Annotated in this window: 209 protein-coding genes, 1 tRNA gene, 1 other RNA gene, 3 pseudogenes and 1 riboswitch (2 of these 215 running past the window's edge); of the genes and pseudogenes, 97 read left to right on the top strand and 117 right to left on the bottom strand. The window is 61.7% G+C overall.

Going from position 1 to position 225,398, the window contains the following annotated elements:
- Both GKZ68_RS09570 and GKZ68_RS09565 read right to left on the bottom strand, forming a co-directional pair.
- A protein-coding gene (locus tag GKZ68_RS09570) for a sodium:solute symporter (protein WP_173113762.1) crosses the window boundary here: on the bottom strand, positions 1–1,466 show its 5' portion. It extends 37 nt beyond the left edge of the window; only the first 1,466 of its 1,503 coding nucleotides appear in the window; its start codon is at positions 1,464–1,466; the stop codon falls past the left edge of the window.
- A gap of 130 nt (positions 1,467–1,596) precedes the next feature.
- Complete coding sequence (locus tag GKZ68_RS09565) at positions 1,597–2,610, bottom strand: MBL fold metallo-hydrolase (protein WP_173113759.1); 1,014 nt, start codon at positions 2,608–2,610, stop codon at positions 1,597–1,599.
- A gap of 120 nt (positions 2,611–2,730) precedes the next feature.
- Here GKZ68_RS09565 and GKZ68_RS09560 point away from each other — a divergent pair, with 120 nt between their 5' ends.
- Positions 2,731–3,465, top strand: a complete 735-nt coding sequence (locus tag GKZ68_RS09560) for a Bax inhibitor-1/YccA family protein (protein WP_173113756.1) — start codon at positions 2,731–2,733, stop codon at positions 3,463–3,465.
- 82 nt (positions 3,466–3,547) lie between these two features.
- On the opposite strand, the gene GKZ68_RS09555 is transcribed toward GKZ68_RS09560, so the two are convergent.
- On the bottom strand, positions 3,548–5,818 hold the full coding sequence (locus tag GKZ68_RS09555; RefSeq protein ID WP_173113753.1) for a M61 family metallopeptidase: 2,271 nt from the start codon (positions 5,816–5,818) through the stop codon (positions 3,548–3,550).
- A gap of 130 nt (positions 5,819–5,948) precedes the next feature.
- Positions 5,949–6,623 (bottom strand): class I SAM-dependent methyltransferase, encoded by a 675-nt coding sequence (locus GKZ68_RS09550; protein ID WP_173113750.1) that lies wholly within the window; start codon positions 6,621–6,623, stop codon positions 5,949–5,951.
- 237 nt (positions 6,624–6,860) lie between these two features.
- On the opposite strand from GKZ68_RS09550, the gene GKZ68_RS09545 reads away from it, so the two are divergent.
- Positions 6,861–6,942, top strand: a tRNA-Leu gene (locus GKZ68_RS09545).
- 127 nt (positions 6,943–7,069) lie between these two features.
- Positions 7,070–7,804 (top strand): phosphatase PAP2 family protein, encoded by a 735-nt coding sequence (locus GKZ68_RS09540; RefSeq protein WP_173113748.1) that lies wholly within the window; start codon positions 7,070–7,072, stop codon positions 7,802–7,804.
- An 18-nt stretch (positions 7,805–7,822) separates the two neighbouring features.
- Here the strand turns inward: GKZ68_RS09540 and GKZ68_RS09535 are convergent, their stop codons facing one another.
- The 5 genes from GKZ68_RS09535 to GKZ68_RS09515 form a co-directional block, all read right to left on the bottom strand.
- On the bottom strand, positions 7,823–10,645 hold the full coding sequence (locus tag GKZ68_RS09535) for a heparinase II/III family protein (protein WP_254244270.1): 2,823 nt from the start codon (positions 10,643–10,645) through the stop codon (positions 7,823–7,825).
- 565 nt (positions 10,646–11,210) lie between these two features.
- A complete protein-coding gene (locus GKZ68_RS09530) occupies positions 11,211–13,601 on the bottom strand; it encodes a GAF domain-containing protein (protein ID WP_173113743.1) in 2,391 nt (796 codons plus the stop codon).
- A gap of 40 nt (positions 13,602–13,641) precedes the next feature.
- Positions 13,642–14,316, bottom strand: coding sequence for a hypothetical protein (locus tag GKZ68_RS09525; protein ID WP_173113740.1), 675 nt, complete (start codon positions 14,314–14,316; stop codon positions 13,642–13,644).
- Positions 14,317–14,410: 94 nt separating this feature from the next.
- Positions 14,411–15,067 carry a hypothetical protein gene (locus tag GKZ68_RS09520; RefSeq protein WP_173113737.1) on the bottom strand — a complete coding sequence of 219 codons (657 nt, stop codon included), beginning with the start codon at positions 15,065–15,067 and terminating at the stop codon, positions 14,411–14,413.
- A 204-nt stretch (positions 15,068–15,271) separates the two neighbouring features.
- Entirely contained in the window at positions 15,272–16,717 is a 1,446-nt protein-coding gene (locus GKZ68_RS09515) for a dicarboxylate/amino acid:cation symporter (protein WP_173113734.1), read from the bottom strand.
- A 159-nt stretch (positions 16,718–16,876) separates the two neighbouring features.
- On the opposite strand from GKZ68_RS09515, the gene GKZ68_RS09510 reads away from it, so the two are divergent.
- Positions 16,877–17,902, top strand: coding sequence for a dipeptide epimerase (locus tag GKZ68_RS09510; RefSeq protein ID WP_173113731.1), 1,026 nt, complete (start codon positions 16,877–16,879; stop codon positions 17,900–17,902).
- Positions 17,903–17,937: 35 nt separating this feature from the next.
- Here the strand turns inward: GKZ68_RS09510 and GKZ68_RS09505 are convergent, their stop codons facing one another.
- Positions 17,938–18,507 carry a DUF6799 domain-containing protein gene (locus GKZ68_RS09505; protein WP_173113728.1) on the bottom strand — a complete coding sequence of 190 codons (570 nt, stop codon included), beginning with the start codon at positions 18,505–18,507 and terminating at the stop codon, positions 17,938–17,940.
- A gap of 142 nt (positions 18,508–18,649) precedes the next feature.
- Here GKZ68_RS09505 and GKZ68_RS09500 point away from each other — a divergent pair, with 142 nt between their 5' ends.
- Positions 18,650–19,105 (top strand): MarR family winged helix-turn-helix transcriptional regulator, encoded by a 456-nt coding sequence (locus tag GKZ68_RS09500; RefSeq protein ID WP_173113725.1) that lies wholly within the window; start codon positions 18,650–18,652, stop codon positions 19,103–19,105.
- Positions 19,106–19,187: 82 nt separating this feature from the next.
- The gene (locus tag GKZ68_RS09495) at positions 19,188–19,835 is read left to right on the top strand and encodes a YceI family protein (protein ID WP_173113722.1); all 648 of its coding nucleotides are present in this window, start codon (positions 19,188–19,190) and stop codon (positions 19,833–19,835) included.
- A 94-nt stretch (positions 19,836–19,929) separates the two neighbouring features.
- Here GKZ68_RS09495 and GKZ68_RS09490 read toward each other — a convergent pair whose 3' ends face one another.
- Positions 19,930–20,661 (bottom strand): hypothetical protein, encoded by a 732-nt coding sequence (locus tag GKZ68_RS09490; protein ID WP_173113720.1) that lies wholly within the window; start codon positions 20,659–20,661, stop codon positions 19,930–19,932.
- Positions 20,662–20,759: 98 nt separating this feature from the next.
- Positions 20,760–22,154, bottom strand: coding sequence for a dihydrolipoyl dehydrogenase (lpdA, locus tag GKZ68_RS09485; RefSeq protein WP_173113716.1), 1,395 nt, complete (start codon positions 22,152–22,154; stop codon positions 20,760–20,762).
- Positions 22,155–22,357: 203 nt separating this feature from the next.
- Here lpdA and GKZ68_RS09480 point away from each other — a divergent pair, with 203 nt between their 5' ends.
- Positions 22,358–23,224, top strand: a complete 867-nt coding sequence (locus GKZ68_RS09480) for a tetratricopeptide repeat protein (RefSeq protein ID WP_173113713.1) — start codon at positions 22,358–22,360, stop codon at positions 23,222–23,224.
- A 77-nt stretch (positions 23,225–23,301) separates the two neighbouring features.
- On the opposite strand, the gene GKZ68_RS09475 is transcribed toward GKZ68_RS09480, so the two are convergent.
- Both GKZ68_RS09475 and GKZ68_RS09470 read right to left on the bottom strand, forming a co-directional pair.
- Positions 23,302–23,835: a YfiT family bacillithiol transferase gene (locus GKZ68_RS09475; RefSeq protein ID WP_173113711.1), complete on the bottom strand. Its 534-nt coding sequence runs from the start codon at positions 23,833–23,835 to the stop codon at positions 23,302–23,304.
- A gap of 99 nt (positions 23,836–23,934) precedes the next feature.
- On the bottom strand, positions 23,935–25,284 hold the full coding sequence (locus tag GKZ68_RS09470) for a YfcC family protein (protein WP_173113708.1): 1,350 nt from the start codon (positions 25,282–25,284) through the stop codon (positions 23,935–23,937).
- Between the two features lie 94 nt (positions 25,285–25,378).
- On the opposite strand from GKZ68_RS09470, the gene GKZ68_RS09465 reads away from it, so the two are divergent.
- The gene (locus GKZ68_RS09465; protein ID WP_173113705.1) at positions 25,379–25,627 is read left to right on the top strand and encodes a hypothetical protein; all 249 of its coding nucleotides are present in this window, start codon (positions 25,379–25,381) and stop codon (positions 25,625–25,627) included.
- Between the two features lie 55 nt (positions 25,628–25,682).
- Here GKZ68_RS09465 and GKZ68_RS09460 read toward each other — a convergent pair whose 3' ends face one another.
- Both GKZ68_RS09460 and GKZ68_RS09455 read right to left on the bottom strand, forming a co-directional pair.
- Positions 25,683–26,033 (bottom strand): hypothetical protein, encoded by a 351-nt coding sequence (locus GKZ68_RS09460; protein WP_173113702.1) that lies wholly within the window; start codon positions 26,031–26,033, stop codon positions 25,683–25,685.
- 149 nt (positions 26,034–26,182) lie between these two features.
- Positions 26,183–27,526 (bottom strand): PAS domain-containing protein, encoded by a 1,344-nt coding sequence (locus GKZ68_RS09455; RefSeq protein WP_173113699.1) that lies wholly within the window; start codon positions 27,524–27,526, stop codon positions 26,183–26,185.
- A gap of 204 nt (positions 27,527–27,730) precedes the next feature.
- Between GKZ68_RS09455 and GKZ68_RS09450 the strand changes: the two genes are divergently transcribed.
- A complete protein-coding gene (locus GKZ68_RS09450) occupies positions 27,731–29,968 on the top strand; it encodes a TonB-dependent receptor (RefSeq protein WP_173113696.1) in 2,238 nt (745 codons plus the stop codon).
- 233 nt (positions 29,969–30,201) lie between these two features.
- Here the strand turns inward: GKZ68_RS09450 and GKZ68_RS09445 are convergent, their stop codons facing one another.
- On the bottom strand, positions 30,202–31,341 hold the full coding sequence (locus GKZ68_RS09445; protein WP_173113693.1) for an acyltransferase: 1,140 nt from the start codon (positions 31,339–31,341) through the stop codon (positions 30,202–30,204).
- Between the two features lie 247 nt (positions 31,342–31,588).
- Here GKZ68_RS09445 and GKZ68_RS09440 point away from each other — a divergent pair, with 247 nt between their 5' ends.
- From GKZ68_RS09440 to GKZ68_RS09420, 5 genes are all read left to right on the top strand, one after another.
- Positions 31,589–32,290, top strand: a complete 702-nt coding sequence (locus GKZ68_RS09440) for a hypothetical protein (RefSeq protein WP_173113690.1) — start codon at positions 31,589–31,591, stop codon at positions 32,288–32,290.
- A gap of 80 nt (positions 32,291–32,370) precedes the next feature.
- Positions 32,371–33,495: a sensor histidine kinase gene (locus tag GKZ68_RS09435; protein ID WP_173113687.1), complete on the top strand. Its 1,125-nt coding sequence runs from the start codon at positions 32,371–32,373 to the stop codon at positions 33,493–33,495.
- A gap of 36 nt (positions 33,496–33,531) precedes the next feature.
- Positions 33,532–34,020: a hypothetical protein gene (locus tag GKZ68_RS09430; RefSeq protein ID WP_173113684.1), complete on the top strand. Its 489-nt coding sequence runs from the start codon at positions 33,532–33,534 to the stop codon at positions 34,018–34,020.
- 27 nt (positions 34,021–34,047) lie between these two features.
- On the top strand, positions 34,048–34,899 hold the full coding sequence (locus GKZ68_RS09425) for a LytTR family DNA-binding domain-containing protein (RefSeq protein WP_173113681.1): 852 nt from the start codon (positions 34,048–34,050) through the stop codon (positions 34,897–34,899).
- 135 nt (positions 34,900–35,034) lie between these two features.
- On the top strand, positions 35,035–35,469 hold the full coding sequence (locus GKZ68_RS09420; protein WP_173113678.1) for a hypothetical protein: 435 nt from the start codon (positions 35,035–35,037) through the stop codon (positions 35,467–35,469).
- Here the strand turns inward: GKZ68_RS09420 and GKZ68_RS09415 are convergent.
- The 4 genes from GKZ68_RS09415 to GKZ68_RS09400 are packed head-to-tail and all read right to left on the bottom strand — an operon-like array spanning position 35,466 to position 38,655.
- Complete coding sequence (locus GKZ68_RS09415; RefSeq protein ID WP_173113675.1) at positions 35,466–36,293, bottom strand: LytTR family DNA-binding domain-containing protein; 828 nt, start codon at positions 36,291–36,293, stop codon at positions 35,466–35,468. The genes GKZ68_RS09420 and GKZ68_RS09415 overlap by 4 nt on opposite strands.
- A 6-nt stretch (positions 36,294–36,299) precedes the next feature.
- Positions 36,300–37,307 (bottom strand): sensor histidine kinase, encoded by a 1,008-nt coding sequence (locus tag GKZ68_RS09410; protein ID WP_173113672.1) that lies wholly within the window; start codon positions 37,305–37,307, stop codon positions 36,300–36,302.
- A 36-nt stretch (positions 37,308–37,343) separates the two neighbouring features.
- Positions 37,344–38,198 (bottom strand): hypothetical protein, encoded by an 855-nt coding sequence (locus GKZ68_RS09405; RefSeq protein ID WP_173113669.1) that lies wholly within the window; start codon positions 38,196–38,198, stop codon positions 37,344–37,346.
- Positions 38,176–38,655: an ABA4-like family protein gene (locus GKZ68_RS09400; RefSeq protein WP_173113666.1), complete on the bottom strand. Its 480-nt coding sequence runs from the start codon at positions 38,653–38,655 to the stop codon at positions 38,176–38,178. Before GKZ68_RS09400 ends, GKZ68_RS09405 begins: the two co-directional genes overlap by 23 nt.
- Positions 38,656–38,840: 185 nt before the next feature.
- Between GKZ68_RS09400 and GKZ68_RS09395 the strand changes: the two genes are divergently transcribed.
- The 3 genes from GKZ68_RS09395 to GKZ68_RS09385 all read left to right on the top strand — a co-directional run bounded on the left by GKZ68_RS09395 (position 38,841) and on the right by GKZ68_RS09385 (position 42,759).
- Positions 38,841–40,289 carry a TlpA disulfide reductase family protein gene (locus GKZ68_RS09395; protein ID WP_173113663.1) on the top strand — a complete coding sequence of 483 codons (1,449 nt, stop codon included), beginning with the start codon at positions 38,841–38,843 and terminating at the stop codon, positions 40,287–40,289.
- Positions 40,290–40,359: 70 nt separating this feature from the next.
- The gene (locus GKZ68_RS09390; protein WP_173113660.1) at positions 40,360–41,886 is read left to right on the top strand and encodes a TlpA disulfide reductase family protein; all 1,527 of its coding nucleotides are present in this window, start codon (positions 40,360–40,362) and stop codon (positions 41,884–41,886) included.
- Positions 41,887–41,991: 105 nt separating this feature from the next.
- Positions 41,992–42,759 (top strand): hypothetical protein, encoded by a 768-nt coding sequence (locus tag GKZ68_RS09385; protein WP_173113657.1) that lies wholly within the window; start codon positions 41,992–41,994, stop codon positions 42,757–42,759.
- Positions 42,760–42,906: 147 nt separating this feature from the next.
- On the opposite strand, the gene GKZ68_RS09380 is transcribed toward GKZ68_RS09385, so the two are convergent.
- From GKZ68_RS09380 to GKZ68_RS09335, 10 genes are all read right to left on the bottom strand, one after another.
- Positions 42,907–44,022 (bottom strand): AMP-binding protein, encoded by a 1,116-nt coding sequence (locus GKZ68_RS09380; RefSeq protein WP_173113654.1) that lies wholly within the window; start codon positions 44,020–44,022, stop codon positions 42,907–42,909.
- Between the two features lie 61 nt (positions 44,023–44,083).
- Positions 44,084–44,674, bottom strand: coding sequence for a DUF1877 family protein (locus tag GKZ68_RS09375; RefSeq protein WP_173113651.1), 591 nt, complete (start codon positions 44,672–44,674; stop codon positions 44,084–44,086).
- A 57-nt stretch (positions 44,675–44,731) separates the two neighbouring features.
- On the bottom strand, positions 44,732–45,172 hold the full coding sequence (locus tag GKZ68_RS09370; RefSeq protein ID WP_173113648.1) for a DUF3459 domain-containing protein: 441 nt from the start codon (positions 45,170–45,172) through the stop codon (positions 44,732–44,734).
- A 99-nt stretch (positions 45,173–45,271) separates the two neighbouring features.
- Entirely contained in the window at positions 45,272–46,048 is a 777-nt protein-coding gene (locus GKZ68_RS09365) for an alpha-amylase family glycosyl hydrolase (RefSeq protein WP_173113645.1), read from the bottom strand.
- A gap of 436 nt (positions 46,049–46,484) precedes the next feature.
- A complete protein-coding gene (locus GKZ68_RS09360) occupies positions 46,485–46,949 on the bottom strand; it encodes a DUF305 domain-containing protein (protein WP_173113642.1) in 465 nt (154 codons plus the stop codon).
- A gap of 223 nt (positions 46,950–47,172) precedes the next feature.
- Positions 47,173–47,997, bottom strand: coding sequence for a 1,4-dihydroxy-2-naphthoyl-CoA synthase (menB, locus tag GKZ68_RS09355; RefSeq protein ID WP_173113639.1), 825 nt, complete (start codon positions 47,995–47,997; stop codon positions 47,173–47,175).
- 96 nt (positions 47,998–48,093) lie between these two features.
- Entirely contained in the window at positions 48,094–49,980 is a 1,887-nt protein-coding gene (gene menD, locus GKZ68_RS09350) for a 2-succinyl-5-enolpyruvyl-6-hydroxy-3-cyclohexene-1-carboxylic-acid synthase (RefSeq protein ID WP_173113636.1), read from the bottom strand.
- 8 nt (positions 49,981–49,988) lie between these two features.
- Positions 49,989–52,127, bottom strand: a complete 2,139-nt coding sequence (locus tag GKZ68_RS09345) for a M28 family peptidase (protein WP_173113634.1) — start codon at positions 52,125–52,127, stop codon at positions 49,989–49,991.
- A 143-nt stretch (positions 52,128–52,270) separates the two neighbouring features.
- Positions 52,271–53,497 (bottom strand): chorismate-binding protein, encoded by a 1,227-nt coding sequence (locus GKZ68_RS09340; RefSeq protein WP_173113631.1) that lies wholly within the window; start codon positions 53,495–53,497, stop codon positions 52,271–52,273.
- 6 nt (positions 53,498–53,503) lie between these two features.
- On the bottom strand, positions 53,504–53,938 hold the full coding sequence (locus GKZ68_RS09335) for a hotdog fold thioesterase (RefSeq protein WP_173113628.1): 435 nt from the start codon (positions 53,936–53,938) through the stop codon (positions 53,504–53,506).
- 138 nt (positions 53,939–54,076) lie between these two features.
- Between GKZ68_RS09335 and GKZ68_RS09330 the strand changes: the two genes are divergently transcribed.
- The 5 genes from GKZ68_RS09330 (at position 54,077) to GKZ68_RS09310 (ending at position 61,041) form a co-directional block, all read left to right on the top strand.
- Positions 54,077–54,730, top strand: a complete 654-nt coding sequence (locus GKZ68_RS09330; RefSeq protein ID WP_254244235.1) for a histidine phosphatase family protein — start codon at positions 54,077–54,079, stop codon at positions 54,728–54,730.
- A gap of 86 nt (positions 54,731–54,816) precedes the next feature.
- Positions 54,817–56,487, top strand: a complete 1,671-nt coding sequence (locus GKZ68_RS09325; protein ID WP_173113625.1) for a pyruvate dehydrogenase complex dihydrolipoamide acetyltransferase — start codon at positions 54,817–54,819, stop codon at positions 56,485–56,487.
- A 180-nt stretch (positions 56,488–56,667) separates the two neighbouring features.
- The gene (locus tag GKZ68_RS09320) at positions 56,668–59,232 is read left to right on the top strand and encodes a TonB-dependent receptor (RefSeq protein WP_254244234.1); all 2,565 of its coding nucleotides are present in this window, start codon (positions 56,668–56,670) and stop codon (positions 59,230–59,232) included.
- Between the two features lie 186 nt (positions 59,233–59,418).
- On the top strand, positions 59,419–59,961 hold the full coding sequence (hslV, locus tag GKZ68_RS09315; protein WP_173113619.1) for an ATP-dependent protease subunit HslV: 543 nt from the start codon (positions 59,419–59,421) through the stop codon (positions 59,959–59,961).
- 108 nt (positions 59,962–60,069) lie between these two features.
- Complete coding sequence (locus tag GKZ68_RS09310) at positions 60,070–61,041, top strand: deoxyhypusine synthase family protein (protein ID WP_173118332.1); 972 nt, start codon at positions 60,070–60,072, stop codon at positions 61,039–61,041.
- Positions 61,042–61,143: 102 nt separating this feature from the next.
- Here the strand turns inward: GKZ68_RS09310 and GKZ68_RS09305 are convergent, their stop codons facing one another.
- Positions 61,144–61,350, bottom strand: coding sequence for a hypothetical protein (locus tag GKZ68_RS09305; RefSeq protein ID WP_173113614.1), 207 nt, complete (start codon positions 61,348–61,350; stop codon positions 61,144–61,146).
- Positions 61,351–61,601: 251 nt separating this feature from the next.
- Here GKZ68_RS09305 and GKZ68_RS09300 point away from each other — a divergent pair, with 251 nt between their 5' ends.
- Positions 61,602–62,021, top strand: coding sequence for an AraC family transcriptional regulator (locus GKZ68_RS09300; protein ID WP_173113612.1), 420 nt, complete (start codon positions 61,602–61,604; stop codon positions 62,019–62,021).
- A gap of 78 nt (positions 62,022–62,099) precedes the next feature.
- Positions 62,100–62,861 (top strand): SDR family NAD(P)-dependent oxidoreductase, encoded by a 762-nt coding sequence (locus tag GKZ68_RS09295; protein WP_173113609.1) that lies wholly within the window; start codon positions 62,100–62,102, stop codon positions 62,859–62,861.
- A gap of 88 nt (positions 62,862–62,949) precedes the next feature.
- Here the strand turns inward: GKZ68_RS09295 and GKZ68_RS09290 are convergent, their stop codons facing one another.
- The 4 genes from GKZ68_RS09290 to GKZ68_RS09275 form a co-directional block, all read right to left on the bottom strand.
- Complete coding sequence (locus GKZ68_RS09290; RefSeq protein ID WP_173113606.1) at positions 62,950–63,468, bottom strand: hypothetical protein; 519 nt, start codon at positions 63,466–63,468, stop codon at positions 62,950–62,952.
- Between the two features lie 3 nt (positions 63,469–63,471).
- On the bottom strand, positions 63,472–63,930 hold the full coding sequence (locus tag GKZ68_RS09285) for a hypothetical protein (protein WP_173113603.1): 459 nt from the start codon (positions 63,928–63,930) through the stop codon (positions 63,472–63,474).
- Between the two features lie 70 nt (positions 63,931–64,000).
- Positions 64,001–64,243 (bottom strand): hypothetical protein, encoded by a 243-nt coding sequence (locus GKZ68_RS09280; protein WP_173113600.1) that lies wholly within the window; start codon positions 64,241–64,243, stop codon positions 64,001–64,003.
- A 10-nt stretch (positions 64,244–64,253) separates the two neighbouring features.
- On the bottom strand, positions 64,254–65,186 hold the full coding sequence (locus GKZ68_RS09275; protein WP_173113597.1) for a DUF58 domain-containing protein: 933 nt from the start codon (positions 65,184–65,186) through the stop codon (positions 64,254–64,256).
- 268 nt (positions 65,187–65,454) lie between these two features.
- Here GKZ68_RS09275 and GKZ68_RS09270 point away from each other — a divergent pair, with 268 nt between their 5' ends.
- The 7 genes from GKZ68_RS09270 (at position 65,455) to GKZ68_RS09240 (ending at position 74,704) form a co-directional block, all read left to right on the top strand.
- Positions 65,455–65,853 (top strand): DUF3276 family protein, encoded by a 399-nt coding sequence (locus GKZ68_RS09270; RefSeq protein ID WP_173113594.1) that lies wholly within the window; start codon positions 65,455–65,457, stop codon positions 65,851–65,853.
- A gap of 166 nt (positions 65,854–66,019) precedes the next feature.
- Entirely contained in the window at positions 66,020–67,120 is a 1,101-nt protein-coding gene (gene ychF / locus GKZ68_RS09265) for a redox-regulated ATPase YchF (protein ID WP_173113592.1), read from the top strand.
- A 283-nt stretch (positions 67,121–67,403) separates the two neighbouring features.
- Positions 67,404–69,335 carry an alpha/beta hydrolase-fold protein gene (locus GKZ68_RS09260; RefSeq protein ID WP_173113589.1) on the top strand — a complete coding sequence of 644 codons (1,932 nt, stop codon included), beginning with the start codon at positions 67,404–67,406 and terminating at the stop codon, positions 69,333–69,335.
- A gap of 71 nt (positions 69,336–69,406) precedes the next feature.
- Positions 69,407–69,949, top strand: coding sequence for a hypothetical protein (locus GKZ68_RS09255; RefSeq protein ID WP_173113586.1), 543 nt, complete (start codon positions 69,407–69,409; stop codon positions 69,947–69,949).
- 127 nt (positions 69,950–70,076) lie between these two features.
- Complete coding sequence (dnaN, locus tag GKZ68_RS09250; protein WP_173113583.1) at positions 70,077–71,201, top strand: DNA polymerase III subunit beta; 1,125 nt, start codon at positions 70,077–70,079, stop codon at positions 71,199–71,201.
- Positions 71,202–71,352: 151 nt separating this feature from the next.
- Positions 71,353–71,694: a gliding motility protein GldC gene (gldC, locus tag GKZ68_RS09245; protein WP_367949220.1), complete on the top strand. Its 342-nt coding sequence runs from the start codon at positions 71,353–71,355 to the stop codon at positions 71,692–71,694.
- Between the two features lie 193 nt (positions 71,695–71,887).
- The gene (locus tag GKZ68_RS09240; protein WP_173113580.1) at positions 71,888–74,704 is read left to right on the top strand and encodes a prolyl oligopeptidase family serine peptidase; all 2,817 of its coding nucleotides are present in this window, start codon (positions 71,888–71,890) and stop codon (positions 74,702–74,704) included.
- 133 nt (positions 74,705–74,837) lie between these two features.
- Here GKZ68_RS09240 and GKZ68_RS09235 read toward each other — a convergent pair whose 3' ends face one another.
- The 6 genes from GKZ68_RS09235 to GKZ68_RS09210 all read right to left on the bottom strand — a co-directional run bounded on the left by GKZ68_RS09235 (position 74,838) and on the right by GKZ68_RS09210 (position 80,213).
- Complete coding sequence (locus GKZ68_RS09235) at positions 74,838–75,398, bottom strand: hypothetical protein (RefSeq protein ID WP_173113577.1); 561 nt, start codon at positions 75,396–75,398, stop codon at positions 74,838–74,840.
- A gap of 137 nt (positions 75,399–75,535) precedes the next feature.
- Complete coding sequence (dcd, locus tag GKZ68_RS09230; RefSeq protein WP_173113574.1) at positions 75,536–76,075, bottom strand: dCTP deaminase; 540 nt, start codon at positions 76,073–76,075, stop codon at positions 75,536–75,538.
- Between the two features lie 87 nt (positions 76,076–76,162).
- Positions 76,163–77,074, bottom strand: a complete 912-nt coding sequence (locus tag GKZ68_RS09225; protein ID WP_173113571.1) for a hypothetical protein — start codon at positions 77,072–77,074, stop codon at positions 76,163–76,165.
- Between the two features lie 43 nt (positions 77,075–77,117).
- Positions 77,118–78,404, bottom strand: coding sequence for a glutamate-1-semialdehyde 2,1-aminomutase (hemL, locus tag GKZ68_RS09220; protein WP_173113568.1), 1,287 nt, complete (start codon positions 78,402–78,404; stop codon positions 77,118–77,120).
- Positions 78,405–78,480: 76 nt separating this feature from the next.
- Positions 78,481–79,782: an ABC transporter substrate-binding protein gene (locus tag GKZ68_RS09215; protein WP_173113565.1), complete on the bottom strand. Its 1,302-nt coding sequence runs from the start codon at positions 79,780–79,782 to the stop codon at positions 78,481–78,483.
- On the bottom strand, positions 79,764–80,213 hold the full coding sequence (locus tag GKZ68_RS09210; protein ID WP_173113562.1) for a tol-pal system YbgF family protein: 450 nt from the start codon (positions 80,211–80,213) through the stop codon (positions 79,764–79,766). Before GKZ68_RS09210 ends, GKZ68_RS09215 begins: the two co-directional genes overlap by 19 nt.
- 216 nt (positions 80,214–80,429) lie before the next feature.
- Here GKZ68_RS09210 and GKZ68_RS09205 point away from each other — a divergent pair, with 216 nt between their 5' ends.
- Positions 80,430–81,110 carry a DUF1361 domain-containing protein gene (locus GKZ68_RS09205; protein WP_173113559.1) on the top strand — a complete coding sequence of 227 codons (681 nt, stop codon included), beginning with the start codon at positions 80,430–80,432 and terminating at the stop codon, positions 81,108–81,110.
- 45 nt (positions 81,111–81,155) lie between these two features.
- Here GKZ68_RS09205 and GKZ68_RS09200 read toward each other — a convergent pair whose 3' ends face one another.
- Complete coding sequence (locus tag GKZ68_RS09200) at positions 81,156–82,691, bottom strand: glycosyltransferase family 39 protein (RefSeq protein WP_173113556.1); 1,536 nt, start codon at positions 82,689–82,691, stop codon at positions 81,156–81,158.
- Between the two features lie 202 nt (positions 82,692–82,893).
- On the opposite strand from GKZ68_RS09200, the gene dgt reads away from it, so the two are divergent.
- Positions 82,894–84,273 carry a dGTP triphosphohydrolase gene (dgt, locus tag GKZ68_RS09195; RefSeq protein ID WP_173113553.1) on the top strand — a complete coding sequence of 460 codons (1,380 nt, stop codon included), beginning with the start codon at positions 82,894–82,896 and terminating at the stop codon, positions 84,271–84,273.
- Between the two features lie 112 nt (positions 84,274–84,385).
- Here the strand turns inward: dgt and GKZ68_RS09190 are convergent, their stop codons facing one another.
- From GKZ68_RS09190 to guaA, 3 genes are read right to left on the bottom strand one after another with little or no spacing between them, the layout of a single operon-like run.
- The gene (locus tag GKZ68_RS09190) at positions 84,386–85,108 is read right to left on the bottom strand and encodes a type 1 glutamine amidotransferase (protein WP_173113550.1); all 723 of its coding nucleotides are present in this window, start codon (positions 85,106–85,108) and stop codon (positions 84,386–84,388) included.
- 9 nt (positions 85,109–85,117) lie between these two features.
- Positions 85,118–85,768, bottom strand: a complete 651-nt coding sequence (locus tag GKZ68_RS09185; protein ID WP_173113547.1) for a DUF4291 domain-containing protein — start codon at positions 85,766–85,768, stop codon at positions 85,118–85,120.
- 34 nt (positions 85,769–85,802) lie between these two features.
- Positions 85,803–87,350, bottom strand: a complete 1,548-nt coding sequence (gene guaA / locus GKZ68_RS09180; RefSeq protein WP_173113545.1) for a glutamine-hydrolyzing GMP synthase — start codon at positions 87,348–87,350, stop codon at positions 85,803–85,805.
- A gap of 274 nt (positions 87,351–87,624) precedes the next feature.
- On the opposite strand from guaA, the gene ffs reads away from it, so the two are divergent.
- The 5 genes from ffs (at position 87,625) to GKZ68_RS09155 (ending at position 90,303) form a co-directional block, all read left to right on the top strand.
- An RNA gene (gene ffs / locus GKZ68_RS09175) (signal recognition particle sRNA small type) lies at positions 87,625–87,721 on the top strand.
- A 185-nt stretch (positions 87,722–87,906) separates the two neighbouring features.
- Positions 87,907–88,563 carry a fructose-6-phosphate aldolase gene (gene fsa, locus GKZ68_RS09170; RefSeq protein WP_173113542.1) on the top strand — a complete coding sequence of 219 codons (657 nt, stop codon included), beginning with the start codon at positions 87,907–87,909 and terminating at the stop codon, positions 88,561–88,563.
- A gap of 100 nt (positions 88,564–88,663) precedes the next feature.
- On the top strand, positions 88,664–88,867 hold the full coding sequence (locus GKZ68_RS09165; protein WP_133657927.1) for a fructose-6-phosphate aldolase: 204 nt from the start codon (positions 88,664–88,666) through the stop codon (positions 88,865–88,867).
- Positions 88,868–88,874: 7 nt separating this feature from the next.
- Positions 88,875–89,552, top strand: coding sequence for a cell division ATP-binding protein FtsE (locus GKZ68_RS09160; protein WP_173113540.1), 678 nt, complete (start codon positions 88,875–88,877; stop codon positions 89,550–89,552).
- 13 nt (positions 89,553–89,565) lie between these two features.
- Positions 89,566–90,303, top strand: a complete 738-nt coding sequence (locus GKZ68_RS09155) for a glycosyltransferase family 2 protein (RefSeq protein ID WP_173113537.1) — start codon at positions 89,566–89,568, stop codon at positions 90,301–90,303.
- On the opposite strand, the gene GKZ68_RS09150 is transcribed toward GKZ68_RS09155, so the two are convergent.
- Entirely contained in the window at positions 90,300–90,455 is a 156-nt protein-coding gene (locus GKZ68_RS09150; RefSeq protein ID WP_173113535.1) for a hypothetical protein, read from the bottom strand. The genes GKZ68_RS09155 and GKZ68_RS09150 overlap by 4 nt on opposite strands.
- A gap of 64 nt (positions 90,456–90,519) precedes the next feature.
- On the opposite strand from GKZ68_RS09150, the gene GKZ68_RS09145 reads away from it, so the two are divergent.
- The 6 genes from GKZ68_RS09145 to GKZ68_RS09120 all read left to right on the top strand — a co-directional run bounded on the left by GKZ68_RS09145 (position 90,520) and on the right by GKZ68_RS09120 (position 95,568).
- Positions 90,520–91,653 carry a DegT/DnrJ/EryC1/StrS family aminotransferase gene (locus GKZ68_RS09145; RefSeq protein ID WP_367949219.1) on the top strand — a complete coding sequence of 378 codons (1,134 nt, stop codon included), beginning with the start codon at positions 90,520–90,522 and terminating at the stop codon, positions 91,651–91,653.
- A 27-nt stretch (positions 91,654–91,680) separates the two neighbouring features.
- The gene (locus GKZ68_RS09140; protein WP_367949218.1) at positions 91,681–92,013 is read left to right on the top strand and encodes a type II toxin-antitoxin system HigB family toxin; all 333 of its coding nucleotides are present in this window, start codon (positions 91,681–91,683) and stop codon (positions 92,011–92,013) included.
- Positions 92,010–92,366: a type II toxin-antitoxin system HigA family antitoxin gene (locus tag GKZ68_RS09135; RefSeq protein WP_173113531.1), complete on the top strand. Its 357-nt coding sequence runs from the start codon at positions 92,010–92,012 to the stop codon at positions 92,364–92,366. Before GKZ68_RS09140 ends, GKZ68_RS09135 begins: the two co-directional genes overlap by 4 nt.
- Positions 92,367–93,389, top strand: a complete 1,023-nt coding sequence (locus GKZ68_RS09130; RefSeq protein ID WP_173113529.1) for a Gfo/Idh/MocA family protein — start codon at positions 92,367–92,369, stop codon at positions 93,387–93,389. It begins immediately after the preceding gene.
- Positions 93,376–94,857, top strand: a complete 1,482-nt coding sequence (locus GKZ68_RS09125) for a hypothetical protein (protein ID WP_173113527.1) — start codon at positions 93,376–93,378, stop codon at positions 94,855–94,857. The genes GKZ68_RS09130 and GKZ68_RS09125 overlap by 14 nt, the downstream gene beginning before the upstream one ends.
- 63 nt (positions 94,858–94,920) lie before the next feature.
- Entirely contained in the window at positions 94,921–95,568 is a 648-nt protein-coding gene (locus GKZ68_RS09120) for a hypothetical protein (protein WP_173113524.1), read from the top strand.
- A gap of 8 nt (positions 95,569–95,576) precedes the next feature.
- Here the strand turns inward: GKZ68_RS09120 and GKZ68_RS09115 are convergent, their stop codons facing one another.
- Positions 95,577–96,425 (bottom strand): hypothetical protein, encoded by an 849-nt coding sequence (locus tag GKZ68_RS09115; protein ID WP_173113521.1) that lies wholly within the window; start codon positions 96,423–96,425, stop codon positions 95,577–95,579.
- Positions 96,426–96,878: 453 nt separating this feature from the next.
- Positions 96,879–96,989: riboswitch (SAM riboswitch) on the top strand.
- Between the two features lie 237 nt (positions 96,990–97,226).
- Here GKZ68_RS09115 and GKZ68_RS09110 point away from each other — a divergent pair.
- The 3 genes from GKZ68_RS09110 (at position 97,227) to GKZ68_RS09100 (ending at position 99,634) form a co-directional block, all read left to right on the top strand.
- Positions 97,227–98,681, top strand: coding sequence for an amino acid permease (locus GKZ68_RS09110; protein ID WP_173113518.1), 1,455 nt, complete (start codon positions 97,227–97,229; stop codon positions 98,679–98,681).
- 149 nt (positions 98,682–98,830) lie between these two features.
- A complete protein-coding gene (locus GKZ68_RS09105) occupies positions 98,831–99,190 on the top strand; it encodes a hypothetical protein (protein ID WP_173113515.1) in 360 nt (119 codons plus the stop codon).
- Between the two features lie 18 nt (positions 99,191–99,208).
- A complete protein-coding gene (locus tag GKZ68_RS09100) occupies positions 99,209–99,634 on the top strand; it encodes a PAS domain-containing protein (RefSeq protein WP_173113512.1) in 426 nt (141 codons plus the stop codon).
- A gap of 202 nt (positions 99,635–99,836) precedes the next feature.
- Here the strand turns inward: GKZ68_RS09100 and GKZ68_RS09095 are convergent, their stop codons facing one another.
- Genes GKZ68_RS09095 through pseG form a run of 6 tightly spaced genes read right to left on the bottom strand, consistent with a single transcriptional unit; the run spans position 99,837 to position 106,695 of the window.
- Complete coding sequence (locus tag GKZ68_RS09095) at positions 99,837–101,309, bottom strand: lipopolysaccharide biosynthesis protein (RefSeq protein ID WP_173113509.1); 1,473 nt, start codon at positions 101,307–101,309, stop codon at positions 99,837–99,839.
- 19 nt (positions 101,310–101,328) lie between these two features.
- Entirely contained in the window at positions 101,329–102,711 is a 1,383-nt protein-coding gene (locus tag GKZ68_RS09090; RefSeq protein ID WP_173113507.1) for a hypothetical protein, read from the bottom strand.
- Between the two features lie 13 nt (positions 102,712–102,724).
- A complete protein-coding gene (locus GKZ68_RS09085; RefSeq protein WP_254244233.1) occupies positions 102,725–104,020 on the bottom strand; it encodes a hypothetical protein in 1,296 nt (431 codons plus the stop codon).
- Positions 104,017–105,084, bottom strand: a complete 1,068-nt coding sequence (gene pseI / locus GKZ68_RS09080) for a pseudaminic acid synthase (protein ID WP_173113505.1) — start codon at positions 105,082–105,084, stop codon at positions 104,017–104,019. Before pseI ends, GKZ68_RS09085 begins: the two co-directional genes overlap by 4 nt.
- Before the next feature lie 15 nt (positions 105,085–105,099).
- Positions 105,100–105,642, bottom strand: coding sequence for a UDP-4-amino-4,6-dideoxy-N-acetyl-beta-L-altrosamine N-acetyltransferase (gene pseH, locus GKZ68_RS09075; RefSeq protein WP_173113503.1), 543 nt, complete (start codon positions 105,640–105,642; stop codon positions 105,100–105,102).
- A gap of 21 nt (positions 105,643–105,663) precedes the next feature.
- Complete coding sequence (gene pseG, locus GKZ68_RS09070) at positions 105,664–106,695, bottom strand: UDP-2,4-diacetamido-2,4,6-trideoxy-beta-L-altropyranose hydrolase (protein ID WP_173113501.1); 1,032 nt, start codon at positions 106,693–106,695, stop codon at positions 105,664–105,666.
- Positions 106,696–106,782: 87 nt separating this feature from the next.
- Between pseG and GKZ68_RS09065 the strand changes: the two genes are divergently transcribed.
- Positions 106,783–109,083 (top strand): gliding motility-associated C-terminal domain-containing protein, encoded by a 2,301-nt coding sequence (locus GKZ68_RS09065; protein ID WP_173113499.1) that lies wholly within the window; start codon positions 106,783–106,785, stop codon positions 109,081–109,083.
- On the opposite strand, the gene GKZ68_RS09060 is transcribed toward GKZ68_RS09065, so the two are convergent.
- Genes GKZ68_RS09060 through GKZ68_RS09035 form a run of 6 tightly spaced genes read right to left on the bottom strand, consistent with a single transcriptional unit; the run spans position 109,080 to position 115,166 of the window.
- Entirely contained in the window at positions 109,080–109,832 is a 753-nt protein-coding gene (locus tag GKZ68_RS09060; RefSeq protein ID WP_173113497.1) for a glycosyltransferase family protein, read from the bottom strand. The genes GKZ68_RS09065 and GKZ68_RS09060 overlap by 4 nt on opposite strands.
- A 14-nt stretch (positions 109,833–109,846) precedes the next feature.
- Complete coding sequence (locus tag GKZ68_RS09055; protein WP_173113494.1) at positions 109,847–110,653, bottom strand: SDR family oxidoreductase; 807 nt, start codon at positions 110,651–110,653, stop codon at positions 109,847–109,849.
- Positions 110,635–111,543: an aldo/keto reductase gene (locus GKZ68_RS09050; protein ID WP_173113491.1), complete on the bottom strand. Its 909-nt coding sequence runs from the start codon at positions 111,541–111,543 to the stop codon at positions 110,635–110,637. The genes GKZ68_RS09055 and GKZ68_RS09050 overlap by 19 nt, the downstream gene beginning before the upstream one ends.
- The gene (pseC, locus tag GKZ68_RS09045; RefSeq protein ID WP_173113488.1) at positions 111,540–112,721 is read right to left on the bottom strand and encodes a UDP-4-amino-4,6-dideoxy-N-acetyl-beta-L-altrosamine transaminase; all 1,182 of its coding nucleotides are present in this window, start codon (positions 112,719–112,721) and stop codon (positions 111,540–111,542) included. Before pseC ends, GKZ68_RS09050 begins: the two co-directional genes overlap by 4 nt.
- Before the next feature lie 30 nt (positions 112,722–112,751).
- Positions 112,752–113,774: a UDP-N-acetylglucosamine 4,6-dehydratase (inverting) gene (gene pseB, locus GKZ68_RS09040; RefSeq protein WP_173113485.1), complete on the bottom strand. Its 1,023-nt coding sequence runs from the start codon at positions 113,772–113,774 to the stop codon at positions 112,752–112,754.
- Between the two features lie 54 nt (positions 113,775–113,828).
- Positions 113,829–115,166 (bottom strand): glycosyltransferase family 4 protein, encoded by a 1,338-nt coding sequence (locus tag GKZ68_RS09035; RefSeq protein ID WP_254244232.1) that lies wholly within the window; start codon positions 115,164–115,166, stop codon positions 113,829–113,831.
- 219 nt (positions 115,167–115,385) lie between these two features.
- Here GKZ68_RS09035 and ffh point away from each other — a divergent pair, with 219 nt between their 5' ends.
- The gene (gene ffh, locus GKZ68_RS09030; protein ID WP_173113482.1) at positions 115,386–116,753 is read left to right on the top strand and encodes a signal recognition particle protein; all 1,368 of its coding nucleotides are present in this window, start codon (positions 115,386–115,388) and stop codon (positions 116,751–116,753) included.
- A gap of 58 nt (positions 116,754–116,811) precedes the next feature.
- Here the strand turns inward: ffh and GKZ68_RS09025 are convergent, their stop codons facing one another.
- The 10 genes from GKZ68_RS09025 to GKZ68_RS08980 all read right to left on the bottom strand — a co-directional run bounded on the left by GKZ68_RS09025 (position 116,812) and on the right by GKZ68_RS08980 (position 125,664).
- Positions 116,812–117,117, bottom strand: a complete 306-nt coding sequence (locus GKZ68_RS09025) for a hypothetical protein (protein ID WP_173113480.1) — start codon at positions 117,115–117,117, stop codon at positions 116,812–116,814.
- Positions 117,118–117,186: 69 nt separating this feature from the next.
- Positions 117,187–118,530 carry an acetyl-CoA carboxylase biotin carboxylase subunit gene (gene accC, locus GKZ68_RS09020; protein WP_173113477.1) on the bottom strand — a complete coding sequence of 448 codons (1,344 nt, stop codon included), beginning with the start codon at positions 118,528–118,530 and terminating at the stop codon, positions 117,187–117,189.
- A gap of 176 nt (positions 118,531–118,706) precedes the next feature.
- Positions 118,707–119,195, bottom strand: coding sequence for an acetyl-CoA carboxylase biotin carboxyl carrier protein (gene accB / locus GKZ68_RS09015; RefSeq protein WP_173118320.1), 489 nt, complete (start codon positions 119,193–119,195; stop codon positions 118,707–118,709).
- 138 nt (positions 119,196–119,333) lie between these two features.
- Complete coding sequence (gene efp, locus GKZ68_RS09010) at positions 119,334–119,897, bottom strand: elongation factor P (protein ID WP_173113474.1); 564 nt, start codon at positions 119,895–119,897, stop codon at positions 119,334–119,336.
- 92 nt (positions 119,898–119,989) lie between these two features.
- Positions 119,990–120,982: a beta-ketoacyl-ACP synthase III gene (locus GKZ68_RS09005; protein WP_173113472.1), complete on the bottom strand. Its 993-nt coding sequence runs from the start codon at positions 120,980–120,982 to the stop codon at positions 119,990–119,992.
- A gap of 57 nt (positions 120,983–121,039) precedes the next feature.
- Positions 121,040–121,981 (bottom strand): phosphate acyltransferase PlsX, encoded by a 942-nt coding sequence (gene plsX / locus GKZ68_RS09000; RefSeq protein WP_173113470.1) that lies wholly within the window; start codon positions 121,979–121,981, stop codon positions 121,040–121,042.
- A gap of 122 nt (positions 121,982–122,103) precedes the next feature.
- On the bottom strand, positions 122,104–122,337 hold the full coding sequence (rpmF, locus tag GKZ68_RS08995; RefSeq protein ID WP_144850195.1) for a 50S ribosomal protein L32: 234 nt from the start codon (positions 122,335–122,337) through the stop codon (positions 122,104–122,106).
- A gap of 59 nt (positions 122,338–122,396) precedes the next feature.
- The gene (locus tag GKZ68_RS08990) at positions 122,397–122,936 is read right to left on the bottom strand and encodes a DUF177 domain-containing protein (RefSeq protein ID WP_173113468.1); all 540 of its coding nucleotides are present in this window, start codon (positions 122,934–122,936) and stop codon (positions 122,397–122,399) included.
- A gap of 105 nt (positions 122,937–123,041) precedes the next feature.
- Positions 123,042–124,079 (bottom strand): 4-hydroxythreonine-4-phosphate dehydrogenase PdxA, encoded by a 1,038-nt coding sequence (pdxA, locus tag GKZ68_RS08985; RefSeq protein ID WP_173113466.1) that lies wholly within the window; start codon positions 124,077–124,079, stop codon positions 123,042–123,044.
- Positions 124,080–124,206: 127 nt separating this feature from the next.
- Positions 124,207–125,664: a M17 family metallopeptidase gene (locus GKZ68_RS08980; protein ID WP_173113464.1), complete on the bottom strand. Its 1,458-nt coding sequence runs from the start codon at positions 125,662–125,664 to the stop codon at positions 124,207–124,209.
- A 119-nt stretch (positions 125,665–125,783) separates the two neighbouring features.
- Here GKZ68_RS08980 and GKZ68_RS08975 point away from each other — a divergent pair, with 119 nt between their 5' ends.
- From GKZ68_RS08975 to GKZ68_RS08935, 9 genes are all read left to right on the top strand, one after another.
- Positions 125,784–127,445 (top strand): M1 family metallopeptidase, encoded by a 1,662-nt coding sequence (locus tag GKZ68_RS08975; protein ID WP_254244231.1) that lies wholly within the window; start codon positions 125,784–125,786, stop codon positions 127,443–127,445.
- A 38-nt stretch (positions 127,446–127,483) separates the two neighbouring features.
- Positions 127,484–128,038 carry a GNAT family N-acetyltransferase gene (locus tag GKZ68_RS08970; protein ID WP_173113462.1) on the top strand — a complete coding sequence of 185 codons (555 nt, stop codon included), beginning with the start codon at positions 127,484–127,486 and terminating at the stop codon, positions 128,036–128,038.
- Between the two features lie 170 nt (positions 128,039–128,208).
- A complete protein-coding gene (gene rsmA, locus GKZ68_RS08965; RefSeq protein WP_173118316.1) occupies positions 128,209–128,994 on the top strand; it encodes a 16S rRNA (adenine(1518)-N(6)/adenine(1519)-N(6))-dimethyltransferase RsmA in 786 nt (261 codons plus the stop codon).
- A gap of 421 nt (positions 128,995–129,415) precedes the next feature.
- Positions 129,416–130,021, top strand: a complete 606-nt coding sequence (locus tag GKZ68_RS08960; protein WP_173113460.1) for a hypothetical protein — start codon at positions 129,416–129,418, stop codon at positions 130,019–130,021.
- 11 nt (positions 130,022–130,032) lie between these two features.
- Positions 130,033–130,977 (top strand): NAD(P)-dependent oxidoreductase, encoded by a 945-nt coding sequence (locus tag GKZ68_RS08955; protein ID WP_173113459.1) that lies wholly within the window; start codon positions 130,033–130,035, stop codon positions 130,975–130,977.
- Positions 130,978–131,157: 180 nt separating this feature from the next.
- Positions 131,158–131,631 (top strand): transcription elongation factor GreA, encoded by a 474-nt coding sequence (gene greA / locus GKZ68_RS08950; RefSeq protein ID WP_173113457.1) that lies wholly within the window; start codon positions 131,158–131,160, stop codon positions 131,629–131,631.
- 151 nt (positions 131,632–131,782) lie between these two features.
- A complete protein-coding gene (locus GKZ68_RS22660) occupies positions 131,783–132,625 on the top strand; it encodes a nuclease A inhibitor family protein (RefSeq protein WP_173113455.1) in 843 nt (280 codons plus the stop codon).
- A gap of 48 nt (positions 132,626–132,673) precedes the next feature.
- Positions 132,674–134,317 (top strand): M28 family peptidase, encoded by a 1,644-nt coding sequence (locus tag GKZ68_RS08940; RefSeq protein WP_173113453.1) that lies wholly within the window; start codon positions 132,674–132,676, stop codon positions 134,315–134,317.
- An 89-nt stretch (positions 134,318–134,406) separates the two neighbouring features.
- Positions 134,407–135,240, top strand: coding sequence for an alpha/beta hydrolase (locus GKZ68_RS08935; RefSeq protein ID WP_173113451.1), 834 nt, complete (start codon positions 134,407–134,409; stop codon positions 135,238–135,240).
- A gap of 23 nt (positions 135,241–135,263) precedes the next feature.
- On the opposite strand, the gene GKZ68_RS08930 is transcribed toward GKZ68_RS08935, so the two are convergent.
- The 7 genes from GKZ68_RS08930 to GKZ68_RS08900 all read right to left on the bottom strand — a co-directional run bounded on the left by GKZ68_RS08930 (position 135,264) and on the right by GKZ68_RS08900 (position 141,538).
- Positions 135,264–135,674: a hypothetical protein gene (locus GKZ68_RS08930; RefSeq protein WP_173113449.1), complete on the bottom strand. Its 411-nt coding sequence runs from the start codon at positions 135,672–135,674 to the stop codon at positions 135,264–135,266.
- The gene (locus GKZ68_RS08925; RefSeq protein ID WP_173113447.1) at positions 135,658–136,425 is read right to left on the bottom strand and encodes a class I SAM-dependent methyltransferase; all 768 of its coding nucleotides are present in this window, start codon (positions 136,423–136,425) and stop codon (positions 135,658–135,660) included. The genes GKZ68_RS08930 and GKZ68_RS08925 overlap by 17 nt, the downstream gene beginning before the upstream one ends.
- Positions 136,413–137,159, bottom strand: a complete 747-nt coding sequence (locus GKZ68_RS08920) for a DUF2071 domain-containing protein (protein ID WP_173113444.1) — start codon at positions 137,157–137,159, stop codon at positions 136,413–136,415. Before GKZ68_RS08920 ends, GKZ68_RS08925 begins: the two co-directional genes overlap by 13 nt.
- Positions 137,159–137,542 carry a DoxX-like family protein gene (locus tag GKZ68_RS08915; RefSeq protein ID WP_173113441.1) on the bottom strand — a complete coding sequence of 128 codons (384 nt, stop codon included), beginning with the start codon at positions 137,540–137,542 and terminating at the stop codon, positions 137,159–137,161. The genes GKZ68_RS08920 and GKZ68_RS08915 overlap by 1 nt, the downstream gene beginning before the upstream one ends.
- A gap of 20 nt (positions 137,543–137,562) precedes the next feature.
- The gene (locus GKZ68_RS08910) at positions 137,563–139,038 is read right to left on the bottom strand and encodes a DNA/RNA non-specific endonuclease (protein ID WP_173113438.1); all 1,476 of its coding nucleotides are present in this window, start codon (positions 139,036–139,038) and stop codon (positions 137,563–137,565) included.
- 92 nt (positions 139,039–139,130) lie between these two features.
- The gene (locus GKZ68_RS08905; protein WP_173113435.1) at positions 139,131–140,150 is read right to left on the bottom strand and encodes an aldo/keto reductase; all 1,020 of its coding nucleotides are present in this window, start codon (positions 140,148–140,150) and stop codon (positions 139,131–139,133) included.
- Between the two features lie 77 nt (positions 140,151–140,227).
- Positions 140,228–141,538, bottom strand: coding sequence for a hypothetical protein (locus GKZ68_RS08900; RefSeq protein WP_173113432.1), 1,311 nt, complete (start codon positions 141,536–141,538; stop codon positions 140,228–140,230).
- Positions 141,539–141,725: 187 nt separating this feature from the next.
- Here GKZ68_RS08900 and GKZ68_RS08895 point away from each other — a divergent pair, with 187 nt between their 5' ends.
- The 3 genes from GKZ68_RS08895 to GKZ68_RS08885 all read left to right on the top strand — a co-directional run bounded on the left by GKZ68_RS08895 (position 141,726) and on the right by GKZ68_RS08885 (position 144,828).
- On the top strand, positions 141,726–143,492 hold the full coding sequence (locus tag GKZ68_RS08895; protein ID WP_173113429.1) for a DUF885 domain-containing protein: 1,767 nt from the start codon (positions 141,726–141,728) through the stop codon (positions 143,490–143,492).
- 71 nt (positions 143,493–143,563) lie between these two features.
- The gene (locus GKZ68_RS08890) at positions 143,564–143,920 is read left to right on the top strand and encodes a thioredoxin domain-containing protein (protein ID WP_173113426.1); all 357 of its coding nucleotides are present in this window, start codon (positions 143,564–143,566) and stop codon (positions 143,918–143,920) included.
- Between the two features lie 140 nt (positions 143,921–144,060).
- Positions 144,061–144,828, top strand: coding sequence for a YdcF family protein (locus tag GKZ68_RS08885; RefSeq protein WP_173113423.1), 768 nt, complete (start codon positions 144,061–144,063; stop codon positions 144,826–144,828).
- Positions 144,829–144,905: 77 nt separating this feature from the next.
- Here the strand turns inward: GKZ68_RS08885 and GKZ68_RS08880 are convergent, their stop codons facing one another.
- Positions 144,906–146,303 carry an NAD-dependent succinate-semialdehyde dehydrogenase gene (locus tag GKZ68_RS08880; protein ID WP_173113419.1) on the bottom strand — a complete coding sequence of 466 codons (1,398 nt, stop codon included), beginning with the start codon at positions 146,301–146,303 and terminating at the stop codon, positions 144,906–144,908.
- Between the two features lie 211 nt (positions 146,304–146,514).
- Here GKZ68_RS08880 and GKZ68_RS08875 point away from each other — a divergent pair, with 211 nt between their 5' ends.
- The 3 genes from GKZ68_RS08875 to GKZ68_RS08865 all read left to right on the top strand — a co-directional run bounded on the left by GKZ68_RS08875 (position 146,515) and on the right by GKZ68_RS08865 (position 148,658).
- A complete protein-coding gene (locus tag GKZ68_RS08875) occupies positions 146,515–147,075 on the top strand; it encodes an RNA polymerase sigma factor (RefSeq protein WP_254244230.1) in 561 nt (186 codons plus the stop codon).
- Between the two features lie 14 nt (positions 147,076–147,089).
- On the top strand, positions 147,090–147,983 hold the full coding sequence (locus GKZ68_RS08870; protein WP_173113416.1) for an anti-sigma factor: 894 nt from the start codon (positions 147,090–147,092) through the stop codon (positions 147,981–147,983).
- A gap of 135 nt (positions 147,984–148,118) precedes the next feature.
- Positions 148,119–148,658 (top strand): heme NO-binding domain-containing protein, encoded by a 540-nt coding sequence (locus GKZ68_RS08865; protein ID WP_173113413.1) that lies wholly within the window; start codon positions 148,119–148,121, stop codon positions 148,656–148,658.
- A 56-nt stretch (positions 148,659–148,714) separates the two neighbouring features.
- On the opposite strand, the gene xseB is transcribed toward GKZ68_RS08865, so the two are convergent.
- Together xseB and xseA are read right to left on the bottom strand one after the other, a co-directional pair.
- A complete protein-coding gene (xseB, locus tag GKZ68_RS08860; RefSeq protein WP_254244229.1) occupies positions 148,715–149,020 on the bottom strand; it encodes an exodeoxyribonuclease VII small subunit in 306 nt (101 codons plus the stop codon).
- Between the two features lie 78 nt (positions 149,021–149,098).
- Complete coding sequence (xseA, locus tag GKZ68_RS08855) at positions 149,099–150,469, bottom strand: exodeoxyribonuclease VII large subunit (RefSeq protein ID WP_173113410.1); 1,371 nt, start codon at positions 150,467–150,469, stop codon at positions 149,099–149,101.
- A gap of 146 nt (positions 150,470–150,615) precedes the next feature.
- Here xseA and GKZ68_RS08850 point away from each other — a divergent pair, with 146 nt between their 5' ends.
- Complete coding sequence (locus tag GKZ68_RS08850; RefSeq protein ID WP_173113407.1) at positions 150,616–152,673, top strand: M13 family metallopeptidase; 2,058 nt, start codon at positions 150,616–150,618, stop codon at positions 152,671–152,673.
- A gap of 256 nt (positions 152,674–152,929) precedes the next feature.
- Entirely contained in the window at positions 152,930–154,993 is a 2,064-nt protein-coding gene (locus tag GKZ68_RS08845) for a M13 family metallopeptidase (RefSeq protein WP_173113404.1), read from the top strand.
- 337 nt (positions 154,994–155,330) lie between these two features.
- Here GKZ68_RS08845 and GKZ68_RS08840 read toward each other — a convergent pair whose 3' ends face one another.
- The gene (locus GKZ68_RS08840; RefSeq protein WP_173113401.1) at positions 155,331–155,558 is read right to left on the bottom strand and encodes a hypothetical protein; all 228 of its coding nucleotides are present in this window, start codon (positions 155,556–155,558) and stop codon (positions 155,331–155,333) included.
- Between the two features lie 219 nt (positions 155,559–155,777).
- Here GKZ68_RS08840 and GKZ68_RS08835 point away from each other — a divergent pair, with 219 nt between their 5' ends.
- Both GKZ68_RS08835 and GKZ68_RS08830 read left to right on the top strand, forming a co-directional pair.
- Positions 155,778–156,965, top strand: coding sequence for a zinc dependent phospholipase C family protein (locus GKZ68_RS08835; protein ID WP_173113398.1), 1,188 nt, complete (start codon positions 155,778–155,780; stop codon positions 156,963–156,965).
- Between the two features lie 84 nt (positions 156,966–157,049).
- On the top strand, positions 157,050–157,799 hold the full coding sequence (locus tag GKZ68_RS08830; RefSeq protein ID WP_217275350.1) for a peptidylprolyl isomerase: 750 nt from the start codon (positions 157,050–157,052) through the stop codon (positions 157,797–157,799).
- Positions 157,800–157,883: 84 nt separating this feature from the next.
- Here the strand turns inward: GKZ68_RS08830 and GKZ68_RS08825 are convergent, their stop codons facing one another.
- On the bottom strand, positions 157,884–159,188 hold the full coding sequence (locus tag GKZ68_RS08825) for an amidohydrolase family protein (RefSeq protein ID WP_173113395.1): 1,305 nt from the start codon (positions 159,186–159,188) through the stop codon (positions 157,884–157,886).
- Between the two features lie 132 nt (positions 159,189–159,320).
- Here GKZ68_RS08825 and GKZ68_RS08820 point away from each other — a divergent pair, with 132 nt between their 5' ends.
- The 3 genes from GKZ68_RS08820 to GKZ68_RS08810 all read left to right on the top strand — a co-directional run bounded on the left by GKZ68_RS08820 (position 159,321) and on the right by GKZ68_RS08810 (position 161,149).
- Positions 159,321–159,575 (top strand): acyl-CoA-binding protein, encoded by a 255-nt coding sequence (locus GKZ68_RS08820; RefSeq protein WP_173113392.1) that lies wholly within the window; start codon positions 159,321–159,323, stop codon positions 159,573–159,575.
- Between the two features lie 107 nt (positions 159,576–159,682).
- Complete coding sequence (locus tag GKZ68_RS08815; RefSeq protein ID WP_173113390.1) at positions 159,683–160,735, top strand: hypothetical protein; 1,053 nt, start codon at positions 159,683–159,685, stop codon at positions 160,733–160,735.
- A 42-nt stretch (positions 160,736–160,777) separates the two neighbouring features.
- Positions 160,778–161,149: a hypothetical protein gene (locus tag GKZ68_RS08810; RefSeq protein ID WP_173113387.1), complete on the top strand. Its 372-nt coding sequence runs from the start codon at positions 160,778–160,780 to the stop codon at positions 161,147–161,149.
- A 61-nt stretch (positions 161,150–161,210) separates the two neighbouring features.
- Here GKZ68_RS08810 and GKZ68_RS08805 read toward each other — a convergent pair whose 3' ends face one another.
- Together GKZ68_RS08805 and GKZ68_RS08800 are read right to left on the bottom strand one after the other, a co-directional pair.
- Positions 161,211–161,441 carry a CDGSH iron-sulfur domain-containing protein gene (locus GKZ68_RS08805; protein WP_173113384.1) on the bottom strand — a complete coding sequence of 77 codons (231 nt, stop codon included), beginning with the start codon at positions 161,439–161,441 and terminating at the stop codon, positions 161,211–161,213.
- 103 nt (positions 161,442–161,544) lie between these two features.
- Positions 161,545–162,069, bottom strand: a complete 525-nt coding sequence (locus tag GKZ68_RS08800) for a GNAT family N-acetyltransferase (protein ID WP_173113381.1) — start codon at positions 162,067–162,069, stop codon at positions 161,545–161,547.
- A gap of 148 nt (positions 162,070–162,217) precedes the next feature.
- Between GKZ68_RS08800 and GKZ68_RS08795 the strand changes: the two genes are divergently transcribed.
- Both GKZ68_RS08795 and GKZ68_RS08790 read left to right on the top strand, forming a co-directional pair.
- A complete protein-coding gene (locus GKZ68_RS08795) occupies positions 162,218–162,694 on the top strand; it encodes a hypothetical protein (protein WP_173113378.1) in 477 nt (158 codons plus the stop codon).
- An 86-nt stretch (positions 162,695–162,780) separates the two neighbouring features.
- On the top strand, positions 162,781–163,404 hold the full coding sequence (locus GKZ68_RS08790; protein ID WP_173113375.1) for a deoxynucleoside kinase: 624 nt from the start codon (positions 162,781–162,783) through the stop codon (positions 163,402–163,404).
- 65 nt (positions 163,405–163,469) lie between these two features.
- Here GKZ68_RS08790 and GKZ68_RS08785 read toward each other — a convergent pair whose 3' ends face one another.
- The 4 genes from GKZ68_RS08785 to GKZ68_RS08770 form a co-directional block, all read right to left on the bottom strand.
- Entirely contained in the window at positions 163,470–164,141 is a 672-nt protein-coding gene (locus GKZ68_RS08785; protein WP_173113372.1) for a DUF2461 domain-containing protein, read from the bottom strand.
- A 75-nt stretch (positions 164,142–164,216) separates the two neighbouring features.
- On the bottom strand, positions 164,217–165,053 hold the full coding sequence (locus tag GKZ68_RS08780) for an MOSC domain-containing protein (RefSeq protein ID WP_173113370.1): 837 nt from the start codon (positions 165,051–165,053) through the stop codon (positions 164,217–164,219).
- A gap of 62 nt (positions 165,054–165,115) precedes the next feature.
- Positions 165,116–166,120 (bottom strand): YitT family protein, encoded by a 1,005-nt coding sequence (locus GKZ68_RS08775; RefSeq protein WP_173113367.1) that lies wholly within the window; start codon positions 166,118–166,120, stop codon positions 165,116–165,118.
- A 39-nt stretch (positions 166,121–166,159) separates the two neighbouring features.
- Entirely contained in the window at positions 166,160–167,947 is a 1,788-nt protein-coding gene (locus GKZ68_RS08770; protein ID WP_217275349.1) for a S8 family peptidase, read from the bottom strand.
- Positions 167,948–168,120: 173 nt separating this feature from the next.
- Here GKZ68_RS08770 and GKZ68_RS08760 point away from each other — a divergent pair, with 173 nt between their 5' ends.
- Complete coding sequence (locus GKZ68_RS08760) at positions 168,121–168,645, top strand: vitamin K epoxide reductase family protein (protein ID WP_173113364.1); 525 nt, start codon at positions 168,121–168,123, stop codon at positions 168,643–168,645.
- 546 nt (positions 168,646–169,191) lie between these two features.
- Here the strand turns inward: GKZ68_RS08760 and GKZ68_RS08755 are convergent.
- Together GKZ68_RS08755 and GKZ68_RS08750 are read right to left on the bottom strand one after the other, a co-directional pair.
- On the bottom strand, positions 169,192–170,358 hold the full coding sequence (locus tag GKZ68_RS08755) for a 3'-5' exonuclease (RefSeq protein WP_173113361.1): 1,167 nt from the start codon (positions 170,356–170,358) through the stop codon (positions 169,192–169,194).
- On the bottom strand, positions 170,355–172,703 hold the full coding sequence (locus GKZ68_RS08750; RefSeq protein WP_173113358.1) for an exodeoxyribonuclease V subunit beta: 2,349 nt from the start codon (positions 172,701–172,703) through the stop codon (positions 170,355–170,357). Before GKZ68_RS08750 ends, GKZ68_RS08755 begins: the two co-directional genes overlap by 4 nt.
- Positions 172,704–172,732: 29 nt before the next feature.
- Here GKZ68_RS08750 and GKZ68_RS08745 point away from each other — a divergent pair, with 29 nt between their 5' ends.
- Positions 172,733–173,161, top strand: a complete 429-nt coding sequence (locus GKZ68_RS08745) for a hypothetical protein (protein WP_173113355.1) — start codon at positions 172,733–172,735, stop codon at positions 173,159–173,161.
- On the opposite strand, the gene GKZ68_RS08740 is transcribed toward GKZ68_RS08745, so the two are convergent.
- Complete coding sequence (locus GKZ68_RS08740; RefSeq protein WP_173113352.1) at positions 173,138–173,569, bottom strand: thioesterase family protein; 432 nt, start codon at positions 173,567–173,569, stop codon at positions 173,138–173,140. The two genes, GKZ68_RS08745 and GKZ68_RS08740, sit on opposite strands and share 24 nt — an antisense overlap.
- Before the next feature lie 154 nt (positions 173,570–173,723).
- Here GKZ68_RS08740 and GKZ68_RS08735 point away from each other — a divergent pair, with 154 nt between their 5' ends.
- On the top strand, positions 173,724–173,921 hold the full coding sequence (locus GKZ68_RS08735; protein WP_173113349.1) for a cold-shock protein: 198 nt from the start codon (positions 173,724–173,726) through the stop codon (positions 173,919–173,921).
- Between the two features lie 461 nt (positions 173,922–174,382).
- Positions 174,383–176,368 (top strand): DEAD/DEAH box helicase, encoded by a 1,986-nt coding sequence (locus GKZ68_RS08730; protein ID WP_173113346.1) that lies wholly within the window; start codon positions 174,383–174,385, stop codon positions 176,366–176,368.
- Between the two features lie 220 nt (positions 176,369–176,588).
- Here GKZ68_RS08730 and GKZ68_RS08725 read toward each other — a convergent pair whose 3' ends face one another.
- The 3 genes from GKZ68_RS08725 to GKZ68_RS08715 all read right to left on the bottom strand — a co-directional run bounded on the left by GKZ68_RS08725 (position 176,589) and on the right by GKZ68_RS08715 (position 179,355).
- Positions 176,589–177,041, bottom strand: coding sequence for a PA2169 family four-helix-bundle protein (locus tag GKZ68_RS08725; RefSeq protein WP_173113343.1), 453 nt, complete (start codon positions 177,039–177,041; stop codon positions 176,589–176,591).
- Positions 177,042–177,144: 103 nt separating this feature from the next.
- The gene (locus GKZ68_RS08720; RefSeq protein WP_254244228.1) at positions 177,145–178,446 is read right to left on the bottom strand and encodes an NAD(P)/FAD-dependent oxidoreductase; all 1,302 of its coding nucleotides are present in this window, start codon (positions 178,444–178,446) and stop codon (positions 177,145–177,147) included.
- Positions 178,447–178,494: 48 nt separating this feature from the next.
- The gene (locus tag GKZ68_RS08715; protein ID WP_367949217.1) at positions 178,495–179,355 is read right to left on the bottom strand and encodes an NAD(P)-binding domain-containing protein; all 861 of its coding nucleotides are present in this window, start codon (positions 179,353–179,355) and stop codon (positions 178,495–178,497) included.
- A gap of 142 nt (positions 179,356–179,497) precedes the next feature.
- On the opposite strand from GKZ68_RS08715, the gene GKZ68_RS08710 reads away from it, so the two are divergent.
- Positions 179,498–180,370 carry an SDR family oxidoreductase gene (locus tag GKZ68_RS08710; RefSeq protein WP_254244227.1) on the top strand — a complete coding sequence of 291 codons (873 nt, stop codon included), beginning with the start codon at positions 179,498–179,500 and terminating at the stop codon, positions 180,368–180,370.
- An 8-nt stretch (positions 180,371–180,378) separates the two neighbouring features.
- On the opposite strand, the gene GKZ68_RS08705 is transcribed toward GKZ68_RS08710, so the two are convergent.
- The 8 genes from GKZ68_RS08705 to GKZ68_RS08670 all read right to left on the bottom strand — a co-directional run bounded on the left by GKZ68_RS08705 (position 180,379) and on the right by GKZ68_RS08670 (position 187,598).
- The gene (locus GKZ68_RS08705) at positions 180,379–181,230 is read right to left on the bottom strand and encodes a DUF1571 domain-containing protein (RefSeq protein ID WP_254244266.1); all 852 of its coding nucleotides are present in this window, start codon (positions 181,228–181,230) and stop codon (positions 180,379–180,381) included.
- Between the two features lie 35 nt (positions 181,231–181,265).
- Positions 181,266–181,565 (bottom strand): hypothetical protein, encoded by a 300-nt coding sequence (locus tag GKZ68_RS08700; RefSeq protein WP_173113331.1) that lies wholly within the window; start codon positions 181,563–181,565, stop codon positions 181,266–181,268.
- Positions 181,566–181,658: 93 nt separating this feature from the next.
- On the bottom strand, positions 181,659–182,150 hold the full coding sequence (locus tag GKZ68_RS08695; RefSeq protein WP_173113328.1) for a YkvA family protein: 492 nt from the start codon (positions 182,148–182,150) through the stop codon (positions 181,659–181,661).
- Between the two features lie 61 nt (positions 182,151–182,211).
- Entirely contained in the window at positions 182,212–183,426 is a 1,215-nt protein-coding gene (locus tag GKZ68_RS08690) for a hypothetical protein (RefSeq protein WP_173118304.1), read from the bottom strand.
- A gap of 79 nt (positions 183,427–183,505) precedes the next feature.
- Complete coding sequence (locus GKZ68_RS08685) at positions 183,506–184,330, bottom strand: type 1 glutamine amidotransferase (protein ID WP_173113325.1); 825 nt, start codon at positions 184,328–184,330, stop codon at positions 183,506–183,508.
- Positions 184,331–184,399: 69 nt separating this feature from the next.
- Entirely contained in the window at positions 184,400–185,506 is a 1,107-nt protein-coding gene (locus tag GKZ68_RS08680) for a carboxylate-amine ligase (RefSeq protein ID WP_173113323.1), read from the bottom strand.
- Positions 185,507–185,628: 122 nt separating this feature from the next.
- Positions 185,629–186,816 (bottom strand): RimK family alpha-L-glutamate ligase, encoded by a 1,188-nt coding sequence (locus GKZ68_RS08675; protein ID WP_254244226.1) that lies wholly within the window; start codon positions 186,814–186,816, stop codon positions 185,629–185,631.
- Positions 186,817–186,890: 74 nt separating this feature from the next.
- Positions 186,891–187,598, bottom strand: coding sequence for an esterase family protein (locus GKZ68_RS08670; protein WP_173113320.1), 708 nt, complete (start codon positions 187,596–187,598; stop codon positions 186,891–186,893).
- Positions 187,599–187,722: 124 nt separating this feature from the next.
- On the opposite strand from GKZ68_RS08670, the gene GKZ68_RS08665 reads away from it, so the two are divergent.
- Positions 187,723–188,643: an esterase family protein gene (locus tag GKZ68_RS08665; protein WP_173118302.1), complete on the top strand. Its 921-nt coding sequence runs from the start codon at positions 187,723–187,725 to the stop codon at positions 188,641–188,643.
- Positions 188,644–188,681: 38 nt separating this feature from the next.
- Complete coding sequence (locus GKZ68_RS08660) at positions 188,682–189,236, top strand: DinB family protein (protein ID WP_173113317.1); 555 nt, start codon at positions 188,682–188,684, stop codon at positions 189,234–189,236.
- A gap of 515 nt (positions 189,237–189,751) precedes the next feature.
- Here the strand turns inward: GKZ68_RS08660 and GKZ68_RS08655 are convergent.
- Both GKZ68_RS08655 and GKZ68_RS08650 read right to left on the bottom strand, forming a co-directional pair.
- Positions 189,752–190,381 carry an RNA-binding domain-containing protein gene (locus GKZ68_RS08655; RefSeq protein ID WP_173113314.1) on the bottom strand — a complete coding sequence of 210 codons (630 nt, stop codon included), beginning with the start codon at positions 190,379–190,381 and terminating at the stop codon, positions 189,752–189,754.
- Between the two features lie 159 nt (positions 190,382–190,540).
- Positions 190,541–190,963: a DUF3127 domain-containing protein gene (locus GKZ68_RS08650; protein WP_173113311.1), complete on the bottom strand. Its 423-nt coding sequence runs from the start codon at positions 190,961–190,963 to the stop codon at positions 190,541–190,543.
- Positions 190,964–191,234: 271 nt separating this feature from the next.
- On the opposite strand from GKZ68_RS08650, the gene GKZ68_RS08645 reads away from it, so the two are divergent.
- Positions 191,235–192,164, top strand: a complete 930-nt coding sequence (locus tag GKZ68_RS08645; protein WP_173113308.1) for an isoaspartyl peptidase/L-asparaginase family protein — start codon at positions 191,235–191,237, stop codon at positions 192,162–192,164.
- Positions 192,165–192,313: 149 nt separating this feature from the next.
- Here GKZ68_RS08645 and GKZ68_RS08640 read toward each other — a convergent pair whose 3' ends face one another.
- Both GKZ68_RS08640 and GKZ68_RS08635 read right to left on the bottom strand, forming a co-directional pair.
- Positions 192,314–193,069, bottom strand: a complete 756-nt coding sequence (locus GKZ68_RS08640) for a cyanophycinase (protein WP_254244225.1) — start codon at positions 193,067–193,069, stop codon at positions 192,314–192,316.
- Positions 193,070–193,318: 249 nt separating this feature from the next.
- Positions 193,319–195,154, bottom strand: a complete 1,836-nt coding sequence (locus GKZ68_RS08635; RefSeq protein WP_173113305.1) for a M1 family metallopeptidase — start codon at positions 195,152–195,154, stop codon at positions 193,319–193,321.
- Positions 195,155–195,489: 335 nt separating this feature from the next.
- On the opposite strand from GKZ68_RS08635, the gene GKZ68_RS08630 reads away from it, so the two are divergent.
- From GKZ68_RS08630 to GKZ68_RS08620, 3 genes and pseudogenes are all read left to right on the top strand, one after another.
- Entirely contained in the window at positions 195,490–197,250 is a 1,761-nt protein-coding gene (locus GKZ68_RS08630; protein ID WP_173113302.1) for a murein L,D-transpeptidase, read from the top strand.
- A 295-nt stretch (positions 197,251–197,545) separates the two neighbouring features.
- Positions 197,546–197,710 (top strand): annotated as a pseudogene (locus tag GKZ68_RS22655) (helix-turn-helix domain-containing protein); the annotation flags it as partial.
- A 1,517-nt stretch (positions 197,711–199,227) separates the two neighbouring features.
- Complete coding sequence (locus GKZ68_RS08620) at positions 199,228–199,404, top strand: hypothetical protein (RefSeq protein WP_173113297.1); 177 nt, start codon at positions 199,228–199,230, stop codon at positions 199,402–199,404.
- Positions 199,405–199,510: 106 nt separating this feature from the next.
- Here the strand turns inward: GKZ68_RS08620 and GKZ68_RS08615 are convergent, their stop codons facing one another.
- Together GKZ68_RS08615 and GKZ68_RS08610 are read right to left on the bottom strand one after the other, a co-directional pair.
- Positions 199,511–199,990, bottom strand: a complete 480-nt coding sequence (locus GKZ68_RS08615) for a hypothetical protein (RefSeq protein ID WP_173113293.1) — start codon at positions 199,988–199,990, stop codon at positions 199,511–199,513.
- A 198-nt stretch (positions 199,991–200,188) separates the two neighbouring features.
- Positions 200,189–201,634 (bottom strand): DEAD/DEAH box helicase, encoded by a 1,446-nt coding sequence (locus GKZ68_RS08610; RefSeq protein WP_173113290.1) that lies wholly within the window; start codon positions 201,632–201,634, stop codon positions 200,189–200,191.
- A gap of 208 nt (positions 201,635–201,842) precedes the next feature.
- On the opposite strand from GKZ68_RS08610, the gene GKZ68_RS08605 reads away from it, so the two are divergent.
- Positions 201,843–202,361 carry an NUDIX domain-containing protein gene (locus tag GKZ68_RS08605; RefSeq protein WP_173113287.1) on the top strand — a complete coding sequence of 173 codons (519 nt, stop codon included), beginning with the start codon at positions 201,843–201,845 and terminating at the stop codon, positions 202,359–202,361.
- 79 nt (positions 202,362–202,440) lie between these two features.
- Here the strand turns inward: GKZ68_RS08605 and GKZ68_RS08600 are convergent, their stop codons facing one another.
- Complete coding sequence (locus tag GKZ68_RS08600; RefSeq protein WP_173113284.1) at positions 202,441–203,013, bottom strand: hypothetical protein; 573 nt, start codon at positions 203,011–203,013, stop codon at positions 202,441–202,443.
- A 175-nt stretch (positions 203,014–203,188) separates the two neighbouring features.
- On the opposite strand from GKZ68_RS08600, the gene GKZ68_RS08595 reads away from it, so the two are divergent.
- The 5 genes from GKZ68_RS08595 (at position 203,189) to GKZ68_RS08580 (ending at position 207,025) form a co-directional block, all read left to right on the top strand.
- Entirely contained in the window at positions 203,189–203,434 is a 246-nt protein-coding gene (locus tag GKZ68_RS08595) for a hypothetical protein (RefSeq protein ID WP_173113281.1), read from the top strand.
- Positions 203,431–204,105, top strand: a complete 675-nt coding sequence (locus GKZ68_RS08590) for a UDP-2,3-diacylglucosamine diphosphatase (RefSeq protein ID WP_217275346.1) — start codon at positions 203,431–203,433, stop codon at positions 204,103–204,105. Before GKZ68_RS08595 ends, GKZ68_RS08590 begins: the two co-directional genes overlap by 4 nt.
- Before the next feature lie 5 nt (positions 204,106–204,110).
- Positions 204,111–204,317: a hypothetical protein gene (locus GKZ68_RS21680; RefSeq protein WP_217275345.1), complete on the top strand. Its 207-nt coding sequence runs from the start codon at positions 204,111–204,113 to the stop codon at positions 204,315–204,317.
- Positions 204,318–204,394: 77 nt separating this feature from the next.
- On the top strand, positions 204,395–205,417 hold the full coding sequence (locus GKZ68_RS08585; RefSeq protein ID WP_173113278.1) for a glycosyltransferase family protein: 1,023 nt from the start codon (positions 204,395–204,397) through the stop codon (positions 205,415–205,417).
- Between the two features lie 141 nt (positions 205,418–205,558).
- Complete coding sequence (locus GKZ68_RS08580) at positions 205,559–207,025, top strand: GH1 family beta-glucosidase (RefSeq protein WP_173113275.1); 1,467 nt, start codon at positions 205,559–205,561, stop codon at positions 207,023–207,025.
- Positions 207,026–207,042: 17 nt separating this feature from the next.
- Here GKZ68_RS08580 and GKZ68_RS08575 read toward each other — a convergent pair whose 3' ends face one another.
- Together GKZ68_RS08575 and GKZ68_RS08570 are read right to left on the bottom strand one after the other, a co-directional pair.
- Entirely contained in the window at positions 207,043–207,681 is a 639-nt protein-coding gene (locus GKZ68_RS08575) for a hypothetical protein (protein ID WP_173113272.1), read from the bottom strand.
- 189 nt (positions 207,682–207,870) lie between these two features.
- Positions 207,871–209,376: a PD40 domain-containing protein gene (locus GKZ68_RS08570; RefSeq protein WP_173113269.1), complete on the bottom strand. Its 1,506-nt coding sequence runs from the start codon at positions 209,374–209,376 to the stop codon at positions 207,871–207,873.
- Positions 209,377–209,551: 175 nt separating this feature from the next.
- Here GKZ68_RS08570 and GKZ68_RS21675 point away from each other — a divergent pair.
- The 4 genes and pseudogenes from GKZ68_RS21675 to GKZ68_RS08555 form a co-directional block, all read left to right on the top strand.
- Positions 209,552–210,259: pseudogene (locus GKZ68_RS21675) on the top strand (3' terminal RNA ribose 2'-O-methyltransferase Hen1); the annotation flags it as partial.
- A gap of 278 nt (positions 210,260–210,537) precedes the next feature.
- A complete protein-coding gene (locus tag GKZ68_RS21670) occupies positions 210,538–211,104 on the top strand; it encodes a methyltransferase (protein WP_217275344.1) in 567 nt (188 codons plus the stop codon).
- A 601-nt stretch (positions 211,105–211,705) separates the two neighbouring features.
- Positions 211,706–214,354, top strand: coding sequence for a polynucleotide kinase-phosphatase (locus GKZ68_RS08560; protein ID WP_173113266.1), 2,649 nt, complete (start codon positions 211,706–211,708; stop codon positions 214,352–214,354).
- An 81-nt stretch (positions 214,355–214,435) separates the two neighbouring features.
- Positions 214,436–215,227, top strand: coding sequence for an NIPSNAP family protein (locus tag GKZ68_RS08555; protein ID WP_173113263.1), 792 nt, complete (start codon positions 214,436–214,438; stop codon positions 215,225–215,227).
- 173 nt (positions 215,228–215,400) lie between these two features.
- Here the strand turns inward: GKZ68_RS08555 and GKZ68_RS08550 are convergent, their stop codons facing one another.
- The 5 genes and pseudogenes from GKZ68_RS08550 to katG form a co-directional block, all read right to left on the bottom strand.
- On the bottom strand, positions 215,401–215,811 hold the full coding sequence (locus GKZ68_RS08550) for a VOC family protein (protein ID WP_217275343.1): 411 nt from the start codon (positions 215,809–215,811) through the stop codon (positions 215,401–215,403).
- Positions 215,812–215,914: 103 nt separating this feature from the next.
- A complete protein-coding gene (locus GKZ68_RS08545) occupies positions 215,915–217,444 on the bottom strand; it encodes a M28 family metallopeptidase (RefSeq protein WP_173113260.1) in 1,530 nt (509 codons plus the stop codon).
- 277 nt (positions 217,445–217,721) lie between these two features.
- A complete protein-coding gene (locus GKZ68_RS08540; RefSeq protein ID WP_173113257.1) occupies positions 217,722–218,312 on the bottom strand; it encodes a TMEM175 family protein in 591 nt (196 codons plus the stop codon).
- A gap of 531 nt (positions 218,313–218,843) precedes the next feature.
- Positions 218,844–219,529, bottom strand: a pseudogene (locus GKZ68_RS08535) (IS5 family transposase).
- Positions 219,530–219,742: 213 nt separating this feature from the next.
- A complete protein-coding gene (katG, locus tag GKZ68_RS08530) occupies positions 219,743–221,956 on the bottom strand; it encodes a catalase/peroxidase HPI (RefSeq protein WP_173118298.1) in 2,214 nt (737 codons plus the stop codon).
- Positions 221,957–222,375: 419 nt separating this feature from the next.
- On the opposite strand from katG, the gene GKZ68_RS08525 reads away from it, so the two are divergent.
- From GKZ68_RS08525 to GKZ68_RS08515, 3 genes are all read left to right on the top strand, one after another.
- On the top strand, positions 222,376–223,140 hold the full coding sequence (locus tag GKZ68_RS08525) for a nucleotidyltransferase domain-containing protein (protein ID WP_173113254.1): 765 nt from the start codon (positions 222,376–222,378) through the stop codon (positions 223,138–223,140).
- Positions 223,141–223,273: 133 nt separating this feature from the next.
- A complete protein-coding gene (locus GKZ68_RS08520) occupies positions 223,274–224,125 on the top strand; it encodes an SDR family NAD(P)-dependent oxidoreductase (RefSeq protein ID WP_173113251.1) in 852 nt (283 codons plus the stop codon).
- 86 nt (positions 224,126–224,211) lie between these two features.
- Positions 224,212–225,144: an AraC family transcriptional regulator gene (locus tag GKZ68_RS08515; protein ID WP_173113248.1), complete on the top strand. Its 933-nt coding sequence runs from the start codon at positions 224,212–224,214 to the stop codon at positions 225,142–225,144.
- Positions 225,145–225,158: 14 nt separating this feature from the next.
- Here GKZ68_RS08515 and GKZ68_RS08510 read toward each other — a convergent pair whose 3' ends face one another.
- On the bottom strand, positions 225,159–225,398 hold the end of the coding sequence (locus tag GKZ68_RS08510; protein ID WP_173113245.1) for a TonB-dependent receptor. It continues 2,013 nt past the right edge of the window; the window shows 240 of its 2,253 coding nt (coding positions 2,014–2,253); the start codon falls outside the window, past its right edge; its stop codon occupies positions 225,159–225,161.

Below are 225,398 nucleotides of genomic sequence, written 5' to 3'. Positions count from 1 at the left end.
GGCCGCGAAATCAGCAGCAGCCCCAGGTAGATGAGCGCGCCATTAAGTAGCAGAATTTCGAAGCCGAATTTGTAGCCGTTCAGCCATTCCACCGAGTGCGTCACGATGAGCAGCGTGAGGGCCACGCCGGCCACGCAGGTGGGCAGCACCAGCCCATCGCGCAGCTGCCGCGTGGTGAAAATGCCAAACGCAAACAGCCCCAGCAGCGGCCCGTAGGTGAAGCCGGCCGCCTTGTACACGGCATCAATCAGGCTCTGCTCGTTGAGGGCGCGGAAGATGAGGATGATGATAATCAGCACCACCGACCAGCCTAGGTGCGTAGCTTGCCGCAGCCGCGTTTGCCGGGCCTCGGGGTACTGCTTAATATTCAGAAAATCAACGCAAAACGAAGTGGTAAGTGCCGTGAGCGCCGAGTCGGCCGAGGCATAGGTGACGGCGATAATGCCCAGAATGAAGATGATGCCCGCCGCCAGCGAAAACTGCGTGGTGGCCAGATACGGAAAAACCTTGTCGGTATCGAGCGTGCCCTTGGCAGTGAGCAGCTGCGGCATATGGGCCAGGTCGAGGCCCCTGGCGGCGGCGTATTTGTAGAGCAGCACCCCGAGCGTAAGAAACAGCACATTGACGCTCACGATGACCGGCGTAAACCAAAACAGGTTTTTCTGGGCCTCGCCGAGGCTGCGGCAGCTCAGGTTTTTTTGCATTAAGTCCTGGTCGAGGCCCGTCATTACGATGGTAATGAACATGCCGGAGGCGAATTGCTTCCAGAAGAATTTATCGTCGCGAAAATTGTCGAAATACACCTGCGACATCGGGCTGGTGCGCACCGTCGAGATGAGCTGCTTGAAGGAGTAGTTCAGCGCATCCGACATGAAGTAGATGCTCAGCGCCACGCAGCTCAGCATGGCTAGGGTCTGGAAGGTATCGGTCCAGAGAATGGTCTTGAGCCCGCCCTTAAAGGTGTAGAGATAGATAAATAAGATACTGACTACGACCGTAATAGAAAAAGGTACGCCCATAGCATCGAACACGGCCAGCTGCAGCACGCCCGCCACCAGGTAGAGCCGCAGGGCCGACCCTAGCGAGCGCGAAATCAGGAAAAACAGCGCGCCCGTTTTGTAGCTCCAGTAGCCAAACCGCTGCTCCAGATAGGAATAAATGCTGACCAACTGCAAGCGGTAGTAGAGCGGCAGCAGCACCGTACCAATAACCAGGTAGCCCGCCACGAAGCCCAGCGCTACGGCCAGGTAGCTCCAGCTTTTGCCCTGCACGTTGCCCGGCACCGAGATAAACGTGACGCCCGAAAGCGAGGTGCCAATCATGGCGAAGGCCACCATGTACCACGGCGCGTTGCGGTTAGCGATGAAGAAGCTCTCGCTCGTGGCCTTGCGCGAAGTGAGTACCGCAATGAGAATCAGTACGGCGAAGTAGCCTGCAATCAGACTTAAAATAAGGGTCGGCGACATAGGCGGCAAAGGTACGGCCCCGCCATGCCCATCTGGCGGCCCGCAGCAAGCAGCTTGCCGCGCCTGAAGGAGTCGTGCGAACTTGAAAAGCTGCTTTGCAGGCGGGCGTCAGATGAGCCCGACAAACGGACTATTCCCAGGCTGGCCAGCGCATGATTTCGCCCACGGCGGGCGCGTGCAGCGCGCCGCGCAGCAGCCCGCCGGCCGCTACTTCAGTGAGCAGGCGCAGCGGCTCGGAAGCGGGCTCGTCGCTCAGGTCGAAGGTGCCGTAGTGCATGGGCACCACGTGGCCGGCGCGCAGCACGTTGGCTGCCTTGGCGGCCTCGTGGGGGTTCACGTGGCTCAAGTGCATCATAAACGGCGGCTTGTAGGCGCCGATGGGCATGAGTACAATGTCCAAGGGGCCAAACGTTTGCTCAATCTGCTCGAAGTGGTCGCCGTAGCTCGTATCGCCCGCGAAGTAGATGAGGCGGTCGTCGGTTTTAATTAAAAAACTGCCCCACAATACTTTATTGAGGTCGGTGAGGCCACGCCGATGCCAGTGGCTAGCCGGCAGGTAGTAGATTTCAAAAGGCGCCTCGGGGCCTAGGTCGTACTGCTGCCACCAGCCGGCTTCCTGCACCGGCAGGTTGGGGGCCATGCCGCGCAGCAGGCTAGCCATGCCCAGCGACGAGAGTACCTTCAACTGCGGGTTCTGGCTAGCCAGCTGCTTGACGGACTTTTCATCCAGGTGGTCGCGGTGGCCGTGCGAGAGCAGCAGGTAGTCGAGGTTGCGCACGTCTTCGGGCCGGCAGGGCAGCGCGTGGCGGTGCCGCAGCCCCAGCGACGAAAACAGCACCGGGTCAAACAGCAGGCTCACGCCTCTGATGCGCAGCAGGAAACACGCGTGCCCCAGCCACACCAGCATGTCCTCGGTCGAGAAAAAAGCCTCGGCGCAGGGCACCACGGCGGGCGCCCAGGTGTCCTTTTTCTTCTCTTCCTTCTGCGGATTGGCCGTGAGCTGCCAGCGTAGCGCTGTGCCGAAGGAAGGCTCGAAGAGCGCTTCGCCATTGCAAAACTCATTGCCAATGAGCTTGTTGCCTACGTAGCCGGGGCGAATGGTACGGAGCGCCTCATTGCGGCGATACTGAACGGAAGCAGACATAAGGGCAGGCAAAACAAACGGTACAAATCGGCCGCAAAGTTGTTATAGTACCGGAAGCAGCGGCCAAAGTTCGTGAGTTGGCCGTCGCAATCCCATTCACCCGTTTTACCACCTTTTTTCATGAGCGACAATCAATTTTTGCCCGACCGCGACCGGTCCGTCGCCCACCAGCTTTCGGCCGAAGAGGCCGCCCGCATTCAGGCGCAGTTCTTTGCCCAGGTCTACGGCTGGATGGCCGCCGGCCTGGCCCTCACGGGCGGCGTCGCGCTGTTTGCCGCCGGCACGCCGGCTGTGCTGGAGTTTGTTTTCGGCACGCGCTTCGTATTCATCGGCCTTATTATTGCCGAGCTGGTGCTGGTCGGCTTTCTGTCGGCCCGCGTTTTTCAGTGGAGCCGGGGCCAGGCGCAGGCCGCCTTTATTGGCTACGCGCTGCTCAACGGCCTCACGCTGAGCGTACTATTCCTAGCCTACACGGCCGATTCGATTGCTTCGACTTTTTTCACCACGGCCATCATGTTTGGGGTGATGAGTGCCTTTGGCTACTTCACCAAATCCGACTTGTCGGGCTGGGGAAAGATGCTGAGCATGGCTATTATTGGCCTGTTCATCGCCTTGGTAGTGAATATGTTCCTGCACAACTCCACGCTCAACCTGGTGGCTTCCTTCATCGGCGTTATCCTCTTCACGGCCCTGGCCGCCTACGACACGCAGAAGCTCAAGCAGCTAGCCTTCCTGGGCGTGACGGAAGGCGAGGAGATGCACGACAAGGCCTCCATTCTGGGCGCGCTCATGCTGTATCTGGACTTCGTCAACCTGTTCCTGTTTTTACTGCGCTTCTTCGGCCGTCGCCGCTAGGCTCTGGTAGTCAGCACAACGCAAAAGCCCCGGCCGAAATCTTCGGCCGGGGCTTTTTGCTGTTTAATGGGCTAGCGGCCGCTTACTTGGCAGCGCTGGCTAGCCAGGCGGCGCGCTGCTCTTTCTGGGCGGCGGTGGCGGTCATTTTTTCCACGCTTTCCATGGGCTGAACCTGCACGTTGGTATCTTCGGTGAGCACTACCTGCACGCTGCGCTCAATGCCGGCGCGGTTGCGCACCTTCACCGGCACGAGGTCGGCGGGCGTGTGGCGGCGCATGATGCTTTCGAGGGTAGCCATGTTGTCAATTTTCTCGCCGTCGAGGGTCACAATCTGGTCGCCCCGGTCGATGCCGGCTTTGTAGAGGCCCGAGCCGATGGTGGTATTGCGGTTCAGGATGCAGCGGCCTTCCTCGTCAAACTCGACCTGGCGGGGCAGGGCGGCGGCCAGTGCCTTCACCGGCACCACGGCCAGGCCCATCGTGGCCAGGTTTTCGTTGAAGCGCGGCGCCTCATGCCCGTAGATGTAGCGGCGGAAGAACGAGCCCGCAAACGCCGTATCCTTGGCTACGGTGCCCAGCACGCGCTGCAAGTCTTTCACAGTAAAGGATTTGGCGGGGGCTAGCGCCGCCGTTTGGGGCTTGCCAAACTCCAGCCACATGGCCTGCATGTACTTGTCGAGCGAGGTGTGGTAGCGCTGGCGCAGCTGCAAGTCGAGGCACAGGGCTAGCCCCGCACCCTGGATGTAGTACGAGAGGTAGGTGTTGCTGCGGTTGGTGGGGTCGAGCGACACGGCCGCGTCGGTGAAAGCCGCCTGCCGGCTCATCTCGATGGGCGAGGCGTAGCGGGCGCCGGGCGAGTTGAGGCGCGCATTCACCCACGAGCTGACGCGCTCAAAAAACTGCTCATCATCGTAGAAGCCCGCCCGGCGCAGAATCAGCTCGCCGTAGTACTGCGTAAAGCCCTCCCCGAACCAGAGCGCGTCGCTCATATTAGTGCGCTGAAAATCAAACGGCTCCAGGCCCTGCGAGCGGATGCGCTCGGTGTTGTAGGAGTGGAAAAACTCGTGCGCCACGGTGCCCAGGTTGTGCAGGGCGCCTTCCTCGCGCAGCGGCTGCGGCGAGGTAAGCGAGGTCGAGTTGCGGTGCTCCATGCCGTCGCCGGTGGCCTGGGGCAGGTAGTCGGCCAGGAAGGTGTAGCGGCCGAAATCAAACTGCGGGTACTCGCCGCCGTACACGCCGGCCGCCTCACGCACCACTTTCTGGGTTTTCTTCACGAAGGCATCGACCTCGCCGGCCGTGCCGGGGTAATAGGTTGCCATCTCGAAGTTGCGCCCGCCATCCTGCCAGGTGTGCAGAAACTGCGACGACCCCAGCACCGTGGGGCTGTCCATAAAATACTGGAGGTTAGGGGCCGTAAAGGTCGTTTTATCCTCGCCGGCCGCCCGTAGCTGGGTGGCCACCTTCCAGTTGGCCGGCAAGTCAAATTTCACCTCGGCCGGCCGGGTTTCCATGCCCTGCGCGTAGCAGAACACGGCTGGCATATTCAGGTGCGCGTGCTGCTGGTCGATGCCGGCAAACGTGCCGTCCGAGCGGTCGCCGTACACGGTATAGTTAAACTGTACCGTGCCGTCGGCGCCCGGCGCTATTTCCCAAGAGTAGGGGTCGGGCCGGTTGATAGCCAATAGTTTGCCCGTGCCATCGGTAGCGATGGTGTAGTACACGTTCTTCACAAAATCGTGCAGCGCGTAGCGCCCCGGCGACGAACGCGCCATGCGTACTACCAGCTTCTGGCCGGGGGGCAGGCCCGCAAACGTAGCTGCCACGCGCACCTCGTGGTGCACGGCATTCGGAAATGAAACCGCGTAGCGCACGGCCGGGCCATCGGCCTTTACCGAGGCTACCTGCCGGGGGGCCGCGTTAGGCGTCGGCTTAGCGGCCGGCACTGCTGCTGGCTGGGCACTAGCCGCTGGCGGAGCTGCCTCAGCAGCAGTTTTAGGTAGCGGCGCGGCCACTGGTCGAGCCGCCGGAGCAGCGGCCGGCTTAGCCGACTTGGTGGCCGCTGCCACTGCTGGCTTGGCTGCTGAGGCGGCTACTGGCTTAGCTGCTGGGGCGGCTACCGGGCGCGCGGCAGGCTGGACTGCCGGGGCCAGGGGCTTAGCTACCGGGCCGGCGGCCAGCTTGGTAGGTATGGTAGGTTTGGGTTTGACAGGCAGGCTAGGGGTTGGTTTTCGAGCAGTAGTAGGTACCGTAATGCTGGCCAGCAGCATAGTGCCAGGAGCCTGGGCGAGCGCCAGGCCAGGCAGCCCAACCAGTGCCATGCCAGCCAAACCTTTCGTGCGCAGAAGTTTTTTCATAAAAACCAGTTGAATAATACTAAATTGTATTGATAGTGGGGCTAGCGTAGTTTTAGCCGATGCAAAGTAAATAGGAAATAAGCACTGCTGAGCGGTTTTTCAACCTATTTCATAGGTTTTTATTTTCAGGTTATTTTAGGACTATCCCGGTTATGGCGTTACCAAAAAAAAGTTGTACCCAATTAGGATTTAGACCCAGCGCGGCTAGCTCGGTGGGCCAGGGAGGCAGCTGCTGCACCCGCAGCCCCACCGTAAAGCCAAAAAACCAGTACATCGCCCGCAGTAGCCAATGCCGCCAGCCGCGCCGCGCCGGCCGAAAGTCGGTTACCAGCCACGGCGCGCCGGGGCAGCGGGCCGCCTGCAGCCGGGCTAGCGCACCCGGCAGGGCTACCTCGGTAAAGCAGTCGAGCACAAAAAAAGTAACGATTACCTCGAACTGCTCGCCGGGCCGCAGGCTGGCCTCGGTGCCCTGGCGCAGCTCCACGGTGGCGCCGGGCGGGGCCGGGTGCCGGCGCAGCCGGGCGCGGGTGCGGGCCAGCATAGCCGCCGATACTTCCAGGTACAGCACCTGGGCCTGGGGGCGCTGCCGCCAGATTTCGCCCAGCACCCAGCCGGCGCCGCCGCCCAGCACCAGCACGCGCGGTGCCGGGCCGGCCGGTAGCCCGGCGGCCAGGGTAGCCCGCTGCGCCCGTCGCAGCGCCCCGCCAAATACTAGCCCCGCCAGCGCATCATAAAACCAGGCAACGGGTCCGAAGTCAGCCCCGGCAGGGCTGGCAGGCGAGGCAGAAGGGGAGGAAACAGTCATTGAAAGCGAAAAAGAGTGGGGTAAAGGCAGTAGAGCGGGCGTATTGTACTCCAAAAGCGCCGTTTTAAATAAAAAAATGCGGGCGCAAGTAGCTGAAAAACAATTTTTCGAGGCGTTGGCTAGGAGTAGCCCCGCCAAAAATGCGGCAGTGCGCTTGCGTGAAGCCGCCGGTGCCCGCTATCTTTGCACCACCAACAGCAACCACCGACCGAGTGGCCCCGCTGCTGGGCGTCGTTTGCGCTTGTGGCGAAATTGGTAGACGCGCTGTCTTCAGGCGGCAGTTCCGCAAGGTGTGAGAGTTCGAGTCTCTCCGAGCGCACGATTTAAGTACGAAAAGCCAGCCCGAAAACGGCTGGCTTTTTTGTTGTTGCGGCGGACGGTGCGGGCGGGGGTAGCCAATGCTGCGAAAATTCCGTTCAACGTACTTTTCTGCTTTTCTGCCCGCCATGCCTGCTCCCGTCGCGCCGCCCGATTCTCCTGCTGCTTCGTCTTCGCGCGCGGCCGGGCTAGCGGGGTTGCTCACGGCGGAGGTGCTGGTAGGTGGGGCGCTGTTTTTGCTGGCGTTCGGGTTGTTTTTTTACCTCACGCGGGTAGTTTTTCGCGAGCACTCGCAGGTGTTCGACAACTGGGGCTTTGCCCAGATGGACGCCCTGCGGGCCGCCCACCCGTGGCTGACGCCGTGGGTTTTCCGGCTCACGTTCTTCGGCTCGGTCCTATTTTTTGTGCCGGCTAGCCTGCTGGTGCCGCTGGTGCTCTACCGGCGCGGCTACACCCGCTACGCTATCGAGCTGCTGCTGTCGATGGGCGGCTCGTTCATCCTCAACGAGTTGCTGAAGGTGTGGTTTCACCGCGACCGGCCCACCACGGCCTTCATCTACCAGTACGGCCTTAGCTTTCCGAGCGGCCACGCCATGATGAGTATGGCCTTTTACGGCTGCCTGGCCTGGCTGGCGGTGCAGCACGGCGGGCGCTGGGGCTGGGCCAGCTTGCTGGTGCTGTGGGCGCTGCTCATTGGCTGCTCGCGCATGTATCTGCACGTGCACTACCCCACCGATGTGGTGGCCGGCTTTGCGGGCGGTACGGCGTGGCTGGTGCTGCTGCGCACAGGCCTGCGCCTGTTCTGGACGGAGGAAAAAAAGATAAACCAGCGCGCGGCCGACGAGCCGCCGGCGCAGCCCTAGCCCGGCCGGGCTAGGGAGCTAGGGCACCAGCAATACTTTTTGGCTGCCCAGGGGCTGGCCGGCCCCATCCTGCGCTTGCAGGTAGTAGAGGCCCGGCCCGAGCGCGCGCACATCGAGCTCGGTTTGCTGCTGGAAGTGGGTTTGGCTTACTACGCGGCCGGTGGCATCGAGCAGGCGCAGGCTCACAACGGCCTGCGGGTCAGCAAACTGCACCCATAGCCTGCGCTGCGCCGGCTGGGGCCAGGCAAGCAGCGTGGCGGCGGTCGGCGCGGCAGCTACCGCTACCATTGGCGAGTAAGTTTGCGCCCCATCCGCATCTAGTTGCTGAAGGCGGTAATACGTGAGCGCACTGGGAGCCGCATTATCCTGAAACGCGTAGCTGGCCGGCTGCTGGGGCCGGCCCTGGCTGGGCACGAAGCCCAGGGTTTCGAACGCCGCGCCCGGCTGGCGCTGCCGCTGCACCGCAAAGCCCCGGCTAGCCTGCTCGGAGGCCGTTTGCCAGGCTAGCGCCACGGCGCCGCCCGCCCGGCGCCGGGCCGTAAAAGCCGTCAGCACCACGGGCAGAGGCGCCGGGGCGGCCAGCTGCACCGCAAAAGCCGTGGCCTGGCCAAAGCTGAGGTGCAGCTGCTGCCGGGCCGCGTCGTAGCGGCTGCTGGCCAGGCCCGGGCCGGCCACGCTGGCGGGCGCGCTCGCCAGGGCCAGCACGAGGCTGGTGGCGCCGCTCACCGAGCCTTCGAAGCGGGTGGGGCTGCTTTTCTGCCAGCTGAGCGTGGTGCGGCGCGTGGCCCGCACCAGCGCCGTGGTATCGAGGTAGAGCGCGGTGCCCTGCGCCATGAAAAGCTGGGCAAACTGGCCGGTGCTGTCGGCCGAGTAAAAGTTTAGCTGGCCGTCGGCGCGCACCACTTGCGGCAGCAGGCCGCTGGCATCGGCTTGCAGCAGCGTATCGGCCTGGGCAAAAGCCACATCGATATATGCGCCCCCGGTGCCGGCCAGCGCCGCCGTGGCCGCCCCGCTGGTGGTGCGAAAGCGGGGGCGGCGGGCGCCAGTGGCATACGGGTACAGCGCCGCAAGAAACTGCGTTTGGGCGCGGCCACGTTGCTGCACGAGCAGGGTGGTGTGGTTTTCGGCGGTGTTATAGGTGGTTTCGTGAACGTTGGTGGCGCTGGTGTAGGTCGGGGCGCCGCCCGTGGCCGTGACGTGGGCCAGCAGGCTAGCCCCGCTTTTCTGCCAGGTACCCTCGTGCTGGGCCAGGCTATCGGCGAAGGTGCCGGTGCTGGCCGGACCGCCTGCCAGGCCCGCGCCGTGCAGCTGCCAGGTGTAGGTGTGCGGCGCGGCGGCCCGCACATCGTCGGCCAGCAGAAAATACGCATTACGCACAAACAGCGCTTTTCGCCCCAGGCTAGCCCCCTGATAGGCGGTTTGCACCTCGCCGTAGGTGAGCTGCGGCGTTTGCAGCGCGTAGCCAAGGGTGCTTTGGGCCGGGCTGGCGGCGCCGGGTGTGCCGATGGCCGGCCCGGCGCCATCGACCAGCACGAGGTTGTGGTTGGTAGCCTGGCCCACCTCGGCCCGGCGGGCGTAGCTGAGGTAGCCGGGGTCGAGGGCCAGCAGCTGGCCGTGGGCGTATAGCAAAAAGCTGCCCGCATCGCCCTGGCTGTGGCCGCCGGCATTGGCCTGGGCTAGCCCGCCCCGGCCGTAGAGATGCAGGTAAGTAGCCGCCGAGTCGCTGCCCGACCGAAACACCAGGTTGCCGCTGCCCGGCAGCACCGTGAGGGCCGGGCCGCTGGCCGGCGCCGGGGGTAGGGCTGCCGCCAGGTAGGCGGCGCGCATGTCCACGGTAGCGTCGCGAAGCTGGGCCGTGAGCGAATTCATGGGGCTGCCCGTGAGGCCACTCAGGGCTAGCGGTCGCACGTACCGGGCCTGGCCGGTGAGGGCCAGCTCGGGCATGGCCATATCCACGTAAGAATCTTCCAGCGCCGGCAGGCGGCCATCGGGCAGCATAATGGCCGTGAGCCAGTCGTAGAGCCGCGCGTACTTGGGGTCGAAGTAGGGATTTTGAATCGAGCGCGTGCTGGTGCCGAACGTGTAAGTCTGGCGCGCATCGGGCAGAAAATTACCCAGCGCCCGAAAAAACGGCAGGCAGTTGAGCAGCGCGTATTTGCAGTAATACGGCCCCTCGGCGTAGCCCGCTACCTGGGTCGAGTCTGACTGCCGCTGGGCATCGCGCCACAGCACGTTGTCGATGTGGTAGAGGCCCGCGCCGGCCCAGGTGGCCGGCTGCTGGGTGTTGTCGGAACTGCTCGCCTCGCTCAGCACTACGGCCGCCATGCCCAGGGCCGCGGCGGTCATCAGGGTATGATTGTTCTTGATGGTGCCGAAGAAGGTAAAACCCATAAACGGCGTAGTTGCCTGCCGGTACAGGTTGCCGGCAAACACCTGCAAGCGCGCCTGGCTAGCGGCCAGCGAAGCTGGGGTTTCGCCGGCGCCGCGCAGCAGGTCGTAGGCTATCAGGTAGTCAATCAGCTCTTTCGAGCGCCACTGCCACTCGGTGTAGGGCGTGGTGCCCATCCGGGTCGCAAATACCTCCACGTCGGTATTGCTGCTCTCCAGCAGCGCCCGGGTAGTCGCCAAGAGGCTGGCCCGCTGGCCAGCGGCCAGCGGGGCTGGCGCCGTGCCCGTCGGCTGCTGGCCGAGTAGCACCACAAAAGCCGCATTCTTGGCAAAAGCGGCCCGCGCCCGCCGCCCATTCGCAGAGGTGTTGTCGCTGGTTGGGCGGCCCTGCACATCGGCATACAGCCCCGCGTAGAGCGCCTGGTTGCCAGGGATGCCCAGGCTTTCTCGCACCTGTGCCAAACTACTGGCTTTTAAAAGAATACGCGGGTAAGTCAGGTCGGCCCCGGTGGGTGCCCAGCTCCCCGATTGCGCACGCAGGCTACCTGCCGCCAACCAGCAGCAAAGCAACCACCAAACGGTAGGCCCTCTCATCCGACGGCCAGGGAAGTAGTAAAGGTGAGCGCGGCGCGGGAGCCGCTCGCAACGTGCTGCTGGCTAGCCTCTAAAGCCAGCAAAAAACGTAAGCAGTCGGGCATACTCTGTACATTGGGTTCAGCCGCCTAAAGCCGGCGGCCACTGGGGCCGCCGGTAGGCTTACCTATAAGGCTAGCTGATTAAACCGAGTAAATAAAACGACGAGAATAGGATAGGAATAAATTGTATTGCGAAGCTAGTAAGAGCTGAGAAGAATAAAAAATAAAACGGCTGATTACTTGAAAAATTACAAGTAATTAGCCGTTTTATGCTTGTTAAAAGCTGTTAGTGCGGATTGAATGCTATAAGATTAATTTGTTTTTGAAATTGTACTTTTAGATTAATAAATTTATAATGCGAGCCGGATAACATTCGCTGGTAATTACAGCTTCACCGTCACGCGCAGGGCTAGCAGGCCTTTCACGCCCTGCAGCTCTTCCAGCTCCAGCTCTTCTACCCCAGGCACCAGCAGGTTACGGTCTTGCAGGTAGTCAATATATTCGATATACTCGGTAGCCTCGCGGGGCTGGGCATACACCAGGGCCAGCTGGCCGGGTTGAGTCAGGCGCTCGCCGGTGCCAAGCACCGTGGCTTTGTCGATGCGCTTTTTAATTATCTCGTAGCGAATGTTATACGCGCCATCTACGTCGAATTGCCGCTCGTCCTGCCGGAAGCGGATGCTCAGGGGCTGCGAGTGAATGAGGATGAGCTGGGTCGTGTCGAGCGGCACCGGCAGCTCGGCCTTGATGGCGTGGGTGCGGCGCGTGATTTCGACCATCACCAGCAGCTGCCACAGGCGCAGATTCTTCAGAAACACCAGGTCGAAAGGCTTGTCCTGCACCAGGCTGCCGCCCACGTAGATATTGTGCTCCACGCCGTCGGTTTTCAGCCGCTGGAAGTAGTGCGGAAACATCTGCTGGGCCTTTTCCTCCTCCTCGTCGAGGTAGTCGCTGATGGTGTCGTTGAGGCGCGTCACGCTTTCCTCAAAGTCGCGGCGGCGGTGGTACAGAATGCCCAGGCGCGGGTCTATCTGCTGCCAGTAGGCCGCGATGGTCGGGCGCAGCTCCACGTTATTCTGCGCCAGGTACTCAAACAGCGGCTCTACCTCGGTGCGCAGCGAGTCGTAGATGCTCACCTCGTCGCCGCTGATAATACCCTGGCGCAGCCGGCGCAGGTTCTTGGTAACGTAGAACTTGAGCTCGTCCAGGATGGGAAGCTGCTGAAAGTCGGACGCCTTTTTGAGTACCCGGTTGGCTAGGGTCAGGTGCTCGATAAGGTCGCCCTGCACAGCCTCGTTGCGGGCTACGCTGCTGCCCCTGATGTCGCACGAGCCGTGCAACGGGTACACGTCCTCAAACACAATGGGCTCCATCTCGGCGGTGCGGTTGCCGTCTTCCTGCTTGGCCAGCAGGCGCCGGGCGGCGTCGTTGAAGCGCCACTCCATGGTGGGGTGGATGGCCGTAAACTTCTCCTTGATAATAGATTGAATGCGGGTTTCCAGGTCCTCGGCGTTGCGCTTTACGGCCACCGCAAACAGCGGCACGAACTGATTAACCAGCTCTAGGTCAAATTCATCCAGGCTATTGGCTTCGGGCGAGCCGATTTCGAGCAAGCCCACCGTGTCGGGGCCGTAGGGCAGCAGCGCCAGAATGGCCGAGTTGATGCCCATGCGCAAAATCTGCTGGCGCAGGCCTTCCGGGATGTCGGGCTCGGTGGCCACGTCTTCGAGCACCAGCGGGCGGCGCTCGCGCAGCAAGCGATTGTAGAGCTGCCGAAATTCGGCTTCGAGCTGCGAGCTTTGGAGCTGCTTGGTCAGAAAGCTGTGGTTGATTTTGCGGCCGAAGTCCACGAAGGCCTTCTTGCGCTCGTCGTAGGCCGCGATGCCCAGCTGCAGCGCCGGCCGGGCAAACAGCACCCGCAGCTTTTCCTGAATCTGCTCCAAGCGGTCGGAGGCCTGCAGCACGTCGCGCTCCAGCAGGTCGTACTTGAGCTCCGAAAGAATTTCCTGGGTCGTTACATCTACCAGTTGCAGCACCTGAAAGCCTTCAAACACAAAGTGTTCAGGCGGCAGCAGGGTGCGCCACAAGTCGAGGCGGTGGCGGTTGCGCACCAGCTCCTGCACCTGCTCGGGCGTAAGCACGGGCTTGTCGCCCACCACCAGCACGTGCACAAACGACGCGTCGAAGCTCAGCCCGTAGTGCCGATAGAGGCCGATGCGGTAGTCGGGCACCGTAAAGATAAATGCCCCCTGCTCAGGCACTTCGGCCCCGTATTCGCGCACCAGGATGAGCAGGTAGGCCATGCGCGTCAGCTGCATTTCCAGCGTGGCCAGGTCCACGTTGAGCGGCTGCTTAATGATGTGGTCGCGGCTGAGCAGTACCTCCGCAAAGCGCGACGTATAGTAAAAGCTCTGGCGCTGAAACGGCGCCACCGCCCCACTGATGGCCGTAGCCCGCGTAGCCGGCGGAAACACGGCCGTCATGAGCGTATCAACGGCTTCGGTGCAGCCTGCAAGCGTTTGAATATCATCGAGCGGGCCGCGGCCGCAGGGCATGTTCTGCACCTGCGCCATCACGGCGCGGGCCAGGTGCGCCACGCCGGGGTTGGCATCCTGCTCGCGGGTCTGCCAGTAGGCAATGAGCGGCTCCAGGCTTAGGCGCGTGGCAAACGGAAAGCCCGCCGGTCCCGCAGCTACCGGCGCTGGCTCGGTACCGGGCGGCGGGGCCAGGGCTTCGGCGGCGGCTGGCGAAAGAACAGGTGCAGAAGCAGGCATGGCAGAAGGTAAAAAGCGGTGAGCGAAACGCGGGCTGGCCCTACTTGACTACCGCATTGCTTTTGCTTAGTACGGTAGCAACGGAGCTGCCGTCTTGAGCAGTGATGGATTCTCCGTTCTTCTCAGTTACGTCGCGCGCTACTTTATTGGTACTCTTAGAATTAATCTGAAAGTACTTGAACGTGTTCTCGTAACAGGTCGTGCAGCCATCGGCATTGTAGCGGCCTTTGAGTTGAATGGAGTCCACGGCAAACTGATACGTATGGCCGGGCCGCACCGGCTTGTTCTGCACCGTTAGCAGGTAGCGGTAGGCCGTGAGCTTGCCCCCCGAAACACTCGGCGAAAAAGGAGAATTATTGCTGATAACCAAGGTGCTGTCACCAAGGCTGGCTTTTTTTAGCCGGGCCCGCAGGCCACTGGTGAGGCCAGCGCCCTGCTTGGCCCGGATGATGTTAATGGGGTCGGAATATGAGGCGGCGGTGGCCGCCACTGCGGGCGTCGCGCCGTTGGCCGGGATGGCAGCCCGGGCCGGCGTGTAGCGCTGCAAATACACCGTATCCAGCTCGGCCTTGGTGAAACCGTTGGGGCCGGTATCGAACTGAAAATACAGCGAGTCGGCGTACAGGTCGTCGCAGGTATTAGGGCTGTTGGCGCAGCAGCCGGCCACCAGGGCTAGCAAAGGCGCGCAGGCCGCGCCGCGAAGAAAAAGATTCATGGCTAGGGTAACGCAAAACCCGGCCCCGGCAGTGCCCCAACTGGCACCTTGCCGAAGCCGGGCTACACCAGGGCGGCCGGGCCGCCCTTCAAAATTACTGTTTGCTGCTGCTGCCGGGTAGCGTGGGATTGTTGACCGAGCCGCCCGTGAGCATGAGCGGGCGCAGGCGCGTCGCGGCCGTATCGAGCTGCGGCCGAATCTGGGCCAAGGCTTCTTTCAGGGCCAGCACGTCGGCCAGGCGCGGGGCCTCGGTTTGCGAGTAGCCGCTGTACATGGCTACTTTCACGTTGGAGGTGCCCTTGCCAGTGTAAGTGCCCAGCAGCTCACCGCTGGCGTTCATCATCTGCACCTCAGCTTGAATATCGGTTTTGTACCATTCGAGCGGGGCCCCGAAAATGCTGGGTATCAAGAAGGTGATAACCTGGGCAGCTTGCAGGCTGCGGCCGGTGCGCACGGTTTTTACTTTGGTTACTACCAGGCGGGCGTAGCCAAACGTGGCGGTGTCGGTGGGCTCTACCACGTTGCGCTGCATCTCGGCCTTGAACATGCGCAGCGGGTCTTCGGGCAGGGCGCCGTCGTTCATGGCCAGCGGGCCGGGGTCGGCGGTAATTTCCAGCGGAGGCAGGCGCTTGGAAATAGTGGCCGTGGGTACGGACGAAAAGGTGCCCTTCACCGACTTGCAGGCCCCAAGGCCAGCTAGCGCGAAAGTTGTCAGCCAAAGTGCGCGGCTAGCGGGAGAAAAAAATTTCATAAGCGAAGCAGACGTAGAATGGCAGTTGAACTATGCCAAGACGCTATTAGATATCGGAAAGGGAATCGATGGGAAAGGTAAATCGGAGAGCTAAGTTAAAGAGTCGGACCCAATTACTGCCACGTGCTGCTGACTTTCGCTAGGGAAAAAGCAAGGGGACATTTTTGTTTGGCTGGTCCGAAAAAATACTACTTTGGAGGTAGGCTAGTGGCCGGCTGGCCCGGCCGGCTCGGGGGCTAGCAACTCAGTCGGCGCCTCGTAGTTGTCGATAAACTCGCCCTCCCAGCGCGCTACCACGGCCGAGGCCAGGCAGTTGCCGAGCACGTTCACGGCCGTGCGGGCCATGTCCATGAGCGCGTCGATGCCCAGGATGATGAACACCGGCCAGGCCGGCAGATTAAACGACGGCAAGGTAGCGAGCAGGATAACGAGCGAGGCGCGGGGCACGCCCGCCACGCCTTTGCTGGTGAGCATGAGCGTGAACACGAGCAGCATCTGGTCGCCAAACGACAGGTGCACGCCCGCCGCCTGCGCCACAAACACCGCCGCCAGCGACAGGTAGAGTGTCGTGCCATCGAGGTTAAACGAGTAGCCCGTGGGCATCACGAAGGCCACGATGCGGCGCGGCACCCCGATGCTTTCCATCGCCTCCATGGCGCGGGGCAGGGCGGCCTCGCTGCTGGTGGTGGCAAACGCAATGCTCACCGGCTCGGCCACCGCCGCCACAAAGCGCCGCAGCGGAATGCGCATGAGCAGCGCCACCGGCAGCAGCACCAGCAGCACAAAGCCGATGAGCGCGCCGTACAGCGTGAGCAGCAGCTGAAACGCGTTGAGCAGCGGCCCGAAGCCCAGCTTGGCTACGGTGTAGGCCATTGCCCCGCCTACCCCTAGCGGCGCGAAGTACATGACCACGTTGGTGAACTTGAACATTACCTCCGACAGACTTTCGCAGAAGGCCAGCATCACGCGGCGGGGCTTTTCGGGCGTGAGCGCCAGGCCGATAGCGAAAATGATGGCGAACACCACCACTTGCAGCACCTGCCCCTCGGCTACCGACTTGGCAATGTTTTCGGGGAAGATGTGCAGGATGATGTCGGCCACCGTCTGGGGCGCGGCCACGGCCAGCGCGTCGGCCTTCTCGGCAATGGCGGTGTGCTTGATGCCTACGCCGGCCTTGGTAAAGTTGATGGCCGCTAGCCCGATAAACAGCGCAAAGGTAGTCACTACCTCAAAGTAAACCAACGCCTTAAGGCCCATGCGGCCTACCTGCTTGAGGTTGGCGTGGCCCGCAATGCCCACTACTAGCGTCGCAAATACCAGCGGGGCGATAATCGTTTTGACGAGGCGCAAAAAGGCGTCGCTCAGCACTTTCAGGTTCAGGGCCACGGCCGGGGCATCGTGGCCCAGCTCGATGCCGACCAGCATAGCCAGCACTATCCAGCCGGTGAGCGAGCGGCGCGGGGCCACGACCCAGGCCAATGCCCCTAGGGCGAGCCAGCGGGCGGCCGTGGCTAGGGTATCAGCTCCTTGACCCACTTGGCTACGCGCAGGCATCCCTACGGGTGGTGCCTGAGTAATCGCCCAATACGTGAGCGCGGCGGCTAATAAAATAAGCAAACCGGCCAGCGCGGCCGAGCGGGAAAACTTCATGCACTAAATGAAAGCAAACTGAAAACAGGCATCAAAGTACGGCACGCCGCGCCGAAACCCGGCCGCCAGGCTGGGCTGCTGGCGGCCCAGCCACCACAACTCCAGGTTTGTGCGCGCGCAAGTGCCACCTTTGCCGTCGCTAGCTACCCGCCGCTTCTTATGACCACCTGGACCCTGACTACCCACGAGCTGCCGCTGAACTACGTGTGGAAAATCTCCCGCAATGCCTCTACTACCAAAACCAACCTCGTGCTGCAAGCCACCCAGGCCGGCACCAGCGGCCAGGGCGAGGCGGCCCCCAACGTGCGCTACGGCGAGTCGCCGGCCCTGCTGCAAGCCCAGTTTGAGGACCTGCTGGCCCACGGCCTGGCGCAGGCCGACACCTTGCCCGACCTCACGGCGCTGCTAGCGGCCCGGCCCGTGGCCCACGCCCTGCGCTTCGCGCTCGAGTCGGCCCTCACGCACTGCCTGGCCGCCCGCGCCGGGCAGCCGGTGTGGCAGTGGCTAGGGGTGCCGGCGCCCGGCCGCCGGGTAGCCACGGCATTTACGCTGCCCATTATGGCGCCGGGCGAGGTGGCGGGCTTCATTGCCGAGCACCGCGCCGAGCGCTTTCGGCTGCTGAAAGTGAAGGTGGACCAGGCCGGCGGCCTCGACCTGCTGCGCGCCGTGGCCGCCGCCGTGCCCAATCGCGCGCTGCTCGTGGATGGCAACGAGGCTTGGCCCGATGCCGATAGCCTGCTGCGCTTTCTGGAGCAGGCCGCCGCCGTGCCTGGCCTGCGCATGCAATTGCTCGAGCAGCCGCTGCCCGCCGCCTGCGCCGACGACTACCGCTACCTCTACCCGCGCGTGGGCCTGCCGCTGCTGGCTGACGAGTCGGTAACTGATGAGGCTGATTTTGAAGAGATAGCCCGGCAGTTTCACGGCGTCAACGTGAAGCTGATGAAGGCCGGTGGCTACCAGCGCGGTATCGAGCTGCTGCGCCAGACGCGCGCCCACGGCTTGCTGCCCATGCTGGGCTGCATGGTCGAAACCTCGCTCGGCATCTGGTCGGCGCTGCAAGTGAGCGCCCTGGCCGATGTGCACGACCTTGATGGCATCCTGGTGGTGCGCGATGAGCCCTTCCACCTGGTGCGCGAAGAAAACGGCGAGCTGCTGGAAAACGAAAACGGCAGCCGCCTTAGGTAAGGCAGCTGCCGTTCGCTAAAGGCCATCGTTAGCCTCTATTTCATGGCTTTGATTTTCGCATCTAGGTCTTGCAGTTGCCGGTCCACGGCGTCGGTGCTGGGCGGGTTGGGATGAGTTTGCTGCAAGAGTGTCACCTTGCGGTTGAGCAGCTCTATCTTCTGCATCAGTAGTTGCTCGCGCTCGTTGGGCGCGTCGGCCGTGATGGTAGTAGGCGCGGTGCCTACCTGCACGTACTTGTCGTATTTGGCGTTGGCATCCACTGAGTTATCGCCGCGTGCGGCCGCCGCGCTCTGCGGTGTGCTGAATACGATGCCGCCCTCGGCGTTGATATAGTCGTTTTCGTGCAGGCTGGTAATCTTGCCGCCCGGAAACTCCACAATGCCACTCTTGACGTTGATTTTCGTGCCGTTGGGCAGCCGGATATTCTGGGCCAGGGGCGTTATTTGAGTGCCCAGGCGCTGCACCACCTCCCCATTGCGAAACACAAACTGCGCGTTGCGGTTAGGGCGAATGGGCGTGCCGCCCGATTGCGCCCGGCTGCTGAGCGTGGTTAGCGATAAAGCGGCCCCTAGCAGGGTGGCAGCGAGGTAAGAAGAAAAGCGCATGAGGTGTTGGAAGGAGAAGGAGTGAAGCTTGGTTAAAGGGTAGAGCCTTCTACGCAGCAAAAAAAAAATGGTAAAAAGACGGAACAATGTTGCTACATTTGATGTATGTACATTAAATTTGCAGCTGTAAATACAAAACCTTGTGCGCCTCGAAGACGAAATAAAGCAACCCTCTTTCCAAAGTGAAGGCCAAAAAGCTTACCTGAATATTCTGTTCACGTCGGGCTGGCTGTCGCTGCGCCAGGCGGCCGCCTTCCGGCCCTATGGCCTTACGCTGCCGCAATTTAATGTGCTGCGCATCTTGCGTGGCCAGCATCCCAAGCCGGCCACCGTGGCTTTGCTCATCGACCGCATGCTGGATAAGACCAGTAACGCCTCACGCATCGTGGACAAGCTGGAGGAAAAAAAGCTCGTGACGCGCACCGTGTGCCCGGCCAACCGCCGCGCCGTGGACATTCGCATTACCGAGGCGGGGCTAGCCCTGCTGCACGAGATTGACGAAAGTGGCCTGACTGCTTTTCGCCAGCACGGCCCCGAGGCGCTGAGCGATGAGGAGCTTCGGCAACTGAATAACCTGCTCGATAAGCTTCGGGCCTGAAAATTGACTAACGGCCTAGCGGCCTGCACGACGGCCGTTTTTTAGTAACTACTACCTACCCTTTTTTCTTTTACCCCAAGTCATGAAAAAGATTTTAATGCCCGCTATGCTCGGCGCTGCCCTGCTCGCTGCCCCCGCCACGTTTGCCCTGACGGCCCCCTCGGCGCCGGCCAGTGAGACCGCCAAGGTAGTACCTTACAAAGTACAGCCGCAGCTCAGCACCCTGGGCTGGGAAGGCAAAGCCGTGACGCACGGCCACGTGGGCACCATGCAGTTTACGGGCGGCGAGCTGCAAGTAAACGGCAGCCAGATAGTGGGCGGCACCGTAACCGTGGATATGAAGTCGATGAAAGCCACCGACATCACCGACCCGGCCAACCACACCAAGTTTGTGGGCCACATGAGCAGCGATGACTTCTTCGGCGTGGAGAAATACCCCACTTCGACGTTCAAAATCACCAGCGTGAAGCCGATTGCCGGCGCTGCCGCCAACGCCGACAACGCCACCATCACCGGCGACCTGACCATCAAGGGGGTGACGCAGCAAATCAGCTTTCCGGCCAAAGTAGGCGTGAAAAACGGCGTAGCCGCCGCCACCGGTAAAGTGACCATCGACCGCACCAAATTCGGTCTGAAGTACGGCTCGAAAACCTTCTTCGACAGCATCGGCGACAAAGCCATCTACGACACGTTCGACCTGACGTTCAACGTAGTAGCCAAGCAAGGCTAGTGCCTGGCTAGCCAGTCTTTAAATAAGAAAGGCCCCGCACGCTGCGGGGCCTTTTTTTGGTCAATGGGGCTAGCGCAAGGCTACGTACCGCTAGTTAGTTGTTGTTGCCACCCGGTATCGGCGAGCTGGCGGGCGGCAGAGCCGGGGCGGCGGCCGGGGCCGGGGCGCTGGGCATAGGAGTGCTCGCCACGGTGCGCAGCTCTAGGCGCAGCGGGGCTACGGCAGCTTCGCGCAGGCAGAGCAGGCCATACACTGTTTCGCCGGGGTGAATAGTGCGGTTGGTGAGGTCGTATTGCTCCAGCTCGCGGCGGAAGTTTTTATTGGCCAGCGAGGCTCCTAGCATGTTGCCACCCGCGATGAACGGGCCGATGTAGAAGGTAGTGCCGTCGGATGAAGTAACATATCCATTGGTTGTGGTCGTTTTCGTGAAAGTTGGGTTGAGCAACACATAAAGCAGGTAAATGGCCACGCCCTGCTTCATGTCGTGGGCGGCCAGGTCGGCGGCCACGGGTATTACCGGGCGGTCGCCGTAGTACAGCACGGCATCGCGCGAGAAATTAACGTCGCTGCCGGTGGTGTTTTTGACTTGCACGGCCACCACGTGGTAGCCCTTCTTCTGCTCTTTCTTGGCGTACTTCTTATTGTGGCCATGCAGTCGCAGCGCATCAAATTGATAGCCGAGCTGCAAGGGCGCATTGGCTGGCGATGACTGAAAGGTTGCCATCCGGTCAGGGCGGATGGGCGTGTACGACCCCGCGCAGCCGCTGCCTAGTAAGGTGCTAGCCATCAGGCCCAGGGCTAACGAACGAGTAACTACTTTTTGCATATGGAAAACGGATAAAGATGAAAAGTGGCTTTCAAATATAGATGTAAAAAAAGCCGGCCTACGCAGTAGGCCGGCTTTTCAGCGAAGATTACAACTTTTTATAAGTGAATTACCTCATCGTAGGCGGCGGCGGCGGCCTCCATGATGGCCTCGCTCATGGTGGGGTGGGGGTGCACCGACTTAATAATCTCGTGGCCGGTGGTTTCGAGCTTGCGGGCTACTACCACTTCGGCAATCATCTCGGTCACGTTGGCCCCAATCATATGGGCCCCTAGCCACTCGCCGTATTTCTTATCGAAAATCACCTTCACGAAGCCGTCTTTGGCGCCGGCGGCCGAGGCTTTGCCCGAGGCCGAGAAGGGAAATTTGCCGACCCGGATGTCGTAGCCCTTGGCTTTGGCTTCGGCCTCGGTGAGGCCCACGCTGGCAATTTCGGGCTGGGCGTAGGTGCAGCCGGGAATGTTCTGGTAGTTGAGCGGCTCGGGATTGTGGCCCGTGATTTTCTCGACGCAGATAATACCCTCGGCCGAGGCCACGTGGGCGAGCGCCGGGCCCGGAATGATGTCGCCGATGGCGTAGATGCCGGGCACGCTGGTCTGGTAGAAGTTATCGACCAGCACGCGGCCCTTCTCGGTCTTGATGCCGAGTTCTTCGAGACCGATATTTTCGAGGTTGGTTTGCACGCCCACTGCGCTCAGCACCACGTCGCAGGCAATCTGCTGCTCGCCCTTGGCCGTTTTGATAAAGACATTGCAGCCCGCTCCGCTGGTGTCCACTTTCGTTACCTCGGCGCTGGTGAGGATGTTGATGCCCAGCTTGCGGTAAGATTTCTCCATCTGGCGCGATACTTCCTCGTCCTCGACGGGCACGATGCGCGGCAGGTACTCCACGATGGTGACCTCGGTGCCGAGCGAGCGGTAGAAGTAGGCAAACTCGACGCCGATGGCGCCCGAGCCCACCACCACCATGCTTTTGGGCAGGCTGTCGGGGGTCATGGCCTTGCGGTAGCCGATTATTTTTTTGTCATCAATGGGCAGGTTGGGCAGCTGGCGGGCGCGGGCACCGGTAGCCAGGATAATGCTCTTGGCCTCCACGGTTTCGGTGGTGCCATCGGCCTTGGTCACTTCCACCTTGCCGGGGGCCAGCAGCTTGCCGGTTCCGTTTACGACCTCGATTTTATTCTTTTTAAACAGGAAGTTGATGCCCTTGCTCATGCCGTCGGCCACGCCCCGGCTGCGCTTGATGATGGCCCCGAAGTCGAAGCCCGGCTGGCCCACGCTGAGGCCGTAGTCCTGCGCGTGCAGGAGGTACTCGTACACCTGGGCGGTTTTGAGCAGGGCTTTAGTGGGGATGCAGCCCCAGTTGAGGCAGATGCCACCGAGGCTTTCGCGCTCCACCACGCCTACTTTCAGCCCCAGCTGCGCGGCGCGGATGGCGGCCACGTACCCACCGGGCCCTGAGCCAATTACTACCAGGTCAAATTGCAATGCCATGAGGTTAACTTAAACGGAGGAATGAAATAGAAAAGGCCACCAGCCGGGCCGGGGCCGGCAAAGATAACCCCGACGCCGGGCTGGCGGTTCGGCCGACTTTTTGGGGCGGCGCTTCCTTTTGGGCGTTACCCTAGCCGGGCTTTTCCGTAGAAGGGGCGAAGTGCCGGCGAGCTAGCCGGCCGGCCTGCTTACTTTTTTCGCTAATGAAGTCGTTTTCTACTACTTATGCTCCGGCCGCGCTTGTGCTGCTGGCCCTAGCCAGCGGCTGCGCCACCACCACCGAGACCGACCGGCCAGTGGCTGGCTCTTCGGCCGCAGCCGCTACGCGCAGCACCCCCACTGCCGCTACGACCACCGCGCCGGCTACCGACGTTACCTCCCTGCCCACGCCCGACCCGGCTGCCGCCGGTGCGGCCCCGGCCGTAGCGGCCGAAGCGCTCGATGCTCCTTCGCCTGAGGCGGCCACGGCCGTGGCCGACCCCACCGCGCTGTCGGCCGCCGCCGCCTCGGCCGAGCGCGCTGCTGAGCGCAAGATGAGCACCGCCGACTACCGCTACCAGCTGGCCCGCGCCAACCTCGTGCTCCAGACCAGACCCAAGGATGCCCGCGCCCACTTCGAGCGGGCCAGGGCGTATTCCAATCTCAAGAATTATAAAGAAGCCAAATCCGACTACGTGGCCGCCCTGCGCACCATGCGCGGCAACCCCGACGTGTACTACAACAAGGGCGTGAACGAGCTGATGCTGAGAGAGTATAAGGCAGCCGCCAATGATTTTAGCGGTGCCGTTAAGTTTCGGCCCGATGACAAGGAAGCCTTCTTTGGCCGGGGGGTGGCCAAGATGCAGATGTACCAGTATAAGCCGGCCGTGGCCGACTTTACCCGCGCCATCGCCCTCGACTCGCTCTACGCCGATGCCATCGAGTACCGGGGCATCAGCTACGCCAGCTTCGACCGCATGAAAGAGGCGCGCAAAGACCTGGAAAAAGCTGCCAAGCTGAACCCGGAAGCCGAAAAAAGCCTGCGCCGCTACGGCAAAGGCAGCAGCATGGTGCGGCCCACCAAAAAGTAGCCGCGCTTGTGTTTATTCCTGCCTGAAGCAGGCCGGCCGACTAATAGCCAGGCGGCCTGCTTCTGCGTTGGCGCAGCCTAGTGGGCTAGCAGCTCGAGGTGGGCCAGGTGATGCCGGCCGTGCCAGGCATAGAGCACCAGCGTTTGGTCGAGCGTAGAGGTCTTATGGTTACCGGGATGGTAGAAGGTACGCTGCCACTGGGCCTCGCTGAGGTGGTGCAATAGCGTGCCCCAGCGGCTATGCAGGCTCTCGAGCAAGGCTAGCGACACGGTAATGGGCGTGGCCGCCACATCGGGAAGCTCGGCCCAGGCAGCCTCGTCGTAGGGCCGGATAGTAGGATTATCCTCGGTGAGGGCGAGCCGAAAGCGCGTGTAGGCATTGAGGTGCGAATCGGCCACGTGGTGGATGACCTGGCGGCCGGTCCAGCCGCCGGGGCGGTAGGGCAGCTGCAGGCGCTCGCCGCCCACGCGGCGGGCGGCGGCCGTAAGCTGGGCGGGCAGCCCGCCCAGCTGCTGGAGGTAGGGCGCCCGCTCGGCGGGCGTGAGGGGCGCGGTAGGCAGCTGCGGCAGGCCCACGGGGTAGCGCAGCGGGTCGAGGTCGGGAGCAGGCATGGAGCAGGAAGCAGGGGCTAGCCTGCTGGATTTGGATTGCGAATGAGAAAAGCAATTTACAATGGCAAGCTAGCCAGGGGCGGCCACTCAGCCACTCAGCTAGGCCAACCGTAGCCAGATGCCCAGCAGCACGCCGGCCGCCCCCAGCGCCAGCAGCAGGCCATAAAGCGGCCCGGCAAAGCGCAGCCACTGGTCGTAGCGCACGCCGCAGGCGGCCAGCATAGCCATGAGCGCGCCGTTGGTGGGCGTGAGCAGCTCGGTGAGGCCAGCGCCGTACTGGTAGGCCAGCACCGTGACTTGCCGGGGCAGGCCAATGAGGTCGGAGAGAGGCACCAGCAGCGGCATGGTGAGCACCGCCTGGCCGCTCACACTGGGCACCGGCAGGTGCAGGGCACCCTGCACGCCCAGCATACCCAGGGCCGCCAGCGCCACGGGCAGGTGAGCCAGCGGCGCGGCTAGCCCCTGCACAATGGTATCGACGATGTGCCCCTGCGCCAGCACCACGAAAATGGCCCGCGCAAACCCAATGAGAATAGCCGAAAACGCAATGTCGCGGAAGCCCGCCACGAAGCCCTCGGCCGTGCCCGTGAGGCCTAGCCCGCCCAGCAGCCCCGCCCCGATGCCCAGCACCAGAAACAGCGCCGACATCTGGTCGAAATCCCAGCCCAGGCGCACCACGCCGTAGGCAAAAAAGCTGAAGGCCGCCAGCAGTAGCAGCAGCACCAGTCCGTGCCGGCCCGCCCCCGCCGCGTCGGCGGCCGCATCCGGCGCGGTTGCGTCGGGCACGGTGCGGTAGCGGGCCGCGTGGCGCAGGGTGCCGCCGGTCCAGATAAGCAGGGCCACGGCCAGAAACCCCAGCCGGTAGCCCGCCGCCGACAGCAGCGGCAGCTGCGCCAGTTGCTGGGCGATGCCCACCTGAAAGGGATTGATGGGGCTGAACGCCGCGCCCACGATAGCCGCCCCCAGGCTAGCCGCCACCGCCGTGAGCACCGGGTAGCCGAGCCGGCGCATCAGCACCAGCAGCACCGGCACGAGGGCAATTATTTCCTCGCCCATATTTTCGAGGGCGCCCATTGTGGCAAACAGCAGCGATACGAGCGGAATAATGGCCACCTCGCGCCCCTGCGCGTGGCGCAGCAGCCAATCGACACCGTAGCGCAGCGCGCCCGTCTGGTCAACCACGGTGAAAGCGCCGCCGGCCAGAAAAATCAGGAATACCACCGCGCCCGCGTCGGCTAGCCCTTTGGGCACCGATACGGCTACTTGCAGCGGGCTCACGGGCGTGCTCGGCCGGCGCTGGTACGAGCCGGGTACCACCACCTCGCGGCCGGTGGCGGCATTGGGGCGGCGGGCAAACTGCCCGGCCGGCAGCACGTAGCTGAGGGCGGCGGCCAGGATAATAAACAGCGTGAGCAGCACCAGCGGGTGCGGAAAGCGAAACGACTTCATGCCACAAAGTTGCGCCGCCCGACCCACGCGGGGCCAGCCAGCCGGGCTAGCCGCTAGCCGGGTAGCCCTTCGGGTGTATCTTCGGGATAGCCTTATGACGATTGCCGCTTTCAAAAACCTGCACCAGCGCCACCAGGCCGCGCACCTGGCCCGGCACGGCCAGCCCCTGGCCGTGCGCACCGAGGATAGCTTTGACCTGTGCCTGTTTGCCATCGAAACGTTCTACGCCGAAGTGTGGCGCAGCCGGGGCGACGAAGCCATCCTGTTCATCCACGTCTTCGACCGGCCCAGCGGCCTCAGCGATTACCTGCCGCTAATCTCGCTAGGCGAAATGGGCCGGTAGCACCAAAAAGCCCAGCTGTGGAAAGCCGGGCTTTTTCTGTAGGAGGTAAGAAAAACTATGCGCCGTGCTCTACGGAGGTCAGCAGCTGGTCGATTTGGCTGGCTAGCCGCTCGATTTGTTCGAGGCCGGCGCGGGCCTGCTCCATTTCGCCGCGCTGGTGCTGGCGCACCAGCGACTGGCCCGTATCGAGAGTTTGGCGCAGCAGGCGCTCGATGCCGGCTACTTCGGGCCGCTGGCCATACTGCGGCTTGAGTACCATATTGACCCACTGGCCCAGCGGGTTTTCTTGCAGCGTAAACAAACTGGGCTCGGCCTCGCGGACCCCGTAGAGTACCGAGCGCAAACGCGACTTAAACAATACCTGCTTCACGCGGGCTTGCTGAAAGTCGAGGGCGGTAAGCTCCATAGAGGGGAGAAAAAAGACAGGCGGCAGAAATGAGGAGTGAGCAGCAGCCTGGTGGCCAATTGCTTAGCTAGGGTGGTTTAGCGAAGAGAATAGACGAGTCTCGGGCGCTGTGCCTGCCGCCTAGCAAATTAACAGCCAAACTACCCGAATTACGGCTGCGGCGGGGGCGTGGTTGCGACAGTAGGAGCCGCGCCGTCTGCTGGGCGTTGCAAGTGCTCCAGGGCCTGGCGGGCCCGCACCAGCTCGGTTACCTCGTAGGCGTAGGAGGTGAGGCCGGCGGGCTGGCCGTTTTCCTCGAAGCGCTGGATGATGTAGGTGAAGTAGGCTGGCCGCATTTGGCCGTCTTCCTGGCGAAAATCGAGGGGCACTTCGTGAGCTTCGTAGGGCTGGCCGGTGCGATACACCTCGTTGAGGGTGTCGAGCAGGCCAAGCTGGGCTATTTCGGGCACGGCCTCGGCCACGGTGCGGCCCACCAGCTCGCGCCCGCCCATGGCGGCCTGGTAGCTGGCATTGGCAAACTCGTAGCGGAAGTCGGGCCCGCGCACGATGCCAATCTGGGCTGGCGCGTTGGTAAACAACGCGTAGAGCGACTGGCGCTGCTGCTGGGCCAGCTGGTAGTTCTGGTAGGCCTGCTCGGCCAGGTTGGCCTGCTGCTCGTTGGCTTCCAGAATTTCCTGCACCATCATCTTCTGGTCGTGGATGTCGGTGGCGCCGCCCACCCACAGGTTAATCTGGCCTTCGGCATCGCGGCGGGGGTGGGCGCGGCTCAGTATCCAGCGGTACTGGCCGTCGTGGCGGCGCAGGCGGTACTCGACCTGGTAGGGGGTGCCGGCCGCCACCGACTGCATCCACTGGGTGTACACGCGCTGGCGGTCGTCGGGGTGCAGGTTGTCGAGCCACTGCTCACCCAGCTCCTGGCTCATTTCGCGGCCCGTGAAGGCTAGCCAGCGCGGGTTAAAGTAGTCGCGCCGGCCGTCGGGCGTGGCCGTCCAGATGAGTACCGGCAGGTTTTCGAGGATGAAGCGGGTGCGCTCCTGCTCTTCGGCCAGCTTCTGCTGGGTTTCGGCGGCGGCGCGGGCGGCGCGCAGCTGCTCGGTCACGTTCTGGGTGCGCTGCAAAATGTATTGCAGCTGGCCCTGGGCATCGACGATGGGGTAGTGCGTGGCCTGCCAGTAAAACTCTTCCAGGCCGCCGCCCTGCTCGGCGGGGCGGGCCAGGTCGTAGCGAATGAGCGGCATGGTGTGCGGCTCGAGGTAGCGCCGCACGTGCTCGTGCGACTCCCGAATCTGGGCCGCGCCGCTTTCGTCGCTGGCCGGGTAGGCTTCAAAAAAAGGCTTGCCCACCGCCTCCTCGCGGCTCTTGAGCGACACCGCTACGTGGCTGTCGGTATTGTCCAGGATGGTAGCCTCCGGGTTGGGGGCGATGAGCAGAAAATTTTCGGGCAGCGAATGAAAAACCTTCTGGTAATCGACGGGGAGCGCAGGGGCGGGCATAAGGGTAGGAAAGCTGAGAGCGGGGCGAAAGGTAAGCATGCTGCTCATTTGAACGGCTAGCCACCGCCTGCGTTGCGGCGCCCCGCTCAACCGGCGCGGCCAACGGTTCGGCGCGCCCTTTTGCTGGCTCAGTAGCTTTTAGTTGAAAGCCGCCGGGCCGGGCCGGCACCTTTGGGTTAGTCATTCGCCTTCTCCGCCGGCCCCATGAAAACTGCTTTACTTGCCGCTCTGCTCACGTGTGCCCCGGCCCTGGCCTTGGCCCAAAGCCGCCCGCTGGCTAGCCCCGCCGCCCGCGCCCTCACCCGCCTCAGCGGCACGGTGCTCGACGCGGCCGCCCGCCCGCTGCCGGGCGCCAACGTATTTCTGAAAACGACCTTCGATGGTGCCACCACCGACTCGCTCGGGCGGTTCAGCTTCACTACTTCAGCCGCGGGCACGCTGCCGCTGGTAATTACGCTGGTGGGCTACGAATGGCAGGAAACGCCCCTGGCCCTGCCGGCCGGGGGCGGCCCGCTAGCCCTGCCCACCTGCCACTTGCGCGCAAGTCGTGCCGCCTTGGGCGACGTGGTGGTGCTGGCCGGCGCCTTCGAGGCCAGCGATGCCCGGCGCGCCGCCGTGCTCAAGCCGCTCGATATTCTGACCACGGCCGGCGCCAATGCCGACATCGCCTCGGCCCTTACTACCCTGCCCGGCACCACCCGGGTGGGCGAGGAGGGCAAGCTCTTCGTGCGCGGCGGGGCGGCTTCCGAAACCCGCACCTACCTCGACGGCCTGCCCGTGGCCAGCCCCTACGGCGGGGCCGTGAGCGGCGTGCCGGCCCGGGGGCGGTTTTCGCCCACGCTGTTTAAAGGCACGCTCTTCAGCACCGGCGGCTACTCGGCCGAGTACGGGCAGGCGCTGAGCGCGGTGGTGAGCCTCAATTCGATAGACCTCGACCCCGAAACCCAGACCGGTATCTCGCTGCTGAGCGTGGGCGGCGCCCTCAGCCGCACCCGGCGCTGGGAGCGCACTGCTGCCTCGGCCAACGTAGATTATACCAACCTGACGCCCTACTACGGCCTCACCGCGCCCGACCAGCGCTGGGAGCAGGCCCCGCAGCGGCTGGGCGGCGCCCTGCGGCTGGCCCACCGCACCGGCGAAACCGGGATGCTGAAAATCTACGCTACTTACGCCAGCCAGCAGGTAGCCACCCGCCAGCCCGACCCCGAGGCCGCCTTTGCCCTGGCCGGCCGCCTCACGGCCCTGCGCAACGACAACTACTACCTCAACGCCACCTACCGCGCGGCCCTGCGCCGCGGCTGGAGCCTGAATACCGGGCTAGCCCTGGGCCGCGAGCACAACGCCGTGCGCCCCGAGCCGCAGCTCATCGACGAAACCGAGCAGACCGCCACCGCCCGCCTCGTGCTCACCAACGACTCGGCCAGCACCTGGTATAATCTCAAGCTGGGCACCGAGGCTACCACGCAGCGCTACGACCTGCGCTACCACGCCACGCCCGATGCGCCGGTCTATACGCCCGGCTTCGCGGAGCAGCGCACCGCCGGGTTTGGCGAAAGCGACCTGAGCTTGGCGCCGCGTCTTTCTGGCCGGGTGGGCGTGCGGGGCGAATATTCGGCCCTGCTGAATAGGGCCAACCTGGCGCCGCGCCTGGCCCTGGCCTGGCAGCTGGGGGCCGGCAGCCAGCTGTCGGCGGCGGGCGGGTTATTTTATCAAACGCCTACCAACGACCTGCTGCGCGTGCAGCCCGCGCTGGGCTTTGAGCGGGCCGCGCACTACATTCTGAGCTATCAGCGCAGCACCGCTAGCCGCACGCTGCGCGCCGAGCTGTATTATAAAGACTACCAACAGCTCGCCCGCTTTGATGCTTACAACGTGCTCGATGCCAGCCGCTACGCCAGCACCGGCCAGGGCTACGCCCGCGGGCTCGACGTGTTCTTCCGCGACCGCTACCAGACGTTTAAGAAAATCGACTTCTGGGTGAGCTACGGCCTGCTCGACACCCGCCGCCAGGCCCGCGCCGACCTGGCCGGGGCTGTGCCCACCTTCGCCGCCACCCACAGCCTGAGCATGGTGGGCAAGTACTGGCTGGGCAGGCTGCACACCCAGCTCAGCGGCACGCTGGCCTACGGCAGCCCGCGCGCCTACTTCGACCCCAACCAGCCGGGCTACAACCAGGGCCGCACCCCCAGCTTCCAGAGCCTCGACCTGAGCCTGAGCTACCTCACGCACCTGGCCGGCCAGTTCACCATCGTGCACCTGAGCGCCACCAACGTGCTGGGCCGCGATAATATTTTTGGCTACCGCTACGCCACCGCGCCCGATGCCAGCGGCCAGTACGCCGCCGTGCCCGTGCGCCAGCTAGCCCCCCAGCTGGTGGTGGCCGCCCTGCTCATCTCGATTAATAAGAAGAGCCCCGGCGATACGTCGGTAGCGCCCGACTAGTAAGTAATGGGGTAAAAAAGGAGAGGAGATAATGAAGTAATAATTGTTTGTCATTGCTTCGCGGTGCTCGCAATGACAGCTGTTTTTAATTGCCTAAAAATAAATCATTCCACCGCGTGGCGAAAAAGCCCGCCGCCGGCATCAGCAGCTTGGTACTAGGGAAAGCCCTGTGCGGAAAAGGATGCCGGGAAGGCGCTGGGCTTTGCCCGGCGCCTTCTTTTTATGGCGGCTAGCTACGCAGCCAATACCTTGTGGCGCAGCCAGCGGCGCACGGGCTCGTCGTAGAATTTGAGGCAGGCGTAGGCTAGCCCCACGGCGGCGGCAAACGTGAAAACCATCCACGGCAGGCCCTGCGCCAGCGGCACCTTGTGCCGGCTTACCCAGGCCGTGTAAATGTAAATGAGCGGGTAGTGCGTGATGTAGAGCGGATACGAAATGTCGCCGAAGAATTTGCACAGCCGCGTAGCGCCGGCACTCGCCAGCTGCCCGCCCGCCCCGAGCCACACAAGGAGCGGGAAAACCGCGATGATGCTGAACGACTCATACAAGCCATTCAGCCACAAGCGGCTAGGGCCGCCCACGCGCGGCAGGGCCAGCACCGCCAGTAGCAGCAGGCTGCACCACAAAAAAGCGTTGGGCAGGCGCGTGAGGCTAGCCGTGCGCGAAAGCAGCAGCCCGGCAAAAAACGGAAACAGCATGCGCGTGAGGCCAAAGCGCAGCCCGGTGAGGTCGGGCGCCCAGCCGCCTACCACGTCGCCCGCCGGGCTCGTCACGGCCAGGTGCACCAGCGCCGCGCCGGCCAGCGCCACCAGCACCCCCAGCGCCGCATTAGGCAGCTTGCGCGCGCCCAAGGCGTAGAGCAGGTTGGCGATGTACTCGTAAAACAGCGACCAGCCGGGGCCATTGAGCGGGTGCATTTCCTGCCAGCCCCGGATATCCAGCGCAAGGGGCACCGGCAGCAGCGTAGAGCCGATAACCAGGAGCAGCAGCACTTTCCACCCCGGCACCTGGGCGATGCCCGGCCACAGCGGTGAGGCCTGGAAGTAGAAGCCCAGCGCCCCGACCAGCATCCCCATCACCACCATCGGCTGCAGGCGCACGAGCCGGGCTTTGAAAAAATCCGTCAGCGTGAGGCGGCCCCAGCGGTCGTCGTAGGCGTAGCCGATGACGAAGCCCGAGAGCAGAAAGAAGAAATCGACGGCCAGGTAGCCGTGGTTGATGACCTGGTCGAGGTAGCTGGTGGCGTGCGCTTCGCACAAGTGAAACGCCACCACCGTGAGCGCGGCCACGCCCCGCAGGCCGTCCAGAATGGCGTAGTGCGGCTTCGTGCTCAGGGCAGTGGGTTGTGCTGCTGGCAGTAGTTGAGCTTGCATGAGAGAATTCAAGGTAAAGAAGCGGCGGTGCTGCCTGGGGCGCTAGCCGCCGGCCCGCGCCTGGCGAAAGTACTGGCGCGCCGGCGCTTGGCTGGCGCACTTCCATCGGGCCAACGCTTCTTCCCGGTTTCGGGCGGTTTGGGGGGTGGCTTTGGGTGCTTCGGCAACGCGCATTTTAGGGGGCAGCAGGGGCTAGCCACCTTTGAAGCACCAACCCGCTCACCTCACCTTTTCCCCTTTCTGAGTCATGAAAAAGCTGCTGCTTACCCTCGTCCTCGCCGCCGCTAGCCTCGGCGCCACTGCCCAAACCACGGCGGCCCCGGCCGCCAAAGCCACTGCTGCCCCCGCCGGCTACACCGAGCAGCTTGGTGCCACCATCGCGCAGGTGATGACTACCGGTGATGCTGCCGAGCTGCAGGCCCTGGCCGCCAAGCTGGAGCGCGCCGCCGCCGTGGCCCCGGCCGACTGGCTGCCCCGCTACTACCAGGCCTACGCCTTAGTCGTCAGCGCCTTCACGGGTAAAGAAGGTGGCGCGGCCAAAGACAACGCCCTCGACCAGGCCGAGGCCGCCCTGGCCCAGGCCCAGCGCCTGCACGGCGACGAGTCGGAGCTGCTGGCCCTGCACGCCTACCTCTACCAGGCCCGGCTCAGCGTCGAGCCCGGGGTGCGGGCGCAGGAGTACTCGGCCAAGGCGCAGGAAGCCGCCGACCAGGCCCAGGCCATCAACCCCGCCAACCCGCGTCCTTACCTCATCGGGGCCAATAACCTGTACTACACGCCCGTCAACTTCGGCGGCGGGCCGGCAGCCGCCCAGCCGCTCTATGAGGCAGCCAGGGCCCGGTTTGCCGCCTTCCGGCCGGCTGGCCCGCTAGCCCCCAGCTGGGGCCAAAGCCAGGTGCAGGCCCGGCTCAAAGCCTACGCCGCCGCCGCCGGCCAGCCCACCCGCTAGGCCACGGGCGCCCGCGGCTTGGCCCGCCCGGTAGTAGGCCGGGCGGGGCTACTTTTAGTTCGTTTTCTTTCCCTAGTGCCATGCCCACGCTGCTGCCGCCCGCGCCTGCCCGCCCTCCCTACGCCGCTGAGGCCCCCGCTGGCACGCCCTGGGTAACCGCAGTGGCGCGCCCTAACGTGCGCGCCTTCGGCCGGGTGCTGAAGTGGCTAGTGCTGGTGTGCGCCGGCACCGCGCTGCTGTTTTCGCCGCCGCCCTGGCGCGACCCCCGGGGCTACGCCCTATCGCTGGGCATCTCGTTTTGCTACTCGGTCGGGCTCTGGTTTGCCAATGCCTACACCGCCGATGCCCTCAACCTGCGCACCGGCTGGAGCGAGCAGCCCATGCGGCGGCTGCTGCTCACGGTGGGGGTGTCGCTGCTGGCCTCGCTGCTGGTGCTGGTAGTGATGGGCGAATTCACGGTGCTGGTGCTCTACCACCGGCCGCTGGGCTACACGCTGCGGCACGGCTTCTGGGAGCGCTCGGCTTTTCCGCTGGCCACTACCGTCGTGGTGTCGCTCTTTATGCACTCGCGCTCTTTTCTGCTCTCCTGGCGCGAAGCCACCGTGCGGGCCGAGCGCCTCGAAAAAGAATCGGCCGTGGCCCGGCTCGACTCGCTGCGCCGGCAGGTCGACCCGCACTTTCTTTTCAACTCGCTCAATGCCCTCACCAGCCTGGTGGAGGAGGAGCCGCAGCGCGCCGTGCGCTTCATCCGGCAGCTCAGCAGCGTGTACCGCTACGTGCTCGACAGCCAGAGCCAAGAGCTGGTGCCGCTCGCCGACGAGCTGGCCTTTGCCGAGGCCTACGTTTTTCTGCAAAAGACCCGGCTCGACGAGGCCCTGCAAGTTGAGTTCGACCGGCCGCCCGCCGCCGCGCTGGCCAGCCTCTTCCTGCCGCCGCTAGCCTTGCAGCTCTTGCTCGAAAACGCCCTCAAGCACAATACCGCCTACCAGGCCAGCCCATTGCACCTGCGCGTGGCCGTGGATGTGGCTGCCGCTACTCTCACCGTGCGCAACACCCGGCGCCCCCGCCGCCTGCCCGCCGATGAGGCTTCGGGCCGGGGCCTGGCCAACCTGCGCGCCCGTTACGCCTTCCTCACGCCGCGCCCGGTGGCCGCCGGGCCGGTGGGCGAGGAGTTCGTGGTTACTTTGCCGCTGCTGGCTTTGTAGGGCGCGACACAAGGCTAGGCCCAGCTTTTTTGAAACATGCTAAAACGTGGCTATCCGGAACTACTGTTGGTGCTGTGCGGCGCGGTGGCCACCGGCATCGGGTGGCTGCTGGTGCGCAACGGCGCGACGCCCAACGACCGGGTGGCCGTGGCGCAGGCCTTGCGCCACGCCCAGCCCGCCGATATAGAAAGCATTACCGTGTATCCGCTGCAGCCGGGCCAGAGTCGCCCGTTTGAGGTGCGGGCGCCGGCGGCGTTGCGGCCGCTGCTGCCCGCCTTGCAGCAGCTGCGGCCGGTGGTGCTGGCCCCCAATTTTGAGCCGCTGCTCGAGGCTACGTTGCAAGTGCGCCTGCAGCCGGGGCTAGCCGCCGCGCAGCACCTGCACAGCCGCACCATCACGTTTCGGCTAGCTACCTCGGCCGAAGGCGAGGTGGCGCAGCTGGCCCAAACTAATTATTTCTACCACGCGGCGGCCCTGAGCAAGCGCATCTGGCAGCTGCGCGACAGCCTGGCGGCCCGCCGCTAGGGTCCGCTCCTTTTCCTTTTTCTTGCGATGCTCCGAGCCCTACTCGTTGAAGATGAACCCCTGGCGGCCCGCCGCCTGGCTAGCCTGCTCGGCAAGCAGGCCGTGCCCTTTGAAATACTCGGCCCCGCCGAGTCGGTGGCGCAGGCCGTGGCGCTGCTGCAAGCCGGCCCCGCGCCCGACGTGCTGTTTCTGGATATTCACCTGGCCGACGGCCTCAGCTTCGAGCTGTTTGAGCAGGTGCGCGTGACCTGCCCGGTCATCTTCACCACGGCCTACGACCAGTATGCCGTGCGGGCTTTCAAAGTCAACAGCGTCGATTACCTGCTCAAGCCCATTGATGAGGAGGAGCTACGCGCGGCCGTAGCTAAGCTGCAGCAACGGCTGGGTCCTGCTGATAAATCTAAGAATGAAGAAGATAGGAAATGGGATAGTATAAAAAGTTCGGTTTCCAGTACAAAAACAGCGGCGCCGGTGCTCGATGCGGCTACCCTGGCGGCCCTGGTGCAGCAGTTGCGGCAACCGCCGGCCAGCTACAAGAGCCAGTTTGTGGTGCGCGTGGGCGAGCATCTCAAGGTGGTGCCCGTGGAGCAGGTAGCGTATTTCTTCAGCCTCGAAAAAACTACCCTGCTCCAAAGCACCGACGGCCGCAAGTACGTGGTCGACTACACCCTGGAGCAGCTCGAAGGTCTGCTCGACCCGGGCCAGTTTTTTCGGCTCAACCGCGCTTACCTGGCCCGGCAGGCCGCTATTCACGATATTATTCACTACACCAACTCGCGGCTGCAAACCATTCTGAAGCCGGCGCCGCCCGAGAGCGAAGGCCCCGTGCTGGTAAGCCGCGACAAAGTCGGCGTCTTCAAAAGCTGGCTCGACCGCTGATAAATTACTTGGGGTGGCCGCACCCGCGCCCGGAGCCAACTCAAACAGCTTTTTAAGAAAAATTGAAATAGAAAATTATTGGGAATTTTTTGGATGCCGGCCCGTGTCTGTTGTCCAGTATTCTTTCCCTTGGCTATGCCAGCAACCCTTACGCTTACCGAGCCGGCTACCTTTTACCTGCACTACGACGCGGCGACGCAGCTGCTGCGGGGCCGCTGGCCAACCCCGGTGCTCGATGCTGACCTGCGCGGCCACTACGCCGAGCTGCTGGCCCAGGCTCAGGCGCACGCCGGTTGCCGCTACTGGCTGCTCGATATGCGCCAGCGCAATTGGCACATGCCCAGTTTTGGAGCTTGGTTTAGCGCCGAGTTTGCGGCGCCGGTGCGGGCGGCGCTGGGCCAGCCGGTATTTATTGCCTGCCTGCTCAGTGCCCGCCACCAGACTGCGGCCGAAAGTGCCCGCTCGCAGGCCATACAGCGCGCCTGCGCCCGGCACGACGTGTACCCTTATTTCTTTGCCAGCGAAGAGGCGGCCCTGGACTGGCTGCACTACCAGCAGGGGCTTTACTAGCCTTCGAGCCAGCTCTTTACGGCGCTGGCTTTTTCTTTGCTCACCACTATCTCATCGCTCGGGGCGGGGGCCAGCTCTACCAGCAGCTTGCCGCCGAAGTGCGGCACCAGTCGGCGCACGGCCGGCAGCTGGGCAATAAGCTGGCGGTTGAGCCGAAAAAACTGGCTAGGGTCGAGCAGGCCTTCGAGCTGCTCCAGGGTGTAGTCGACCACGAAGCGGCGGCCGTCGTGGGTGGCCAGCGTCACGGTTTCGTGGCGGCTCCAGCACCAGGCCACCTCGGTGGTGGGCAGCGGCAGCAGGCTCTCGCCCTGCCGCACCAGAAACCGCGTTTTGTAGGGCCGCCGCGGCTGGGGCAGCGCATCGAGCAGGCGCTCAAGCGGGAAGTTCACAGCCGAAAGCTGGGAGTCGAAGACTGATGCCAGCGCAGCGGGAGGCTTAGTTTCCACCTCGCTGCTGGTCGCTTTTAGCCCAAAAAACTTGGCCAGGGCCGCTTGCAGCTCCTGCAGCTTGAGCGGCTTGAGCAGGTAGTCGATGCCATTGGCCCGGAAGGCTTGCAGCGCGTACTGGTCGTAGGCGGTGGTGAAGATGACCGGGCTGCGCACCACCGTTTGGGCAAACACGTCGAGGCTGAGCCCGTCGGCCAACTGGATATCGCTGAGAATAAGGTCGGGCGCGGGCTGGGTGGCTAGCCAGGCCACGGCCCCCGCCACGGTGTCGAGCACGGCCAGTACCTCGGCCTCGGGCGCGGCCTGGGTTAGCAGGCGGCGCAGGCGCTCGGCGGCGGGGTATTCATCTTCGAGAATGAGAATGCGGAGCGGGGACATGGCAGGCTAGGCAGGCAGCAGCGGCAAGGTTACGGCAAAGATGCCGCCCGCCTGCTGCACCCGCACGGGCTGGCTAGCCCCGAGCAGGGCATAGCGCTGGCGCACGTTGGCTAGCCCCGTGCCGGTGCCGGGGGCTAGCCCGGCGGCGCGGGGCTGCCAGGTGTTTTCGACGCGCAGGCCGGCGGCATCGGCCACCAGGCGCAGGTGCAGTGGGCGGGCCCGCGAGGCCTCGTTGTGCTTGAGCGCATTCTCGACCAGCACCTGCACGCTGAGCGGGGCCACGCGCCGGGCCAGCGCGGCCTCGGCCACCTCATAGTGCACCTGCACGTTGTCGCGAAAGCGTACTTTTTGCAGCGCCACGTAGGTTTGCACAAAAGCCAGCTCCTCGGCCAGCGGCACGGTGGGGCGCTCGCGGCTCAGCAGCACGTAGCGGTACACGTCGGCTAGCCCCTCCACGTAGTGCTGGGCGGGCTCATTGCCGGGCTCGATGAGGGCGGCCAGGGTGTTGAGGGAGTTGAAGAGAAAATGCGGGTCGAGCTGCTGGGCCAGGGCATCGAGCTGGGCCTGGGTGCCGGCCTGCGCCAGCTGGTCGGCGCGGCGCAGGTTGGCTTCCCACTGCTCAAACAGGTGCCGGCTTTCGTAGAGCAGCAGCACAATAAACGTCGATACCAGGTTCAGGCTGATTTCGCGCAGCTCGGCGGCCGGGCGCAGGTGGTAGCCTTGCAGCGCGGCCAGCAGCACGGCCAGCGCCAGCGAGGCCGCCACGGTGTAGGCCACGCCGGCGGCGGCCAGGCACCACAGGCGCCGTGCCGTAGCGGCGGGCAGCGGCCAGCGGCGCAGCAACCGCCGCCACAGTGCGCGGTTGCCGAGCCAAAGCGTGACGGTAAACACCAAGGCCACGCCGTAGTCGACCAGCCAGTGCCACCCCAGCGGCTGGCTGTAGCCGCCGCGGGGCACCAGTTCAAGTGCGGCCAGCAAAGGGATACCAAAGAGCAGAAAGCGCCGGTCGTTCATGCAGGCGAAGGTCGGTACTAAGGGGCTAGCCGGCGGCTACAGCAGCGGCCGCCCGGCCAGCGCGCCCAGCAGCAGCCCCGCCACCGCCGCCGCATACAAGCCCGTGCCCACCCACGTAAGCACGGCCGCCCGGCGCGGCACCCGGCGGCTGAGCGCCCAGCCCAGCAGCGGCAGCGCCTGCAAGGCGTGCATACCCAGGAAGTGCGCAATGCGCAGGTCGCCGGCCACGGTGCTCCAGCCCAGGCCCGGCAGGCCGGGGCCGCCGTCGGGCGCGCCCACCGTATGCTGCTGATTGTGAATCATAAACCCGCCCAGCACCGAGCCGATAAGGAACACTAGCAGCCCGAGCCGCAGGCCCCACACGTAGCCGGCCGGGCCGTGCGGCCGGTAGCGCCAGGCCAGGTACCCGGCCCAGATGGTCATCACCGTATTAACGGCAATGAAAACGCCCATCAGCCCAAACAACACCCCATTGAGCGGGCTGCTGACGTTGTAGTGCGAGGTAGTGCCGCGCCCGGCCTGGATGAAAATAACGGCCTGCTCCACCACCATGCTCAGGGCCACGCCGGCGCTGAGGCGGCGCACCGCCCGCTGCGCCGGGGCGGGCAGGTCGGCCAGCAGCCAGCCCAGCGTCCAGGCATAGGCCACGATGGAAAGCGAAAACTTCAGCGGCTTTATCCACACCAGCACCCCGGTGACGTGGCGGTGGTCGAGGGGCAGCAAGGCTAGCGCCAGCCCGGCCAGGCCTACATTGAGCCAGCCCGTGTAGCTCAGGGCGGGGTTCACGCGGTGCAGCGTGCGCAGGGCGTCGGCCAGGCGCTGGGTTAGGCTGGGCGCGGTGGCCGGGCTAGGGGCGGCCGAGCCGAAATTAGCGAGTGAGAGCGTTTTCATGGGTTTGATTGGTAAGAGATTGAGAAAAAGCATCTTGTCCGAACAGGCGGCGCGCGCCGAAATACACCAGCAGCCCCACCGGCCCAAACAAAAATGTGAGCCCCAGCGCCGGCACCAGCGCCCAGTGCGGCACGCCGCGCCGCTGGGCATCGCGCACTTCCCAGGCCCCGGTAAAGAGGTCGAAGCACAGGTAATGTACCCAGCCCGCCAGCAGCGCCCAGGGGTCTTGAAACAGCGCCGCTACCTGCGCCAGCGACCCAAAGCCGCCTTCGCTGCCGTGCGGCCCCAGGTAGTGCGTGGCAATAAGCACCGCGTAGGCTAGGGCCAGCCCCAAAGGCCACACCCCGCTGACTACCAGTATTTTGGTAAAGCGCCAGCGCGGAGCCAGCACCAGCAGCGCCCAGCCCAGCAGCGCGAGCGGGTTGGCCACGGAAAACAGGAAATCGGGGGTGAGCATTGAACTAAAAGAGAAGTGCTAACTGCATCAAAACTACGTGCTTGCCGCGCCCACTGCCAGCCCAAACCGGGTGAGGCACCCTAGCCGGCCGGCCAAGCCGCCAAGGGCCGGGGTGAAGCAGCCACTTGCTAATGCGCAGGCTCTTATATTGCCGTACCTGTTTCCACCCCAAGCCGTTATCGCCTATGCTGCCCCTCCTGCCTGCCCTCGCGCTGAGCACCACGCTCCACCTGCTGGCGGCGCCGGCGCCCGCCCCGCCCGTCACCCGCTTCGGCGGGCACCTTGAGCACGCGCCGGCTGGCGACACGGTGCGCCTGTTTGTGGGCGAGCGGCGCGTGAAAGCCCCGCTCGGCCCTGGCGGCGACTTCCAGTTTGAGTTTAAGGACCTGCCAGGCACTACGCCGGTGCATTTTACCTACGCCGGCCAAAGCACGCGCCTCTACCTCATGCCCGGCGACCAGCTGCGGATGACGCTCGATTTCAAAGACTTCGATAAGAGCCTGGTGTATAGTGGGCAAGGCTCCGACGTGAACAACTACCTGGCGCAGTCGCAGAGGAAATTTGAGTACAGCCCGCCCGGCGACGACCTGCGGCCGCTGGACCGGCTGAAGCAAAATCCCCGCATGACGCCCGCCGAAATGCGCCGCAATGCCGACGCGTTTCGGCAGCGCCGGCGGGCCTTCCTGGCCGAATATGCCAAGGCGCACCCGCTGCCGGCCGCCTTCCGCCGCGATGCCGAGTTTGGCATCGACCTGGCCTGGGGCACGCAGCTGCTCGACTACCTGGGGTTCAGCCGGGCCCAGAATACGGCGGAGTCGGGGCCCAATCAGCCCGTGAACCCGGCGTATTTCAGCTTTGTGCCGCAGCTGCCGCTGCGCGAGCTGGGCCAGCACATGCGCGGCCTCGATGAAAACACGGCTGTGGCGCAGTTTCTCTACGCCTACCAAGACCGCCTGGTGCCCAGCGGCAAGCTCAGCACCGACCCCGCCGAAGGCCCGCGCCTCTACAAGCTGGCCACCCAGGAGCTGGGCGAGGGCAAAATTCTCAACATGGCCATGCAAATGCTAATGGGCTGGAAGATAGACGCCGACGTAGCTGGTGCCCAGGTATTCTACCGCACATTTAAGCAGCACAATGCCGACTCGACCCTGGCCCGCGACCTGCGCCTGAGCATGGCCAAAAAGCAAAACCTGAGTCCTGGCAAACTTGCCCCCGCCTTCACGCTGCGCGATACCACGGGCAAAGCCGTATCGCTCAGCGATTTTAAGGGCAAAGTGGTGTACCTCGACTTCTGGGGTACCTGGTGCGGCCCCTGCATGCAGGAAATGACTGAGTCGGCCCCCGCGCTGAAAAAGCAGTTTGAGGGCCGCGAAGTGGTGTTTCTCTACGTGTCGATGGGCGACCCCGAGGACCGCTGGAAGCAAACGCTGCTTGACAAGCAATTTACCAGCGCCAACAGCGTGCACCTGCGCGAGCCACGCGAATCGCGGCAGGTAGCTACTGATTACCAAGTAAATGTCTACCCGACTTACTGGCTTATCGGCCGCGATGGCCGCATCGTTGATACGCACGCCCCGCGTCCTTCCGACGGCCCCAAAACCGTGGCCGCCATCGAGGCCGCGCTCAAAAACTAGCCAGTACCAGGGGCCTAGCCCCGGCTATCTTTGTATAGCTAGGGCTATTGCCCGTTTCGTTATGGGTGCTATGCTACGTATTCGGACCTTTGGGCACGCCTTTATTTATCGACAGTTGCCGTTGCTGCTGCTAGCCGGGCTGCCGCTGGCTGGGTGGGCCCAGCGCCCGGCCCCGCTGCCATTTAAAGCCCCGGCATTTCGGGAGGCGGCGCCCGCGCCGGTGGCGGGCGGCACCACCGTGAGCGGCCACGTCGACCAGCCTACTACCCGCACCATCAGCCTTAGCTACGGCCCCGACTGGCGCGGCCACCTCACCCAAACGGTAGAAGCGAAGCTGAGCCCGGCCGGTGATTTTCGGCTGGTGCTGGCCGGCCTGGCCGCACCCACCGAGGCCCGGCTAGGGTATGATAACACCTACGCCACGCTCTACCTCACGCCCGGCGATGCCCTGCGCCTCACCTTCGAACCCAGCCGCTTCGAGCGCACCCTGGCCTTTGCCGGGCGCGGCGCCAATGCCAACAACTACTTGACCCAGAGTGCGCTGGCTACCAGCCAAGACGACGAAGCCGGCCGCACCCCTGATGCCCGCGCCGGCCGCCTCAGTGCCGCCGAGCTGCGCCGCGTGGCCGATGGCTACCGCCAGCAGCGGCTGGCCGCCCTCACGGCCTACGCGGCGGCCAAGCCGCTGCCCGCCGCCTTCGTGCATCAGCAGCGCCAGGCCATCGACGCTGAGTGGGCCAGCTCGCTGCTCAGCTACACCTCGCGGCAGTCGGCCGAGCGGCGGCAGGGTGGCTACGCCACGCTGCCGGTGGGCTACTACGATTTTCTGCGCGAAATGCAGCTCGAACGCCAGGATTCGGCTCTGGCCCAGAGTGCTTTTCAGAGCTTACTGATGACCTACGGCTTCACCCAACTCAATGATGAGGACGGCAACCTGCCCACCGGCCGCGATGCGGGCCGCCGCCTCTACCAGAAGGCAACCGATGTGCTCGGCGATGGCCGCGTGCGCGACGTGGCCGTGGGCCAGTACCTACTGGGCAGGGTCGAGAGCGCGCACACCGACATCCGCCCGCTGCTGCCCGATTTCCGGGCCCACAACCACGACTCGACCATTGCCCGCGCCGTGCGCCAGGCCGTGCGGGCCCACCTGGCCCTGGCCACTGGCCAGCCCGCGCCCGATTTTACCCTGGCCGACGCCAGCGGCAAAAAAGTGTCGCTCAGCAGCCTGCGGGGCAAGGTGGTGTACCTCGATTTTTGGGCTACCTGGTGCGCGCCCTGCCTGGCTGAGATGCCAGCCAGCCTCGAATTACGCAAGAAATTTGCCGGCCGCGACGTGGTTTTTCTCTACGTATCGCTCGATGGCCAGGCTGCCGACTGGCAAAACTACTTGGCTACCAAGCAGGTGGCTAGCCCCAACGCCGTGCAGCTGCACGACGGTGGCGCGTTTAATGGCGCGGCTCCCAAAGCCTTTAACGTGCAGGCCATTCCCAGCTATTGGCTCATTGGGCGCGATGGCCGCATCCGGGCCAACAATCCGCCCCGGCCTTCTACCAGCCCCGCCATCGACAACGCCCTGGAGCAGGCATTGAAACCTTAGGCCGGAGTGCCGGTTAAGTGCCTCTGGGTTTTCTACATACTAGCTTCATTATAACGGAACGGGTGCGCGGCGCGTACCCTGCTACAGGTATTACTATAGGTGTTTGTGTTTGCTAATCAAGTAGTTTGGCGGGTTGGGAAGGCTGGCGGCAGCGGGTTGTGGGCGTTACTGCTAGCGGTGAGCCTGGCCAGCGGCGCCCGCGCGGCGCCCATTGCCCCACCCGACTCGTCCAGGCCCTCGCCGGTGTTTGCTAAGCGCCGGCTGGTGCTCCAAATCGACTCGCGCTACTCCATTATCAACAGCCACTTCTCCATTATCAACGGCCTGAAGCTGGGCCTGGAGTGGCGCGGGCGGGTGCGTACCGGCGCGGCGTTTTACTTCCTCAGCAGCCGCATTCCCACCCGCCTCGCGCCGCCCGACAATGCCGCCGACGAGCCCGATGCGACCCTGCGCTTCTACAACGTGGCGCTCTACAGCGAATACGTGGTGCTCGAAAACCCGCGCTGGGAACTCGATGCCAACCTGCAAACCGGCATGGGCGCGGTGCGCGTCGAGTACAATGACGACAACGTGCCGGGCACGCGCTCGCGCACGCCGCGCGACTTTATTGCCCTCGTCGAGCCCTCGGTAGCGGCCGAGATGCGCCTGTTTGCCTGGGCCAGTCTGGGCGCGGGCGCGGGCTGGCGGCAGCCCCTGTTTGTTGACCCCGTGGTGCGCCGCGAAATCAGCGGCCCCATTTTTTACCTGCGGGCCAAAATTCTGATTGCGCCCCTGCTGCGCATCAGGCGTAACCACGAGCCGCTGTTTTCGCAGAAAGACCTGCGTATTCACGGGGTGGACAGCCGCCTGCGGCAGCGCTCATATGGTAATTAAGCTATTGATTACTTGCGAATTGAGTGCATAAAGCCCACCGTGCGGTTAGCGTTGAGCGGGCGGCTTCCTGCGGCCGCGTGCCCACGGCTGCCAGTTAGCGCAACCAGTAAAAACTGTCGTTAATACCTTCAGGCCCAAAGAGTAGCGTTAGCGGCGTGGTGCATCCGCCCCGCGCAGCGTGGCCGCCCGGTCGAGCTTGCCCGAGGCCGTGGCCTTGAAAGCGGGCACGTACACCACGGCCTTGGGCAGCTCGTACTTGCCGAGGCGGGCGGTGAGCAGGCCCAGCAGGCGCTTTTCGAGGGGGCTCGCCAGGGGCTCGCCCTCCACGTAGGCCGTCACGGCCTGGCCGAGACGCTCGTCGGGCCGGCCGGCCACAAAGGTGCGGCGCGTCTGCCCCAGCTCGGCCAGGGCCACGTCGAGCACCAGCTCCACCTTCTCGGCCTGCACCTTCACGCCGCCCGAGTTTATCACAAAATCGACCCGGCCCAGCCAGTCGAAAGTGTGCTTGTCGATGAGCTCGATGCGGTCGTTGGTGACGATGAGTTTATCATCGGTCACGTCGCCGCGCACCGTGAGGCAGCCGCGCTCGTCCTGGCCCAGGTGCAGGCCCGGCAGCACGTGGTAGTAGGGGCTGGCCGGCGGGCCGTTGAGGCGGCGCAAAGCCATGTGCGAGGCCGTTTCGGTCATGCCGTAGGTCAGGTAAACCGGTACTTTCAGCTTCTGAATCTCGCGCAGCAAGCTGGGTTCTACCGGCGCGCCGCCCACCAAGATGGCCCGCATTTTATTGAGCCGGCTAGCCCGCCCGGCGGCCAGCACGGCCCGCATTTGCAGGGGCACGAAAGCCGCAAAATCAAACTCCGCGTCGGCCGGCACGAAGTCGAACGGGTCGGCGTGGGGCTCTACCACGGTCAGGCGCATGTGGCGCTCCAGGCCGCGCACCAGCATCATCTTGCCGCCGATAAAATCGCAGTTCAGGCACACCAGCGCCCGGTCGCCGGGGCCCAGGTCGAAGTAGTCGCCGGTGCGCGCGGCTGAGGCGGCCAGCTGCCGCCGCTTCAGGGTGATAAGTTGCGGCTGCCCGGTGCTGCCCGAGGTGCGCAACCCAAACTCCTGGGCACCCGTGAGCCACTGGCGCAGCAGCTCCAGCACCTTGGCCTCGTAGCCATTGAGGCTGGTGTGCGGGTTGGGCGTCTGCTGAATACTGTCGTAGGTGAACTCGCGGCCGTTGAGCAGGAGCGAGGTAGGGAGGTTGGGGCTGGGCATGGGGCAAAATTAGGCCTGCCACGATAAGCAGCTGGCCGCCCAGCTACTCAGCGGCCATTTATTAATCAATTGCCTTGAATACCAATAGCCCTTCGCTAAAAGCTGCTAAAAAAAGATACTTAACAGTGTAAAACGTGTCTTTTAACGACTCTCGTCTTTCGAGGGAATTCAATTTGTAAACTCCTGCTTCCAGCATTTTATCATACTCATAATACTTCAGCAAATCAGCGAATTCAAGGTTAATCAGCAAGAGCGCTATAGCGCGCACTTGCGTTTCGTCATAGAGCCTAATAGGCATTCCCTGCGTGGCAACTATAGTAGAAAAGGCGTTGCCGCCTTCCCATAATATATCGGGTTGTATAGGCAGAGAATTTGCCTTTATGTATTCGTTGAATAGATAATCAACCGTGGAGAAACTCCTGTTGACATCATAGAAGTAATAATCTTCGGTAAAGTGAAAAAAGTGGCTAAGCGCCTCCACATCTTTTGTAAGCTCGGCAAGGCCGTTATCTTGGATGTCGGCGAAATCTTTTCCCCTTAGCAGGCCCGGAATAAACTCCATCCATTCCGCATAAGGCTTACTAAGCAAGGCTTTAGAAAAAAGTGCCTCAATTTGCTTAGGAACAAGGCAAAGTGTAAGGTCGAGCGCCATGAGGTACGGTGTACTTGCTATCTATTAGCTAAAGCTGTGCGTTAGCCTTTACATTATTTACCGCCCATACTCATACACCACGTAGCCCCACGGCTCCACTTTCCACGGCTTAGTAGTCAGTAGCTCGTTGGTGTACATAAACAGGTTGTACGGCCGGCCCTGCAAGGCTTTTTCCTTGACGCTGATAGTCTGCTCCTTATTCGACAGATTCAGAATAACCAGCACCTTCTTGCCGGCTTTTTCGCGCACGTAGGCGTACACCGCGCGGTCGTCGCCCACGCTCACCTTGCGAAAGGACGCATCGGCCGCCAGGGCCGGGTTGCGCTTGCGCAGGGCTAGCAGCGTCTGGTAAAATTTGGCCCGCTCGTACTTACCAAAGGTCATCGGGTCCTTGTCGAAGAATTTGAGCGGGCGCAGCACCGGCTCCTCCTGCCCGCTGTAGATGAGCGGCACGCCGTTGGCCATCGTTTGGGTAAATACGGCAAAGGGCGCGTGCACCCGGCCGGGAAAGGAGCCATAATCAGCTTTGTTCCAGCTGTTTTCGTCGTGGTTGCTGGTGAAGTACAGCTCAATCGTGCCCTTCGGATACCTGCCCTGCTAGCCCCGGTACACGCTGTCGAGCGCCGTGGCGGGGCGCTGGCCAGCGGCTACCTTCTCCATGGCGTGAAACATGTGCCACGGATATACCGCGTCGAAGCCGCTGCGGGGCAGGTAGGCGCTGTCGCCCTCGGCCAGCATAAACAGGCTTTTGCTCTGGCGCAGCGTCGGGATGGCGCGCCGCCAGAAGCTAGCCGGCACGTTCCAGGCCACGTCGCAGCGAAAGCCGTCGATGTCGCTGGTTTTCACCCAGTAGCGCATGGCCGCAATCATGCTGTCCTGCATTTCGGGGTTTTTATAGTCGAGCTGCTTGGTATCGTCCCAGTCGAAGGCCACGGCTGGCTGGCCTTCCTTATTCTTCACGAAGAAATTGGGGTGCTGCGTCAGCCAGCGGTTGTCGGCGCCGGTGTGGTTGGGCACCCAGTCGATAATCACTTTCATGCCCCTGGCGTGGGCGGCCCGCACCATTTGCTGCCAGTCGGCCATGGTGCCAAACTCAGGATTGAGCTTGGTGTAGTCGGCCACGGCGTAGTAGCTACCCAAGCTGCCCTTGCGGGCTACCTTGCTGATGGGGTTGAGGGGCATAAACCACAGCGTTTCCACGCCCATCTTTTGCAGCCGGTCGAGGTGCTTGGCAAAGGCAGTGAGCGTGCCCTCTGGTGTGTACTGGCGCACGTTTACCTCGTAGATATTGCCCTGCATTATCCAGGCCGGGTGAGCAACTGGGGCGGGGCTGGGGCCCGTAGAAGACGCGGGCTGCGCAAAAGCCTGGGACAAGCAGCAAAGGCTGAGCAAAGCCAAAAGCAAGGGTTTTTTCATGGCAGTAGGAAAGAAGCAGAAAGTACAAAGTAACTACCTGCCGGAGCCGCTATTTGCTGAAATAAGGTGAGTGAGTACTTGCTTTTTCACAAAAAATATTGTATACTTACCGCGCACAAAAGCTGTTTCTGCTATGGATGCCCACCCAACTTACAGCCCCGAATCGGTACCAGCTACCGGAAGCGCTCCCGATGCAACAGTAGCACGCTGCCCCATCCTGGCCGCCGTTAAAACCCGCGCCAAAGCGTTGAAAAAATTGCGTAAACACGAAAATAAGCGGCTCTTTTTTGGCTGGTGCGCTTGCCTGCACGCGCTAGGCTTCAGCTTCTGATTGACTAATAGCCACCTATGCAAAAGACCCGCTTAACTAGCGGGTCTTTTGCATAGGTGGCTATCATTTCTTCAGTCGTTTTATCAGTTGCTTCATTTCGCCGATTTCGCGTTTTTGAGCGCTAATAATGCTGTCGGCTAGCTTACGTACTTCAGGGTCTTGGATATTAGCGCGCTCGCTGGTGAGAATGGCAATGGAGTGGTGCGGAATCATGGCTTCCATCCACCGCGTATCATTCACGAAAGTTTGGGTGCGCATAATAAAAAATATCACCACGAACAGCAGTGTGACCGCGCCGGCAATAATCAGATTGAGTTCGCGCCGGGGATACATTGAAGACATAAATGCCATCATTATCAGGCCCATCGGTAAAATCATGAGGCACGTCATGTAGAAGCGCATCAGGCTGAAATACACATGGTCCCACTCGTAAGTGTTAAGGTACATCACCACATACATAGTGAGGAACGATACGCCAAGCATCAGAAAGAACTTGGGGTAGTGGTTGTGCGGCATATTCTGTTGCATGGGCGGAAATTAAGCTAGGTACAGATGCTATACTCAACGCCCAAGCTGGCAGAGGGTTACGGCTTTTTGGAAGCCAGTCGTAATTTTTAGCTCCTGCTTATGGGGGCAGTATTATTGGCTAACTATTTGGCTGGCAATATTATACTCGAGAAATAAAAAACGTACAGAATTCCTGCCTTGGCAGAAGTTCTGTACGTTTGGCTAGCAAAAGCTACACGGTTCCCTACGGAAATTTTGGAAACTTCGAGAAGTCAGGCTGCCGCTTTTCCAGGAAGGCATTTTTGCCTTCTTTAGCTTCCTCGCTCAGGTAATACAGCAGCGTGGCATTACCGGCGAGCTCCTGAATACCAGCCTGGCCATCGAGCTCGGCGTTGAACGACGATTTTAGCATGCGCAGGGCTAGGGGGCTCTTTTGCAGAATCTTGTGGCACCAGGCCACGGTAGTTTCTTCGAGCTGGGCTAGCGGTACTACTTTGTTAACGAGGCCCATATCGAGGGCTTCCTGGGCGTCGTACTGGTCGCAGAGAAACCAGATTTCGCGGGCTTTTTTCTGGCCCACGATGCGCGCCAGGTAGCTAGCCCCAAAACCACCGTCGAACGAGCCCACCTTGGGGCCGGTCTGGCCAAAGCGGGCGTTGTCGGCCGCCACGGTCAAGTCGCACACCACGTGCAGCACGTGGCCGCCGCCGATGGCCCAGCCGGCAACCATCGCAATTACGGGCTTCGGGATGCTGCGAATCATCTTCTGCAAATCGAGCACGTTGAGGCGGGGCACCGTGTCGGCCCCCACGTAGCCGCCGTGGCCGCGCACACTCTGGTCGCCGCCCGAGCAGAAGGCCTTGCCACCCTCGCCGGTAAGAATGATGACGCCGATGTCGGTGCGGTTGCGGCAAATGTCCATGGCCTCAATCATTTCCTGCACCGTAAGCGGCGTGAAGGCGTTGTGCACCTGCGGCCGGTTGATGCTGATTTTGGCAATACCCCCGTGCTGGGAGAAAAGAATTTCTTGGAACTCCTTAATCGGGGTCCACGCGATGGATTCAGTCATGAGCGCAAAGTTTCGCTAGGTTAAAAGAAGTTTCGCAAAGTTTCGCTAGGTTAAAATAGGATTGCGAAACCTCTTTTAACCTAGCGAAACTTTGCGCTAAAAAGCCGCTTTCACGGCCTTGCGGTATTCTTCAAAAAAGGCCGCGTTGGTTTTAGAATCGGTGAAGATTTCCAGCACCGCCGCGCCGCTTTCGGCTGCAAAGAAAACCGGCAGCGCGGCATTGAGTTCGTCGAACGACGACACCGGCAAATAGCGCAGGCTAAAATCTCGGCACAGGTTTTCGGCCGTGAGGGCCTGGTGGGTTTCAAAAAACTCGTCGAGCTCGGGCTGCTGGCGCGGCCCGTCGATGAGCCGGAAGATGCCGCCGCCGTGGTTGTTAAAAAGCACCACCCGGAGGTTGGGCGCGGGGTAGTTGTGCCAGAACGCGTTGCGGTCGTAGAAAAACGCCACGTCGCCGGTGAGCAGCACCACCGGCCGCGCGGGCTGGGCGAGCGCCGCGCCCACGGCCGTGCTGGTGCAGCCATCGATGCCGCTGGTGCCCCGGTTGGCAAACACGTCGATTTGCTGGTCTTCGGGCAAGCCCAGAATATTGGCGTAGCGCACGGCCATGCTGTTGGCCAGGTGCAGCGCCGTGTCGTCGGGCAGGCTAGCCAGCGCCCGGCGGAAGGCCGAAAACTCGTTGAACGGCTGGTCTTTAGACGCGAAAAATCGACTTAAAAAATTTGCTGCCGCCGTTTCGGCGTGCTGCCAGGTAAAGCCGGCCGCCGTAGGCTCGCTGGTAATCGAGCCAGCCGGGGGCAGCGAATCGGGAGCTATAAGGAGCGTCGAATCAAGCGTGGGCAGCGAGTCGGTTGCCTCAGTGGGGTCCGCATCAGCCGTGACTTTTTGAGCCTCGCGCAAGCTGAGAAAAGCGGCCGGATGCGAGCTGGCCGCCCGGTTATAATCCTTGGTTTCATACACCGCCAGCTGCTGAAAAAACACGGCCGGCTGCACCCGAATAATCCGCGTGAGGCTGCGGAAAGTATCGGCCGCCTCGCCGGCGGCCTGCAGATGCCAGTGCTGGGCGGGCGCAGCATCGCGCAAAAACAGCTTCAGGCTCTTGGAAATCAGCGACTGGCCGAAGGTGATGAGCAGGTCAGGTTGCAGGTCGGCTTTTTGCGCGGGCGCGAGGCCCGCCAGAAAAACGTCGTGGTGCCGCACGGCGGGCACCTCGCTCAGGTTGGCAATGCTGTCGGCCACCACCGCTACTTGCCGCGCCTGGGCAAACTCGTAGAGCGCGGCCGCCAGGCTAGGGCTGTCGGCCTGCTGGCCGGCCACCACCAGCACCCGGCCCGCATCGCGCAGCTGGCGGCGCAGGTCCAGGATTTCGGCCGGCGGCAGAATGGTATTCGAGTGGTCTTCACGAATGATTTTCACATCCGCTTCGTAGCCGACTTCCTCGCCCGCCTGCGGGTAAAAGGGCTCACGCAGCGGCACATTCACGTGCACCGGTCCGGCCGGGCCCGCCAGGGTCAGGTTGATGGCCTCATTGAGGAGGCGCTCACCGTGCCATTTGGCGTCGGTGTGCGAGGTGTCGGCGGGGAAATCAAACGTGCCTTTGGCGTGCGCGCCGTACAAGTTACGCTGCCGGATAGTTTGGCCATCAAGCTGGTCTATCCACTCGGGCGGGCGGTCAGCGGTAAGCACGAGCAGCGGAATCTGCTGAAAAAACGCCTCGGCCACGGCCGGCGCGTAGTTGAGGCCGGCCGTGCCGCTGGTGCATACCAGCACCACCGGCCGCCGCGTGGCCTGCGCAATGCCGAGCCCGATGAAGGCGGCGGCCCGCTCGTCGGGCACCACGCGCAGCTTGCCCCGGTAGGCCGGGTGCCGCGCAAAGGCCAGCGTGAGCGGCGCCGAGCGCGAGCCCGGCGACAGAATAACGTCGGTAATCCCGTGCCGGGCGCAGATTTCGGCGATGTTGAAAACGGCTTGGATGGAATTCATGCAGTCGATTAAAGTCTGGGAGGGCGAGCGGACTTGGTGGCCGGGGCCTCCGTTTGCAGGGCCCCGAGCAGGCGCACCAGGCTAGCTATATCGCGGTAGTCGAGCACTTCTACGGGCGAGTGCGAATAGCGGCCGGGCCACGACAGCGGCACCGATGGAATGCCGTAGTTCATAAATTCCAGGCCGTCGGTGCCGCCCACCGTCATGCCTTCCTGAATGGCAATGTGCTGGCGGTCGGCCAGGGTGTGCACGTGCTGCACCAGGTCGCGCCGCGCAAAGTTGATGCTCTCCACTACCCGAATGACGGCGCCCTGGCCGAGCGGGCAGTTGCCAAACGCGGGCGATTCCTGCGGCGCGTCCGACGATACAAACGTATCAATCGGGTACACTACGTCGGCGTCGCGCAGGCTCTGGGCCGCAAAGGCCGAGCCCAGCAGGCCGATTTCCTCGCCCGTCGACCACACGTAGGTGACGCGGCAGGGCAGCCTAGCGGGGTTGAGCTGCCGCAAGCTGAGCAGCAGCGCCGCGCAGCCCACGCGGTCGTCGAGGCCGCGGGCGGCGGCGCGGTTGGGGCCCAGTGGCCGCAGCGCCTTGGGCATGGTTACGGTGGTGCGGCCCGGCTCAATGCCGGCCACTCGTGCCTGCTGCGCCGACGCGAAGCCCGCAAACACCGTCAGCGACCCGGCGGCTAGCCGCTTGGCAGCGCTCAGGTACTGCGGGCGCGGCTCAAACACGGCCGGCAGCGCCGCCTGGCCCGGCCGGTGCAGCAGGGCCGGCTGCGCCTCCCACAGCCACGGAAACGCGCCGCCCTTCATGCTGAGCACCAACCGCCCATCGGGCCGGATGGAATCAACTACGAAGCCCACCTCGTCCATGTGGGCCACGAATACGAGGTGCTTTTTGCCCTGGCCAAAGCTGAGCGTGAGGTTGCCGGCCTGGTCGGTAGTCGGCTTGGCCCAGCTAGGCAGCTGCCGGGCGATAAACTCGCGTACGGGCGCTTCGGCGGTGCTCACGCCGTACTGGCCCACTAGGCCCGCCAGCAGCTGGGCTGCGGGCGTAGACGCAGGCGCGGGCAGATTTGGCAAGGTGGGTGGGCTAGGTACGGTGGCGGCAGTGGTAGCCGGCGCACCCGCCGCCGCCAGCCACGCCCGAATGAGCGGCTGCACGTCGGCCACGGCCACGGCCTCGACGGGCGTGTGGGCGTAGCGGGCGGGCAGGCCCAGCAGGTAGGTGTGGGCGTTGGCGAGCTGCGCATTGGGCAGCACGGGCTTGCGGGCCGGCCGGGTGGGCTGCGCCAGTGTTTGGCCGGGTAGGGACGTAAATTCCTGGTCAGCTAGAAACTGGCCCGTGCCGGGGGCCTCGGCTTCCAAATTGCGGTCGAAGCGGTACACCTCATTAAAAGGGCCATACTGATTGGCCACTGCCTCAAACCCCTTGCCGTTGAGCAGGTCGAGGGTCGTCCAGGCGATGACGGTGGTGCCGGCGGGCGGCGCGGCCAGCAGCGCCTGGGCGGCGGTGGCCAGGGCCACGGCGGCCGCCTTTTCGCGCATGGCCGGGGCGGCTACCCACTGCTGGGCCACCAGCGCCGGCTTCTTTTCCAGCGTCACGGGGTCGAGCAAGTGAATGCCCTGCTGGGCCACGGCTGCCGCCGAGCCGGCGCCCACATCCAGGTAAGCAGCTTGCCAGGAAAAGGGGGGGAGGGTGCGCTCGGGCGTCGCCCGCAGGTTGTCGTAGTGCGACGACGGCACGCCCGAAATGGCGTTGCGCGGCCCGCTAGCCGTACCGATACGGACATCATGCCCTTCCAAAAACTGGTGAAACAACGGGCCCGCCGCGCCACCACCCACCGGGGCCACCCGCAGGTAGCCATTGGCCTGAATCTGGCTCACCACGTAGCCCGGCTCGTCGAGCGGGGCCACCAGCAGGCGGCGCGGACTCCCGCTGCCCAGCACCAGCACGAGGTTGCCGAGCCGGTCGTGCCGCAGCGTGCCGGCCTTAAATAACCGCTCGATAAACTGGCTGGCTGCTGCCTCGCGCCCGGTCACGGCGCTGGTGCGCGCGTAGGCTTGCAGCAAGGCCGGTAGCGGCGCCTGGGCCGCGGCTGCCCAGCAGCTGCTTAAAAATAAAAGTAGCGGAAGCAGGCGCATCGGCGGAGGAGTTGGAAAAGGTTTAGCTTTTGGGGAGACTAAAACGCCAGATGAGCATGACGTCCTATTTTACAATGTTCTTTCAATACGCTTTGACTATACCACAGTAATATAGAGGCCCCATGCGGCCCCATTTCCTACGCCTACCCCAACACGGCGGCCACGGTTTGCAGCTTCAGCTCGGTTTCCTGCCACTCGCGGCTAGGGTCCGAATCCACGGTGAGGCCGGTGCCGGCGTAAAGGATGGCCTCGGTGGGCCGCAGTTGCAGGCAGCGCAGATTTACGTAGAGGCGCGACACGCCGGGGCTAGCCACGTTTACTGGCCCTAGAAAGCCGCTGTAGTAGGCGCGGTCGTAGCCTTCGTAGCGGTGCAGAAAGGCTAGGGCCGCTACCTTAGGCATGCCGCCCACGGCCGAGGTGGGGTGCAGCAGCCGCAGCATATCGGTGCCGAGCGAGGCGGGCGAGAGCACGTTTTTCAAATCGACCTCAAAGTCGGTGCGCAGGTGCAAGAGCTGGCCCGCCACGGCCGTGCGCGGCCCCGCCTCGTGGTACTCGCGCAGGCGCAATTGCTTGAAGCAGCTCACGATGTAGCGCGCCACCAGCGCCTGCTCCTCAATCTCCTTCTGCCGCCAGATGGCCTCCTGCGGCGAGCGGCCGGGCACCAGCGGCTGCGTGCCCGCCAGGGCCATGGTATGAAAAAAACCATCGGCCGTGACCTCGGCCAGCACCTCGGGCGATACGCCCAGCCAGGTGCCCACGCCCGGCACGCTCACCAGCGACACGAAGGCGCGCGGGTTGTGCTGGCTCAGCTCCTGGAAGGCGGCTAGCGGGTCGAAGCCCGGCGGCAGCGGCCGGTGCGCCACCCGCGAGGTCACCACTTTGACCACCTCTTTGGCCTCAATGGCGGCCACGCCGGTGCGTACCAGCTGGGCGTACTCGGCCTCGGTGGCGGCCGGCGGGCTGGGCTGCTGGCTGTAGTGCCAGGCCAGCGCGGGCGGCGTGGGCAGGGCTAGCCAGGCCGTGATGTTGGGCACCAGCGCGCGGGCGGCGGGCGCAATGCTAACCGCATCGGGCCGGGCCAGGTCATACTGCACATCGGCGGGCAAAAAAAGCGCCGGGTTGTGGTCCGAGTCGCGAAACGGGAAGAACGCGAAGCCGGCCGGCGCCTGGGCATCGAGCGCCGGTGGCAGCCCGGTATACGACGCTTCGAGCGCGCGCGCCACCAGCAGGCGCGGGTGGCTAGCCCCCGGCTCGCGCCAAATGGCCAGCGGCCGACCCGTGCGCAGGGCGCCCGCCGCCAGGTGGCGCAGCCGGGCCCACGCCTCGGGGCTAGCCACTGCGGGCCAGGAAAGGAGCCGGGGTTCTGCCATGCGTCGTTAAGCCTGTTTTTCCTTGGTGGCCGGCAGGTCAATCACGGCCATCGTGATGCGGCTGATGCACACCAGCGCGCCGGTTTCTTCGTGCGTGATGCGAATTTCCCACACCTGGGTGCTGCGGCCCACGTGCAGGGCCGTGGCCCGGCCGCGCACCCAGCCATCGCGCACGCCTTTAATGTGGTTGGCATTGATTTCGAGGCCCACGCAGGCCTGGCGCGTCACGTCGATGCGGGTGGCGGCGCCGATGCTGCCCAGCGTTTCGGCCAGGGCCACCGAGGCGCCGCCGTGCAGCAGGCCCATCGGCTGGTGCGTGCGGCCATCCACGGGCATGCGGCCTTCGAGGTAGTCGGCAGTAATGGCGGTCAGCTCAATGCCCAGCGCGTCGGCTAGGGTAGGGCGGTGGGCCACCCAGGTTTTTACGTCGTCGAGAGTCATTATCTAAGTTTAGTAAGCTACGCTCGTGCGTTCTTGCTTGGCTAGGCCGACCTTCGGTTCGCAGGCTCGCAGGGACAAACGACTTTTACCCTGCCGCCAAAAGCAAACAACGCAGTAGCCAACCCGTACTTTACGGCATTGTTCGGCAAAACTACTCCGCCCCCGCCCGTGCCAGTTCAGCAGCTTTACCTTCTTCGCCACGGCCAGACCGACTTCAACGTGCAGAATATTGTGCAGGGCAGCGGCATCGACTCCGACCTCAACGACCGCGGCCGCCAGCAGGCCGCGCAGTTCTGGGCGGCCTACCAGGCTATGCCCTTTGCCCGCGTTTATACGTCTAAGCTCAGGCGCACGCGGCAGTCGGTGCAGCAGTTCATCGAGACTGGCCTGCCGCACGAGGAGCACGCCGGCCTCAACGAAATAAGCTGGGGCACCCGCGAGGGCACCCGCATCACACCCGAGGAAGACGCCGAATATGCCCGCGTGCTAGCCGCCTGGCAGGCCGGCGACGACCATGCCCGCCTGCCCGGCGGCGAAAGCCCGGCCGAGGTAGCCGCCCGCCAGCGCCCGTTTATTGAGCTGCTCGAAAGCCGCCCCGCCGATGAAATCGTGCTGGTGTGCCTGCACGGCCGCGCCCTGCGCGTGCTGCTGTGCCAGCTGCTCGGCTACCCGCTGCGCTACATGGATGGCTTTGAGCACCAGAACCTCTGCCTCTACAAGCTGCACCGCACGGGCGGGTACTATACCATTCGCAATTTTTTGGACGTTAGCCACTTGACGGGCGCGCGCTAACTTCGGCTCCCTACTGGCCGCACGGCCAATTGTTTCCCCACGTTTTGGCGGCTAATTTTGACCTCCAATCCCAACCTGCAACTCCGATGGCCGAAATTATAAAAATGCCGAAAATGAGCGACACGATGACCGAAGGGACCATCGCGGCTTGGCTCAAGAAAGTAGGCGATAAAGTGAAGTCGGGCGACATCCTGGCCGAAGTCGAAACCGACAAGGCGACGATGGAGCTCGAAAACTACGAAGACGGCACCCTGCTCTACATCGGCCCCAAAGAGAAAGACTCCGTGCCGGTTGATGGCGTGCTGGCCATCGTGGGCAAGGAAGGCGAAGACATTTCGGGCCTGCTCAATGGCCAGGGTGGGGCTAGCGCCCCCCAGCCGGCCGCTGCCCCCGCCCCCGTAGCGGCCCCGGCGCCGGCGCCCCAGGCCGCCGCTCCGGCTGCCCCCGCTGCGCCCGCCAATGGCAAGAAGGCCACCGTGGTGCGCATGCCCAAGATGAGCGACACGATGACCGAAGGCACCATCGCGGCCTGGCTCAAGAAAGTAGGCGATAAAGTGAAATCTGGCGACGTGCTGGCCGAAGTCGAAACCGACAAGGCGACGATGGAGCTCGAAAACTACGAAGATGGCACCCTGCTCTACACCGGCCCCAAGGAGGGTGAGGCCGTAGCCGTCGATGGCGTGCTGGCCATTATTGGCGAGGAAGGTGCTGATATTCAGGCCCTGCTGGGTGGCCAGAGCGGCGGGGCCGCCCCGGTGCCCGCTGCCCCGGCCGCCGCCGTACCCGCCGTGGCCGCTGCCGCGCCGGCCGAAAGCACCGGCCGCCTGCTAGCCTCGCCGCTGGCCAAGAGCATTGCCAAAGACAAGGGCGTAGACCTGCGCCAGATTAAAGGCAGTGGTGAAAACGGCCGCATTGTGGCCCGCGACCTCGAAAACGCGCAGCCCCAGGCCGGCGCGCCGACAGCAAGTCCGGCCGCCGCGCCGGCCTCGGCTCCCAGCGAGTACATTCAGGCTGCCCTGCCCGAGCAGCCGGCCGCTGCCAAGCCGGCCGCCGCGCCCGCCCCGGCTGCGGCCGACGGCACCTACACCGATACGCCGGTGTCGCAGATGCGCAAGGTGATTGCCAAGCGCCTGTCCGAGAGCCTGTTCACAGCTCCGCATTTCTATCTCACGATGGAAATTCTCATGGACAAGGCGATGGAAACCCGCGTGCGCATGAACGAGCTGTCGCCGGTGAAGCTGTCGTTTAATGACATGGTTATCAAGGCGTCGGCCGTGGCCCTGCGCCAGCACCCGGTTATCAACTCGTCGTGGCTCGGCGATAAAATTCGCCAGAACAAGCAAATCAACATCGGCGTGGCCGTGGCTGTCGATGAGGGCTTGCTCGTGCCGGTTATCCGCAATGCGGATGGCAAGGGCCTGTCGCAGATTGCCACCGAGGTGAAGGAACTGGCCGGCAAGGCCAAAACCAAGAAGCTCCAGCCGGCCGAGTGGGAAGGCAGCACCTTCACCATCTCAAACCTGGGCATGTTCGGCATCGACGAATTCACGGCCATCATCAACCCACCCGATGCCTGCATCTTGGCCGTGGGGGGCATCAAGCAAACCGCCGTGGTGAAAAATGGCGAGCTGGCCATCGGCAACATCATGAAGGTGACGCTGAGCTGCGACCACCGCGTGGTAGATGGCGCCACCGGCGCGGCCTTCCTCCAGACCCTCAAGGGCTTGCTGGAAGACCCCATGCGGATGCTCATCTGAGGCTAGCGGCGGATTAATTCGCTGTTTTTTGTCAAAATGACCTTAAAAACCAGCCCCGTCGGGCTGGTTTTTCTGTTTAAAATAAGGCTGAGACCTTCAGCGCATAGGTGACAGGCGAAAAGCTCGTGTACATTTGGCTTTTACCTTATAACAGCCAGATGCATGAGAAATAAACTACTCTTGTTGCCCTTGCTCGTAGTGGCCAGCCAGGCCCACGCCCAAACCCGCACCCTGACCGGGCAGGTGCTGGATGCCGACGGCAAGCCCGTAATTGGAGCCACGGTGGTCGAAAAGGGCACCAACAACGGTACCGGCACCGACCCGGGCGGGCGCTTTGTGCTGCGGGCGCGCACGGCCCAGCCCCGGCTACTCATCAGCGGCCTGGGCTACACGGCGCAGGAAGTGGCCGCCGGCGATGGCCCCCTGACCGTGCGGCTGGCCGCCAGCACCACCGCCCTGGCCGACGTGCAGGTAGTGGGCTCGCGCAGCGTGAACCGGTCGGTGACGGACTCGCCCTCGCCGGTCGATATTATCGACGTGCGCGAGGTGACGGCCAAAACCGGCCAACTCGACGTGAACCAGCTGCTGCAATTCGTGGCCCCTTCCTTCAACTCGAACCGCCAGACCGGCGCCGACGGCGCCGACCACGTGGACCCGGCCAGCCTGCGCGGGCTAGGCCCCGACCAGACCCTGGTGCTCGTGAATGGCAAGCGCTGGCACCAATCATCGCTCGTGAATCTGTTTGGCTCGCGCGGGCGGGGCAACACCGGCACCGACCTGAACACGATTCCGGCCGCCAGCATCGAGCGCATCGAGATTTTGCGCGATGGCGCCTCGGCCCAGTACGGCTCGGATGCCATTGCGGGCGTTATCAATATCGTACTCAAGACTTCCGTTAAAGAATTGACGGCCAACGTAAACTATGGCGCTTATACGGCCAAGTATCGCTTCGATGACCAGAAGCTTGACGGCGGCAATCTCAACGTGAATGCCAACTACGGTGTGGGCGTGGGCAAGGGCGGCTTCGTGAACGTGACGGCCGATTTCAACCAGCGCCAGCACACCCAGCGGGCCAACGTGCCGGCCCCCGACGGTATTCAGCGCCGCCAGTACGGCGACCCGCAGATGTATAATACCTCGGCCTACCTCAACAGCAAGCTGCCCCTGAGCGAGAACATCTACGCCTACGTGTTTGGCGGCATCAACGTGCGCCGGGGCGACGCCTACGCCTACACCCGCTTCCCGACCATCAGCGACAGCCTCGGCAACCCCATTCCGAACCCGCGCAGCAACGCCACGCTGTATCCCAACGGCTTCGACCCCATCATCACGAGCGCCATTTTCGACGGCCAGGGCGCGGCGGGCGTGCGCGGCACCTTCGGCGGCTGGGACGTGGATTTGAGCAATACATTCGGCTCGAATCGTTTTCACTACGGCGTGCGCAACACCCTTAATGCCACCCTCGGCGCCACGTCGCCCACGAGCTTCGACGCGGGTGGCTTCCAGCTGCAGCAGGATGTGGTGGACCTCAATATCAGCCGCAATTTCAAGACCGTTGCGCAGGGGCTGAACCTGGCTTTCGGCAGTGAATACCGCCGCGAGTGGTACCAGATTTTTGCCGGCGAAGCTGCCTCCTACACCAACTACACGCCCAATGCGGGCGTACCCGGCGGGGCGCAGGGTTTTCCGGGCTTTCAGCCGCGCAACGAGCTGAAGGCGAGCCGCAACAACATCGGCTTGTATGCCGATGCCGAGCTCGACGTGACCAAGGCCTGGCTGGTGGAAGGCGCCGTGCGCTTCGAAAACTACTCCGACTTTGGCAGCAACGTGACCGGCAAGCTAGCCACCCGCTACAAGCTGGGCGACAACTTCTCGCTGCGCGGCACGCTGAGCACCGGCTTTCGGGCCCCCTCGCTAGCCCAGATTAACTTCAACACCGTGTTTACCAACGTGGTGGGCGGCAAGCCGATTGACATTTTGCTCGACCGCAACAACGGCCCCGTGACCACGGCCGTGGGCATTCCGCCGCTCACCCGCGAGCTGTCGCGCTCGGCCAGCGTCGGCTTCACGGGGCGCGTCGGCTCGCTGCTGAGCTTCACGGTGGATGGCTACTACATTCACATTCAAGACCGTATCGTGCTCACGGGCACCTTCGACCAGACCGACAGTGCCATCGGGGCCACGCTGGCTAGCCTCAACGTGGGCCAGGCGCAATTCTTCGCCAATGCGGCCTCTACCACCACCTGGGGCCTCGACGCCGTGGTGGCCAACACGCAAGGGGTGGGCAGCGGCCGCCTCACCACCACGCTGGCCGGCAACCTCAACCGCCTGAATGTGACCAGCGTGCAAACCACGCCCAAGCTGGCCGGCAAGGAAGATATTTTCTTCGGCCCGCGCGAGCAGGCGTTTGTGAAGGCCTCGGCCCCGCCCTTCAAAGTCAACCTGACTTTCGACTACAACGTAGGTCGCTTCGGGGCGCTGGTGCGCTTCGTGGAGTTTGGCGGCGTGAAGCTGATTGACTACAACGGCGACCCCGAAAACTACGACCCGCGCCTCACCACCGACGTGGCCCTGAGCTACGCCCTCACCAACCAGCTGCGCCTGTCGCTGGGCAGCTCCAACCTGTTCAACAAATACCCCAATTTCTTCAATCCTCAGGCCACCGAAACCGGCGGCGCCTGGGACCCCGTGCAAATGGGCAGCAACGGCCGCTTCCTCTTCGCCAAGCTGCAAGCGCGGTTTTAAGGCGTCGGCTAAAGTAAATTCAGGAGAACGAACACATAAATACGTCATGCTGAGCTTGTCGAAGCATCTCTACCGCGCCGCTAGGGTACTAATCCTACTGGCGCGGTAGAGATGCTTCGACAAGCTCAGCATGACGTTCTTTTTGTGTCAACTCATTTCCCGTGTGGGCCGGCGTATTTTTGCCCCATGCTCCCAAAAATTCGCTCCACCACCGTGCTCGGTGTGCGCCACAACGGCCAGATTGCCCTCGGGGCCGATGGCCAGGCCACGATGGACAAACACGTGGCCAAAAACAACGTGCGCAAAGTGCGCCAGCTAAACGATGGCAAGGTCGTGACCGGCTTCGCCGGCTCCACGGCCGATGCCTTTATGCTGCTCGACCGCTTCGAGGAAAAGCTCGCCGCCTACGGCAACAACCTCAAGCGCGCCGCCATCGAGCTAGCCAAGGACTGGCGCAAAGACCAGTACCTGCGCAAGCTCGAAGCCATGATGGTGGTGTGCGACAAAGACGAGCTATTGATAGTGAGCGGCACCGGCGACGTGCTGGAGCCCGATATGGACGTGGCCGCCATCGGCAGCGGCGCCATGTACGCCCAGGCCGCCGCGCTAGCCCTCAAAAAGCACGCCCCGCACCTCACCGCCCGCCAGATGGTGGAAGACGCCCTGCACATCGCGGCCGATATCTGCATTTACACCAACCACAACCTGATTATCGCCGAGCCGGCGTAATTCCTTCTTTTAGGGTCATGCTGACGAAGGAAGCATCTTGTCAGGATGAACCCCATAAAGCCGTGTCTGACAAGATGCTTCCTTCGTCAGCATGATAACGACCCCACCATGCACATTACCAACTTCCTCAAGCACCACTACCGCCACTTCAACGCCGCTGCTCTCATCGACGCGGCCGATGGCTACAACAAGCACCTCGCCGAAGGCGGCAAAATGATGATTACCCTGGCCGGCGCCATGAGCACCGCCGAAATGGGCATTCAGCTGGCCGAGCTTATTCGCCAGGATAAAGTGCAGATTATCAGCTGCACCGGTGCCAACCTGGAAGAGGATATTTTCAATCTGGTGGCCCACGACTTCTACGTGCGCGTGCCGCACTACCGCGACCTCACGCCCGCCGACGAGCAGGCCCTGCTGGAGCGCCACATGAACCGCGTCACCGACACCTGCATCCCCGAAGAAGAGGCCATGCGCCGCCTGGAGCATACAGTTTTGAAATTCTGGGAGAAGGCTGATAAAGAGGGTAAAGCCTACTTCCCCCACGAGTTTTTCTACCAGATTCTGCTGAGCGGCGAGCTGGAGCAGTACTACCAGATTGACCCCAAAGATTCGTGGATGCTGGCCGCCGCCGAGAAAAACCTGCCCATTATCTGCCCCGGCTGGGAAGACTCAACACTCGGCAACATCTACGCCGGCCACGTCATTTCGGGCGACATCAAGAACGTGCACACCATGCGCACGGGCATTCAGTACATGATTTACCTGGCCGACTGGTACACTAGCCAGGCCACGGAGGAAAGCAAAGTGGGCTTCTTCCAGATTGGCGGCGGCATTGCCGGCGACTTCCCCATTTGCGTGGTGCCCATGCTGCACCAGGATTTACAGCGCCACTCGGTGCCGCTGTGGGGCTATTTCTGCCAGATTTCGGATTCTACCACCAGCTACGGCAGCTACTCGGGCGCCGTGCCCAACGAGAAAATCACCTGGGGCAAGCTGGGCGAGAAAACCCCGAAATTCATCATCGAGAGCGACGCGACTATCGTGGCCCCGCTGATTTTTGCCATCGTGCTGGGGCAGTAATAGGCCCCGCCAGGCAATTCGAAAGCCCGCTCCTGTGCGTCAGGGGCGGGCTTTTTGGGTTAATTTCTTGCCTGGCCCAGTGGCTAGGGTCTTGGGCCGGGGTTACTTGCCGGGGCAGCCAGCGCCAGCCCGGTCGGCCGGCGGGAGGTGAGTACTACGGCGGAGCCGGCAATCGGCGGTAGCCCGCGCGTCGGGTTCGGGGGAGATGGGGCGCTCGGGTAGAATGCCCGGCCGAAAGTCGTCGTCCTGAAAGTTTTCGTGATAATCGAGCGAGTCGCTCAGCGCGAGGCGGCCAAACAGGTAAAGCATAGCTACGGGTGTGAAGGAAGAGGATAGGTACCCGTAGAGACGCACCATAGCGCAGCTTATTGCAGCGCTGGCCGACAATTAATGCGGATTTAATCTCTAGCGGCTGGGGCTGGCTAGCCTCTGTCAGCGCAGTGAGCGCGGCAAAGAAGCACTGCCGGGCGGAGGAGAATTAAAAGTAAATAAGCCGGTGCTTCGTCTGACTTACTCCGCAGCGCCAAAAGAATAGTAGCTCCCCCGCTTGTTAGCTTATTATGGCTTCGACTCCCATCCCCAAGAAAATCCTGGCCCGCCAGCACGAAATCACGGCCAATTACCGCCGCCTGATAACCGCGCACGTGGCCGACGTGGCGGCCGGCCGCGCCACTGAAATGCTCGAAATTCGCGACTTCGCCAGCCAGCTCTGCATCCATCCCACCCACCTCAGCAATACCATCAAGCTAGCTACGGGCCAGCCGGCATGCTATTTTTTTGAGGCCGAAATCCTGGCCGTGGCCCAGGGCCTGCTGCGCGATACCACTCGCTCGATAACCGACATCGCCGCTAGCCTCACCTACGACCCATCCAACTTCACGAAGTTCTTCAAGCGCTTCACGGGCCTCACGCCCAGGCAGTACCGCGAGCAGGAGTGGGCCGCGCGGCGCGTTGAAAATTCGGAACTACTCACCAGTTAATCTTAGCTACTCACCATAAACAGGCTACCCGGAAGCCGGACCTTTGCCGTGTTCCATTACCCCACTTACAAACCGCTCATGAGCAATTCCAAAATCGCCCTCGTCACCGGCGGCAGCCGCGGCCTCGGCAAAAGCATGGCCCTTAACCTGGCCAAAAAAGGCATCGATGTCATCCTGACCTACCACAGTCAGCAGGCCGAAGCCGACGGCGTAGTGGCCGAGATAAAAGCGCTGGGCCGCCAGGCCGCCGCCTTGCAGCTCGACGCCGGCAACACGGGCTCGTTCGACGCTTTTTTCGAGCAGGTAAAGGCCCGCCTGCACGATACCTTCCAGGCCGAAAAATTCAATTTTCTCGTCAATAACGCCGGCACCAGCTTACACGCCGCCTTCGCCGACACCACCGAGGCGCAGTTTGACGAGGTGGTGAATGTGCACCTGAAAGGTCCCTTTTTCTTGACTCAGAAGGCGCTGCCTTTGCTGGCCGATGGTGGCCGCATCATCAATATTTCGTCGGGGCTAGCCCGCTTTAGCTACCCCGGCTCCTCGGCCTACGCGGCCGTGAAGGGCGCCATCGAAGTGCTGACCCGCTACCAGGCCAAAGAGCTCGGCGCGCGCGGCATTGCGGCCAACGTGGTGGCCCCCGGCGCCATCGCTACCGATTTTAGCGGCGGCATGGTGCGCGACAACCCCCAGGTAAACGCGGCCGTGGCCGGCGCTACGGCCCTGGGCCGCGTGGGCGAGCCCGAAGACATCGGTCCCCTCGTGGCCTTCCTCTGCACCGACGAAGCCCGCTGGATAAACGCCCAGCGCATCGAGGCGTCGGGTGGGATGAATGTATAAGTAGGGGCTAGCCTTGTTAAAACAGAAAACCCTGCTTTCCGCGAATCGGAAGGCAGGGTTTTGTTAGTGCAGTTGTGGGTAATATGAATTAGAGGATTTTAATAGAAGCAAGAATGTTTTCCATCTTAGCCTCTTCTGGTAATTGTCGTTGAGGGCTATAAAAGTTGATTACAAAGCAGTGTTTGTTCAACAATGCGAAGAAGCTGTGGGCATACCATCTACCCGTATTGCTTTTGCCATCCCACGCTGGCACATTGCGCACTCCTTCAGTCCAAGTAGTTTTGCCAATCACCAAAGTGCGGGAGCCGACAAAACGCGGGCTTCCCATATCATCTGGATAACCTACTCGCAGTTCTTTTAAATATTCTGCGCCAGACTGGTATTTGCAATCGGCTACTGTTCCGGGCATAAACTCACCGACTTTTTTGCCATTATCGCTTAGAATAACACTCCCATCGAATTTCCAGGTTTGCGGTAATTCAAAGGCAATGCGCTGGCCATTATCGTCGGTAAATGTTGCTTTTTTAACAAGTGCTTTGCTTGTCTGCTGTGCATAAGAGCTGCTTATAGCAAAGCATAAAAACATGGGCCCTAAAAGCTTTTTCATGCATTAAAACCGAAATAGCGGCCTAGCCGGATTCCAGATGCCCCACGGAATCATGAGCAGTACCAGCGCCAGCGCGATGGCGAAGTAGGTGAAGGCTTTCTTGTGCTTCAGCGTGTCGCTAGGGGCGTTTTTGAGGGCGATGCGGCCCACCTGGGCCAGGATGGCGGCCAGTATCATCACGGCAATGTGCTCCATGCCGAAGAAGCGGGCGGTGGGGTCTTTCATAGCGCCGGCCACTTTCATGGCCTTGAGGCCGTAAGGGCTCAGGCCGAAGTAAAGGCCCAGGCCAATAATGACTTGCAACCACATGAAGCCCGAAAACGCAGCCGAAATGCCGTTGTCGCCTTTGGTGAAAGGCCGGCGGCCCGTCCAGCCCGCGTAGGCGCGCACGACGGCCAGCAGGCCGGCGCCCAGCACAAACCAGCGCAGCCAGGAATGCAGAAGCAGAAGAATTTGGTACATACAGAGAGCGAATGCGCCGGGCAGCCCGGCCAGTGAAAAACTGCCGCGAAGCTACGGGCAAGGCCGCGCTTTACTCAAATTCGCCGGGTGCCGGCACCGGGGCCGGCGCGCCACCCCTAGCAGCCTCCACCTGCCGCTTGTGCCGGATGGCCACCGCAATCGCCAGAAAAACAGACACGAACGGCAGCAGCAACCCAATAAGCAGCCATAGCGAAAACCGCTGCCCGTGCGAGTACGCGATGTAGCCCGTGATGAGCGCCAGCGGCACATTGAGCAAATACAGCAGCAGGTAGGGGAGCAGGTAAAAGAGCATAAAAAGGGGGCTAGCGGGCTTTGCCGCGCTTCACCAGGTAGGCGTGCAGCACCTTATCAAACGGCTCGCGCACGTCGACGGGCACAAAATCAATTTTCAGCTGCCCGCAGCGCAGCGCCAGGTCTTCCTCAAACTGCCGCATGGCCGTGCGGTACTGCTCGCGCACCTGCGCCGGCTGGAGGCGGATTTCCTGGCCCGTTTCGACATCCTCAAAGATGTAGGGCCGGTCCTGAAAGTCAAAATTCGACTCGGTAGCCCGGTCGAGCACGTGAAACAGCAGCACCTCGTGGTGCTGGTGGCGCAGGTGCTGCAAGGCGGCTAGCGCGGCCTCCTGCTCCTGGGCGCCGCGCCCCAGCATGTCGCTGAACACGACGACGAGCGAGCGCTTCGGAATTTGCTGGGCGATGGTGTGCAGCACGCCGGCCACGTCGGTGTGCGCGGCGGCGCGGCGCGTGGCTGCGGCCGGCGCGGGCCGCTCCAACAGTTGTTGCAGGGCTAGCAGCAGCGTGTGGCGGTGGCTGCTGGTGGAGCGCACCGGCGTTTGCAGCTCCACGGTTTCGGCGAAGGTGACGAGGCCCACGGCGTCGCGCTGGCGCTGCAAGAGCGTGGTGAGGGCGGCGGCGGCCAGCACCGAGAACTTGAGCTTGTCGTGGCCCGGCGCGGGGTAATACATGCTCGGGCTCACGTCGAGCAGCAGGTGGGCGCGCAAGTTGGTTTCTTCCTCGTAGCGCTTCACGAAGAGCTTGTCGGTGCGGGCAAATACTTTCCAATCGACGTGCCGGGTGCTGTCGCCGGGGTTGTAGAGGCGGTGCTCGCTAAACTCGACCGAGAAGCCGTGGTAGGGCGACTGGTGCAGGCCGGTAATGAAGCCATCGACCAGCTGCCGGGCCAGCAGCTCCAGGTTTTCGAAAGAACGAATGGCGGCGAGGTCGAGCGAGGGCATGAGTGAGAAACGAAAAAAAATAGTACGCTATTAGGAATCAAGTAGCTACATCAATCTAGGGCGGCGTTTATCAAACTGAGCAAATTAGTCTGGACGCCAACGTATGATGAAATAATCTTACTTCCTGATAGACAAGACAACCACCCGGTGAGTTTCGTCCGTAAGTAGGCCTAATTCAGGTAAGCTATTCCAGCTTTATCTTTGTCTAAGCCGATACAAGTTTAGCGCGCTAATAAGCAAACCCCCACCTATTTTCCCCTCCCAGTCTGTGGACGACCGTTATTCAAAAGACCAAGAAGAAATTTACTCGCACCGCATGAAGGCGGGGAAGCGCACGTATTTCTTCGACGTGAAAGCTACCCGTGGCCAGGATTATTATCTTACCATCACCGAAAGCAAGCGCCGCCCCGGCGCCGACCCCGATGGCCCGGCCAGCTACGAGAAGCACAAGATTTTTCTCTACAAAGAGGACTTCAACAAGTTTATCGACGCCCTGCACGACGCCGTGGACTTTGTGCGCGACGAGCTGCTGACCGAGGAAGAAGTGGCTGAGCTTGACCGCCCGCGCCCGGCCCACGACAGCGAGCAGCCGCGCCCCAGCAGCTACCCGGCCGATGGCCAGTCGCCCGACGGCCCGGCCTCCGACCTGGGCGAGAGCACCTACTAAGCACATATCGACTGTAAGAGGGGGAGAAATAGTAGTAGCCGCGCCGCTGTTCTGAGAAAGAGCAGCGGCGCTTTGCGTTGGGGGCTAGCGCCGCCGCCTGCCGTACCTTTGCGCTGGAATTGTGGGCAACTCATAATTCAATACTCACAACTCAACACTCAAGATAATGGGCCTCCGCTGCGGTATTGTCGGCCTGCCGAACGTCGGCAAATCCACGCTTTTCAACGCGTTATCCAACGCCAAGGCCGAATCGGCCAACTATCCTTTCTGCACTATCGAGCCCAACGTGGGCGTGATTACCGTGCCCGACGAGCGCCTCCAGATTCTGGAAGCGCTGGTGAACCCCAAGCGCGTGCTACCCACCATCATCGAGTTTGTCGACATTGCCGGCCTCGTGAAAGGCGCCAGCAAGGGCGAGGGCCTGGGCAATAAATTTCTGGCCAACATCCGCGAGGTCGATGCCATTATCCACGTAGTGCGCTGCTTCGACGACCCCAACATCGTGCACGTGGCCGGTGGGGTTGACCCGGTGTTTGACAAAGACGTTATCGATACCGAGCTGCAACTGAAAGACCTCGAAAGCGTTGATAAGAAGCTGGTGAAGAGCGAGCGCAGCGCCAAGGCCGGCGACGCCGTAGCCAAGAAGGAAGTGGCTAGCCTCCAGAAATTCAAGCAGGCCCTCGAAGCCGGCGAGAATGCCCGCGCCGTACAGGCTACCGAAGATGACCTGGCCGCCGTGGCCGACTTGCAGCTGCTCACCATCAAGCCCGTTATCTACGTGGCCAACGTGGACGAGGCCAGCATCGCCACCAACGGCAACAAGCACGTGGAGGCCCTGCGCGAGCACGTGAAAGCCGAAGGCGCGCAGGTCGTGCTCGTATCGGCCGCCATCGAGGCCCAGATTGCCGACATGGAAGACCCCGAGGAAAAGGAAATGTTCCTGGGCGAGTACGGCCTCACCGAGTCGGGCCTGAACAAGCTCATCCGCGCCAGCTACGAGCTGCTGAACCTCATCACCTATTTCACGGCCGGCGTGCAGGAAGTGCGCGCCTGGACGGTGCACCGCGGCGATAAGGCGCCCGCCGCCGCCGGCGTCATCCACTCCGATTTCGAGAAGGGGTTCATCCGCGCCGAGGTTATCAAGCTAGCCGACTACCAGGAATACAAAACCGAGGTAAAAATCAAGGAAGCCGGCAAAATGGCCGTCGAAGGCAAAGACTACGTGGTGCAGGATGGCGACATCATGCACTTCCGCTTTAACGTGTAGCTAGCCCCGCTAGCTGCATTGGGGAAGCCCCGGCCGGTAACGGCCGGGGCTTTTTGCGTTAGCACTATGAAAAATAAATCGACTCTGGGCTGCCGCATGGGCGCAAACGATTTGATAGGTGACGCTGCTTTTGCTGCTGACGGCTAACGGGATAAAGTGTAAGGCCAGCGCAGAAATTTGGCCAAAACAGGGGCTTATCTTGCTGGCATCAGGCTAGCGGCTGCTTTCCCACCCAACCGCCTTTTGCTAACCCTTGCCTGGTTCAAAAGGTATTTTTTAACCTATGAAAAACCTATTTCCCCTCGCCTTGGGCATTGCCCTGCTGAGCGCGGGTAACGCGTTTGCGCAAAGAATAGCGCCGCTGGAAGCGCCCAAGGGCTTCGACCAACCTACCGCCGGCATTGCCACCGGCAGCCTGGACAGCATCAGCTACGCCTCCAAAACCGTGGGCACGGTGCGCAAGGCGCTGGTGTACAAGCCGCCGGGGTATTCTAAGAAGAAGAAATATCCGGTGCTGTACCTGCTGCACGGCATCGGGGGCGATGAGAAGGAGTGGCTGCGCGGTGGGCGCCCGCAGGTGATTCTGGATAACCTCTACGCGGCGGGCAAGCTCAAGCCCATGCTGGTAGTGATGCCCAACGGCCGGGCGATGAAGGACGACCGGGCCGTAGGCAATATCTACGGCCCCGATAAGGTGGCGGCCTTCGCCAACTTCGAGCAGGACCTGCTCACCGACCTCATCCCGTACGTCGAAAAGCACTACCCGGCCCTCACCACCCGCGAAAACCGGGCGCTGGCCGGCTTATCGATGGGCGGCGGCCAGTCGCTGAATTTCGGGCTGGGCCACCTGGATAAGTTTGCCTGGGTGGGCGGCTTTTCGTCGGCCCCCAACACTAAGCTGCCCGAGCAGCTGGTGCCCGACCCCGCGCTGGCCAAAAAGCAGCTCAAGCTGCTCTGGATTTCGTGCGGCGACCAGGATGGCCTGCTGCCGGTGAGCCAGCGCACCCACGACTACCTCTACCAGCACGGCGTGCCGCACGTGTACTACCTGGAGGCGGGCGGGCACGATTTCAAAGTCTGGAAAAACGGGCTGTATATGTTCTCGCAGTTCCTGTTCAAGCCCGTTGATACGGCCGCGCTGCCCACCTACACCGTACTAGGGGCCCCGGCTGCCACCAACGTGCGCAACGCAAAATACCCCCAGATTTTGCCCGATAACCGCGCCGTATTCCGCCTAAAAGCGCCCGGCGTGCAGCGCGCCCAACTGGACCTGGGCCGCAAATACGATATGGCCAAAGACAGCAGCGGCACCTGGACCGTGACCACCGACACGCTGAGCCAAGGCCTGCACTACTACTCGCTGCTGCTCGATGGCCTAGCCGTGGCCGACCCCGCCAGCGACACCTTCTACGGCATGGGGCGCATGGCCAGCGGCATCGAAATACCCAGCCGGAATGGAGGTTTCTACGCCCTCCAGGATGTGCCTCACGGCGAGGTGCGGGCGAAGCGCTATTACTCGAAGGTCACTAATTCGTGGCGGGAAATGTACGTGTACACGCCACCAGGCTACGACGCCAACGCCTCCGTCAAGTACCCGGTGCTGTACCTGCTGCACGGCGACGGCGAAGACGAAACCGGCTGGGCCAAGCAAGGCAAAGCCGACCTGATTCTCGACAACCTCCTGGCCGCTAAAAAGGCCAAGCCCATGCTCGTGGTGATGCTCGACGGCAACCTGAGCGGCCCCGGCGGCCTGGCCAGCTTCAACGAAGGCGCGCTGCAACGCTTTGAGAATGAGCTGAAGCAAGCCGTGCTGCCCGTAGTGGAAAGCAGCTACCGCGTGGCGCCCGGCGCTAGCAACCGCGCCCTGGCGGGCTTGTCGCTAGGGGGCCTGCAAACGCTCTACGCCGGTGTGCGCAACACCAGCATGTTTCAGTACCTGGGCGTGTTCAGCTCGGGCTTTTTTGCCAATAACGCGGCCTTGTCCGACCCGCAATACGCCTTCATGAAAGCCAATGCGGGCACCATCAACACCAACCTGAAGCAGCTCTGGCTCTCGATGGGCGGCCCGGCCGATATTGCCTACGCCAACAACAAAGTGATGCGCGCCAAATTTGACGAGCTGGGCATCAAGTACGTGTACAGCGAGTACCCCGGCGGCCACACGTGGCCCGTGTGGCGGCACGATTTATACCAGTTTGCCCAGGGGCTGTTTTAGGTAGCCGCTCGCAGTATCTTGGAAGCCCTAGCCAGTAGTGGCTGGGGCTTTTGTTTTGAACATACTAAAAAATGGAGGACGAAAAATATCCAGCTTGGCTAGCCGATAGAGTATTTACTTCTTTTGACTGGACGAATGCAATTACTACTTCCATGCAGGAACTGCTGGACAACATTACACTACACGACTCAGGATATTACAAGACTTTTCTGGATAAACAGAATAGCTGGATGTTAATAATTCAACTTGACGCTATCTGGAATAAAGACTTTTGCCATAACCTAGAAGATTGGCCGTTTCTGATTCTCAGGTTTCAAAAGGTGTTTTGTTCATTTCAGGAGTTCACTGAATATGAACTAGGTTCTGCAGTAATAGGAGATGTAGAAGTGACTGTACTAAACGGTAAGGATTTCGATGACTGGATGGATTTTACAAAAATCGCTGGATTCTTACCACTGGATATTTTGCAAAACCTGAAAGGTGAAGGCGGGCTGACTCGCACCGAAATATCCACCGTCTATGGCGGCTCGCTGTCGCTGGTTCACGCGCCAGCCGTGGAGGTTTTGCTTTACTCGGCGCAAGGCAGCCAGTTGGCAATCAACCTGTCGGCCTAACGGTAACGAAGGGGTACGTACCCTAGCGGCCGCACCAGCCAGATTTGCCGGCTGGCGCTTTCCAAAACCCCGCGCCCCCAACGTATCTTTGCCCCCTGCCAAAACCTAGCCCAACCCCACCAACTCTATGAAGTTCATTGTTTCGTCCTCGGCCCTGCTCAAGCAGCTCCAGAGCATCAACGGCGTGGTCACGAACAACCCCGTGGTGCCCATCCTCGAGAACTTCCTGTTTGAGATTGAGCCCGGCAAGCTCACCATCACCGCCTCCGACCTGGAGACGAGCATGATAACCGAGCTGCCTATTGAGTCGCGTGAGTCGGGCCGCATTGCCGCGCCGGCCCGCATCCTGCTCGATACCCTCAAGAACCTGCCCGACCAGCCCGTGACCTTCACCCTGGACGAGGAAACCTACACCATCGAAATCAGCTCGGCCAACGGCCGCTACAAGCTAGCCGGCGAAAACGCCGCCGACTTCCCCCGCGTGCCGGTGGTGAAGGGCTCGGCGCCGGTCGAAATCCCGTCGTCGTCGCTGGCGCGCGCCATCAATAAAACCATTTTTGCCGTGAGCACCGACGAGCTGCGCCCCGCCATGACCGGCATCCTGGTGCAGCTGGGCGAGGCGCAGGTGACCTTCGTAGCCACCGACGGCCACCGCCTGCTGCGCTACCGCCGCCAGGACGTGGGCGCCGGCCAAACCGCCAACCTCATTATCCCGCGCAAGGCGTTTAACCTGCTGAAAAGCTCGCTGCCCAGCGAGGCCACCCCGGTGCGCGTCGAGTTCAACCAGAGCAACGCGTTTTTCTCGTTCAACCAGATGCGGCTGGTGTGCCGCCTCATCGACGAGCGCTACCCCGACTACGAGAACGTAATCCCGGTCAGCAACCCCAATAAGCTGACTATCAACCGGCAGGAGCTGCTGAACTCGGTGCGCCGCATCAGCATCTACTCTAATAAAACTACCCACCAGGTACGCCTGCGCCTCACGGGCTCGGAGCTGATAATTTCGGCCGAAGACCTGGATTTCAGCAACGAAGCCAAGGAAACGCTGGCTTGCCAGTACGACGGCGAGGATATGGAAATCGGTTTCAACGCCCGCTTCCTGCTTGAAATGCTGTCGAACATCGACTCGGAAGAAATCACGCTGGAGCTGAGTACGCCCAACCGCGCTGGCCTGCTGATGCCCGCCCAGGCCGACGAAAACGAGAGCATCCTAATGCTGGTAATGCCGGTGATGCTCAATAACTACGTGTAATCGCAGATTTTGCAGATTAGGCAGATGCCGCAGATTCAAACGGGTGCAAATGTATTCTTGGGCCTTATTGGCTTATCAAGTATACTAACCTGAGCAATGAAGCTGCTTGCTGACATCCGAATCTGCGACATCTGCCTAATCTGCAAAATCTGTGATTAAAAAATCAGAAATCCGTTTTAGCATTGCTCTCGATGACCAGAAGGTGCCCGAGGCCATCAGCTGGCAGGCCACCGATGCGGGCCCCGATATTCAATTTGCTAAGGCTATCAATGTCGCTATTTGGGACCGCAATGCGGATGCGACGATGAAAATCGACCTCTGGACCAAGGACATGCCCACCGATGCCATGAAGTATTTTGTGGTCGATAACATCGGCTCGATGGCCGAAACTATCCAGACGGCCACCGGCGACAAAAAAATGGCCGAGATGATGCGCAAGCTCTGCAAAGACCTCAGCGACTATATCGACGAGCAGGGCGCCACCAACCAATAAAGTGAGCGCCGGCCGGCAAATTCTCTTCCTGTCCGAAGTTGCCGCAAAAAGCCTTTCTACTATTCGTAGAAAGGCTTTTTCTTTTCTAAGATTTACGCAGCCTCGTTGGTACTAGCCCCACCTTTGGCATCAACTGCCCGCTGGCTTAACTTCGGATTTCACTTCTGGCCCGTGTGGCTACGCTCTTGCTCGAATGCACAAGTATTTACTCTTATTCACCGGCTGGGCTAGCCTGCCGGCGCTAGCCCAGCAAGCGCCTAAAAAGCCCCTTGACCACTCGGTGTACGACCAGTGGCAGAGCGTGGCGCGCCAGCGCATCAGCGACAACGGCAAGTACGTGCTGTACCAGGTGCGGCCGCAGCAGGGCGACGCCGTGCTCTACCTCAAAACGGCTGAAAACCAGCTGCTGCGCCAGGTAAGCCGCGGCGACTCGGCGCTGTTTACGGCCGATTCCCGGTTTGCGGTGTTCGCCATTAAGCCGCGCTTTCAGGACGTGCGCCAGGCCCGCATTAAGAAGAAAAAGCCTGAGCAGATGCCCAAGGATTCGCTCGGCGTGTATACCCTGGCCACGGGCAAGCTCACGAAATATGCCGACGTGAAGTCGTTTCAGTTGGCCGAAAAGGCGCCGGTGCTGACTTTCCTGGCTGTAAAGCCGGCTATCAAGGACTCGCTGAAAAAGGCGCCCGTTGATACCATCAAGAAAATCACCGACCGGCTGCTCGAAACCAAGAAGGAAGGCGCGCCGCTCACGGTGATGAACCTAGCCACTGGCCAGAAACGTAGCTTCGAATCGGTGACCGACTACCAGCTCAGCAAAGCGGGTAATAAGGTAGCCTTCGCCGTTTCGGCGCCAAAAAACAACAAGACGCTGCGCTCGGGGCTGTTTGTGTACGACTTGGCTAGCAATGAGCTGCGCCAGTTGAGCAAAGGTAAGGGGGTGTACAAGAATCTGGCTTTCGACGAAGCCGGTCAGCAACTGGCCTTCACCGCCGAGAAGTACCCCGAGAAGGCCCTGATAAAGCCATTCAGCCTGTATTACTCCGATTTTGGCCGCGACAGTGCCCGTGTGCTGCTCGCCCCGAGCGCCAGCGTGCTGAAGCCGGGCTGGTCGCCGAGCGGGTTTGGCAAGCTCACGTTCAGTGATAACGGCGAGAAGCTGTTTTTTGGCACCGCGCCCGACCCCATTCCGCAGGATACGACGCTGGTCGATTTTGAGCACGCCAAGGTCGATATCTGGAACTATAAGGATGACTACCTGCAACCCATGCAGCTCAAAAACCTGAAGAAGGATTTGCAGCGCAACTACCAGGCGGTCATCTATCCCAAGCAGGGCAATAAGTTTTTTCAGCTCGAAGACGAATACCTGCGCGATTCGTACCTGGCCGATAACAACAACGCCGAATACGTGCTGGCCGTGACCGATACCGCCAAGCGCATTTCGATGCAGTGGGAGGGCAGCACGCGCAAGCAGGCTTACCTGGTATCGACGCGCACCGGCCAGCGCCTGGCCATCAACCCGAAGGCGTCGAAGAGCCGGTTTCAGATTTCGCCGCAGGGCAACTACGCCGTGTGGTACGACGACGCGGCCAAGGCCTGGTTTGCCTACTCGGTGGCTAGCCGGCAGACCGTAAATCTGACCCAGAAAACCGGCGTTTCCTTCGCCGATGAGGAAAACGACCTGCCCACCGACCCGGAGGCCTACGGCGTAGCGGCCTGGACCAGGAACGACGAGGCCGTGCTGCTTTACGACCGCTACGATATCTGGAAAATCAACCCCAAAACAGGGCGAGCCACCAACTTCACCAACGGCCTGGGCCGCCAGCAGAAGCTGCGCTTCCGCTACCATTTGCCGGTGGAGAAGCAGAAGTTTATCGAGCCCAACGAGGAGCTACTGCTGCTAACGCAGAACGACGTAGACAAAACCTGGGGCTACTACCGCAAGCCCATCGCCAGCACCAAGGCGCCCGTGCGGCTGGCCATGGCCCCGATGACGTATTCGAACGTGGAGCAGGCCCGGCACGCGCGCCGCTACCTCTACACCAAGTCGAGCGTGAGCCAGCCGGCCGACCTGTACGTGAGCACCGATTTGCAGCACGAAACCCGGCTCAGCGCCATCAACCCGCAGCAAAAGGACTACAACTGGCTCACCGCCGAGCTCGTGCACTGGACCACGCCGAAGGGCCACGCCGCCACCGGCGTGCTCTACAAGCCCGAGAATTTTGACCCGAGCAAGAAGTACCCGCTGGTAGCGTACTTCTACGAGAAGCTTTCGGACAATCTCTACCGCTACGTGGCGCCCGCCCCGAGTGCCTCCACGGTAAACCCGGCCTTATTTGCCAGCAATGGTTACCTCATTTTTATGCCCGACATTAGCTACACTGTGGGCGAGCCCGGCCCGTCGGCGGCTGAATACGTGAACTCGGGCGTGGAGGAGCTGAAGAAAAACGCCTGGGTCGATGGCGCGCACATCGGCATTCAGGGCCAGAGCTGGGGCGGCTACCAGGTGGCCTACCTCATCACCCAAACCAATATGTACGCCGCGGCCTGGGCCGGCGCGCCGGTCGTGAACATGACCTCGGCCTACGGCGGCATCCGCTGGGAATCGGGCCAGAGCCGGCAGTTTCAGTACGAGCGCACCCAGAGCCGCATCGGCGGCACGCTGTGGGAAAAGCCCGAGCTATATATCCGCAACTCGCCGCTGTTCTCGCTGCCTAAGGTGCAGACGCCGGTGGTCATCATGTCGAACGATGCCGACGGCGCCGTGCCGTGGTACCAGGGCATCGAGATGTTTACCGACCTGCGCCGCCTGGGCAAGCCCGTGTGGCTGCTGCAATACAACGGCGAGGCCCACAACCTGGTAAAGCGCGAAAACCGCAAGGATATTTCCATCCGCGAGCTGCAGTTTTTTGACCACTACCTGAAGGGCGCGCCGGCGCCGGTGTGGCTCTCCACGGGCGTGCCGGCCGTGGAAAAAGGCCGCAACTGGGGCCTGGAAGTGTCGAGCAAGTAAGGGGTAGCCAAATGGGCATTGACGGCGCGGGGCAGAGCCCCGCGCCGTCAGGTAGTAATAAAAAAAGCCGCCTTCCTAACCTGCCTGGCAGATTGGGAAGGCGGCTTTTTTGCAGGCTGGTTTGCAAGCTTGGCTAGGGCTGCTGCCGGAGGGTGCGGCCAAAGGGCTCGCCGGCGCGGCGCGTATCCTTGGTTTTGGTGGGCACAATAGTAGCATTGTTGGCGCGCACCGGGCTAGGGTTTTGCACCGAGTTCACCAGGATGGCGGCCGAGGCATTGTGAGCGTAGTCGTGGTCGGCCTGGGCGTAGCGCTTGCGGGCGTCGAAATAGTCGGTATACTGGTCGGTGGTGAGCACGGCTTGCAGCTCGGCGTCGCGCTCGCGGCCAATGGCTTTCGACTGCTTATCAAGCTGGCTAGGGTCTTTAGCGTATTGGCGCTCAGCAGCTTCTAGTTTAGTGATTTTATCGGCGTTGATGGTGCGCAGGCGGGCGGCCTGGTAACCGTTGAGGCGCAGGTCGCGGGTCATCTGGTCGCTTAGGTGCTCGGCGCGGTCGCTCACGGCGGCGTTGAGGCGGGGGCTGGGCTGGGTTTTATCCTGAGGTATGGGCGCCGACGGGCCTTGGTCGGGCGCCACCTGCTGGGCACGGGCCGTAAGCGTAGCAGCCAGCAGTAGCAGAGCAAAAGCAGATTTCATTGGCGGGCAAAACGTGAGGTAGGAAAAAGGCTAGCCAACTAGCGTGCCAGCAAAACTGGGTAGCACGCTAGCTGGCTAGCCTTCTTAACGCAGATGCCGCTGGCCGGGTTGAGTGGTTTAGCGGGCCTAGCCAGGCCCTAAAACTGGTTTTTCCACATCATGCTTTCCACCGGGCGGTCGGTGCGGTCGTTGTACTTGGCCGACTGCTTGCGGTTGTAAAACGTTTGCACGTCGCCTTGCAGCGAGAAATAAATGAGCTGGCCAATGGGCATGCCGGGGTAGACCCGCACGGGCATCGACACGCTGATTTCCAGCGTCCAGTGGTTGCAGAACCCCACGTCGCCCTTGCCGGCGGTGGCGTGAATATCGATGCCTAGCCGGCCCACGCTGCTCTTGCCTTCGAGGAAAGGCACATGGGCGTGGGTTTCGGTGTATTCTGCGGTTACACCGAGATAAAGAATGCCCGGCTGCAGCACGTAGCCTTCGTCGGCCGACATTTCGAAAGTCGTAATCTTGTTGTGGCGGCGGGCGTCGAGCACCGCGTCGTCGTAGGTAGCCAGGTAGCGGCCCAGGTGCACGTCGTAGGAGTTGGTACCCAGGCAGCTAGGGTCGTAGGGCTGCACCACGATGGTACCGCGCTCCATTTCGGCGCGAATTTGCTGGTCGGTCAGAATCACGAAATCAGAGATTAGTAAAGGTTGATGGTGGCTTGTTTATTGTGAAATATTGCTTGTAAATAAGTAAACAGCCATAATAATTCGTAATCAATTGTGCTCATCGTCTTGGTCGTCATAGCTGTCGGCGGGCAACTCACCGGTGGCTTGCGGGCGGAAGCGGTCGAAAAAGCCGGGGCCGCGCCCGGCGGGCGGCGTGGGCTCGTCGGCCGCTTCGCCGCCGTCAGGCGCGGCGTAGTAGGCTTGCTCGGCTTCGAGGTCGCGCACGCGGCGCCGCAGGCGGCGCAGCTCGGGCAGCAGGCTAGCCACGGTGTAGAGCAGCAGACCAAACGAGCCCAGGCTCAGCAGCAGGGTGAAGTAGCCGACCCAGCCGGGGCCGGCGCTGGTGGGCTCGGCCTCGCTAAGCGCGGGGCGAGCGGTGGCCCGAACTTCGGGTTCGGGCGTGGCGGTGGCGGCGGGCTCGGCGTCGCCGGGGGCGGGGCCGTTGGTGGTGAGCGGCGCAGCCGCGGCCAGGGGCTCTTCGGGCTGGGGGGCGGGCTTAGCAGCGGTAGCGCCACTGGCGTTGAACTGCGCCACGGCCTGCTTGATGGTGCGCTGCTCGGTGCGAATGAGCGCCGACTTTTCATCGCGCGGCAGGCCCCGGATGAAAAACTCAAAATTGCGGTCGCGCAGCACCGAGTTGAGCTGCTTCTCAAACTCGGCCTGCGTGAGCGGGCCGGTGCCAAAATGCGTCTTGTAGCGCTCGGCCACGCCGTTGTAGTTGAGAAAGAGCTTTTGTAGCTCGGCGTTGTTCTCGAAGTTGGCAAACTGCCGGCGGGCGGCGGCGGTGCGCAGGCTAGCGGGGTATTTCTGGCGCGTGAAGTGCTTGTCGTACACCGTCTCGAAGGTGCGAAAATTCAACTCGTCGATGGTGCGGTCGAAGAGCTGCTTGTTGGCTTCGGCGGGCGTCTGGGCCTGGGCCAACAACGGCAGAAAGAAAAGCAGCTTGAGCAGATAACGCATGAGAAAATGTAGCGCGAAGTTTCGCAAAGTTGGCGCTAAGAAATTAGGCGTGCGCCTCGATAAGCGACGCGCGGCAGGCCGTGAGGTACTTCTCGACTAGCTCGTCGGTGATGGCGGTGGAGATGAACAGCGCCTCGAACTGCGACGGCGCCAGGTAGATGCCGCGCTGCAGCATAGCGTGGAAGTAGCGGCCAAAGGCCGGCAAATCCGCTTTTTTGGCGTCTTCCAGATTAGTCACCGGCTCAGGCGTGAAAAACAAGCTGAACATCGAGCCCACCTGATTGACGGTGTAGTTCAGGCCTAACTCTTTGGCAATCTGGCGGGTGCCGTCGGCCAGGCGGGTGCTGGTGGCTTCGAGCTGCTGGTACACCTCGGGGTGCTCGTGCAGGTAGCGGAGCTGGGCCAGCCCGGCGGCGGTGGCCAGGGGGTTGCCCGAGAGCGTGCCTGCCTGGTACACTTTGCCGGCCGGCGCAACCTGGTTCATAATGTCGGCCCGGCCGCCGTAGGCGCCCACCGGCAGGCCGCCGCCGATGATTTTGCCGAGCGTCGTCATATCCGGCGTCACGCCAAAGCGCTCCTGCGCGCCACCGGGGGCTAGCCGGAAGCCCGTCATTACTTCGTCGAATAGCAGCACAATGCCGTGCTGAGTGCACAGCCCGCGCAGGCCGGCCAGGAAGCCGCGGGCCGGCGCTACCAGGCCCATGTTGCCCACCACCGGCTCGATGATGATGGTGGCAATCTGGCCGGGGTTGGCGGCGATGGCGGCCTCTACGGCGGCCAGGTCGTTGTAGGGCACCGTGAGGGTATCCTGGGCCACGCCCTGCGTCACGCCCGGCGAGTCGGGGGCCCCGAGCGTGAGCGCGCCCGAGCCGGCGGCAATCAGAAACGAGTCGCCGTGGCCGTGGTAGCAGCCCTCAAACTTGAGGATTTTGTTGCGGCCCGTGTAGCCGCGCGCCACCCGAATGGCCGACATCGTGGCCTCGGTGCCGGAGTTTACCAGGCGTACTTTTTCCAGGCTGGGCACCATCTCGATGAGCAGCTCGGCCATCTCGACCTCGCGCCGGGTGGGCGCGCCGAACGAAAACGAGTCGGGCAGGGCCTTGGCCAGGGCCTCCTGCACCGGCGCGAAGGCGTGGCCGAGTATCATCGGCCCCCACGAGTTGATGAAATCAACGTACTGGTTACCATCGACATCGGTGAGCCAGGCGCCTTGGGCGGCTTGCATAAACACGGGCGCGCCGCCCACCGAGCGGAAAGCCCGTACCGGCGAGTTCACGCCACCCGGTATAAGCTCCTGGGCACGGGCGAAAAGAGATTCGGAAATAGTCATTGTTTGAGTGATAATCGCTGATTGTTAATCGGTTGTCGCGTTGCGCTAGCAATGACAAGGGCAAAAAAGCAGCTGCCTACCGCAGTAGTTGCGGCTCCAAGTTGCTGAGCTTGAGCAGCGGCACGGCCTGGTTGTCGTGGGCGCCGCCGGGGTAGGAGAGACCTTCGAAGATGGCGCCCGGCTGAACCGGCGCGCTGGCTAGCCCACCCTGGAAAGCTGGGCCATACTGCTGCAAGGCATTGCCAAAAAACAGCAGCAGCTCGAAGCCCTGGCTGGCAAACACCGACGGCGGCAGGTTTTGCTTGGCCAGGTAGAGCTGCCGGAAGCGCCGGTAGCCCAGGCCATTCTTATCAAAATACTTGGGGTGGTAGTAATACACGCCCGCGCTGCCGAGCTGGCCCACGCCCAGGCTGGGATTGTCGAGCCAGGTGCCGGGCACCAGCAGGGCGGGGCGGCTGGCGGCGGGCACGGTGCCGAGCGCCGTGAAGGCAGCCGGGCCGGCCTTGCGGTTGTCGGAGGCCACCACGACGTGGCTAGCCCCCGTCAGCTCGGCGGGCAAAAAGGCGGCGCTTAGGCTAGCCGGGTCGTCGGGCCGAAAGGCGTGGCTGGCCGTGATGTGGCCGCCGGCGGCCTCGTAGGCGGCCTGGTAGGCAGCGGCAAAGTCATTCTCGTCCTTGCTGTCTTCGTGCAGCAGCACGGCCGGGCGGCCGGTGCCAAACGACACGGCCGCAAACTGCGCCGCCGCCCGCGCCTGGGTAGCGGCGCTGGGCGAATAGAGGTAATGATACGGGTTATCGGCCACTAAATCAGCATCTTGCGACAGCGGGTTGATGCAGATAATCTGGTGCTCGCGGGCGTAGCGGGCCAGCAGCCTGGCGCCCGACTTATACACCGGCCCGATGAGCAGGTCCAGGCCCGCCAGCTCGGGCAGGGCGAGCACGCCTTTGAGCGTGAGGGTGTCGGCGCCGGTATCGTAGGCAAATAGCTGCACTGGGTGGCCGGCGCGCTGGAGCGAGTCCTGGGCTAGGCGCAGGCCGGCGTAGAGGTCGGTCACGAACTGGTTGCGGCGCTGGGTTTGCCAGCTATTATCTTGCAGCTCAAAGGGTAGCAGCACCCCAATGTTGTAGGTGCCTTTGCGCGGCTGGGCCCTGGGCGCGGCTGGCGCCGCCGGGGCTAGCGCCGGGGCGTAGCGGCTGCGGTCGAGCTTAAACTGCGTCACGAGGGCATCGAGCTGCTGGCGGTCGGCGTCGGCGAGGGTGCCACTACCAAGCAGGTAGTCAGCATAATAGCGGCCGATGAGCTTGCTTTGCGGGTAGCGCTTCTGGAGGCGCTGCCAGGTGGCGCGGTCTTTCAGCTTCGCTAAATAGCTGGCTTGCATGGCCTCGCGGGGGCGGCGTACTGCTCGGCGGGCAGCTGGCCCAGCGTGCGCAGGGCCGTGTCGTAGTCGCCCTGCTCAAACGACACCTGGCCTTGCAGATACAGCACCTCGTTGAGGCTGGCGTAGGTCGGGTACTGGTTGCGGATGAGGTTGAGCATCTGCTCGGCCTCGGCCCACTGGCCCAGCCGGGTGGCGGCCACGGCGTAGAGGTAGCCCGCGTCGGCGGCCTGGGTAAAGTGATTGATGGGCTGCGCCAGCGGCTCCAGCTCCTGCATGGCCACGGCGTAGTGGCCCTGGTCGAGCTGGGTTTTGCCGGCGCGGTAGCGGGTAAGCTGGCCCTGAGCGGCGGCGCCCAGGCTCAGCAGCAGCAGCGGCAACACAAGCAGCCGCTGCCACGGCAAGTGGGCAACGACGCGGTACAAGTAGGTCATGCGTGAAAGAAAGCCAAGGTTGGCCCCCGCAAAGGTACGCCCGGCCGGGGAGGGCCCGAAAAGCAACCCGCGCGCCGGCCTTGCCTACCTTAGTACCGGCCGGCAAAAGCCCTGGCGAAGGTTCCGGCGCCCGGCCGCGCCAGAAAAGCCAGGGCTCAGGCTTGCCCCGCCCCGTTTACTTCTTACCTCATCCCGCCGATGTACCTGACCATGCCTATGTCGTTGCCTGCCCTGCACCGCCGCCTGCCGCTGCTGTTTGTGCTGGGGTTGTCGCTGGCCCTGAGCTTCGTGCTCATCGCCGCCCGTGTGCTCATTACCGGGCGGCCGCTATTCCTGTTTCTGCTTTGGAATTTGTTTCTGGCCGCCATCCCGTTTGCCCTGAGCGCGGCCCTGTCCTTGGCTGCCCGGCCGCCCCAGGCGCGGCTGCTGCTGCCGGTGGGCGCGGTGTGGCTGCTGTTTTTTCCCAATGCGCCCTACCTCGTTACCGACCTTTTTCACCTGGTGCCGCACGCGGGCGTGCCGTATTGGTACGACCTGGCGCTCATCATGTCGTGCGCCTGGAACGGGCTGATGCTGGCCTTCGCCTCGCTGCTCGATATGCACGGGCTGGTGCGCCAGCGCCTGGGCTTCTGGGCCGGCTGGGGCTTCGTAACGGTAGCGCTAGGCCTGAGCGCCTTCGGTGTGTACCTGGGCCGCTACCTGCGCTACAACTCCTGGGATATTCTCGACAACCCCTTCACGCTGGCCTACGACATCGTGCAGCGGTTCTTGCACCCCTTTCACAACTGGCAAACCTGGGGCGTAACGGTGGTGTTCTGGGCGTTTTTGCTCATCGCCTACGCTACCGTGCGCCTGCTGGGCCAGCACCAGAAATTAGGAGTCAGGAAGGAGAAATGAGGCATTTGCCGGGGCACGCACTAACCGCCCGAAACCTGCTTTTTCTCATTGCAAGTTGCCCTCCCAGGCGGCTAGCCCGGCGCGGTGCTCGGCGGCGGCGCGGGCCAGCAGCGCCGGGCTAGGGCCAGTGCCCAGGTAAATGGTGAGGCCCCGCTCGCGGGCGTAGGGATTGGTGATTTCGCCCACTTTCTCAAAGCGCTCGAAGTAGGGCACCAACTCGCCAGGGCGGCCTTCGCCAATGAGCAATAAATGGTGGTAGGGCCGCGCCGGCCACGGCGGAAACCAATACAAATAGCTGCCATTGAAGCTCGTGGCGGCGGGCATAGCCCGGTCGCGGTTGTAGTAATTGATGGCGCCGGCCTCGCCGTAGTTGTCGCACTTGATGAGGGTGCGGGCCCGGGTTGAGGCGGGCAAAGCCCGGTAGGCTAGCCAGGTTTTGTCGGCTAGCTCGCGCCAGCCCAGCATGTCGGCAAAATCCTGGGGCAAAGGGTGCGCCTCGCCGTCTTCCCAGCGGGTGAGCCCCAGCTTTTGATGCAGCGGCCGCTGGCTGAGGCGCGCCATTGCGGCCGGCGGCAGAATCGGGAAAATATCGCGCACGACGGGCGCCCACAGCAGCAGCGGCAGCCCGAGCAGTACCGCGCGCAGGCCCGGCCGCGCCACCCGCGCCTGCCACCACACCGCGCCCACCGCAAACAGCGCCGGGTAGTAGCCCAGGCCGTAGTAGCTTTTGCCGTGCAGCACGGTTATAATCAGCAGCCCCACCACGTACACCAGCCCCACCACCCGGGCCGCCGGCTGCGGCCGCCCGCGCAACGCCGCTCCCAGCCCCGGCACCCACACCAGCAGCGCCGCAAAGCACAGTAGCAGCTGCTCTTTCCAAAACCCGGCAGCCGTGACATGCACCAGCTGCTCGTCGTGCAGCAAGGCCATGTGGTGGCGAAACGGCAGCCCATGCGCCACCTGCCAAATCAGCGTCGGCGCCGCCACCAGCAAGGCAATACCCGCCGCCACCCACGCCGGCCGCCGCCCCAGCGTGCGCGGCGCCGTGAGCAGCAATGCCACCAGCACGGCCGCCCCAAAAAAGAACGTGGTGTACTTATTCAAGATGCCCAGGCCCAGCACCAACCCTAGCCAGTAGAGGTGGCGCGGCCGGCCATCGGGCTGCGCGTGGCGCACCAGCAGGTAGGTGCCCAGCGTAAAACTAAATACCTCAAAGGCATTAGGCTGAAAAAGAAGATTGAGCCGGCCGTAGGCCGTGGTGAGGTAGCACACGCCGGCCAGCGCCTGCGCCCACGGCCCGCCGCCCAGCCGCCGGGCCAGCCGCACCACCACGTAAATCGTGAGGCTGCCCCACAGCAGCGGCCAGAATTTTACCCAGAAAAAGCCGCCGCCTAGCGCCAGCGTTACCCAGCTTTGCAGCGCGGTGAGGGGCGGCACCTCAATGTAGCCCCAGGCTAAATGGTGGCCGTAGTCGAGGTAGAGGTATTCGTCGCGGTGCAGCTCGTAGGTGCCGTAGCCCGCCAGCGCCAGGCTCGCAATGAACTTGACAAGGGCGAAGAGCAGGGGTAGGCGGTGCTTCATAATTCAGTGAGCAGTGAATAGTGAGCAGTAAGCAGTGAACGGTAAACCCGTTTGTCATTGCGAGCTTGCGCAGCAATCGTTTCTTGCCGGCCGCTTTCGTTGGGTTAGTATCGCCGCTGGCGACAAGGAACGATTGCTGCGCAAGCTCGCAATGACAGAAGCTTTTCTGTGCAATTGCTCACTATTTACTGCTCACTTTCTGATGTCCTGGTCCCGCCTGCTTTCCACCCGCCGCTACCCCGACCGCCCCGCCGAGGTGCCCACGCCCGGCCGCTCGCCCTACCTGGCCGACTACGACCGCGTAGTATTCTCGTCGGCCTTCCGGCGCTTGCAGCGCAAAACCCAGGTAATGCCGCTGCCCGAAACCGACTTCGTGCACACCCGCCTCACGCACTCGCTCGAAACCGCCTGCGTGGGCCGCTCGCTCGGCCGCCTCTCGGCCCGCCGGGTGCTCGAGAACGACCCCAGCCTAACTGCCGAGCTGCCCGACTTCGCCCAGGACTGCGGCGATATCGTGGCTGCCGCCTGCCTGGCCCACGACATTGGCAACCCGCCCTTCGGCCACTCGGGCGAAGATGCCATTTCGGCCTACTTCGCCAGCCGCGCCGCCGAGCGCTTCATTACCGGGCTCAGCGCCGCGCAGCAAAGTGACTTGCAGCACTTTGAGGGTAATGCCGCGGGCTTTCGCATTCTCACCCACACCTACCCGGCGCTCAGCAGCGGCTCGGCGGGTTTGGGGCTAACGTATGCCACGCTCGGGGCATTTACCAAGTATCCGCGCCCGTCGGTTATCGACGCCGAGAAGCAAAAAGGCGGGGCTAGCGAAAAGAAATACGGCCACTTCCAGGCCGAAAACCCGCGCTTTAAGCTGGTAGCCGAAGAGTTGGGCCTGCAAGCCAAAGACGGCCCGGCTGGCTTTTACCACCGCCACCCGCTAGCCTTTTTGGTAGAAGCGGCCGATGACATTTGCTACCGCATCATCGACTTTGAGGATGGCCTTAAGCTCGGCCTCATTGACCACGAGCGGGGGCTGGCGCTGCTGCGCGAGCTGCGCGCCGCTGCCCCTAGTGCCCGCCCAAAGGGCGCTGGCAGCAGCGGCCTCACCTGGCGCGACTGGCAGGAGGAGCTGGGCTACCTGCGCGCCACCCTCATCGGCCAGCTCGTGGACGAAACTGCCACCCGCTTTGCCTACCACGCGCCCGCCATCCTGGCCGGCACCTACGACGCCTCGCTGGTGAAAGAGCTGACCGGCTACGAGTTTCTACAAGAGATTCAGCGCCTGAGCATTGAGAAACTTTACCGCTCGCGCCCGGTGCTGGAAATCGAAGCCGCCGGCTTCGAGGTACTCGGCGGCCTGCTCGATGCCTTTCTCTGCGCCATCTTCGACTCGAAAAACAACCACCGTTCGCGCAAGCTGCTCGACCTGCTGCCCGCCCAATACCGCGCCACCGGCCACCAGGCCGGCGCCTCGGCCTATGAGCAAATTCTGCTGCTCACCGACTACGTGGCCGGCATGACCGACCAGCACGCGCTGAGCTTGTATAAAACGATAAAGGGAATTGAGCTGCCGAAAGGATTTTAAGCGGTTAATTTCCAATAAATAGAACGTCATGCTGACGAAGGAAGCATCTCGCTCGCATTGTTGAGCTAGCGGCACGGGCGAGATGCTTCCTTCGTCAGCATGACGTTCTTCTTTATGCAGGAGCTACCTCTTCTTCGTGCAGCGCCACCATATTTTCCAGCAGCTGCTCAATTAATTTCCGGCCTTTCCACACCAATTTTAATTTGCTGCGAATCTGCGCGGCGGTTTGAATAAATTCGGCTTCCTCGGCCGTTTCGTGGTTTTCGAAATGAATTAATTTCTCCACCATGTCCTCCGTCATTTCGGGGTGAAACTGGAGGCCGATAATGCCATCGCCCCACAGATAGCCCTGCGCCGTGCAGCCCGCCGACATGCCCACCCGCACCGCCCCCGGCGGCACCGTGAAGGTATCGACGTGCCAGTGCAGCACGGTGGCCTTCTCGGGCCAGCCGCGCAGCAGCGGGTGCGCCAGCGCCTTGGCCGCGAAGCGCACCGTCCAGAAGCCTATTTCCGGCTCCGGGTTGCGGCGCACCTCGCCCCCTAGGGTCTGCGCTACCAGCTGCGCGCCCAGGCAGATGGCCAGGGTGATTGTGCCCGCTCGCAGCACTTCGCGCAAAAATGCCTTTTCAGGGACTAGCCAGGGAAATTCGTCCTCGTCATATACGCTCATCGCGCCGCCCAAAATCAGCAGGCCATCAAATTCCGCTAGGGTCGGAAACGTCGGATTGGGCTCGAATAGCCGCGTAAATGTGAGCGAGTGGCCGTGCGCGGCCAGCCACGCGGCGGCGTGGCCGGGGCCTTCGTCGGGCAGGTGTTGGAGGCAGTGCCAGCGCATGAAGTAGGGCTAGCTAGCCCAAGTAGAAAGACCTATTTTTTGCGCCAGCGCGGCATTATCTACCGTGTACACTCGCTCTTGTGGCACATGCAAATACGCTAATTGCCGGTTATCTACGTGTACTTTTTGCTGTAGCACAAAGTCGGTGACGTCTTCGATGCGCTTGACCTGCTGCTTGCCAAACTGTTCCAGCGTATCGTTTTTGAGCCCTAGCTGCATGGCCCGTCGCGTGAGCTTGCCGCCGTAGGGGCTGTGGTCCGGGTCCCATTGCAGGCGCACGTTTTTGGTGGCTAACTCCTGTTTCCAGGCCTCTTCCGACTCATAGTTGCCAGCGCTGAAAGTCGAGAACGCAGCTTGATTAAGGATTTTCTCAAAGGCCACTTTATCGAGCCAAAGCGCTAGCACGCGTTCCTGGTTTTCCTTGCTGGCCCAGCCGCAGCGGTACATCATCCACAGGAAATTAGGCTTAATCCACGACATGCGGCTGTAGCTAAAGCTGGGGCCACCCAGGTATTGGTTTTCGACTGCAAACAGGGCGATAGCTGGGTTATACGCTTGGTAAACTACCACTTGATTTTCAGTCTGATGGGCAACAATGTGTTGCCCATCGACCGGTAAAAATTGCCGCGAGGCCAAATACAACTCAGTAGTAAGGTGCATGAGTAAGGTGCATGGCTAGCCAGCTACAGCAAATTTATTCCCACTCAATGGTAGCCGGCGGCTTGCTGCTGATATCGTACACCACGCGGTTGATGCCGCGTACCTGGTTGATGATGCGGTTGCTCACGTCGGCCAGGAAATCGTAGGGCAGGTGGGCCCAGTCGGCGGTCATGCCGTCCACGCTGGTTACGGCGCGCAGGGCCACCACGCGCTCGTAGGTGCGCTCATCGCCCATCACGCCCACGCTCTGCACGGGCAGCAGCATGGCACCGGCCTGCCACACCTGCTCGTAGAGGCCACGCTCTTTCAACAGGTTGATAAACACGCCGTCGGCGCGCTGGAGCAGGTCCACTTTCTCGGGTGTGATGTCGCCCAGGATGCGGATGCCCAGGCCGGGGCCGGGGAAGGGGTGGCGGTTCAGAATCTCGCCGGGCAGGCCCAGCGTGGCGCCCACCTCGCGCACCTCATCCTTGAAGAGCATGCGGAGCGGCTCCACGATTTTGAGGTTCATCTTCTCGGGCAGGCCGCCCACGTTGTGGTGGCTCTTAATGGTCACGGCCGGGCCGCCGTGCACCGATACCGACTCAATCACGTCGGGATAAATGGTGCCCTGGGCTAGCCAGCGCGCGCCCTCCACTTTCTGCGCCTCGCGGTCGAATACTTCGATAAACGTGCGGCCGATGGCCTTGCGCTTCTGCTCGGGGTCGCTCAGCCCTTCGAGCGCCTTGTAAAATTCCGGCGCGGCGCGCACGCCGGTCACGTTCAGGCCCAGACCTTCATAGGCCTTCAGCACGGAGGCAAACTCATCCTGCCGCAGCAGGCCATTATCGACAAAAATGCCGTGCAGGCGCGGGCCGATGGCGCGGTGCAGCAGCAGCGCCGCTACGCTGCTATCCACCCCGCCCGAGAGGCCCAGTATCACCTGGTCGTCGGGGCCGACGGTGGTTTGCAGGGCCTCTACCATCGAGTCTACGAAGTGCTCGGGCGTCCAGCTCTGGTCGCAGCCGCAGATGCCCACCACGAAGTTTTCGAGCAGCTGCCGGCCCTCGGTCGAGTGCGTCACCTCGGGGTGAAACTGAATGCCGTAGGTATCCTGGCCGGGCAGCTTATAGGCCGCCACGGCCACTTCGGGCGTGCTGGCAATGGTTTGATAATCAGTCGGCAGCGTCTTAATCGTGTCGCCGTGCGACATCCACACCTGCGTATCGACGTGCAGCCCGCGCAGCAGCGGCGACGCTTCGTCGAGGCGCGTGAGCCGCGCCCGGCCGTATTCGCGGATGGTGGCGGGCAGCACCTCGCCGCCGCCCTGCTGGGCCAGCAGCTGCGCGCCGTAGCAGATGCCCAGCACCGGCACCTTACCCAGTATCCCGCTCAAGTCAGGGTTGGGCGCGTCGGCGTCGCGCACCGAGCAGGGCGAGCCCGAAAGAATAACGCCCCGCAGGTCGCCGGCACTGATGCGCTCGGCCAGCTGGGAGGCGTGGGTATAGGGGTGAATTTCGCAAAACACGTGCAGCTCGCGAATGCGCCGGGCAATGAGCTGGGTGTACTGCGAGCCGAAATCTAGAATGAGAATTTGCTGCATAAAATCGCAGATTGGCGCAGATATGAGCTGATTTCGCAGATTTGGATGCCAACAAACTGGCTTCTGAGCAGCGCGGCGCTGGCCAACCGTGGGGCAAAATTACCTTTAATCTGGCCGTTTGCCTGCGCTAAAGCGCAGATTTTTGCGGGCCACAGCGGGGCAGTCTAAAAAATATCTCCCTTAAAGACACTCATTCTCAATCGCCCAGTAGGCCGCACCGACCCACAATCTGTGAAATCTATTCAATCTGCCTCACTTTGTGCTTACCTTTGCCCCGGCGAGTCAGAACGACCAGCTCCTACTGAACTCCCCCAGGGCCGGAAGGCAGCAAGGGTAGGTGGTTGAGCGGTGCGATTTTGGCTCGCTTTTTTTTGTCTTTTCCTGTGGTTTCCAGCCGGCCCCGAGCCGCGCCCGTCTGCCGAGTTTAGGTAGCCAGCGCGTAGCTTTGAGCCGGCTTTTTTATAAGCTGTTAGCTAACAGGGGCAAGCTGTTGGCTACCGAATAGTTTCCCAATCAACCGGCTAGCAGCTAGCAGCTGATAGCTAACAGCTTAAGAATGAAATTTTTCGTTGATACGGCCAACCTGGCCGAAATTCAGGAGGCCGTGGACCTCGGCGTGCTCGATGGCGTCACTACCAATCCCTCGCTGATGGCCAAAGAAGGCATCCGGGGCACCGATGCCGTGCTGGCTCACTACCGCGCCATCTGCGACATCGTGGACGGCGACGTATCGGCCGAAGTCATTGCCACCGACTACGAGGGCATCATCCGCGAGGGCGAGGCCCTGGCCGACCTGCACCCCAACATTGTGGTGAAAGTGCCCATGATTAAAGAGGGCGTGAAAGCCATCAAGTATTTCAGCGACAAGGGTATTCGCACCAATTGCACGCTCATTTTTTCGGCCGGGCAGGCGCTGCTGGCCGCCAAGGCTGGCGCCACCTACGTGTCGCCCTTCGTAGGTCGCCTCGATGATATTGGCGCCGACGGCCTGGGTTTGATTGCCCAGATTATTGAGATTTTTGCCAACTACGGCTACGCCACCGAGGTGCTGGCCGCCAGCGTGCGCCACGTGCCGCACCTCATTCAGTGTGCCGAGCTGGGCGCCGACGTGGTGACCTGCCCGCTCAACGTGATTACCGGCCTGCTCAACCACCCGCTGACGGACAAGGGCCTAGCCACCTTCCTGGCCGACCATAGAAAGGTGAACGCTTAGGGTAAGTATGAATTGAGAATTAGGAATTATGAATTGAGTACGGCCGATTCATAACCTGTCAATTCATAATTTCTAATTCTCAATTCATAATTCAACAGACGTGTACATTATCAAAGTAAAAGGCAAGGCCAAGATTCCGGATTATATCCAGCTGCGCGATGAGAATTTCGTGCTGATTGCCTATTTCCGGGCCGACCGGCCGCTCAAAGACCTGCACCGCTACGGCCTCGAAGGCCAGGAAGTGCCCCTGGCCGCCGTTATTGCGGAGCTGGAATTTGGGAAGCTGCGCAAGCTCGAACTCTGAAACTGCCATGACCGAGCCGATAGCTGAGCTGCGCGGAGCTACCATCACCCAGGAAGAGCGGGCGGTGCTCGAAAACGTTTCTTTTGCGCTGGAAAAGAGCGAGTTTGCCTATTTGGTGGGGCGTACCGGCGCGGGTAAGTCGTCGCTGCTCAAAACCCTGTATGCCGACCTGCCGCTGCTGGTGGGCGCGGGCACGGTAGCGGGCTTCGACCTGGCTAGCCTGCCCGTGGGCAAGGTGCCTTATTTGAGGCGCCGGCTAGGCATCGTATTTCAGGATTTTCAACTCCTGAGCGACCGCTCGGTAGGTGAAAACCTGCTGTTTGTGCTCAACGCCACCGGCTGGCGCGGCAAGGCCCGCAGGCAGCAGCGCGTGCAGGAAGTGCTGACCCAGGTGGGCCTGAGCGGCGTAGCGGGCCGCATGCCGCACCGCCTCTCGGGCGGCGAGCAGCAGCGCGTGGTGATAGCGCGCGCGCTCTTGAATGAGCCCATATTGCTGCTGGCCGACGAGCCTACCGGCAACCTCGACCCCGAGGTGGCCGACGGCATCATGGCCCTGTTTGCCGAAATCAACCATGCAGGCACGGCCATCCTAATGGCGACGCACAATTTTCAATTGCTGGAAAAATATCCGCACCGCGTGCTTACGTGTAAGGACGGGCAGCTGCTGGATTCGGCGCGGGCCTAGCGCGCATTGGCATATGCATTCCGGCCTGTCTATCCTGATTCCGGTGTTTAACCGCGAGGTGGCGGCTTTGGTGAGCGCGCTGCGCGCACAGGCGGCCGACTGGCCGGGGCCAGTCGAAATCGTGCTGCTGGATGACAAATCGACCGACGAATACCGGCTGAAAAACCGCGCGCTGGCTAGCCTGCCCGGCGTGCGCTACGCCGAGCTGCCCGCCAACGTGGGCCGCGCGGCTATCCGCAACCAGTTGGCGGGCAGGGCTGGCCACGAGTGGCTGCTGCTGCTCGACAATGACAGTCAGCTGCCCGATACTCAGTTTTTGGCCCGCTATGCCCGGGCGGTGCACACGTGGCCCGCCACTGGCTGCTTCATTGGCGGCACTACCTACGAGGCCACGCCGCCCGCCGACCCCGCCCTGCGCCTGCGCTGGCACTACGGCCGCGCCCGCGAGATGCGCCCCGCCGCTGCCCGCCAGCGCGACCCCGGCGGCCAGCTTGCTATTAATAATGCAGTGCTAAAAAGCACGTTACTACAACAGTTTCCACTGGATGAGCGCTTGAGTGGCTACGGCCACGAGGACACGCGCTTTGGCCTGGAGCTGGTAAGAGCCGGAATAATTGTGCAGCACCTGAACAACCCGGTGCTGCACGACGGCCTGGAGCCGGCCGCTGTTTTTCTCGAAAAAAGCCAGCAGGCCGTGCGCAACCTGGCGCAGGTGCTGCGCACCGAGGGGCTCGGGCTGATACCCGGCTAGCCCGCACAGCGGCCCGGCTGCGCGCTGCCGGGCTTGCTGGCCCGGCCCGCGCCACCCTGGCCGCTCTGGAGCCAGCGCTGCGTCGCCACCTGCTGGGCGCCGGCCCCCGCCTGCGCGCCCTCGATGCGCTGAAGCTGCTGTGGCTGCTGCAAGCCATGGCGTAGCTGCGCCGAAGCGGCCAGTATCTTTGGGGCTCGCCGTTGTTTGCCCGCTGCCTTGCCCGATTTGTTTCCCATTCACCTGCTCGACCTGGCGGCCGAGCACGCCGCCTACCAGGCCGAGCTGGATGCCGCCTGGCGCGAAACCGTGCAGCAGGCCGCCTTCATTCAGGGGCCGGCCGTGGGCGAGTTTGCTACCGAGCTGGGCGCGCACCTGGGCGGCGCGCACGTAGTGCCCTGCGCCAATGGTACCGATGCCCTCACCCTGGCCCTGCTGAGCCTGGGGCTGCCGCCCGGCACCGAGGTTATCGTGCCGGCTTTCACCTACGTGGCCACGCTGGAGGCGGCGGCCTTGCTAGGCCTGAAGCCTGTTTTGGTGGATGTGTTGCCCGACACGTTTAACGTGGACCCGGCGGCGGTGCGGGCGGCGCTCACGCCGCGTACCGGGGCCGTGGTAGTAGTGCATTTATTCGGGCAATGCGCTGATTTAGAAGAGTTGACTGCAATTTGCCAGCCAGCCGGCGTGGCCTTGATTGAGGATAATGCGCAGGCGCTCGGGGCCACGTTCTCTTTCGCCAGCGGCGCAACGGCCTACGCCGGCACGGTGGGCGAGGTGGGCACGACGTCCTTTTTTCCGAGTAAAAACCTGGGCTGCCTCGGCGATGGCGGCGCCTTGTTTACCCGCGACGCGGCTTGCGCTAGCCTGCTGCGTCAGCTCGCCAACCACGGCCAAAGTCAGAAATACCGGCACCAGCGCATCGGCCTCAACTCGCGCCTCGATACCCTGCAAGCCGCCCTGCTGCGCGTGAAGCTGCGCCACCTGCCCGCCGCCCAGCACCGCCGCCAGGCCGTGGCCGTCCGCTACGATGCCGCGCTGGCTAGCCTGCCCGGCCTGCACCTGCCGGCCCGCGACCCGCGCAGCAGCCACGTGTTTCACCAGTACACCATCAAGGTGGAAGGCGCGGGCCGGCGCGATGCCTTGCAGGCGCACCTGCAAGCGCACGGCGTGCCGAGCGCCGTGTACTACCCCCTGCCGGTGCACGCGCAGCCGGCGTATGCGTACCTGGGCTACCGGCTAGGCCAGTTTCCGGTGGCCGAGCGGCTGTGCCGGCAGGTGCTGTCACTGCCCGTGCATCCGGAGCTATCGGAGGCGCAGGTAGCGTATGTAGCGGCGGTAGTCAGCGCGTTCTAAAACAGCGCGTATATTTGTTCACTATGAGTGAACTCCGGCCTTGTCACTGTGTTTAATATTATCGCTCGCCGAACGCTGCTGGCTTATTGCAAGCAGTATCCGGCTGCATCCGTGGCGTTGCAGCAATGGTATGCCGAAATGCTCGACAGGGAATTTGCCACCTTTAATCAGTTGAAGGCGGTATATGCTTCGGCCAATTTGGTAGGCGATGACCGGGTAGTATTCGATATAATGGGTAATAAGTATCGCCTGGTAGTGCGGGTAATATTCGCGTACAAAGTCATGCAAGTCAAATGGTTTGGAACGCATAAAGAGTATGACCAAGTAGAAGTAGCCACCATTCAATTTCCTAATTCATGACCCTGCGACCGCTTAAAACCGAACAGCAATATGATGAATTGCTGCACTGGCTGGACGAGCAGTTTGACCAGCAGGTACTGCCCGACTCGCCGGCCGGCGAGCAGGTACAAATAGCCCTAATGCTGGTACGAGCCTATGAGGATGAGCACTATCCAGTGCCATTGCCTGACCCTATTGCCGCTATTCAGCTGAAAATGGCTGAGCAGGGATTGAAGCCCAAAGACTTGGTAGGCCAGATTGGCAGTAAAAGCTACGTATCGGCTATTCTGAATCGGCGCAAGCCATTGACCCTGGCTATGGCGCGCTTTTTTTACCAAAAATTGCACATTCCGGCGAGTGTGCTTTTGGCATAAGTGACACGCACTTCTCTCGTTCGCTTCGCCATTTGCGGCGTGGGCCACATCGGCCGGCGCCACGCGGCGCTGGTGGCGCGCCACGCCGGGGCTAGCCTGGTGGCGCTCATCGACGTGCGCGCCGAGCTGCGGGCTAGCCTCGCGGCCGAATTTCCTGCGGTGCCCTTCTACGCTTCTTTAGGAGAATACCTGCAAAGCGGCCCCGCCGCCGACGTGCTCACCGTGGCCACGCCCAACGGCCTGCACGCGCCGCAAGCCGTGGCGGGCTTGCGCGCCGGGCTGCACGTGGTCATCGAAAAACCCATTGCCCTGCACACCGCCGATGCCGAGCTTATCGTGCACACGGCCCGGCAAACCGGCCGGCTAGCCTTCGGGGTGATGCAAAACCGCTACTCGCCGCCCGCCGCCTGGCTCAAGCAGGTGGTGGACGAGGGCCGGCTGGGGGAGGTGTTTCTGGTGCAGCTCAACTGCTTCTGGAACCGCGATGCACGCTACTACCAGCCCGGCGGCTGGCGCGGCACTCAGGCCCTGGATGGCGGCACGCTCTTCACGCAGTTCAGCCACTTCGTGGATTTATTGTACTGGGTTTTTGGCGACATTACCAATATTGCGGCGCGCTTTCGCGACTTCACGCACCAGGGCATTACCGAGTTTGAGGATAGCGGCCTCGTCACCTTCGACCTGGTGCGCGGGGGCAGCGGCACGCTCAGCTACAGCACCGCCGTGTGGGACCGCAACCTCGAAAGCTCGCTCACGGTGGTGGCCGCGCGCGGCGCGCTGCGCATCGGCGGCCAGTACCTCGACAAGGTCGAGTATTGCCACCTGCAAGACTACGAAATGCCCCCGCTGCCGCCCACCAACCCCGCCAACGACTACGGTCCCTACCAGGGCTCGGCCGCCAACCATGTGCAGGTGATTGACAACGTGGTAGCTACCCTGCAACAGCGCAGCGCCGCCACGACCAACGCGCTGGATGGCCTGAAAGTAGTGGAAATAATCGAGCGAATTTATGCCCTCCGCTAGCCCTTCTGGCCGCCCCGAGTCGTCGCACTGGGCGCGCCAATGGCAGGCCCGGCGGCGCCTGCTTATCGGAGCCGGGCTCGCGCTGCTATTGCTGCCCTACCTGGCGCTATCGTTCTACACCCAGCCTTACTGGGATGACTACGACTACGTAGAGCTACTAGCCCGGCTCGGTAGCCAGTGGGCGGCCTACAAGTACTTATATACCCACCATACCGGGCGCTTTTTTTCCATCTGGGTTACGCAGCTCAACCCCCTGGGGCACGGCTGGCCCGCTGGCCTGCGGGTGTTGTCGTTGGGCTGGCTGGGGGCTACCTGGCTAGCCCAGGCGTGGGCCGTGCGGGTGCTTACGCGCCGGCAGGTGAGCTGGGCGGCGGCGGCGGCCTGGTCGGCGGTGCTGCTACTGGCGATGCTTTTTTCAATGCCCAGCCCTTACGCGGCTTTCTACTGGTTTTCGAGCGCCAATGTGTATCAGGTGCCGGCCATTGTGGGAATGGTGTGGCCAGCGGCGGTGCTGCAATCCTTGCGCGCTGGCAGTCGCTGGGTGCGCGCGGGCTGGTACGGGCTGGCGGCCGCGAGCGTCCTGGGCATGGCCGGCTCGCTGGAGCTGGCCCTGCTGCTGCTGGGCTGGGCGCTGGCCTGGCTTTGCTACTCAGCTTATCGGCAGGGCGATGCGCGGGCCCTGCGCCGCTGGCTGGGCCTGGCGGCGCTGGCCGTAGTGGCGGGGGCCGTGGTGGTAGCCTCGCCGGGTAATTTCGTGCGCCTGCACCACGATGGCGCCGGCCCGGCCATCCCGCTGTGGCAGATACTCGGCCGGGCCGCGCTGCAAACGATAGTATTCCTGACCGAGCCCCGGCAGGTGACGGCGCTCGTGGTGCTGCCCCTGGTGCTGGCCCGGCTGGGCTACTGCTACCGCCACCTGCGGCCGGCGGGCCTGCGGCTGCCGCTAGGGGCGGGCGTGGTCTTTGTGGTGGGCGGCGTGGCCCTGCAAATGCTGTTTCTGAGCTTCGTGGCCTGGGGCTACCCGGCCGTGCGGGTGCTTAATTTTCTGTGGTTTGGGTTGCTCACGAGCTGGCTGCTGGTGCTGTGGGCCGCTCTGCCGGATGCGCCAGGACCGGCCACCCGGCTGGCGCTGCGGCTACGGCGCCCAGCGCTGCTCTACGGGTTGCTGCTGGCCCTGGGCGGCCCCGAGCGCGCGGCCTGGCGCGAGTGGCTCGGCAATGGTCCCGCCTGGCAGCGGCAGCTAGCCGCCCGCGAGGCCACCATTCGGGCGGCGCGAGCCGCCGGGCAGCGCGAGGTGGCCGTGCCGCCGCTCGTGGGCCTGGTGCCGCAGTACGTGCTCATTCTGGGTGAGCCGCTGAGCGACCGGGCCAGCGCCCGCTACAACCAGTCGGCCGCCACCTACTACGGCCTCGATTCGTTGCGCCTGAGCCGGCCGGGCCTCGCGCCGGCCGATGTGCGCGTGCATTAGCCCGCGGTGGCTGCCCAGCGGCCGGCGTTATTTTGGCAGTCCCATTCTCCCGCGAGTTAGCCTATGACTACCGTCCTTGCCACCCGCTGGCACACTCTCACCACGCCCTTGCTGCCCGATGCCCCGCGCCGCGAAGCGGAATTGCGCCGGCTAGCCGCTGCCTACGAAGCGCCCGAGCGCCACTACCACACCTTGCAGCACATCGAAAACCTGCTGACAATGGGCGCTACCTTTCCCCGGCAAGATGCGGTGGCAATGGAGCTGGCCATCTGGTTTCACGATGCCGTGTACGAGGCCCTGCGGCACGATAACGAGGCCAAAAGTGCTGAGTGGGCCCTGGCGTTCCTGGCCGAAACCAGCCTGGAGCCCGCCCGCCAGGCCCGCGTGGCCGACCTCATCCGCCGCACCCAGGACCACACCCAACCCCAGCCGCCCGACGATGCCGACCTGCTGCTGTTTCTGGATGCCGACCTCAGCATTTTGGGCGCGCCCGAGGCCGCATACTGGGACTACGCCCGCCAGGTTCGCCGTGAGTACCGCCTCGTGCCCGACCTGCTCTATCGCCCCGGCCGGCGCAAGGTACTGGCCAGGCTGCTCGAAGCGCCGGTGCTCTTCCACACGCCAGCCTTGCAAGAAGAATTAGATGAGCCAGCCCGGCGCAATTTAGCGGCCGAACTGGCGGCCTGGGAGCAGGGCGGGCTGCCGGACTGAACGCCTGTTCAAGGCGCAAGCAATTGCTGTTTAATAACGGCTGGTAGGTCGGACCGGCGCAGGTGCAGTTCGTGCTCGAGCGCACGGTAAAAATCAGCGTCGCTCGTGCCGTATCCTAGCAGGGCTTTCAGCTTGGGTAGCCCACCTTGCTGCAAAGCTAATTCGCAGAAAATACCGCCTATCACGTATTGCGGATTGGTTTCGGCGTCGAGCAAAGTAAAATTCAGCGGGTCGGTGAGGTCTACCGAGTGGCTGGCGAGATATGCTTGGACTCGAACTTTGTGGTAGCGTAGGTTGTGGCCGTAATGACCGCCTTTCAAACCGGCAAAGCCCGTGAGCAGTAGCGGATGCGCCTGCGGAAAGTATGGATTAATGACGTGTGCCAGTTCGTGTAGATAGGCTTCACCTTGGCCCCCGGCATACACCAGGTGGTTGACCTCGTCGTAAAAGCCGCACACCGGGTTGCCCCCTAGTCCTGACCCTAGCACGTATTCAAACCCTCTCAGGTGTTGTATGGCATCACAGTCAGGCGCTACGTAATACGTGACCGGCACGGGTGCAAAGCCAAAATCCCGGAATATACCGGCCAGAAAGCTGGCTGCCTGCCGCGCTTTTCGCCGTTGGAAACGATAGCCCGGCGGTACCCGATAGGTAAGCAGCCCTACTTGGTGCGTAGGCCAGCGCTGGGTGCTGTAGGTTAAGTAGTTGCGTAATGACCAGTGGCCGTGCTGCCGTTGCAGATATACGCTCACTATAGCCAGTACCTGTAGCTGCCGTGCTGGCTCAGCGCCGATTTCCCAATAAAACTGCGTGCGGCACAAGTAAAGGTCGTCGCCCTGCCGGGATAGACTTAGCACGACCTTGCGAGTCGTGAAGGCGTAGATGTTAGGCCGGACAAAGCCCTCGTGTAGCAACAAGTCGCCACCCGCGTAGCGCGTGCGCTCGTCGGCGGCCCACTAGCTAGCCTTGTCTGTTGCCTTGGCGCCCAAATAAGCATCCCAAGTGGCTAGGGCAGCGCGGCTGGCCGAGTCGCTGGCCTGCACGCCTGCATTCAGTGTAAACTGCTGGTAGGCTTGGCAAAAGCTTAAAAAATGCAAGCTGAGCAGCAAAACAGCTGTCAGGAATAAGCTCCGCATAGATGGGGAAGGTTGTTGAAAAATACGTAATAAGTAACTGATATTCAGTAAATAATACGTGTTAGCTAATTATTTGTCAAAGTGGCAGTAAGCCAAGCCGACAAATTTAGCCTTATGTGCGCGCCCATCCGGCCGTATCTTTGCCCTAGTCGAGCAGTCTTTTGGGCCCGCTTGTTTTTATAAAGAGGCGCTGAGAGATAGGCTCTGCGACGCGCCGGCAACCCCCGCCCCTTGGCGGAACGGTGCCAACCGACCGGCCGCTAAACTATGGCGGTCCTATAAAAGCCCGTGGTGCTTTCTGCTGTTTTTATTAGTTCTGCTTCCTCCATTTCCGGCGCGCTAGCGCGGGCTAGCCGTTGCGCGGCTGGCTGTTGTTGGTAAGGAGTAGCGGGCGTCGCCGACCGGCGACTGTCCCATCGTTTTTCATTTTTTAGGGAGTTGACTGAGGCTAGCCGGGCGCGGGTGCGCACGGGCTGGGCAAGTCGTTTGGGTGCGGCTGTGGAGGCCGGGCTACATCATTTTATGCTGACAAAATCACTGGACCTGCTGCGGCAGGAAGCGGCCGAGACGGGCGCGGGTACCCTCAAGCGCAGCCTCAACGGCGTGAGCCTCATTGCGCTAGGTATTGGGGTTATCATTGGGGCGGGCTTGTTTTCGCTCACTGGCATTGCGGCGGCCAATAATGCGGGGCCGGCCGTGACGCTCTCCTTCGTGGTGGCGGCCGTAGGCTGTGCCTTTTCGGCGTTGTGCTACGCCGAGTTTGCGGCCCTGGTGCCGGTGGCCGGCTCGGCCTACACCTACGCTTACGCCACGATGGGCGAATTATTTGCCTGGATTATCGGCTGGGACCTCGTGCTCGAATACTCGGTGGGCGCCGCCACGGTGGCCATCAGCTGGTCGCAATACCTGCTCAAGTTTCTGAGTAAATACGGCCTGCACTTGCCCGCGCAGCTCGTGCTTTCGCCCTTCGATGCCCCGGCCAAACTTGCCGATGGCTCGGTGGTGCACGGGCTGGTCAACCTGCCGGCCATGCTCATTGTGCTGGTTATCACGGCCGTTATTATTCGGGGCACGTCGGGCTCGGCGTGGTTCAATGCCTTGGTAGTGGCCCTGAAAGTGTCAGTGGTGCTGATATTTATCGTGCTAGGCTGGAAGTACATCAACCCGGCCAATTATCACCCCTACATTCCCGAAAATACCGGCAAGTTTGGCGAGTTTGGCCTGAGCGGCGTGTTGCGCGGGGCGGGCGTGGTGTTCTTCGTATTCATCGGCTTCGACATCGTGGCCACCATGGCGCAGGAAACCAAGAATCCGCAGCGCAACATGCCCATCGGCATCATCGGCTCGCTGGTGGTGTGCACCATTTTATTTGTGCTCTTCGGCTACGTCATGACCGGGCTGGCCAACTACAAAGAGTTTAAGGACAGCGCCGCACCGGTGGCCATCGCCATCGAAAAAACGCCCTACGCCTGGCTCAGCGGGGCTATTATCGGGGCCATTCTCATTGGCTACACCTCGGTTATTCTGGTCGATTTGCTCGGGCAGTCGCGGGTGTTTTTCTCGATGGCGAAGGACGGCTTGCTGCCGCCGGTTTTTGCCAAAGTGCACCCCACGTTCCGCACGCCGGTGCAGTCCAACCTACTGCTGGGGGCATTTATCGCGCTGTTCGCGGGCTTCGTGCCTATCTCGGTGGTGGGCGAAATGACGAGCATCGGCACGCTGCTGGCCTTCGTGATGGTGTGCCTGGGCGTGCTCATCATGCGCCGCACCAACCCCGACGCCCCGCGCAGCTTCCGCACGCCGTGGGTGCCGCTGGTGCCCATCCTGGGCATCGCCACCTGCGTACTAATGATGGTGAGCCTGCCCTGGGAAACCTGGTTGCGGCTGGCCGTGTGGCTGGCCATCGGGCTAGCCATTTACTTCGGCTACGGCAAGCAGCACAGCAAATTGCGCCAGCAGGCAGCAGCCCGCCGCTAAGGGCGGCACTTGTCGGGGCCCGCCCGCGCCGGTCATGGCCAAGGGCAGCCGGGAAAGAACAAAGCGGGCGGCGCCGTAAATTTGTGCAACGGACCCTTATTTTTTATCCGTAATCTCATTGGTGCAGCGGCTACGAGCGGCATTATTTTATGAATCAGCTTTTGCTCGATGTTAACCTGCAACAAGTACCCGACCCGTACTTGCACGGCAGCTGGCGGGTGGTAGACCGGGTGCTGAGCCAGGCCGACCCGGATGACCCCCTGGCCCAGGCCACCTTTTTGCACTTAGAAGAAGGCTACCTGCGGCTCGATACGCCCACGGCTCCGGCCACCGGGCAGTGGTCGGTAGAGCGCGACAGCCTGCTGAGCCGCCCCTACTTGCAGCTGCAGCTAGCCACTGAAAGCGTAAGCGCCCTGATAACGCGCCTGCGCCGCTCGGCCGACGGCGCATACCGCACGCTGGTCCTGTACTTCCAGTCGGGCCTGGAATTGTTTTTGGTTCATCCTTAATCAGCTGTTTTACAGTACGTGATAACTCCCGATTTCACTGCCTTTGAGCGCCTGCAAACAGCCGTTGACGCGGCCGGCGTTGGTACCTGGGACTACGACCTGCTCGCGGATACGCTGACCTGGTCGCCCCGTTGCAAAGAACTATTCGGCGTGCCGGTCGAGCAATCGGTTACCTACGCCGACTTTGTAGCGCTGGTGCATCCCGATGACCGGGCGGCCACCATAGCCGCCGTCGAGCATGCCTTTGACCCCACCGGCTCGGGCAGCTACGACATTGAGTACCGCACCCGCTGGCAGCTGCCGGGCCAGCCCGTGCTGTGGGCCCGGGCCACGGGCCGGGCGTTTTTTGACGAAGGTGGCACGCGGGTTTACCGCTTCATTGGCACCATCACCGACGTGACGGCCATGCGCCAGCTACAGGAGCAGCTCACGCGCTCGTACTAGGACCTGGAGGTGAAAGTGACCTTCCGCAACCTGGAGTTGGAGCGCGAAGTGCGGCAGCTCCAGGCGAAATTGCACGAGCTGGGCGCCACGGCCGGCCCGCGCAACTAGCCGCGTAAGGCATTGAGTAATAAGTTTGTAAAAATGCTGTTACCCCGGTAGCCTGCGCCTGTTTAGGCCCCGGCTACCGGAGCAGCGGCGCTAGCTAGCGCCCGATACCCAGCCGCCGGGCCAGCGCCGACACCTCCGGCACCCAGCCGCTCAGCAGCAGCCCGGCCCCGTAGAGTACCGTGAGCACGCCGCCGCGCAGCAGCAGCGTCAGCCAGCTATTGGGCAGCGTGGGCAGCAGCCAGGCTACCAGCGCTGCCCCGCCCGCTAGCCCCAGGATATAGAAAATGCGCCGGTCGAAGGGTTGCCAGCCGAAGCTGCGCCACACAAACCAAGTGCGCGCCAGGTTGATGCCCGCCAGCGCCGCCGCGTTGGAAATAGCGGCCCCCAGCAAGCCCAGGCGCGGAATAAGCAGCGCATTGAGCCCGATGATGAGTACCGACAAGGCTAGGTTGAACAGCAAATCGTAGCGGTAGCGCGGCGAGGTGACCACAATAATGCCATTGATACCCGTGATGCCGTCGGTGAGGCGGCCGGCCAGCAGCAGCAGCACCGCCACGGTGCCGGCTGCGTACTCGGGCCGGTGAATGAGAGAGTAAATGAACGGCAGATTGAGCCCGATGCCCAGCGCCAGGTAGGCGCCCAGCGCCGTGTTGAGGCGGGTAGTGCGGCGGTAAAAGTCGAGCAGCTTCTCGCTAGCCCCTTCTTTCCAATACTCGGCAATGAGCGGGTAAGCCGTTTTGAGCAAGGCCCGAAACGGCACCGCCAGCGCCGTGCTGATGTTAAGGGCAATGGTATAAATACCCGCATCGGCAAAGCTGTGCGAGCCCAGCATCAGCGAGTCGATGGTGACCAGCAGCGTGCCCGAGATATTGCCCAGCAGCGCAAAGCTGCCGAAGCGCAGCAATTCGCCCACCGGCCGCACCCGCAGCACCGCCCGCGTGGGCCGCAAATGCAGCTCACCAATGACCGCAAGGTACCCTAGCAGCAGCGCTGCGATGGCCGCGTAGCTGCCCATGTAGGCCAGCACAAAGCCATCGAATGATAAATAGCCCGACCCATAAAGCACCGCCGCCCCTACGATGAGCAGGCGTTGCAGCACGTCGGTGAGAAATGACGAGAACGACGTGTGAAACAGTGACTTGGTATAGGCTTCGAGCAGATTATAAAGCAGAATGCATAGCGCCAGCCCCAACATCACGCCGTAGTGCGGCCCTAGCAACGCCGCATCGTGCGCATACCAGCGCAGCACCAGCGGCCGGCCCAGCCACAGCACCAGCGCCACCACGCCAAACAGGGCTAATGGTAGCCCCAGCAGCAGCGGCAAAAAACCCGAATGCCCATTCTCCCGGTTGCGGAAATAGGGAAAATACCGCAGCGTAGTATTAGTAAAACCGAGTGCCGACACCAGCGCGCCCATTGTAGCCAGCGACACCAGCACCGACGTGAGGCCGAGCTGCGCTGGCGCCAGTAGCCGCGGCAGCACCAGCGTGGTATTGACAAAGCCAATGCCCAGCCCGACGTAGGAAATAAACGTGTTGCGCAGCCCCTGCCGCTGAACGATACCCAAATGAATTATGAATAGTTAATTATAAATTGGACTCGGCCGTAAATTCCTCCCATATTTCGCGACCGGTGCGAAAGGCCGCGCCTTGCTGCTGCAAATGGCGCATTATTTCGTGAAATTCTCGCGGGCCATTTTGCGTGTTGGCTGGGTCAAAATTCTCGTTGTGCCACAGCACGGAAGCTACACCACCAAAGCGTTTTATTTCGGCGAAAACCGGTTCGAGCGCGGGTAGAATTTCGGCTGGGGCTAGCTGCAAGTAATTAGGATGATGCAGCGTAGTGTCCATTATATTGAGCGGGATTTCAAGGAACTCTGCTGCCAGACCATTATTAAAATTAAATGGATAAAATGGTAAGCAGTAACTGTGACGAAAACCGTAATGTTCGGCAAAACACAGTGTAGTATCGTACCGGATACCTACCCAGTCAATTATACTTGGCGTTTGACGCGGCTCCCAACTTAAATAATGAAAGCGCAGCCCTTGAGCTTCGGCTTGTAGTTTCTCCAGCCATTCTGTATCCAGAAGGTTTGTATCAATGGCTGTTCCCAGGCTACCGTGCTGCGCTAGTTCGTAGCCCTGCTGCTTAAGTTGCTGTAGCCGCTGCCACAAATCAAATGTTAGTTTATAGTCGGCGTTAGGTGTGTCATTAGCTGCTTTCTTAGTAGTAGGCAATATAAAAAATGTAGATTTTGCTCTGTATTGCGCCACTTGTGCCGCTACGGCTTCCAGATTGTCCCAGGCGTCTGTATTATTCAGATGCCGCCACAATAATTTTCCGAACAGACCAAATTTTCGCTGCTGCAATGCCGCTCTGGCCGGCGCTTTCCAGGCGCTACGCAAATTATCAATATCATGCGAGATAAATGCCACAAATTCGGCTTGCTGGTTACCCCAGCAGCGTAGTTTTAGTGGTATTCTGGCCACGTGCTCCACGGCTGTTTTCAGTACATCGAAATAATAATTAACGACCGGTAGCGTCACAAAATTACATTTTTGCTGCACGCTCGCCGCGTAGGGAAAACGCCCGTGTCGGTCACGTTCAATAGAAAAATATTCCTGCCAGCCGCTCAATAAATAAAATGCTGCGGAAATAATATCAGCCGAAATAATTACCCGTTTTTCATCAAAAATCAGCAGCGGTTTTTCGAGCGCATTATCAAAGAAAAACGGCACCTGCCGGCCAAGCCACTCGCGCCAGTTGGGCGCGGCTGGGTAAGGGTTATTTTCAGCGAAGAAACTACCGCTCTTCTCAGCTATTTCTACCTGCGGCTGGCTTTCCGCATAGCCGATAGCTATGGCTGGCGCGCCGGGGTAGGCTAGCCGGAAGTGACGCAGCACATACGCCAGGCGCACCTCAGCCGAAACGGCAACGGGGGCGGCAGGGGCTAGGGTAGGAGCGGGCATGGCAGCCGCGAAATTACGCCCCGCCGGCCGGGTCGGCCAGCCACTCGGCCAGCCGGCGCACGGCCAGCGCGCGGCTGTGGCCCTCATCGGGGGTGCCCAGCGTGGCATTGTAGTAAGCGGCGCGGCGGTAGAGGGCGAGCGGCTTGTGCTGGGCTAGTCGGCGCAGCGCGGCCGCCAGCCTGGCCGGCGAGTGCGCCCACTCGCTGAGGCCGTGGGCCGCGTAGCCGTAATAATCGGCCAGGGTAGGCGTGGGCGTGAAGCGGTAGTAGAGGCTAGCCACGTTGAGCAGGGTAGCTTCGAGGTGGGTGCTGGTGTCGGCGGCCACCAGCGCATCGTGATTTTGCAAAAACTCGAATACGTTTTCCTGCTGCGGATTGCTCCACTGCAAGGCGGGCAGGGCCTGGCGCAGGGCGGTGAAGTCGCGGCGGTCGCTGGGGTGGGGGCGCAGCGTAAAGGCGAGGTCGGGCAATTCGCGCAGCAAATAGGCTAGCGTATCCGCTACGGCGGGCAACTCGTCGAGCAGATTGCAGGCCACGGCCACGCGCCGCACCCGCGAGGCGGTGTTGCGTTGGGCCAGAAAGGCATCGGCCTTGGGCATGCCCACCAGCTCGACGCGCCCGCGCACGGGGCCGCACTGGCGGTATTTATCGAGCGCGTCCTGGCCTTCGAGTAAGCTCAAGTCGAAGCCTAGCGGGGGGAAATTGGTGCTCACGCTGGCGTGCTGCACGTAGGCCGTGGGCACGCCCTCGGCGCGGCAGGCCAGCAGCAGGGCGCGGGCATCGTCGTTGTGGTCGTTGGCGAAGATGACGGCCCGCGGCTGGTGATGACGCAGGGCTAGCCGGTACACCTCATAGTAGCCGATGGCGTAGAAAATGAGGTCGAAAAACCGTAGCGCCCGTTGGCCCAGCTGGTGGTACAGGCCCACCAGCGCGCTCGGGTATTGCCAGTAATACAAGATTTTACGTCGCAGCGAAAGCCGGTTGACGCTCGCGCCGTAGCGCCCGATGTTCTTGCCCTGGCCCGCTACCAGCACCGCATCGGGCCGCGCCTCCTGAATAAATTTCAGCGCTTCGTAATTATTGGCGCTCACCACGTAAAGCCACACCGCGCCGGCAAGCTGGTCGGGATTGCGAATGGGCTGAAACAGGTGGCCCACCAGCCGCAGGCCGGCGTAGCCTGCTACGCGCGCCAGCCGCCGCCAGGGGCTAGCCGGCGAGATGCTGGCTAGCACAGCGGCTGGTAACCCGCTGAATAAATCGCTGAAGCGCAGTTGTAATATATCGCGCAGGCGAGCAATGCGCGCGCTCACGGCTGGCTTACCGGTTCGCCCAGCAGGGCATCCCAGGTAAGGGGCGTGCCCGGCTGCAAGGCCCGGCTAGCCCGGCGGCCCAGCACCACGTCCCAATGGCGGGGTAGCAGGCCGTCGCCGGGGCGGATGATGCGTAGATTTTCACTGGTTAACTCCTCGCCAGCAGCCACGGGTTTCGCTACGTAAATGCTGCGCTTAAAAACGCGGCTTTTCTCCTCGCTAGCCTGCACGCACAGCTGGACAGTGCCCAGTGCCTGGTGGGCGCGGATAGTTTCTTCAACCAATAGCTTTAATTCTTCGGGCTCTAGCGAAAAAGCTGAATCGACGCCGCCGTCGGCGCGGCGCAGCGTAAAATGCTTCTCAATAACGCACGCTCCCAATGCTACGGCCGCCACGCTGGCGCCCACGCCCATCGTGTGGTCGCTGAGGCCCACCGGGCAGTCAAAAGCGCTGGCCAGCACCGGAATAGTGCGCAGATTGGTAGTAGCTGGCGAGGCTGGGTAAGTACTGGTGCACTTAAGCAACACCAACTCGCGGCAGCCGGCCGCGCGCAGTACACGCACGGCTTCGTCGATTTCGCTGAGCGTAGCGGCGCCGGTGCTCACTATCACGGGCTTGCCGGTGGCCGCCACGCGGCGCAACAGCGGCCAGTGCGCATTCTCAAACGAGGCAATTTTATAGGCTGGTACGTCGAGGCTTTCCAGAAAGTCTACCGCCGTTTCGTCAAATGGCGAACTGAAGGCGAGCAAGCCGTGCTTGCGCGCCCGCTCGAAGATGGGGGCGTGCCACTCCCAGGGTGTATAGGCCTCTTTATAAAGCTGATATAAGTCTTTGCCTTCCCATAGCGACTGGCCTTCTTCGCGAATCACGAAGCCGGTATCCATGCTGATGGTGTCGGCGGTGTAGGTCTGGAGCTTGAGGGCGTGCACACCAGCCTGGGCGGCAGCATCCACGAGGGCTAGCGCCCGGTCGAGGCTCTGGTTGTGATTGCCCGACATCTCGGCAATGATAAACGGGAGGCAGTCGGGACCGACGGGCCGGCCGCCGATGGAAAACGTAAGCATACCGTAAAGTTAGGGCTAGCCACGCGGGCGGGGGCGCAGTGAATCGCGCACCTGCTGCCACTCGCGCCGCAGCATGGCTAGCCCCACTACATCGATAAACTGCTTGTCTTTGTAAATATGCTGGCGGAAATAAGCCTCGCGCCGAAAGCCGAATTTCTCGTGCATGGCCACCACCTTCTCGTTGGTCACGAAAACCTCACAAGCCAATTTATTGAGCTTCAGCTCTTCAAACACGTATTCTAGCACGGCAAGCTCTACTTTGGCCCCGATGCCGCTGCCGTGCAGGTTTTCCTCGCCCAGGTAAAAAGCCCAATAACAGGAGCGGTTTCGCTGGCTGATAGCGTAGAGGTTAGCCACGCCCACCGGCCGGTCCTGGTAGTAAATAAGCCAGTATTGCACCGTTGGGTCTTGGCTGATGCGGGCGTACCAGGCCTGCTGCTGCTCGGCGGAGATGGGGTCGGCGGTGTACATATACTGCGCCACGGCCGGCGAATTGCGCCAAGTACGCACCAGTTCTAAATCGTCGGGGCCGAGGGGACGGAGCAGGTCGGTAATCATGGAAAATGAAAATAAAGGAGGCTAGCGGGCGAGTAAATGCTGGATTTCGGCTCGCAACAAATCGGGCCGCAGCTGGGCTACGTAAGGCTGGCGGGGCTGCGTAACTAGCCAAGCTAGTCCCTGGCGCAGGGCTACCGCTAGCTGGCTAGGCGCAAGGTCGGCAAAGTTTCCTACTGAAAAGGCCTGTTGGTGCGCGTGCACGTAGCTAGCTAGTGCCTGTTGATTGTCGGCGTAATAGCCGGTGAAGGCTGGCCGGCCCAGTACCAGCGCCTCAATAAGCACTGTGCTGGCCGGCACTACGGCCACGGCGTGCGCCTGCAGCAAGGCCACTAATTCGGCCGCCCCAAGATTGCGGTAGATGGTGATTTCGCGCTCGGGCTGCGCGCGAGCTGCCACTTGCAATGCCTCATCGCCCCCAAACGCGGCCCCCACTAGCAACCCAATGCGCTGCACCTGCGGTAACGTAAGTAGCGCCGCTAGGGTGCGCGCCGTTAGGCCCAGCGGGTCGGCCCCGCCAAAGCACACCAGAGCACTGGTAAAGTCGCCGCTAGCCTGGGGCAGCGCAGCGCCCGCTATAAAGGGCTGCCGCAGAAGCGAAAAGGCCGGCCCCAGCAACAGCCGCGCGGTAGCCGGGGCCTGGTAGTCGGCCGGCGTCACGCCCGGCGAGTGGTTGATGAGCACATCGGCCACCACCGGCCAGGCTCGCAGGTCGTCGATGTAGGCCAGGCCGCAGCCGCTCTGGCGCAGGCGCTGCTGATAAGCCAGGGTAAAATCATAGCCATCGAGTACAAGCACGTCGCCGGGTAATAAAAAGCTGGTGGCTAGCCAATCAGCTTCGGCTGATAGAGCCTGGGCGGGTAGGGCATGAATAGCCCAGCCGGCCTCCGTAACCAATTGAGTCACGGCCGCCGTGGGCTCACGCACTATAAATAGGCCGGGGACCAGGCCCCGCAGCATATCGGCCAGCGCCAGCAGGCGTACCAGATGCCCCAGGCCAATAGTAGCGTTGCCATCGGCTCGAAAAACCAGGCGCCGGGAGCGGGAGTCAGTCATTAACCATAGACCTTAAATAGGTTGGGAATACGCATCGCTAGCTCAATACCTAGGCTTTATCTTTGACGGAACTATTACTTATAGCATATGCTAAAACAAATACTTTCAGTTCTGAGCTTGCTGATGTTGGTGGGGGCAAACTTACCGGCCCTCGGCCAGAAGGAAAACACCAACTGGTATTTTGGCGCAAACGCGGCAGTAAATTTTCCTGCCACGGGCGCGCCCGTGGCTGTCAGAGGCAGTGCCATGAATACCTATGAGGCCTGCGCTTCGGTGTCAGATGCGGCGGGCCGGCTGTTATTCTATACTAATAGCGAAACCCTCTGGAACAGCAATCACCAGGTGATGGTAAACGGCACGAATCTCGGTGGCCATAATTCGTGCTCACAAGGTACCCTGATTGTGCAGAGCCAGGCCAATGCCCAGCAATACTATGTATTTTCACTCGATGCGGCCGAAAACCTGCTGGCAGGAGGCTTGAAATACAGCCTAGTGGATATGACGCGCCAGGGCGGCCTGGGCGAAGCCATTCAGAGCCGGGTACAAGTGTCGTCCGTGCGCCTCACCGAGAAGCTGACTACCGTGCCCCATGCCAACGGCCACGATACCTGGGTGCTGGTGCACGGCTGGCAAACCAACACATTTTACGCCTATCTGCTGACGGCGGCTGGCTTGCAGCCCACGCCCGTAGCGACTTCTATTGGCGCCGTGCACAACGGCGGCGGCGGGGCCACCTACAATGCGAATGCCGTGGGCTACATGCGCGTGTCGCCCGACAACCGGAAGCTTGCTTTAGGCATCCGGGACCAGAATTTTGAACTGTTTGACTTCGATAATGCTACCGGGCAACTGTCTAATTACGTGCCGCTCTTATCGGTTTATCGCAGCTACGGCGTACAGTTTTCGCCTGATAATCACCTGCTCTACGGTACTAACCTCGATGGCCTGGGGGTATTTCAGTATGACTTGCAGGCTGGCTCGGCAGCCGCCATTGCCAGCTCAGGCGTGCGCATAGCTACCACGGCCAACAACGCGGGCGCTATTCAAACCGGTCCCGATGGCAAGCTCTACGTTTCGGTATTTAACAGCCCATACCTGGCAGTTATCGATAATCCGAACGTGCGGGGGCCTAGCTGCGGCTTTCGGGCCAATGGGGTGAATCTAAACGGCGCCGCCTGCCAGATAGGCTTGCCTAACTATCAGAGTATTCGAGCTATTCCCGTAACGTACGTTGCCTCCTTCACCAGCAATGCCAGTTGTGTCGGCTCGGCCGTAGCTTTTACCGGGACAGTGCAGCCCGCCGTGAGCAGCGCAGTAGCAACCTGGAACTTTGGCGACCCTGCTTCGGGCAGTGCCAACTCAGGGTCGGGCTTTACGCCAAGTCATATCTACACAAGCCCCGGCACCTATCAGGTGACGCTTTCGGTGAGCATAGCTGGTTTGACCGCACCTGTTACCAGTACCCAAGCCGTGACGGTAGCCCCGTTACCTGCCGTGCGTTTGGGGCGCGATACTACGCTGTGCGGTACTCAATTACAATTGTCCGTAGGAGCCCAGCTCGCGGGTAGTACCTATCGCTGGCAGGATGGAAGCACGAGTGCCACTTACCTGGCCCGGGCTAGTGGCCGCTATCGGGTAGCCGTAACCTCGGCGGCCGGCTGTACGAGTGCTGACTCGATACGGGTAATACTCAACGCGTTGCTCACGCCGCGTTTGCCAGCTGATACCGCCGTGTGCGCGGCTTCTGTGTTACTGCGGCCGGGAACCCAGCTTGCGGGCAGCACTTACCGCTGGCAGGATGGCAGCACCAGCGCCACTTACCTGGCACAGGCCAGCGGTATCTATACGGTGCGCGTAACTACGCCGCAGGGCTGCACAGCCACGGCCTCCAGCCGGGTGCAGCTGGGGCAGCCGCCGGTAGTAAGCCTGGGCGCCGATACCCTGGTGTGCCCCAATGCGGTATGGATTCTGCGTACTACTCCGCAGCCGGCTGGGACGCTCTATAGCTGGCAAGACGGCTCTACGGCGCCTACCTACCTGGCCCACGGGCCGGGCCAGTACTCGGTGCAGGTGCGGGCCACCGCTACCAGCTGCCCGACCAGCGCCACGCGGGTAGCCACCGCCGCTAGCTGTCCTATTATTATCCCCAACATCATCACGCCCAACGGCGACGCGCAGAACGAGTTCTTCACCCTCAAAGGCCTCACGCCCAGCGACTGGCACCTGAGCGTATTTGACCGTTGGGGTAGGCAGGTATACGACCAGGCACGCTACGACAATGGCTGGAACGCTACCGGGCAGGCCGGCGGCATGTACTACTATTTGCTTAGCAACGAGGCTACCGGCGAGCGCTACCGGGGCTGGGTTGAGGTGCAGCGCGGTAGCTAGCGCTGCACGTTGGCGCCGTTAATGGCGGCCAGCCACGGGTGGCTGGCCAGCAGTGTGGGCAGCCCAGCCGGGTCGGTTAGCGAAAAATCGGGGCCTAGCGTGCTGAATAACAAGCTCAGCAGGGCGTAGTCGCTCGGGTAGTCGATGGTGAGGCGCAGGGCAGCCACGGCGGGCTCCACGGCCAGCGGTAGCGCTTCGAGCCGAAACAGCGCGGGGTGGCGGCGCAGGTAGGGCGTCACGTGCTCGCGCTCGTCAGGCTGGGTAGCTTCGGCGTGGGCCCGGCGCAACGCTTCGGCACTGATAATTTCCAGATTGGTACCCAGCGGCAGGCCCGTAGTGTGGGTGTAGTCGGCCCCGGTGGCTAGGTGGTGAGCCACTGCCGCATCCAGAAAGACCGGGTCGAGGGCCGGATTGTCGGCCGTGAGGCGCACTACCACGTCGGCGGGCCCGGCCTGGGCAAGCGCCCCGGCAAAACGGCCCAGTACGTCGTGCTCATCGCCCCGAAAAGCGCTGATGCCCAGCCGGCTGGCTAGCGCGGCTAGCTCACTGTCGGGGGCCTGCGTAGAGGTGGCCAATAGCACTTCATTAACCAACCTGGCCCGCTGCGCCCGGCGCACTACGTGGCCCAGCAAGGTATGCTCGTCGCCTGTCGCGCCGAGTGGCAGCGGCAGGCGCGACTTGCCCGGCAGGCGCGACGACCCTAGCCGGGCCTGAATAAGCGCCACTACGCGCGCAGGTGCAGAAACCATTGGGTAGAAGATACTTAGCGAATGGTCCAGCCGCCATCCACTATGAGGTTGTGGCCGGTTACGAAATTTGAGGCGGCCGAACTGAGGAATACAAACGCACCCGCCAGGTCCTGCGGCTCGCCCACGCGGCCCAGCGGAATGCGCCGCCGCAGCTCAACCTCAAAGCCGGCGTGCTCGCGCACTTTATCGGAGGGAAAAGCACCCGGCGACACGCAGTTTACTTGAATATTTTCCGGGCCTAAGTACGAAGCGAAGTACTTGGTTAGCTGAATCATGGCGGCCTTGCCGGCGCCGTAGTGCGGCGGATTGAGAAACTGCGGTGCTTCGGCATAGGCACCAAAATCGGGTGCTACTACGCCATACATTGAGGCCACGTTAATGATTTTGCCGCCACCCGCCGCCCGCAGGTAGGGCAGCACCTCGCGCAGGCAGCGGTAGGCCGTGCCTACCGAGCCGTCGAGGCCGAGCGCGAAGTCGGCATCGGGCAGTGCGTCGGGCTGCTGGCCCCGGCTGTAGAAAGCGTTGTTGATGAGCACCCCGGGCGGCCCATAAAGGTCGAAGCTCTGGCGAAAGGCCGCCTGCACCGAAGCCGTTTCAGCTACGTCGCAGAAAATAAAATGCAGGTTATCAGGTTTTTCAGCAAATATCTTGGTGAATTTTTCCAGGCTGCGGCCCAGTACTACCACCCTGGCGCCGTGGGCTAGCAGGCCCGCCGCGATAGCCTGGCCCAGGTGCCCATAGCCGCCGGTAAGCAGCACGGTCTGGCCGGAAAGGTTGAAAAGGGTGCGGTAAAAAGCGTCGGTCAGGGGCGCGGCGGCCATGCGTAGGGAAGAATAAAGGTATCGGTAGGTTCGGCCAGCGTGGTCAGGGCCGGGCGTAGGCTCTCGGCGGCAGCCAGAAAGCTGGCGGCACCCAGGTTTTCGTGCAGATTGGCCACTGAATCGACGCCAATAACTGCCCCTGCTACGCCCGGCGCATAGGCCGCAAACAGTAGCAGCGCGGCCGGCAGCGGCACGCCCGCCTCATCGGTTAAGTTGCGAAGCTGCTTGATTTTGGGGGCTAGCGGCTGAAAAAACGTAGGCAGGCTAGCGGGCTCGCGTAGCAGCAGGCCTTGTAAGAAGGCCGAGCGCACGTGCACCTCCACGCCGCGCGCCGCCAGCCGGGGCAGCACCGCCGCAAAACGCTGGTCGAGTACGTTGTAGGGTACTTGCACCAGGTCCAGGTCCCAGCCTTGGGCTAGCAGCCACTCGGCCTCGTGCGGATGATAGAGCGACGCGCCAATGCGCGCCACCTGCCCGGCCGCCCGCGCCGCTTGCAGCGCCCGCCAGGCATCGGGCTGGGCCTGCAGCGGCCCGAAGGCGTGAAACAGCACCCCGTAGAGCTGCGGGCGGCGCAGGCGGGCCAGCGCCTCGGCCAGGTGCTGGGCCACCTGCGCCGCCGGGCCGGCGGGCAGCTTGGTTATCAGCTCGAAAGCCGGGTTGCCGCCCACTAGCTCGCCTAGCCGGGCCTCGCTGTTGCCGTAGGCGGCGGCCGTGTCGAGCAGCGTGAGGCCGGCCGCCTGGGCCGCGGCCAGCACCTCGGCCGTGGCCGCCAGGCTGGGCTGGCCGGCCTCGTTGTTCAGGCCGTAGGCTAGCCCAAATTGTGCGGTGCCCAATGCCAAGCGCTGGCTAAAGGCCGGCGAAGCGGCCGGCTGCGAGTGAGCGGCGCTCACGCGGCCGGCTGGGTTAAGAACTCCCGCACGCAGCCCACTACGTAGGCCTGCTCGGCATCGGTGAGGGTGGGGTAGAGGGGCAGGCTCAGGCAGCGGGCGTAATAGGCCTCGGCGGCCGGAAAGTCGCCGGCCTGCCAGCCCAGCTTTTCGTAATAAGGCATCCGGTGCACGGGTACGTAATGAACCTGCGCCAGAATGTTTTTGGTGCGCAAAAATTCGTACAGCCCCCGCCGATTGGCTACCTGAATGACGTACAAGTGATAGGCGTGACCCAGCCGGCCGGGGGCTAGCACCGTCACGCCCGGCGTAGTGGCAAAAGCATCATCGTACTGCGCCGCCAGCTGGCGGCGGCGGGCCAGGCCCTCATCGGCCCTAGCCAGCTGGCTGCTGCCCAGCGCGCACAGAATGTCGGAGATGCGGTAGTTGTAGCCTAGCTCCTGCATTTCCATGTACCAGCCGCCCTCGTCCTGGCGCAGCAGGCCGGTGGCTTCGCGCTCGATGCCGTGGGTGCGCAGGCGGCGCAGGTGGCGGGCCAGTACTTCGTCGTTGGTGGTTATCATGCCGCCCTCGCCGGTGGCAATGTGCTTGACGGGGTGAAAGCTGAAAATAGCCAGCTCCGCCAGCTGCCCACTGCCGCAAAAACGCTTTTCGCCTTGCTTATCCACAAAATAGCCGCCCGGCGCGTGGCAGGCATCCTCGATTATCCAGAGACCAAACTCGTCGGCCAGCGCGCGGGCTTCTTCCAGATTGACGGCCAGCCCGGCAAAATCAACTGGAATCAGCCCCGTGAAATAGCCTTTCGGATGGGCTTCGAGCAGTTCCCTGACTTTGACTAAATCGAGCAGCCCCGTTGCGGGGTCGATATCAGCAAAGTGTACTTCGCCGCCGCAGTAGCGCACGCAGTTGGCCGAAGCCGCAAACGTGATGGGCGTGGTGATAACCCGCTGGCCCGGCTGCACGCCCAAGGCCAGCGCGCACAGATGCAGGGCGGCCGTGCCGTTGCTCACCGCCACGGCGTGGCTAGCCCCCACATAGGCGGCAAACTGTGCCTCAAACTCAGCCACGCGCGGGCCCTGGGTTAGAAAATCGGCGCGCAGCGTGGCTACTACCGCCGCCACGTCGGCATCGGTAATGTGCTGGCGGCCATAGGGCAGCGGATGGGTTGGAGGATTTTCCACGCTCAAAAGCGAAATTGGTCAAATACGCTGCTAGACTTCAAAATTGGCATCGACGTGCAGCCGGATTTCTTTTCGAATCTGCTCGGCGCTCAACCACTCACTGTTGTTGGCCGAATCGTAGTGAAAATCGGTAGCCACCCGCTTGGCATTGAAATGCTTAATGAATTCTTCTTCGCGCCAGCCGGGCGAGGTGGTGGGCAGAATGACGTAGTAGCGGTCGAGCTCCACCGTGCTCATCGCGTCGGTCTGGGTTATCATTTCCTCGTGCAGCTTTTCGCCGGGCCGGATGCCCACGATGCGCTGCTCGCAGTCGGGCCCGATGGCGCGGGCCACCTCCGTGATTTTATACGACGGGATTTTGGGTACGAAAATCTCGCCGCCCCACGAGTGCTCCAGCGCGTACAGTACCAAATCCACGCCTTCCTCGAGCGAGATGTTGAAGCGCGTCATGTCGGGGTGGGTGATGGGCAGCACGCCCGTGTGCCGCTGCTGCAAAAAAAACGGCACCACCGACCCGCGCGAGCCGATTACGTTGCCGTAGCGCACCACCGACAGGCGCAAGTCCCGGGCCCCTTTCATGTTATTGGCCGCCACAAACAGCTTGTCCGAGCATAGCTTGGTGGCGCCGTAGAGGTTGATGGGCGCGGCGGCCTTGTCGGTGCTCAAAGCCACCACGTCTTTCACGCCGCAGTCGAGGGCCGCATTTACCACATTCTCGGCCCCGAAAATATTGGTTTTGATGCACTCCATCGGGTTATACTCGGCGGCGGGCACCTGTTTGAGCGCCGCGGCATGAATGATGATATCGACACCTTCGCAGGCGCGGTGCAGGCGCTCGCTGTCGCGCACGTCGCCGATAAAAAACCGGATGGCCGGGTACTGGCTGTGCGGAAATTCCTGGCTCATCTCGTACTGCTTCAGCTCGTCGCGCGAGAATACGATGAGCCGGCGCACGCCCGGATACAACTTAAATATGGTGCGCACAAACTGCTTACCAAACGAGCCGGTGCCACCGGTGATGAGCAAAGACTTGCCGTTGAGGTTGAGGGCCATGAAACTACTTCAGATTGAAACCACAAAAATACGTCTCACCGCGTTGGCGCAGTACTAAGACCTTTTTAACAGGCTGGCGGCCCGCACCAGCTCGGCTAGCCGCGTGGCTTGCCCGCGCCGCGAGTAGCGGGCCACCGCGGGGCTAGCGGGCAGGTCGAGGTTGGGGCTTCGCTGCCAGCGCTGCGCCAGCGCCTCCAAGGTGCTGCGCATCAGCTCATAATCATCATAAGGCAGGGCTAGCCCGGCGCCGGTTTCGCGCAGCACTACGTCGGCATCGCAGCCGGCCGGCCCTACGCACAGCACCGGCTTGCGGGCCGCCAGGTACTCAAATACCTTCCCCGGTAAAATACCTTTGTTCAGGGCCACATCAGGGATGGCCATTAGCAAGACGCTGCTGCTGAGTAGATAAGCTACCGATTCCTGGTGCGGTACAAACGGAATAAATTCCGTAGTTGCGGCTAGCCCGGTGGCCGCCACCTGCTCGCGCACCCCGGCATCGACCTGCCCCACAAAGCGCAGCAGCAGCGGCACGGCCGGGTAGCGCCGGGCGCAGTCGGCCACGGCTTGCAGCAAGGGTAAGATGTGGTAGCGCGCCGAGATAGTACCCGTGTGCGTAATTCGCAGGCAGTCGGCTGGCGGCGCCGATTCGCCTTGAAAATCAGGCTCATCGTAGCCGTTGGGCAGCACCACGATTTTGCCCTTGGCCAGGTCGGGCAGCTTGCGGCGAAACAGCCGCTCGGTTTCGGGCGAAGTCACCAGCACGGCATCGGCCCGGCGCAGCACCTGGCTTTCGTAGCGGGCATCGAGCCAGGCGGCGGCGGCCGTGCGGTGCAGGTCCTTGGTATAATAAATGTCGGTCCAGGGGTCGCGCAGGTCGGCTAGCCAGTGCAGACCGTACTTTTTTTGTAGCTCCAAGCCCATGAGCTGGGTTGAGTGCGGCGGCGACGAAGTCAGCACCGCGTCGAATTTTTCGCCCTGCGCCAGCAGCTTTTCCACCGCTGCCAGGGCATAGGTATTCCAGCCCCGGCGCGGGTCCGGAATAAATAAATTACCCCGCACGAAGCGCATGGCCTGCTGGGCAAGGCTAGGGGTACCTTCGTTGGCAAAGCCGCCGTGGGGCACGGCGCGGCCGGTGAGCTTCTGGTAAGACCCGAACGGCTCCAGGGTGGCCGTGCGAATGACGCGCACGCCCGGCGGCACCTCGCGCAGCAGGCTTTCGTCGCGCACCGGGTAGGTGGCCTGGTCGGCATCGACGGTAATCACGGTCGGCTCGACCCCTAGCTCGGGCAAATACTTCACCCATTTCAGGCAGCGCTGCACGCCCGCCCCACCCGAGGGCGGCCAGTAATAGGTGATGACGAGCAGACGGAGCGGCGGAGCAGTTGGGGGCACGGGAAACGGCAGCTTGAGGGTTGGCAAAGCTACGCAAAGCCCTTGGCAGCCGCGGTTGTATCTTTGAAGGCTAGGATACCGCTAGCCAGGTGCCCGCCAATCGGAAGCCCCCATAGCCAACGGCCACGGGCTCAACCCGCTCGCGTAGTCAGCCCGCGTTAGCGGGCGTATCCGTTAAATCTGTTTGAAACGAAGTTCAGCAAAGCTAATCTGTGGTTTATGTTCGATAACCTCTCCTCCAAGCTCGATAAAGCCATCAAGACTCTCAAGGGTCAGGGCTCTATCTCCGAAATCAACGTCGCCACCACCGTCAAGGAAATCCGGCGGGCGCTGGTCGATGCCGACGTTAACTACAAGGTTGCCAAAGAAGTAACCGACAAGATTAAGGACGAGGCGATGGGCCGCGACGTGCTCACGACCGTATCGCCCGGCCAGCTCATGGTCAAAATCGTCTACGATGAGCTGACCCAGCTCATGGGCGGCGAAAAGCAGGACATCGTCATTAAGGGCGACCCGGCCGTGGTGCTGCTCTCGGGCCTGCAGGGCTCGGGCAAAACGACTTTCGCCGGCAAGCTGGCTAGCTTTATTAAGAAACAGAACCGCACCGTGCTGCTCGTGGCCTGCGACGTGTACCGCCCCGCCGCCATCGACCAGCTGAAGGTACTCGGCGAGCAGATTGGCGTGGAAGTGTATTCGGAGCCGGAAAACAAAAACCCGGTCGAGATTTCGCAGAACGCCATTGCCTACGCCAAGAAGAATAACAAGAAAGTAGTCATCATCGACACCGCCGGCCGCCTGGCCGTGGACGAGCAGATGATGCGCGAAATCGAGGCCGTGAAGCGTGCCATCAACCCTAGCGAAACGCTGTTTGTGGTGGACTCGATGACCGGCCAGGATGCCGTCAACACCGCCAAAACCTTCAACGACCGCCTCAACTTCGACGGCGTGGTGCTCACCAAGCTCGACGGCGACAGCCGCGGCGGGGCGGCCCTCAGCATCCGGGCGGTGGTCGAAAAGCCTATCAAATTCATCTCAACGGGCGAGAAAATGGAGGCGCTGGACCTCTTCTACCCCGACCGGATGGCCCAGCGCATCTTGGGCATGGGCGACGTGATTTCGCTCGTGGAGCGCGCCCAGCAGCAGTTCGACGAGGACGAGGCCAAGCGCATCAACGCCAAGATTCGCAAGAACCAGTTCGACTTCAACGACTTCCTCGGCCAACTTGAGCAAATCAAGAAAATGGGCAACCTTAAGGACCTGGTAGGCATGATTCCGGGCGCCTCCAAAATGATGCAGGGCATGGAGATTGACGAAGACGCTTTCAAGCCCGTAGAAAGTATCATCAAGAGCATGACCAAGCAGGAGCGCGCCCAGCCCGACCTCATCAACGGTTCGCGCCGCCGCCGCCTGGCCGCCGGTTCCGGTACTGATATTCAGCAGGTAAATGCCCTAATGAAGCAGTTTGAAGACATGCGCAAAATGATGCGCCAGATGAACAAGCTCAGCCAAACCAAAGGCGGCATGGCCCAGATGGCCAAAATGATGGGTGGCATGAAAGGCATGGGCGGTATGATGGGCCGCCGCTAGGCCCGCCCCAAACCCAAAAAAAGAAGCCCTAGCCGCGTCAGCGGCTAGGGCTTCTTTTTTATTTGGTAATCAGGAGGCGGGGAATGTCTTTTTCCCGCAGGTCAATATCGGGCGGCAAGGGCTGCTTGGAAAACTCATCGAAGCAGATGGTGCGCTGGCCCTTGAATTTCATTTCCGGGTCGTTGATAATGATAACGTGCGGAAACGTCCCGTATTCCTTATCGTCGCGCGTCAAGGTTTGCTGGCTACCCAGGTCGGGCTTGTTCAGCACATTCACGTAGGCCAACTGGCCCTGCGGCGCCTGTTTAAAATACAGCACCGAAGCCTCGATGTGGCCATTGCAAGGTGCCGAGCAGCCGCTCAATGCGGTAATGAAAGCGAAAAAACAGTAAGCCAAAGAAGAGCGCACGGCCGAGTGAATAAAGCGTGTCAATTACACAACCGAGAAATCAAACGACTCCAGAAACTTGGTCGTGAAATTACCGGCTTTGAAATCCTCACTGTCCATCAGGGCCAAGTGGAAGGGGATGGTCGTTTTCACGCCTTCGACCACGAATTCACTTAACGCACGCTTCATTTTGACGATGCACTCCTCGCGGGTTTGGGCCACGGTGATGAGCTTGGCAATCATGGAGTCGTAGTTGGGCGGAATCTGGTAGCCAGCGTACACGTGGGTATCGACGCGCACGCCGTGGCCGCCGGGGATGTGCAGCGTAGTGATGCGGCCCGGCGCCGGGCGGAAGCCGTTGCGCGGGTCTTCGGCATTGATGCGGCACTCCATGGCGTGCATCTTGGGATAGTAATTCTTGCCCGAAATCGGAATGCCTGCCGCTACCTTAATTTGCTCCTTAATGAGGTCATAATTAATAATTTCCTCAGTTACCGGGTGCTCAACCTGGATGCGGGTATTCATTTCCATGAAGTAGAAATCGCGGTTGGCATCGACCAGGAATTCGATGGTGCCCACGCCCTCGTAGCCGATGGCCGAGGCGCCGGCGATGGCCGCCGCGCCCATGCGCTCGCGCAGGTCGTCGGTCATGAAGGGGCTAGGGGCCTCCTCCACGAGCTTCTGGTGGCGGCGCTGGATGGAGCAGTCGCGCTCCGAAAGGTGGCACACGTGGCCGAACTGGTCGCCGCAAATCTGGATTTCAATGTGGCGGGGCTCCACCACAAACTTCTCCAGGTACATGCCATCGTTGCCGAAGGCAGCCTTCGACTCGGTGCGGGCGTCGTCCCAGGCTTTCTGAAACTCGTCGTCGCCGTTGATGATGCGCATGCCGCGCCCGCCGCCGCCAGCCGTGGCTTTTAAAATAACGGGGTACTTAATCTCATTGGCAATTTTCTTGCCCTGCTCCACCGATTCCAGCAGCCCCACCGAGCCGGGCACCACCGGCACGCCGGCCTTAATCATGGTGGCCTTGGCGGTCGCCTTGTCGCCCATCTGGTTTATCATCTCGGGCGAAGCACCGATAAACTTGATGCCGTTTTCGGCGCAAATGCGCGAGAACTCCGCGTTTTCGCTCAGGAAGCCGTAGCCGGGGTGAATGGCGTCGGCGTTGGTAATCTCGGCCGCCGCGATGAGCGTCGGAATGTTGAGGTAGCTGTCGCGGCTGCTAGGGGGGCCGATGCACACGGCCTCGTCGGCAAAGCGCACGTGCAGGCTTTCCTTATCGGCGGTCGAGTACACGGCCACCGTCTTGATGCCCATCTCGCGGCAGGTACGGATAACGCGCAGGGCAATTTCGCCCCGGTTGGCAATCAGGATTTTATTGAACATAGCCAGGAGTGGCGGAATCTAGGAGAAGGTGGGAAGCAACTAAAAGAACGTCATGCTGAGCTTGGCGAAGCATCTCTCCCGCTTTGTTAGTTAGACAACCACAAGCGGTGCGGTAGAGATGCTTCGACAAGCTCAGCATGACGTTCTGCTTAAGAGTAAGACAAACTTAGAAAACGCTACTCAATCAGGAACAACGGCTGGTCGTACTCCACCGGTGTGGCGTTTTCCACGAGCACTTTCACGATGCGGCCAGCTTGCTCGGCCTCAATCTCATTGAATAGCTTCATGGCCTCGATAATGCAGATAACCTGGCCTTTCTCCACGGTATCGCCCACCTGCACGAAGGCCGGCGAGTCGGGGCCGCTGCTACGGTAAAAGGTGCCAATCATCGGCGACTTGAGGGGCGTGTGGCTGGCGGCGCTGGCCGCCGGGGCTGCTTCGCCGGCCGTGGCCATCGGGGCAATGGGCGGCAGGGCTGGGCTAGCCACCGGGGCCGCAACGGGCTGTGGCGTGGGCGCCGCGAGGGGGGCACCCATGCTCACGACCTGCTTGGTCGAAGGCTCGCGCTGCACCGAGATTTTAAACTCTTCGGTTTCAATATTTACTTTATTGAGGCCCGACTTGGCGATGAAGTCGAGCAATTCCTGGAGTTCTTTGGCTTTCATGGCAGCGTCCTTTTTGGGCGGGTTTTTGGGAGATTCTTTCGACATCGGGGCTGATAAAGTAGCGGGAGCTGAGTGGGGCCGCGCCTGGGTAGGCTACAGACAGGTACCATAGGCAAACTATAAACCCGCGCTGCTTTCTTACTTCACGCGCTCTACGTAGGAGTAGTCGCTGGTCTTGATGCGGATTTTGGTGTCCTGGTCGATAAATAGCGGCACCTGGATGCGGGCACCCGTTTCTACGGTTGCCGGCTTCAGGGTGTTGGTGGCGGTATCGCCGCGCAGGCCGGGCTCGGTGTAGGTCACCACCAGGTCGACAGTAGTAGGCAGCTCGGCGGTGAGCGGCTGCTCGGTTTCGGCGTGGAACAGGATGGTTACGTCCTGGCCTTCTTTCATCAGGTCGGCAAAGGGCACCATAGCCTCGGGCAGCACCACCTGCTCAAAGTCGTCCTTATTCATGAACGTGTAGCCGTAGTCGTCCTTATACAAAAACTGGTGCGGGCGCTGCTCCACGCGGGCCGTTTCGACCTTCACACCCGCATTGAAGGTGTTGTCGATGGTGCGGCCCGTCTTGATATTGCGCATCTTGGTGCGCACAAAGGCGGGGCCTTTGCCCGGTTTTACGTGCTGAAAGTCGGTAATTACGTGCAGGTCACCGTTGTAGTTGAGAACGAGACCGTTGCGAAAGTCGGCGGTGGAAGCCATTTTGTTGAGTTAAAAATTAGAGAACTAGAGAATTAAAAATGAGGAAATTAAAAATCACTTATGCAGTAATTTTTGATTTTCTCATTTTTAATTCACGAATTGTACGCCCATTTTACGTGCATGGCGCCCCAGGTGAAGCCGCCGCCGAAAGCCGCCAAAATCAGGTTGTCGCCTTTATGGAGCTGCTTTTCGTAGTCCCAGAGGCAGAGCGGAATGGTGGCGCTGGTGGTGTTGCCGTAACGCTGAATGTTGAGCATTACTTTTTCGGGACCCACGCCCATGCGGTTGGCGGTAGCATCGATGATGCGCTTGTTGGCCTGGTGGGGCACCAGCCAGGCAATATCGTCGTGGCTAAGGTGCTGGCGGGCCATTACTTGCGCCGCCACGTCGGCCATGCTCTTTACCGCAAATTTGAACACCGTGGCGCCTTCCTGGTAAATGAAGTGCTCGCGGTTGGCAATCGTTTCGGCCGAGGGCGGGCGGCGGCTGCCGCCGGCTTTCTGGTGCAGGAAGGCCTCGCCGCTACCATCGGAGCACAGCACCTGGTCGAGCACCCCGAAGCCCTCGTAGTTGGGCTCCAGCAGCACGGCCGCCGCGCCGTCGCCGAAGAGGATGCAGTTGGCCCGGTCGGTATAATCCACGATGGCCGACATCTTATCGGCGCCCACGATAACGACCTTTTTATACATTCCGCCCTGAATAAACTGCGCGCCCGTGGCTAGGGCATACAGAAAGCTTGAGCACGCCGCGTTCATGTCGTAGCTGAACGCCTTGGTGATGCCGCAGCCCGCCGAAATGATATTGGCCGTGGCCGGAAACAGCATGTCGGGCGTTACAGTGGCGCAGATAAGCAGGTCTACCTCCTCAGGCCGGGTGTTGGTTTTTTCCAGCAGCTGCTGCACCGCCTTAATGCCCATTACCGACGAGCCCTGGTCCTTGCCCTTCAAAAGGCGGCGCTCCTTGATGCCGGTGCGCGTAGTAATCCATTCATCCGTGGTATCGACCAGGGTTGTAAGTTCCTGATTGGTGAGCACGTAGTCGGGCACGTAGCCTCCGACTCCGGTAATGGCGGCGGTAATCTTCATGAGCGCAAAGGTGCGACCCAAACGCAAAAAGCCCGGCCATACGCCCGGCTTTTTGCCTCAGGACTTGAAAGAGTCTTTGATTTGGTCCACGATGCCCGACTGCGCCATTTGGTAGCCCTGCATCAGCATGTTACAAATGGCTAAGGGCGTGCTTACCCCGTGGCCGATAATGGCGTTGTCGTTGATACCCAGGATGGGCGAGCCGCCAATGGTTTCGTAGTTTACTTTCTCAAAAAATTCGTCGTTGAGGTTGCGGGCCACCATGATATCGTACATCGACTCGGCCATCTTCAGCATTACGTTGCCCACGTAGCCATCGCACACAATCACGTCGGCCTTGTCATTAAACAAGTCGCGGCCCTCAATATTGCCGATAAAATGCACGTGCGGGTTCACTTTGAACAGCTGGTGCGCCGCCTGGGTGGTCACCGTGCCTTTGCCCTCTTCCTCGCCCAGGCTCATCAGGCCCACTTTCGGCCGCTCGATGCCCAGCACGTACTGCGCGTAGAGCGACCCCAGCTCGCCAAACTGCTCCAGCATTTCGGGCTTGCAGTCGGCATTGGCGCCCACGTCGACCAGGATGCCGTAGCCCCCGGCTAGCTTAGGTACGAAGTTGGCGATGGCCGGGCGCAGCACGCCGGGCACGGCTTTCACCGTAAACATGGCGCCCACGAGCATGGCCCCGGTATTGCCGGCCGAGCAAAAGGCATCGACCTCGCCGCTGTGCAGCAGGCGGTAGCCCACGGCAATGCTGCTGTCCGGCTTTTGCTGGAAAGCTTTGGTCGGGTGCTCACCCATCTCAATTACCTGGGAGGCGGGCACGATTTCGAGCGTAGTGGCGCTGGGGCCGTGCTCGAGCAGCAAAGGGCGGATTTCAGCTTCGGGACCGATAAGGACAACCTGGGCTTTGCCGGCCAGGCGCTGGGCGGCCAGCACGGCACCGGCCACGGCGGCCTGGGGGGCAAAGTCGCCGCCCATAGCGTCGAGGGCAATTTTCATGTACGCGGATAAAGTAGAGAGTCAGCCAGTAAAGCGCAGGGCGCGAAACCAAACCGGGCCGGACTGCCAATCTCAAAAGAGCAGTCCGGCCCGATGGTACCGCGAAATAACAACGCTTTCGGCTATTCTTCGTCCGAGCCCGTGTCGCCAGCGGCAGCCGGAGCAGCTACCGAGGTGTAATTTTTGATGGCTAGCTGGCCATTGTGGTACAAGTCGCCGTCTACCACGTAGGCTTTGTGGCGCAGATGCAGCTCACCCGTGTTGGGGCAGATGGTCACGGCCTTAGGAGTCAGCTTGTGGTGGCTGCGACGCTTGTCGCGGGTGGCGGTGGAGGTCCGGCGCTTAGGATGTGCCATGGTCTTGGTAAGGGGAAATTAAGAGTTAGGAATTAGGAATGATGAATTAGCACAGGGTCCTAATTCAGGTTTTTGAGCGCCGCCCAACGCGGGTCGGCGGGCTCGTCATCGTCCGGATTTTCACCCGCTGGGCGAGTCGAGAAGATGAGCTTGGTAGTAGCGTCGGGGTCATCGTCGGCCTCGTTCTGGAAGCGGGGATGCAGTTTTTTCATGGGCAGGGCTAGCCCGATGTAGTCGTAGAGGTGCTGGGCAATGTTGAGCGAAAGTGTTTCGGGCGTCACTTGCAGCACGTCGTCGTCCAGCTCCTTGGGCTCGTCGCCGTAGCGCACCAGCAGCTGGTGCTTGATATCCAGCGGGTGGTCGTACTCGTCGAGGCTGCGGTCGCAAGTGAGGCGCACCGTACCCGTGATGTGCGAGTCGATGGTAAGTACGCGCTCGGTTTTGTCGAGCGTTACGTCGGCGTGCAGGTTGCCATCGGCGATGAATTCACCTTTCGGGTCGAACTCCTCGAAAAAAGCGCGGCCCAGCTCAAACGCAAAGTGGTGCGTCTTAAGCGAAAGCCTAGCGATGGGCAACTCAAATTGCGGGTCCTTTTTCACAGTTGGCCGAATAACGGGGGGCAAAGGTACGGGTTTTTCTTGGCTTTATCAAGCCAATCGGAGGCTAGCGGTTCAGTCTCAGCTGGTTTTTGCCAGCAGCCGGGCCTAGCGCACCGAGCGCGGGTCGGCCGCGCCCAGCCGGCGGGCGCGCACTACATCGCAGGCCAGGTACACCGCCGCCCGAAACGACGACGCATCAGCCTGAAACTTGCCCGCAATGCCGTAGGCCGTGCCGTGGTCGGGCGAGGTACGCACTACCGAGAGGCCGGCCGTAAAATTGACGCCGCGCTCGAACGCCATGAGCTTGAATGGAATCAGCCCCTGGTCGTGGTAGAGCGAGAGCGTAGCGTCGAACTGCCGAAACTGCCCGGTGCCGAAGTAACCATCGGCCGGGTAGGGGCCAAACACGAGGTGCCCGTCGTGCTCAAACTGGCGGATAACGGGTGATACTACGTCGCCTTCCTCCCGGCCGAGCAGGCCGTTTTCGCCGGCGTGCGGGTTGAGGCCCAGCACGGCAATCTTAGGCTTAAGAATGCCGAAGTCGTGCTGCAAAGATTTGAGCAGCAGCCGAATCTTGGTGCGCAGCAAGTCGCTGGTGAGGCGCGTCGACACGTCCTTGAGGGCAATGTGGCCGGTGGCGGTGGCCACGCGCAGCTGCTGGTCCTCATCGACGAGGAACATGAGGTTGTCGGCGGCGCCGAAGTAGCTGGCCAAGAACTCGGTGTGGCCGGGAAACCGGAAGTCGTCGGCCTGGGTATTCTCCTTGCTGATGGGCGCCGTCACGATGGCGTCGAGCAGGCCGGCTTTGAGGTCGCGGGCGGCGCAGAGCAGGCTTTCGCGGGCAGCCTGGCCGCTGGCGGGCGAAGGCTGGCCGGGCGTGAGGTGGAAATCCTCGTCCCAGCACGTCACGGCATTGAGGCGGCCGGGCGCAATGTCGGCCGCGTCGCGCAGCTGGCGGAAGGTAAGCGGCTCGGCATTTTTCTCGACCGGAAAATCGTCGAAAAGCGCGGTAGCCGTGCCGTACACTACGGGCGTGCACTGCTGCAGCAGGCGCTCGTCGCGCAGCGTTTTATAAATGATTTCGGGGCCGATGCCGGCCAGGTCGCCTACCGAAAAGCCGAGGCGGGGAAGGTGTTTGGGCATTTTTTTAAACTGTCATCCTGAGCACAGCGAAGGACCTTATCACGTTCGCACAGCTTGCGGAATAACTTAGAGCCTGACGAAAACAGCCGTGATAAGATGCTTCCTTCGTCAGCATGGCAAACGATTATTAAGCTAGCTGCTTGGTCAGAAACTCATAGAGCAGGCGCACGCCGGTGCCAGTGCCGCCCTTGCCGCGATACGAGTCGGCAGCCGTGAGGAAGGCCGGGCCGGCAATGTCGAGGTGCAGCCAGGGTGTGCCCTCGATAAAGCGCTCCAAGAACTTGGCGGCCGAGATGTGGCCGGCGTCGCCTTTGCCGAGGTTGGAGAGGTCGGCGATGTCCGATTTCATGTGGTCGGCGTAGTCGTCCCAGAGCGGAAACTCGACCAGGCGCTCGTGTACGCGGTGGGCGGCGGCTAGCAGCCGGGCGGTAGTTTTGGGGGCGGCGGTGCCCATCACGGCGGCGCCCTCGGTGCCGATGGCGCGCACGGCCGCGCCGGTGAGCGTGGCCAGGTCAATCACCAGCTCGGGGTGGTATTTCTTGGCAAAACTCAGCGCGTCGGCCAGTAGCAGGCGGCCTTCGGCGTCAGTATTTTTCACTTCGACCGTGAGGCCCGAGTGCATGGTGAGCACGTCGCCGGGCACGTAGGCTAGCCCGCCGGGGCGGTTGTCGGTGGCCGGCACCAGGCCGATAACGTGCAGCGGTACGTTGTTCTTAGCCAGCGCGTAAAGCGTGCCGCCCACGGCCGCGCCGCCGGCCATGTCGCACTTCATCATGTCCATGCTGTTGGGCGTGGGCTTGAGGCTGAGGCCGCCGGTGTCGTACACCACGCCTTTGCCAACCAGCACATAGGGGTGCTCATTTTGCGCGTTTTCGGGCTTCCACTCCAAGATGCTGAAAGTGGGCGGCTCGGGCGAGCCCAGGTTCACGGCCAGCAGGCCGCCCATGCGCAGGCTCTCGATTTTGGCGAAGTCCAGGATTTCGGTGTGGTAGCCGGCCTCGTCGCCCGCCTCAGCCAGGCGGTCGGCCAGCTGCTGGGCGTTCAGCTTGTTGAGCGGGGCATTGACGAGGTCGCGGGCGAAAGCGACGCCTTCGAGCACGTGTTGCAGCTCGGTTACCTGCGCCGCGGTAGCGGCGTCGCCTACTAGGCTAATAGTAGTCAGCGGCGCGGCTTGGCGCGACTTCTCATCCGTTTTGTAGCCTGCAAACTGGTAGGCAGAAAGGAATAATCCTTCGGCCAGGGCTAGCGCGGCCTCGGGCACCCCGCTTAAATTATGCACAAAAACGGTGGCCGTTTTCTCTTTTTTCAGCAAGCCTTGCAAGTGGTGGCCGGCCTTGCGCAGCGCTTCGAACTGGAGGTCGGGGCTAACCTTCTTTTCGAGCACCACGAAATAGTGCTGGTGCGAAAAGTGGTTGAGGCTGACGAGCTTCTGCGCGTCGGCCAGGGCGATTTCGACGTAGCGGCGGGCCTCGGCAGGCAGGTCGGTGGCGGCGGCCTCGGGGAGGCTGGTGGTGCCCAGCGGCAGCACAAAAACCTGGGTAGACTGGGCCGGCGCGGTGGCGGCGTGGGCGAGCGTGAGGGACATAGTCGGGATAGGAGAGGCGTAACTTTGGCGTGAAGGTATTGTAAAACGGAGTGGCACTCCGTTTTAGCATCTGGTCTGCTCTTAGGAGAAGCGTCGTGCCACGCCGTTTTACAACCCCCATGATTCTTTGGAAAACCCTGCGGCTGCTCGGGCCGCTGCTCTGCTCCTCGCTGCTCGCCTCGGCCCAGCTCATGCAGCTCAAAACTGCCTTTACCCGCGCCGACTCGCTGCGCGGCGGGCAGCCGGCCGCCCGCACCTGCTACGACATCAACTACTATCACCTCGATGTGAAGCTCGACGTGGCCAACAAGGCCATCAGCGGCTCCAACCTGTTCCGCTTCACGGCCACCCGCGATTTTACCCGGCTGCAATTCGACCTGTTTGCCAACCTCTCGGTGGATAAAGTGACGTACCACGGCCGGCCGCTAGCCTTCACCCGCGAGGCCAATGCCGTGTTCCTCACGTTCCCCGAACCCATTAAGCAAGGTGCCCGCGACGAGTTTACGGTGGCCTATTCGGGCCAACCGACCATCGCCAAAAGGGCGCCCTGGGACGGCGGTTTTGTTTTTACCCAGGATGCGGCCGGTCAGCCGTTCGTGGCTACGGCCTGCCAGGGCGTGGGGGCCAGCATCTGGTGGCCTTGCAAAGACCAGCAGGCCGACGAAGTTGATTCAATGCTCATCAGCATTGCCGTGCCGCAGGGCCTGAAAGACGTGAGCAACGGCCGCCTGCGCGGCACCAAGAAGCTAGCCGGCGGCTACACTCGCTACGACTGGGCCGTGGCTAACCCCATCAACAACTACGATGTGGCCCTGAACGTGGCCAACTACGCGCATTTCTCAGATGTGTACCAAGGGGAAAGTGGCCCGCTGACGCTCGACTATTGGGTGTTGCCCGAAAACCTGGAGAAAGCTAAAAAGCAGTTCGCAGCCAACGTAAAGCCCATGCTCAAGAGTATGGAATACTGGTTTGGGCCCTACCCGTGGTACAAGGACGGCTATAAGCTGGTGGAAACGCCGCACCTGGGCATGGAGCACCAGAGCGCCGTGGCCTACGGCAACAAGTATCAGAACGGCTACCTGGGCCGCGACCGCTCCAATACCGGCTGGGGCGACAAGTTCGACTTTATCATCATCCACGAAAGCGGTCACGAGTGGTTTGGCAACAACATCACCACCAAGGATATCGCCGATATGTGGGTGCACGAAGGCTTCACCTGCTACTCGGAGGGCCTGTTTGTGGAAACCCAGTACGGCAAGCAGGCTGGCCAGGAATACCTGCACGGCCAGCGCCGCAACATTCAGAACGACGGCCCCATCATCGGCCCTTACGGCGTAAATAAGGAAGGCTCGGGCGACATGTACGACAAGGGCGCTAGCCTGCTCAACATGCTGCGCACGGCGATAAATGACGACACCAAATGGCGCGGCATCCTGCGCGGCCTGGGCAAAACTTTTTATCACCAAACCGTAACCGGCCAGCAGGTTATCGACTACATCAACCGCGAGTCGGGCCACGATTTCAGCAGGGTATTCGCCCAGTATTTGCAGCACGGCCCGCTGCCAGTGCTCGAAATGCGCCTCGAAAAAGGCCAACTGCTGGGCCGCTGGGTGGCTAGCGTGCCGGACTTCGACCTGCCGGTGCGCCTGCGCACGAAAGGCGGCGAGTATAAGTTCGTGACACCCACTACCAAATGGGCGGCGCTCGACCTGCCCGGCGCCACCAAAGACAACGTGGAGGTTGATACCTTTAACTACTACGTGGGCGTATTGATGGACTAAGTAGCTGGCTGGTTCACTACAGGCTAGCCCGACCCAACATGCACAAGTTTGTCTGCCTAACAGCCACCGAAGCCGACGCGCCCGCCATCGCGGCGCTGGCCAATCAGCACACCTATCAGCAGCTGTCGGAAGCCGACCGGCGGGGCGGGTTTTTGACCGGAGTATTCACGGTGCCCGCGCTCCAGGCCATGCTGGCCTCGGTGCCGGGGCAGGTGGCCTACCGGCAGGGCGAGCTGGCCGGGTTTGTGGTAAACTCGCACCTGGACCCCGAGCGCTACCCACCTTTAGTGCAGCAAATCAGCGCGTTGCTGCCGACGCTGCTGTACCGGCAGCGGCCGCTGGCCGACTACCGCTGGTTTTTCTACGGTCCGGTGCTGGTGCAGCCCGCCTACCGGGGGCAGGGCCTGCTGCGCGCGCTGTTTGAAGCCAACCGGCGCACGCTAGCCGGGCGCTACGAGGTAGGTGTAGCTTTTATCGCGGCCGAAAATGTGGCGTCGCTGCACGTGCACATCCACAAGCTGGGGCTGGAAGCGGTGGGGGAGCTGGTTTTCACTGGCACGGCCTACGTTATTCTGGCCTTTGAAGTAAGCTAGCGCGGCCATTCCGACGAGCGGCACGCGAGGGCTTCGGGCCAGGCTGCCGATATTTGACGCACCGTTGGCCGCCCGGCCAGGGTAATTTGCTCATCAGGTGGCAAGCTGGGAGCCGGCGCGGCTTGGCCGCTAGCCTGGTTTCCGGCGCGCCGCCGCAGCCCGTTCAGCCCGTGGCCTATCCCGCCGTTCGTCCCAAAAAACACCTCGGCCAACACTTCCTCGCCGACCCTAATATTGCCCGCCGCATCGTGGAGAGCCTGCGCCTGCCCGATGCCGTGCGCGAGGTGCTCGAAATCGGCCCCGGCATGGGTGTTCTCACGCAATACTTGCTGGAGCACAAGGAGTACCAGACCAGCGTGGTGGAGATTGACACTGAATCGGTGGCTTACCTCACCGAGCATTATCCGGCGCTAGCCCCTCGCATTCACGCCACTGATTTTCTGCGGCAAGACCTAGAGGCCATGTTTCCGGGCCAGCCGCTGGCCATCATCGGCAACTTCCCCTACAACATCAGCACTCAGATATTTTTTCAAGTGCTGGCTAGCCGGCAGCAGGTGCGCGAGGTGGTAGGCATGCTGCAAAAAGAAGTGGCCGAGCGCCTGGCCGAGCCGCCCGGCTCCAAAACCTACGGCATCCTGAGCGTGCTCTTGCAGGCGTATTACGACATCGAATACCTGTTTACGGTGCCGGCCCACGTGTTTGTGCCGCCGCCCAAAGTCGAGTCGGCCGTGGTGCGCCTCACCCGAAACGCCACCCAGAAGCTGGATTGCGACGAGAAATTATTCTTCCGCGTGGTAAAGCAGGCATTTTCGACCCGCCGCAAAACTCTGCGCAACGCGCTCAAGCCGCTAGGCATGTCCACGGAAACGATGGCCGCCGAGATTTTCGACAAGCGCGCCGAGCAGCTGGGCGTGAGCGACTTTGTGCTGCTGACGAAGCTGGTGGCGGCCGCATGAAAATGAGGAATGCGTTGGCAAGTGGCTGCCTTACACTTTTAACGGGTATAATGGGCAGCTGCGCCACGCAGGAGCGAGCGCCAGTAGCAGGCCGGTATTATACTGCGCCTACAGAAGACGGCGATGAAAGACTTTATTTTGATGACCCACAGCTAGGGCCTACGGAGCTAGGTGCCCCTTAGGCAGTTGGGGTAGCAAAGAGCTATGTGGCTTCTTGTGATGATAGTTGCTATCGGTTCTAAGTAGGTGCCGCCACCGCTGAAGCTGCCCGTCGCACTCGGCTAGGTCCTTTTACGGAGGCCACTTGCAACCAAAAAGTATTTCAGCTAACAGGTGATTCCTTAAAGCTTAGGTCATAGTACAATGCCTACTGAGTTTATAACCCTGATAATCGCACATAGCTAGCCTTTTCCCTCGTCGTATGACTAAGCTGCCGCCTCTGTGCGCCCTGCTGCTGCTAGCCGACACCCCGGCCGGGTCGGGCGCGGAGTTTGGCGGCTGCATCGTGTATGAAAACGAGTTCCAGACGCTGGCCGGCGAAACGCTGTTCTACGCCGTGAAGCCAAAGAGCTGGTTCTACATTCAGGGCAACAACTACAAGCTCTATGACCGTAATAAGCAGCTAAACGAGCTGTACATTGGCGATACTAACGCGCTGTACACCTTCGCCAAAGGGCAGGCCAGGCAAGTGGCCGATACCGCGCGCCGCCCAGCGCCGGCCGTGCTCACCTGCCTGCCCACTACGGCCACCATTCTGGGCTACCGCTGCCACCTGCTGCGGCTGGCAGATGGCCGGATATCAACCCTGGTTTTTTACGCGCCCGAGTTGCGCGTGCGCGTCGGGGCGTTCAGCCGCTGCCCGTCGTACGGGTGGTACCAGCTATTGCAAGCCACTGATGGCGCGCTACCGCTACGCACCATCACCATCGATACCCAGCACGACGTAACTGCCACGCGGGAGGCCATCGCGGTGACGCCAATGGTGCTGCCCACCACCGACTTTACCACGACCGCGCCCGCGCGGTAGCTTTTCATACTATGTCCCTCTGCCTCATAATCGACGATATGCACCCCTCGCTTTTGCCCATGCTCACGAGCATCGGCGTGGAGGGCGACTACCAACCCAAGCTCACCCCGGCCGACGTGCCCGCCGCCCTCGCCGCCAGGCCCTACGTGGGCCTGATGGTGCGCAGCAAAATGCGCATCACGGCTAGCCTGCTGGCCCACGGCCCGCAGCTGCGCTACGTGGCCCGCGCCGGCGCCGGCGTCGATAACATCGACGAAGAGGCCCTGGCGGCGGCCGGCGTGGTGCTCGTGAACGCCCCCGAGGGCAACCGCGATGCGGTAGGCGAGTTTGCCACTGGCCAGCTGCTGGCACTGCTGCGCCACACCGTGCGGGCTGATGCTGAGGTGCGCCGCGCCGAATGGCACCGCGAGGCCAACCGCGGCGAGGAGCTGGGCACCAAAACCGTGGGCCTGCTCGGCTACGGCCACATGGGCCGCGCCTTTGCCCGGCGCCTGCGCGGCTTCGGCTGCACCGTGCTGGCCCACGACACCGACCCGGCCGTGACCACCGACGGCCACGCCGAACTGGTGCCTCTGGCCGAGTTGCAGGCCCGCGCCGAAGTACTGAGCCTGCATTTTCCGTATTCAACTGCTAATCATCAATACGTTAATGAGGAGCTGCTGGCGGGCTTTGCGCATCGGCTGTGGTTTGTGAACACGGCCAGGGGTGAAATCGTGGACCAGGCGGCCCTGGTGGCGCGGCTGCAAAGCGGCATGGTGCGCGGCGCCGTGCTCGACGTGCTCGACAACGAAAAGCTCGCCACCCTCACGCCCGCCCAGCAGGCCACCTTCGACTACCTGCGCGCTGCCCCCCAGGTGCTGCTCTCGCCCCACATCGGCGGCTGGACGCACCAGAGCTACCAGCGCATCAACGAGGTGCTCGTGGCCAAGATTGAGGCGCTGGGGCTGGCGGCCTGATACCAGCCGGTCTGGCTAGCCCCGCGGGCGCGCTCCGCTTTTGCCGGCCGCCAAAGCTTGACGCCGGGCGGTTTTGGTGTATCTTTGTCGTACCGATAGGGGAGAACGGCTGGCCGATGTGCCAGCCGTTCTCTTTCTTTTTTACCGACCCACCCGCTACGCGAAAACAGTCCTACATTCATGGCTACTATCAATTATTACACCGCCGAGGGCCTGCAAAAGCTGAAAGACGAACTTCAGGACCTTAAAGTCCGGGGCCGGGCCAAGGCGGCCGAAGACCTGCGCGAAGCCCGCGATAAAGGCGACCTGAGCGAGAACGCCGAATACGACGCCGCCAAGGATGCCCAGGGCCTGCTCGAACTCAAGATATCGAAGCTCGAAGAAGTGCTGGGCAATGCCCGCCTCATCGACGAGACTAATATGGATTTCAGCAAAGTGCTCATTATGAGCAAGGTTAAGCTGAAAAACCTGAAAAATAACATGGTCCTCAACTACGTGCTCGTGGCCGAGGAAGAAGCCAACCTGGCCGCCGGCAAAATCTCGGTGAAGTCGCCCATCGGCAAGGGCCTGCTCGGCAAGTCGGCCGGCGACATGGCCGAAATCACGGTGCCCGCCGGCAAGCTCCAGTTCGAGATTCTCGAAGTGGGCCGCTAGGGCTTGGTAGTTGGTGCCCGGTGCCGGGCGCTTGGGTTTAATAAAAAAGCAGCGTCTGCCGGCGCTGCTTTTTTGTGGGCGGTAGTCGGCTGCCAGGTTCGTGCCTTAATTTGCCCCGAGCACCAAGCCCCCTCACCCAAGCACTATCAGAATGCCCTCCATATTCTCGCGCATCGTTTCGGGCGAGCTGCCCGCCTACAAAGTGGCCGAAGACGCTGACCACCTGGCGTTTCTCGACATTACGCCCCTGGTGGAAGGCCACACGCTGGTGATTCCGAAGCAGGAAATTGACTATATTTTTGACCTGACGCCGCAGGCGCTGGCGGCGCTGCACGTGTTTGCCCAGCGCGTGGCCAAGGGCGTGCAGGCGGCCGTGCCCTGCAAGCGCATCGGCGTGGCCGTAATTGGGCTGGAAGTGCCGCACGCGCACATCCACCTCATCCCGATGAATAAAGTGGCGGATATGAATTTCGCCAATCCCAAAATCAAGGTGGCCGATGCGCGGCTGCAGGAGCTAGCCACCGCCATCGCGGCCCAGGTGCCCGGTGGTAGTGGCCTGCCCAACGCGCCCGCCGCCAGCGCCGCCGCGCCTGCCGACCCCCACGACGCCACCCTGGCCCAGCTGCAAAAGCTGACCCAGGGCCTGAACTTCATCAGCGAGTCGGATGCGCCGCTGGAAGCCGTGAGCTACGCCGCCCCGGCTGGCGACCTCGCCGACAAGCAGCTGCTGCAAGTGCTGGGCGAGCCCGCCAGCGCCAAAGTCGAGAAAATCGACCTGATTCCGTTCCTCAGCAACCACACCGCCGACAATGGCGTGACCGGTAGCGTGGCCCTAGCCAACCGCTTCAAAGCCTTGCAAATGTACCTGAAGCAGGAGCTCGATGGCACGCAGGTGTACCGCATTGGCACCGGCTCGCAGGTGCACGCCTACGCCCTGGGCCGCGACGTGGCCGGCCGCCTGGCCGGCTTCAAAACGGTGCTGACCACTACGTAGCCCCAATGCGCGCGCGGTAGAGTGATTTACGGTAAGACAGTTAGTTACATGAAATTTTTAAGTGCATTAGGCCTGGTCGCTAGCCTGCTACTCACGCAAGCCGGGCTGGCCCAAACTATCGAGCCGGCGGCCCTAGCGGTGCTGCCTGCCGTGCAGCCCGCCGCCCTCGAAGCCCACGTGCGCTACCTGGCCGACGACCGCCTGCGCGGCCGCCTGCCCGGCACGCCCGGCTACCAGCTGGCCGTTGATTACGTCACCAGCCAGCTCAAGCAAAACGGCGTGCAGCCGGCCGGCGACCAGGGCGGCTATACCCAGGCCGTGCGCCTGCGCCGCGCCTTCGTGGAGGCGGGCGCGAGTGCGAGCTGCCAGCCGGCCAGCGGTGCCGCGCAGCCACTGGCCGTTGGTTCAGCTATCACGTTTTACCCCAACCCTGGGCAGGCCGAGGTGAGCGTAGCCAACGCGCCGCTGGTGTTTGCGGGCTACGGCATTTCGGCGCCCGAGCTGAAGTACGATGATTACGCCGGGCTCGATGCCAAGGGTAAAGTCGTGGTACTCACCCGCCAGGCGCCGAAGCAATTTGCCGATAACGAGCGCCAATACTTTGCCGACCTGCGCACGGTGCTCGAAACCGCCGCCCGCCACGGCGCGGTGGGCGTGCTGCTGGCCGCCGCCCACGCCGATGCCAAATTGCCCGAGTTTCCGAATGGCCAGGTGAGCGCCCTCACGCCCGAGGGGCAGGTGGGGGTGTCGCGCAGCTACGCGCCGGGCTCGGCGCAGCTGGTGGGCAGCATCAGCCCGGCCACGTTGCAGCGGCTGTTTGCCGGGGCTAGCCGCGATACCGGGCAAGTATTCAACGCCTTGCGCAGTGGTAAGGCCGCGCCGCTAGCCCTGCTCGGCCGCCTGAGCGCCCGCTACCGCAGCCGCTACCAGGACGTGGACAGCTACAACGTGGTGGGCAAAATCACCGGCTCGGATGCCAAGCTAAAGAGTGAGTACGTGGTGCACAGCGCCCACCTCGACCACTTAGGCGTGGGCGCGCCCATCAACGGCGACTCGATTTTCAACGGCGCGCACGACAACGCTACTGGCGTGGCGAGCGTGCTCGAAATCAGTAAGCTATATGCCAGCCTCAAAACCAAGCCCCGGCGCTCGGTGCTGTTTGTGCTGGTGACGGGTGAGGAAATGGGCCTGATTGGCTCGACGTATTTCGCCAAATACCCAACCGTGCCGAAAGCGGCGCTGGTGGCCGATGTCAATACCGACATGCCCACGATTATCGCGCCGCTGCTGAGCGTGGTGCCGCTGGGGGCTGACCATTCGTCGCTGATGCAGCCGGTGCGGGCGGCCGCTGATTACCTGAAGCTGACCATCGAGCCCGACCCCGAGCCGACGCAGAACCGCTTTATCCGCAGCGACCAGTACAGCTTTGTGGTGCAGGGCATTCCGGCGCTGCACATCAAGTACGGCAACCGCACGGCCGACGGCAAAAATAACCTCAGCGAAACGGTGCAGAAATGGCGCGCCGTGACCTACCACAAGCCGCAGGATAACTTCGCGGGCGGCACCTTCGACTGGCAGGCCGGCGCGCAGTACGCGCGGCTCAACTTCCTCATCGGCTACCAGGTGGCGCAGGCTAGCCAGCGCCCGAGCTGGAACAAAGGCGACTTTTTCGGGGCACGGTTTGGCAAGTAATGTCTAGCGTGCAACGCTGCTAACAGGCAGCAGTCTATAAAAAGCCAGCGCATAGTGCGCTGGCTTTTCGCTTTTTAACCCCTAGTCGTATGGTCCGCATCTTGCTCTTTTGCCTCGCGCTGCTGGCCGCTGGGCCCGCTTTCGCTATCAGGCCTTTTGCTAAGTATTGGGCCCGGCCCGACACGCTGGGCTTGAAATACCAGGACCTCACCCTCACTACGCCCGACCACGTGCACCTGGCCGCTTGGCTGATTGAGCCCACGGCTGGCGTACCCACCCAGCACACCACCGTAGTAGTGGCCGGCGGCGACGCGGGTAACATGGCTTCCAATATCTACACGGCGGCCTCGCTGGCCGGGGCCGGCTACCGGGTGCTGCTCTTCGACTACCGCGGCTTTGGGCACAGCGATGCCTTCGCCATCAATCAGGATTACCTCTACTATGCCGAGTTTGCCACCGACACGCGCACAGCGCTGGCCGAAGCCCGGCGGCGCAGCCCCGGCCAGCGCGTGGGGCTCGTGGGCTTCTCGATGGGTTCGCTGGTGGGCTCGGAAGCGGCGGCTACTACGCGCTGCGATTTTCTGGTGACCGTGGCCTACGTGGCTAGCCTCCAAAACGTGGTGGCCTACTACCAGCGCATTCGCCCCGAGCGCCCCATTATGTTGCCCGCCGATGCCGCCGCCTACCGCCGCGTAGCGCCCAAGGTGAAATGCCCCTGGCTTTTCATCAGCGGCACCGACGACCAGGCCACGACCCTGGCCGATACCCTGGCCGTGGCCCACGCCGCTAGCCGCCGGCAGCAGCGCGAGGTGCTGCCCGTGCCCGGCGACCACCAGCAATCGATGGGGGCGTTTGTAGAAGAAGAAACCAGCTCTCGCTGCCTAGAGGCCATGCGCCGCCTGCTGGCCGCTGGCAAGGGCTAGCGGACAGGTACTGCGCATAGGTTTTAGAAAGAAACCAACTCGCTCAGGCCTACCCGAAAAAAAACAACAGCCAGATAAGTCCAAAGCAGCGAAAATAGGACATGTACAATCGTCTCGAACTGCTTGCCGCGCCACAGGGCCGCCGAATAGCCAAAAAACTGCGTTAGTAGCCGCGCCAGCCAGAATATGCCCAAGCCCAGCGCCACCCGGCGGCCTAGTGGCGTGCCCACCAGCTCGGCGGCTGAGGTGAGGCACAGCAGGCCTATCAGTCCCACCGCCAGGGCGATGAAAAACGTGTGCACGTACATCATCTGCCGGTTGATGAGGCTGACCACGGCAAACTCGCGCCGCCAATCGAAATACCACGCGAAGCCCGCGTGCAGCAGCGCCAGCACCAGCAGCAGGGCGCCAATAAACTCAAGCTGAAGCTGCATCGCTGTGCAAGATGAAAGCGGAAATAAAGGGGGTGATTTTGAGCTCGCGGGCTACCCGCAGCCCCGCAGCCCGGAAAGTAGCTAGCCATGCCCGCCGCGAATGGAAATGGAAAAAGCCAACAGTATAGGCCAGGAAATTGGCCGGGTCACGTAGGTGCTCAACCACCACGATGGGTCCGCCGGGCCGCGTCACGCGGCGGATTTCGCGGAAGAACGTGGCACGCTCCGTGGCATCGCGTATTTCGTGCGCCGCCAAGAAGGCTAGCGTGGCATCGGCAGCGTGGTCGGGCAGGGGCAGGGCCAGGGTGCTGGCAGGCAGCGCGTCGGCCGGGGGCGGGTAGGCTCGCCGCGCCCGCCCGATAGACACTTCTGTATGGCGGGCTGGGTCGTAAAAATCGACGGCCAGCAACTGCCCATCTGGCCAGCGCTGCCGCAACACCGGGCTTACCTCGTCGAAGCCGGCGCTCACGGTAAGCAGAATCTGGCCCGCTACTGGCCCCACGCCCATCGGCAGCCAGCCCAGCTCGTAGAGGCCCGCGCCATCGTAGACGTAGGCCGATACGGCTAGCGATACCACCAGCGGCGCCAGTACCAGCACCAGTCCACCGGCCGCGTAGGGGCTTAGCAGTGCCGGGCCCCAAGCTAGTAGCAGGCTCAATACGCCGGCTAGTCCCAGGGCCAGGGCATAAAAGTGCCAGTTAAACCGCACAATGTTGCGCAGGCCCTGCCAGGGTTTTCTTACGGGCGCCATAGCTCGGTGCGGCCTTTTTTCCAATGGTAGGGCACATTTTGCAGCGCAAAGGCATTGGCTAGTACCAACTGGCTAAGTGGCAGGCTTTTCAGAAAACCGGCGTGCGCCCGCGCGACGGTCACGGGTTGCGGCTGCCACTGTTCGCGCACGCCTTCCACAATAACGACGCGCCGCCGGGCGGCCTCTACTGCAAAGGTGAAGGGCAGCGGCCCGGCAAAGCGCCGCGCCTCAGCCCAGGTGCCGAAGGGCGAGCCGGCCGGCAGCGCCACCGCTTCGCCGGGGGTAGGCAAGGTTACTTGCAGGTCGAAATCTCCGCGGGCCGATGCCGCTGCCAGGTGGCCCTTGGCCTCGGTCAGGCGCAGGTCGATGGGGGCGTAGCCGTAGTGCGTGAAGACATTGCCAAGCAGCGCCATGCGGCGGCGGTCGGTTTCGGAGCGCAGAATGTAGAGCCCGCGCAGGCGCTTGCCGGCCGGCGTGACGTAGCGCACAAATGCCCGGTAGCCCACCAGACAAAAATCCTGGCCTAGCCAGACCGGGAAGCCTCGGGGCCGTAGCGCGCGGGTTTGCACCAGCGCCACGGCCAGCAAAGCCCACTCAGTTTGCCAGGTATCGGCCACCAGCGGCGCGGGCAGCAGGGCCTGCACCTCGGCGGCCGGCGCGGCGAAGGTGAGCACCAGCGAGCGCTCAAAAAACGCTTCTACTGCAAACGGATGGGTTTTCAACCAGGCTAGCATCAGCGGGCGGGACTAGGGTGAGGCAGCCGAAACTCGTAGTAGTACAGCAGCCCCACAAACAGGCTGGCAAATACGGCATTGGCGCGGCCCCACAGCAGCAAGTCGGGCGCCAGCCTAAATTCCAGCGCGTTCATCGTGGTCACTAGTGCCAGTTGGGCCAGCACGCACCACCGCCGCCTGATGCCGCTCAGCAGCCACACCGCCATGCCGATTTCGGCTAGCCCAATGAGGCGCGTGAGCGGCCCCGCGTAGGCTGGCCCCAGGATGCGTGCTACAATGGCCGCGTGGCGCGGTACTAAATTCAGCACCTTGCCTAGCAGGCCGTTGGCTAGCCACACCAAGGCAATGAAATAAGTGAGCGCGCGGTAGAGGGGTGTCGGCATTGCAACTTGCAAATTAGTGGCTAGCGCCGCTCGGCCGCCCGGCCGCTGTCCACCACTTTTTGCAGCTGCGCCTGGGTAGTTGCTGGCAGCGCGCTCATAATATCGAGGCCCGAGGCGGCTTCAATGGCATCGACCGAGGTCAGGTATTGATTCCACTGCGGGCTGATACTATTATCGTTGGGCGTGTCGATAGCTACCACGCGGGCCTGGCCGGCGATGATGCGCTGGAGGTCGTTATCGCCTTCGGGCAGGAAGACCACCACTTTCCAGATGTGGGCGGGCACGGTTACGCGGCCCTGGTCGAGAGTTTGGGCAGGGCCATTTTTGCCGGTGCCGCCGCGGCCGTAGCTGCCCATTATGACGTAGGCTTCCTGGCCGTTTTCGACCTGGGCGCGGGTGTATTCTTCGAGGTGGGCCCAGGTTTGCTGGTTGTTTTGGGGCGCCTGGGGCACCATGTTGCTCATTAGGAAGGTGGCCGAGTTGTCGTCGAGCGTGGCCGTGCGGTCGCCGCTCGGGCAGTTGTGGCCTTTATCGAAGCCCGAGCCGCTGTAGCTCTGCGGCGACACCGCGTAGAACTGCCGGGGCAGGCCGGGGTCGGCCCGGAAGTCGTTCTGGCGCGGAAAGTTCTTGGTAATGTCGGTGCGGCCCACGTGCCAGCTCGTCCAGATGGGCGTGCCGCGCTGGGCGTTATAACCAGTCACGTATTGCGGGTGCGTGTAGAGGTAATTGGTCGGGTTGTTGGAGTCCGAGGTGGCGCCGCTAGGGTTGCCGAGCAGCAGGTTGTCGTTGTCGGCGGCCGCGCCGGGCCCCTGGCGCGTGGGCTGGGTGGCGGTAGGACTGGCCGGGGCGCCAGCCGTATTGCGGTTCTTGAAATAATCGTCGGCCGGGCTGGGAGCGGGGCTAGCCGTGGGCCGGCTGGCGGGCGTGGCCGTAACCGGGCCGCTGGCCGTTTCAATGCTGATGTCGTCCACATTGAGCCGGTTTTTGGTGGCGTCGGTCTTGCGGATTTCCAGGCGCAGCGGCTCGCTGGCTAGCCCCGCAAACAGCGCCGGGCGCAGGCTGGGGCCGGTGGCGGTCTGGGGCAGGCCATTGCGCTGCCAGGTGCGGCCGTGGTCGCGGCTCACCCACAGCTCCCAGGTGCTGGGGCCGTCGTTGCCATAGGCGGCCGACAGGATAGTAATTTTGCGCACCCCGGCCGGGGCGTCAAACTGCATGGTGAGCTTGCCGCCGGCACGCAGACGCGCGGCGTGCCCGCCGTCCTTGTGGTCTTGCTCGGTGCCGCCGATGAGGCCTTCGGTGAACAGCCACGGCCCGGTGCTCAGCGCCACATCGGCCGTCTCGTAGGCGCCTTTGCTGCCGGTTTCGAAGGTTTCGGGGAAGGCGCCGGCCGGCGCCTGGCGGCGGCCGGCGGGGCTAGCGGTGGTAGGCTGGGAGTCGGCTGCAGGCTGCGAGCAGGCTAGCACGGCCGGCAGCACCAGTAAAGTGTAAAAACGCATGGGGCGAAAGTAGCAGCCGCCAGGGTAAGAAAAAGTCCGTGGCCTTGCGAGCCACGGACTTTTGACAGAGTGCGGAGTGCGGGGTTTACCTCCTACGCCTGCCGGTCGCCCTTGGTGAACTCCAGCATCCAGCCAGGGTACTCGGCGGGCAGCTTGCTTACTTCATCCAGCGCTTTCAGTTCTTCGGGGGTAAACTGCACATCCACCGCGGTGAGGTTGTCGTCGAGCTGCTCCATTTTCTTGGCCCCGATGATGGCGGTGCTCACCACTGGCTGGTGCAGCAGCCAGGCCAGGGCGAGCGCGGCTACGGTGCTGCCCTTGGCCTCGGCCATCGGCTTGAGCTTGTCGAGGATGTCAAACGCGCGGTCCTTGTTCACCGGCGGGAAGTCGAAGTTGCTGCGGCGGCCTTCGCCCTTCTCGTTTTCGCGGGTGTACTTGCCCGAGAGGAAGCCGCCGGCCAGCGGGCTCCACACCATGAGGCCCACTTTTTCGGCCAGCAGCAGCGGCACCAGCTCGCGCTCCAGCTCGCGGCCGGCCAGGGTGTAGTAGGCTTGCAGCGACGCGTACTTTTCGAGGTGCTGGTAGTGCGACGTGTCGAGGGCCTTTTGCAACTGCCAGGCGGCCACGTTGCTGGCCCCGATGTAGCGCACCTTGCCCTGGCGCACGAGGTCGTCGAGGGCGCGCAGCGTTTCCTCCCAGGGCGTGAGCGGGTCAAAGCTGTGGGTCTGGTAGAGGTCGATGTAGTCGGTGCCGAGGCGCTTCAGGCTGGCCTCGGCCTGGGCCATAATGTGCTTGCGGGTGAGGCCAGCGTCGTTGGGGCCGTCGCCCATTTTGCCGCGCACCTTGGTGGCCAGCACCAGGTCGTCGCGCTTCAGGCCCAGGTTGCGGATGGCCTGGCCGGTGATTTCCTCCGACTGGCCCTCGGTGTACACGTTGGCCGTGTCGATAAAGTTGATGCCCGCCTCCACGGCGCGCTTGGTGAGCGCGTCGGCTCCGGCCTGGTCGACGCCGCTAATGGCGCCGAAACGCCCGCCGCGCGTGCCAAACGTCATGGTGCCCAGGCACAGCTCCGATACTTTGAGGCCGGTATTGCCCAGCAAATTATATTTCATGGAAAAGGAAAATAGTGTGGGGTGATAAGCAGTGGGCGGGGCCGATTGTTTACTAAACGGCCGGGGGGGAGGTGCTCCTAGTACAGCTTAAACAGCGGCTTCACGTTGCCCAGCACCTCCCCAAACCGCTCCGAGGCCCTAGCCTGCTGGTAGGTTTCGGCGGCGGCTTTGGCGCGGGCGGTTTCGTCGGCGATAACCTTGGTGGCGCGGTCGGCCTTGATGAGACCGTCTTGCTGGCCCTGCGCGATGGCCGCCCGAATGGCGGCGCTGTACTGAGCCGTGATGACGGGCAGGCGGTCGGTGAGGCTCTGGAGCTGGGCGGCGAGCTGCACGGCCGCCTCAGCCGAGTTGTTGGCCGGCGTGAGGTAGCTGTCGGGGTCCAGAATGTCGCCCTGGTTCTGGGCCCTAGTAAACGACTGGTCGAGCGAGGCGAAGCGCGGATTGAGGCTAGCGGCCACGTAGTTGCTCATGCGGCTGATGTTGCTCACGTCGAGCGCATTGGTGGCCGGCTGGCCGGGTGGCGGCGCGGTGTAGTAGGCCGAAATATCATCTTGGTAGGCCACGAGCTGGGCGTAGGGCCGGTAAAGCTGGCTGAGCTGGTGCTGCAGCACCATAAGCTCATTATCCAGCGTCAGCAGCGAGGCCTGGTTGTCGGCCCTAGCCGCATCGAGGGCCGCGAAGAAATTGAGCGTCGGACGCAGGCCGTTTTCAATCAGCCGCACTTGTTCGGCCGTGAAGCCGTCGCTGCTGAGGCTGTTGGCGCGCACGCTGGTGAGCAGCTGGCCCACGGCGTTGAGCATGGGCCCCACCGTGGGCACGGCCGACACAAATGAGGTTTGGGTGAGGTGGGCGGCCAAGTCCACGAGGCGGCGGCCCCGGTTTTTATCCACCGCCTTGGTGGCGACCAGCGACTTGGTGTAATCGACCAGCGAAATGCCGAGCGGGTTGCTCTCAGTGGGCGAAGAAAGGGCCGCCTGCTCGTTGGCGTTGCGCAGGGCCTGGGTGAGGGCGCGCAGCTGGGTAAGGCGGCTGTGGCACACCAGCAGCAGGTCGGCAGTGGCGCGCACGTTGTTTTTGGTCAGGGCAAAGCGCGTGCTGCGGCTCAGCTGCTGCCCGGCCAGAAAGCTCGTAAACTTGCCACCCAGGTCCGAGTACAGGCGCTGCTGCTGGCGGTAGGCCACGCGCAGGCTATCGACGCGCCGCGTGAGCAGCGCCACCGTGGCCTGGGCCTGGGCCGTCACTTCTTCGGGGCTGGGGCGGGGGGCGGCCACCGCGGCTGGCGTGGCGGCGGTGGGGGCAGTAGTTTGGGCGTGCAAGTGGGTGGGCAGCAGCGCCAGGGCTAGGCCCAGGCTCGCTAGTACAGGCCGGCACGCGGCAGAAATAGCCATTCTAAAAGACATTTTGCAGGTTAGCGAAAGTAATACAGCCGTGTGGCGGGCTAGTGAAGCGCTCCGGCCGGCTAGCCTGCCTACAAAAAGAGCGCCACGGCTGGCGAGCACCTACAAACAAGGTTGCCGCAACTTTCCACGGCTTACCGTTCCTTTGGGTTGCTTCTTCGCCCACCAATTCCTCTACATGAAACTCTGCTACCTGCCCCTGCTCGCGCTAGCCCTGCCGGCCTGCACCAGCAACTCCACCAAAACCGCTGCCGATAAAACGGCCGCCACGCCCGCCGATGCGCGCTTCGACCGCTTTAAAGACCAGTTTATCCTCGATTTGTGGCGGCAGAATCCCGACTACGCTTCGTCGGCGGGCTTTCACAAGTACGACTCGCTGCTGGTGATACCCAGCGACGCGCAGCGCCAGCGCGATGCCGCCTTCATCACCCAAAACCTGGGCGCGCTCGGGGGCTTCACGCTCGACAGCCTCTCGCCGAATAATCAAATTGACTATCACTTGCTGGTCAATGAGCTACGCTCGCAACGCTGGTACGCCGACACGCTCAAAAACTGGCAGTGGAACCCGGCAAGCTATAACCTGGGGGCCAGCGTGGGCGACCTGCTCAACGGCCGCCACTACAAGCTCGACCGCCGCCTGCGCACTATCTCCGACAAAATAGCCCAGGCCGGCGCCTACTACGCCGCCGCCAAGGCCAACATTCACCAGCCCACCCGCGAGCACGCCGAGCTGGCCGTGCAGCAGAACGAGGGCGGGCTAGCCGTGTTCGGGGCGGCCCTGGCCGACTCGGTGCGTCGCTCGGGCCTGAGCGCGGCCGAAAAGCAACTGCTGAGCCAGCGCATTGCCGGGGCGCAGGCCGCCGTGCGCGGCTACCTCGACTTTCTGAAGAAGGACGTACTTACGGGTAAGGAGTTTCGCTCGTTCCGCATCGGTAAGGCGCTTTTTGACCGGAAGTTTGCCCTCGATATTCAGTCGCGCTACTCGGCTGAGGAGTTATTCGGGCTAGCCCAGAAGCACAAGGCCGACCTGCTGCACGACATGGGCCGGCGGGCGGCGCGGCTCTTTCCGAAGTACTGCGCCGGGCAAACGATGCCTAGCGATACGCTGCAATTAATTCGGAAAGTCATCGACCAGCTGACCCTGAAGCACGCCCCGCGCGAGGGCTTCGTGGACGCGGTGAAGCGCCAGATTCCGACCCTTACCAAGTTCGTCAACGACCACGACCTGCTGACCCAGGACCCCAGCAAGCCGCTGGTGGTGCGCGAAACGCCGCTCTACATGCGCGGCAGCGGGGCGGGGGCTAGCGTATCGGCGCCCGGCCCGTATGATAAAAAGGCCAACACCTACTACAACGTGGAGCCGCTGCCCGCCACCTGGACGGCCGCCCAGGCCGAAAGCTACCTGCGCGAGTACAACGACTATACCCTGCAGATTCTCAACATCCACGAGGCCATTCCGGGGCACTACACGCAGCTGGTGCACGCCAATATGTCGCCCTCGCTGGTGAAGAGCATCTTCGGCAACGGGGCCATGATTGAGGGCTGGGCCGTGTACTCGGAGCGCATGATGCTGGAAAGCGGCTACGGCAACAACAGCGACGAAATCTGGCTGCTGTGGGACAAGTGGAACATGCGCTCGACCCTGAACGCGGTGGTCGACAACCTCATTCAGACCCAGAATGCCACCGAGGCCGACGTAGTGAAGCTGCTCACCGGCGCGGGCTTTCAGGAGGAAGCCGAGGCGCGCAACAAGTGGCACCGCGCCACGCTCAGCCAGGTGCAGCTTAGCTCGTATTTCACGGGCTATACCGAGATAGTGGCCCTGCGCGATGAAGTAAAGCAGCGCGAAGGCAGCAGCTTCAGCCTCAAGAACTTCAACGAGCAGTTTCTGAGCTACGGCTCGGCTCCGGTCAAGTACATTCGCGACCTGATGCTGCGCCGCTAGGTAGTAGCTTTGCCCCCGAACCTTTGCCCTGGCCGGCCGGTTTAACCAGCTATTCTCACTTGCTTTGTTTTATGACTGAAGACGCCCGCCAGCACGTCGTGGATACCGACGACGAGCATCTGCGCCGCCTCACCCACGAACACCTCAAGGTGTTTGCCAAGTTTACCTCCGAAAACTGCGCGGCCTGCGCGGCGCTAGCCCCGCCCTTCGCCAAGTTTGTGGACGACCCGGAGAACATCGGTATCCTGTTCGTGCGCCTCAACGCGGACGAGAACCCGGTGGCCAAGAAGCTGATGCAGGAGAAGGTGGCGCCCTTCTTTGTGAGCTATTGCCAGGGCCGCCTGCTCGAATGCGACGCCCTCACCGAGGAAGCGGAGGTAGTGGCCCAGCTCAAGCGCCTGCGCGAGTTTTTGCCGGCCGTGGGCTAAGTAGAACCTGGCTAGAGAACGTCACGCGGAGCTTGCCGAAGCATCTTTGCCTAGTCGGTTAACGAGGCGGCAGAGACGCTTCGGCAAGCCCCGCATGACGTTCAAATAAAAAATTATAAAATCAGCAAGCAGCTCGTCTTTTGTTTTTTCTACTCTCCAAGCTACTTGACTTTGTGCTGCTGCCGGCCGTGTGGCTGGTGGCCCTGCTGCTGGGGGCGTGGCTAGCCCGGCCCGACAGCCGCGCGCGGCGGCGCTGGCTGGGCGCGGCGCTGCTCGTCACCCTTATCAGCACCAGCAACGCGCTCATCAACGAGGCGCTGCTGGCCTGGGAGGTGCCGGCCGTGCCGCTGGCCGCCGTGGCCCCCGCCGATGCCGCCGTGCTGCTCACGGGCATCACCATCGGGGATAAGTCGCCCCACGACCGGGTATACCTGAGCCGGGGCGCCGACCGCTTCACCAATGCCCTGTGGCTGTACCGGGCCGGGCGGGTGCGGCAGATTATCATCTCCGGTGGCTCGGGGGCGGTGCTGCGCACGCAGGGCACCGAGGCCGGCAACCTGCGCACGCTGCTGCTGCTGGCGGGCGTGCCCGACTCGGCCATTCTGCTGGAAGAGCGCAGCCGCAACACCCGCGAAAACGCGCTGTTTACCCACGCGCTGCTAGCCCGGCATCCGGATATAAAGTCGCTGGTGCTGGTGACGTCGGCCTTCCACGAGCGGCGGGCGCTGGGCTGCTTTGCCCGCGTGGGCCTGCGCGCGCAGGCCTTTCCGGCTGATTTTCGCACTAGTGACCGCAGCTGGGCGCCCGACTACTGGCTGCTGCCCGATGCTAATGCCCTCATTTGCTGGAGCCTGCTGCTGCATGAAGTGTCGGGCTGGCTCGTGTATAAGGCGGCTGGCTACTGCTAAAATTTAGTGCTCACAATGAAGAAGGAAGAATTGGTGCTCGTGGCTTGGCCTGGTAGCAATTCCTGCTGCTAATTTTTTTACTCCGTCTTAACGGTGTCGGGCTCGGCGGCCTTGGCAATCCACACCGATTTTTGGTTGACAAACTCCCGAATGCCCACGTAAGACAGCTCGCGGCCGTGCCCCGAGTGCTTGACGCCGCCAAACGGCAGCTCGGGCATTGACTTTACCAGGCCGTTGATGAAAACGGCGCCGCTTTCGAGCTGGCGGGCCATCGCCTCGGCCCTGGCCACGTCGCGCGTCCACACGGCCGCGCCCAGGCCAAAGGGCGAGTCGTTGGCCAGGGCCAGGGCCTGGGCCGCGTCGCGGGCCGTGAGTACCAGCGCCACCGGCCCAAACAGCTCTTCGAGGTAGGCGCGCTGGCCTTTCTTTACATTGGTCAGAATAACAGGGTCGAACTGTGTGGCGCCGGGCCGGGGCTGGCCGCCGGCCAGGGCTACCTTCGCACCCTGGGCCACGGAGTCGGCTACCTGGCGGCTTAGCTCGTCGGCCAGGTCGGGGCGGGCTAGCGGGCCGTAGTCAGTGGCTTCAGCAAGCGGGTCGCCGTAGCGCAGGGCTTGCAGGTGGCCTTTCAGGAGTTGCACGAATTCGGCCTTCACCGATTTTTCGACGATAAAGCGCTTGGCCGCGATGCAGCTCTGGCCGGCATTAATCATGCGGGCCTGGGCGGCGGTTTTGGCGGCTAGCGGCACGTCGGCATCGGCCAGCACGATAAACGGGTCGGAGCCACCCAGCTCCAGCACGGCTTTCTTGAGGTGCCGGCCAGCTTCTGTGCCCACGGCCACGCCCGCCCGCTCGGAGCCGGTGAGCGTGACGGCCGCCACGCGCGGGTCGGCCAGCAGCCGGGCCACGGTTTCGTTGTTGATAAATAAATTCTGGAAGGCGGCCGGCGGCAAACCTGCGTCGTGAAAAATATTTTCCAGTGCCAGCGCGCACTGCGGCACGTTGGGCGCGTGCTTGAGCAAGCCCACGTTGCCAGCCATTAGGGCGGGCGCGGCAAAGCGCACCACCTGCCAGAGCGGAAAATTCCAGGGCATAATGGCCAGCACCACCCCGAGCGGCGCGTAGCTGATGAAGCTGCGCCCGGCATCGGTTTTCACCTCCTCATCGGCCAAAAATGCCTCGGCGTGCGTGGCGTAGTACTCGCAGCAGGTGGCGCACTTCTGGGCCTCGGCGCGGCCATCGCGCAGGGGCTTGCCCATTTCGAGGGCCATGAGGCGGGCTAGCTCCTCCTGGCGCTCGCGCAGCAGCGCGGCGGCCCGGCGCAGCCCCGCCGCGCGCTCGGCAAAGGTGGTAGCGCGCCACTGCGCGGCCGCGCGGTGCGCCTGGGCTAGCAGGCGCTCGGTTTTAGCCCACGAAAACTCGGTAAATCGCCGCAGTGTGCGGCCGGTGTAAGGGTTGATGGAGGCAATGGGCATAACGCGGAAATAAACAATTAGCAAAGAATCAGGCTTGCGGGGCTAGCGGTTCGCCGGTCTTGGTTACAAACCAGACAGCCGCCCGGCGGTTGTGCCGGCGGGTCCGAGGCGTTCACGCCCTTGTGTTTAAAATCTGAAATAACCCTACATTCGCCCTGAGTTACCGAACGTTTCGGCTGGCTCCGTCGGTTTTGCTCTTCTGTACATCCCCGTGTCCGACCTATCCCTCATATCCACCCCACCCGCCGCCGAAGCGGCGCTGGTCGAACGACTAAGGTCCCGCGACCAGTCGGCCATGACCGAGTTCTACGACCGTTACTCGGCGGCGCTCTACGGCGTAATAAACCGCATCGTCAAAGATGAGGGCGAAGCCGAAGACGTGCTGCAGGAGGCGCTGGTCAAAATCTGGCACAGCATGGCCAGCTACGACAATTCCAAAGGGCGGTTATTTACCTGGGTGGTGAATATCAGCCGAAATTTAGCCATCGATAAAATCCGCTCGCGGCAGCACCGCGTAGGTTCTCGCACCCAGGGCCTCGACGATAGTCTGGCTGCCCAGCGCCAGGCCGCCCCGGATACGTTTCGCCCCGAGCACGTGGGCTTGCAGGAAATTACCAGCAAGCTCGTGCCCGAACAGCGGCAAGTTATCGACCTGCTCTATTTCGGCGGCTTTACCCAGAGTGAAGCGGCCGAAGAACTCAACCTGCCGCTGGGTACGGTGAAAACCCGCGCCCGCACTGCTTTGAAAATACTGGCCAAACTTATTCGTTAATTCCAGTTACGTCCGTGGAAGATTTCCAAGATTATATCGAATCCGGCCGCCTCGAGCAATATGCGTTAGGCGACCTTGACCCCGCCGGCCAGGCCGAAGTAGAAAGCTGGGCCGCCCGCTTTCCGCAGGTGCGCCAGGAGCTCGACGAGCTGCTGACCGGCCTCGGCGTGTATGCCGAAGCCCACGCCGTGGCGCCGCCCGCTGGCCTGCGCGACCGCGTGCTGAGCCGCGTGCTGGCCGAAATCGGCGCCCCCGTAGCGGCTGGGCCTGCCGCCCCCACTGTGGCCGCCCCAGTAGCCGAAGCCGTGCCTTCCATGCGCGTATCGGCCTCTAACCCGCGCCCTGCCGATAGCTACGCCGCCGCGCCGGTAGCCAGCTCGCGCAGTGGCTGGGCCATCGCTGCCTCGGTGGCGCTGCTGCTCAGCCTGGCGGCTAATGCCTTGCTGTACAGCCGCTGGCAGCAGGCTAGCACCGACCTTGTGGCCGCCCAAAACAGCCAGGCGCGCTTCGCCCAAACCTCGCAGGTGATGGAGCGCCGCCTCACCTCTACCCAGCAGCAGCTGCACGTGCTGCGCTCGCCTCAGGAGTATAAAATGGTGGCTCTGGCCGGCACGCCCGCCCACCGCGACGCCCACGCCCGGGTGCTTTACAGCGCCAGGGAGCACCGCGTATACCTCGATGTGCAGCAGCTGCCCGCCCTGGCCGCCGGCAAGCAGTACCAGCTCTGGGCCCTCGACAAAGGCAAGCCCATCGATGCCGGGGTGCTGGCCGCCACTACTGCCGCCGGCGATAGTATTCAGCAAATGAAGGACATCGCCAGTGCCCAGACCTTCGCCATGACGGTGGAGCCCACCGGCGGCAGCGCCGGCCCCACGCTCACTACTATGACGGTTATTGGTAATATGTAAGTAGTTATAAGCGGAGTTTTCGGAAATCGTCTGCCGTGCCTTTCGGGGTGCGGCAGACGATTTCTTATTTATGCCGGCTCATTAACCTTTCCGCAAGCCCGTGCGTTGTATCGGCTAAACGCGTTCGCTTACCCTATGCACGGCACCATTTTTACATTGCTCAAACGCTACGTTCAAACACAATACGACCATAGCACGTGGCTGAAGCTGGTGCAGCTAGCCGGCCTCGAATCGGGCGATTTCAGTCATAAGGATGTCTATCCCGATGAGCACATGTATGCGCTGGTGGGCCAGGCCGCTGAGCTGACCGGACTCTCGGCGGGCGAGCTGCACGAAAAATTCGGTGAATACCTCGTGCCCGATTTAATGTACATGTACCAGAAGTACGTGAACCCTGATTGGCGCACCCTCGAAATGCTCGAAAATACGGAGCATTCGCTGCACTACCAGGTACGCCGCGAGCATCCCGAAAACTCGCCCCCCGTGCTGAAAGTCGAGCGCCTGAACGAAAACGAATTACTGATTAATTATGTATCGCCGCGCCGCATGGGTGGGCTAGCCGTGGGCATCGTGCGCGGCCTGGCCGTTTATTATGACGAAGCCGACCACATCGACGTGCTACCAACCACGAGCGAAGATGGTGAGCGCGTGCAAATTCACGTGCGACGGAAATAAGCTGTTTTAACGTAAAAAAGAGGCCGCTGCATTTGTGCAGCGGCCTCTTTTTTACGTTAAAACAGGCGGGGTTGCGCCGGTCGGCCCGGCCCGCCGGGCTGATAGTCATTGGGTTCATCGCTGTCTTCTTCATCGTCGTCTGCCTCCTCATCTTCTTCTGTGTCAAGATCTTCCTCATCTTCGTCGAGTGAGTCGAAAACGCGGTCGAGCGAGGCTTCGGCGTGGCGTAGTTTGTGGCGGCACAGGCGAATTAATTCGGCCGAGCGCTCGGCGCGGGCCGTGAGGTCGTCTACGTCTACCTGGTCAGTTTCGAGGCTGCGCAATATGGTTTCTAATTCCTGAATGGCTTCGTTGTACGTCACGTTTTTTGAATTAAAAATTATAAATGAAAAATTAAAAAATAAGGAGAATTTAAGCGCAGATTGTAGCGGTAATAAAAATTACAGCAGGCGGCGCAATTGCTGATTTTCGTTGCGCAGCCCCGCAGCTTCCAGAGCGGCTATTTTTAATTTATAAGCGGTAATTTTTAATTCGAATTGACGCTGCATTACAAACTGCTGCTTCAATAATTCTTCGCGCTTGCGCTGGTGGTGGCGCACGAAGCGCCGCAGCACCGTGCGCGAGCGGTGCCGCAGGTCCTGCGCTTCGTGGCCGAGGGCGCGGCGCGCGGCCTGCGGCAGCGTGTAGCGGTAGCTTTCGAGATGCTGCCCGAGCTGGCGCAGGTGCTGGCGCGGTGCCTGGGTGGCCTGGCGGCTGCGCTGGGCTAGGGCGGCCTGGGCTAGCCGCAGCTGCTGGCGAGCGGCTTCGCGCGAGTGGTCGGCCAGGCGCTGGAGGTGCTGGTGGCGGCTGGCCAGGTGCTGGCGGCTGAGGTCGGCCACGCGCTCGGCCAGGTCGAGCAGCAGGCTTTCGAGGCGCGCCAGCCGGTCGACCAGAAAGGCGGCCACGGCGGTGGGCGTTTTGAGCGCGCGGTGGGCCACGAGGTCCACCACCGCCTCATCGCGCTCGTGGCCGATGCCGGTGAGCACGGGCAGCGGAAACGAGGCCACGGCCGCCGCCAGCCCATACTCATCGAAGGCCAGCAAATCAGTCTTCGAGCCGCCGCCTCTTATCAGGATAACCACTTCAAACTGGCCCCGGCGCGCCCGCACCTGGTCGAGCGCCGCCCGGATACTCTCGGGCGCCCCTTCGCCCTGCATGAGCGCCGGAAAAAGCGTGAGCGCGAAGTCATACGGCGCCTCCTCGAGCTGACGCACAAAGTCTTGGAAGCCCGCGGCGGTAGGGGAGGAGATAACGGCCAGTCGCTGCGGGCCTAGCGGCAACGATAGCTCCTGCTGGCGCTCCAGCAAATCCTTCTCCCGGAGCTTGCGCAGGGTGGCCAGCCGCTGGCGGGCCAGCTCGCCCACGGTGTAGCTGGGGTCGAGGGCCAGCACATCGAGCGAAAAGCCGTATTGCTCGTGAAACGTCACCTTCACGCGCAGCAGCAGGCGCAGGCCGGGGCGCAGTTCCTGGCCGGTGGCCTCGGCGAAGGCGGGCGCCAGCTGGGCGTAGCGGCTGCCCCAGAGCGTGGCCCGCGCCTGGGCCGTGAAGCCTAGCGCCTCGGCCCCGGCGGCGGGCTCGGTGAGGGTGAGGTAGCAGTGGCCGCCTACTTGGCGCGGGCGGGTCATTTCGGCCACTTCGGCCACCACCCAGTAAGAGTCGGGAAAGCGGTGGTGCAGGGCCGCCCGCACCTGGGCCAGCAGCGCGCCCAGGCTGAGCGGGGTGGCCGGCTCGGGCGGGGGGCTGGCGGCAGCGCGGCGATTGTATAAGGGCATGGGTGAAAAATAGCTGGCAGGCGCCGGCCAAATAGCAATCGAATAGTAAAAGTACCTTCCTGACCCGCGATAGTACCGCGTTGGGAACCGGCGCTTAACTTGCGCACCTTAATCCTGAACTACTACCCATCCACTTTTTCTTTTTCATGTCAAAAATTTCTCGTTACCGGCGGGGCGCGGCCCTGGCCGTGACCGCGCTGGGGCTAGCTACTGCCACGCCGGCGCTGGCTCAAACTACCGCCCAGCAAGGCGTGGGCATTAATCCCGCCAACATCGATAAAACGGTGAGCCCCTGCGACGATTTTTATCGCTTCGCCTCGGGCAACTGGATAAAAAACAACCCGGTGCCGGCCTCCGAAAGCCGCTGGGGTAGCTTCAACGAGCTGGCCGACCACAACAACGCCACCCAAAAGGCTATTCTGGAAGACTTGGCCCGCAAATCGGCCGCCGCGCCCAAGGGCTCGAATGCGCAGAAAGTCGGCGATTTCTATGCGGCGGCGATGGACACGGTAGCCATCGAAAAGGCCGGCCTGACTTACCTTAAGCCTTACCTCGACCGCATCGCGGCCATTAAGACGCTGCCCGAAATGCAGAAATTCCTGGCCGACCCCAAGGCTCAGGCTGGCAGCGTGTGGTTTAATTCGGGCGTGGGCCAGGACGAGAAAATCAGCACGCAGTACGCGGTGCAGTTTTACCAAGGCGGCCTTTCGCTGCCCAACCGCGACTACTACCTGAAAGAGGATGCCCGCTCAAAAACCATCCGGGCTGCTTACCAGGCCTATCTGGTAAATACCTTCAAGCGCCTTGGCGACAGCGAAGCGGCGGCCACGGCTAACGCGGCCACGGTCATGCGCATCGAAACGCGCCTGGCTAGGGCCAGCAAGAGCCCCGTGGACCTGCGCGACCCGCAGGCCAACTACAACAAGCTGACCGTGGCCCAGGCCACCAAAGAGTTTCCGAACCTCGACCTACCGTTGATGCTGAAGGAAAATCACCTTGGCACGGCTAAGGAAATAATTGTGGGCCAGCCGGCTTTCCTGAAAGAAGTGAACACCATGCTAGCCAGCGAGCCCATCGCCGACCAGCGTGAGTACCTGCGCTGGCACTTGGTGAGCAGCGTGACTTCGGCCCTGCCCAAAGCCTACGGCGACGAGGCGTTCCGATTTCAGCAGGTGCTGACGGGCGCCAAGCAGCAGCAGCCCCGCTGGAAGCGCATGCTGCGCGCCACCGACGGGGCGCTCGGCGAGGCGTTTGGTCAGCTTTATGTTGATAAGGCGTTCTCGCCCGCGGCCAAAGCCCGCGCCAAGGAAATGATTGAGAACCTGCGCAAAGCCTACGCCGAGCGCATACTGGCTACCGACTGGATGAGCGCCGCCACCAAGAAGGAGGCCATCGTGAAGCTCAACGCCTTCGCGGTGAAAATCGGCTATCCCGATAAGTGGAAGGACTATTCGAAGCTCAGCATCAACCGCCAGAGCTATTTGCAGAATGTGCTGGCCGCCCGCACCTGGGCCACCGAGGATAACCTGGCTCACTTCGGCAAGCCGATTGACCGGGGCGAGTGGGGCATGACCCCGCCCACCGTGAACGCCTACTACAACCCGCCGATGAACGAGATTGTGTTCCCGGCCGGCATCCTGCAAGCGCCCTTCTACGACCCCAAGGCCGATGACGCGGTGAACTACGGCGGTATCGGGGCCGTGATTGGTCACGAGATGACCCACGGCTTCGACGACCAGGGCCGGCAGTACGACGCCAAGGGCAACCTGCGCGACTGGTGGACCAAAGAGGACGGCGAGAAATTCAATGCCAAGGCCGCGATGGTGGGCCAGCAGTACGACAAGTTTTCGCCCCTCGACTCGGTGTATGTGAACGGCAAGCTGACGATGGGCGAGAACCTGGCCGACCTCGGCGGCCTCACCATCGCCTACCAGGCCTTCCAGAAAACCCCGGAGGCCAAGGCCGGCAAGTCGATTGACGGTTTCACGCCCAACCAGCGCTTCTTCCTGGCCTGGGGCCAGATATGGCGCACCAACATCCGCCCCGAGGCGGCCCGCCAGCAGGTGCTCACCGACCCGCACTCGCCCGGTCAGTTCCGCACCAACGGCCCGCTCATGAACATGCCCGAGTTCTACCAGGCCTTTGGCTGCAAGCCTACCGACAAGATGGAGCGGCCCACCGCCGAGCAGGCCCGCATCTGGTAGGCTAGCCGCGCTAAGTGCACCCAAAAGAACGGCCTGCTCATCTGCCGTCGCTTGCCGAAGCACCTTTGCTAACCCTAGCGGCGTGGCAGAGATACTTCGGCAAGCGGACGCCAGATGAGCAGGCCGTTCTTTTTAGGGTTAGAAATGGAATCTTTTTGCGCATTCAGGAAGGGCAAAGCCCTGGCCGTGCAACTGTGCGTGGGCGCGTGCATCTATTACGCTTATTTTCCACTTTTTCTTCTAACTAATCTTTTTCATGTCCTTTCCTACCACCTTCTCGCGGTTGGCGCTGGCGACCTTGGGCCTCGGCACGCTGGCTGCTACCACCGCCTTTGGGCCGCCTGCCAAGCCTACCCCTCCGCAACAGGGCGTGGGTATCAGCCTCGCCAATATTGACCAGTCGGTGTCGCCGTGCGAGGATTTTTACCACTACGCCAATGGCAACTGGATAAAGAACAACCCCGTGCCGGCCGCCGAAACCCGCTGGGGCGCCTTCAACGAGCTGCAAGACCGCAACATCGCGGTGGAGAAGCGTATCTTGATGAAGGCCGCCGCCGACGCGCGCAACGCCAAGGCCGGCACCAATGAGCAGAAAGTGGGCGACTTCTACGCCGCCGCAATGGACTCGGCCGCCATCGAGGCCGCCGGCCTCAAGTATTTGCAGCCGCGCCTCACGCGCATTGCCGGCCTCAAAAACCTGGGCGAGATTCAGCAGTACATGGCCGACCCCAAGTCGTATGGCACGGGCTGGTACAGCTTTGGCGTGCGCCAGGACAGCAAAAACAGCACCCAGTATGCCGTGAGCATGGGGCAGGGCGGACTAGGCCTCGGCGACCGCGACTACTACCTGAAGGATGACGGCCGCTCGAAGACCATCCGGGCGGCTTATAAGGCCTACATGACGAGCGTGTTTCAGCTGCTGGGCGATGCGCCGAGCCTGGCCGCTACCAACGCCGACGCCGTGCTGGCCCTCGAAACCAAAATGGCCCAGGCTAGCCGGAGCCGCGTGGACCTGCGCGACCGCATCAAGAACTACAACAAGCTGACCGTGGCCCAGGCCACCAAGGACTACCCCAACCTGAACATTCCGCTGGTGCTGAAGGACAGCGGCCTGAGCGGGGCCCAGGACCTCATCGTGGGCCAGCCCGAGTACCTGGCAGCCGCCAACAACCTGATGGCCAATACGCCCATTGCCGACCAGCGCCAGTATTTCCGCTGGCACCTGGTGGAGGGCGTTACCTCGGCCCTGCCCAAAGCCTACGGCGACGCCAGCTTCCGCTTTCAGCAGGTGCTGACCGGCGCCAAGGTGCAGCAGCCGCGCTGGAAGCGCGCCCTGCGCGCCACCGACGGCGCGCTCGGCGAGGCCTTCGGCCAGCTCTACGTAGACCAGGCGTTCTCGCCCGCCGCCAAGGCCAAGGCCAAGGAGATGGTCGAAAACCTGCGCAAGGCCTACGCCGAGCGCATACTGGCCACCGACTGGATGAGTGCCGATACGAAGAAGGAAGCCATTCAAAAGCTCAATGCCTTCGCGGTAAAAATCGGCTATCCTGATAAGTGGAAGGACTACTCGAAGCTTAAAATCACCCGCGCCAGCGCGCTCGAAAACCTGTTTGCCACCGCCGAGTGGCGCACCGAGGACAACCTCAGGAAATTTGGTAAGCCCATCGACCGGGGCGAGTGGGGCATGACGCCGCCCACCGTGAACGCCTACTACAACTCGAGCATGAACGAGATTGTGTTCCCGGCCGGCATCCTGCAGCCCCCGTTCTACGACCCCAAGGCCGATGACGCGGTGAACTACGGCGGCATTGGCGCGGTAATCGGCCACGAAATGACCCACGGCTTCGACGACCAGGGCCGCCGCTCGGATGCCAAAGGCAACCTGCGCGACTGGTGGACCAAGGAAGATAACGAGAAATTCACGGCTAAGGCCGACATGGTGGGCAAGCAGTACGACGCCTTCTCGCCCCTCGACTCGGTGCACGTGAACGGCAAGCTGACGATGGGCGAAAACCTGGCCGATATCGGCGGCCTCACCATCGCCTACCAGGCGTTCCAGAAGACGGCCCAGTACAAGGCCGCGCAGAAAATCGACGGCTTTACCCCTAGCCAGCGCTTCTTCCTGGGCTTTGCCCAAATCTGGCGCGCTAACCAGCGCCCCGAAGCCCTGCGCCAGCAAATCCAGACTGACCCGCACTCGCCCGGCCAGTACCGCACCAACGGTCCGCTCATGAATATGCCCGAGTTCTACGAGGCTTTCGGCTGCAAAGACGGCAACAAGATGGTGCGCGCCACGCAAGACCGCTCGCGCATTTGGTAAGGTCTTTGCAAATTGACTAACTGACGAAAAGCCTGGCCGTACTGGTCAGGCTTTTTTTGTGGGCTAGCCTTCCAGGTTGTGCGAGAAATTATAAAACTTGCGGGTACTTAGGTTGTACCAAATTCGCCAAAAGCCCGCCCCATCATCCTATACAAAAACCGGCCAGCGGAGCCAATATGGGTCTTTATCATCCGACCGCTCATACTCGCTTGGGAAAAAATTAATGAACAGACGCGGCTGGGGTTCGCACGAAAAAGCCCGGCCTCCTTACAGAAACCGGGCTTTTGCAGTCGCTACAGCCAGGAGCCCTGCGGCTCCAAATCGAAGATACGCAAAATTATTTGTCGCTGTGGTCGGCGGCGTGGTTTTTGGCCGCGCGGCGCGAGCTGGTCGTGGCGTGCGCCGCGTGGCCGCTAGCCGTGTGGGCGTGGTGAGCAGCCGTTTTGTGGTCGCCGGCGTCGGCGTGCTTGGCCGCTTCGGTGTGGTGCTTGGCGGCGGCGGTGTGGTGGGCAGCGGCAGTGCGGTGATGGTCGCCGGTATTGCCTTTTTTGGCGGGAGTGGTCATGAGTAAAAAAGGGTGGGTGGGAGTTCAGCTCTTTTACGCATGGCTAGCGGGGGTGGGTGAAAAACTGTGCTATAAAATTCAGGCATTTTGGAGAGTGAATTTTTGCTGAGCGCGGCCGGCGCGGTCGCGGCAGCGATGATTGGCGGAAATATGCCCGCCCGGCCCGAACTTCGGGCCGTTGGCCGCCCCTGTGGGGTGCGCGGCCCCCATCTCTTCGATATGAAAAAAATCTTCTTGAGCCTGGGGCTGGCGGTGCTGCTGCTGGGCCCGGCTGCCCCGGCCGCCCACGCCTGGGGCTTTGTGGGGCACCGCGCCATTACGCAGGTGGCGGTGTACGAGCTGCCGGCCGCTATGCAGCCCTTCTATTTCCGGCACATGGCCGCGCTGGTGCGCCTGAGCACCGCCCCCGACGAGCGCCGCAGCCAGGACCCCACCGAGGGGCCCAAGCACTTCATCGACATGGACCACTACTCGGAGGATAATCCTTTCGCCAAAGTGCCGCGCAACTACGACGAGGCAGTTGAGAAATTCTCGGCCGACACACTCAAAAAGTACGGCACCGTGCCTTGGATGGTGATTGAAACCAAAGACCACCTGGTCGAGGCCTTCCGGCAGCGCGATACCACGGCCATCATCAAGTACTCGGCCGAGCTAAGCCACTACACCGCCGACGCCTTCGTGCCGCTGCACACCACCGTCAACTACGACGGCCAGCTTAGCGGCCAGGCGGGCCTGCATGCCCTCTGGGAAAGCCAGCTGCCCGAGCGTTACCTCAAAGACTACAAGCTGGCCGGCGAGGAGGGCAAGGTGCTGAAAGACCCGCTGGCGGCTATTTGGGGCATTATTCAGGCTAGCTACGGCTTCCTCACCGCTACCTACGACCTGGAGGCCAAGACGGCCAAGAAGTTTACGCCCCAGACCAAGTACACGTTTTCGCACCGCTTCGGCCGCACTCAGCGCCGCTACTCCGATGCCTTTGCCGATGCCTACGAAAAAGAAGTAGGCGGCATGGTGGCTTTCCGGCTTAAAACGGCCTCGCCCATGGTAGCCTCGCTGTGGCTCACGGCCTGGCAGGAAGCCGGCCGCCCCGACCTCACCACCCTCATGGCTCCGCCCAAGCTGGGCAAGGATGAAAAAGAGCAGCTCGCCACCCAGCTCAAAGCCTGGAAAGCCAACACGCTCGCGCAGGATAACCTGCTGCTGGCCCAGCAGAAAGAGCAGAAAGCCGCCGCTGCCGACGAGATAAAAGCCGCCGACGGCGAGGCTGCCCCGCCCCCCCCGCCCGAGCCCGTGGCGGCCCCCGCTAGCCCCGCCGCCAAACCCGCTGCGGCGCCCAAAGTGAAGGTAAAAACCAAAGGCCCCACCGGCACCGACAAACAGAAAACCAAGGCATCGGACGGCTGGTAGCCTAGCCGCCCGGTCTGCGCCGGGCTACCAGCGGTAGTAATAACCGTGGGTAGCTTGGACGTTTGCTCCTTTATATTTTATCAGGTGAAACACTTGCTGACCCCGGCGGCTGGTGCGCTGCTCGCCCTGCTGGCCGCCTGCGGCCCCACCGACAAGCCCGCCGCCACCGCCCCGCCGCCCCCGGCCAAGCCCGTGGTGCCCGGCCCCGACATCGCGGCCCTTACCGACACTACGGCGCCGGCCGCGCTGCTAGCCTACGGCCGCCAGTACCCCGGCTCGGAGGTGCTGCTAAAGACCCGGCTGGGCAACATCCGGGTGCATTTGTTTGACGATACGCCCATTCACAAGGCCAATTTTTTGCTGCTGGCGCGGCGCGGCGTGTTCGACGAAACGGTGTTTAACCGCGTGGTGAAGGGCTTTGCCGTGCAGGGCGGCCAGACTAGCGGGCCGCGTACCATTCACCTGCGCACCTACCGCCTGCCGCCCGAAATCCGGCCCCAGCACTTCCACGTGAAGGGTGCCCTGGGCATGGCCCGCTACGACGACGATAAAAACCCCGGCCACCTCTCGTCGAATACTGATTTTTATTTCGTGGTGGGCGAAAAGCTAGCCCCTTACCAAAGCCGCGCTGCCGCCGGGCGGCCCCTCACGCCGGCCCAGATGCAGGCCTACGCCACCAGGGGCGGCGTGCCCTCGCTCGATGGCAAGTATACGGTGTTCGGCGAGGTTATCGAGGGCCAGGATGTGGTTGATAAAATCAACCAAGTAAAAGTGGACCCCGGCGATAAGTGGCCGGTCGAAGACGTTGGGATGAAAATGGAAGTAGTGAAATGATGAATTAAAAACTAAGAATGAGGAAATTAAAAAAGGATGCTGCGGGTCGCAGCATCCTTTTTTAATTTCCTCATTCTTAATTCATTACTTCCCCACGTATACCTTGCCCTCCTTCATTACGAAAGTGGGCCTGGTGAGCGTGGCAATGGTTTGCAGCGGGTCGCCCTCCACGGCTACGATGTCGGCGTACTTACCAGCTTCCAGGGTGCCCAGGTTTTGCGGGTCCCCGAGCAGCTCAGCAGCATTCAAGGTGGCGGCGCGGATGGCGTCGAGGGGCGACAGGCCGGCCTCGGTCATGTAGCCAAATTCCAGCGCGTTCTGGCCGTGGCGGTACACTCCCGCGTCGGTGCCGAAGGCCACGCGCACGTTCTGCTTAATGGCCTTGCCGAAGGTGGCTTGCAGCTGCGAGCCGATGCTCAGGGCTTTGGCCGCCACCACGGGCGGAAAATAGTCGGGATGGCGGCGGGCCGTGTCGGCCACCGACTTGCCGGCAATGATGGTGGGCACGTACCAGGTGCGGTTTTTAGCCATCAGCTGCATGGCTTCGGCATCGAGGAGCGAGCCGTGCTCGATGCTCGTGACGCCCGCCCGCACGGCCCGCTTGATGCCCTCGGCGCCGTGGGCGTGGCAGGCCACGGCCATGCCCAGGTCGCGGGCCGTTTGCACGATGGCCCGGATTTCTTCTTCCGAGTACTGCGCGCCGCTGCCATCCTTGCTCAGGTCGAGCACGCCGCCGGTGCTGGCGATTTTGATGAGGTCGGCCCCGCGCCGAAACTGCTCGCGCACGGCCTGGCGGCACTGGTCGGGGCCGTTGGCCACGCCCTCGGCCGTGCCGGGGTGAAACCGCGCAATCAAGTCGTCGCTCAGGCCATCGGTATCGTCCATGTGCCCGCCGGTGCTCGAAATAGCTGTGCCCGCCGTGTAGATGCGCGGCCCCGGCACCAGCCCCTGCGTCACGGCCTTGCGCAGGGCAATATTCACGCCCGAGCCGCCGCAGTCGCGCACCGTGGTAAAGCCGGCGCGCAGCGTAACCAAGGCATTGGCCTCGGCGCGGTAAGCCACGTCGGCCGGGTTCAGGGTGAATTTTTCCCGGAAGCTGTTGCGGCTCGGCGACGATTCGAGGTGCACGTGGCAGTCGATGAAGCCGGGCAGCACCGTCTTATTTTCCAAGTTGATAACCTGGTCCTGCGGCCCGCTGGCGGCGGTGTAGCCGCCCTGCACGGCCGTAATGCGATTTTTCTCGACCACGATGGTCTGCTGGCTTAGCAGGCGGCCACTGCGCACGTCGAGCAGACGCCCGCAGTGCAGGTAGGTTTTTTGGGCCAGGGCGGCGTGGCTAGCCAGGGCCAGCAGGCCAAGGGCGAGGAGCGAGCGGGTAGGGGTGGGCATAGGGCGGAACGCGCGAGGAAAGTGGAAACGGAAATTTGGCTGCAAGCTACGCGTCGCTTGTTACCGGGCGCAGCAAAAAGCGGCGTTCGGCGCTACGTTTGCAGCCCGGACTATTCTTTTCCCACCTTTTTTATGACGACCCAACAGGATTTTGAAACCGCCGCGCAGCGCGCGCAGCAACTGCCCGCCAAGCCCAGCAACACGGTGCTGCTCCAGCTGTATGCCCTCTACAAGCAGGCCACCGAGGGCGATGCTACCGGCCCGCGCCCGGGCGGCTTCGACTTCAAGGCCATTGCCAAGTACGACGCCTGGCACCAGCTAGCCGGCCTCAGCAAAGATGCCGCCCGCCAGCAATACGTGGAGCTCGTGAGCGAACTAGCGGGATAAATTTCCTTCGGCAGCACGTTCCTAATAAAGGCTGTTTGCAGCGCCGATGGCGCGGGGCAGCGCCCCGCGCCATCGGCGCTTACCTATTGCGTACCCCTTACTGCGTCATGGACATCTCCCGCAAGAAGCCCAGCTACCCGCTCACGCCGGCCCTGCGCCAGTACCTGCGCGACTACGACCGCGAGGCGCCGCTGCCGGTGCGCTACGCCGATTTGCTGCGCTTCACGGGCTCGTTTGCGCTGCTCGACCGGGTGGGCAAGGATACGCTTTGGGAAACGGTATTTTACGAGCCGGGCACCCTGGCCGAGCTGAGCGAAGGCTTGGTGCAGGTGTACGCGCTGCTCAAGACGGCCGGCGACCTGTCCTTTGCCAACGACCTGCTGGCCGACCGCATCGACTACTGCCGGTTTGGCAACTCGCACCCGTTTCGGGTGCGCATTCTGAACCAGCTCAACGACAACTACGACTACTTCTACGTGAAGCAGGCCGATGCCTCGCGCCTCTACGGCCTGGAACTGGAGCATCTGCTGTCGCCCAACTCGATGAACTACTTGGTGGACACTGGCAATACGCTCATTGAGGAGCACATTGCCGGCATTCCGGGCGACGACTTCATCCGGCTCCGGCTCAACCAGCCACACCTCAACCAGGTGCGCATCGCCAAGGAGTTTGTGAAGTTTAATGAGCGCTGCTTCGCTCGGCTGCTCGGCGACATGCGCGCCTACAACTACGTGGTCGATATCACGCCTGATTTTGAGGACGAGCAGTACCGGGTGCGCGCCATCGACTTCGACCAGCAGAGCTACGAAGGCCGCCGCGCCATGTACGTGCCCCAGTCGTTCAAAGACAACCACGCCGTGGTGGAGATGTGCGCCCGCCTGCTCAAGCCCAGCACCCTGCGCCAGTACCAGGCCGAGGAGCGCACGCTCATGGCCCGCCGCGCCCGCGCCGAGCGCCACCGCCTCAAGGCCCTGCTCGACGTGATGCGCCGCCAGGAGCTAGCCCCGCCCGATAAGGTAGACGAGCTGAAAAGCAACCTCAACCGCTACCACCGCACCCAGCAGTTCAGCGGCTGCGACTCGATGGGCGACATTGTGCGCCTCAACCTGTGGCTGATGCTGGGGCCCAAAACGCTGGGTAGCCCTCCTGTAATGGCCTAGCCAGCCGGGCGATAAAGCGAGGCACACACTACTTTATTCCGCATGGTACGCGTTCAGCAACAAGAAGATACCGTTGTATTTACCGTCGAGGGCTGGCACAAGCTCTGGGCCTTTCGCAGCGAGTTGCGCATTCCGCGCGCCCACATCAAAAATGCCCGGGCCGACCCCGAGGCGGCCGCGCACTGGGCGGGCCTGCGGGCGGGTGGCACCTACGTGCCGGGCCTCATCACGGCCGGTACCTTTTACCTCGATGGCTTAGTTGACCACAAACCCACGTTTTTCGATGTGCAGCACCGGGAAAATACGGTGGTAGTAGAGCTAGCCGACGAGCAGTACGCCCGCCTCATTATTGAGGTCGAAAACCCAGCGGCGGTCGTGGCATTGCTCAACGGGCTAGCCGCCGCGCCGCGCTAAAACCGAAGAGCCACCACCCTGGCTAGGGTGGTGGCTCTTCGGTTTTGAAGCTAGCGAAGGCCTACACTGCTGGCTTGGGCGCGGGCAGGTCGAAGGCCGTGGCGTCGTGCTCGAAATGACCTTTGTGCGAGCCGTCGCAGAACGGCTTTTGCTTGCTGAGGCCGCAGCGGCAGATGCTGATGCGCTCGCGGCCGCCGAGGCCGTAGGCATTGCCTTGGGCATCTACGAGTTGAATGTCTTCGCCTTCCACGCGCAGCGAGCCATTGGAGAGGACAGTGAGTTTGGTTGCCATTTTTTGAGGAAATAAAAAGTGAGTTAAAGAAGTAGCGCGGATTTTTAGTCCGCGACTTAGAGCGCTTGGCGCTCGCGAACTAAAAGTCCGCGCTACTGGCGGCTTACAGTTCCTTGCGCAGCACGTAGTCGTTCATCCAGTACGGGCCGATGGGAATATCCTCCTCGCGGTGCTGCGCAAAGCCCTGGCGCTCGTAGAAGGCTAGCGCGGGATTGTGGCGGTTCACGTTCAGCTCCAAGGCTTTGCCGCCGGCTTCGCGCACGGCACCTACTACGGCTTCGACCAGGTTTTGGCCCAGGCCCTGGCCCTGGTGCGAGGGCAGCACGTAGATTTTATTGAGGTGGTACACGCCTTCGGGCTTCTCCGAGTAAGAGGCGAAGCCGCTGGGGTGCCCGTCTACATAAGCCAGCAAAAACTGGTGGTGCTGCTCGCGCATCTGGCGGCGCAGCGAGGCCGGCGTGTAAATGACGCGGTACATGTAGTCAATCTGCTCCTTCGAGATGATGAAGCGGTAGGTGGGCTCCCAGGTAGCCTCGGCCAGCTCGATGATGGTCGGAATATCCTGCTCGGTGGCGGGCTGAATGTGCAGGGGGGTGGCCGGCGGGGCCGAGGCAGAACGGATAGGCATAAGCGAGAAGCTGGGGGGCGAAGGTCGGCCAAAAAACCGACTTGGGCGCTGCCTGCGCATACGTAAGGCCCGCCCTGGTCGTTAAACAAGCACGTTTGGCCCGCCTTTGGCAAGGCAGTGCGGCCCTAATCCGCTGTATTTATTTCCTATGACCAGGCCCATTTTTAAGTTCCGCTCGGTCCCGGCCGTGCTCCTGCTGGCCGCGCTGCCGCTAGCCGCCTTCGCTCAAAATAGTGCCCAGGACAGCCTGCTGCGCCGGGGCGGCCTGCTGGGCGGGCGGCCGCACGCCTCGGTGCCGCGCGCTGCCGCCCCCCGCCGCTACGTCACTACTGCCGACCCCGGCCTGGCTAAGTACCTGCACGAAAGCATCAACGTGAACCAGCTGCCCGCCAGCCAGCTGCCCGACTTGTATGGCCGCTTTATCGAGGCCACCCGTGCGCAGCGCCGCCAGTGGAGCGCCCGCGACTGGGACGAGGCCAGCGACGCGCTCACCCGCCTCAATACCCGCTACGAGGCCGTGCGTAAGGAGCTGTCACTCGACGACCGCCTTACCGTGCGCAGCTACCAGGGCGAGTTTCGCACCCTGCAAGGCGCCCGCCGCGTGAAGGACCGCGTGAGCGAGTAGCCCGGCTAGCCCCGGCCGGCGGGGCGGGCTAGCGGCAGCGCTTACCTTTGGCGTCCGCATTTCGTCTGCTTACTGTTTTTTATCGCATGCACATTGCTATCGTTGGCAATATCGGCGCCGGCAAAACCACGCTGGCCCACAAGCTGGCCCAGCATTTTCGGTGGGATGTTTTTCTGGAAGAAGTGGCCGATAATCCCTACCTGAAGGATTTTTACGCCGATATGCCCCGCTGGGCCTTTCACCTCCAGGTGTATTTTCTGAACAGCCGCTTTCGCCAGACGCGCCACATCAAGGAACTGGTGCAGCAGGGCAAAAGCGTAATTCAGGACCGCACCATTTACGAAGATGCCCACATCTTTGCGGCCAACCTGCACCAGTCGGGCCTGCTGGCCGAGCGCGACTATAATAATTATTATGCCTTATTTGAGAGCATGATAAGCCTCGTCGACCCGCCCGACCTGCTGCTCTACCTGCGCGCCGACCTGCCCAAGCTCATTGGCCAGATTGAGAAGCGCGGCCGCGACTATGAGAATTCCATCAGCATCGAGTACCTCAAAAACCTGAATGAGCACTACGAGCAGTGGATTGCCAGCTATAAACACGGCAAGCTGCTCATCATCGACGTGAACGAGCTCGACTACGTGCGCCGCCCCGAAGACCTGGGATTCATCATCGAGCGCATTGATAATAAGCTATTTGGCTTATTTTAGGGTGTGCATAGAAACTGTTAAAACCCATCTGTCGTGCTGAGCTTGCGAAGCACGACAGATGGGTTTTAACTTTCCAGCGCCCGGTTCAAAAACTCGACCCACGGCCGCGCCGCTAGCATGCCGGCCACGGCGCGGTCGATAAAATCGGGCGCCAGCACTTCCTCATCCGAAAAAAGCCGCCCCACGCCGAAGCTCTTGAGCTTGAGAAAAGCCAGGTCGGGGTCGTCGGCGCGGTAGCCGCGCGGCGGGCGGGTTAGCTGCTCCGCACGCATGTCGAGGCCCGCCGGAAAGTGCCTGCGCAATTCCGCATCGGCCAGGCAGCGGTGAAAGCCCGCGCCATCATAGTGAATTTCCTGGCGAATGGCCGCCAGCTCGGCTGGCGTGGGCGAGAAGCGCCCGGCGCGCAGCCACGAGCCGCCGCCCGGCATCAGGGCCAGGAAGTAGCCGGCGCGCAGCGCGTGGCGCCCGCCCGGCACCAGGCCTGCGCCGAGGCGGCGCTTGTAGGGCTCGGGGTCGGTTTGGCTGCGGTCATTTTTGTGCAGCCGAAACATGGCCTGCGCGGGCGTGAGGCCCGCTAGCTCGGGAATGGCGGGCGTGGCCCGGCGCAGCACCTCCGTAACCAGCGTCGCAAAGGTGTCGCGGGCGCGCAGGTAGTCGGCGCGGTGCTCCTGCATCCAGGCCGTATTATTATTAGCCGCCAGGCGGCGCAAAAAATCCAGTACGAAAGCCAGGTCCACTTTGTGAGCTATGAATGATGAGTCAAAAGTTATGAGCTGGCAGGCGCTGCTTTGAAAACTTATCACTCGTAATTTTTAACCCGTGATAATGACGGCGTCGCCGACCTGAATACTGCCGCTGGCGGGGCCGGTCACGTTTTGGCCAAAGAGCACCTTGCGGTCGGGCTTGCGGTAGGTGGCTAGGGTGCGCAGGGGCTCGCTGGCCGGGTCTTTTTGCGCCGTTGCCTGGTCGATGGTGGTGACGACGCAGCGCCCGCAGCCGCGCACCGACCGGAAAGGCTGGCCGGCAATGCTCAAGCTAGCCCAACTCATTTCGGCGTCGGCCGGCGCGCCGCGGACTACCAGGTTAGGGCGGAAGCGGTTCATCGGCACCGGCTCGGCGAGCCGGGTATTAAGCTTGGCTAGCGACTCTTCGGTAGCAAGCAGGTAGGGGTAGCCATCGGCAAAGCTTAAGAGGGTGCCGGCGGGGTTCAGCTCGGGCTTATCGGGCTCGACCTCGCGGCGCACCATGTCCGACATATACACCAGCCTGCAGTGCTGGCCCAGCGCTTCGGTGAGCCAGGCATCGGCTTCAGGCGCGCCGCGCCAGGCCCACACCATATCGTCCCAGATGCTGACAAACAGCGTCTTATCGGGCTGGGCCTCAAACGGAATGTAGAGCGGCAGCAAGTCGGGCCGCTGGCGGTGGCGCAGCAAAAAACCATTATAAGCCGGCTCCACGGCTAGCAGGGCCATTTCGGCGTGCTCGCGCTGGGTCAGGAAGCGGTTGCGCTCGTCCACAATCAGCCAGCGGCGGTCGTGGCGCAGGCCCCGCGGCGTAAGCGCGGCCGCCGGCAGGCTGATGCCGCCCAACGACTTAACCGGATAGATAAAAATACCTGAAAGCGTAATTGCAGAAGAAGAGGCCGTCATGCCGTAAAGTTAGGGTGCCGACGAGCGCTCCTGCCGCGTGCCAGAAGGAAGCGCGCGTCGATTTAATGCAGCGCCCGCTTCTTCACCATGCCACCCTTGGCTTCGTTCACGCTGTGCATAATAATAAAGGCGCGCGGGTCGAGCCGGTTTACTTCGGTCGTAACCTGGCTCACTTCGAGGCGCGTGACCACGGTAAAAACAATGTCAATCGGGTCGGGCTGCTCGCCGCGCGAGCCGTAGCCCCGGTGCCCGGCATACACCGTAACGCCCCGGCCCAGGCGCTCGGTGAGCGCCCGCCGAATGGCATCGCTATGCTCCGAGATGATGGTGACGCCCGTGTATTCCTCGATGCCATTGACTACAAACTCAATAGTTTTGGAGGCCGCCAGGTAAGTGAGAATGGAGTAAAGCGCCGTTTGGACCGACAGCACGACGGCCACCACGATAAAAATCAGAATGTTGAGCACCAGCACGAAGTCGCCCACGCTCAGGCTGGCTTTGCGGCTCAGGTACACGGCCAGGATTTCGGTGCCGTCGAGCACGCCGCCGCCGCGCATGGCCAGCCCAATGCCGGCCCCCAAAAAAAAGCCGCCAAATACCGCAATCAGCATCTTGTCCTGAGTGATAACTGGGAACGGCACCACCACCAGCACCAAGGCCAGCCCCAGAATAGCGGCCAGCGCCCGCAAAGCAAATCCGCGCCCCAACTGCTTATAGCCTAGCCAGATAAATGGTAGGTTGAGCACCACCAGAAATACCGACAGCGGCAAATGAATAAGCCGGGCCGCCAGCAGCGAAATACCCGTTACGCCGCCGTCGAACAGGCCATTGGGCAGAATAAACGCTTCGAGCCCCAGCGCGGCTGAAAACACGCCGGCCACCAGATACAGCAGGTTGCGGCCCTGTGCCCGCAGCCACGACTCGGGTGGGTGGGTGGCGGGCGTTTGCGGGTGGCTGTCAGGTATGGCCGCGGGCGAAGGAGCAGTAGCAGTAGCCCCTGCGCCCGCGGCGGCCTGGCTAGCCTTTAGCCGCCGTAGGCGTTCCAAGATGAATAATTGAGGAAGCATACCCGGCTTTACGATAAAAGCCAGGCGGCTGCCGAAAAATTAGGGTTTTTTAGCCGCCTCGGCCTGGGCCGCGAGTTGCAGGGCAGCGTATAAATCAACGATGCCGCCGGTGGCCGACAAGGTGCTGAAATCGGCCTTCTTGCCCTTTTCGCCGGGTACCAGTACCTGGGTGTGGTGCACCTGGGCCGACTGCCGGATAATGCGCTTGAGGTCGGCGGCCGTGAGGCTGGGGTAGTATGACTTAAGCACGGCGGCCACGCCGGCCGTTACGGGCGAGGCCATGCTGGTGCCGCTTTCCGAGCCGTACTTATTGCCCGGGAGGGTTGAGAAAATGCCCACGCCCGGCGCAAATACATCGACTTGGCGCTTCGAGTAGTTGCTGAAGCTAGCCGGCAGGTTCTCATCGTCGGTGGGGCCGCTGGCACCCACGGTAAGCAGGGTGGGCGGCGTCGAGCCGTCGAGGTAAAACGAGGCGGGGTAATGTTGCGTCACGTCGAGGTTATCATCTTCATTGCCAGCGGCGTGCACCAGCAGCACGTTGTGGCTAGCCGCGTATTTATAGGCGGCCTCCACGGCCGGGCGCTGGGGCGAAAATTCCTTGCCAAAGCTCATGTTGATAATCTGCGCGCCGTTGTCCACGGCGTAGCGGATGGCGTTGGCCACGTCTTTGTCGCGCTCGTCGCCATTGGGCACGGCGCGCACGCTCATCACCCGCACCGGCGCGCCGGCAATGCCCTGTACGCCAATGTTGTTGGTGCGCACCGCCGCAATAATTCCGGCTACGTGCGTGCCGTGCAGCGCGTCGGGACCCATCACGTCGTTGTTGCCGTAGTTGCGCTGCGTCACGTCGTCGGGGTTGTCTTTGACAATGTCGGCGCGGGCGTTGAACTTGGTATTCAGGCTGTAGTCGAGTTGCTCGCGCTGGTCTTTCAGCTCATTATTCAGTTCGCTGATGAGGGCGTCGGTATCGCCGATGCCGCCCTGCTTCATATTCTGGTAGAGCGAGGTCAGCAGGCCCTTGAAGTCGGGGTCGGAGATGCGCGCGGCGGCCTGGCGCATGGTGGCCGTGTCGAGCTTATCGACCCCGAGCTTTTCCTTGAGCGCGGCCGTCATCTGGGTCAACGGGCCGGTCATCTGGCCGGCCTGGGCCAGCTCGGTGGTCAATTCCTTGCGCTTGGCATCGTAGGCTTTCTTAGCCTTGAGGTACAGGGTATAGTTGGCGCGGTCGGCGGAGAGAACCTGGGCGCTGGTTTTGCCCGCGAAGCGCGGCCCGTACTTGGCTACGATGCGCGTCGATTCGAGGGTTTCGACCGAGATGTTGCGGCCATCCTTACCGCCGATAAAATTCCAGCCGTGCACATCATCCACGTAGCCATTGTGGTCGTCGTCGATGCCATTGCCCGGAATCTCACCAGGGTTGCGCCACAGCACGGGCTTCAAATCGACGTGCGCCGTGTCGATGCCCGAGTCGATAACGGCCACTACTACCGGCGCGGGCGTGCGGCCCTTCAGCAGCTCGGCGTAGGCGCGGGTAGCCCCCACGCCGGGTACTTTATCAAGCTGAGGGTCGTTGAGATACCACTGGGCCTTAGCGGCTTCGGCCACGGTGGGGCCGGCGGGCGTGCTAGGGGTGGCGGGGGCCGCCGCGTCGGGTATGGCGGCCACCGGGGCCGCCGGAGCCACGGGTGCGGCCGGGCTAGTAGGCACGCTGGCGGCGGGCGGCACGGCGGCGGTAGTAGCCGGCTGGGCCACGCGGCAGCCAGCGGTAGATAGGAGGGAGGCCGCTAGCGCGAGGCGCGGCCAGGTAGCGAGTTGGTTGGGAAGCATCAGCAAAAGATAACGGGACGCGGAACGCAGTCGCCGGACTATAAGACGGGGGAGGGCCACCGGGTGTTGCGCCCGGCGGCTTGCCGCCGCAATAGTACGGCCGGCCACAACCCCGCTCACGGGCCCGGCGTACCGCCCAACATATTGCTTGCCTTCTTCTGTCCCATTTCCCGATGTACACCCTAGCCCCCGCCGACTTCTCGCGCCAGCTGCGCCTGGGCCAGAGCCCCGACCTCACGCGCCGCCGCTGGATAATCGGCTTGTCGTTTGTGACAGCCGCTGCCGGCCAGATTGTGACGCTTTATCAGACCGGCATTATTCATCACCTGCCCGACCCGCCGCTGGCCGTGTTCAATTCCGACAAGGTCGATGCCTCCGATTACGCCTATAAACGCCTGCAAATGCCCGACGCCCCGGCCATGATTGTGACGGCTGGTATCACGGCCATGCTGGCCTCAGCCGGCGGCCAGGAGCGGGCTAGCCAGCAGCCCTGGCTGCCGGTGGCGTTGCTTGGCAAAACCCTCATCGACCTCGTGACCAACGTGCAGCTGGGCCGCGAGGAGTGGCAGGAAAACAAAAAGCTCTGCTTCTATTGCCAGGCCAGCACTGTAGCCGCCACGGCCGCGGCCGTGCTAGCCGTGCCCGAGGCAATACGCGCCATCAAGACGCTGCTGGATGGGCGCCAGCGCGCGGCCTAGCCAATGAGTCAGCGCGGTTACCAGGTTGGTGTATCGGGCGGGCGGCCGCTTTTCGTCGGCGCGTTCGGGCCACTCGTTCTTCTACTGAGTGGTCGGCTGCAAAAAGCCGCCCGCCCTGCCAACCGCTTATTTGCTGTTCGTATGCGTCAGTTGTATGTTGCTGGCTGGGTGTGAGGCAGGGCAGCCCGCTAGCGTAGCTAGCCTATTTCCTGAGCCGCCGCCTAAAGCTTTTCTAAATTAGAGCTGCCCCTGCGCCCGCACGAAAAGCGCTTCGATGTCAGCAGTGATTTTTCGCGCCTGCAGCTTTACATCGATACCCTGCACCCGCAGCAGTTGCGCTACCGGCTGCAGACAAATCTGGTGGGCTAGCTAGGCACAGGTTTAAAAGGATTATTGCCACCAGGCTTGCTTTTCCCGCTAGCACGCCGCTATCGGAGCACAATTCCCTCACGCCGTTCACAGGGCCTGCGCTGCTGAGAAATAGTGAGCCTACTGCTGCCAGCATTAAATTGTTGGCGTTCATCCGGCAAGTTTAGAGTATGCTATCTACACCTCTACTACCTCTCCCGACTCAAAATAATAAATTATTCCGCGCACGTCTTCGTACCCTAATTCGCGGAATAATTTGCCGTAGTCGCGCAGCCGGATTGTGTGAATGTCCTGCGGTGGCGGCAACTTAAAATCGAGCATCGTCACCGTTTGCTCGGCGCGGCTAGCTCCTGGGCCGAATACAATGCGGTCGGGCTTGTAAACGCGCTGCGTGTGGCCTCCTATTACTATTTCGCGCTCCGTTTCCACGGCCAGATTATCGGCAAAATACGGAGCTAGCCGCACGTTGTTCAGAATTGCTTGCAGGCGGGTTTCTAATTCGGGCCGCTCCTGTTGGTTGAGAATGCCTTCGGCCACGAGCTGGCGCAGCGTGCGGCCGAGGTCGCGGGCCGCCAACAGGCGACGCAACGCGTAGTGCAGCTTGCGATTCAGTTCCCCCAGTTTTTCCTGCTCGTCAAAATCAAATACCGTCGTGGCATGGCGCCGCAGCTTGAGGCGCTCATCCCAGGGCGTCGACGCCAAATTTACCAGCGGAAAATTAGGCGCTTTAGTTGGTTCGCGACTGGTTTTAGAGCTAGCGGCCGCGCCCGCATTCAGCACGAAGCTGGTCGTGTTGGCCTGCCAGCGGCCGAGGTGGCGCAGGTAGCCGGCTAGTAGGTCGGCCACGTCGCGGGCCGGACTTTGGAAAGCGGCTGGCTCGGCCGCATTCGTGAGCGGCAATTCTTCGGTAGTTCTCTTGGGCTCGGTGGGCGTTTTACTCAGGATGTAGAGCCGATGGCGGGGCCGGGTAAAGGCCACGTAAAGCGTGTTGAGGCCGTCGAGCAGCGTTTTCTCGCGCTCATCGGCATCCTGCTCGGCTAGGGGGGTGTAAGTCAAGGTTTTATTGAGACGCACCACGGCCACGTCGGGTAAGTTGGCCAGGGGCTTTGCGCCGGCTTCGAGGCGACCCCAGAGCAGCGTGTCGGTGCGCGGCACCAGCGCCCAATCGGCAAACGGCACGATAACAATGCCATACGCCAGCCCCTTGGCCTTGTGCACCGTCGTGATGGTAATGGCATCGGCCCCACCCGGGGCATTGATGCTGAGCGAACCCTTGCGCTCGTCCCAGTGCGTCAGAAAATTACCTAAATTATTGCCGTATTTTAAACTGAATTCCAACGTCAAATCCAGGAAGCGAAACAAGTAGTCGCTCTCGGCATTAGCCCGAGCAACCCAAAAATGCCTAGTAGTTTTTCAGTTAATTCGTACAGTCCAAGATTGCCAGTTTTATCCTCGTCTACGTCAAATCCCAGGCTGCGTAATTCATCAAAAAATGGCTTGCCGCTTTCTACATTATTCGCTACCTCGGCAATGTGGCGTGCGCGGGCTGGAGTAGGGGCTAGCCGGCGCACTACTTTGTCAATCAGCAGCAACGCTTCGGCCTGCGCCAGGGTATCGTGGCTTTCGTGCAGCACCCGCATTATGGCCACCAGCAAATTCACTACCTCGGCAAATTGGAGGGCTAGCGAATCGGCCGAAATGATAGAAAAGCCGCGCTCTTTTAAAAATTTAGCGAGCAGCCGACTTTGCCAGCGTGTGCGGCATAATACCGCCACGTCGCGCAGATAATACCCGTCGGCTAGGGCCTGCTCTACCAGCTGCAAGGTCAGGTAGCAGGTGCTTTCGGCATAGTCGAGCAACGCCTCGGGCGCGTAACCGGGCAGGGGGGCGTCGAGATACAAACCGCTGGCCGGCGCGTAGCGCCGGGCCGGCGCATCGTCTTTAGTAAAAAGCAATTCAACGTGGCCGGCTAGGTCGTCAAATTCACTGTCGAATAATTCACCCTTGCGCCCTGGCATTTCTTGCCGAAAGCCCGGCTCAAAAATGCCCTGCACCACGTCGTGCTCGCCGCTGCGCTCGCGCACGTAGCTGAAAAAATTGTTATTAAACCCAATTATCGCCGGTTCGCTGCGATAATTAATGGCTAGCGAATGTGGTTCCAGATTATGCTGCAAGGTTTGGTAGCGCTCCGTGAGTAGCCGCTGCATATCGGCAGCGCGGGCACGCGCAACCAGTGCGTTTGTATCGTTTTGATAAAGCCGCAGAATTTGTTCCAGTTCGCCACCGCGCCAGCGGTAAATAGCCTGTTTGGCATCGCCCACGGCCAGCGAGAGCCCGCCGTTACCCACCGCATTTTCCACCAGCGGCAATAAATTATTCCACTGCAAAACGGACGTGTCCTGAAACTCGTCAATCAACAAGTGCCGGTATTTCTCGCCCAGCCGCTCGTAAATAAACGGCACCGGCTCGTTGAGCACAATCGCCGCAATGCGCCGGTTAAATTCCGAAATTAGCACCACGTTGCGTTCGCGGCTGATTTCCTCTACTAATTTATTTAATTCGCTCAGCAGTGAGGCGTGAAATAAAAACGGCTGCACCGCGCCCAGCAGCACGTAGCCGGGTAAGTATTTTTCGCGCAGGGCCAGCAATTCGCCAAAGGCGTCTTCCAGCGCCGGCTGGGCGGCTTCGATGGCGGGCACCAGGCCGGCTTTCTTGCCTTTCTCGCTCCACCATTTGCCGCTTTCTATCGTTTTGCGGGCCGTGGCGGTCGGAAACAGCGCGTCTTTTTCGGGCGGACTCAGCCAGCGCTCCCACTTCGTGAAATGCCCGTAAATGCCGCTGCTACCGCTAGCCAGGTGCTCGGCCTCAATGCCGGCCGCCGCCAGCACGGCCAGTGCGCGGTCGGCCTGGGCCTGCACTGCCGCTTCGGCTTCCTGCTGCCGGGTGCGGATTTCCTGGTCGAGCGCCCGGAAGTCGGCCATCGTTTTCTGGCCCAGCTGGGCCACGGCCTCGTGCACGCTCTCGTTGAAGAGCGCCCGGCCGAAATCCAGCAGCTCGTCGGGCAGCTTGTTCCAGTTGCGGCCCTGCTCGGCCTGGCCCAGCGCGTAGTCGGCCAGGGTCTGGCTCAGCAGCTTGCTATCCGCGTCGCGGTTCACCTTGTCGATGAGCGCGGCCACCGCCGAGCGCAGCACGCTGTCGGTATCCAGCTCCACCTCGAAGGTGGCGGGTAGCCCCAGCTCGCGCGTGAAAGCCGTGACGATGCGCTGCACAAACGAGTCGATGGTGCTTACCGCAAAGTCGGCGTAGTGGTAGAGCACCAGCCGAAACGTGGCCGCCGCCCGCCGCCGCACTTCCTGCTGCCACTCGGCGGGTGTGCGCAGGTGGGGCGGCAATTGGTTTTCCTGGGCCAGTTCGGCGGCTACCTCCACCAGCAGGGCATCGGGCTTATCGTCAATAGCTTGCGTGAAGCGCCGCAGCGCGCTCACAATGCGCTCCTTCATCTCGCCCGCCGCGTCGTTGGTGAAGGTTATCGCCAGAATACTCTTAAAATAATCGGCCTTGTACACCCGCTCGCCCGTGGGGTCGGCCGGCTGCGGGTAGCCCAGCGCCAGCTTCAGGTACTCTTTCGTTAATTGGTACGTCTTGCCGGAGCCGGCAGACGCGGAATAGATTCGGAAGGGGGCTGGCATTAAAACTTTTAGAGAATAACGTTTAAATTATGCTGACAATAAAAAGCGAAGACACGGCCTCCCAGAGAGCTACGAATTATAGCTTGGTTCTTGGAAGCCTTTTTTTTGCTTCATCATTCTTCCAAATAAATAGGGCTGTTGCGCTTGTCGGCTTTTTAATTATTGAAGCTGCTCTTCTAATAATAGTGTTCAGCGAGCGGCGGGTCCAGACACTCAAAATACAAGGTAAAAGACTTGATATACTATATGGAGGCTCAAGTAGTAAAAGTTGGCAAACGTACCAGTTGGCCGACCTAAATGGTGAAGTTCTCAAGTTTAATAGAGTAGTAGGCTCGCCTTATTACGTACTCAAAATTTTTCGCGAGAATCAATTAATTGGGCTTGCCGATACCCGCAAAGGTTTTGAAAAAAGCAGGCTAGAAACGCTGCTGTCTTTAATGAAGCGCAGAGGTGCCTAACAGCCGCTCCGCCACTTCCCCCGGCACCCGCACCGGCCGCCCGCTAGCTCCATCTAGCAGCACCCACTGCGTTTCGGCGGCACACAGCAACTGCCCATCGGCCACGCGCTCGATGCGGGTTAGGCGCTTCGAGCTGGCGCCTTTCACGTCGGCTACCCAGGTGCTGAGGCGCAGCTCGTCGCCAGCGTAGGCCGAGCGCAGGTAGCGCACACGGTGCTCCTGCACCACCCACACCTGGGGCGGTAGCTCGGCCGTGGGCGGGTAGAGGTGGTGCCAGTGGGCGGCGGCCACGTCCTGCACCCAGCGCACGTAGGCCACGTTGTTGGCGTGGCCGAGCTGGTCGATGTCGCTAGCCTCGACGGTAAAGGTGTGAGTATAAGCGTGGCTAGGGGTTAGGGGGGTATCCATAACTTTTTTTGGAGATAGACGAAGTTCGGGGATTTTGTCTATCTTTGGCGCAACTCAAGGCTCTGTGGTGCTGTTCCGGTCCGCTCCGGTGTGTTAGCATCCAAGGTCCCCAGCTTGCCACCGGGCTTTGACGACACCCAAACTTTTTTTTATTATGCCGACCGGAACGGTAAAATTCTTCAATGAGACCAAAGGCTTTGGTTTCATCAAAAACGACGAGACTGGCCAAGACATCTTCGTCCACGTCACCGACCTAGTAGACGCCAAGACGCTACAAGAAAAAGACAAAGTTCAGTACGAAGAAGCCCAAGGCCGTAAAGGCCCGAACGCCGTTAAAGTGTCGCTGCTCTAAGCAACGCGCACCTTTCGTGCTAGCAGAAAGCGCCTTCCCACGCGGGAGGGCGCTTTTTTTGTGGCTTGGCCAGACTCGTTGACAGTCGTTGCCCTGCTGACGAAGGAAGCATCTCGCCAGGGTTACCAACTCCAATGGCGCGAGCGAGATGCTTTCTTCGTCAGCAGGACCAGAGATTTTATTTGCAGAATTAGCCTTTTCCAAATAAAATCCGTACCTTTGCACCCGCATTTGAGAACGGTCCCATTGAGTGGCCGGGGTGGCCCCGAGTAAGTAGTTGGCTGCCGAGTAGTTTCCCGTTTTATCGGTCGTATTTTTTCCGCCTTGTCGTTAGTAGGAAGGTTGAGGGGGAAGAAGCGCCGCCGCTGTTGAGCCGGCTGTTTTCAGAGCGTAGTCTCATTCCCCACAAGCTACCCAGGTTTTGGAAAACCAGGTAGCCCAGCAACCTATTCCGTTCCGACATGGATACTGAACAAGTAGAAAATACCCCCGTTAAGGCCGTCGACAAAGCTAAAATCCGCTTCGACGAGCTCAACCTCTCGCCCGAAGTACAGCGCGCCATCACCGAAATGGGCTACGAGGAAGCCTCGCCCATTCAATCGGCCGCCATTCCGGTGCTGCTCGCGGGCAAAGACGTAATCGGTCAGGCCCAGACGGGTACCGGCAAAACGGCTGCTTTCTCGATTCCCGCCATCGAAGGCGTGGACGGCGAAAGCCGTGACGTGCAAGTAATTGTGCTTTGCCCCACCCGCGAGCTTGCGGTGCAGGTTTCGGGCGAAATCCAGAAGCTGGGTAAGTACAAGAAGGGCCTGGCCGTGGTGCCGATTTACGGCGGTTCGTCCTACGACCGCCAGTTCCGCGCCCTGGAGCGCGGCGTGCAGATTGTCATCGGCACCCCCGGCCGCGTAATGGACCACATCGAGCGTGGCACGCTGAAGCTTGACAAAGCGACCAAAATCATTCTCGACGAGGCCGACGAAATGCTCGACATGGGCTTCCGCGAAGACATCGAGTTTGTGCTTAGCAAAATGCCCGAGAACCGCCAGACGGTATTTTTCTCGGCCACGATGAGCAAGCCGATTATGGAAATGACCAAAAAATACCAGCGCGACCCGCAGGTAGTGAAGGTCAACCATAAGGAGATGACGGTGTCGAACATCGAGCAGAGCTACTTCGAGGTGCGCGGCCCGCAGAAGAAGGACGTGCTCACGCGCATCCTCGACATGTACAACCTGAAATCGACCATCATCTTCGCCAATACCAAGCGTATGGTCGATGAGATTGTATCGGACCTGCAAGCCAAGGGCTACTTTGCCGATGGCCTGCACGGCGATATGAGCCAGGCCCAGCGCCAGAACACGCTCGATAAATTCCGCAAAAACACGCTCGAAATCCTGGTGGCTACCGACGTAGCGGCCCGCGGTATCGACGTAGATAACGTGGAGGCCGTATTCAACTACGACCTGCCCGCCGACGAAGAATACTACGTGCACCGCATCGGCCGCACGGGCCGCGCCGGCAAAAATGGCCGCGCCTTCACCTTCGTGAGCGGCCGCGACATCTACAAGTTGCGCGACATCATGCGCTTCACCAAGGCCGACATCAAGCTGGCCCAGGTGCCGTCGTTTGCCGACGTATCGGAGGTGAAAACCACGCTGTTCCTCAACCAGATTAAAGAGGTGGTGGACAAAGGCGGCCTCGACAAGTACATTGGCCGCGTGCAGCGCCTGCTCGACCAGAGCGAGGATATTACCTCGCTCGACATCGCGGCTGCGCTGCTCAAGATGACGATGAAAGAGGATAAGCGCAACGAGCAAAGCCTCGATGCCAGCCGCGAGAAAGGCGCTAGCCGCCCCGGCTACACGCGCCTCTTCATCAGCATGGGCAAGAAGGACCGCCTGCACCCCCGCGATGTAGTGGATTTGATTTCGGAAAGCACTAACCTGCCCGGCAACAAAGTCGGCGACATTGCGCTCTACGATAAGTTCAGCTTTGTAGAAGTGCCCAATGAGTTTGCCGAAGAGATTGTGGGCCAGCTAGGCCGCGCCAGCATCCAGGGCCAGCCGGTTACGTTCAGCATCGCTACGCCGGTGCAGGACGCTGCTGCTAAAGAGGAAGGCACCAACCGCCCCGAGCGCCGCGAAGGTGGCTTCGGCGGTGAGCGCCGTGGTGGCTTTGGTGGCGGCGACCGCCGCGAAGGTGGCCGCCCGCCCTACGGCGGTGGCAACCGGGGCGGTAGCTACGGCGACCGCCGCGAAAGTGGCAGCACCTACGGCGGTGGCTACAAAGGCGGCCAGGGCGGTGGTAGCCGTGGTGGCAGCAGCTATGGCGACCGCCAGGGTGGTCAAGGTGGGAGCTACCAGCGCGGCGGCTACAAAGGTGGCCAGGGCGGCGGCAGCAGCTATGGCGGCGGCTACAAGAAGCGCGAAGGTGGCTTTGACGAGTAGCAGCACAGATTTAGGCATCATTCACAGAATCGGTGAATAGTGCGTTTATCAAGAAAACAGAAAGGGCTACCCAGTGGGTAGTCCTTTCTGTTTATAGCGATGGGGCCAATTATCAGGCCGAATAGCTACCAACAAAAACAGGCTAGCCACTGGCTAGCCTGTTTTTGTTGGTAGCAAAGCGTTCGTCACAAAATCTACGAAATTCGCTTTAGTCGGTAGCTTACTTGCTAGAGTCGCGCAGGCCACGGATTTCATCGTGGGCAGCTTTAACACCTTGCGACTGCTTTTCGATGATTGATTTCAGGGCACCGGGCAGGTCTTGTACTTTGGTAGCTTCCTCGTAAGCCTTTTTAGCTACGTCTTCGCCGCGCTCGCACTCGGCGAGGATGGCGTGGTTGTCGTGGCCGGTAACGGCGGCTTTCAGGTCAATCCAGGCGTGGTGAATGGCACCTACTACCGATGAGCCTTCGCTGGTGTCGGGGTGCAGGTCGAGCTTGAACATCTGGTCTTCCAGCTCGGTAACGTAGCTGGCGCGCTGCGCCGAATATTTCTTGAACAAGTCTTTCAGGTGCTGGTCCTTTACGTCGACCATCGCATCGGCATAGCCTTTCTGGCCATCTTTGAGAACGGTGATGAGCGTATTGAGGGCGGCTTGGGTGGCTTTGGCTTCCATGATTGGAAAAGGGAATGTAAGTTGGAAAGGTGAGGGAGTTTACTAGCCAACTGCCCGCAGGGTTACAAACCAGCCGAAGATACCCCAATTTTACCCGTGCCGATTAGCCTGGGCTTAGGGCCGCTGGCTGCTCGGCTTTTGCGAGGGCTTGCCCCGCCAGAAAGCCGGTGGTCCAGGCCGCCTGAAAATTAAAGCCGCCCGTAATACCATCAATGTCAAGTACTTCACCGGCAAAATAAAGCCCGGGTACCCGTCGGCTTTCAAAAGTAGCCAAGTTGACTTCGCTGAGCGGAATGCCACCGCAGGTTACAAACTCGTCCTTGTGCGTGGTTTTGCCCTGCACCTGCAGCGGCGTGCGCAGCAGCAGCTCCAGCAGGCGGTTCTGGGCCTTGGCGGGCACTTCATTCCAGCGCGTGTCGGGTCCAATACCCGCATCCGTTACCAGGGTGCGCCAAAGCCGGGTGGGCAAACCAAACTGCGGGTGCGCCGCCACTTGCTTTTTGCCATTTTCGAGGCGAAAGCTCTGGGCCCAGGGCCGCAGCGTTTCGTCGGTGTGAGTAGGCACCCAGCTCACCAGGGCCGTGCCGTGGTAGCTAAGCTCGTGTAGCCGCCGGGCGCCCCAGGCCGAGAGCTTGAGCACCGCGGGGCCACTCACGCCCCAGTGCGTAACCAGCAGTGGGCCTTCGTATTGCAGCTTTTCGCCGGCTAGCACTACGCGGGCGTGGGGCACGCTCACGCCCGGCAGCTCGCGCAGGGGCGAGGTCGGCACGTTGAAAGTAAACAGCGAAGGCACCGGCTCGGCAATGGTATGACCCAGCGCCCGCAGCCAGTCGTAGGCCGCCGACTTGGGGTTGCCGCCGGTGGCTACCAGCAGCTGGCTCACGCGCAACTCGGGGCCTAGCGCGGTGCTGCCTTCGCCACTGAGTGCCAGGCGAAAGCCACCTGCCGGCAACGCCGTAATCTGCTCGGCGGCCGTGCGCGTGAGCACGCGCACGCCGGCGCGGCGGGCGGCTTCTTCGAGGGCGCGGGCAATGGTTTCGCTGCTGTCGGTGGTCGGAAACATGCGGCCATCAGCCTCGGTCTTGAGCGCCACGCCGCGCCGGGCAAACCACGCGACGGTATCGGCCACCCCAAACTGCCGGAATGCCTCCTTGAGCTGCCGGCCGCCGCGCGGATAGTGCTGCACCAGCTGCGTGGCCGACTCGCAGGCGTGCGTCACGTTGCAGCGCCCGCCCCCCGAAATACGTACTTTACTCAGCAGCTTTGGGCTTTTCTCGAGCAGAACAACTGGCTGTGCGGGGTTGGCCTCGGCGCAGGCAATGGCGCCGAAAAAGCCCGCCGCCCCGCCGCCCAATACTGCCACGGCGGGTAGCACGGGAGGACCGGCGGCAAGTGAACCAGGCAATGACATCCCGCAAAGATAACCCACCCGGTAGCGCCTGGCGGGCTCAGCCTAGCAGTAGGGGAGCGCCGCCAGCACGTCGTCGTGCTGAAACGTGTAGGGCACCAGGGCGCGCAGGCGTTCAGAGTCGATAATCTTACTGCCGCCGCCATTAGGTGAAAATGTGGGCGGCTCTAGCCCTAGGTATCTAGCCGCCACCGGGTAGAAGTCGCGCCGCAGCGGGTGCGACGCGGCACACACATTCAGCGTGTGTCCCCAGATATTATGGTCGATGATGGTGCTGAGCACACCTACCGCATCGGTAAGGTGCAATAGGTTGGTGGGGGCATCGCCCTGCGGTAGGTTGCGGCGGCCCGCCAGGAAGCGCCCCGGCGCCCGGTCGGGCCCGATAAGCCCCCCTAGCCGCACCACCGTGCTTTGCCACTGGCCGTAGCGCGGCACAAAGTGCCCCTCGGTGCGCAGCACATCCGAAGCCGCATCACGGGTGCTGATGGCGTCGGTTTCGCGCATTAGCCGGGGCTCGTCGGGATACACGCCGGTGGTCGAAACGAACAGCACCGCCTGTAAGCGCGCCGCGGCTACCGCCCGGTGCACCGGGCGCAGTAGTTGCGGATAGCCGCCGGCCACGGCTGCGCGCGGCGGCACATTCAGCACCAAGGTTGTCACCTGGCCCAGCAGGCTGGCAAGGCGTGCCTCGTCGGCGGCCGAAAACTCGCTGCCCAGTTGAAGTAAATGACCCTCAATGCCTTCAGTAGCTAGCAACGGGAGCTGCTCGGCCGTAGTAGTAGTACCCAGTACCCGATGGCCCTGCGCCAGCAGGTGTTTTGCCAAGGGCAGTCCCAACCAGCCGCAGCCAAGCACGGCTATGGTAGCTGGTGAGGCTGCGGCCCTTGCAGCGGGAATAATAGACATAAAAATGATTCTCGAATACTAGTTCGCTATGCTAAAAGGATGCAAGTTGCACATAAACCAAGTAAAGCTGTACAGTGTAGTAGCTATTACCTACCTTCGGGCATCTTAGCGGCGGGCAGTCCGTCGGCTTTTTCCAGAAATAATGACCAGTCCCTTTGCTCAACCCATGCTGCGCGATAATGCCTTAGCCGGCAAAACCATTATTGTAACGGGCGGCGGCACGGGTCTGGGCCGGGCCATGACCACTTATTTCCTGCAATTAGGGGCTAACGTCACCATCACGAGCCGGAAACTCGCCGTACTGGAGCAAACGGCGGCCGAACTGCGCCAGCAGACGGGTGGCCGGGTGCTGGCCCTGGCCTGCGACGTGCGCAAATACGATGAAGTGGAAGCCATGCTGGCCCGAACCTACGAGGAGTTTGGCCGCGTGGATGTCCTGCTCAATAACGCGGCCGGCAACTTTATCAGCCCCACCGAGCGGCTCAGCCACAAAGCCTTCGACGTGATTGTGGATATCGTGCTGCGCGGCTCTTATAACTGCACCCTGGCGGTGGGCAAGCGCTGGATAGCCGACCAGCAGCCCGGCACCGTCCTCAATATTGTGACTACTTATGCTTCCGTAGGCTCGGCCTACGTAGTGCCCTCGGCAGCGGCCAAGGCGGGCGTGCTGGCCATGACCCGCTCGCTGGCCGTGGAGTGGGCCAAGTACGGCATCCGCTCCAATGCCATTGCGCCGGGGCCGTTTCCGACCGAGGGCGCCTGGAGTCGTTTATTTCCCGAGCCGTTGGCTAGCCAGCTCGACCCCGCCGCCAGCGTGCCGCTCAAGCGCGTAGGCCAGTACCAGGAGCTAGCCAACTTGGCCGCTTACCTCGTGTCCGATTTTTCGGCTTATATCAATGGCGAAGTCGTGACTATCGACGGCGGCGAGTGGCTCAATGGGGCCGGCGAGTTTAATAAGCTCGAAGCCCTCACGCCCGCTATGTGGGATACCATCGAAAAAACAATGCGCCGCTAGGGCTAGGCTTACAGCTTATAGCCCTTGTAATCGGTGCTGAATTCGACCGGCGAAATCGGTTGATTGGCTACTACGTTCAGAAAAGAATACTTTTCATAAAGCCCCTGGTCATCGTAGGCGGTCACGGAGGCTGGCAGATAGGTTTTGGCATCTACCACTACAATAACGCGCCGGCCATAGGCATTGGGTACTTGTAGCACCTGGCCTTCGGTCAGCCCGCTGTCCACCCTCAAATTATTGCGCTCTAAAATACGGTATTCGCCACAACTAAAATGGGCTGCTATCGAAGCAATTGTCTCGTTTTTGCCCACCCGGTAAGCAATGTACCGAAACTGAGGATAATCGGAACGCAAGATGTACCCGGGTTGGCCTTGCGCCGTAGTATCGCCCGCATAGCGGAATGAACGGGTAAAAGCATTATCACCACGGCCAGTAGGGCCGGCTAGCAGGTCAGCAATCATCCCAAAGCCGGCTTGTAGAGCTGTGTGATGCTGTCCCTTGCGCATCAGCGAGCCATTCGGGTCCAGGTTAAGGGTGATATAGGGAAAAGCTGCTGGGTATACCCAAGCCTTATTATTATTTTGGCCGGTCACGTACAAAACTTCCACGCTTTTCCGATTTTTCAGGTACACGCGGTACGGGTTGAACGTAATTTTCATGGCCGTGTAGTCGGCCACTAGCTTGTCACTAATTCGTTCACGTGCATCTGCATTGCAACGCAAAGACTTCAGCGTTTTAATGGCCGTAATGAGCCGCGCCGTGAGCTGTGCGGTAGTAATAGCCGCAGTTGGAATAGGCGTGGCGGCCCGAATAAGCACATTTCCGGCTAACAGACAAGTGAAAATAACGCGAAGCAGCACCAAGAAAGCAATGGAAAAGTATTACGGATTAAATACTAGTTTAAGCTAATATGCGGGAAGCGCAGAGAAGCACTGTCAAAAATTAATAATTCGTCTATTTCCACCGATTGAAAGTAAGGATATAAAGGAAATTGCTCTATAATAGCGCGTACCGCTGTTGCGCTGTCACCATTAATAACAACCCAACCCCGGCTACGGTCGGCACTAATTGCGTAAGCTTCAATAATGTGTTCTGAAAGCAGATTATTAATAAAGGCACGATGGCTGGGAATAATAGCTAAAAATTCTTCTGTGAAAAAAGCTGGCAAGTGGATAGAAACGGCAAACACAGGCATAATTGAATAAATGCAGCAAATAAACACAGTCGTTAGTTACGGTAGAAGTAATATTGGTTCAGCAAAAAAGATTCAAGTCCTGGCTAGATTTGATTACGAATGACCAAGCTCAGCCATCGCAGGTAGCAATGGGTCTCCTTGAGCAGGATTGGCAGCAGCAAGCTGAGTGATTTGCATTTCCCAGTCACGATAGCGGGTAATCTCTATGTGGAATTTACCCACAAACCAACTAATTAGACTTAAATCGTCCAGAAAACCTACGACAGGAATAAAATCCGGAATTAAATCGACCGGACTAAGTACGTAAAGCAGTACCGCTAGCCCCGAAATAACTGTAGAAGTTTGAATCTGACGATATTCGCCAGTAATATAGCTGCGCATCATTCTGACTAATGCCAATGCCGTTATGAACAACTGCTTGAATTTATTATCCTTACTATTTTCGTCAGCTAGCTTGTCCGCTGTTTCGTTAAGGACAGTAATAACTTTAAAAGGCTTGCCCAGCAGCTTGGCAGCCCGGTTTATGAATAAGCTAAAGAGGACATTCTTAGAAATCTGGAGGCCGCGTTGAGCTAAGGTAGGCATATGAAATAGTTGAAATTAAGCCAATAGCTCCCTAATACGTAGTATGGTGTACATAGTTAGCCTAATGCTTTGCATGGTTAAGCGCAATTTTTTCGAATAACGGAGTAGTCCCACCTACCCAATCTTTATTTTTATTAAAATCGACTCCAATCATTTCACCCCGACTCAGACGGGCTAGCCCAGCTACGAGAGTAGGGTAGAGCTCCGTATGGGGCCAGGTATAAAGTAGGCGAATTTCGCATTTGACTAGCCCATCGAGAGACTGTACAACTGGCTCATAGACAACCTTACGCTGCAACAGGTAGTTCTGCTTATCTGGTAGTGCATCTAAATCAGCGGCCGTGATATGAAGCCGAACCCCAGCGCCTGCAAAAGAAAATAACGGCTTCAAGACGTAGTTCTGCAAGTTTTCAGGATACTCCGTCAATTCGTGCAGGTAATAGCTAGGAGGAGCGAAAGCACTTTTTATCAAAGGCAAAGTGTATTTGCTAATGCGGAAAAACCAGTTAGGATGCCCCACCCATTCTACATCTACATCGTCGGTTAATTTAAATTCGGGATTTAAATTTGGATAACGCGCTAATTCGTCGAAAATAATCCTATTATAAATACGCTCAATTAAAATTTCCCGACCAGCTTTCTTGTAGAAAAGTTGTCGGCCACGTTTTTTGATATCCGGCAGTGAAACCGTCTCGATTCCCCAGTATTTTCTGGTGAGCGCAAAGTCAATTCGGGTTTTTTGCTTCTCTGGGAATAATTCCAATAAAATTACATTCTCCGGATTTTTATCCGCGATAAGTAGTTTTCGTAAATTATCACGGTAAGCTTCTGCGTCAGGCACTTCGAGGAAAGGCGATACATTCTCGGCAATAGGGTAATGTGTCGCAAACACTTCCGGCAAATAGGCCTGAAAGGCGTAAAGTGATGGAAATCCTTGCATCTCAATGAGCTGTGGCTCAAGCTCGCCGGATTCATTACGACAAATTGCAAAATCAAACGTCAAAAACTCGGCGTGCGCATCTTCGTTTGGCACACGCTGATTAGGCGGAATAGCGTCTTCGGTGCGCTGTTTGAAATCAGGCTGCTGAATAACTTTAATAATATCTTGGCCCGCCTGAATAAGTTTATCCCGTAAAGCATCAGGCACAAAGACCGGTGTTTCGGCGACTCTAAAATCTAGTTGACCCGGTAATTGCTGGTCGATATCAGCCAGCATGGCCTGATAGCTTTCGGGTGTGAAAGCGGAATTAAATAAGTGACGAGGGGCAGAAATCATAGCAGCAGCAGAGCTAAATGAAAAAACATTGGTGCAATTCAAAAGAACCGCGCCAATGTTTTACTTGGTAACATAAAAACTATACTAATACGGGCTCACGAAGTGCTGCCAGCGCACGTTGCAAAAAGGTAGGGACGATAGTGTTTTCCGTTACGTCGATAGTGCCTGGGGTTGCTAGCAAGCGCACCATCTCATGGTACTTATCTTCGCCATAAGCGTTGATTACCTGCTGCTTTCGCTCATCGGTGAGCATATAGCGTAGCATGCCTTCGCCATCGGCCTCGGGGTGAAACTGCGTGCCTACTACTTCGGGTGAAAACCGCAGGGCCATAATAGCACGGGCTAGCGGCACGTGCGGCCGCTCTTTTTCCAGGCACAGTACTTCGATGCCCAACTCAGACAGCCGCTCGGGGTACAGACCGGTTAATTGATAATCGCGTGAATCGACGGCAAAAAATGGGTTGGGCAGCTTTTCAAAAAGAGGGTCGCGATGGCCGGTAGCCGTGAGGTGCACGGGCAATACACCAAAGGAAGTAGACTTGCGCTTACTAACTTCCCCTAGTCCTAAATGCCGGCTTACTAGCTGAAACGAGTGGCAAATAAGTAGTAAATGCTTCTTGCGCTCGGCTTGCTGGTTATAGGCAAAGAGCGCATCGATAAAGCCAAAATAAAGTGATTCCCAGGGCTCGGTAGATGCTAGGGGGCTGCCCGGCCCGCCACTGGAGAGATATATATCGTATTCTAAGCCAGGAACTTCGTTAATTGCCCGGACATTAAATGTGTCGACATGGAAGTTGATGCCTTGATTGAGTTCGGTTCGGTGTAGTAGCTGTCGGATACAACGCATTCCCTCATTAGGAAAGTTATTGTACATATCTAGAATAGCAACTTTAAATTGACTCATAAATAAGAAATTGTGAATTAAAAAATGACCCTGTTAATTACTAAAATACAAATTATTTTTTAAGCTGAGTTAGTAAAGGCCATGCGTAGTTTCCTGCAAAATGAAATCTACGACTTTGGTGAGGTCGCCGGTTTGGTGAAATACCGCCAATTGCCGGTCGGCCCCGGTACCCATTTCCAGCATTTTGAGTACGTATTCTACCTCGTGGCGACTGCCGAGCTCATCGAGTACATCATCAACAAAATCGAGTAACTCCAGAATGAGCTGCCGGGCGGGTTTTTCTTCCTGAGAACCAAAGTCAATAAGCTGCCCATCAATGCCATAGCGGGCGGCGCGCCACTTATTTTCCTTAATGAGTGCGCTACGGTAGAGCCGGAAATTTAGGTTCTGGCACTTGAGCTTATAGATTTTAGCTACCAACGCCTGCATTACAGCGGCCACGGCAATAGTTTCATCGGCGCGCATCATCATGTCGCAGATGCGGTATTCGATGGTGTCGAAAAACGGATGCAGACGCAAATCCCACCATATTTTCTTGCCGTTATCGATGCAGCCGGTTTTTATTAGCAGCGCAATAAATTCGTCGTAATCAGAAGCGCTCGTAAAATAACCTGGAATACCGGTGCGCGGAAAACGCTCAAAGACCTTAGTTCTAAATGATTTATAGCCTGTTTCGCGGCCTTCCCAAAAAGGTGAATTGGTGCTGAGGGCAAATAAGTGCGGCAGGAAATACCGCAGGGCATTCATCATATATACGCCCAAGTCACGATTTTCGATGCCGATATGCACATGCATGCCAAAAACCAGGTTAGAGCGCGCCGCCTCCTGTAATTCTTCTACGATTTTATCGTAGCGGGCGTCGGGCGTAATGGGCTGGTCTTGCCAGCGCGAGAAAGGATGAGTGCCAGCGGCCGCAATTTTCAGGCCCACGCGGTCGGCTAGCTCAATTACTTGGCGGCGCAGATGTATTACCTCATCGCGGGCTTCGTGAATATTCTTGCAAATAACGGTACCGACTTCCACCACTGACTCGTGCATTTCGGCTTTTACCTGCTCGTGCAAAGTGATTTTGCCATCCTCCACAATTTTGGACATGTGCGAGCGAAGGTCGCGCGTAACCGGGTCGATAGTTTGAAACTCTTCTTCAATTCCAAGGGTGAAAACGGGCCGGGGCATAAGTGAGCAGCAATGAAGAGGTGGGCGAAGTTTGCTTAAAGGAAGAGAATGGCCGCAAAAAGGGCTGCCACCAAGCAGCGATGGCAGCCCTTTTCGTAGTGTGATTAATCAGACTAAGACGGTTACGATTTTTTTGCTGCTGATTTTTTAGCTTTGGCTGGGGCTAGGGCGCCAACCTTGGGCGCCGGTGCTTTCTTAGCCGACTTGGGCACTTCGCCTCCTGGGGCTACGGGGGCAGGACCAGCCGCTTTCTTCGGGGCCGGGGCTTTCTTAACAACTTTGGGTGGATTAGTACCCAAATCGTTAGTTTCGTGCACGAAAGCGCCTACTTCGACCGTGCCGTCGGCTGAGGAAATGGCCGTTTGCCGGGCCGACTTTTGCACGAAGGTGCCCCAGGTAAGGTTGTCCTGGCCGGGCTTCTGGGCCTGGGCGCGCTCAATGGCCAGCTTGGCGGCGTGCTCCACTACCCATTCAAAGTTTTCGGGACCTACCGAATTAAGGTCGGCATCGGGGGCGGGATTACCGAAGTCAATGGCAATCGGCACGCCGCCGCGAACCGCAAATTCCACGGTGTTAAAGTCATAGCCCAGGCCTTGGCACAGGCGCAAGGTGTAGTCCTTGATTGTGGCAAGCAGCTTATCGCCAGCTTCGCCTCGGGTTTTCATCTCGGTTTGGTAGCGCTGATGGGGAGCGTTGCGCGGCTCATAGGGCATAATGAGCACATCTTTGCCGCCGAGGCAGTAGCAACGGAAATAATCTTCAAAATCAACAGCCTCTTGGTAGAGCATGACGAGCTGGCCGGTTTCGTCGTAGGCGCGCCAGGCTTCGTCGGGGTTGTCTACTTTATACACACTCTTCCAGCCGCCACCAGCGTGGGGCTTCATAAAGGCCGGGAAACCGATTTTCTCAAACGCCTTGTGCCAGTCGAACATGGCTAGGTTGCGAAATGAGTTCTCGTTGGTGTCATCGGGGCGGGCTTTGCTGGGTAGCAGCAGGGTCTTGGGCACCGGCACCCCTAGCTGCACGGCCAGGGCATTATTGAAAAATTTCTCGTCGGCGCTCCACCAGAAGGGGTTATTAATCACGGCCGTACCGGTAAGGGCGGCATTTTTGAGAAAGGCGCGGTAGAAGGGCACATCCTGCGAAATGCGGTCGATAATGATGGCGTAGTCGGAGGCCACGGCCTGCTCAACCTCTTCGATGCGAACGAACTCGGCCGTGATGCCCTCGACGGCTTTTTGATTAACGCGGTCCACAAACGCCTGCGGAAAAGTGTTTTCCTGGCCGAACAAGATGCCGATTTTTTTCATGGGGAAAAGCTGTTTTTAGCTGCTAAGGTGTTAAAAAGTAAGCTAGCCTCGGTAGCGTGTACGCAAATGGCTGGCTAAAAGATAGTAGAGACGTATTCGGGGAACATTTCGCGCCACACGGGCCAGTCGTGGGTACCGTGGGGGCGCACATCGAGGCGATGCGGAATCCCCTTGCGCGATAGAATTTCCGACATTCGGTAATTCGCGTCCTTGCAGAAATCGTGCTCGGCGGTGCCCAGAATGATGTTCATCTTGTAAAAGTTATCGTCTTGAGCAGCAGGCATGTAGTCGGGCGGGTTGTGGAAATACGCTTGCTCGTCGTAGTGCCCGTCCAGAAACATCTTGATGTCGAAAGCTGCGCCCATCGAGAACAGGTGTGCGACCTGATTGGGGTGGCGGAAAGCGAAGTTCAATGCCTGATAACCCCCTAGCGAGCAGCCCGCTACGCCCACCTTATCGACCTGGCACTCGTGCTGGATGCGGGGCACCAGCTCCTCGCTCACCATGCGGTCGTAGAGGCCGTGGTTGTGCACGCGGGTACCGGGGTGCAGGTGCTTGGCATACCAGCTCCACTTGTCGCCGCTGTCGATGCAAAAAAGCTTGATGAGGCGGTTTTCAACAAACCAGCGGACGGAGTCGACGAGGTGAAAATCCTTGGCCTCGTAATAGCGGCCGTTGGAAGTCGGGAAGATGATGATGGGGTAGCCGTAGTCGCCCACGACCAGCATTTCCATGTCCAGGCCCAGCTGTTGGGAGTAGAAGCGGCGATATTCTTCGTGCAAAGTGCCTGGTCCGGCGGAGATGACGCGCCCGCTTGAACCGGCCGCAAACTAAGCAGAAAATCTGAACGGCCAAGATTTCACCGGAATGAGGCTAGCCGTGTTTATTTGCGGCACAATGGCAGTGATGAAGTTTCAATCGCCGCGCGGGGCTACGGTGGTGGTGCGGCGCGATGAGTATTTGTTTTCGGTGGCGCTGGGGCGCGTGGTGCGGCTCGATGTAGTGCTGCCACCCGGCTTTTCGGTGCGGGCCGCCGAGCCCTATCCGGTGCTGTATCTCAATGACGGTCAAGATTTAGCGCGGCTGCATTTGCCCGCTACGCTCAACCGGCTATTTCGGCGCCAAGAGGTGCGGCCGTTTGTGCTGGTCGCCATTCACGCCGCCGACCGCCTGCAGGAGTACGGCGTGGCCGCCCGCCCCGACTACCTGGGCCGGGGCAGCCGCGCCGGCCGCTACACTGATTTCATGCTCAAGGAGTTGCTGCCCTACGTGCAGGCCCACTACCATGCCAGCGCCGAGGCGGGCGAGGCGGCGGTAGCGGGCATGTCGCTCGGGGGCCTCATGGCCTTCGACCTGGCCTGGCACCACCCCGAGGCGTTTTTGAAAGCGGGCGTATTCAGCGGCTCATTCTGGTGGCGGGGGAGGGGGCTGGCCGACGGCTACACCGATGCCGACCGCCTGATGCACAGCCTGGTACGCGCCCGGCCGGCTAGCCCCGGCCAGCAGTTCTGGCTACAAACCGGCACCGACGATGAAACCAGCGACCGCAATCACAACGGTATTATTGATGCCATCGACGATACCCTGGACCTGCTGCATACGCTAGCCGCGCAGGGCCTGCCCGCTGCCGCGGCGCGCTACGTGGAGGTGCCCGGCGGCCACCACCACCCCGATACGTGGGGCACAATACTACCCGATTTTCTGCGCTGGGCATTCGGAACCAAGGAGTTAGTAGCACCCGACGTAGCGGCTTCCGAGCCGCGGCCGGCGCGCTGGCGGCTAGGGGGCGAGCGCTCACGCGGCGCCCGCACGGCGCAGCGCAACTGAAATTTCAGTATCTGCGGCGGGCGGCTACCTTTGCCGCTATGTCTGCTCCTGCATCCATTACCCAGGTCCGTCCGGTGCCGGGTACCTATTTGCCTTACACCCAGGCTTATATCGACCTGGTGCCCACCGAGGCCGACCCGCTAGCCCAGCTGCGCCAGCAGGCTGCCGAGCTGCACCGCGAGCTAGCCGGCCTTACCGAAAGCCAAGCACTGATGCGCTACGCGCCCGGCAAGTGGACGCCCAAGGAGGTGCTGGTGCACCTCACTGATGCCGAGCGCATTTTCACGTACCGCGCCCTGCGCTTTGCCCGCGCCGATGCGCAGGAGCTACCGGGCTTTGACGAGAATGAGTTTGCTGCTAACAGCGAAGCTAATGACCGGCCGCTGAGCGAGTTATTGACCGAATACCACGCCGTGCGCGCTGCCACGCTAGCCTTTTTTGGTGGGCTGAATGGGGGGCAGCTGGAGCGCGCCGGCCGCGCCAACGGCGGGGCTACGTCGGTGCGGGCGCTGCTGTATATAATTGCCGGGCACGAGCAGCATCACCTACGCATTTTGCGCGGGCGCTACTGGCCCGCTCTGCCTACGGGCTAGCCCGCGCCGCCACACAACATCCGCCCCGGAAACCGCGTTAATCTAACGTTTCAATACGTTTAAACTTCTTCCACCCTAACCAACTTTTCACCCATGGCCAAAGCCCAAGACGCCCGGAAAGAGAAAAAGAAAGAGCCTACCAAATCGATGAAAGAGAAAAAAGCCGAGAAGGAGGAGAAAAAAGTGGCTCGCGCTCGTAAGCAAGACTAGTCAGGCACTGACTTTTAATTAAAGCGCTTCTGCAACTGCCGTTGTGGGAGCGCTTTTTTTTGCCGAAGTACTCTATGACCGAGAAGCAAGTCCAAACCCTCTTACTCGACCTCTGCGTTAAGCTTGGCTTCTGTCTCTCACCCGCTGCTCAGGCTGCGATACTCAAAAATCCCCCGAAGAGTGTTACCGCTTTCACTACTGCTGTTTACCGCTCCGAAGGCCTAGACCCAAGGTTAAAAAATGAGTTATATAAGCTTGTTTATGCGCGCGTAGCGCTGGCATTCGAGCAAGCAAGTGGCGAGCAGTTATAAGGTATAATACGGCTCTTTTTCTTTGTCGTGGTAGCGCAGGTAGCCGTGCAGCACCAGCTTGATGAGGGTGCGGTAGGCGCGGCGACGGCTTACGTTGATGAGCTTGGTATACTGGGCCACCGTAATGCGTGGCTGCTGGGTCTTGAGGTACTCAAGCACGCGCAGCTCGTCCTTGTTGAGCGGGATTTTTTCGAGCCGCGCCGCCGGCTGCTGGCGCGCCAGCATTTTTTCGGTAAGGGTACTGGCCTGCACGCTTTCGTCGCGCACGCGCACGTAGCCGCGCCATTCGCCGGGGGCTATCTGGGCGCGGTGGGGCTTATTCTGGCTCTCATTCACATTGACAATCAAGACGATAAGGCCGTCTTCAATTTCGATTTCCCGAAAGCTCAGCGTCAGCGGCGGGTCGATGTAGTGGGCCGCCGCGTCGCGCAGCACAAACATTTCTTCCTCGGCATCGCGCACGCCCACCATGCGGCCATCGTCGTCGACGCCCACCAGCACCTGCCCGCCGTGGGTGTTGGCCAGCGAGGCCAGCGTGCGCGCAATGCGGGTAGGGTGGGTAGTTTTCTTCTTGAATTCGAGCCGTTCGCCCTCGCCCTGGCTGATAAGTGCGCGTAAGTTCATACTTCTTTAACGTGGGCGGAAATGCAAATGTGCCGCCCCCCATGAAGGAAGCGACACATTTGCGTTTGCAAAACGAATGGCAAAATTCGCTCTACATCAAAAAGACTGGTTAGCCTGCCGCAGGCAGGCGTATCCGTTCAATCAGTTCAAATCTGCGTTCTAGAAAGGCAGGTCGTTGTCGTCGTCGCCCGCGATGGGCTGGGCGGTGGGCTGCGCGCGCAGGTTAGGGTTCTGGTTTTGGGCGGCCGGGCGGGCCGCGGGCTGCTGTTGGTAAGAAGAGCCGCCACCAGCCGGGGCACCACCCGTGGCCGGCTCGATGCGCCAGGCTTCGAGGTTGGTGAAGTACAGCATCTGGCCGTTCTTATTAAAGCCCCGGCCGCGCAGGTTGAAGGTTACTTTTACCTCGTCGCCCATTTTGTAGGGGTCAATGAGGGCGGTTTTGTCCTGCACCAGCTGAAACTTGATTTGCTCAGGATATTGGCCATCCTGTACTTCAAGGACGAACTCGCGCTTGCGGAATTTTTCGCTTACCTGCTGTTCGTCAAAGATTTCGTGCAGGCGGCCGGTTACGTCGTATGCCATCGGAAAGGGGAATTTTGAAATGAAGAAAACTAGAGGCCAAACCTACGAAAAAAAACCGAAGGAAACCGGGTATTCGACCGGCTAGCCAGTTAGTGGCAGCGCAATTCTCAGCAACTTACGCGGCAATTGGCTAAAAAAAATAGCGTGCCGTAGGCCGAGCAAGTGGTTGACAGGTAATAAATTATTGCGTAAGCTGCCCTATGCAAACCCAGGCAGCGCGCAGAAAGTGCCGTTCTTGCGTCAGAAACTTAGTTAATTGGTAAATCAACATATGTTCGCTCTTGCTTTGCACGGGGGTGCCGGCACCATTGCCCGCGCCTCGCTTACGCCCGCTCTTGAAGCCGAGTACCGGGCAGCGTTGCGCGCGGCGCTGGCCACCGGCACGGCGCTGCTGGCCCAGGGCGCGCCCGCCCTCGATGCCGTGGAAGCCACCGTGCGCTCGCTCGAAGACTGCCCGCTTTTCAACGCCGGGCGCGGGGCGGTGTTCACTCACGACGGCCACCACGAGATGGACGCCGCCCTCATGGACGGCGCTAGCCGCCGGGCCGGCGCGGTGGCCGGCGTGCGCGAGGTGCAAAATCCCATCCGGGCCGCGCGCCTCGTGATGGAGCAGACCGAGCACGTGCTGCTAGCCTACCCCGGCGCCGACGAGCTAGCCCGTGAGCACGGCCTACCCTTGCAGCCGCCCGCGTATTTTTTCACGCAGCAGCGCTTCGACCAATTGCAGGAAGCCATCGCGGCTGGCCGCATGCAGCTCGACCATGCCGCTAGCCCCATCCAGGACCCCAACTGGAAAAAAGGTACCGTGGGCGCTGTGGCCCGCGACCAGCGCGGCCACCTGGCTGCCGCCACCAGCACCGGCGGCATGACTAATAAGCGTTATTCGCGCATCGGCGACACGCCGCTCATCGGGGCGGGTACTTGGGCCGACGAGCGTTGCGCCATCAGCTGCACCGGGCACGGCGAATACTTTATCCGGGCGGTGGTAGGCCACGATGTGGCCTGCCTTATGGAATACAAAGGTTTGAGCCTAGCCGAGGCCTGCCGCGTGGTGGTGCACGACAAGCTGGCTCCGGTGGGCGGCGAGGGCGGCCTCATCGCGGTAGATGCGGCCGGCAACCTAGCACTGCCTTTCAACTCAGAAGGTATGTACCGGGCTAGCCGCAACGCGGCGGGCGAGGAACTGGTAGCCATTTACTAAGGACCGCCTCGCGCTTGGTCGGCCGCCAGGCTCCGCATGAGGGGTAAGGAAATAGTGGATTCTCTAAACAGCCTCAAGCGTTGGCTTGGGCTACTAAAAAAAGTCAGCCCCGCAAGACTGACTTTTTTAGCAATAGTAATAAGGAGTGGCTAGCAGGAGGCGTTTACGGCGGCTTCCTTGCTCACGTAGAATTTACGCTCCGTCATGCAGTACACATTACCCTTGGCCAGCACGTGCATCTTGAAATTCTCGATGGAGAGCGTGGTGCCTTTCTTAGCGGCCGCGGCGTTGTTGTGCGCAATGTCGTTGCCGTCGAGAATAATGACGAGGTTCGAGCCGATGGTTTCGACCAGGTGGCCGTCGGTGATGAGCACGCCAGTGTCTTCGCCCAGCCCGATGCCGATGAGCTTGGGGTAAAGCGCCACGGCCTCAATAAGGCGCCCAAAGCGCCCGCGCTTCACGAAGTGCGAATCGATGATGGCCAGCGGCGACAGGTTGAGACCAGTGCCCATTTTTACGGCGCCTTTTAATAAGGCATCGGGCACCGAGCCGCCGCGTATCATGTGCTGCGACATGGCCATGGCGCCGGCGCTGGTGCCGGCAATCACGAAGTTGGGCTCAGCATAGTAGCGGCGGGTGAGGGCGTCGAGAAAATCGGTTTCGCCAAACATCTCGCGCAGCCGCGACTGGTTGCCGCCCGAAAACATGACCACGTCGGCCGCCAGCAGGCGAGCCAGGTACTCGGGCTGGCGGGCATCGTCGGGGGTGCGAATATCCATGATGCCCACGTTGTGGCAATTGAGCATCGCAAACGAGGCCGTATATATAGGGCCTACTTCCTGCGGAATCATCGAGGCGGTGGTGACGACCTCAATGCGCGGGTCGGCCTTGCCCGATTCGGACACGACGCGCTTGAGAATGCCCAGCTCAAAAAAATTCAGGTAATACTGGCGCTTGCTGCGAACGGTAGGGTAGGTACCCTTATCCTCATTGCCCCAATGGCGATGAGCTTGCCGCGCGGAATAAGATGTTTCAACGGTACTGGCTAGTCTGATTGGAAGATGGCAAAGGTACGGCGGCCGGTGCCGGGCTAGCCCCGCACCAGTCGATTCAAAGGCCCACCAACTAAAATCGGGCCTGGCTAGGTACGCGCATCAGGCCGGGTGGCCCACCAGCTCATCGAGCGTGCTCGTGGCCACCGAGTGGTAGTTGGGCCGGGCTAGCCGATAGATTTCCTGCGCCCGCGCCCGGCCGCCGGGCGTGGCTAGCAACGCCCGATAAAGGGGCACCAGAAACTTGCGCCGCCCCACCTGACGCAGAAAATTTTCCAGCGCCGCGTCGGCCGGCGCGTAGCCGGCCCGCAACGCCAGCGGAAACCAGGCGGCTAGTAGCTCGGCGTTGCCCGAGGTGGTGAAATGAAAAGCCGCGTCGAGCCGCACTAAATCGGCCGCCGCTAGGGTAGGGGGCAGGCCGCGCAGAAAGTGCTCCCACTCCTGGCTGCTCCACTCCGTAGTTATAGGTTGCAAGTCGGCGGGCGCGGCGCCGGCGGCTAGCCGGGCCAGCGCCTCATCAACCGCCGCGAAGCGGGCCGACCGGGCCACGGGCGCGCCGGGCGGCAAACCGGGGCCGTCGAGCCAGGCGGGCAGGTTGAGCCGGCTAGCCTCGGCGGGCGTGAGCAGGGTTTGGGTGAGGTAGGCCGCGAAGCGGTCGGTATCCATGCTCTGAAAAGCGAACCGGGCGAAGTACTCCGTAATAAAGGCATCGAGGCGCGGGCGGCCTACCAACTGCTCCAGGGTGAGCAGCAGCAGACAGCCTTTCTCGTAGGCAATATCGTTGAGGCCGTCATCGGGGTCGCGGCCGGCCAGGTGCAGGCGCAGGTGCGTGGCCGGGCTAGCCTCTCCGAGTTCTGCGATGGTATGGTGCAGGTCAGCCTCACCCAGCACTTGCAGCATCTCGGCATAAGGCCGGCCGTAGAGCTGCTCCATAATGCGGCGCTCGAAATACACCGTGAAGCCCTCATTCAGCCAGAAGTCATTCCAGGTTGCATTTGTAACCAGGTTGCCGCTCCACGAGTGGGCTAGCTCGTGTGCTATCAGGCTCGTCAAGCTGCGGTCGCCGGCTAGAATGGTAGGTGTTACAAATGTTAAACAAGGGTTTTCCATGCCACCAAATGGAAAACTGGCTGGTAACACAAGTAAATCGTAGCGACCCCAGCGGTAGGGCCCATACAATTGTTTAGCAGTCGCTACCATGCGGTCGAGTTCGCCAAACTCATAGCTGGCCCGGGCTAGCGTAGCCGGCTCGGCGTAGAGCCCGGTGCGCTCACCGAGCGGAGCAAAGTCGAGCCGGCCCACGGCCAGGGCCAGCAGGTAGGCCGGCACTGGCTGCGGCTGCCGGAAATGATAGCGGCCATCGGAAGCGGTGGCCTGGGGGTTGTCGGCCGCGCTCATCAGAGCGAGCAGCTGGCCGCGCTCGGTGCCCACAATTTCGACCTCAGCCTCGTAGCTGAAGCGCTGGCCGGGCGAGTCGGGGCAGGGCAGCCAGGTGCGCGCCAGTATGGCCTGCGACTGCGTAAACAGGAACGGATGCCCGCCCGCCGTCTGGGCCGGCGCCAGCCACTGCAAGGCTGCCGCATCGGACGTGGTGCGGTAGCTGACGCGCACGGCCGCCGCGCCGGCCGGCACCCAGATACGCAGGGCCTGCCCCAGCACCGCATCGGTAGGCGCGAGGTGGTAGTTGAGGGCCGGGCCATCGGCAGCTTCGCCGGGCTGCACAGCTTCCAGGATGAGTCCTTGCGTGTCAAGCACCAGCTGGCCGGGGGCAGTAGCCGGGCCGCCCGCCAGGTGCCAGGTAGCAACGCCTAGCAGGGTGCGCTGGGCAAAATCGACGGTCAACCGCAGGTGCAAGTGTTGCGCCTGCAGCGTTCCGGTAGCGGCATAGCTGTGCGGGTCAGTAGGGTGGGCAGTTGGGGTAGGGGCAGAAGCAGCCATCAATTGAAAATAAAAAGAGAAGAATAAAACCGGGAAGGCAGGCGGAGTGGGGCAGCCTGGCCACGGGCTAGCAGAGCCCCGGGGGTAGCGCCCCGTGGCTGGTGCGCCGGTTGCGAGCCGCTAGCCCCGCCGGCAAAAAGTACGCGGCGACGGCCGGTTTGGCCGAGGGTTTCTGTTACCTTAGGCGCGTTATTTGCGTTGGCGTAGCATGGCCCGGCACAACCTGCCCGGTAGCGGCTCAGTAAAACGGGCTCATTCTTCGTCACCCTGGCGCGGCTTACTCGGCCGGCCGGCACTCGCCGCCCGGCTACCCGCCGCCCATTTTTTCCCTCCTGATGCGCTTAAAGCTTCGTCTTAATTTCTTATCACTAGCCCTCTACCTGGGCTTGCTTAGTCTGCCCGGCCTGCTCGTGTCGTGCAATGGCCAAGGCGACCAGGCTAGCCAGGCCAGCTCTAAAGCCGGCACTTCGGTTACCAGCAATACCAGCGGCCCCGAGCCGCACCTCGACAGCGTTTTCGTTATCCGGACCATGCAGGCCGATGCCCGCTTCAAGGCGCAGGAGCGCTGGGCCCGCAAGTTTTACCGCGAGCGGCAGTTCCGGCTAGGGTGGTTTCGGCAGCATAAGCTCGTGCCACAGGCCAGCACCTTTCTCACCGTCGTAGGTAAAGCAAAGGAGGATGGCCTCGACCCTAAACGGTATGATACCAGGCAGATAACTAATTTGCTAGCCCAGCTCAAAAGCCTGGGTCAGGACACTGCGCGCCGTAACCAGCTAGAGCGCAGGCTCGACGTGACCCTCTCGGGTAGCTACTTCGCCTGGGCTTCGGACTACTACCGCGGCGTGGCTAACCCCCGCGATACCAAGAACGACGCCTGGAAAGTCAAGCGCAATAAAATTAAGCTCGACCACGCGCTAATGACCATTTTGCGGGAGCGCGAAAGCACGTATCCGTACTACGACTTCGCGCCGCTGCACCCCGAGTACACCAACCTGAAGAAGGCGCTAGCCCTGCTGCGCGCCCGCCAGGCGGCCGGGGGCTGGCCCACGCTGCCCGGCACCACGCATCTCAAGCCCGGCCAGACGCTACCCGTGGTGGGCTTGCTGCGCCAGCGCCTGCTGGGCGGCGAGGCTACCGGCCAAGCGCCAGCCACCGTGGCCACCGCTGCCCGGCCCGTCAACAACGTGACAACCTCGCCCGCCGCCAATACCTACGACCCTATCCTGGTCGAAGCCGTGAAAAGTTTTCAGCGCGACCTGGGCCTGCCGCCCACCGGGCTGGTGAGCGGTGAAACCCTACGCCAACTCAACGTACCCATTCAGGCGCGTATCAATCAGGTTATCCTGAACATGGAGCGCTGGCGCTGGCTACCCAAAAAGTTTGAGCCCGACTACCTCATCGTAAATATTCCCGAGTACCGGCTCCGGGTCTATGAGCAAGGGAAGGAGGCTCTCACCATGCGCGTAATCGTGGGCAAGACGCTCACTGCCACGCCGGTGTTTTCCGACAAAATGGAATATGTAGTTTTGTCGCCCTACTGGAACGTGCCCTACAGCATTATCGATAAGGAAATGCGCCCCAAGCTGGAGGCTGACCCCCAGGGCACGCTCGACCGCCTCGACATGGAAGTGGTAAAGGGCTACGGCCGCAAAGCCACCGTGGTAGACCCTACTACCATCGACTGGGCCGGTGTGACGCAGGATAACTTTAAGTATACCGTGCGCCGCCGTCCCGGCCCCAAAAACGACCTGGGCGAGGTGAAGTTCATCTTCCCCAACTCCAATGATATCTACCTCCACGATACGCCCCACGGTGAGCTGTTTTCGCAAACCAAGCGCAATTTCAGCCACGGCTGCGTGCGGGTAGAGGAACCCGTAAAGCTGGCTACCTACCTGCTGCGCAACAACCCCAGCTGGAGCCAGCCGGTTATTGAGGACTCCATTGCTCAGCGCCACGAGAAGTACATTGCCCTCAAGGAAAAACTGCCGGTGTACTTGGTGTACCTCACCGCCTGGGCTGACCCCGATGGTCACGCTCACTTCCGCGACGACATCTACGGCCACGATAAATCACTCGCCAAAGAGTATTTCGACTAGGGTTGCCCCTGGCAGCCGGTAGATACGTGCAAAAAAAGCGGCCCCGCCATAGCTTGGCAGGGCCGCTTTCTGTATAAATGGGCTTCTGGCAAAAGAATATTCAAGCCGGTCTGGCATGGTTAAGTTGTGCGTTACAATTGTATTTAGAATGAGTTTGGCGAGGGAGATTAGGTGCTAATTAAGTATTGAATACAAGTGTAAGCTACACAAGCAAAATAATAATACTTTTGTAAATAGCGAAGAAAAACACAGTTTCATAAATTACTTTGCACATTTGTGAAGTCATTTACTTTGTATGGTAACCCGCATTAGAGAGCTGTTAGAGCATAAAAACCTTACTCCAACCCAATTTGCCGACCTTATTGGGGTGGGGCGGCCAGTCGTGAGCCACATTTTAAGCGAGCGCAACAAGCCCAGCTTGGAGGTAGTACAGCGCATTATCAGTGCTTTTCCGGAAATAGCATTGCCCTGGCTGCTCAGTGGCACCGGGGAGATGCTGGCTGCCAATGCCCGGGTGCCCCCGATAGCTTCAAATGAGGCGGCTAGCCCACCAGTTGCGACAGAAGAGCCCGCTACTTCCTCATCAGCGAGTGCAACCGCACCCCCAGTAGCTGTAGTAGCTGCTGTACCAACGGCAATTGCTGCTCCGGCTGCGGAACCGGTACCGGTGCCTAATGAAGATAGTAGCCCCGCGACGCTTCCTGCTACTCCTGGCACAACTGTGGTTGCTGCTTCCGCAGGGGCGGCACCCCTAGCCAGCCCGGCACTGGTTGCCGCCCCGCCCGCCCCCAAGCCCTTCCGGGCCGCCCGGGCTATGCCGCCAAAAGCTGAGCCGTTGCTGCCGCCGGGTGAACTGACAGCCGCAGCAATGCCAGCCGCTGCACCACCCGCACTCGCAGCCAGCCCCGCAGGTGCCACGCCGAGCGTCTCGGAAGCCGCTATGCTGCCTTTGCTGGCTGAGCCGGGTAAGGCTATCCGGCGCATCGTCATCTTTTACCGCGATGGTTCCTTTGCCGATTATCAGCCCGAGCAGTAAGGAGTGATACCGGATAAGTGGCGCCTGAATAATCAGCCGCAACGCACCACCTCCAACGCCCGCGATTACCTGTGCTTATCCAGGTTTCGCGGGCGTTGCGATGTTGCCTAACTACCCATGCTGTTGCGTGGCATCTGCGCTTTCTGCTAATTCAGGTAGTAAAAAGCTTTTCGTTGTCAGCAGCAGCTGCCTTACCAGCCTCCTGGCAGAAGGCTAATCTTATTTGCCGCTGTCTTTCCGTAAAAGTGCAATTTACATCGATTCAATGAGATGGCTTTTAAACAGCTTTTTGAATGCTGAGAGGTGACTCGCAAGGCTCGATTGGTTTGAGTTATTTTATTGGAAAAGCAAAATTATTTTTCCTTATTGTCCGGAAAGATTGATTAGGCAAAATTTAATCACATAAAACTCTTGTTTTCAAGAAGTAATACTAAGTAGATGCAAGTATTTGTGAAGTGTTTTTTGGCCTTATTGCTTAAGGCGTCATTATTTTTTTATTCATGTTAGGCGATTGCGGTTTGATTGCTGACGCACACGAGGAGCGGTGCTAAAAGGATTGCCACTAGCTTATAGCGTAAAAGGTAAAGACCTGCTCGGGGCCAGGAGCGCCTGTCCATCCAAAGGAGAACGGTTGGCCAGGGAGATGTAGCAGTTAGGAACGCCTTTAGGCTCAGCTAGTGCAGCTAGCTTTTTAGCGGCTTTAAGACAACTTATTTGGCCTGCGCAGCTGGTCGCCCGCAGGCTGGTTGAGTAAGGTCAGAGACCCCATTTGTCAAATGTAAATGCGGCTTCCGGGGTATTGGCATCCGAATGAGCAGCGCCAACTAAGCAGGCAAAAGGTGGCTGGCAGCGGCCAGAGTGGGATAGGCAACGGGTAGACTTTAGAGAAATATGCGGGAAATAGCTTTCTGCGTAAGGCCGGTGGGCCTTACCTTCGCGGCATGAAAAGCTTGCGCACCTACTCCCTGCTGCTGGCCGCCAGCGCGGCCCTGTTTCTGACCGCTGCCTGCACCACGGCCCCCGACGCGGAGAAAGACCCCAACGCCGACGCTGCCTATAAGCGGGCGCACCGCACTGAGATGTACCGCGAGGCACAGCGAAGCAACGTCAACTATTAAGCATCGGTCAGCACTGACTTTGTTCCCAGTACCGACCTGCTTCAAGCAAAAGCCCCGGCTACGCAACGTGCGTAGCCGGGGCTTTTGCTTGGTAAAGAATACGGAACTAGGCGTCCAGGCTAGCCAGCATTGGCTCGGTTAGGCTGGGTAGGGGAAGCCCTGCCAGTACTTGCTGCTCCAGTAAGTCGGCCCAGGTGCGCAGGTAGAGCACCACGTCGTCGCGTTGGTTGTGGCGCAGGGCGTTGCGGCGCTCAAATGGGATGGCGTGGCGCACGGCCGGGTCGCCGAGCTTTTCGAGGTGGGTGAGGTCTTCGCGCGAGAAGCCTAGCGCCAGCATTTCGTCAATCGTCTGGTCGAAGGGTAGGCCGCTAGTGGGGCAGTAGTCCACGAGCTGGCGTTCCCAGTCGCCGTAGCGTTGCAGGGCCTGGGCGTGAATTTCGGCCTTGGTGAGGCGCGTGATGGTTTGGGCCAGGTGGCCGCAGTTGCAGCTGCCCATGTGGCCCCATTGATATGGAGCCTCGGCGGCCAAGCGGCGGGCCGTGTTGCGCAGGGCCTGAATAAGCGGAAGGGAAGCGCGGGAAGTCATGATGCTAGGGGCCAGGAAAACAGCGTTAAACTAGTAACAAATAACCACTCAGAGAAGCCTTCCCGAATGGTTTTTGTTTCCTCAGGGCAAAAATATTCCGGTAGCGGCGCTTCTAATGAAGCGCCGCTACCGGAATACCGGAGGCCCGGTCATTAGGCCATTATACCCTAGCGAGGGTTAATAGCGGCAGAAAGGGCGCTAGCTCGACCGGCGGCCACCTTCGCCGCCACTGCGGCCCGCCTGGAAAGGCCGGCTGCTACGCTGCCCGCCGCCCCCCGAAGCCGAGCGCTCGCCACCGCCCGACTGCGGCCGACCGCCGCCGCGATGCTCGCTACGCCCGCCGCCCGAGGTACTGCCGCTGGAGCGCGGGGCGCCGCTGCGGCCCTGGCCACCCCCGTTGCCACCACGCCCGTCGCGGGGCGGGCGGCCAGCCGGGCCTTTGGGCCGGACAATGCGCTCATTGCCCAGCAGCGAAACCGGAGCTACACTATTGGTGGAGTACGGATGCTCCTTATCCACATCCAGCTGCTTGCGGATAAGCTTTTGAATGTCTTGCAGATAGGCGCGCTCCTCTTCTTCTACAAATGTAAATGCGGTGCCGAAGGCACCGGCGCGGCCCGTGCGGCCGATGCGGTGCACGTAGGTTTCGGGCTCGTTAGGCACTTCATAGTTGATGACGTGGGTCAGCTCATCCACGTCGATGCCGCGGGCGGCGATGTCGGTAGCCACCAGCACGCGGGTGGTGCCAGCCTTGAAGTTGCTGAGCGCCCGCTGGCGGTGGTTCTGGCTTTTGTTGCCGTGGATGGCCTCGGCCGTAATCTGAGCCTTCTCCAGCGTTTCAGTCACCTTATTGGCGCCGTGCTTGGTGCGGGTGAAGACGAGCACGCGCTTGATGGCGGGGTCCTTGAGCACGTGGCGGAGCAGGGCCGGCTTGTCGTTTTTATCGACCAGAAACACCGACTGCGTCACCGTGTCGGCGGTGCTCGACACGGGCGTCACGGCCACCTGCACCGGGTTGGGGCGCAGGATGGTGGCCGACAGCTCCTTAATCACGTTCGGCATGGTGGCCGAGAAAAAGAGGCTCTGGCGGCCGGCCGGCAGCTTGGGCAGAATGCGCTTGATGTCGTGGATGAAGCCCATGTCGAGCATGCGGTCGGCCTCGTCGAGCACAAATACTTCGAGGTGCTGCAGGTGCACGTAGCCCTGGTTCATGAGGTCGAGCAGGCGGCCCGGCGTGGCCACCAGGATTTCGACGCCGCGCTGCAAGGCTTGCACCTGCGGGTTCTGGCCCACGCCGCCGAAGATAACAGTCGAGCGCAATTGCGGCAGGTGGCGGCCGTAGGCCTTAAAGCTCTCGCCAATCTGGATGGCCAGCTCGCGGGTGGGCGTGAGCACGAGGCAGCGGACGCGGCCCTTGGGGCCCTGGCCCGTTTTCTGGGTGAGGGCAGTCTGGTGCAGAATCTGCAGAATCGGCACCGAAAAGGCGGCCGTTTTGCCGGTGCCGGTCTGGGCCACGCCCAGCAGGTCGTGGCCTTCGAGCACCTGCGGAATGGCTTGCTGCTGAATGGGCGTGGGGGTGGTGTAGCCTTCCTCGCTCAGGGCGCGCAGGATGGGCTCAATCAAATTGAGGTCGTTAAAAGTCATGAAGATGGGAGCCACCCGCCCGGTGGGTGGTGGCCGGGGCGGAGGCCATCGGCTGCCTTCGCAAATACAGGAAAATAAAAGGGGAAAACCCGTGCCGCACGCACAAACTCACGACGCGGCGGGCCAGTAGCCGTATACGCACGGCCAGCAGCTGGTCCGATTGCCAGGCTGCCTTCGGCGGCAAAGGTACCGCTTAAATCTCCAAGCCATGCAGATAGTTCACCGCGAGCGCGCCTACGACGGCCATTTTAAGCTCAACAAGCTCACTGTTAAAACCCAACAGGGCGAAGAATTACCCCGCGAGCAGTTTGCTCCCGGCCACGCCGTGGCCGCGCTCGTCTTCGATACCCAGCAGCAGCAGTACGTGTTTACCCGGCAGTTTCGGGTGGGGGCCGAGCGCGAGTTGCTGGAAATCGCGGCTGGCATGATTGACCAGGGCGAAAGCCCCGAAGCGGCCGTGCGCCGCGAAATTCACGAAGAGCTGGGCTACGACATCGACCAGCTGACCGCGATTGTGACCATGTGGCCCTCGCCCGGCACCAGCGCCGAAACCATTGCCGTGTACTACGCCGAGGTGAGCCGCCAGACTGGCCCCGGCGGCGGGCTAGCCGAAGAGCATGAGCAGTTGGAAATCATCCACCTCACGCGCGAACAGCTAGCCGAAGAGAAGATTCAGGACGCCAAAACGATGCTGGCCGTGCAGTGGGCGCAGCTGCATAAGCCATGAATACGTAGTGGCAGCCTAAGAAAACGCCCGTCATTGCCGCGCTCCGCTGCGTTGCGCTCGCAATAACAAATAGATGGGCCTACTGCGGCGTCAGTTGGTACTCAAACTGCTGGCGCAGGCGCGTGTCGGTTATCACCAGCGTGAGCGGACCGGCGGCCGGGTCGAGCTTAATGAAGGGCACCAGCTGATGATTCTGGTACAGGTCGCGGCCGTAGAAGCGGCCCGTGCCGGGCTTGGGCGTGGTCGCGAAAACCTCCTTGCCATCCTTGGTGCGGGCCGAAAGGGTAAGCAGCGACGGGTCGGCGTTTTTGGCGCCCTGGCGGCGAATGTCGAGCACTAGCGCCCCGCCGGCCGGTACGGCCCTTAGCCGACGCTGGTAGGTCGAGTCGGCCCAGTCGTGAATCTTGCGCAGCTCGCTGATTTCGGCCTGCATTTCCTCCGCCGAGCGGTAGCACACGTGGGTGTAGGTACCCGTGATGTCGGCATCTTCGTCGGTGTTTTTGGTAATATTAGCCACTACCGGGCATTCGGGATTTTTCTGGGCAAAGAGGTAGCGCTTGCGGGCCGGGCCAGCGGGGCTTTGGGCGTGCGCCGCCGCTACCCCTAGCAGGGCGAAAATCAAACCGGTGCGTAGCGTAGTAGAAAATTGCATTTTTGTAAGAAAATAAAGTAACCTGAATAGCGCAGCAGAACGCTCGGTACAAAGAACGGCAGGCCAGCGCAAATGCCCGGTATTTTCCCGCCGATAATGCCTTCTGGCCCGAATAGTGACGGAAATGTAACGCGCCCGTAACGTCGGCTTTATATACCGCCACGAGCTTTGAGGCATGCTAAAACTCGCGGAAACCAGGCGTTTCTTATTGGACTGGCAGCCGACTAGCGCGGGGCTGCGGTGGCTGGTGGCGCTGGGCTGGTGGCTGGCGCTGGGGTGGTGGCTGCGGCGCAGCCTGCGCCCGGCCCTGGGCGGCGCGGTCGCGCGCGACCCTAGCCACGGCCCGCCGACCAAGCCGCGCCGCCCCAAGCCGCGTTTGTGCCCGAGCTACCCCCGGCTGCCTTATTCTTCTGCCGCATGAGTACCCCAGCCCCGCGCCCACCCAAAAAGCGTCGCCTGGCGGTGGCCGTAATCAGCGACGTGCACCTGGGCACCTACGGCTGCCACGCGCCCGAGCTGCTGCGCTACCTCAAGAGTATCAAGCCCAAATTGCTGGTGCTCAACGGCGATATTGTTGATATCTGGCAGTTTTCGAAGAATTACTGGCCAGCTTCGCACATGCGGGTGGTGCGCTACCTGGCGGGGCTAGCGGCCAAGGGTACTCGCATCTACTACCTCACCGGCAACCACGACGAGCTGCTGCGCAAGTTTGCGGGCCTCAAGCTGGGTCATTTTCAGCTCGATAACAAGCTGGTGCTCGACCTGCCCCACGGCCGCACCTGGCTGTTTCACGGCGACGTATTCGACGTGAGTATGCGGCACGCGCGCTGGCTAGCCAAGCTCGGCGGCAAGGGCTACGACCTGCTGATTTTGCTTAACCGGCTGGTTAATTTTGGCTTGCAAAAGCTAGGCCGGCCCAAGGTGGCCCTGTCGAAGGCCGTGAAAAACCGGGTGAAAAGCGCCGTGAGTCTGGTCAGCGACTTCGAGCAGACGGCCGCTACCATTGCCGCCGACCAGGGCTACCGCTACGTGGCCTGCGGCCACATTCACCAGCCCGAAATCAAGACCCTGGCCACGCCGCAGGGGAAGTAACTTATTTGAATTCGGGCGACTGGGTTGAAAACCTCACCGCCCTCGAATACACTGCCGAGGCTGGCTGGACCCTCTACCGCTACGCCGACGACCCGCGCATGCTGGCCCAGCCCGGCGCCGCTACCGAGGCGCCCGAAGCCGACGAGCTAGCCGCCGATGCCGCGCCCGCCGCGCTGCTCGCGGGGCTGCTGGCCGAGTTTAAGTTAAAATGAAGAGGTAGGAATGAGGCAGTAAGAATTGCGCGTGGTAATTCTTACTGCCTCATTCCTACCTCTTACCTCACCGAAGCATGAACATTCTCTACGCCATTCAGGGCACCGGCAATGGCCACCTCATGCGCGCCCTCGACGTGGTGCCCCTGTTGCAAGCCCGCGTAGCAGCGCTGGGCGGCCAGCTCGACCTGCTGGTGAGCGGCCCGCCCGCCGACCTGCCGTTGCCTTTTGCGGTGCGCTACCGGGTGGGGGGCATGGGCTTTTTGTTTGGTAAGAAAGGCGGCATCAACTTCGTGAAGACTTTCCGGCAGTTCAACTCGGCGGAGTTCGTGCACGACATTCGCCACTTGCCCGTCGAGCACTATGATTTGGTGCTCAATGACTTTGAGCCGGTTTCGGCCTGGGCCTGCCGGCTGCGCCACCGCCCCTGCGTGGCCCTGAGCCACCAAAGCGCTGTGCTGCACCCCGCCGCCCCGCGCCCCGCCCGCGAGGACCCCGCCGGCCGGGCCGTGCTGCGCCACTACGCCCCCAGCACGGCGCAGTATGGGTTTCATTTCCAAGAATATGCGCCGGGCATCAGCACGCCCGTTATCCGGCAGCAGGTGCGCGAGCTGACGCCGGCCGACGAGGGACACTACACGGTATACCTGCCGGCCTTTGACGAGGAAACGCTGGTGAAGCGCCTGCGCCATCTGAGCCGCAAGGTGCGCTGGGAGGTGTTTTCGAAGCATAGCCAGCACCCCGCCGTGCACGGCAACGTGCGGGTGTGGCCGGTGAGCGGCGGCGACTTTCTGCAAAGCCTGGCCCATGCCCACGGCGTGCTCTGCGGCGCCGGCTTCGAAACGCCCGCCGAAACGCTGTACCTGGGCAAAAAGCTGGCCGTGGTGCCCATGAAGCAGCAATACGAGCAGCAGTGCAACGCCGCCGCCCTGGCCGAAATGGGCGTGCCCGTGGTACGGGGCCTCAAAGACAAGCACCTCGACTACCTCGACGACTGGCTGCACCGCGGCCAGCCGGTAGCCGTAGACTACCCCGACCGCACCGGCGCGGTGCTCGACCAGCTGCTGGCCGAGCAGCTGGGACTGAAAAAAATGGCCTAGCCAGGGTAGCGCCGCCACTCTTTGCGGCGCGGCGTTGTTTGCCCTGCGCCCAGGAGTGTTAGTTAGATTTAGCGGCTCCCGGTGAGCTGTTCAACAAAGGGGCGCGCAAGGTTGCGCTTCTGCCTGTATGCTAGTAGTTTGATGCCCGACGATTCTATTCTGACTATTCAGCGCCCGCTGGCGCTGCCGCCGGCCTTTTTCCCGGCCACTACGCCCGCTACCTACGCCCGGGCCGATTTTGGACCCGATTTTCACTGGGGCGCGGCCTGCGCGGCCTACCAGGTGGAGGGCGCCTGGCAGCAGCAGGGCAAGGGCCCGAGCATCTGGGATGAGTTTACGCGCCGGCCCAAGGCCATTGCGCGGGGTGAGCACGCGCGGGTGGGTACCGATTTTTTTACCCGCTACGAGCAGGATTTAGACCTGGCCCAGGGCCTGGGGCTCACTGATTTTCGCTTTTCCGCGTCCTGGGCTAGGGTGCTGCCCGAGGGCGTGGGCGCCGTGAACCGGCGCGGGCTCGATTTCTACGACCGCCTCGTGGATGCCTGCCTGGAGCGCGACCTGCGCCCCTGGCTCACGGTGTACCACTGGGATTTGCCGCTGGCCTTACAGCAGCGCGGCGGCTGGGCCAACCGCGCCGTGGTCGATTGGCTGGCCGACTACGCCCAGGTGCTGGCCCGCCGCCTCGGCGACCGCGTGGCGCACTGGATGGTGCTCAACGAGCCGATGGTGTTCGTGGGTGCGGGGCATGCGCTGGGTATTCACGCGCCGGGGCGGCGCAGCCTGCCGGGCTTTCTGGCGGCGGCCCACCACGCCACCCTCGCCCAGGCCGAGGGCGGCCGGGCGCTGCGGGCGGCGCTGCCGGGCGCGGCGCGCATCGGCACCACGTTTTCGTGCTCCTACGTGGCGCCCGCCCGACCGGGCCACGGCCCCAGCGAGGCCGCCGCGCGCCGCGTCGATGCGGTGCTCAACCGCTTTTTTGTGGAGCCCGCGCTGGGCCTGGGCTACCCCACGGCCGAGCTGCCCACGCTGGGCTGGCTGCTGCGCCGCTACCACAAGCCCGGCGACGCCGAGCGCCAGAAGTTCGCCTTCGATTTCTGGGGCGTGCAGAACTACACTCGTGAGGTGGTGCGCGCTGCCCCCTGGCTGCCGCTCATCGGCGCGGCGCTGGTGCCGGCCGCCAAGCGCGGCGTGCCCACCACCGAAATGGGCTGGGAAGTCTATCCCGAATCGGTTTACCAGATGCTAAAACAGTACGCCGCCTACCCCGGCGCGCCCGAGCTGGTTATCACGGAATCGGGCGCGGCCTTTGCCGACCAGCCGGCCGGCGGCCGCGTGCCCGATGCCGCCCGGCTAGCCTACCTCCAGGCGGCCATCGGGCAGGTGTTGCGCGCCCGCCGCGAGGGCATCCGGGTCAATGGCTATTTTCCGTGGAGCTTCACCGACAACTTCGAGTGGGCCGAGGGCTACCGGCCGCGCTTCGGCCTGGTGCACGTCGATTACGAAACCCAGGAGCGTACCGTGAAAGACTCGGGCCGCTGGTACGGCGAGTTTCTGGCCGGCGCCAGGGTAGAGGTGGGGCCCGTGCAGGCAGTAGCGCAAACTTTGTAGTCCGCGCTACAAGTTGCTCAGCGCGTCAACAGCGTAGCCCGCACGTCCATAAACCGCCCGATGAGGCGCTCGGGCTGCTGCTCGTCAAACTCGCCGAAGCCGAGCACGAAGGCCGGCGCGGGCTGCACAAATTTGGTGGCTTCGTTCACGGCGGCGAGGTAGGGCTGGAGGCGGGCGGGGTTACCGTCGGCGGCCGCAACTTCGGCGTCCCAGCGCAGCGGGGCGGGGCCTTTGCGCACCAAAAAAGGCAGCACAAACGGGATGTAGTGGCTGAAAACCGGGTTTTCCGCGCTAGTCAGCCGCGTATCGGGCCACACGTGAAACTCGGCGAACGAGGCCGGCGGCGCCACCACGAAGCGCGCCTGCTCATCGGCCATCGCCCCGAAGAGCGCCGCCCGGTTGGGCTGGGCGTAGAGCTGCGCGTAGGCCGTGTACCACACCGTGAGGCCCGCCTCGCTCACGAGCTGGTAGGGGTGAAACGAACTGCTGAGGCTAGCCCCGCCGTGGTTGCCGATGACGAGCGTATAGAGCTGCCCAAATTTTTCGAGGTCGGCCGATTGCTGGTAGGGCTGGTTGGTGAGGCCGTAGAGGTAGAAGCTGGCAAAATCGGCCGCGGTGGGCAGCGCCGGGGTAGTAGGGGCAGAAATAGCGGACACGGGAAAAAACGCTGGAAAAACAGAACGCCGGGTTAGGGGCGGGGCGGCAAAGTTCGGGCGCGGCGCGGGCTAGCATGTGGCGCCCGGCTCCTTTCAGCGGGACTTGCCGGGCCAGCCTGGTCGGACGCTTCTTTTTTATTCCCTGGTTGCGGCCGCATTATGGCTCAAATGGGCGTCCGCCAGCGGGTGTTAGTTGAGCGGCCCGCTGTTGCTGATGAAAGCCACGCGCTTGCTGTCGGGCGACCACGAGGGCGTATTGATGGTACCCTGGCCGCCGTAGACGTAGGCAATGATTTTGGGCTGGCCGCCGCTAATGGGCATCAGCCGCAGGTACACGTGCTTGTAAAAAGGGTGGTCGCTCGCGGCAACTTCATCCTTTAAAAAGGAGAGAAAAACTAGCGACTTGCCATCGGGCGAAATGTGCGGAAACCAGTCATTGAACTCGCCGGTCGTCACGGCTTCCTGCTGGCTGCCATCGGGCCGCATGCGCCAGATTTGCATGGTGCCGGTGCGGGCCGAGTTAAAGTAAATGTACTGGCCATCGGGCGTGTATTCGGCGCCGTCGTCGAGGCCCTGGGCGGTGGTAAGGCGCACTTCCTTGCCGCCACTGGCTGGCACGCGGTAGATGTCGAAGTCGTTGTTGCGCTGGCCGGTAAAGAGCAGCGCCTTGCCATCGGGCGACCAGCTGTGCAGGTAGGAGGGGCCGCGCGGCGTAATCTGGCGGGGCGTGCCGCCACTAGCCGGCACCGTGTAGACAATGGAGCCGCCGAGCTTATCGACGCCGCTGCTCAGGCCCAGCATCTTGCCGCCGAAAGCCAGCACGTGGTCGTTGTTATTGTTTTTAACGTCGCCGGTGGGCAGCATGGCCGGCTGCCGGGTGGCCAGGTCGAAGTTGTACATGAGGCCGTCACTGTTGTAAATCAGGCTCTTGCCATCGGGCCGCCAGTTGGGCGCCTGAATGGAGTTGGGGACCGAATAGATGATTTCGCGGCTGCCGGAAGCCACGTCGAGTAGCTCCAGGTGGCTGCCCAGGTATTGTTGGTAGGCGACCAGGCCGGCGGGCGCGGGCGCGGCTAGGCGCACATCGCGAAACACGGCCGTTTCGGTCACGTCGGCGTTGTGCGCGCACACGAACAACCCCACGTACACTTCCCGGCCCAGGTCTACATTAGCCACCTGCACCACCTCAAAGGGCTGGCCAAACTGCGCCACCCGCATGGTGTAGGTGGTGCCCGTGCGCTCCAGCTGAATGACGTCGGCCTGCGTGATGGCGGCGCGGGTCTCCTCGGTGGTAGCGCCGGCCGACTTGCGGTATTGCAGCGAAGTGAGGCCGTCGCCGTGCTCGGCCGCGCTCACCTGGGGCGAATTGGGGGCCAGGCTTTGGCGCACCATCCAGCCCATTTTGCGGTGGGCTTCGGCGCCGCGCCAGCCCACCAGGCCGGCGCGGGCGTAGAGAATAAAGTCGCCGGTCAGCTTTTTATAGACGTAGTGAAACTCGTCGTGGTCAGCCCAGATGTTGGCGCCGGCGCCCGTCACCACGTACTGCTGGGTGCCGGGCAGGTAGGTCGCGGTGCCTGGCCGGGCGGTGGCCCCCACATCCTGCTGGCCATCAAAAATGCCTAGCTGCTGGGCAAAGACGGGGCTGCCGGTGGCAAGGTAGCCTAGTAAAAAGAGAAGGAGCACGCGGAATTTCATGCGGCGGGCGGGTGGGAAAAAGAGTGGGCGGAGTGGCTGTCGGGCTAGCGAAGGTAAGCGCCCGGCCTTCGGCTGGCTAGGCCATACGGGCGGCGGCCCAGCGGGTTAATAAGGCTGGCTAGCCTCGACGCGAGCGGCCGTGCTACTTTCGGGCTTCCGCCCCGCGCTTCTGCCCATGCTGCTCACGATTTCGACCACCCACCAGCCCGCCACCGACCTGGGCTACCTGCTCCATAAAAACCCCGCCCGCCTGCAAAGCGTGGAAATCACCGGTGGCCAGGCCCACGTGTTTTACCCCGAAGCCACGGCCGGGCGCTGCACCGCCGCCCTGCTGCTCGACCTCGACCCCATCGGGCTGGTGCGCGGCCGCGGCGAGCGCGGCGGCGAAGGCTTTTCCTTGCAGGAATACGTGAACGACCGCCCTTACGTGGCCTCGTCCTTCCTGAGCGTGGCCCTGAGCAAAGCCTTTGGCACCGCCATGAACGGCACCTGTAAGGACCGCCCCGCCCTGCCCGCCAAGGCCCTGCCGCTGGCCGTGACGGTGGCCGTAGTCTCGGCCCCCGGTCCCGACTGGCCCCGCCGCCTCTTCGAGCCGCTCGGGTATGAGGTCGCAACCGAAGCCTACCCGCTCGACCCCACCCAGCCCGCCTGGGGCGACAGCGGCTACTATACCCTGCACCTGCGCCACACCGGCCTGCGCCTGCAAGACGTGCTCACGCACCTCTACGTGCTGCTGCCGGTGCTCGACAACGACAAGCACTACTACGTAGACCAGAACGAAGCCGAAAAGCTGCTGCACCGCGGCGGCGACTGGCTACCCCGCCATCCCGAGCGCGGCTTCATCACCCGCCGCTACCTGCGCTACCGCGCCCTCTACGTAAACCCCGCGCTGGCCAGGCTGCTGGAAGGGGATGAACTAAACGACCCGGCCAACGAAACCTCACCCCCCGACCGCCTCTCCAAAAGAGAGGGGGAGCCTGACGCAATTGCCGGGAGCATGACCGGTGCCCCATCTTTTTTGGAGAGGGGGTCAGGGGGTGAGGTGCCGCCAGGGGGTGAGGTGCCCGCGGAGGGCGACCAACCCAAGGCCGAAAAAACTTCCCTCCACGACCAGCGCCTCCAGCAGGTGGCCCACGAAATCTACCAGCTAGCCCCCAGCGCGTGCTCGACCTGGGCTGCGGCGAGGGCAAGCTCCTGCGCTTGCTGCTGCGCCAGCCTAAAATCGAGTACATCCTGGGCATGGATGTATCGCACCAGGCGCTGGCCCGCGCCGCCCAGCGCCTGCATTTGGCCGAGATGCCCCCGCGCCAGCGCGCCCGCCTTGACCTTATCCAGGGCTCGCTCTTGTACAAGGACGACCGCCTCACGGGCTTCGACGCGGCGGCGCTGGTCGAAGTCATCGAGCACCTCGACCCTAGCCGCCTCGTGGCCCTCGAAGCCGTAGTGTTTGGCCACGCGCGCCCGGCGCACGTGTTCGTCACGACCCCTAACGCGGAGTACAACCAAGTCTACGAACGCCTCTCGGCCGGCACCTTCCGCCACGCTGACCACCGCTTCGAGTGGAGCCGCGCCGAGTTCTCTGCCTGGGCCGCCGGCGTGGCCGAGCGCCACGGGTATCAGGTGCGGCTGGTGAGCATGGGCGAGGAAGTGGAGGGGGTGGGGGCGCCTTCGCAGCTGGCGGTGTTTACGCAGCAGCCTACTTCCGCTCCAACTTCTCAATCAGCTTAAGAATTGTCTCGCGATTTTTAGCATCCTTAATAAAGTGGGGCAATTTCTCCACCATTGTAGTATGCGTGGTAGTCTGTCGCTCCCGAAGTTTTGCGCCCACGTATTCTTTGATAGCGTGTAGATGCTGTCTGTTATAAGCCCAAAATAAATTACCTCGAACACTTCCTTGTAGCCATAAAGACAAGCCAAAAATGGGTGCTAAACCATCGTTAGGGTCATTGTAAGGCTGAGTGTAAGGCTCATTTCTAGGTTTATAAATCCTCACCTCACCACATATTGGGCACGGAATAGCAAAGGCATCTACTGGCTCTTTAGAGTGCGGAATTACTTTGCTAATGAGTTTGCCACATGTGTCACAATTCCTTCTGACGGAGACTTTGTATCTGACCAAGTTATTTGAATTTTCCAAATGACCGCAATGGCTACAATTTAATCGAGCATTATTAAAAAAATAAGGGTTGCCAGCCGTAATAACCGCTTGACGCTGACATTTCGGACACTCTACGTCAAATTCAGTCATATAAGACTGGCGCACTGTAGCTGGCGCATGATACCTGGAGGCTATAGTTTCCATTCCTACCTGATTACTTCTTAACTATTTATGCCCCAAGATACCTTGAAACTCCCCGAACTTTCGCTGGTGCTACTCATTGGCAGCACGGGCGCGGGCAAGTCCACGTTTGCGCGGCGCCTGTTCAAGCCCACCGAAGTGGTGTCGTCGGATACCTGCCGGGGCCTGGTATCGGATGATGAAAACAGCCTCGACGCCACCAACGACGCCTTCGACCTGCTGTACTACTGGGTAGCCAAGCGCCTCAAGCGCGGCCGCCTCACGGTCGTCGATGCCACCAACGTGCGCGCCGAAGACCGCAAGGCCTTCGTGGCGCTGGCCCGGCAGTACCACTGCCTGCCGGTGGCCATCGTGCTCGACGTGCCCGAGAGCGTGGCCGCCGACCGCAATCGCCAGCGCCCCGACCGCGCCGGTCTCAAGCCCCACGTTATTGCGGGCCACCGCCGCCTGTTGCGCCAGAGCCTGCGCACGCTGAAAGCCGAGGGCTTTCGGCACATCTTCCACCTGCGCGGGGTGGAGGAAATCGACGCCGTGCGGGCGATAGCGCGCGACCCGCTGCACAACAACCGCCAGCAGGAAACCGGCCCCTTCGACATCATCGGCGATGTGCACGGCTGTTACACTGAGTTGTGCGAACTGCTGGGCCAGCTAGGGTACCGGGTGGAGGAAGAGCCGGTGCAGGATGCGCGCGATTTGGGCGTGCGGGTAGTGCGGGCCGAGCGCGAAGCTGACCCTAGCCGCAAAGTCATTTTCCTGGGCGACCTCGTGGACCGCGGCCCTGCCTCGCCGCAAGTGTTGCGTCTGGTAATGAGCATGGTGCGCGACGGCCTGGCCCTGTGCGTGCCCGGCAACCACGACATGAAGTTGCTGCGCTACCTCAACGGCAAAAACGTGTCGCACACCCACGGCCTGGCCGAAACCATCGCCCAGCTCGAACCTGAAACGCCCGCCTTTAAGGAGCAGGTGCGGCTGTTTCTGGATAAGCTGGTGAGCCACTACGTGCTCGACGGCAGCCGGCTGGTGGTGGCCCACGCCGGCCTCATTGAGGAAATGCAGGGCCGGGGCTCGGGGGCGGTGCGCAGCTTCGCGCTGTTTGGCGAAACCACCGGCGAAACCGACGAATTTGGCCTGCCCGTGCGCTACCACTGGGCCAGCGAGTACCGGGGCCGGGCCATGGTGGTGTACGGCCACACGCCCGTGCCCGAGCCCGAATGGCTCAACAACACCATCGACATTGATACCGGCTGCGTGTTTGGCGGCCGCCTCACCGCCCTGCGCTACCCCGAGCGCGCCCTCGTGACGGTGCCCGCCCATCAGGTGTACGCCGAGCCCAGCCGCCCGCTGCACTACAACCCGCACCGGCCCAGCAGCTTACCCGGCGATGCAGTTGCCGGCGCCGAGTCGACGCCCGGCGCCACCGCCCAGCAGCACGATGACCTGCTCGATATTCGCGACGTGACCGGCAAGCAGCTCATCAACACGCGCTTGCTCAATACCGTGACGGTGCGCGAGGAAAACGCCGTGGCCGCCCTGGAGGTGATGTCGCGCTTCGCCCTCAACCCCAAGTGGCTGCTCTACCTGCCGCCCACCATGTCGCCCACCGAAACTTCGGAGCTGCCCGACCTGCTCGAACACCCCGCCGAAGCCTTTGCCTACTACCAGCGCCAGGGCGTGGCGCGCGTGGTGTGCGAGGAAAAGCACATGGGCAGCCGCGTGGTGGTGGTGCTGGGCCGCGACGAAGCCGCCATCCAGCGCCGGCTAGGGGTAGTGGGCGAGGGTCTGGGTAAATGCTACACCCGCACCGGCCGCAACTTTTTCACCGATAGCGAGTTGGAAGCTGAATTTCTCACCCGCCTGCGCGATGCCCTCACGGCGGCCGGCTTCTGGGAGAAATTCGGCACTGACTGGGTGTGCCTCGATGCCGAGCTGCTGCCGTGGTCGGCCAAGGCCCAGGAGTTGGTCAGAAGCCAGTACGCCGCCGTAGCCGCCGCCGCCACGGCCGCCTTGCCCCAGGTCGAAGCGGCCCTAGCCACCGCCACCGCCAGGGGCCTGGCCGGCGCGGCCGAGCTGCTGGCCCGCACCAGCGCCCGCCGTGAGGCCGCCACTGCCTATGCCGACGCCTACCGCCGCTACTGCTGGCCCGTGCAGTCGCTCGCCGACCTCAAGCTGGCGCCCTTCCACCTGCTCGCCACCGAGGGCAAAACGTACTTCGACCGCGACCACGCCTGGCACATGGAAACCCTGCGCGCCCTTAGCCTCGCCGCCCCCGGCCTGCTGCGCGCCACGCCCTACCACGTAGTCGACCTTGCTAATCCCGCTGAAATTGAAGCGGCCACCGACTGGTGGCTAGCCCTCACCGCCGGCGGGGGCGAAGGCATGGTGGTGAAGCCCTACGACTTCATCCCCACAACCGGCCGCTCGCTCATCCAGCCCGCCCTCAAGTGCCGCGGCCGCGAGTACCTGCGCATCATCTACGGGCCTGATTATCTGCTTGATGGCAACTTGGAGCGTCTGCGCCAGCGCAACGTGAAAGCCAAGCGCAACCTGGCCCTGCGCGAGTTTGCGCTCGGGGTCGAAGGCCTCGAACGCTTCGTGGCCAGCCAGCCGCTGCGCCTGGTGCACCAGTGCGTATTCGGGGTGCTGGCCCTCGAAAGCGAGCCGATTGACCCGCGCTTGTAGCCGCGCGGGCACCGGGCCCGTAGGATATTCCGGCGGGCCCGGTGTTGATTCTTTGCCCTTGCTTTATTCTTTTTCCTACCCATGCAAAAACAATTCTTCGCGCCCATCCTGGCGGCTGGCCTGGGCCTCTGGCTAGCCAGTGCCAGCCGCGCCGCGGCTCCCGCGGCCGAGCGCCCCACTTACTTTGCCCTCAAAGTATATCACCTGAAAACCAGCCGCCAGGAGGTCCGCATTGATAGCTTCTTGCAGCGGCAGTATCTGCCCGCGCTGCACGCCGCCGGTATTGCCACCATCGGCGTATTTAAACCCCTTGGCAACGACACGGCCGCTGATAGGCGCGTGTATGTATTTACGCCGTTCACCTCCCTCAAACAATGGGAAAAAATAGACCGGGAAACCTCGGCCAAACTGCAGGCTGCCGGTGGCGCCTACGAAAATACGGCGTACAATAATCCCGCGTATACCCGCCAGGAAACTATTCTTCTTAAAGCCTTTGACGAGATGAAAACCCTGACTGCGCCCAAGCTTAGCACGCCTAAAAATGCGCGTGTGTACGAGCTGCGCAGCTACGAAGGGGCCAGCGAAAAAATATTCCGCAATAAAGTGCAGATGTTTAATGCCGGCGGCGAAATCAATTTATTCAACCGCCTAGGCTTCAACGGTATTTTTTACAGCGAGGTATTATTCGGCCCAAAAATGCCGAACCTCATGTACATGACCTCTTTTGCTACTATGGCCGACCGCGAAGCCCACTGGAAAGCCTTCGGTGCCGACCCCGAATGGAAGAAATTATCAAGCCAGCCCGAATATCAAAATAACGTGTCGCACATCGATATCACGTTTTTGCGCCCAGCCGATTATTCGGATTTATAATTAATTGAAGTAGGGTAATTAAAACCCTAAACGTCCGTCCTGCTGAGCTTGCCGAAGCATCTTGCCCACACCGCTAGGGTAGTAAACCCAACGGCGCGGACAAGATGCTTCGACAAGCTCAGCAGGACGGACGTTTCAGTATCAGGCAGTTTGGCAGCCTTACTTATCGACACTCAAAATTTATCGTCATTTACCTCCAGCCAAAAATTATCGGGGTCCTGTAAATAAATCTGTTTCACCCCGTCGGGGCGGGGCGTGATTTTGCCCGGCTCGCTTTTCCAGCTGCCGTAGTGTACGCCTAGCTTATCGAGGTGCGCCATAAATTTCGATAAGTCCTTTACGCTAAATGCTAAGTGCGTATTAATATCGTGTTCCTGCGCTTTATTACCTTGAATAATATGCAGTTGGCTGTGCGGCCCGATGCGTAGCCACACGTGCTTGCCATCCTTAAAAGGCTCGGGTATTTCGGGTAGCAGCAGCACGTTTTTATAAAAATCAGCACTCTTCTGCAAGTCCACCACGTAGAGTGCGATGTGGTTGAGCATGACCGGGCCTTGCGCAAACGAATTTTTGGCAGTGGTCATAATTACTAAGAAAGTAATTATGCAAAACGACAAGTATTTTTTCATGGGTGGGAATAGGAAAGATAAGGAGGCTGCTTAGTTAATTTTGAGTGGGATGCCGTAATTATTTCGAGCGCGCCGATTTAAATTCCGAGCCGGCACGCCACTGAGGAAACGTGGTTTCGCCAGCTAGCCGCTGGCCCACGCGGAAATACAGCTGTGCATCCTGGGCCACACCGCTGAGGTCCCAGCCAGGGTCAAATTGGTCGGCGGGCTTGTGGTACATAGTGGTGGTATAGGCCCGGCGCTTTTCGGCAATGTATTCCTTGCCCTGGCTGCGGCTTTCGAAGCCGCCGCTGGCGTAGAGCGAGGGCACGCCCACGTGGGCAAAGCTGAAGTGGTCGGAGCGGTAAAACATGCCGGTTTCGGGCGTCTGGTCGGGCAGCAGGTAGCGGTCCTGCTCGCGGGCGGCGGCACGGGCGTAGTCTTCCAGTTCCGACTGCCCGTAGCCGATAACGGTGAGGTCCTTCATGCGGCCGTAGGGCCAGAGCATATCCATGTTGAGGTCGGCCACGGTCTTAGCCAGCGGAAAGGCTGGGTGCTGGGCATAATAATTTGACCCTAGTAAGCCCTGCTCTTCGCCCGTTACGGCCAGGAAAACGATGCTGCGGGCCGGCTTTTCAGGCGCGTTTTTAAACGCCTTGGCGATGCTGAGCAGCGCGGCTAGCCCGGTGCCATCGTCTACGGCGCCGTTGTAAATAGAGTCGCCGGCAATGACTTTGCCCACGCCGAAGTGGTCCCAGTGCGCCGAGTAAATGACGTACTCGCCGGCATTGGTAGTGCCGGGCAGCACGGCCAGCACGTTTTTGGAAGTCTGGCTGCGCAGCTTCTGCCGCAGGCTGGTGCTGAGGGTGAGGCCTAGCGGGCGGGCGCGAAAGCCGCGCCGGTTGGCGGCGGCGTAGAGGGCGTCGTAGTTCTGGCCGGCGGCGGCGAAGAGGCGTTTGGCCGCGTCCAAGGTCAGCCAGCCTTCGAGGGCGCACTTGCTGGCGCCGTGGTCGGCGGTTTGGGGGCGCAGCTTGGGACCGAGCGCGCCGCTGAGCACCACGCTCCAGGGGTAGGCGGCCGGTTGGGTGTCGTGCACGATGAGCAGGCCGGCGGCGCCGTGGCGGGCGGCTTCCTGGTATTTGTAGGTCCAGCGGCCGTAATAGGTCATGGCCTTGCCCTTGAACATCGTGGTGTCCTGGCCGGCGTTGCCGGGGTCGTTCACGAGCACCACCACGGTTTTGCCCTTCACGTCGAGGCCGGCGTAGTCGTCCCAGCCGTATTCGGGCGCCACCACGCCGTAGCCGGCAAATACCAACGGCGAGTTTTGCACCGCAACCGTGGGCTGCTCGCGCTGGCTGAATACCACGTAGTCGGCTTTATAATTCAGGCTCAGCTTTTGGCCTTTGCCTAAAATCTGCATGGTAGTCGCGGGGTTGACGCTGATTTCCACCATCGGCACCGGCTGGAAATAGCTGACTTTAACCTGCTCCCGAAGAATATTGCTATCAAGGCTCTCGGGTACTGGTAACAATCCTAGCGTTTTAAACTGCGCCGCCAAGTAGTCAGTAACGCGCTCCTCGCCCGCCGTAAATGGCTTGCGGCCTAGCATCTCATCCGACGATACGGCTTGCAGATAGCCGCTGATATCGGCCGCCGTGATGGCATCGGCCGGTGCAGGGGGGGTAGGGGCCGCGGCCGGGGGGGCGGCGCAGTGGCTAGGGTAGCGGTGGGCTTGGCCGACTGGCAGCCGGCCAGCGCCAAACCCAACAGGCTAATAGCGCCGGCGGCGCGATAAATCAAAGACATGCGAGTAATAAGCGCCGCGCCCAACCCAGGGCGCTAACGGTGCCCCAAGGTACTGCTAGCCACGTCACGCTGCACCGCGCCTATTCTGGTTTTTCCCGCGCTAATGTGCGCTCAATACGTGGGTCGGGCACCAGCCAGAGCAGCGCCACGCCCACGTAGGCCGCGCCCGCCAGCCACGGCAGCCAGAAGCTGCTCACGATGCCCACCAGGTAAAGTACCGGCGAAAGCTTGCCTTTCCAGTCGTGCCCCACGGCGTGGGCCAGCGGCGAGGCGGGGCCGCCATTAACGGCGATAAGGCAGTTTTGCAGCACAAAATACGCGATGGCCGACCCTAGCAGCACCCCGCCATACACGGCCAGCGTGGCCGGGGCAAAGTGATTTTCGCCCATCCAGCCGGTGGCAAACGGCGTGAGCGACAGCCAGAACAGTAGGTGTAGGTTGGCCCACAGCACGCCCCCACTAATTTGCCGGGCGCTGCTGAGTAGGTGGTGGTGATTATTCCAGTAAATGCCGACGTACACAAAGCTCAGCACGTAGCTCAGAAACACGGGCAGCAGCGGCCGCAGCGCCGCCAGGTTGTCGCCGTGCGGCACCTTCAACTCCAGCACCATAATGGTGAGGATAATGGCGAGCACACCGTCGCTAAACGCTTCGAGGCGGGTTTTGTGCATGGGGTGAGCTAGTGACGCTTGGAAAAGTCAAGGGTATGATTCTCAAAGGTGCGCCGAAAATTAAATAACACCCCAGACCTGAGGGTCGTGTCTAACCGCTCTTGGTTATCGGCGGCGATGCGCAGCCGGAAGTAGCCGTTGCGCGCTGGCGCAAGCGTGGCTTGCACAGCTTCACTGCCTGCGCACTCCAGTTGCACCTTGCCTATTTCTTGGTCAAGCCAGAATGGCCGTTGCCGGTAAAACGTCAGGTTGTAGCCGCTCGACGTCATCGTAACAAAACCGTATTCTTGCTGGGTGAAATAATAGCTGCCGTTACTAGCGTGCGTCGTGGTCGGAGTGTAAAAAATAGCCGCGAAGAGTTAATTCATACTCACCCAAGCTCCTCCAATTAGCACTGCGATAAAGAATAAGCCTATCGCTACGATGCGCATTACATCATTGCCAATGTGGCGAGCAACTAATGCTTTAAACGCTAACGTAGCAGCAAGAACAATGCTAAAGAATAGAAAAAGAACTAGGTTGCACGGACAATTAGCGAAGCCACAAGAGTGCTGAGATGAAATGCACCATTCCTAAGAAGCTGCTGGCCGTTTTATCATAGCGCGTGGCCAGCCGGCGAAACTGCTTGAGGCGACTAAAAAAGCGCTCGACTTTGTTGCGGTCGCGGTACAGATTTCGGTCAATCACGCGTTGGACGAGGCGGTTCTTTTTGCTGGGAATCACCGCTTGGGCACCGAGGGCGGCCACGCTGGCGAGTACGGCGTCCGTATCGTAGGCTTTGTCTGCCAGCACGTTGCTGGTACCCTCAGCGGCCGGCAGCAGTTCCGCTACGCGTCGACAATCGGCTTGCTGGCCGGGACCGAGCACCACGCGCAACGGGTTACCCAGCGCGTCGACGAGGGCGTGGATTTTGGTCGTCAGCCCGCCGCGGCTGCGGCCGAGGGCTTCGTCGCCGACGCGGCTTTTTTTCGGCTGCCCGCCGCCTGCGCGTGGGCCCGCACCACGGTCGAATCAAGCATCACCCAATCCAGGTCTGGTTCCTGCACGGCTTCGAACAAGCGTTGCCAAATGCCTTTTTGGGCCCAGCGCCGGCTGCGTTTGCGCAACGTGTCGTGTTTGCCAAAGCGGGCCGGCAGTGCACGCCAGGCGCAGCCGTGGCGCGCCACCCAGAACACGGCGTTGAGAAAGAGTCGGTTATCGACGCCTGTTCGGCCCACGTCGCCCGCTTTGCCCGATAAATGTGGGGCCAAAGCGGTCCAAGCACGGTCACTGATTTCATCCAGATTGCTCACGAACGCAAAGATAATTGTCCGTACAACCTAGTGCAAACACGACCAAAGCTAGCGATAGCTGCATAAAAAACGCCGCCCCGTTGCCAGGGCGGCGTTTTTTATAATCTAGCCAGCAAGAAACTGCCCGCTAGCCTACGCTTACTTTTTTACCAAATCAAACCGGTCGGCGTCCATCACTTTGGCCCAGGCGGCTACGAAGTCGCGCACGAATTTCGCGCCGGCCTGGTGGGTGCCGTACACTTCGGAGATGGCGCGCAGCTCCGAGTTCGAGCCGAAAATGAGGTCCACGCGGGTGCCGGTCCACTTCACTACGTTGGTTTTGCGGTCGCGGCCTTCGAAGTGCGTGTCGGCTTCCGAGGTAGCCTTCCAGGTGGTGCCCATGTCGAGCAGGTTCAGGAAGAAGTCGTTCGAGAGCACGCCGGGGCGGTCGGTGAACACGCCGTTTTTCGAGCCGTCGTAGTTGGCGTCCAGCACGCGCAGGCCACCCACCAGCACCGTCATTTCAGGGGCCGTGAGGGTCAGGAGCTGGGCGCGGTCGATGAGCATGGCCTCGGGCGAGGCTTCGTGGTTGGCGCGCAGGTAGTTGCGGAAGCCGTCGGCGTGGGGTTCCAGCGCGGCAAACGACTGCACGTCGGTTTGCTCGTGCGAAGCGTCGGTGCGGCCGGGGTGGAAGGGCACCTGCACGTCGTAGCCGCCGTCTTTGGCCGCCTGCTCGATGGCCACGGCGCCGCCTAGCACAATCAGGTCGGCCAGCGATACTTGCTTACCGCCGGTTTGCGCGGCGTTAAACTCGTTTTTGATACCTTCGAGCACGTCGAGCACTTTGCTCAGCTCGGCCGGGTTGTTGGCATCCCAGAATTTCTGGGGAGCTAGCCGAATGCGGCCGCCGTTGGCGCCGCCGCGCTTGTCGGAGCCGCGAAACGTGGAGGCCGAAGCCCAGGCCGTGCGGATAAGCTGCGCGCCGGTGAGACCGCAGGCGAGCAGCCGGTCTTTCAGGGTGTTGCTGTCCTGCTCGTCAATCAGGGCGTAGTCAGCCGCCGGAATGGGGTCTTGCCAGATAAGCACTTCGCTAGGCACCTCGGGGCCTACGTAGCGCGAGCGGGGGCCCATGTCGCGGTGCGTAAGCTTGAACCAAGCGCGGCTGAAGGCATCGGCAAATTCTTCAGGGTTTTGGTGGAAGCGCCGCGAGATTTTCTCGTAAATCGGGTCTTCGCGCAGGGCGATGTCCGACGTCAGCATAAACGGCGCGTGCGACTTATTCGGGTCGTGGGCGTCGGGAATGGTGCCGGCGCCGCCGTTGTTTTTGGGCTTCCACTGGTGCGCCCCGGCGGGACTCTTGGTTAGCTCCCACTCGTAGCCAAACAGGTTGTCGAAATAACCGTTGCTCCACTTAGCCGGGGTCGAAGTCCAGGCGCCTTCGAGGCCGCTCGTGATGGTGTCGCCGGCGTTGCCGGTGCCATACGAGTTCAGCCAGCCTTTGCCTTGCTGCTCGATGCCCGCCGCGGCCGGCTCGTGCGCAATGTACTGGGCGGGGTCAGCCGCGCCGTGTGTTTTGCCGAAGGTGTGGCCGCCCGCAATCAGGGCCACCGTTTCCTCGTCGTTCATGGCCATGCGGCCGAAGGTTTCGCGGATGTCGCGGGCCGAGCCCAGCGGGTTCGGGTTGCCGTTGGGGCCTTCCGGATTCACGTAAATGAGGCCCATCTGCACGGCAGCCAGCGGGTTTTCGAGCTGGCGGTCGCCGGTGTAGCGCTTGTCGCCGAGCCACTCGCGCTCCGAGCCCCAATACACTTCTTCCATCGGCTCCCACACGTCGGCGCGGCCGCCCGAGTAGCCAAATGGCTTCACGCCCATCGACTCAATGGCGCAGTTGCCGGCCAGAATCATAAGGTCGGCCCAGGAAATCTGCTCGCCATATTTCTGCTTGATGGGCCACAGCAGCAGGCGGGCCTTGTCGAGGTTAGCGTTGTCGGGCCAGCTGTTGAGCGGAGCAAAGCGCTGCATGCCCGCGCCCGCGCCGCCGCGGCCGTCCGAGATGCGGTAGGTGCCAGCGCTGTGCCAGGCCATGCGAATAAAAAACGGCCCGTAGTGGCCGTAGTCAGCTGGCCACCAGTCCTGCGAGGTAGTCATCAGCTCAAACAGGTCCTGCTTTACCGCATTGAGGTCCAGCTTCTTGAATTCCTCCACGTAATTGAAGTCCGCGCCCATCGGGTTAGACAAGGCCGAGTGCTGGCGCAGAATGCCGAGCGGCAGTTGGTTGGGCCACCAGTCGCGGTTGCGGGTGCCGCCGCCGGCCGCGTGCTGCTGGGCCTGCCCCGCCAGAAACGGGCATTTTGCCGCCGAGGGGTCGTTCATAAAGTGCTCCGTGGTGTTGGAAGCGGGCGGGTGTTGGTTGTGTTCTTCAGCCATTGTTAAAAGTTGTGGGTAGCTAAGGTTTTAAAGGAAGGAGATACGCTGCTGAAAGCCGGGCCGCGGGTCAAAAAATCGGCCCGTCGGACAAATTACCGGCAACCAGCGCCTAGGTTTGCGCGCCGCTAGTAAAAGATTTTGGCATGTTGGCAAAGAGTAGGCTAGCCGGTTTACGCTGGTTGGTTTGACAATCCAGCCAGGTGGTGACTAAGATTGGCAGGAGGGGCTTTGTTTAACAAAAGTAGTGTTTTTTCTCAACAAACTGCATGGCGCGCATTTTTTTGCCTACTTCTGTTTAACCTGCCGGCTGGCGGGCGCTTTTTGCACAGGGTTTTGGCTAACACCAGGCCGCCGTTTTTTATTCCATGACGACCCGCATCGCCGCCGCGCTGGCCGCTCTCGAAGCTGAGCGCGGCATCCGCATTCTCTACGCCTGCGAGTCGGGTAGCCGGGCCTGGGGCTTCCCCTCGCCCGACTCCGACTACGATGTGCGCTTTCTCTACTGCCACCCCGCCGACTGGTATCTGCGCCTCGATGAAGGCCCCGACACACTCAACTTTCCGGTCGATGAGGAGCTAGACCTGGCCGGCTGGGAGCTGCGCAAAACCCTGCGCCTGCTGCGCGGCTCCAACGCGGCCCTCTTCGAGTGGCTGCAGTCGCCCATCGTCTACCACGAGGCGCCCGGTTTTCGGGCCCGGCTAGCCCCGCTGCTGCCGCTAGCCTTCAACCTGAAAGCCGGCCTGCACCACTACCTGGGCCAGCTGCGGCGCGGGGTGGAGGAAGACCTAATTGGCGGAGAAGTGCGCCTGAAACGCCTGTTTTACGCCCTGCGCGCGGCCCTGGCCGCTCGCTGGATACGCGAGCGCCACGCGCTGCCGCCAATGGAGTTTGCGCCGCTGCGGGCACTGCTGCCATCGGATTTGCACGGTGTTGTGGAGGAGCTGCTGGTGCAAAAGGCTCATTCCAATGAGAAAACCGTGGTGGCCCGACCTGCCGAGCTGGTTGCCTTTCTGGTAGAAGAGTACGCGGCCGGGCAGGCGGCGCGGGAGGCATTACCCAGCGCGCGCCCGACGGGCCTGGGGGACGCGCTGGACGCAGTATTGCGCCAGCAGATAGCCGGGGTTTCGTAGGCTGGGTTACTTGCTGGCGAAATGCGGAGGCGCTGCCGCGATTAAGCTACAAACTTCCGCAATCCGGTTACGGCAGGGCCCTGCGCCGGGCGGGACCTTTGTGGTGTTTATTAATTTAACGCATTCAACCCGCATGACGCCGCAATCACTCACCGCTGGGGGCGCTAGCCTCAAAATCTGGTTTATCACGGGCGCTTCGCGCGGCTTTGGCCGCACCTGGACGGAAGCTGCCTTGCAACGGGGCGACAAAGTGGCCGCTACGGCGCGCCAACTGGCTAGCATCGCCGATTTGACGGAGAAATACGGGGCCAGCGTACTGCCCCTGGAGCTGGACGTGACCAAGCCCGAGCAGGTGAAAGCGGCCGTAGCGCAGGCCCACGCGCACTTCGGCCGGCTCGATATCGTGCTCAACAATGCTGGCTATTCCCTGGTCGGTACCATTGAGGAAGCCAGCCTAGATGACCTGCGGGCGCTATACGAAACCAATGTGTTCGGCACGGTTGCCGTTATTCAGGCCGCGCTGCCGCTGCTGCGGGCGCAGGGCCACGGCCATATTCTGGGCGTGTCGAGCACGCTGGGCCACGTGGCGCCGCCAGTAATCGGGTACTATGCCTCCTCCAAGTGGGCCTTCGAGGCCATTCACGAGAGCCTAGCCACCGAAATAGCGCCGTTTGGCATCAAGGTAACCATCATTGAGCCAGGCGCCTACGCCACCGAGTTTGGCAGCCCGGAGTCGTTGCGCTTTGCAGAAGGCCTGGAAGTGTACACCGATTTCAAGAAGAACTTCTTCGCGGGCCTGCAGGGCCTGGAACGGGGCAACCCGGCCGCGACTCCAGCCGCCCTGTTTGCCGTCGTAGATGCCGAGCAGCCGCCCCTGCGGCTGTTTCTGGGCAGCCACAACCTGCCCCAGGTGCGCGCGGTTTATGCCCAGCGGCTAGCCACCTGGGAGGCCTGGGCCGCCGTTTCTACGGCCGCCCAGGGCTAAGCCAGCTAGCCCATACCGCAACCAGGCGGCCGGTGCGCGCGCACCGGCCGCCTGGTTGCGTAAGGTTTACTTAAGCCATGTAAGCCATGAAAAAGCAAGAAAAAGCGCCGCTGCGGTTTGCCTCCTTGTCGGAGGCGCACCGGGCCCTGGGTTTGCCGGGGCCCATGCACCCGCTTATCAGCCTGGTGCGCAATGCGCCGCCGCCCGCGCAGGGCAGCGGCCCGCCCCAGCCCCACGTGCTGGGCTTTTACAAGGTTTCCTTTTGGCCTAGGCAAAACCGTAAGCTCCGGTACGGCCAGGGGTATTACGACTTTGAGGCGGGCGGCCTGCTGTTTGCTGCTCCCGGCCAGTTGCTGGGCGGCACGCCGCAGCACGAGGCCAGGGAAGCGTGCGCCCACGTCACCCTGCTCATTCACCCCGATTTCCTGGCGAGCTACCCGCTGGCCAAAAAAATCCGGCAGTACGGCTTCTTCACCTACTCGGCCAATGAGGCGCTGCACGTGTCGGAGCCGGAGCGCGAGGTGCTGCTGGCGCTGTTTAGAACGATGGAAGCGGAGCTAGCCAGCCGCCTCGACGAGTTCAGCCAGGATGTGGTGATTGCCCAGCTCGACTTGCTGCTGACTTACGCCAACCGCTTTTACAAGCGCCAGTTTCTGACGCGCAAAGCCGTGCACCGCGACCTGCTGCAACGCCTGGAAGCGACGCTAGCCGAGTGCTTTAGCCCCGAGCGCCTACCCGAGCACGGCATTCCGACGGTGCAGTACCTGGCCGAGCGCCTGCACGTGTCGGCCAGCTACCTGAGCGATATGCTGCGTACGCTCACCGGCCAAAGCGCCCAGCAGCACATCCACGACAAGCTCATCGAGCGGGCGAAAGAGCAGTTGGCTTCCAGTAGCCTGTCGGTGAGCGAGGTGGCCTACGCGCTCGGTTTCGAGCACTCGCAGTCCTTTAGCCGGTTTTTCAAAGCCAAGACGACCCTTTCGCCGCTGGAATTCCGGCGGTCTTTCCAGCTTAATTAGAAGCTGGCTGGCGGTTACTTAGCCTCAAATTTCCAGTTGAGCGACAGGTTCACTACGCGGCCTTCTACCGGCGCCCACAGCTCGCGGAAGAGCGGGCTAGCGTAGCTGCCGCCCACGGGCAGCACCACGCGCTCGCGGCGCGTTTGGCGGTAGTCAAAGACGTTTTCGCAGTTGAGCACCAGCGTCCAGGGGCCGGTGTGGTAGCGCAGCAGAGCCGCGAAGATGGGGTAGCCGGGCGTGGTGCTGCCGTCGCT

The organism is Hymenobacter sp. BRD128, from assembly GCF_013256625.1.
In the GTDB taxonomy this organism is placed as follows: domain Bacteria; phylum Bacteroidota; class Bacteroidia; order Cytophagales; family Hymenobacteraceae; genus Hymenobacter.
The sequence above is the reverse complement of the archived record's forward strand: the minus strand, read 5'-3'. Positions and strand labels throughout refer to the sequence as shown.

Excerpts from the sequence above, each read along its gene's own strand:
- GKZ68_RS08910 (WP_173113438.1), bottom strand. The coding sequence starts at position 139,038 with ATGCGTTTTTACACTTTACTGGTGCTGCCGGCCGTGCTAGCCTGCTCG.
- GKZ68_RS09475 (WP_173113711.1), bottom strand. The coding sequence starts at position 23,835 with ATGCCTGCTCCCGACCTCGACCCGCTGCGCTACCCCGTGGGCCTGCCG.
- GKZ68_RS08590 (WP_217275346.1), top strand. The coding sequence starts at position 203,431 with ATGAGTACCCCAGCCCCGCGCCCACCCAAAAAGCGTCGCCTGGCGGTG.
- GKZ68_RS08800 (WP_173113381.1), bottom strand. The coding sequence starts at position 162,069 with ATGCCTATCCGTTCTGCCTCGGCCCCGCCGGCCACCCCCCTGCACATT.
- GKZ68_RS09060 (WP_173113497.1), bottom strand. The coding sequence starts at position 109,832 with ATGGTTTCTGCACCTGCGCGCGTAGTGGCGCTTATTCAGGCCCGGCTA.
- GKZ68_RS09450 (WP_173113696.1), top strand. The coding sequence starts at position 27,731 with ATGAAAACTGCTTTACTTGCCGCTCTGCTCACGTGTGCCCCGGCCCTG.
- GKZ68_RS09110 (WP_173113518.1), top strand. The coding sequence starts at position 97,227 with ATGCTGACAAAATCACTGGACCTGCTGCGGCAGGAAGCGGCCGAGACG.
- GKZ68_RS08595 (WP_173113281.1), top strand. The coding sequence starts at position 203,189 with ATGCTAAAACTCGCGGAAACCAGGCGTTTCTTATTGGACTGGCAGCCG.
- GKZ68_RS08810 (WP_173113387.1), top strand. The coding sequence starts at position 160,778 with ATGGTACGCGTTCAGCAACAAGAAGATACCGTTGTATTTACCGTCGAG.
- GKZ68_RS08680 (WP_173113323.1), bottom strand. The coding sequence starts at position 185,506 with ATGCCCCGGCCCGTTTTCACCCTTGGAATTGAAGAAGAGTTTCAAACT.
- GKZ68_RS08820 (WP_173113392.1), top strand. The coding sequence starts at position 159,321 with ATGACGACCCAACAGGATTTTGAAACCGCCGCGCAGCGCGCGCAGCAA.
- GKZ68_RS09495 (WP_173113722.1), top strand. The coding sequence starts at position 19,188 with ATGAAAAAGATTTTAATGCCCGCTATGCTCGGCGCTGCCCTGCTCGCT.
- GKZ68_RS08920 (WP_173113444.1), bottom strand. The coding sequence starts at position 137,159 with ATGCTAGCCTGGTTGAAAACCCATCCGTTTGCAGTAGAAGCGTTTTTT.
- accC (WP_173113477.1), bottom strand. The coding sequence starts at position 118,530 with ATGTTCAATAAAATCCTGATTGCCAACCGGGGCGAAATTGCCCTGCGC.
- xseA (WP_173113410.1), bottom strand. The coding sequence starts at position 150,469 with ATGCCCTTATACAATCGCCGCGCTGCCGCCAGCCCCCCGCCCGAGCCG.
- efp (WP_173113474.1), bottom strand. The coding sequence starts at position 119,897 with ATGGCTTCCACCGCCGACTTTCGCAACGGTCTCGTTCTCAACTACAAC.
- pseG (WP_173113501.1), bottom strand. The coding sequence starts at position 106,695 with ATGACTGACTCCCGCTCCCGGCGCCTGGTTTTTCGAGCCGATGGCAAC.
- GKZ68_RS08745 (WP_173113355.1), top strand. The coding sequence starts at position 172,733 with ATGCTGACAATAAAAAGCGAAGACACGGCCTCCCAGAGAGCTACGAAT.
- GKZ68_RS09285 (WP_173113603.1), bottom strand. The coding sequence starts at position 63,930 with ATGTACCAAATTCTTCTGCTTCTGCATTCCTGGCTGCGCTGGTTTGTG.
- GKZ68_RS08650 (WP_173113311.1), bottom strand. The coding sequence starts at position 190,963 with ATGGCATACGACGTAACCGGCCGCCTGCACGAAATCTTTGACGAACAG.
- lpdA (WP_173113716.1), bottom strand. The coding sequence starts at position 22,154 with ATGGCATTGCAATTTGACCTGGTAGTAATTGGCTCAGGGCCCGGTGGG.
- GKZ68_RS08690 (WP_173118304.1), bottom strand. The coding sequence starts at position 183,426 with ATGATTTCTGCCCCTCGTCACTTATTTAATTCCGCTTTCACACCCGAA.
- GKZ68_RS09160 (WP_173113540.1), top strand. The coding sequence starts at position 88,875 with ATGACCGAGCCGATAGCTGAGCTGCGCGGAGCTACCATCACCCAGGAA.
- GKZ68_RS09235 (WP_173113577.1), bottom strand. The coding sequence starts at position 75,398 with ATGAAATCTGCTTTTGCTCTGCTACTGCTGGCTGCTACGCTTACGGCC.
- GKZ68_RS08550 (WP_217275343.1), bottom strand. The coding sequence starts at position 215,811 with ATGACCACTGCCAAAAATTCGTTTGCGCAAGGCCCGGTCATGCTCAAC.
- GKZ68_RS08760 (WP_173113364.1), top strand. The coding sequence starts at position 168,121 with ATGTACACCCTAGCCCCCGCCGACTTCTCGCGCCAGCTGCGCCTGGGC.
- GKZ68_RS08600 (WP_173113284.1), bottom strand. The coding sequence starts at position 203,013 with ATGCAATTTTCTACTACGCTACGCACCGGTTTGATTTTCGCCCTGCTA.
- GKZ68_RS09430 (WP_173113684.1), top strand. The coding sequence starts at position 33,532 with ATGCTAAAACGTGGCTATCCGGAACTACTGTTGGTGCTGTGCGGCGCG.
- GKZ68_RS08685 (WP_173113325.1), bottom strand. The coding sequence starts at position 184,330 with ATGAGTCAATTTAAAGTTGCTATTCTAGATATGTACAATAACTTTCCT.
- GKZ68_RS09405 (WP_173113669.1), bottom strand. The coding sequence starts at position 38,198 with ATGAAAACGCTCTCACTCGCTAATTTCGGCTCGGCCGCCCCTAGCCCG.
- GKZ68_RS09560 (WP_173113756.1), top strand. The coding sequence starts at position 2,731 with ATGAGCGACAATCAATTTTTGCCCGACCGCGACCGGTCCGTCGCCCAC.
- pseH (WP_173113503.1), bottom strand. The coding sequence starts at position 105,642 with ATGATTACCGACCTGCTCCGTCCCCTCGGCCCCGACGATTTAGAACTG.
- GKZ68_RS09185 (WP_173113547.1), bottom strand. The coding sequence starts at position 85,768 with ATGCACCTTACTACTGAGTTGTATTTGGCCTCGCGGCAATTTTTACCG.
- GKZ68_RS08825 (WP_173113395.1), bottom strand. The coding sequence starts at position 159,188 with ATGCCCACCCCTACCCGCTCGCTCCTCGCCCTTGGCCTGCTGGCCCTG.
- guaA (WP_173113545.1), bottom strand. The coding sequence starts at position 87,350 with ATGCAGCAAATTCTCATTCTAGATTTCGGCTCGCAGTACACCCAGCTC.
- GKZ68_RS08795 (WP_173113378.1), top strand. The coding sequence starts at position 162,218 with ATGACCAGGCCCATTTTTAAGTTCCGCTCGGTCCCGGCCGTGCTCCTG.
- GKZ68_RS09505 (WP_173113728.1), bottom strand. The coding sequence starts at position 18,507 with ATGCGCTTTTCTTCTTACCTCGCTGCCACCCTGCTAGGGGCCGCTTTA.
- GKZ68_RS09470 (WP_173113708.1), bottom strand. The coding sequence starts at position 25,284 with ATGAAGTCGTTTCGCTTTCCGCACCCGCTGGTGCTGCTCACGCTGTTT.
- GKZ68_RS08555 (WP_173113263.1), top strand. The coding sequence starts at position 214,436 with ATGCAAAAACAATTCTTCGCGCCCATCCTGGCGGCTGGCCTGGGCCTC.
- GKZ68_RS08780 (WP_173113370.1), bottom strand. The coding sequence starts at position 165,053 with ATGACGGCCTCTTCTTCTGCAATTACGCTTTCAGGTATTTTTATCTAT.
- GKZ68_RS08775 (WP_173113367.1), bottom strand. The coding sequence starts at position 166,120 with ATGCTTCCTCAATTATTCATCTTGGAACGCCTACGGCGGCTAAAGGCT.
- GKZ68_RS08915 (WP_173113441.1), bottom strand. The coding sequence starts at position 137,542 with ATGCCGACACCCCTCTACCGCGCGCTCACTTATTTCATTGCCTTGGTG.
- GKZ68_RS08735 (WP_173113349.1), top strand. The coding sequence starts at position 173,724 with ATGCCGACCGGAACGGTAAAATTCTTCAATGAGACCAAAGGCTTTGGT.
- accB (WP_173118320.1), bottom strand. The coding sequence starts at position 119,195 with ATGAAAGCCAAAGAACTCCAGGAATTGCTCGACTTCATCGCCAAGTCG.
- GKZ68_RS09240 (WP_173113580.1), top strand. The coding sequence starts at position 71,888 with ATGCACAAGTATTTACTCTTATTCACCGGCTGGGCTAGCCTGCCGGCG.
- GKZ68_RS09460 (WP_173113702.1), bottom strand. The coding sequence starts at position 26,033 with ATGGAGCTTACCGCCCTCGACTTTCAGCAAGCCCGCGTGAAGCAGGTA.
- GKZ68_RS09520 (WP_173113737.1), bottom strand. The coding sequence starts at position 15,067 with ATGAAATTTTTTTCTCCCGCTAGCCGCGCACTTTGGCTGACAACTTTC.
- GKZ68_RS09415 (WP_173113675.1), bottom strand. The coding sequence starts at position 36,293 with ATGTCCCCGCTCCGCATTCTCATTCTCGAAGATGAATACCCCGCCGCC.
- ychF (WP_173113592.1), top strand. The coding sequence starts at position 66,020 with ATGGGCCTCCGCTGCGGTATTGTCGGCCTGCCGAACGTCGGCAAATCC.
- katG (WP_173118298.1), bottom strand. The coding sequence starts at position 221,956 with ATGAACGACCCCTCGGCGGCAAAATGCCCGTTTCTGGCGGGGCAGGCC.
- GKZ68_RS08660 (WP_173113317.1), top strand. The coding sequence starts at position 188,682 with ATGTCTGCTCCTGCATCCATTACCCAGGTCCGTCCGGTGCCGGGTACC.
- GKZ68_RS09390 (WP_173113660.1), top strand. The coding sequence starts at position 40,360 with ATGCTACGTATTCGGACCTTTGGGCACGCCTTTATTTATCGACAGTTG.
- GKZ68_RS09425 (WP_173113681.1), top strand. The coding sequence starts at position 34,048 with ATGCTCCGAGCCCTACTCGTTGAAGATGAACCCCTGGCGGCCCGCCGC.
- GKZ68_RS08580 (WP_173113275.1), top strand. The coding sequence starts at position 205,559 with ATGCCCGACGATTCTATTCTGACTATTCAGCGCCCGCTGGCGCTGCCG.
- GKZ68_RS08570 (WP_173113269.1), bottom strand. The coding sequence starts at position 209,376 with ATGAAATTCCGCGTGCTCCTTCTCTTTTTACTAGGCTACCTTGCCACC.
- GKZ68_RS08635 (WP_173113305.1), bottom strand. The coding sequence starts at position 195,154 with ATGGCTGCTTCTGCCCCTACCCCAACTGCCCACCCTACTGACCCGCAC.
- GKZ68_RS08840 (WP_173113401.1), bottom strand. The coding sequence starts at position 155,558 with ATGACCACTCCCGCCAAAAAAGGCAATACCGGCGACCATCACCGCACT.
- GKZ68_RS08805 (WP_173113384.1), bottom strand. The coding sequence starts at position 161,441 with ATGGCAACCAAACTCACTGTCCTCTCCAATGGCTCGCTGCGCGTGGAA.
- GKZ68_RS08605 (WP_173113287.1), top strand. The coding sequence starts at position 201,843 with ATGCAGATAGTTCACCGCGAGCGCGCCTACGACGGCCATTTTAAGCTC.
- GKZ68_RS09530 (WP_173113743.1), bottom strand. The coding sequence starts at position 13,601 with ATGCCTGCTTCTGCACCTGTTCTTTCGCCAGCCGCCGCCGAAGCCCTG.
- GKZ68_RS08520 (WP_173113251.1), top strand. The coding sequence starts at position 223,274 with ATGACGCCGCAATCACTCACCGCTGGGGGCGCTAGCCTCAAAATCTGG.
- GKZ68_RS08645 (WP_173113308.1), top strand. The coding sequence starts at position 191,235 with ATGTTCGCTCTTGCTTTGCACGGGGGTGCCGGCACCATTGCCCGCGCC.
- GKZ68_RS09065 (WP_173113499.1), top strand. The coding sequence starts at position 106,783 with ATGCTAAAACAAATACTTTCAGTTCTGAGCTTGCTGATGTTGGTGGGG.
- GKZ68_RS08850 (WP_173113407.1), top strand. The coding sequence starts at position 150,616 with ATGTCAAAAATTTCTCGTTACCGGCGGGGCGCGGCCCTGGCCGTGACC.
- GKZ68_RS08585 (WP_173113278.1), top strand. The coding sequence starts at position 204,395 with ATGAACATTCTCTACGCCATTCAGGGCACCGGCAATGGCCACCTCATG.
- GKZ68_RS09400 (WP_173113666.1), bottom strand. The coding sequence starts at position 38,655 with ATGCTCACCCCCGATTTCCTGTTTTCCGTGGCCAACCCGCTCGCGCTG.
- GKZ68_RS09515 (WP_173113734.1), bottom strand. The coding sequence starts at position 16,717 with ATGAAGTTTTCCCGCTCGGCCGCGCTGGCCGGTTTGCTTATTTTATTA.
- GKZ68_RS09445 (WP_173113693.1), bottom strand. The coding sequence starts at position 31,341 with ATGCAAGCTCAACTACTGCCAGCAGCACAACCCACTGCCCTGAGCACG.
- GKZ68_RS09205 (WP_173113559.1), top strand. The coding sequence starts at position 80,430 with ATGTCGTTGCCTGCCCTGCACCGCCGCCTGCCGCTGCTGTTTGTGCTG.
- GKZ68_RS09395 (WP_173113663.1), top strand. The coding sequence starts at position 38,841 with ATGCTGCCCCTCCTGCCTGCCCTCGCGCTGAGCACCACGCTCCACCTG.
- rpmF (WP_144850195.1), bottom strand. The coding sequence starts at position 122,337 with ATGGCACATCCTAAGCGCCGGACCTCCACCGCCACCCGCGACAAGCGT.
- GKZ68_RS08715 (WP_367949217.1), bottom strand. The coding sequence starts at position 179,355 with ATGTCTATTATTCCCGCTGCAAGGGCCGCAGCCTCACCAGCTACCATA.
- GKZ68_RS09420 (WP_173113678.1), top strand. The coding sequence starts at position 35,035 with ATGCCAGCAACCCTTACGCTTACCGAGCCGGCTACCTTTTACCTGCAC.
- GKZ68_RS08955 (WP_173113459.1), top strand. The coding sequence starts at position 130,033 with ATGTCCCTCTGCCTCATAATCGACGATATGCACCCCTCGCTTTTGCCC.
- GKZ68_RS09340 (WP_173113631.1), bottom strand. The coding sequence starts at position 53,497 with ATGGCAGAACCCCGGCTCCTTTCCTGGCCCGCAGTGGCTAGCCCCGAG.
- GKZ68_RS08970 (WP_173113462.1), top strand. The coding sequence starts at position 127,484 with ATGCACAAGTTTGTCTGCCTAACAGCCACCGAAGCCGACGCGCCCGCC.
- GKZ68_RS08895 (WP_173113429.1), top strand. The coding sequence starts at position 141,726 with ATGAAACTCTGCTACCTGCCCCTGCTCGCGCTAGCCCTGCCGGCCTGC.
- GKZ68_RS09565 (WP_173113759.1), bottom strand. The coding sequence starts at position 2,610 with ATGTCTGCTTCCGTTCAGTATCGCCGCAATGAGGCGCTCCGTACCATT.
- GKZ68_RS09255 (WP_173113586.1), top strand. The coding sequence starts at position 69,407 with ATGGAGGACGAAAAATATCCAGCTTGGCTAGCCGATAGAGTATTTACT.
- GKZ68_RS09510 (WP_173113731.1), top strand. The coding sequence starts at position 16,877 with ATGACCACCTGGACCCTGACTACCCACGAGCTGCCGCTGAACTACGTG.
- GKZ68_RS08525 (WP_173113254.1), top strand. The coding sequence starts at position 222,376 with ATGACGACCCGCATCGCCGCCGCGCTGGCCGCTCTCGAAGCTGAGCGC.
- GKZ68_RS08900 (WP_173113432.1), bottom strand. The coding sequence starts at position 141,538 with ATGGCTATTTCTGCCGCGTGCCGGCCTGTACTAGCGAGCCTGGGCCTA.
- hemL (WP_173113568.1), bottom strand. The coding sequence starts at position 78,404 with ATGACTATTTCCGAATCTCTTTTCGCCCGTGCCCAGGAGCTTATACCG.
- GKZ68_RS09105 (WP_173113515.1), top strand. The coding sequence starts at position 98,831 with ATGAATCAGCTTTTGCTCGATGTTAACCTGCAACAAGTACCCGACCCG.
- GKZ68_RS08655 (WP_173113314.1), bottom strand. The coding sequence starts at position 190,381 with ATGAACTTACGCGCACTTATCAGCCAGGGCGAGGGCGAACGGCTCGAA.
- GKZ68_RS09300 (WP_173113612.1), top strand. The coding sequence starts at position 61,602 with ATGGCTTCGACTCCCATCCCCAAGAAAATCCTGGCCCGCCAGCACGAA.
- GKZ68_RS09210 (WP_173113562.1), bottom strand. The coding sequence starts at position 80,213 with ATGACCTACTTGTACCGCGTCGTTGCCCACTTGCCGTGGCAGCGGCTG.
- GKZ68_RS08790 (WP_173113375.1), top strand. The coding sequence starts at position 162,781 with ATGCACATTGCTATCGTTGGCAATATCGGCGCCGGCAAAACCACGCTG.
- GKZ68_RS09490 (WP_173113720.1), bottom strand. The coding sequence starts at position 20,661 with ATGCAAAAAGTAGTTACTCGTTCGTTAGCCCTGGGCCTGATGGCTAGC.
- GKZ68_RS08740 (WP_173113352.1), bottom strand. The coding sequence starts at position 173,569 with ATGGATACCCCCCTAACCCCTAGCCACGCTTATACTCACACCTTTACC.
- GKZ68_RS08940 (WP_173113453.1), top strand. The coding sequence starts at position 132,674 with ATGAAATTTTTAAGTGCATTAGGCCTGGTCGCTAGCCTGCTACTCACG.
- GKZ68_RS09135 (WP_173113531.1), top strand. The coding sequence starts at position 92,010 with ATGACCCTGCGACCGCTTAAAACCGAACAGCAATATGATGAATTGCTG.
- GKZ68_RS09275 (WP_173113597.1), bottom strand. The coding sequence starts at position 65,186 with ATGCCCTCGCTCGACCTCGCCGCCATTCGTTCTTTCGAAAACCTGGAG.
- hslV (WP_173113619.1), top strand. The coding sequence starts at position 59,419 with ATGCTCCCAAAAATTCGCTCCACCACCGTGCTCGGTGTGCGCCACAAC.
- GKZ68_RS08675 (WP_254244226.1), bottom strand. The coding sequence starts at position 186,816 with ATGAAAAAAATCGGCATCTTGTTCGGCCAGGAAAACACTTTTCCGCAG.
- GKZ68_RS08925 (WP_173113447.1), bottom strand. The coding sequence starts at position 136,425 with ATGGCGCCCGTAAGAAAACCCTGGCAGGGCCTGCGCAACATTGTGCGG.
- GKZ68_RS08890 (WP_173113426.1), top strand. The coding sequence starts at position 143,564 with ATGACTGAAGACGCCCGCCAGCACGTCGTGGATACCGACGACGAGCAT.
- GKZ68_RS09260 (WP_173113589.1), top strand. The coding sequence starts at position 67,404 with ATGAAAAACCTATTTCCCCTCGCCTTGGGCATTGCCCTGCTGAGCGCG.
- dnaN (WP_173113583.1), top strand. The coding sequence starts at position 70,077 with ATGAAGTTCATTGTTTCGTCCTCGGCCCTGCTCAAGCAGCTCCAGAGC.
- GKZ68_RS09310 (WP_173118332.1), top strand. The coding sequence starts at position 60,070 with ATGCACATTACCAACTTCCTCAAGCACCACTACCGCCACTTCAACGCC.
- fsa (WP_173113542.1), top strand. The coding sequence starts at position 87,907 with ATGAAATTTTTCGTTGATACGGCCAACCTGGCCGAAATTCAGGAGGCC.
- pseB (WP_173113485.1), bottom strand. The coding sequence starts at position 113,774 with ATGGCCCTCAACCTCAACGGCAAGTCTTTGCTCATCACCGGTGGCACC.
- GKZ68_RS09540 (WP_173113748.1), top strand. The coding sequence starts at position 7,070 with ATGCCTGCTCCCGTCGCGCCGCCCGATTCTCCTGCTGCTTCGTCTTCG.
- GKZ68_RS08835 (WP_173113398.1), top strand. The coding sequence starts at position 155,778 with ATGAAAAAAATCTTCTTGAGCCTGGGGCTGGCGGTGCTGCTGCTGGGC.
- GKZ68_RS08665 (WP_173118302.1), top strand. The coding sequence starts at position 187,723 with ATGAAGTTTCAATCGCCGCGCGGGGCTACGGTGGTGGTGCGGCGCGAT.
- GKZ68_RS08770 (WP_217275349.1), bottom strand. The coding sequence starts at position 167,947 with ATGCTTCCCAACCAACTCGCTACCTGGCCGCGCCTCGCGCTAGCGGCC.
- GKZ68_RS08815 (WP_173113390.1), top strand. The coding sequence starts at position 159,683 with ATGGACATCTCCCGCAAGAAGCCCAGCTACCCGCTCACGCCGGCCCTG.
- GKZ68_RS08615 (WP_173113293.1), bottom strand. The coding sequence starts at position 199,990 with ATGACTTCCCGCGCTTCCCTTCCGCTTATTCAGGCCCTGCGCAACACG.
- GKZ68_RS09055 (WP_173113494.1), bottom strand. The coding sequence starts at position 110,653 with ATGGCCGCCGCGCCCCTGACCGACGCTTTTTACCGCACCCTTTTCAAC.
- GKZ68_RS09005 (WP_173113472.1), bottom strand. The coding sequence starts at position 120,982 with ATGAAGATTACCGCCGCCATTACCGGAGTCGGAGGCTACGTGCCCGAC.
- GKZ68_RS08905 (WP_173113435.1), bottom strand. The coding sequence starts at position 140,150 with ATGAAATATAATTTGCTGGGCAATACCGGCCTCAAAGTATCGGAGCTG.
- GKZ68_RS08630 (WP_173113302.1), top strand. The coding sequence starts at position 195,490 with ATGCGCTTAAAGCTTCGTCTTAATTTCTTATCACTAGCCCTCTACCTG.
- GKZ68_RS08865 (WP_173113413.1), top strand. The coding sequence starts at position 148,119 with ATGCACGGCACCATTTTTACATTGCTCAAACGCTACGTTCAAACACAA.
- GKZ68_RS09440 (WP_173113690.1), top strand. The coding sequence starts at position 31,589 with ATGAAAAAGCTGCTGCTTACCCTCGTCCTCGCCGCCGCTAGCCTCGGC.
- GKZ68_RS09345 (WP_173113634.1), bottom strand. The coding sequence starts at position 52,127 with ATGCGCCTGCTTCCGCTACTTTTATTTTTAAGCAGCTGCTGGGCAGCC.
- GKZ68_RS09200 (WP_173113556.1), bottom strand. The coding sequence starts at position 82,691 with ATGAAGCACCGCCTACCCCTGCTCTTCGCCCTTGTCAAGTTCATTGCG.
- GKZ68_RS09335 (WP_173113628.1), bottom strand. The coding sequence starts at position 53,938 with ATGACTCTCGACGACGTAAAAACCTGGGTGGCCCACCGCCCTACCCTA.
- GKZ68_RS09225 (WP_173113571.1), bottom strand. The coding sequence starts at position 77,074 with ATGCGTTATCTGCTCAAGCTGCTTTTCTTTCTGCCGTTGTTGGCCCAG.
- GKZ68_RS09125 (WP_173113527.1), top strand. The coding sequence starts at position 93,376 with ATGCCCTCCGCTAGCCCTTCTGGCCGCCCCGAGTCGTCGCACTGGGCG.
- GKZ68_RS08515 (WP_173113248.1), top strand. The coding sequence starts at position 224,212 with ATGAAAAAGCAAGAAAAAGCGCCGCTGCGGTTTGCCTCCTTGTCGGAG.
- GKZ68_RS08560 (WP_173113266.1), top strand. The coding sequence starts at position 211,706 with ATGCCCCAAGATACCTTGAAACTCCCCGAACTTTCGCTGGTGCTACTC.
- menD (WP_173113636.1), bottom strand. The coding sequence starts at position 49,980 with ATGAATTCCATCCAAGCCGTTTTCAACATCGCCGAAATCTGCGCCCGG.
- GKZ68_RS09190 (WP_173113550.1), bottom strand. The coding sequence starts at position 85,108 with ATGCGCTGGCACTGCCTCCAACACCTGCCCGACGAAGGCCCCGGCCAC.
- GKZ68_RS08710 (WP_254244227.1), top strand. The coding sequence starts at position 179,498 with ATGACCAGTCCCTTTGCTCAACCCATGCTGCGCGATAATGCCTTAGCC.
- GKZ68_RS09435 (WP_173113687.1), top strand. The coding sequence starts at position 32,371 with ATGCCCACGCTGCTGCCGCCCGCGCCTGCCCGCCCTCCCTACGCCGCT.
- GKZ68_RS09215 (WP_173113565.1), bottom strand. The coding sequence starts at position 79,782 with ATGCAAGCCAGCTATTTAGCGAAGCTGAAAGACCGCGCCACCTGGCAG.
- ffh (WP_173113482.1), top strand. The coding sequence starts at position 115,386 with ATGTTCGATAACCTCTCCTCCAAGCTCGATAAAGCCATCAAGACTCTC.
- plsX (WP_173113470.1), bottom strand. The coding sequence starts at position 121,981 with ATGAAAATTGCCCTCGACGCTATGGGCGGCGACTTTGCCCCCCAGGCC.
- GKZ68_RS22660 (WP_173113455.1), top strand. The coding sequence starts at position 131,783 with ATGCCCTCCATATTCTCGCGCATCGTTTCGGGCGAGCTGCCCGCCTAC.
- GKZ68_RS09380 (WP_173113654.1), bottom strand. The coding sequence starts at position 44,022 with ATGCCCAGCCCCAACCTCCCTACCTCGCTCCTGCTCAACGGCCGCGAG.
- GKZ68_RS08880 (WP_173113419.1), bottom strand. The coding sequence starts at position 146,303 with ATGCCCATTGCCTCCATCAACCCTTACACCGGCCGCACACTGCGGCGA.
- pdxA (WP_173113466.1), bottom strand. The coding sequence starts at position 124,079 with ATGCCCAAACACCTTCCCCGCCTCGGCTTTTCGGTAGGCGACCTGGCC.
- greA (WP_173113457.1), top strand. The coding sequence starts at position 131,158 with ATGGCTACTATCAATTATTACACCGCCGAGGGCCTGCAAAAGCTGAAA.
- dgt (WP_173113553.1), top strand. The coding sequence starts at position 82,894 with ATGTCCTGGTCCCGCCTGCTTTCCACCCGCCGCTACCCCGACCGCCCC.
- GKZ68_RS09290 (WP_173113606.1), bottom strand. The coding sequence starts at position 63,468 with ATGAAAAAGCTTTTAGGGCCCATGTTTTTATGCTTTGCTATAAGCAGC.
- GKZ68_RS08725 (WP_173113343.1), bottom strand. The coding sequence starts at position 177,041 with ATGGAAGCCAAAGCCACCCAAGCCGCCCTCAATACGCTCATCACCGTT.
- GKZ68_RS09305 (WP_173113614.1), bottom strand. The coding sequence starts at position 61,350 with ATGCTTTACCTGTTTGGCCGCCTCGCGCTGAGCGACTCGCTCGATTAT.
- GKZ68_RS09120 (WP_173113524.1), top strand. The coding sequence starts at position 94,921 with ATGACTACCGTCCTTGCCACCCGCTGGCACACTCTCACCACGCCCTTG.
- GKZ68_RS08695 (WP_173113328.1), bottom strand. The coding sequence starts at position 182,150 with ATGCCTACCTTAGCTCAACGCGGCCTCCAGATTTCTAAGAATGTCCTC.
- GKZ68_RS08545 (WP_173113260.1), bottom strand. The coding sequence starts at position 217,444 with ATGCTAGGCCGCAAGCCATTTACGGCGGGCGAGGAGCGCGTTACTGAC.
- GKZ68_RS09465 (WP_173113705.1), top strand. The coding sequence starts at position 25,379 with ATGACGATTGCCGCTTTCAAAAACCTGCACCAGCGCCACCAGGCCGCG.
- GKZ68_RS09155 (WP_173113537.1), top strand. The coding sequence starts at position 89,566 with ATGCATTCCGGCCTGTCTATCCTGATTCCGGTGTTTAACCGCGAGGTG.
- GKZ68_RS09375 (WP_173113651.1), bottom strand. The coding sequence starts at position 44,674 with ATGGCGCTCGACCTTACACTTTGCCTTGTTCCTAAGCAAATTGAGGCA.
- GKZ68_RS08960 (WP_173113460.1), top strand. The coding sequence starts at position 129,416 with ATGACTAAGCTGCCGCCTCTGTGCGCCCTGCTGCTGCTAGCCGACACC.
- menB (WP_173113639.1), bottom strand. The coding sequence starts at position 47,997 with ATGACTGAATCCATCGCGTGGACCCCGATTAAGGAGTTCCAAGAAATT.
- GKZ68_RS09295 (WP_173113609.1), top strand. The coding sequence starts at position 62,100 with ATGAGCAATTCCAAAATCGCCCTCGTCACCGGCGGCAGCCGCGGCCTC.
- GKZ68_RS09325 (WP_173113625.1), top strand. The coding sequence starts at position 54,817 with ATGGCCGAAATTATAAAAATGCCGAAAATGAGCGACACGATGACCGAA.
- GKZ68_RS08700 (WP_173113331.1), bottom strand. The coding sequence starts at position 181,565 with ATGCCTGTGTTTGCCGTTTCTATCCACTTGCCAGCTTTTTTCACAGAA.
- GKZ68_RS08610 (WP_173113290.1), bottom strand. The coding sequence starts at position 201,634 with ATGACTTTTAACGACCTCAATTTGATTGAGCCCATCCTGCGCGCCCTG.
- GKZ68_RS08930 (WP_173113449.1), bottom strand. The coding sequence starts at position 135,674 with ATGCAGCTTCAGCTTGAGTTTATTGGCGCCCTGCTGCTGGTGCTGGCG.
- GKZ68_RS09455 (WP_173113699.1), bottom strand. The coding sequence starts at position 27,526 with ATGCCCGCCCCTGCGCTCCCCGTCGATTACCAGAAGGTTTTTCATTCG.
- GKZ68_RS08845 (WP_173113404.1), top strand. The coding sequence starts at position 152,930 with ATGTCCTTTCCTACCACCTTCTCGCGGTTGGCGCTGGCGACCTTGGGC.
- pseI (WP_173113505.1), bottom strand. The coding sequence starts at position 105,084 with ATGCTTACGTTTTCCATCGGCGGCCGGCCCGTCGGTCCCGACTGCCTC.
- GKZ68_RS09410 (WP_173113672.1), bottom strand. The coding sequence starts at position 37,307 with ATGAACGACCGGCGCTTTCTGCTCTTTGGTATCCCTTTGCTGGCCGCA.
- GKZ68_RS09480 (WP_173113713.1), top strand. The coding sequence starts at position 22,358 with ATGAAGTCGTTTTCTACTACTTATGCTCCGGCCGCGCTTGTGCTGCTG.
- GKZ68_RS08620 (WP_173113297.1), top strand. The coding sequence starts at position 199,228 with ATGAAAAGCTTGCGCACCTACTCCCTGCTGCTGGCCGCCAGCGCGGCC.
- GKZ68_RS08540 (WP_173113257.1), bottom strand. The coding sequence starts at position 218,312 with ATGCACAAAACCCGCCTCGAAGCGTTTAGCGACGGTGTGCTCGCCATT.
- GKZ68_RS08750 (WP_173113358.1), bottom strand. The coding sequence starts at position 172,703 with ATGCCAGCCCCCTTCCGAATCTATTCCGCGTCTGCCGGCTCCGGCAAG.
- GKZ68_RS09525 (WP_173113740.1), bottom strand. The coding sequence starts at position 14,316 with ATGAATCTTTTTCTTCGCGGCGCGGCCTGCGCGCCTTTGCTAGCCCTG.
- GKZ68_RS09360 (WP_173113642.1), bottom strand. The coding sequence starts at position 46,949 with ATGCAACAGAATATGCCGCACAACCACTACCCCAAGTTCTTTCTGATG.
- GKZ68_RS09090 (WP_173113507.1), bottom strand. The coding sequence starts at position 102,711 with ATGCCCGCTCCTACCCTAGCCCCTGCCGCCCCCGTTGCCGTTTCGGCT.
- GKZ68_RS09555 (WP_173113753.1), bottom strand. The coding sequence starts at position 5,818 with ATGAAAAAACTTCTGCGCACGAAAGGTTTGGCTGGCATGGCACTGGTT.
- GKZ68_RS09550 (WP_173113750.1), bottom strand. The coding sequence starts at position 6,623 with ATGACTGTTTCCTCCCCTTCTGCCTCGCCTGCCAGCCCTGCCGGGGCT.
- GKZ68_RS09280 (WP_173113600.1), bottom strand. The coding sequence starts at position 64,243 with ATGCTCTTTTACCTGCTCCCCTACCTGCTGCTGTATTTGCTCAATGTG.
- GKZ68_RS08730 (WP_173113346.1), top strand. The coding sequence starts at position 174,383 with ATGGATACTGAACAAGTAGAAAATACCCCCGTTAAGGCCGTCGACAAA.
- GKZ68_RS08975 (WP_254244231.1), top strand. The coding sequence starts at position 125,784 with ATGATTCTTTGGAAAACCCTGCGGCTGCTCGGGCCGCTGCTCTGCTCC.
- GKZ68_RS08935 (WP_173113451.1), top strand. The coding sequence starts at position 134,407 with ATGGTCCGCATCTTGCTCTTTTGCCTCGCGCTGCTGGCCGCTGGGCCC.
- GKZ68_RS08980 (WP_173113464.1), bottom strand. The coding sequence starts at position 125,664 with ATGTCCCTCACGCTCGCCCACGCCGCCACCGCGCCGGCCCAGTCTACC.